Raw genomic sequence first — 230,686 nt, forward strand, 5'->3', positions numbered from 1 at the left:
AGACTACTATCTCTGAAGACGGCGAGCGCACCGAGTCACGTCGTATCGTAGATACTACCGTGGGCCGTGCCCTGTTGTCTCAGGTTCTGCCAAAAGGCCTTTCTTATGATCTGGTTAACCAGAACATGGGTAAGAAGCAGATCTCTAAGCTATTGAACACCTGTTACCGTCAGCTAGGTCTGAAAGATACCGTTATCTTCGCTGACCAATTGATGTATACCGGTTTCCACTTCGCGACCGTTTCTGGTGCGTCTGTGGGTATCAACGACATGGTGATTCCAGATGAGAAATACTCTCTGGTTGCCGATGCTGAAGCCGAAGTACTTGAGATTCAAGAGCAGTTCCAGTCGGGTCTTGTTACCGCCGGTGAGCGTTACAACAAGGTTATCGATATCTGGGCTAGTGCGAACGAAAAAGTTTCTAAGGCGATGATGGATAACCTGTCTACCGAGACAGTGATTAACCGTGATGGCGAAGAAGAAACTCAAGCTTCGTTCAACAGCATCTACATGATGGCCGACTCGGGCGCTCGTGGTAGTGCTGCACAGATTCGTCAGCTAGCGGGTATGCGTGGTCTGATGGCGAAGCCAGATGGCTCGATCATCGAAACCCCAATTACGGCGAACTTCCGTGAAGGTCTAAACGTACTCCAGTACTTTATCTCTACTCACGGTGCGCGTAAGGGTCTAGCGGATACCGCACTTAAGACAGCGAACTCTGGTTACCTGACTCGTCGTCTGGTTGACGTTGCACAAGACTTAGTGGTTATCGAAGACGATTGTGGTACACACGAAGGTCTGACAATGAAGCCGCTGATCGAAGGTGGTGATGTTGTTGAGCCGCTACGTGAGCGTGTACTGGGTCGTGTGGTAGCTGAAGATGTTTACTACCCAGGTACCGAAGATGTACTTGCGCCGCGTAACACCCTGCTTGATGAAGCCTGGTGTGACAAGCTCGAAGAACACTCTATCGACGAAGTTAAGGTTCGTTCTGTAATTAGCTGTGACACAGACTTCGGTGTGTGTGCGGCGTGTTACGGCCGTGACCTTGCACGTGGTCACCTGATTAACCAAGGTGAAGCCATTGGTGTGGTAGCTGCTCAGTCAATCGGTGAGCCAGGTACACAGCTGACGATGCGTACCTTCCACATCGGTGGTGCGGCATCGAGAGCGTCTGCAGAAAACAACGTACAGGTTAAGAATGCCGGTACAGTTAAGCTGCACAACGCTAAGCATGTTACCAACAGTGACGGTAAGCTGGTTATCGTATCGCGTTCATCTGAAATCGCGATTATCGATGAGCTGGGTCGTGAGAAAGAGCGTTACAAGGTGCCTTACGGTACTGTCCTAGAGAAGCTGGAAGACGCAACGGTTAATGCCGGTGAAGTCATCGCTAACTGGGATCCGCACACTCACCCAATCGTTTCTGAGGTAGCGGGTAGCATCAAGTTCGTTGACATGATCGAAGGTGTCACCATGACACGTCAGACCGACGAGCTAACGGGTCTATCTTCTATCGTGGTTATGGATGTGGGTCAACGTCCTACTGCGGGTAAAGAGATGCGTCCGGCGATTCGTCTGGTTGGTGCCGATGGCAATGACCTGATGATCCCTGGTACCGAAGTACCAGCGCAATACTTCTTGCCTGGTAAGGCGATCGTTAACCAAGACGATAACGCACAAATCGCCGTCGGTGACGCGCTTGCACGTATTCCGCAAGAATCATCTAAGACTCGCGATATTACCGGTGGTCTGCCACGCGTTGCAGACTTGTTCGAAGCGCGTAAGCCGAAAGAGCCTGCCATCTTGGCTGAGTACTCAGGTACTATCTCGTTCGGTAAAGAGACCAAAGGTAAGCGTCGTCTAGTGATCACACCTGCCGATGGTGGTAAGCCATACGAGGAGATGATTCCTAAGTGGCGTAACCTGAACGTGTTCGAAGGTGAGAAGGTTGAGCGCGGCGAAGTTATCGCCGACGGTCCAGAAGCTGCACACGACATCCTGCGTCTGCGTGGTATTCACAAGGTGGCTAACTACATCGTTAACGAAGTGCAAGACGTTTACCGTTTGCAAGGCGTGAAGATTAACGATAAGCACATCGAAGTGATCATCCGTCAGATGCTGCGTAAGTGTGAGATCACCGAAGCCGGTGACAGTGAGTTCCTCCCGGGCGAACAGGTTGAAGTGTCTCGCGTTAAGATCGCTAACCGCGAACTTGAAGCGCAAGGCAAAGAACCTGCTAAGTTCGAGCGTGAACTACTGGGTATCACCAAGGCCTCGTTGGCGACCGAGTCGTTTATCTCGGCGGCATCGTTCCAGGAAACCACTCGCGTATTGACCGAAGCTGCCGTAGGCGGTAAGAGCGATAAGCTACGTGGCCTGAAAGAGAACGTGATCGTGGGTCGTCTGATCCCGGCCGGTACAGGTTATGCGTACCACACCAGCCGTAACCAGGCTGCACAGAATGGCCCGGCAGAAGAAGTGCCGGCAATCAGTGCCAGTGAAGCAGAGCAAAACCTTGCCGATCTATTGAACCTGGCGGGCAGCCCTGAATAATCAGTGCTAGTCGGTAAATAGATTGTAAAAAAGGCACCTCGGGTGCCTTTTTTTTACTTAAATTGGGTAAAAAGTTGGCTATTTCTTGACAGCGACCCCTTACCTTTCTAAAATTTCGCGTCCCACACCTGTGGGATATAGATTTTTCACACCTTACTGTTGAGTTTAATCAACTGATTCGGAGCTATACATGGCAACTGTAAACCAGTTGGTACGTAAGCCTCGCTCGCCAAAAGTCATCAAGACTAACGTGCCTGCGTTGAATGCGTGTCCACAAAAGCGTGGTGTTTGTACTCGCGTGTACACAACCACACCTAAAAAACCTAACTCTGCACTACGTAAAGTAGCTCGTGTGCGTCTAACTAACGGTTTCGAAGTTACTTCGTACATCGGCGGTGAAGGCCACAACCTGCAGGAGCACAGCGTGATTCTAATCCGTGGTGGTCGTGTTAAAGACTTACCAGGTGTTCGTTATCACACTGTTCGTGGCGCATTAGACTGTGCTGGTGTTAGTGAGCGTCGTCAAGGACGTTCTAAGTACGGAGCTAAGCGTCCTAAGTCTTAACGTTTTCCGTTAAGTAAGGCCAAGCTAGAGATAAATGTGATTCCAGTTTTGGGGTCCCTGAAGCATACGGAGAAATTGTTATGCCAAGACGTCGCGTTGTAGGACAACGTAAAATCCTACCAGATCCAAAATTTAATAGTGAGTTGCTGGCTAAGTTCATCAACGTCATTATGCAGGACGGCAAAAAGTCGACTGCTGAAAAAATCATTTACAAGGCACTAGACGTTGTCGCTGAGAAGAAAGGCGAAGAGCACCTAGTGATCCTTGAAGCAGCCCTGGATAACGTACGTCCAACTGTCGAGGTTAAGTCTCGTCGTGTTGGTGGTTCTACTTACCAGGTACCATGTGAAGTTCGTCCAGTGCGTCGTAACGCACTAGCGATGCGCTGGTTAGTTGAAGCTGCACGTAAGCGTGGTGAAAAATCTATGGCTCTACGTCTAGCAGGTGAAATGCTAGATGCTGCCGAAAACAAAGGCACTGCTGTTAAGAAGCGCGAAGACGTGCATCGTATGGCAGAAGCAAACAAAGCGTTTGCTCATTACCGCTGGTAATCTTTTGGTGCAGGCGATTGCCTGCACCATGTTTTACATCACTAAGGTGCCTACCTTAGTAAAGAGGGTTTAATCGTGGCTCGTACAACTCCAATTGAGCGCTACCGTAATATCGGTATCTGTGCTCACGTTGACGCAGGAAAAACCACAACTACAGAACGTGTTCTCTTCTATACCGGTATGTCTCACAAGATCGGTGAGGTGCATGATGGCGCTGCCACCATGGACTGGATGGAACAGGAGCAGGAGCGTGGTATTACTATCACCTCGGCGGCAACGACCACGTTCTGGCGCGGTATGGATGCTCAATTTACCGAGCATCGTATCAACATCATCGACACCCCTGGCCACGTTGACTTTACTATTGAAGTTGAGCGTTCGCTACGTGTACTCGATGGCGCAGTAGTTGTGTTCTGTGGTTCATCTGGTGTTGAACCTCAGTCCGAAACTGTATGGCGACAAGCGGACAAGTACCACGTCCCGCGCTTAGTGTTTGTCAATAAGATGGACCGCGCTGGTGCTGACTTTGAACGCGTCGTTGGACAGATACGTAACCGTCTGGGAGCGACTTGTGTACCTATTCAATTGAACATAGGTGCAGAAGAAGAGTTTAAGGGTGTCATTGACCTGATCAAGATGAAGGCCATTAACTGGAACGAATCAGATCAAGGTATGACCTTCAATTATGAAGAAATTCCCGCAGAGTTGGCCGACAAGGCCGCTGAGATGCGTGAATACCTAGTTGAGAGTGCGGCCGAAGCCTCTGAAGAACTGATGGACAAGTATCTTGAAGAAGGTGAGCTATCGGAAGAAGAGATCAAGGCAGCATTACGTCAGCGAACTCTGGCTAACGAGATCGTACTGGCTACCTGTGGTTCTGCATTTAAGAACAAGGGTGTGCAGGCGGTACTCGATGCTGTTATCGATTATTTGCCATCGCCAGTCGAAGTACCCGCCATTAAGGGTATTGACGAAAATGAGAATGAAGTCGAACGTCCAGCGGACGACAACGCGCCATTCTCTGCGTTAGCATTTAAGATCGCGACAGACCCATTCGTAGGAACACTGACCTTTGTGCGTGTTTATTCAGGCGTATTGGAAGCAGGTTCTGGCGTATATAACTCGGTCAAACAAAAGCGTGAGCGTATTGGTCGTATGGTGCAGATGCATGCAAACGACCGTAAAGAGATCAAAGAAGTCCGTGCTGGTGACATCGCGGCGGCTATTGGTCTGAAGGATGTTACCACTGGTGACACCCTATGCGATGCTGACCATAAAGTTATTCTCGAACGTATGGAGTTCCCTGAGCCCGTAATCACGATTGCCGTGGAGCCTAGATCTCAAGCCGACCAAGATAAGATGGGCATTGCGCTGCAGAAACTTGCTGCAGAAGATCCCTCTTTCCGCGTTGAGACCAACGAAGAATCGGGTCAAACCCTGATCTCTGGCATGGGCGAGTTGCACTTAGACATCATCGTCGACCGTATGCGTCGCGAATTCAGTGTCGAATGTAACGTAGGTAAGCCACAAGTAGCGTATCGTGAGACTATTCGCTCGAGTGTAGAAGTCGAAGGCAAGTTCGTTCGTCAATCTGGTGGCCGAGGTCAATTTGGTCACGTTTGGTTGAAGCTTGAACCTCAAGAAGAAGGTTTTGGCTATGAATTTGTCAACGAGATTGTTGGTGGTGTTGTTCCAAGAGAATACATCCCTGCAGTAGATAAAGGTATCCAGGAACAGATGAAGAATGGCGTACTCGCCGGTTTCCCTGTTCTGGACGTCAAAGTAACGCTGTTCGACGGCTCATACCATGATGTCGACTCGAACGAGATGGCGTTTAAGGTGGCCGCCTCTATGGGCTTCAAGAAGGGTGCTCTCGAAGCAGACCCTGTGTTACTCGAACCTTGTATGAAGGTTGAAGTAACCACTCCTGAAGATTACATGGGGGATGTAGTAGGCGACTTGAACCGACGTCGCGGCATGATCGAAGGTATGGACGACGGCATTGGCGGCGTCAAAATCGTTCGAGCTGTAGTACCTCTATCTGAAATGTTTGGTTACGCAACTGACTTGCGTAGCGCTACCCAAGGACGTGCCTCATACTCTATGGAGTTCCTGAAGTACTCGGATGCGCCGCAGAATGTTGCAAAATCAGTTATAGAAGCGCGCGGATAACCGCAAACTAGTCTATAACTCATAATTGAATGCTATTACTCAGCAAGGCTGAGTATTTCTGAAAAGAAAGGAATATATCGTGGCTAAAGAAAAATTTGAACGTAGTAAACCCCATGTTAACGTTGGTACCATCGGTCACGTTGACCATGGTAAAACAACTCTAACTGCTGCTATCTCTCACGTACTGACTAAGACTTACGGTGGTGAAGCTAAAGATTTCGCACAGATCGATAACGCTCCAGAAGAGCGTGAGCGCGGTATTACCATCAATACCTCTCACATCGAGTACGACACTCCAACTCGTCACTACGCACACGTAGACTGCCCAGGCCACGCTGACTATGTTAAAAACATGATCACTGGTGCTGCACAGATGGACGGCGCTATCCTAGTAGTAGCTTCTACTGACGGTCCAATGCCACAGACTCGTGAGCACATCCTGCTTTCTCGTCAGGTAGGTGTACCTTTCATCATCGTATTCATGAACAAGTGTGACATGGTTGACGATGAAGAACTGCTAGAACTAGTTGAGATGGAAGTTCGTGAACTGCTATCTGAATACGACTTCCCAGGTGATGACCTGCCAGTTATCCAAGGTTCAGCTCTGAAAGCCCTAGAAGGCGAGCCAGAGTGGGAAGCTAAGATCCTAGAACTAGCTGAAGCTCTAGATTCTTACATTCCAGAGCCAGAGCGTGCTATCGACGGTGCATTCATTCTGCCAATCGAAGACGTATTCTCAATCTCAGGCCGTGGTACTGTTGTAACTGGTCGTGTTGAGCGCGGTATCGTTAAAGTTGGTGACGAAGTAGAAATCGTAGGTATCAAAGAAACTACTAAGACTACTTGTACTGGTGTTGAAATGTTCCGTAAGCTGCTTGACGAAGGTCGTGCAGGTGAGAACTGTGGTGTACTACTACGTGGTACTAAGCGTGATGAAGTTGAGCGTGGTCAAGTACTGGCTCAGCCTGGTTCAATCACTCCACACACTCAGTTCGAATCAGAAGTATACGTACTGTCAAAAGAAGAAGGTGGTCGTCACACTCCATTCTTCAAAGGCTACCGTCCACAGTTCTACTTCCGTACAACTGACGTAACCGGTACTATCGAGCTGCCAGAAGGCGTTGAAATGGTAATGCCTGGTGACAACATCAAGATGGTTGTTACCCTGATCTGCCCAATCGCGATGGACGAAGGTCTACGTTTCGCTATCCGTGAAGGTGGCCGTACAGTTGGTGCTGGTGTTGTAGCTAAGATCATCGCTTAATAGCATTTGATTTTACAAACACACTGAAAAAGGCAGCTTAGGCTGCCTTTTTTATTGCCGGCGATTTGTTGGAAGAGGGGGCTAGCTTTTCTGATCTGGATAAGTATAATACTCGCCACTTTGAGAGTTAACGCATAACTGCTGTTAATTCGTTCAACGGGCTTGATCTTAAACTTTAGATCAGTATAATAGCCCCTCGCCTTAACCATTAGGCGAAGTTTGTCGGTTCTCGAAACCGACGTAAAATAATACAGCGACTCCGATTTGGAGTCGAACGGTTAAATCATCTCGCTCTGCTTTTCCGGTAAGGAAGAAGCTAGAGGGTGATTTTTTATGTGTCCATTTTAGGAGCTCTGGTCAATGCAGAACCAAAGAATCCGTATCCGCCTCAAAGGATTTGATCATCGTCTGATCGATCAATCTACCGCGGAAATCGTTGAAACTGCTAAGCGCACAGGCGCCCAGGTACGTGGTCCAATCCCACTACCAACGCGTAAAGAGCGTTATACCGTTTTGATCTCTCCACACGTTAATAAAGATGCGCGTGATCAGTACGAACTTCGTACTCATAAGCGTCTTGTTGACATCGTAGAGCCGACTGAAAAGACTGTAGATGCACTTATGCGTCTAGATCTGGCGGCAGGTGTTGACGTTCAAATTAGCTTAGGTTAATTGAGATCCTTAGAAGAGGTTTGAGAGATGGCTATCGGTCTTATCGGTCGTAAAGTAGGTATGACTCGCATCTTCACTGAAGATGGTGCGTCAATACCTGTAACAGTAATTGAAATCGCAGCTAACCGCGTTGCTCAAGTGAAAACTTTAGAAACTGACGGTTACCGTGCACTTCAAATTACTACTGGTACCAAAAAAGCTAATCGCATCACTAAACCAGAAGCAGGTCACTTTGCTAAGGCTGGCGTTGAAGCTGGTCGTGGTTTGTGGGAAATGCGTCTGGCTGACGGTGAAGGCGAAGGCATCGAAGTAGGTGCTGAGCTTAATGTTGATATCTTCGCTGACGTAGCGAAAGTTGATGTTACTGGTCAATCAAAGGGTAAAGGTTTCCAAGGCGGTATCAAGCGTTGGAACTTCCGTACTCAAGATGCAACACACGGTAACTCATTGGCACATAGAGCTAACGGTTCTATCGGTCAAAACCAAACACCTGGTCGCGTTTTCAAAGGTAAGAAAATGTCTGGCCACATGGGTGCAGAGCGTGTTACTACCCAGAATCTAGACGTTGTACGTGTAGACGCTGAGCGTAACCTGCTATTGGTTAAGGGTGCAGTTCCAGGCGCTACTAATGGCGACCTGATCATCAAGCCTGCCGTTAAAGCTTAGGTCTGAGGAGATAGTAATGGAATTGGTATTGAAAGACGCACAGAGTGCTCTTGAAGTTTCCGAAACTACCTTCGGCCGTGACTTTAATGAAGCACTGGTTCATCAGGTAGTTGTAGCATACGCTGCAAACGCGCGTCAGGGTACTCGTGCTCAAAAGACTCGCGCAGAAGTAACTGGCTCTGGCAAAAAGCCATGGCGCCAAAAAGGTACTGGCCGTGCTCGTGCTGGTACTGTTAAAGGCCCAATCTGGCGTGGCGGTGGCGTTTCATTCGCTGCTAAAACCCAAGATCACAGCCAAAAAGTAAACAAGAAGATGTACCGCGGAGCGCTTAAGAGCATTCTGTCTGAATTAGTACGTCAAGATCGTCTTGTTGTTGTTGAGTCATTCGGTGTTGAAGCTCCTAAGACTAAAGAGTTGAAGGCTAAGCTGAAAGACATGAAGCTGGAAGACGTATTAATTGTTACTCCAGAGATTGACGAGAACTTGTTCTTAGCTGCACGCAACCTGTACAAAGTTGACGTTCGCGACGTTGCTGGTATCGATCCAGTAAGCCTAATCGCGTTCGAAAAAGTACTGGTTACTGCCGATGCTGTTAAGCAAATCGAGGAGATGCTGGGATGATAAGCGAAGAACGTTTGCTAAAAGTTATTCTAGCGCCACACATCTCTGAAAAGAGTACTGTTTGCGCTGAAAATAACAACACGGTCGTTTTCCGTGTAGCTATCGATGCGACTAAAGCTGAAGTTAAAGCTGCAGTAGCTAAGTTGTTCGAAGTTGAAGTAGATTCAGTTCGCACTTTGGTTAACAAAGGTAAGACTAAGCGTCACGGTGCCCGTACTGGCCGTCGTAGCGATTGGAAAAAAGCCTATGTGACTTTAGCTGCTGGTGCTGACATCGATTTCGTCGGCGCTGAGTAAGCAAAGGAGAATTATCATGGCAGTTATTAAGTGTAAGCCAACCTCTGCTGGTCGTCGCCACGTTGTTAAAGTGGTGAACAGCGATCTGCATAAGGGTAAACCCTTTGCTGGCCTGTTGGCGAAAAAAGCTAAGAGCGGTGGCCGTAACAACACCGGTCGTATTACTGTTCGTCACGTAGGTGGTGGACACAAGCAGCACTACCGTATTGTTGACTTCAAGCGCAACAAAGACGGTATCCCTGCTAAAGTAGAGCGTTTGGAATATGATCCAAACCGTACCGCTAACATCGCACTTGTTTTGTATGCTGATGGTGAGCGTCGTTATATCCTTGCTGCTAAAGGCATGCAAGCTGGTGATCAAATCCAGTCTGGTATCGATGCTGAAATCAAAGCGGGTAACGCTTTGCCACTACGCAACATCCCAGTAGGTAGCGTTGTTCACGCAGTTGAAATGAAGCCTGGTAAAGGTGCTCAGATCGCTCGTTCAGCAGGTACCTACGTACAAGTTGTAGCTCGTGATGGCGCATACGCCACTCTACGTCTTCGCTCTGGCGAAATGCGTAAAGTGCCAGTAGATTGCCGCGCGACATTAGGTGAAGTTGGTAATGCCGAGCATATGCTACGCCAGTTGGGTAAAGCAGGTGCTAAGCGCTGGAGAGGCGTACGCCCAACAGTTCGTGGTGTTGCAATGAACCCAGTAGACCATCCACATGGTGGTGGTGAAGGCCGTACATCTGGTGGCCGTCACCCAGTGACTCCATGGGGTGTCCCAACTAAGGGTTATAAGACCCGTAGTAACAAACGCACCGACAAGTACATCGTACGTCGTCGTAACAAAAAGTAAGAGGATTCGCCATGCCACGTTCTCTCAAGAAAGGTCCATTCATTGACCTACACTTGCTGAAGAAGGTAGAGAAAGCGATGGAAGCGGGTGACAAGAAGCCTATCAAGACTTGGTCTCGCCGCTCAATGATCATTCCTAACATGATTGGAATGACCATCGCTGTCCATAATGGTCGTCAGCACGTACCTGTGTTCGTAACTGACGAGATGATCGGCCACAAGCTTGGTGAATTTTCACCAACTCGCACTTATCGCGGCCATGCTGCTGATAAGAAAGCGAAGAAGCGTTAATACGGGAGACTCGAGATGGAAGTTTTAGCTAAACATCGTTTTGCCCGTACGTCGCCTCAAAAGTGTCGTTTGGTTGCAGATCAAATTCGTGGACTGCCTGTTGCTAAGGCTCTTGAAATTTTGACTTTCAGCCCTAAGAAAGCAGCTGTACTAGTTAAGAAAGTACTAGACTCTGCTATCGCTAATGCTGAGCACAACGAAGGTGCTGACATTGACGAGCTGAAAGTTGGAAAAGTCTTTGTAGACGAGGGTCCAACTATGAAGCGTATCATGCCACGTGCTAAAGGCCGTGCTGATCGTATTATCAAGCGTACCAGCCACATCACTGTGGTTGTGTCAGATCGCTAGGAGTTAGCAATGGGACAGAAAGTACATCCTAATGGTATCCGTCTGGGTATCACTAAGCCTTGGATCTCGACTTGGTACGCTGATAAATCAGATTATGCCAACAATCTAAGCAGCGACTGGGAAGTGCGTAAGTTTCTAGAAAAGAAACTTAAGCAAGCCTCAGTCTCTAAGATTGTTATCGAGCGTCCAGCTAAGAGTGTTCGCGTTACCATTCACACTGCCCGTCCAGGTGTTGTGATCGGTAAGAAAGGCGAAGATGTTGAAAAGCTGCGCAACGAAGTTGCTAAGTTGACTGGTATTCCAGCTCAAATCAACATCGCTGAAATCCGTAAGCCAGAGCTAGATGCGAAGCTGGTTGCCGAAGGCATCGCTTCTCAGCTAGAGCGTCGTGTAATGTTCCGTCGTGCTATGAAGCGTGCGGTACAGAACGCTATGCGTCTAGGTGCTAAGGGTATCAAAGTTGAAGTGAGCGGCCGTTTAGGCGGTGCTGAGATTGCGCGTTCAGAGTGGTATCGTGAAGGTCGTGTGCCTCTACATACACTGCGTGCTGATATCGATTATTCTACTGCAGAAAGTCACACTCAATACGGTGTGATCGGCGTTAAAGTTTGGGTCTTCAAAGGTGAAGTTCTAGACGGCGTTGTTCCTGCGCTAGAAGAGCCGAAACAGCAGCCGAAGCGTAAGCCTCGCGGTAAATAGGAGAGCTGGCAATGCTGCAACCAAAACGAATGAAGTTTCGTAAAATGTTCAAAGGCCGTAACCGCGGTCTGGCGAACGGCACTGAAGTAAGCTTCGGTGAGTTCGGTTTGAAAGCTGTTGGACGTGGCCGTCTGACTGCTCGTCAAATCGAATCTGCGCGTCGTGCTATGACACGTCACATTAAACGTCAAGGTCAAATTTGGATCCGCGTTTTCCCTGACAAGCCAATCACCTCTAAGCCTCTTGAAGTGCGTATGGGTAAAGGTAAGGGTAACGTTGAATACTGGGTTTGCCAGATTCAACCTGGTAAGGTTCTTTATGAGATGAATGGTGTATCAGAAGAGTTGGCTCGTGAAGCTTTCACTCTTGCTGCTGCCAAGCTTCCTATTAAGACTACCTTCGTAACTAAGACGGTGATGTAATGAAAGCGAGCGAACTAACTCAGAAGAGCGTTGAAGAACTGAACGCTGAACTGCTTGGTCTGCTGCGTGAGCAGTTTAATCTGCGTATGCAACACGCCACTGGTCAGTTGACTCAGACTCACCAGCTCAAAATCGTGCGTCGTAACATTGCGCGCGTTAAGACCATTATTACTTCTAAGGCGGGTGCATAATGACTGATAAAATCCGTACTTTGCAAGGTCGTGTACTTAGCAACAAGATGGACAAGTCTATCACTGTAGCTATTGAGCGTAAGGTTAAGCATCCTCTATACGGGAAGTTTATCAAGCGTACTACTAAGATCCATGCACATGACGAAACAAATCAGTGTAATGCTGGCGATATCGTGACTATTCGCGAATGCCGTCCGCTGTCTAAGACTAAGTCTTGGACTCTGGTTGAAGTAGTAACAAAAGCCTAATTTAATTAGGTGATTAGCGAAACGGCTCCTAGATTTGGGGCCGTTTTTATTTTTAATACTATCTATTCCTATTTTGCGGTGTTATACTTGCGCGCCATTTTAGACGTTATTTGGTCTAGAATGGTTTAAAAATGCCCCAAATATGGGATTAGTGAAGTAACGATAGCGGAGCACTTAAAATGATCCAAATGCAATCGACTCTAGAAGTCGCCTGTAACAGTGGCGCTCGTAGAGTTCAGTGTATTAAGGTCTTGGGTGGCTCTCATCGTCGTTATGCCGGTATCGGCGACGTCATCAAGGTTTCTGTAAAAGAAGCAATTCCTCGCGGTAAAGCGAAGAAAGGTGACGTGTATAACGCGGTGGTAGTCCGTACTAAGAAAGGCGTACGTCGTCCAGATGGTTCTGTCATTCGCTTCGATCGCAATGCAGCGGTATTGCTAAACGCAAACCTTGCACCGATTGGTACTCGTATCTTTGGACCAGTGACGCGTGAACTGCGTACAGAACAATTTATGAAAATTGTTTCTCTGGCACCAGAAGTACTGTAAGGAGCTTCAAAATGGCAGCTAAAATCCGTCGTGAAGACGAAGTAATTGTACTAGCAGGTAAAGACAAGGGTAAACGCGGTAAGGTTTCTCGAGTTTTACCAACTGGTAAATTAATTGTAGAAGGCATCAATCTGATCAAGAAGCACCAGAAGCCTAACCCACAAATGGGTGTGACTGGTGGTATCGTTGAGAAAGAAGCGCCAATACAAGCATCAAATGTAGCGATTTTCAACTCTGCCACTGGCAAAGCTGATCGCGTTGGTTTCCGATTTGAAGACGGCAAAAAAGTCCGTTTCTTTAAGTCGAACAGTGAACTCGTTAAGTAATTGGAGTAAACGATGGCGAAACTGCATGATAAATATAAAGAGACTGTTATCGCTGAGCTTTCTAAGAAGTTCGGTTATACCAGTGTCATGCAAGTCCCTCGGATTGAGAAAATCACCCTTAATATGGGTGTTGGCGAAGCTGTAGCAGATAAGAAAGTTATGGAGCACGCGCTTCGTGACATGACTGCTATCGCTGGTCAAAAGCCAGTTGTAACTGTTGCTCGTAAATCAGTTGCTGGTTTTAAAATCCGTGATGGCTACCCGATCGGCTGCAAGGTTACCCTGCGTGGTGAACGCATGTGGGAATTCCTTGAGCGTTTAGTTGATATCGCAATCCCGCGTATCCGCGACTTCCGTGGTCTGAGCGCTAAGTCGTTCGACGGACGTGGTAACTACGCAATGGGTGTACGTGAGCAAATCATCTTCCCGGAAATCGATTACGATAAAATCGATAAGATCCGCGGTATGGATATTGTTATCACTACTACTGCGAAGAATGACGAAGAAGGCCGTGCTTTACTAGACGCCTTTAACTTCCCATTCAAGAAATAAGGGTAGCGAAATGGCAAAAAGTTCAATGAAAGCACGTGAAGCAAAACGTGCCAAGCTCGTGGCTAAGTATGCTGAAAAGCGTCTAGCTCTTAAGGCTATCATTAGCAATCCAACTACTTCTGATGAAGATCGTTGGGATGCAGTTCTTAAGCTGCAAGGTCTACCACGTGACTCAAGTGCTGCGCGTCAGCGTAATCGTTGTAGTCAAACTGGTCGCCCACATGGTTTCCTACGCAAGTTCGGCCTGAGCCGTATCAAATTGCGTGAAGCTACCATGCGTGGTGAAGTTCCTGGTCTGCGTAAGGCCAGCTGGTAATACTTGTCACGGAGTAAGCTAATATGAGCATGCAAGATCCAATTGCGGATATGTTAACTCGCATTCGTAACGGCCAAGCTGCTAACAAAGTATCAGTATCTATGCCTTCTGCTAAGCTGAAAGTTGCTATCGCACAGACGCTTAAAGAAGAAGGTTACATCACTGACTACACCGTAGCAGGCGAAGCCAAGCCGGTTTTGGAAATCACTTTGAAGTATTTCCAAGGCCAACCAGTCGTTGAGACTATCCAGCGCGTAAGTCGTCCTGGTCTTCGTATTTACAAAGGTAAAAACGATCTACCAAAGGTGATGGGCGGTCTGGGTGTCGCAATCGTGTCCACTTCTAAAGGTTTGATGACTGATCGTGCCGCCCGCCAACAAGGCATGGGTGGAGAAGTTATCTGCTACGTAGCATAAGGAGCTAGCAATGTCTCGTGTCGCAAAAGCACCAGTCGCTATCCCTGCAGGCGTAGAAGTGACTTTAAACGAACAAACTATCACCGTAAAAGGTGCTAAAGGTAGTTTGACTCGAGTAATCAACGCTGACGTTTCTGTTGTTGTTGAAAACAACGAAATCAAGTGTTCACCAGCTGAAGGCGTAACTAGCGCTGCACAAGCTGGTACAGCTCGAGCACTAATCAACAACATGGTTGTTGGTGTTAACGAAGGTTTCGAAAGAAAGCTGACTCTAGTTGGTGTTGGTTACCGTGCAAAAATTGCTGGTAACGGTATCGACCTGACTCTAGGTTTCTCACACCCTCTAGTACACCAGCTTCCTGACGGCGTAACTGCTGAGTGTCCATCACAAACTGAAATCGTACTTAAGAGTACTGATAAGCAGCTTGTTGGTCAGGTTGCAGCAGAAATTCGTGGCTACCGTCCACCAGAGCCTTACAAAGGCAAGGGTGTTCGCTATGCTGATGAACAAGTACGCCGTAAAGAGGCTAAGAAGAAGTAGGTAACGCGATATGGATAAGAAAACATCTCGCTTACGCCGCGCGACTCGCGCCCGTAAGAAGATCCAAGAGCTGGGCGTTAACCGTCTGGTTGTACATCGTACACCACGTCACACATACGCACAGGTTATTGATGCCAACGCGCAAGTTGTGGCGGCAGCTTCTACTGCTGAAAAAGCGGTATCAGAGCAGCTTAAATACACAGGTAACGTAGAAGCGGCTAAAGCAGTAGGTAAGACTATTGCTGAGCGTGCTATCGAGAAAGGCGTAACTGTAGTTGCATTCGATCGTTCCGGCTTTAAGTATCACGGACGCGTAGCTGCCCTGGCAGACGCTGCTCGTGAAGCTGGCCTACAGTTCTAAGGAATGATTAAAAATGGCTAAATTTGAAGCTCCACAAAAAGACGATCTGCAAGAGAAGTTAGTTGCAGTAAATCGTGTTTCTAAAGTAGTTAAAGGCGGACGTATCTTTAGCTTCACTGCACTGACTGTAGTGGGTGACGGCAACGGTAAAGTCGGCTATGGCTATGGTAAAGCGCGTGAAGTACCTGCTGCTATCCAGAAAGCAATGGAAAAGGCTCGCCGTAACATTGTTTCTGTTGAACTTGTAAATGGTACTTTGCACCACCCTGTTAAGGGCCGTCACACTGGTTCGCGTGTTTACATGCAACCAGCTTCTGAAGGTACTGGTATTATTGCCGGTGGTGCGATGCGTGCCGTATTGGAAGTAGCAGGCGTTCATAACGTTCTGTCAAAAGCATACGGTTCTACTAACCCGATCAACATCGTTCGCGCAACTGTAGATGCGTTGGTGCACATGAAGTCACCAGCTCAAATCGCAGCTAAGCGTGGCCTGAATGTTGATGAAATTCGAGGTTAAGCACCATGGCTACTAAAACATTAAAAGTAACTCAGACTAAGAGTTCAATTGGCCGTCTGCCTAAGCACCGCGCCACATTGACTGGTCTAGGTCTACGCCGTATTAATCACACCGTTGAGCTGGAAGATACTCCTGCTGTTCGCGGTATGATTAACAAGGTTTACTACATGGTTAAGGTGGAGGATTAATCAATGAAATTGAATACTCTATCACCTGCTGCAGGTGCAAAATCAGCAGCTAAGCGTGTAGGTCGCGGTATCGGTTCTGGCCTAGGTAAGACTGCTGGTCGCGGTCACAAAGGTCAGAAGTCACGTTCTGGTGGCGGTGTTCGCGTCGGTTTCGAAGGTGGTCAAATGCCACTTAAGATCCGTTTGCCTAAGTTTGGTTTTACTTCGCGTAAAGCGATGGTAACTGCCGAAATTCGTGTAAGCGAACTGGCTAAAGTTAACGGTGATGTTGTCGACTTGAATGCACTGAAAGATGCGAATCTTGTTACTCGCAACATACAGTTTGCTAAAGTCGTTCTTTCAGGTACCATTGAACGCCCAGTGACCGTTAAAGGTCTGAAGGTAACCAAAGGTGCACGTGCAGCGATCGAAGCTGCCGGCGGAAAGATCGAGGAATAATACGTCGATGGCAAAACCAGGACTTGATTTAAAAAGCGCGAAGGGCGGTTTATCAGAATTGAAAGCCCGCCTACTGTTCGTGATTGGTGCGATTATCGTCTTTAGAGCCGGTTCGTTCGTACCAATTCCTGGTATTGACGCAGCTGTATTAGCAGAGCTGTTTAATCAGCAGAAGGGTACCATCTTAGGCATGTTTAACATGTTCTCTGGTGGCGCCCTTGAACGTGCTTCTATCTTTGCTCTTGGTATCATGCCGTACATCTCGGCATCGATCATCATGCAGCTATTGACTGTGGTACATCCTGCACTGGCCGAACTGAAGAAGGAAGGCGAGTCAGGACGTAAGAAGATCAGTCAGTATACTCGATATGGCACACTGGTCTTGGGTACATTCCAAGCGATCGGTATCGCAACGGGTCTGCCAAACCTGGTCCCTGGTTTAGTTGTAAACCTTGGATTCGGTTTCTACTTCGTTGCAGTAGTGAGTTTGGTCACAGGAACCATGTTCCTCATGTGGCTGGGTGAACAGATCACCGAACGAGGCATAGGTAACGGTATCTCGATTCTTATTTTCGCAGGTATTGTAGCCGGTCTACCTTCTGCTATCGGCCAAACGGCCGAGCAGGCGCGTCAAGGCGACTTGAACGTACTAGTATTATTGTTGATTGCAGTGATCGTATTTGCTGTGACCTATTTTGTTGTGTTTGTGGAGCGTGGACAGCGTCGTATCGTTGTTAACTATGCTAAGCGTCAGCAGGGCCGTAAGGTGTTTGCCGCGCAGAGCACTCACTTACCGCTTAAGGTCAACATGGCAGGTGTGATTCCACCAATCTTTGCGTCAAGCATCATTTTGTTCCCAGGCACACTGGCTCAGTGGTTTGGTCAGAATGAAGGCTTGTCTTGGTTAAGTGATTTTTCACTTGCTGTATCGCCAGGTCAGCCGCTTTACTCATTGTTGTATGCAACAGCGATTATCTTCTTCTGTTTCTTCTATACTGCGTTGGTATTTAACCCACGTGAAACAGCAGACAATCTGAAGAAGAGTGGTGCGTTTATTCCCGGGATCCGTCCTGGAGAACAGACTTCGCGATATATAGATAAAGTAATGACTCGCCTAACACTGGCCGGTGCATTATATATTACCTTTATCTGTTTAATTCCGGAGTTCATGTTAATCGCGTGGAAAGTACAGTTCTATTTTGGCGGTACTTCACTACTAATTATGGTAGTCGTGATCATGGACTTCATGGCTCAGGTTCAGACCCATATGATGTCACATCAGTATGAGTCTGTGATGAAGAAAGCTAACCTAGTGAATAAAGCGAACTTAGATCGCTTTGGTCGCTAAGTAGCTTTACGGAGTGATGAAATGAAAGTTCGAGCTTCCGTGAAGAAGATCTGCCGTAACTGCAAGATCGTAAAGCGTAGCGGCGTTGTACGCGTTATCTGTGTTGAACCAAAACACAAACAGCGTCAAGGCTAAAAACTTTTTGACCAGCTCAGTTTCTGAGCTGGTCAAAATATTATTTGCAAAATCGTCATCTGTCGAGTATCCTACCGGGCTTTTCACAGATGGCCTTTAACTTATGAGGAGTGCATAGTGGCCCGTATCGCTGGCATTAACATTCCTGATCAGAAGCACACAGTCATTGCATTGACTGCTATCTACGGTATTGGACTAACTCGCGCACAACAAATCTGCGCGGCTACTTCAATTGCTGAAGATGCTAAGATCAAGGAATTGAGCGAAGCTCAAATAGACACACTACGCGAAGAAGTTGCTAAATACATTGTAGAAGGTGACTTGCGTCGTGAGATCTCTATGAACATCAAGCGTCTGATGGACCTTGGTTGTTATCGTGGTCTCCGCCACCGTCGTAGCCTGCCCCTTCGTGGGCAACGTACCAAGACCAATGCGCGTACTCGCAAAGGTCCACGTAAGCCAATTAGAAAGTAACGGGAAGGTAAACCAATATGGCTAAAGTTCCGTCACGTTCAACGCGCAAGCGCGTACGTAAACAGGTTGCTGATGGCATGGCTCATATCCATGCATCTTTCAACAACACCATTATCACCATTACAGATCGTCAAGGTAATGCACTTTCTTGGGCAACTTCTGGTGGTTCAGGTTTCCGTGGTTCACGTAAATCTACCCCATTTGCTGCACAGGTAGCTGCTGAGCGCGCAGGTGTTGCTGCTCAGGACTACGGTGTTAAAAACCTTGAAGTTTTCGTGAAGGGTCCAGGTCCAGGACGTGAGTCAGCTATTCGAGCGCTGAACGCGGTTGGTTACAAGATAACCAACATTACCGATGTGACGCCGATCCCTCATAATGGTTGTCGTCCTCCTAAGAAACGTCGCGTGTAATCGCCCCGTTTTTAATAGGATAGTTGGAGAAAGAACATGGCAAGATACTTGGGTCCAAAGCTCAAGCTCACTCGCCGAGAAGGTACTGACCTTTTCCTGAAAAGCGGTGTGAGAGCAATTGATTCGAAGTGTAAGCTTGAAGCTGCACCTGGACAACACGGCGCTCGTAAAGCTCGTTTGTCTGAGTACGGCGTTCAGCTGCGCGAAAAACAAAAAGTTCGTCGTACTTATGGTGTGCTTGAAAAGCAATTCCGTAACTACTACAAAGACGCTGCACGTCTAAAAGGTAACACTGGTGAAAACCTGCTTACTCTTTTGGAAACTCGTTTAGATAACGTTGTTTATCGTATGGGTTTTGGTGCTACCCGTGCTGAAGCACGTCAGCTAGTTAGCCATAAGTCAATTATGGTAAACGGCCGCGTTGTTAACATTCCATCATTCAAAGTGTCTGCGAATGATGTAATTAGCGTTCGTGAGAAGTCTCAAAAGCAAGCTCGTATCAAAGCTGCTCTAGAGGTTGCTTCTCAGCGCGAAAAGCCAACATGGGTTGAAGTAGATGCCGCTAAGATGGAAGGTGCTTTCAAGCGTCTGCCTGAGCGTAGCGATTTATCTGCGGATATTAACGAACAGCTGATCGTCGAGCTTTACTCTAAGTAAAGCTAATAAACAAGAGAGGACACAATGCAGGGTTCTGTTACAGAATTTCTTAAACCGCGTCTCGTTGATATCGAGCAGGTTAACCCAACACGTGCCAAGGTTACACTGGAGCCGCTTGAGCGTGGTTTTGGTCATACTTTAGGTAACGCGTTGCGTCGTATCCTATTGTCGTCTATGCCCGGCTGCGCGGTTACCGAAGTCGAGATTGATGGTGTACTGCACGAATACAGCAGCAAGGAAGGCGTACAAGAGGATATCCTAGAGATCCTACTAAACCTTAAAGGTTTAGCAGTGGTTATCGAGGGTAAAGACGAGGCTATGCTTACATTAAGCAAGTCAGGCGCAGGCCCTGTTACCGCAGCAGATATCACGCACGATGGTGATGTTACTATTATGAATCCTGATCATGTTATCTGTCATCTGACTGGTAACAATGACATTAGCATGCGTATCCGCGTTGAGCGTGGTCGTGGTTATGTACCAGCTTCGGCTCGTGCACAAACTGAAGACGACGATCGCCCAATTGGCCGTCTGCTAGTGGATTCATCTTTCTCACCTGTCGCGCGTATTGCTTACAATGTTGAAGCAGCACGTGTTGAACAGCGTACTGACTTAGACAAACTCGTTATCGATATGACCACTAACGGCACTATCGATCCTGAGGAAGCGATTCGTCGTTCTGCAACCATCCTGGCTGAACAGCTGGATGCGTTTGTTGAGCTTCGTGATGTCACTGAGCCAGAACAGAAAGAAGAGAAACCAGAGTTCGACCCAATTCTGTTGCGTCCTGTCGACGATCTAGAGCTAACTGTACGTTCGGCTAACTGTTTGAAAGCCGAAGCGATTCATTACATCGGAGATCTGGTACAGCGTACTGAGGTTGAGCTACTTAAAACACCTAACTTGGGTAAGAAGTCTCTTACCGAAATTAAGGATGTGTTGGCTTCTCGCGGACTTTCATTAGGTATGCGTCTAGAAAACTGGCCTCCAGCCAGTTTAGCAGACGACCTATAAGTCCTAGTTTGTACAGATTTAGGTAATAAGGATTAGGTCATGCGCCATCGTAAGAGTGGTCGTCAACTAAACCGTAACAGCAGTCATCGTCAAGCTATGTTTCGTAACATGGCAAGCTCTTTAGTCCGTCACGAAGTGATCAAGACTACTGTAGCTAAAGCGAAAGAATTGCGTCGCGTAGTTGAACCTCTAATAACACTTGCTAAGAGTGACAGTGTTGCAAACCGTCGTTTGGCATTTGCACGTACTCGCGACGCTGAAGTCGTAGGTAAGTTATTTAATGAATTGGGTCCACGCTACCAGGAACGTCCTGGTGGATACACCCGTATCCTTAAGTGCGGTCTTCGTACTGGTGATAAGGCGCCTATGGCGTATATCGAACTAGTAGGTCGTCCAGAAGCTGCTGAAGCTGTTGAAGAAGCTGCTGAGTAACACTTAAGTTCATTGTAAAAAGCCGGGCAATGCCCGGCTTTTTTATGGCTTCAAATCTATTCTACCCAATCTGCCTTCTCGGCGATCTCCTTAGGGATCGACAGATGCCATTTGGCCACGCCAGACAGGCTGAATCGAAACGCCCCCTTGCTGTCACTGATATCCCCTAAACTGCTGGCCTGCTCGCCGGCTAACAGTCGATTAATCAATTTGGCGGCCAGTAGGCCATGTTCATAGCCGTTAAGCACATAACCGCCTGGGTTAGCATGTCTGCCAACGGTAAAGTCCCAAAAACCGAAATGGGGTACTGGGGCGTGGTCTGCCGTCCAGGCGATCATCTCACTCGGGTCCATATAGTCGCCACCGTCTTTGGTTAGTGTGTGATAGAGCCCGGTAAAAACCCCCTGGTAGCCTGCCTTCTTGGCATCTATCACCGCCTGTTGCCACTCCTTGGCCGAATTGGTCAGGGTGAAGGCTATGGTCAGCTTGCCTATCTGTATGGGCTTAAAGTCGGCGCTGATCGGGCTGAAGGCCGCGCGGGAGGTCGCGCTATTATCAGAAAGGATCAGCAGCTTCTTGGTCTCTTTCCCAGGCAGTAGGCAATCGACTAGGAGTAGGGAACGTTTGAACAGCGGCCGCTCGAGTATGCCGGTAAACTGCCGATTGCCCTGCAGGCCATGATCTCTGGGGTTAGTATTGAGGCCGAGAAATACAACTGGGGTCTTGGTGGTTGCGATGCGCTCACTCAGCAGTGAGATGGCGTTGTCGTCGGCGAGTATGATGATGTCTGGCTTGTCGCGTTTAACGGCTTCCCAGGCGTCGTCAGCGCGTTTGACATAGGCATCACGGGGGAGACGCTTGGAGTCGAGATAGATCTCCGTCATCTTAGTGGGCTCGCTAAGGTTTTCCAATATCGCCTGGCGATAGTCTTTCACCCAGGGGTAGCCCTCATGATAGCTGTGAATGAACATCAGCCTGGCGGCCGATGCGGGTAGGCTGGTCCAGAGGAGTAGGAGGCAGACAAGTATGCGCATGGATGGATTTCCCTTAAAGCTTTCACCCCAAAGTCTTTTACATAGTTATAGTCGATCTTGCTCCTAAGTAGTGCACAGGTAATAAAAAAGGCCTCAAATGAGGCCTTTAGGTTTTCACGCTAAGAATATGCAGTCTAGTAACCGGATTTCTGTGTAGAGTCGTATTCGAGTTTCTCGTGGGTCTGGCCCATGGCCTCGGCAACTTCTGGCGGCATGTAGTTTTCGTCATGCTTGGCCAATACTTCGGTGGCTTCCAGCTTACCACCTTCGATCAGTACGCCCTGGGCGACGATACCTTGTCCCTCACGGAAGAGGTCGGGTAATAGATCGTCATAGGTCACCATGACTTCGCCACCGGCGGCGTCATGTACGACAAACTCAACGTGTAGGCTCTCTGGATCGCGAACCAGAGAACCTACGGTGACCATGCCACCGACACGAATACGTTGACCGATTTCTGGCTTAACGCCTGTGTCTTTCTTACCGTGAACGATCTCTGTTGGGGTATAGAAAAGGTTCAAGTTCGAATTGAGCGCATAAAGTAGCAAGGACGCGATGGCGGCTACGCCACCAATCAGGGCGGTTGCTAAGGCGAGTCTTTTCTTACGTCTGGCGTTCACTGTTCTTTACTCCGGTTGGCTTTGAGGCGTTCTTCGCGTTGCATCTTCTTGGATATCTCGGTAAGGATCTTGCGCTTCTGGCGCAGACTTACCACGATTAAGGTTCCTAGTGCGAAGGCGGTTATGCCGTAAGATAGCCACACATAAAAGGCGTAGCCACCCATGTTAAAAAAATCTGCTAATGAATCGAACTGCATTATTTGACTCCTTCAGCTTGCGCGAGTTCCCTGACCCAGGGACGCATACCGTTTCTGGCAAGGATCTCGGCTCTGAAACGAATAAGCGTGATAGCGCCTATCATCAGACCGAAACCGAAGATGTTGATCAGCAGTGGATATAACATCTCAGGCGCCATAGATGACTTCTCGGTGATCTTGATGGTGGCAGGCTGGTGTAGTGAGTTCCACCACTCTACCGAGTACTTGATGATAGGAATGTTGATCACGCCCACGATGGCCAGAATACCGGCGGCGCGTGCGGCGAGTACCTTATCTTCGAAAGAGGCGTACAGAGAGATCACACCCAGGTAGAGGAACAGCAACACAAGTTCTGATGTCAGGCGAGCGTCCCACACCCACCAGGTGCCCCACATAGGCTTGCCCCAAGCTGCACCTGTGATGAGGGCGATAAAGGTAACGACCGCACCGATAGGCGCAATGGCCGCTGCCGCCCAGTCGGCAGACTTAATCTGCCATACCAGGCCGATAAAGGCCGAGGTCGCCATCGCCATGTAGGCCGACATAGACATAGAAGCCGCAGGTACGTGGATGAAGATGATGCGATAACTGTCACCCTGCTGGTAATCTACCGGCGCAAACAACAGACCCCAGATAGAACCCACACCAATAAACGCGATTGCAAGCGTCGCAAACCAAGGCAATAGCCTGCCGGAAAGGTTATAGGCTTTTTGAGGGTCTGCGTAAGAATGTAGCCATTTCCACATATTAGTTAGTACTCACTCTTAATGAGGCACCAATTGCAAAAGGTGCCAATATTAACGAACCGACCAGCATAGCGCCTATGATAGCGAGATGGCCGCTGTAGGGTAGATTTAGACCAGCGGCATCGATGGCGCTGGTTGCAAAAATTAGTACAGGTATGTAAAGCGGTAGGATCAACAGGCTCAGCAGCACGCCGCCCTTACGCAGGCCGACGGTAAGCGCGACACCTATGGCGCCCAACAGGCTGAGTACGGGCGTGCCCAGTGCCAGGGTGGCCATCAGTGCGCCATAGCTGTTGGCTTCAAGATGCAGCAGCACGGCCAGTAGCGGGGCAACCAGTATCAGTGGTACGCCGGTCAATATCCAGTGGGCCAGCACTTTTGCCAATACCATGAGTGACAATGGCTGTGGGCTAAGCAGCATCTGTTCCAGGCTACCATCGACGAAGTCCGCCTTAAACAGTCGCTCGAGTGACAACATAGATGCCAGCAGGGCGGCTACCCAGATGATCCCCGGTGCAACGCGAGTCAGTACCTGCGGCTCGGGGCCAATGCCCAGTGGGAAGAGGGTGACCACCAGGATAAAAAACAGTAAGGGATTGAAGATGTCACCCTTATGACGAATTGCTATCTTAAGATCGCGTCTAAGCAGGGTGAAAAACGCTTGGGTGAAACTGATACCTTTATTCATTCACTGCACCTTTAAATAAAGCGGTAATCGAGGCGAATCTTACGGAGAATATCGTCACCGATAATGCTCATATCCTGGTGGGTGGTCATGATGACACAGCCGCCGCTTTGAGCATGTTGTAAAAACAGGTGTTCCAATTCTTCGACGCCTTTCTTATCGATTGCAGTAAATGGTTCGTCCAGCAGCCAGACCTTACAGTTGGTATGCCAGAGTCGGGCTAGGGCGGTACGACGATGTTGACCCGCCGACAGGTGGCCGGCCAAAGCCTCTTCGAAGCCAGACAGGTTTACCTTAGCGAGGATCTGGTTGGTCTCGAAATCATCATACCCGCTGATTCTTAAATTGAAGTTAAGATTCTCTTCGGCAGTTAACTCGCTTTTTACACCTGCAAGGTGGCCCAGATACAAAAGATCGTCATTGTATTCGTCGCGGCAGCGGGTAATGTCAGTACCCTTGTATTTGGCTTCGCCCGCATAGGGACGCGACAGACCGGCGAGGATCCTCAGCAGGCTGGTTTTACCCGCGCCATTGGGGCCTTCGATTTGAACTATCTCACCCGCTTGGATATCAAAGCTCAGCTCGTCGAAGAGAATTCGCTCTTCGCGGATACAAGTCAAGTTATCGGCTGATACCAGTGTTGTTGCTGTTTTTTCTTCTACCACTGAACCCTCTATCTCAAGCCTGATGTAAACATAAGCGATATTAACATAATCCCCTTGAGGGGTTTAGTCTTGCTATCTGATTAGTGTCAGCAATTTGATATGCTTCCAAAAAGTAAAACCTTTTCGTCATTGAGATTGAACTTTTTCAACAATTGCTAATGTATCAGGTAACTCGGGCACCTATAACATGTTGAACCATCAAATTCTGATATTAATCACAAAAAGGTGAGATTTGTTGAAGTTTGATGTATCCTAGGGCTGCTATAGAATAAGTCTGCCCCAGTTTAGGGTGGCATAGAGCTCTGTTAATATTTGCATTAGGAACATTGAACATGAAAAAACTGTTAGCATTGTCTGCAGTGGCTGCATTGACCTTGTCTGCAAACACTTTTGCACAAGAAGGTGAAGCTGTATATAACAAGGCATGCCATGTATGCCACAGTATGGGTGTCGCCGGTGCCCCTAAAGCTCATGATGCAGCTGCATGGGAGCCTCGTTTAGCGAAAGGCCTAGACGCACTACTAGGTAGTGTTAAGACTGGTCTGAACGCTATGCCACCAGGTGGTATGTGCACAGATTGTACCGACGAAGATTACAAGAACGCTATCGAGTTCATGTCTAAGTAATTTGACTTCGTTGAAAAAAGCCGACCTTATGGTCGGTTTTTTTATGCCTGTCGCCAAGTAGTTTTTAATATAGAGACTCTTGCGATCAAGATAGGTGAGCAATAAAAAAGCCGGCTAATGCCGGCTTTTCTGTTTGGTATGAAATCAGGATTACTGAACCGGTATTATTGAACCAGAGTATCAATCACTAGCTTAGCGGTTGACCCCACGTCCATGGTTTCCAGACGGCCCTGTAGATCGCCAGGCTGCGCCTTAACCGAACCATGCTTAGAGAGTACGGCGATCACTTCAACCTGTTTGGCGTCGCTCAGCTTGATATCGCCGCCCATGCCAGCGCTGTCATCTAAGGTGATAGAGACAGGCAGAGATTTCGCCGATACCTTAGTCGCCGCTAGGGGGACCTTAGGGCCTTGGGTGTTGCGGGCAAAGATAAACAGCATATCGCTACCGCTGACATTCTCTAGCAGCTCGGGTGCGATTGACACATCTATGGTTACCGTCTTACCGGTAGTGGCCTTGGCCTGCTGATGAGTCGCATCGTTAGGCATCTCGCCAGTTTCGGCTTGCATTCTCATCTTGGCGCTCTCGATGGCATTGATGATGGCGCTACGGTCCACATCGCTTCTGTCGCTATCGAGAATGATCTGCCAGGCATCGATCGCCTTCTTATATTGAGCGCTGAAGAAGGCGTCCATACCGACAAGCAGTAGGGTTGAAGGATCTTCAGGATCTAATGCCAATGATTGGTCGATAATGGCCTGTACCGCAGGAGTGATTCTTTGGTTGGCCTTGTAGTACATGGCTGTCGCCTTAGGACCAAGCAGCTCGGCGTGGGTACCCACTAGCTCCATCGCCTTGTCGAATGCTTTTACCGCATCATCATAACGGTTGGCGCTGATGTAGGCATGGCCAAGGCTAAACAGCAGTTGGCTGTTTTCCGGCTCGGCTTGCAGCTGTGATTCCATCATCTGAATGCGCTGGGTCATGATCTGGGCGGCATCCATTCCTGCGTGTGGATTGTCGGGAACCGCCTTGTCCAGGTTGGCATACGCACCTAGGTTGGCATAGAAGTAGCCAGAAACACCTAATACCACCACAGACATCAATGTTGGCCAGAGTAGGCTCTTAGGCTTGATCTGACCGACCAGAGATTCATCTTCACCTTGCTTCATATCCTGAAGCAGGCTGATCTCGAGTTCTTTCTTTAGCGCGTTAAACTCATCTTGATCCAGCAGCTCATCCTCAAGTTCCTTCTCTAGGGTCGCCAGGCGATTGTTAAAAAGTTCGAGGTTGGTGGCCTTACGCACACCGGCTTCTTCGGCCTGCAGCATCTTTTGCTGGCGGAAGTGTGGAAACCAAATCAGCACAAGGCTGACTAATACAAAAAGCGCAATAAAAATCCAGAGTGTGGTCATTATTTCTTTTTCACATTAGTTGCAGGAATGCGGGAATGCCGCGCGATATAGGGATCAGATTATACGGAAAGATTATTCATTGAACAGTAATATAAGGGTTTCCAGCCGTTAAATACTGATACTTTTGCACTGGTTCACAGTTCGATTCTATTTTCAAAAATTGGCTGAAACTTAAGTTTCAAACAAGGGTCAGAGCATAAAATCTGCCAGTTTATAACAATTGTAACCCTGCGTTTCTGTTCGCAAGAATGAGACAGGTCACCCAGAATTGTGCGAAAGAGGCAGACAGATACAATAGCAAATACTAAAATGACTCAAATTTTGTACCTTGAGTAGTGTGAATTGCAAACTCTGGTGAATTAGGTGAAGCTAATGCTTCAGCTGGTTCCCATATAGGACTGAGGAAACCCCATGATCCCTGAATTAGGACACTTTTCGTTGATAATAGGATTGGCATTCGCCTTTCTATTGGCCAGCGTCCCCTTAATCGGTGTTGCTCGCAAAGATCAATATCTGGTGCGTTATGCCTGGCCGTTGAGTTACGGCATGTTTTTCTTTATCGCTCTCTCTGTCATCGTCCTGGGTTATAGCTTTGCCGTTGACGATTTCTCTGTAGCCTATGTTGCACACCACTCAAATTCTCAGTTGCCGATCTTCTTCAAGATCGCCGCGGTATGGGGTGGTCATGAAGGTTCATTACTCTTCTGGGTGTTTGCCCTGTCTGTCTGGACGGCATCGGTTGCCTTCTTCAGTAAGGGGTTAGAAGAGGTCTTCACCGCTCGCGTACTCGCCATTCTGGCGATGATAGTGATCGGCTTCTGTCTCTTCATGCTGCTGACTTCGAGCCCATTTGAGCGCCTGTTCCCGATTCCTATGGAGGGACGCGACCTTAACCCTATGCTGCAGGACGTGGGACTCATCTTCCACCCACCAATGCTGTACCTGGGCTATGTTGGTTTCTCGGTGAGCTTTGCCTTCGCCATCGCCGCGCTCATGGGCGGACGTCTCGATTCTGCCTGGGCACGTTGGAGCCGTCCTTGGACCCTAGCTGCGTGGATCTTCCTGACCGGCGGTATCTCGCTCGGTTCTTGGTGGGCATATTACGAGTTAGGCTGGGGCGGCTGGTGGTTCTGGGATCCCGTCGAAAACGCCTCATTCATGCCTTGGCTGATTGGTACCGCACTACTGCACTCAGTGATCGTGACCGAGAAGCGTGCAACCTTCCGTAACTGGACGGTACTCCTCTCTATCTTCGCATTCTCTCTGAGTCTGCTTGGCACCTTCATCGTGCGTTCTGGCGTACTGACCTCGGTGCACTCATTCGCGGCGGATCCTAGCCGTGGTATGTTCATTCTCTTGTTGCTGGGTCTCGCCATCGGCGGCTCACTGACGCTGTTTGCCTTCCGCGCAAGCGACATGAAGAGCCCTGCGCGTTTCGAGCTGATGTCGAAAGAAACCATGCTGCTGGTGGGTAACATCCTGCTTACTGTGGCTTGTGGTACCGTACTGCTGGGTACACTCTACCCATTGCTGATCGATGCCCTGAACATGGGTAAGATCTCTGTAGGCCCACCATACTTCAACGCGGTATTCGTACCTATCGCACTCGTGCTGTTTGCCTTCATGGGTATTGGCCCTAGCATCCGCTGGAAGCGCGCCAAGGCAGGTGAACTCAAGGCCAAGCTGCTGGTGCCTGCCATCGTCTCTGCGGTTATCGGTGTAGTGACGCCTTTCCTGGTGGACGGCAAGTTTAATGCTTGGGTGATGTTCGGTATCGGCCTGGCCGCTTGGGTAACATTTGCGACACTGCGCGCCGCCTACGACATCATGCAGTCTAAAGATGGCCTGAGCCTGGCGCGTATGGGGCGCAGCCAGCTGGGTATGATCATCGCTCACTTAGGTATCGCCGTCTCTGTGGTCGGCGCGACTATGGTGTCTAACTACTCTATCGAGAAGAGTGTTCGCATGGGCCCTGGTATCACCCAGGAGCTGGCGGGCTATAGCTTCCACTACATCGAGACTAAGAATGTCGTCGGTCCTAACTATACCGCCCAGCAGGGTCAGGTCGAAGTGACCAAAGACGGTGAGTTCATTACTCTGCTTAAACCTGATCGTCGTCAGTACAACGTACGTACCATGGATATGACAGAGGCGGGCATCGATTGGGGACTGTTCCGCGATCTCTATATCACCATGGGCGATCCTATCAGCCGTACCGAGTTTGCCGTGCGTCTGAACTACAAGCCATTCGTGCGCTGGTTATGGTTCGGTAGCATCTTCATGATGGTAGGCGGTCTGTTCGCCGCGTCTGATAAGCGTTACCGCAGAGCCAAGGCGACCGAAACCGCTGGCGAGAAAGCCAAACAAGCAAAATTAGCAACCGCATAACTTGAATTGGGGCAAGTATGAAGAAAAGGCTAGTATTATTTATTCCTTTGATTCTGTTTTTGGTGATGGGAGTGTTCCTCTATAAGGGACTCTTCCTGAATCCGCAGCAGCTGGACTCTGCATTAGAAGGAAAGCCGGTACCGGCTTTCCAACTGCAAAAGCTTGAAGATGCCAATGAGATCATTACCAATGACAGCATCAAGGGTCAGGTCTCACTGCTGAACGTGTGGGCCACCTGGTGTCCTTCATGTAAGTATGAGCATCCTTATTTGATGCGCTTGGCAAGACAGAACATCTTGCCTATCTATGGCATCAACTATCGTGACGAGCGTGCCATGGCGATCCGTGAGCTGAGCCGCGAGGGCGATCCTTACACCAAGAATATCTTTGACCATGACGGACGTTTAGGTTTGGATCTTGGAGTTTACGGTGCGCCCGAGAGCTATCTGGTGGATCACAACGGTATCATCCGCTTCCGTTATGCCGGTCCTATCGATATGCGTGTCTGGAATGAGACACTCTATCCCATGATTCAAGAGTTACAGGCACAGGCTAAAGCTGAGGGAGCATCTTAATGAAGACCTTAGTCGGGTTTATTACCGCAATACTGTTATCTTTCTCGCTGGTGGGCGCCGCGATGGCGACCCCAGTGGATACCTATGAGTTTAAGTCGGTAGATAACCAGAAACGAGCCCTCGAATTGGCTCACTCGCTGCGTTGTCCTCAGTGTCAAAACCAGAACCTGATCGATTCCAATTCACCTGTGGCGCAAGATCTGCGACTCGAAGTCTATCAAATGGTCGATGCCGGTAAGGGCGACGAAGAGATTATCGAGTTTATGACCAGCCGTTACGGTGAGTTCGTCCTCTATAAGCCACGCATGGAAGCTAAGACTTACATCCTATGGCTAGGGCCAATCGCGCTATTGCTGGTGGGCTTAGTGATCGGTTTTATCTTCGTTAGACAGCAGCGTATCAGCAATGCCGTCGAACAGGAGATCAGCGCCGAGGAGCAAGCCGAGTTGGATAGACTGCTCAAGCGAGACGATAAATGAAGTCAAAGTTAGTCACGGCGTTGCTGTCGGCGGCTCTCGCCTTAGGCGGATATGCCGCCAGCGTGCAAGCTTATCCCGGCATGCAGAAGAAGCAAGGCGGTGAGGTGCAGTCGAGTGTCGATCTGATCAACGTGTTGCCAAAAGCCTACCCGATAGATCCTGTGCCCTTTAAGGATGCCCAGGGGAAGGCGATTGACTTCAGTCAGTATCGCGGTCAGGTAGTGATGGTCAACATGTGGGCCACCTGGTGTCCCCCCTGTGTGCGTGAGCTGCCAGCTATAGATCGCTTCAAAGGCAAATTCGATCCTAAACAATTTCGTGTCCTGCCGATATCGATCGATATGAATGGCAAGGAGAAGGTCGAACCCTTCCTGGCCTCGTTGGGGATGGATAAGTTCGAGACTTATTATGATCCTCAGCAGCAGCTGGGTCAGGTCTTCCCCCTAGATACGATACCGGCGACCTTTATTCTCAATCAGCAGGGCGAATTGATCGCCTTCGTCAGAACATTTGTCGACTGGGATGATGAGAAAGCGGTGAAATTGATCGAGAGCTTTATCGCGTCAGAGACTCAAAAACAGTAAAACACGGCAATATTGGCCGTAAATCATACGAAAAAGATCGCAATTGCCTAAAAGATCGGCATGCGATCTTTTTTTTGAAAAAAGCCCTTGCGCAAAAGATTTGGCTCCCTATAATGCGCTCCCACTGACACGGCAAACGGCGCTACTTACCAAGTGAGTAAGCAACCAAGGTCGAGTCAAGGTGATAAGCAGTTCGAGTTTTTAAGCCGGTAGTTACAACGCGAAAGCACAGTAATTAACCACTTAAAAATCTTTTGAAAAAAGCGCTTGACGCCGACAGGGAGAAGCGTAGAATACGCAGCCCTAGCCCGCTGGAGTCCAGTATGAGGCAAACGTTCTTTAACAAGGTAAAACAAGAAATCTGTGTGGACACTCACAGGTATTGAGTTAATCGAAAACGATTTAAATCTCAATGCATGATTTACTAAATCTAGTTTCACTAGAGATAGTGAGTGTTCATAGCAATATGTACAAACATGTAGGTGATTCTTCCGAGTCATTTATGTGAATCAGAATTCATTGAGTCGGACTTAGGTCCACAAAAACTTTTAATTGAAGAGTTTGATCATGGCTCAGATTGAACGCTGGCGGCAGGCCTAACACATGCAAGTCGAGCGGTAACAGAAAGTAGCTTGCTACTTTGCTGACGAGCGGCGGACGGGTGAGTAATGCCTAGGGAACTGCCCAGTCGAGGGGGATAACAGTTGGAAACGACTGCTAATACCGCATACGCCCTACGGGGGAAAAGAGGGGATCTTCGGACCTTCTGCGATTGGATGTACCTAGGTGGGATTAGCTAGTAGGTGAGGTAATGGCTCACCTAGGCGACGATCCCTAGCTGTTCTGAGAGGATGATCAGCCACACTGGGACTGAGACACGGCCCAGACTCCTACGGGAGGCAGCAGTGGGGAATATTGCACAATGGGCGCAAGCCTGATGCAGCCATGCCGCGTGTGTGAAGAAGGCCTTCGGGTTGTAAAGCACTTTCAGCGAGGAGGAAAGGTTAACGGTTAATACCCGTTAGCTGTGACGTTACTCGCAGAAGAAGCACCGGCTAACTTCGTGCCAGCAGCCGCGGTAATACGAGGGGTGCAAGCGTTAATCGGAATTACTGGGCGTAAAGCGTACGCAGGCGGTTGATTAAGCGAGATGTGAAAGCCCCGGGCTTAACCTGGGAACTGCATTTCGAACTGGTCAACTAGAGTCTTGTAGAGGGGGGTAGAATTTCAGGTGTAGCGGTGAAATGCGTAGAGATCTGAAGGAATACCGGTGGCGAAGGCGGCCCCCTGGACAAAGACTGACGCTCAGGTACGAAAGCGTGGGGAGCAAACAGGATTAGATACCCTGGTAGTCCACGCCGTAAACGATGTCTACTCGGAATTTGGTGTCTTGAACACTGGGTTCTCAAGCTAACGCATTAAGTAGACCGCCTGGGGAGTACGGCCGCAAGGTTAAAACTCAAATGAATTGACGGGGGCCCGCACAAGCGGTGGAGCATGTGGTTTAATTCGATGCAACGCGAAGAACCTTACCTACTCTTGACATCCAGAGAACTTTCCAGAGATGGATTGGTGCCTTCGGGAACTCTGAGACAGGTGCTGCATGGCTGTCGTCAGCTCGTGTTGTGAAATGTTGGGTTAAGTCCCGCAACGAGCGCAACCCTTATCCTTACTTGCCAGCGGGTAATGCCGGGAACTTTAGGGAGACTGCCGGTGATAAACCGGAGGAAGGTGGGGACGACGTCAAGTCATCATGGCCCTTACGAGTAGGGCTACACACGTGCTACAATGGTCGGTACAGAGGGTTGCGAAGCCGCGAGGTGGAGCTAATCTCACAAAGCCGGTCGTAGTCCGGATTGGAGTCTGCAACTCGACTCCATGAAGTCGGAATCGCTAGTAATCGTGGATCAGAATGCCACGGTGAATACGTTCCCGGGCCTTGTACACACCGCCCGTCACACCATGGGAGTGGGCTGCACCAGAAGTAGATAGCTTAACCTTCGGGAGGGCGTTTACCACGGTGTGGTTCATGACTGGGGTGAAGTCGTAACAAGGTAGCCCTAGGGGAACCTGGGGCTGGATCACCTCCTTACCTATACGATTGACTGATATTTGTTGAGTGTTCACACAGATAACTTGTTCTTGTTAGAGCGAGTGGCACGTCCGAGCGACGATGCTTGTTCTTTAAAAATTTGGAAAGCTGATAGTAATAACCGAAAGGTTATTGCGAAAATAATTGAGTTCTCAAAACACACTTTAATCAAGTGACTTGAGTATTCTTTTGGCGAAAGTTGAAACCATTAGTTGCGATGCAGCTCAGATGAAACTCATTTGGGTTGTATGGTTAAGTGACTAAGCGTATACGGTGGATGCCTTGGCAGTCAGAGGCGATGAAGGACGTAGTAACTTGCGAAAAGCGTTGGCGAGCTAGTAACAAGCATTTGAGCTAACGATGTCCGAATGGGGAAACCCGGCACCATAAGGTGTCATCACTAAGTGAATACATAGCTTAGTGAGGCGAACGAGGGGAACTGAAACATCTAAGTACCCTTAGGAAAAGAAATCAACCGAGATTCCCCTAGTAGCGGCGAGCGAACGGGGATTAGCCCTTAAGCCTAGAGGGTGTTAGTGGAATGTGTTGGAAAGCACAGCGATACAGGGTGATAGCCCCGTACATGAAAACTAACTTTAGGTGAAAACGAGTAGGACGGGACACGTGATATCTTGTTCGAATATGGGGGGACCATCCTCCAAGGCTAAATACTCCTGACTGACCGATAGTGAACCAGTACCGTGAGGGAAAGGCGAAAAGAACCCCTGTGAGGGGAGTGAAATAGAACCTGAAACCGTATACGTACAAGCAGTGGGAGCGGTTCTTGAGACCGTGACTGCGTACCTTTTGTATAATGGGTCAGCGACTTACATTTTGTAGCGAGGTTAAGCGAATAGCGGAGCCGTAGGGAAACCGAGTGTTAACTGCGCGTTTAGTTGCAAGGTGTAGACCCGAAACCCGGTGATCTAGCCATGGGCAGGTTGAAGGTTGAGTAACATCAACTGGAGGACCGAACACACGTATGTTGAAAAATGCGGTGATGACTTGTGGCTGGGGGTGAAAGGCCAATCAAACCGGGAGATATCTGGTTCTCCTCGAAAGCTATTTAGGTAGCGCCTCGAGCGAATACCATTGGGGGTAGAGCACTGTTAAGGCTAGGGGGTCATCCCGACTTACCAACCCTTTGCAAACTCCGAATACCAATGAGTACTACTCGGGAGACACACGGCGGGTGCTAACGTCCGTCGTGAAAAGGGAAACAACCCAGACCATCAGCTAAGGTCCCAAAGTTATTGCTAAGTGGGAAACGATGTGGGAAGGCTTAGACAGCTAGGATGTTGGCTTAGAAGCAGCCATCATTTAAAGAAAGCGTAATAGCTCACTAGTCGAGTCGGCCTGCGCGGAAGATATAACGGGGCTAAGCAATACACCGAAGCTATGGGTACTAGCGCTTGCGCTGGTGCGGTAGAGGAGCGTTCTGTAAGCCGTTGAAGGTGAAGGGGTAACCCACGCTGGAGGTATCAGAAGTGCGAATGCTGACATGAGTAACGATAAAGGGGGTGAAAAACCTCCTCGCCGAAAGACCAAGGGTTCCTGTCCAACGTTAATCGGGGCAGGGTGAGTCGACCCCTAAGGCGAGGCCGAAAGGCGTAGTCGATGGGAAACGGGTTAATATTCCCGTACTTCTGCTAACTGCGATGGAGAGACGGAGAAGGCTAGGCTAGCGCGGCGTTGGTTGTCCGCGTTTAAGGCTGTAGGTAGGGTACTTAGGCAAATCCGGGTACCTAATACTGAGAGTTGATGACGAGTCACTACGGTGATGAAGTAGTTGATGCCATGCTTCCAGGAAAATCTTCTAAGCTTCAGGTTAGTAGGAATCGTACCCCAAACCGACACAGGTGGTCGGGTAGAGAATACCAAGGCGCTTGAGAGAACTCGGCTGAAGGAACTAGGCAAAATGGTACCGTAACTTCGGGAGAAGGTACGCTCCTGTTGGTGATGAGACTTGCTCTCTAAGCTGACGGGAGTCGCAGATACCAGGTGGCTGCAACTGTTTATCAAAAACACAGCACTGTGCAAAATCGCAAGATGACGTATACGGTGTGACGCCTGCCCGGTGCCGGAAGGTTAATTGATTGGGTTATCTTCGGAGAAGCTCATGATCGAAGCCCCGGTAAACGGCGGCCGTAACTATAACGGTCCTAAGGTAGCGAAATTCCTTGTCGGGTAAGTTCCGACCTGCACGAATGGCGTAATGATGGCCACGCTGTCTCCAGCCGAGACTCAGTGAAGTTGAAATTGCGGTGAAGATGCCGTATACCCGCGGCTAGACGGAAAGACCCCGTGAACCTTTACTATAGCTTGGCACTGAACATTGACCCTACATGTGTAGGATAGGTGGGAGACTTTGAAGCGGGAACGCCAGTTCTCGTGGAGTCATCCTTGAAATACCACCCTTGTAGTGTTGATGTTCTAACTCTGGCCCCTGAATCGGGGTTGAGGACAGTGCCTGGTGGGTAGTTTGACTGGGGCGGTCTCCTCCCAAAGAGTAACGGAGGAGCACGAAGGTTGGCTAAGTACGGTCGGACATCGTACGGTTAGTGCAATGGCATAAGCCAGCTTAACTGCGAGACATACACGTCGAGCAGGTGCGAAAGCAGGTCATAGTGATCCGGTGGTTCTGAATGGAAGGGCCATCGCTCAACGGATAAAAGGTACTCCGGGGATAACAGGCTGATACCGCCCAAGAGTTCATATCGACGGCGGTGTTTGGCACCTCGATGTCGGCTCATCACATCCTGGGGCTGAAGTCGGTCCCAAGGGTATGGCTGTTCGCCATTTAAAGTGGTACGCGAGCTGGGTTCAGAACGTCGTGAGACAGTTCGGTCCCTATCTGCCGTGGGCGTTGGATGATTGAAGGGAGCTGCTCCTAGTACGAGAGGACCGGAGTGGACGAACCGCTGGTGTTCGGGTTGTCATGCCAATGGCATTGCCCGGTAGCTACGTTCGGAATCGATAACCGCTGAAAGCATCTAAGCGGGAAGCGAGCCCTAAGATGAGTCATCCCTAGACCTTTAAGGTCTCTAAAGAGCCGTCCGAGACTAGGACGTTGATAGGCAGGGTGTGTAAGCGTTGTGAGGCGTTGAGCTAACCTGTACTAATGACTCGTGAGGCTTAACCATACAACCCAAAAGGGTTTCGTATAATGGTTACTGAATCAAAAGAATACAAAGTACTTGATTGAAGTGCGAACTCAAACAGCTTTCTAAATTTACTATTTTGGTTAATTACGCAGGTAATTGTTTGGCTGACAAAGCCGTAACGAAGCAAAGCGCGGAGTGTACTAGAGTACATGAGCACTGTAGCGAGGAAACAATGCCGTCAGACGAAGAATTAACCAGTAAGAATTTGTCTGGAAACCATAGCATTGTGGTCCCACCTGATCCCATCCCGAACTCAGAAGTGAAACGCAATCGCGCCGATGGTAGTGTGGGGTCTCCCCATGTGAGAGTAGGTCATTTCCAGGCGCCTAATTTAGTATCCCGCGTAAGCGTTTTACTAAAGGAGCGGTAGTTCAGTTGGTTAGAATACCGGCCTGTCACGCCGGGGGTCGCGGGTTCGAGTCCCGTCCGCTCCGCCAACATTAAGATGAAAGCCTCTGCAGTAATGCAGAGGCTTTTTTCGTTTTTGGCTTTCGAAAAACTCAAACACTTTTCGACTTACGCTTATCGAATTGCTTGCCTGGTTACCCGTTAAAAAATCTTACTTATTAGGGCTGCTTCACAGCTAGTCGCCTATCTGCATTTCTCGCTTGTGATGGTGGCCGAGATCGCTGGTCCACCGCTGCCATCTGCCTTTTGTGGTGTGTATTGGTATTTGAGCTCTTCAAAATTTAGGGTGATGTTCTCGGTGAGGCGATCTTCTCCGCCAGAGCCGCCGGTAGACAGGCTGGAGACCCATACGTCACGTAATTCGATCACTATATACTCCAAGGGCGTTCCACCCGCCTTGCGCACCGTCAGTGTCGCCCTAGGGTATTGCATGTGGCTCATCTGGTTCATGAGGAGTTGGGGTGAGGCGCTATCCACATACTTGGTCACACTGATATCTTGAATGCAGGTGCGTCGCATATCGCTGCTTGCTCCCCAAGACCAGGCGAGCACATCGATCTCGTTGCGGTGCTGCGCGTCCAGGCTCTCGCCGTCGACGCCATCTATTTTAAGAAACATATCCGTAGCCGCGTTCAGTGTGAAGGAGCTGAGCGCTAATAGGCCCATGGCCGCGAGTTTATACATAATCATTCTACCTATTGCTGAGTTGGGTTAATTGTTTATTGAGTCTAGTTTGCATTTAGAGATGAGTTCGTTTTTGCTTAGAACTAAAGAATCTGTAAACACCGCATAACGCCCAGTAGCATGAATATCGAGCGGGCCGCCAGATTGTCTATTGCTATTCCACGCGGCCTTACCTACCTTATGGCCAAGTGAAATGGCTTAGTTTCAAAGGATGGATATGAAAATAGAAATGATCTGCACCGGTGAAGAGGTGTTATCCGGACAGATAGTCGATACCAATGCGGCATGGGCGGCAAATGCCTTGATGGACCATGGCATAGAGATGCAGCAGCGGATCACGGTAGGCGATAGATTGGATGATCTGGTTGAGGTGTTTCGTCAGCGTAGCGAGCACGCGGATGTCATCTTGGTCAATGGCGGGCTCGGCCCGACCAGCGATGATATGTCTTCCGAGGCGATGGCGATTGCCAAGGGTGAGCCTTTGGTCGAGTGCATCCTGTGGCGAGAGCGTATTCAAGAGTGGTTTACCCGTAACGGTCGACACATGCCAGAGAGCAATCTCAAACAGGCGATGTTACCTGCGTCGGCCATCATGGTGGACAATCCTGTGGGCACGGCCTGTGGCTTTCGTGTGAAGCTCAATCGAGCCTGGCTCTTCTTTACTCCGGGTGTGCCATTCGAGTTTAAGAAGATGGTGACAGAGCAGTTTATTCCTTTTGTGGAGCAGATCGCCGATAGCCATGTCGAAGTCGAGGTGCAGAAGTTGCTGACCATAGGTCAGGGGGAATCGGCACTGGCCGATAAGCTAGAGGGTATGCCTTTACCGGATGGCATGACCCTGGGCTATCGCTCCTTCATGCCCTATATCGAGATCAAGTTGTTTGCCCGAGGGAAAGCAGCCATAGGCGAATTAGACAGGGTGAAGGCTGAGGTGCTCGCTCGTCTAGGCGATGCGGTCGTCGGCCACAACGTTACCTCACTGGCACAGGTGATCCACAACGGGCTGCTATCTTCCGGTAAGCATTTGAGTATTGCCGAGTCCTGTACCGGCGGCATGATCGCCAACAATCTGGTGGCCTTTGCCGGCAGCTCCAATTACTTGGATCAGGGGCTGGTGACCTATAGCAACGAGTCTAAGGTGCGCGTGTTAGGGGTTAAACCTGCGACTCTGGATGACCATGGGGCGGTCTCTATCGCCACGGTTGAGGAGATGGCCAAGGGAGCAAGAAGCCTGCTGGACAGCGACTATGCGCTGGCGACCAGTGGCATTGCCGGGCCCGATGGCGGCAGCGAGGCAAAGCCGGTTGGCACTGTGGCGATCGCCCTGGCGACCCGGCAAGGTGTCTATAGCCAGATGCTGAAGTTCCCGGCGCGTTCTCGGGAGCTGGTGCGGCAACTGAGCACGGCTGTTGCCTTGGATATGCTAAGGCGAGAGCTGCAGGAGTCTCCCGTTCTGGTGGACTATTCCTCTTATCCGCGATTTGCAAGATAGCCTAGTCAAGGCGCCAGGCATAATGGCGCCTTAAATAGAATTGATTATGTGGTGAGGTTAATCTTTAAAGATAAGGTTAATCTTGCCCGGAACGACCTGGATACGTTTGGTCATCTCGGCGACAAGCGCCTGATTACCCTCTTGGGTATCGAGCACATACACGGGCTGGGTCTCGAGGAAGTGGGTCATGAATCCCATGATCTGAGGACTCACCTGGCCTATGGCCTGCTCGAGATCCTTAGGATCAGATCTCAGGCTGACTAGGGTAAGGTCCTTAAGATAGAGGCTGTGCTGGTCGGCATCGTACCAAGGCTTGGCTTCAAACTCGGCCGTCATGGTGGCATTGAGCGGCATTAGCGGGTTGGCCACCTTGATCAGACTGCTCGCCGTGATCGCCATGGTGTCGGCCTTATGGCCAAGCTTAACCTTCACATCATTGATCTTCATCTCTATGCCAAAGAAGCGATTGCCCTCTTTGACCTCGAAATGCATCTCGTCGTTCAGGTAGTTGGTGAGCTGGCGCTCGCTGATGCTGTATTGACTGACACATGCAGTCAAACTCAGCATCAGCACGCCTATTAGGGCTAGGCTTCTCATTAACCCGTGTTTCTCATGCCCGCCGCCACACCGGCGATGGTGAGCATCAGTGCCAGCTCTACATTGCTTGATCCCGCCTGCTCCTTACGGGTACGCGCCAGGAGTTCGGCCTGGAGGAAGTTGAGCGGGTCGATATAGGGATTGCGCAGCTCTACCGACTCACGATTCCATGGGGTATGCGACATCAGGGCGTCGGACTGGGTCAGCTCCAAGACCACCTTGATCCCTGTTGCCATACGGCTACGTAGGGCTTCGCCGAGGTGATGTAGCTCTTTCGGCACCAGGCAGGTCTCATAGTACTTCGCCAGGTTAGGCTCGGCCTTGGCGTAGACCATCTCTAGCATGGAGATGCGTGTCTCGAAGAAGGGCCATTGCTGCTCCATTTCCCTTAACAGGGCGAGTTCGCCACGGTCGGCAGCCTGTTGCAGCGCCTCGCCGGCGCCTAGCCAGGCGGGGAGCATCAAGCGGTTTTGCGACCAGGCGAAGATCCAGGGGATCGCACGCAGGCTCTCGATACCACCGTCTACCCTACGTTTCGCGGGGCGACTACCCAGTGGTAACTTTCCTAGCTCGACTTCAGGAGTTGCCGCGCGGAAGTAGGCGACAAAATCTGGCTCCTCACGCACTATGGCGCGATAGGCGGTGACCGAGTCACTGGCGAGTCGCTCCATCGCCTCGCGCCACTCTGGCTTAGGTTCTGGCGGCGGCAACAGGGTGGCCTCCATCACGGCCGAGGTATAGAGCGCCAGGCTCTGCACCGCCAGCTTAGGCAGGCCGAACTTGAAGCGGATCATCTCGCCTTGCTCTGTCACCCTGATGCGGCCATCTACCGAGCCAGGTGGCTGCGACAAGATCGCCTTGTGGGCTGGTCCGCCGCCACGGCCTATGGTGCCGCCACGACCGTGGAACAGGGTGAGCTTGATGTCTGCCTGGTTACAGACCTTAACCAGTTTTTCCTGCGCACTGTATTGTGCCCAGGCGGCTGCCATTACGCCGGCATCTTTAGCCGAGTCTGAGTAGCCTATCATCACCTCCTGGCTGCCTTTGCAGTAGCCGCGGTACCAGTCGATGGCGAATAGCGCCGAGATACAGCTGGCGGCGTTGTTGAGATCTTCTAAGGTCTCGAACAGTGGCACCACTCGCATGGGGTGCTGACATCCTGCCTCTTTCAATAGCAGGAGCACAGTCAATACGTCCGACGGCTGGCTGGCCATGGAGATGACATAGGAGCCCAGGGCCTTAGGCGACTGGCTGGCGATCAATCTGACGGTGCTGATCACCTCGGCGACCTCGGCACTCGGTTCCCAGTTATGGGGGATCAGCGGACGCTTGCCGCTTAGTTCCCGCAGCAGGAAGGCCTGTTTCTCATGTTCGTCCCAGTGGTCGAAGTCGCCAAGGCCCAGGTAACGGGTCAGCTCGGCGATGACATCGCTATGGCGCTGGGCATCCTGGCGGATATCCAGGCGCAACATATGGATACCGAAGCAGGCCAGACGACGCAGCATATCCAGCAGCAGGCCATTGGCGATCAGGCTCATACCCGACTCAGTCAGGCTGCGATAGAGCAGGGTCAAGGGCTGTTTGAGGTCATCCTCATGCCAGATAAGGCTATCGAGATCCACCTCGGGTGAATGCCCCTCGAGGCGGGCATTTAGGTAATCTATGGTGTCACGTAGCTTCTGCCTTAGCTCCCGTAGCACCACGCGGTATGGCTCGTGGCTGTTGTCTGTAAGGGCCAGCAGTTCTTCGTTGGCCTCCTCCATCGACAGCTCGTTGACCAGCAAGACCACATCCTTGAGATAGAGGCGCGCCGCGGTGTGGCGGTTGCGATCCAATACTTCCTGGGTGACCTTGGCGGTGACGAAGGGGTTGCCGTCGCGATCGCCGCCCATCCAGCTGGAGAAGCGAATTGGCGCTATGTCGCTGGGTAGCTGTTTGCCGGTGCGCTCTTCGACCTGCTCGTTGAGCTGGCGCAGAAAGTCGGGAATGGCTTGCCAGAGTGAGGCTTCTATGGTGCTCAGTCCCCAGCGGGCTTCGTCCACAGGTGTTGGGCGCTCGTGGCGTATCTCGTTGGTGTGCCAGATCTGGGCGATAAGCTGTCTGAGTCTGAGGTGATTCTGTTTCTTCTCGCGCTCGGTGAGCTGCGGGTTTTCCATGGTGGCGAGACAATCGACCACGGCGGAGTATTTCTGGATCAGGGTGCGACGGGAGATCTCGGTCGGGTGCGCCGTAAGCACAAGGTCGATATCCAGTGTCTGCAGACATTCGAGCATCTTATCTTGGTCAATGCGCCCATTTAGCATGCGCCCCAGGAGCTGATCCACAGGATCGGGCACGCAGACCAGCTCGTCGCAGTTGCGGCTGATGGTATGGAACTGCTCGGCAATATTGGCCAGGTTGAGAAACTGGTTGAAGGCCTTGGCAAATGGTACCAACTCTTCGTCGGGTAAGGCGGCCAGTAGGGTAAGCATCTGTTCCCTGGCGGTATCGTTGCCTTGGCGTGAGCTCTTGGCCAGGTGTCTGATCTGTTCAATCTTATCTAAAAAGGGCTCGTCCATGTGTGTGCGAATAGTATCGCCTAATATTTGGCCTAATGTGCCCACATTGGATCGCAGCGACGCGTACATATCTGTCATAAATGCTCCATACCCACGAGTTAATCAATCACCATACCTAGGCTATCAGGTTTAGGTCAATACGGCATATCTTCATATCGTATGCTTATGTGTTCTATATCACCTTGCATGAATTTTTTATGGCGCCTTTATGCAGGCGTGGTAAATCAACTGTTTTAGCAGGTCGACGGTTTTGTTGATGTAGGCAGTGTCCAGGTACTCATCTGGTTGATGTGCCTGCTCTATGCTGCCAGGTCCCCAGACCAAGGTTTGACAGCCCAGCTGCTGAATATAGGGGGCCTCGGTGGCATAGTTGACTACCTCGGGGGCCTGATTCGACAGCTGGGCGACCAGCTGTGACCATTGGGCGTCTGCCTGTCCCGCGAAGGGCTGGGAGCCGGGATAGAGCTGGCTTATGCTGATGGCGCCAGGATAGCGGTGACTCAGTTCGGCCAGATATTGGGTCAGTAGTTGCTCCAAGACCTCTAACGGCAGGCCGGGCAGGGGGCGGATATCCAGGTGCAGATCGCAGCAGCCGCAGATGCGGTTGGCGGCGTCGCCGCCGTGAATATGGCCAAAGTTCATGGTGGGATAGGGCACGCTGAAGGCCTCTTCGCGGTAGTGCTCCGCCAGGTGTTGTCTCAGCTTGAGGAGCTGGCCGATCACCTGATGCATGATCTCTATGGCGTTGAGTCCCTTGGCCGGATCCGAAGAGTGACCGCTGCGCCCCGTGATGCGGATGCCCTGGGCCAAGTGTCCCTTATGCATGTAGACAGGCTTTAGACCAGTGGGCTCGCCTATGAGTGCATACTCTGGTGCGATGGCCTTAGATTGGGCGAAGGCCTTGGCGCCATTCATCGTGGTTTCTTCATCGGCGCTGGCGAGTATGTAGAGCGGCCGCACGAAATCTTGGGTCGGCATCTGGCGCACCGCCTCTATGACCAGGGCGAAGAAACCCTTCATATCGCAGCTGCCTAGTCCGTACCAGCGGTCATCCTTCTCGGTCAGGGTAAAGGGATCCTGACTCCAGCGTCCCTCGTCGAAAGGAACCGTATCCGTATGTCCCGCCAGCAGCAGTCCACCGCGTCCCTGGCCGATCTTTGCCAACAGGTTGTGTTTACCACGGGTGTCGGGGACGGCCTGCATCTGGCAGTCGAAGCCCAGATCGGTGAGCCACTGGCTCAGCAGGGTCACCACACCTTGGTTGCTCATGTCGAGTTCGGCTTCGAGGGCGCTGATGGACGGCATGGCGATCAGCTCGCGGAAAGATTGCTTGATATCGGGAAAGGTTTTCATCATTTGACTCAATTCACCAATTTAATTTAAAAATATCTATTCAATATTATTGCATAATTAGTTTGTTGTGTTAGTCTATCAAACAGCTAAAACGAGCGCCATTATTAAAGGCTTAACTTAGAGATAAAAAATGAACAATTTCTTCTTACTTTTTGCATATAAGGTTAGCTGTAATCACTTCCTGCGACGATAATCTTGTCATATTGGTATCTATACCAGGGCTTAAGCAGTGCCCCTCTCTTTTTTTACCGTTAACACATTATAGAAGTCATAAAGTATGAAAAGCATAGCGATAATTGGCGCCAGTGGTTACACAGGTGCTCAGGTTACTTCACTGATCAAGGCCGATGATCAGCTTAAGATTCAAGGCCTCTATGTTTCTGAAAACAGTCTTGATAAGGGCAAAACTCTGGCTAGCCTGTATCCGGTATACAGCCATATCGATCTCAGCCTGGCACCGCTAACAGAGCAGGCCAAGCAGACCATAGTCGATGAGGCCGATGCCGTGGTGTTGGCGACCGACCATGGTGTGAGCCTGCACCTGGCGGCCTGGTTCTATCAGGCGGGTCTGGCGGTGTTCGACCTTTCCGGCGCCTACCGTTTTTCTGATAGCGAACAGTATCCCAAATGGTACGGTTTCGAGCATATCTACCCAGAGGTGTTGGCCGAGGCCGTCTATGGTCTGGCGGAGTGGAACGCCGAGGCGATTGCCGCCAGCAAGATGATTGCCGTGCCAGGGTGTTATCCCACGGCCTCACTGACGGCACTGAAACCCCTGAAAGATCTGATGACAGACAGCCTGCCGGTGATCAATGCCGTCAGTGGCGTAACAGGTGCCGGCAGAAAGGCGCAGCTGCACACCAGCTTCTGCGAGGTGAGCCTGACGCCCTACGGTGTCCTGGGCCATAGACATCAACCCGAGATCGCGACTCAGCTGGGGCAGCAGGTGATCTTCACTCCTCATCTGGGCAACTTTAAGCGTGGCATTCTGGCTACCATTACCGTGCAGATGAAGCCCGGCGTGAGCGAAGCCGATATTGCCAAAGCCTATGAGGTGTATGAGTCGGCACCTCTGGTGAATGTGTACCATAATCAATTTCCTAAGGTTGACGACGTGGTGCATACCCCTAACTGCCTGCTGGGATGGAAGTACGATCCCCTCAATGGCTATCTGGTGGTGGCGAGCGCTATCGACAACCTGATGAAAGGTGCGGCCAGTCAGGCGCATCAATGCATAAAGATTCATTTTAATTATTAATATTGTCACCTGTGAGAGAGAAGTAGCTATGTCGGCAAATAAGAAAACCTTAGTGCTTAAAGTGGGTGGCGCCCTAATGCAGTGTGAGATGGGGCTGGCGCGCCTGATGGCAAGCGCGGCCAACATCATCAAGTCGGGCCAATCTGTCATCTTGGTTCATGGCGGCGGTTGCCTGGTAGACGAGCAGCTCAAGGCCAATGGCATGGAGACGGTCAAGCTGGATGGTTTGCGTGTCACCCCCGAAGAGCAGGTGCCCATTGTGGTGGGCGCGCTGGCGGGTACCTCTAACAAGATCTTGCAGGCCAGTGCCATCAAGGCGGGTATCACAAGTGTGGGCATGAGCCTGTGCGATGGCGCCATAGTCAATGGCAGCATCAAAGATGAGCTGCTCGGTTTTGTGGGTGAAGTGTCGCCCAATGACCCGACTTATCTGAACTTCCTGTTGGCCCAGGGCTGGATGCCGATTGTCAGCTCGATTGCCGTAGATGATGCGGGCAACTTGCTGAACGTCAACGCCGATCAGGCGGCGACCGTGATCGCCAAGCTGGTGGAAGGCCAGTTGGTGCTGTTGTCCGACGTGAGCGGTGTGCTCGACGGTAAGGGACAGCTGATCAAGACCCTGGATAAGGCCCACGCCGATGAACTGACCAAGTTAGGCGTCATCGAGAAGGGGATGAAGGTCAAGGTCGAGGCGGCACTAGAGGTTGCCCAGTGGATGGGACAACCGGTACAGGTCGCCTCATGGCGCGACGCCGAGCAGTTGAGCGCGCTGGAGAAGGGCGAGTCTATCGGCACACAGGTTATGCCACATTAATTAAACGGAACATGAGAAGAGTATTCATCTAGGAGTAGATATATGAATCACCTACTATCGATAAAAGAGCTTACCCAGCAGCAGCTGATCGACTTACTCGCCTTGGCGAAGACGATCAAGGCCAACCCAGAAGACTATCGCAAGGCACTCGACGGTAAGAGTGTGGTGATGTTATTCGAGAAGCCATCGCTGCGAACCCGCGTAAGCTTCGATATCGGTATCAATAAGTTAGGTGGTCATTGTCTCTACCTGGATCAGCAAAATGGTGCCCTGGGCAAGCGTGAGCCGGTATCCGACTTTGCCGCCAACATCTCTTGTTGGGCCGATGCCATAGTGGCGAGAACCTTCGCCCATTCGACCATAGAGCAGCTCGCCGAGCATGGCACTGTGCCTGTGATCAACGCGCTGTCGGACATGTATCACCCCTGTCAGGGGCTGGCAGATTTTCTGACCCTGGCTGAGCAGTTCGATGATGTCAGCAAGGTAAAGCTGGCCTATGTTGGCGATGGTAACAACGTGACCCACTCGCTCATGTATGGCGCGGCGCTGTTGGGTGCCAAGATGACGGTGATCTGCCCGCAGGGCCACTTCCCCGACGGCAAAGTGGTGCTCGAGGCACAAGCCATTGCCGAGGCCCACGGTGGTGAGTTGGTATTGAGCTCAGATGTCGAGGCGATCGCCGGCCATGATGCCATCTATACTGATACTTGGATCTCCATGGGAGACAAGGCCAGTCTAGATGAGATCAAAGCCAAGTTTGCGCCTTATCATGTAGATACCGACATGATGAACAAGGCGGGAGCCAAATTCTTTATGCACTGCCTACCCGCCTATCGTGGTGTTGAGGTGGCTGCCGAGGTGGTCGATGGGGCCGGCTCACTGATCTTGCAACAGGCAGAGAACCGCATGCATGCGCAAAATGCCGTGTTAGTGACCCTACTGAGTTAACGAATCTTCCCAATGGTGATTGGGCCAACGAATTGAGTATTTAGGAAAACGAAATGTCTATCGAAAACAACAAAGCATCGGTGAAAAAAGTGGTACTGGCCTACTCGGGTGGTCTGGATACATCGGCGATCATTCCTTGGCTGAAAGAGACCTATGATAACTGTGAGATCGTTGCCTTCTGCGCCGACGTGGGTCAGGGCGAGGTCGAGCTTGAAGGGCTGCATGAGAAGGCGATCGCCTCGGGTGCGTCTGAGTGCTATATCGTGGATCTGAAAGAGGAGCTGGTGGCCGATTATATCTATCCCACCATAGCGACAGGTGCCATCTACGAAGGCACCTACCTGCTGGGCACCTCTATGGCCAGACCTATCATCGCCAAGGCTCAGGTGGAAGTGGCACGTAAAGTGGGCGCCGACGCCGTATGTCACGGTTGTACCGGTAAGGGTAACGATCAGGTGCGTTTTGAGGGCTGTTTCGCCGCCCTGGCACCGGATCTGACCGTGATCGCCCCTTGGCGTGAATGGAGCATGGTGAGCCGTGAAGATCTGCTGGACTATCTGGCAGAGCGCAACATCAAGACGACCGCCTCGGCAACCAAGATCTATAGCCGTGACGCCAACGCCTGGCACATCTCCCATGAAGGTGGTGAGCTGGAAGATCCGTGGAACGAGCCAAGCAAAGAAGTATGGACAATGACGGTTGCGCCGGAAGACGCGCCCGATGAGCCTGAGTATGTGTCGGTTGAGATGGAAGCGGGTCGTATTACTAAGGTGAATGGCCAGTCATACACGCCTTATGGTGCCCTGATGGCCCTCAATGAGATTGCCGGCGCACATGGCGTGGGCCGTATCGATATCACCGAAAACCGTCTGGTGGGCATGAAGTCTCGTGGCTGCTACGAAACTCCTGGTGGCACGCTAATGTTCGCCGCGCTCAGAGCGATCGAAGAGCTGGTACTGGACAAGACCAGCCGCGAATGGCGTGAGCAGGTAGGTGCCAAGATGGCGCATCTGGTGTATGACGGTCGTTGGTTTACCCCATTGTGTGAATCGCTGCTGGGCGCCTCTCAGCCACTGGCAAACCTGCTGAACGGTGAAGTGGTGCTGAAGCTCTATAAGGGCCAGGCACAGGCGGTGAAGAAACGTTCTCCTAATAGCCTGTACTCCGAGGAGTTTGCTACCTTTGGTGAAGACGAAGTCTATAACCAGAAAGATGCGGAAGGCTTCATTCGTCTCTATTCATTGGCGAGCCGTATCCGGGCGCTAAACGTTAAGTAGAGTCGACTAGCTAATAAAGGGGCGGCGAACGCTCCTTTATTTTAAGAGCAGATTTACGAGCTGAATTAAGAGCTGATTTAAGAGGATAGTGAGATGGCGTTATGGGGCGGAAGATTTAGCCAAGAGAGCAGCGCACTGTTTAAACTTTTCAACGATTCCCTGCCGGTCGATTATCGGCTGGTGGAAGAAGATATTGTTGGTTCCATTGCCTGGGCCGATGCCATCACAGGAGTGGGCATTCTCACCCAGGAAGAGTGTCAGTCGCTCAAGCAGGCATTGCAGGAACTGCTGGCCGAGGTGAAGGATCAGCCAGAGACCATCTTGGCCTCCGGCGCCGAAGACATTCATAGTTTCGTCGAGCAAGCCTTGATCGCCAAGGTCGGTGACCTGGGTAAGAAGTTGCATACAGGCCGCTCGCGCAACGATCAGGTGGCGACCGATCTTAAGCTCTGGTGCAAGAAGGAGGGTCAGGCCCTGCTCGAACTGCTGGCACAGTTAAAGGCAGCCTTGCTGTCACTTGCTGAGCGTGAGCTGGACGCTGTCATGCCGGGCTATACTCACCTACAGCGGGCGCAGCCTGTGGCCTTCGGTCACTGGTGTCTGGCCTATGTGGAGATGTTTGAGCGTGATATCAGCCGTCTGCAAGACTGTCTGCAGCGTCTGGATACCTGTCCGCTGGGCACGGGCGCGCTGGCCGGTACTGCCTACCCAATGGACAGATACGTGCTGGCTAAGTCATTGGGATTCGCCTCGCCAACTCTTAATAGCCTGGATTCTGTGTCTGACAGGGATCATGTTATCGAGTTATGCACAGACGCCGCCATCAGCATGATGCACCTGAGCCGCATGGCCGAAGATTTGATCTTCTTCAACAGCGGTGAGGCGGGCTTTATCGAATTGGACGATCAGGTTACCTCGGGTTCATCGCTGATGCCGCAGAAGAAAAACCCAGATGCGCTTGAGCTTATCCGTGGTAAGACGGGTCGTGTCTATGGCAGCTTGATGGGCATTCTGACCACCATGAAGGCTCTGCCTCTGGCCTACAACAAGGATATGCAGGAAGACAAAGAGGGCCTGTTTGACGTGATGGACAGCTGGTCTATCTGCCTGGAGATGGCGGCTCTGGTGCTGTCTGGCTTAAAGGTCAACAGAGAGAATACCCTGTTGGCGGCCCAGCAGGGTTATGCCAATGCAACCGAGCTGGCAGACTATCTGGTAGCCAAAGGCATGCCGTTTAGAGAGGCGCATCATGTGGTGGGTGAGGTCGTGGTCGAGGCGATCGCCCAGAAGAAGCCTATCGAAGAGTTCGAGTTGGCTAGCCTGCAGGTGTTCGCCAGTGTCATCCAGGAAGATGTATATCAATGTCTGACGATAGACTCATGTCTAGCTAAACGTGAGGCTTTGGGTGGTACCTCACTCACTCAGGTGAAGGCTGCGTTGGCCGCCAAGGGCTAGTTTAGATAAATTCTGTCTAATCAATCGATTAAAAAACCTGCAGTCGCAGGTTTTTTTACATCTAAAGTTTTATTCGCACCAAAAAATTGGCGCTATGAATTCACTGGAAAATGGCGAAAGGTCAGTGGAATTGACTGGGCTGGTGGTGAGTGACACCAGCCCATCTGAAGGCTATTGGAACAGATCTTCTACCGAATCGTCGATAAAGATATCTTCCTGAGTCTGCGCCTCGGTGGCAAACTCCTTAGGCTCAGTCCCCTGAATGAAATACTCAAACTTGGTGGTGTAGTCTGTCTTACGGCTCAACTTGCCAGTGGCCAGGTCGATACGGGCCGAGACTATCCCTTCCGGTGGAGGAGAAGGTAGCTCAGGCGTGCCTTGGAGGGCGTTTTTCATAAACTCGTTCCAGCCTGGGCCGGCGGTCTTGGCACCGGCCTCGGCACCCGAGATCTGATCTTTCGCGCCGTTGGTGTTCCAGGCGGTGCGGCCCAGTTCGATGCTGTGATCGTCGAAGCCGACCCATACGGTAGTTGCCAGCGTTGGTGTGAAGCCACTGAACCAGGTATCTTTCGATTCGTTGGTGGTACCTGTCTTACCCGCGATATCGTGGCGGTTCACCACACGGGCGGCTCGCCAGGCGGTGCCGTTCCAGCCTGTGCCCTTGCTCCAATCGCCGCCGCCCCAGATTACGCTCTTCAGGGCTTCGGTGATCAGGAAGGCCGTCTGTTTACTGATGATCTGTGGTGCGTGGCGAGCCGTGCTCGGACAGCTAGGATCTTCGGCGTTAGCCTCCTGGCTCGCGGCTTCTAGGCCTTCTTCCTCTTGATTTGCCACTTCCTGATTAGGCAGTTCCTGCGCCATAGCTGCAAAAGGATCGTCCGTTGGCAGCGTCTGTGGCTCGGCTAACTCAGGTGTGCAGGCTAGCGTAGGGCTAGCTTCTTCTACCGTCTGCTCGTAGGCATTGTCGATATGGTCGATAAAGTAAGGCTCGACCCGGTAGCCGCCATTTGCAAATACCGAGAAGGCGGTGACCACCTGCAGCGGCGTCACCGAAGGTGAGCCCAGCGCCAGGGACTCGTTTTGCGGCAGATCGTCGCGGTCGAAACCGAACTTGACCAGGGTGTCGATAGCACTTTCTAGCCCGGTATAGCGCATGGCGCGTACCGACATGACGTTAATAGACTGTGCCAGACCGACTCTCAGGCGTGTCGGCCCAGTATACTTGTCGGGCGAGTTCTTAGGTCGCCATGCTGTGCCCTGACGTATGTCGGCATTGTTGATCGGCGCGTTGTTGATCAGCGTAGCCAGGGTATAGCCTTTCTCCAGCGCACCTGTATAGATGAAGGGCTTGATGTTGGAGCCCAGTTGACGCTTGGCCTGGGTGACACGGTTGTATTGGCTAGTGTGGAAGCTGTAGCCGCCCACTAGGGTCCTGATGGCACCGTCCTTAGGATCCAGCGAGACGATGGCGCTGGCCACCTCAGGAATTTGCGATAGCTGCCAGATGTTGCCGTTGTTGCGGATCCAGACCTGCTCGCCTGCCTTGAGGATCTCGCCAGCCATCTTAGGCGCCTTGCCCTGACGCTTGTTGCTGATGAACTTGCGTGCCCACTTAAGCCCTTCCCACTCCAGAGTGAGGGTTTCGCCCTTCGCATTGATGACCTTGACGCTCTGCTCGGCAACCTCGAGCACTACGGCGGGCTCGAGTCCTTGGAAGCCCTGGGTTTGCTTCAGCTGTGTGACGATTTGGGTCTCATCTAGCTTGGCCGTGCCTTCTGCGTCCCATAACACCTTAGTCGCGCCGCGATAGCCGTGGCGCTCGTCATATGCGTAGACGTTATTGCGCAGCGCCTCCTGGGCCAGCATCTGCAGGCGAGAGTCGACAGTGGTATAGACGTTGTAACCGCCGGTATAGGCTTCCTCTTCACCGAGTTTTTCGACCAGATAGTCGCGTGCCATCTCTGAGATGTAAGGCGCATAGAGCTCTACCTCGGCGCCATGGTACTTGGCTGTAATAGGGGCTCTTATTGCTTCCTGATACTCGTCCTGGGTAATGTTCTCTTTCTCCAGCATACGGCTGAGTACCCAGTTGCGACGATTCATCGCGCGGGCTGGATTGCGTATAGGGTTGGCGGCAGAAGGTGCCTGTGGCAGACCTGCAATCATGGCCATCTCTGGCAGGGTAAGCTCTTCGAGTTCCTTGCCGTAGTAGACCTGGGCGGCGGCGCCTACACCGTAGGCACGGTTACCCAGGAAGGAGCGGTTGAGATAGAGGGTTAAGATCTCTTTCTTACTCAGGGCTTGCTCAATTTTCAGGGCCAGGAAGATCTCTTTGATCTTACGAATGTAGGTTTTCTCTCTGGAGAGGAAGAAGCCGCGGGCAACCTGCTGGGTGATGGTACTCGCCCCTTGGCTCTTCTTACCTGTGGTAGCCAGAATCACTGCGGCACGTATGATGCCGATGGGGTCGATCCCCTTATGTTCGAAGAAGCGGGCGTCTTCTGTGTCGAGCACCGCATTAATCAATTGTTGCGGTACCTGCTCATATTCGACTGGAATGCGGCGTTTTTCGCCAAATTGTGAAATTAATTTGCCATCAGCGCTGTAAATTCGTAATGGAGTTTGCAATTTTACGGTTTTAAGAGTGGTAACATCGGGGAGATCCGGCAGCACATAAAAATAAGCCGCAGCAATAGCACCTATTCCCAAAAGGGCTAGGCTGAAGAGAGCGATGGTAATTCGTTTAAACCACTTCACCAGATAATTCCAATAAATTTAGCAGGCACAATAGTATATAAGGCGAGCAGCTATTGGTGAAGCAAAAATGGTTGTCAAAAAAATGGCAATTGTAAAAGTTACAAACATTTTGTACAAATATCTATAACGAGTTGATTTTGTGCTAATCTAACCCCTGAAACTATAACAAAAGTGACGATGGACTATGCTTTCAAATTTATGGAAGCGTCAGGCTCCGCAGATGGTCGGGATCGATATAGGTTCCCACGAGATAAAAGCAATACTGCTGAGTAAGACTGCTGATGGTTATAAAATATTGAGTCACGCCGCGGTGCCCGTTAAAAAAGGCGCCGTTAATGATCATGAAATAAGAGATTCAGACGCGGTTTTGGAGTCCTTAAGATTGATCAAACGATCTTTGCCTAAGAGCGTAAAATATGCGGCGGCTGCAGTTTCGGGATCGGCTGTGATGACCAAGGTGATCTTCATGGATGCTTCACTCAGTGAAGAGGAGATGGAGACACAGATCGAGATCGAGGCCGACAACCTTATTCCCTATTCACTCGATGAAGTTAGCATAGATTTTGAAACCCTCAACGTTAACAGTGCCGATCCCTCTAAGGTGGATGTGCTGCTAAGTGCCTGTCGCACCGAGAATGTCGATGCCAGGGTCGATAGCCTGGACGATATCAATCTCGAAGCCAAAGTGATTGATGTTGAAGGATATGCGCTGGGACGCTCGTTCGAGTTGGTTGCCGCTCAGCTGCCCGATGGTGCCGAAGATAAGGTGGTCGCCTTGGTCGATATCGGCGCGAACATGACTACCTTTGCCGTGGTGGAGAAGGGCGAGACGACCTTTATCCGCGAACAGGCCTTTGGTGGTGAGCAGTTTACTCAGTCCATCTTATCTTTCTACGGCATGTCGCACGAGCAGGCGGAGAAGGCCAAGCTCGAAGGTGATTTGCCACGCAACTATATGTTCGAGGTACTCTCGCCCTTCCAGACGCAACTTCTGCAACAGATCAAGCGAACCTTGCAGATCTACTGTACTTCGAGTGGTAAAGATAAGGTGGATCATATCGTCTTGTGTGGTGGCACCTCAAAACTGGAAGGCATGGCTAATCTGCTCACGAATGAACTCGGCGTTCATACCATCATTGCCGACCCTTTCTTGGGTTGCTTGCATGCGGACGAGCAAGTGAAGACACAATTACAGCCCAATATTAATAAATACATGGTCGCGTGTGGATTAGCGCTGAGGAGTTACTCTCAATGGCGAACATAAACTTATTGCCCTGGCGCGAAGAAGCAAGAGAAAAACAAAAACGCGATTATCTGGGCATATTAGCTGCTGTATTTATCGGCGCGGCATTAGTCGTTTATTTAGCCTTAACGGTGCTCGATATGATGACCGAGGAGCAGAGAGGAAGAAATGCCTATCTGCAGGGTGAAATTCAGCTGTTAGAAAAACAAATTGCCGAAATTAAAAAGATTCGCGAGCGTAAGAAAGATATCGAGCGTCGTACCGAGATAATATTAAACCTGCAACAGGCAAGAAACTTACCCACCCATGTATTGGATGAGTTGGTGCGTGTCGTACCGCCGGGAATATATCTTTCCAGCATCGAAAAGAAGGGCAGCTTGTTGTGGATCCAGGGGCGTAGTGAGTCTAACAACAACGTCGCCAACATGATGCGTAAGATCAAGGCCTCAATGTGGTTACACGATCCCAACATGCAGTCGATCGTCTCGCAGAATGATGAGATGCGTCAGCTGCAGCGTTTCAGTTTAAGAGTCTCTATCGGTGAAGAAGATGCAGATAATGCCAAAGCGACACAAGGAGCGAGCAAATGAAACTCGATCTGAGTGAATTCAATGATATCGATTTTGAGAACATTGGCGGCTGGCCGACCCGGGTTAAGGTGGTATTCGCGTCTTTCCTGGCCATCATTATTTTCGTCGCCGGATATTTCCTGTTTGTCTCTGATGCCGTAGATGTGCTTAAGCGTGAGCAAGACAAAGAGATCACCTTGCGAGATGATTTTAAAGCGAAATATCAATTGGCGGCTAATCTTAAGTTGTATCGCGAGCAGCTGGCAGTCATGGAAGTTCAGTTTGCCGAGCTGCTAAAAATGTTGCCGTCGCAGAATGAGATGCCTGGCCTGCTCGATGATTTAACTTTCGTCGCGACCGACTCGGGTCTGGGGATTCAGAGCCTGGAGTGGCAAGAAGAGATACAGCGCGATTTCTATATCGAGTTCCCTATCAGCATGTCGGTAACGGGAAATTATCATGAGATGGGCCATCTGGTCAGTGGCGTGGCTAAACTGCCGCGTATCGTGAGCCTACATGACTTCGTGATCAAGCGCAGTGACAGTGGTGAACTCGCCATGGAGATCTTGGCCAAGACCTATCGTTTCAAAGAGGGAGCCCAGATTCCGAAAGATAATGCTGCGAAGGGGGCGAAGAAATGAAGAAGCTACCTTTGCTATTCGTGGGCTTGATGCTAGCAGGTTGTATGGGGGATCGCAGCGATCTTGAGTTATTTGTGACGACCACTAAGGCTCAACATGTTGCGCGTGTTCCTCCCTTGAAGGAGCCCCCCAAGTTTGAACATTTTGCCTATCAGGCAGAGTTGATGCGCAGCCCCTTCGTACCGCCTTCGAGAGAATTAACCGAAGAGGTGGTCGATACGACCAAAGATTGTCTACAGCCAGATCTGCAACGCCGCAAGGGCCGTCTAGAAACCTATGCGCTGGACAATTTAAAGATGCGCGGTACCTTGAGCGAAGATAAGAATATTTGGGCCTTAATCGAGACTAATGATGGCAGCGTATATCGTCTAGGTGTGGGCGAATACGTAGGTTTGTATCACGGGCGAATTGCTAAAGTTACACAGCAAATGGTCGAAATAGTTGAATTAATTCCAGATGGGACAGGTTGCTGGGCTGAAAGAATGAGCAACATGGAACTGACTGGTGAATAACAAAGCGAAGGATGAGGGAATAATGGAATCTTCTGCCGCGAAAAGCGTTTTATTAAAAAAGTCGCCCCTGTTTAAAGTGGCCTTTGGCTTAGCTTTATTATTGGGTGTGGCGCCGTATTCTTCAGCTGCGAACCGTCTGATTGATGTCAAATACCACTCGATTGTCGATCATCAGTTAGAGTTACAACTGGTATTCGAGGAGGCCGTTAAGGAGCCTGAGATTAATCTCAATGCTTCCCCTGCGCAGATCATCCTTGGATTCGACGATAGTTTGTCTGGGCTGGAAAAAGATGTCCTACCAATCAACAATGTCGGTGTTAAGTCCATGTCCACACTGCAGGAAAGTGAACAGCTTAAGGTGCTGGTGGATCTGGCTAAGGTAAAGGCCTATCAAGGCAAGGTGATGGGTAACACCTATCGCCTGACCATTAACGATGAGGTTGCCAGTCGCAGTGACGTCGCCGCAAATCCTTTTGTTAACGGTATCAAAAACATCGATTTCCACCGCACCAGTGATGGCGGCGGTGAGTTGTTGGTCAAACTTAATAATTCGTCGGTGGCCGCGAATGTGGAGCAGGTGGGTGCCAAGCTAGAACTTAAGCTTTACAACACAGATATAGGCACAGATCTTCTCTATGTCATGGATGTTAAAGACTTTGCGACGCCAGTGAAGAGTTTCGAGACCTTTAAGGATGAGTTGACGGCGCGCGTATTGGTGGATGTCTCGGGTCAATACGAGTACAACTACAAGCAGGAAGGCAATCTGTTCAGACTCAATGTGCACAAGGCTGAGCGTGCTGCTGTTGTTAAAGAAGAGAAGAAGTATGAAGGCCGTTCGCTTTCTCTTAACTTCCAGAGCATCTCGGTACGTACCGTGCTCCAGATCATCGCCGATTATAATAATTTCAACCTAGTGACCAGCGATACGGTTGAAGGGGATATCACCCTGAGACTCGACGATGTGCCATGGGACCAAGCCTTAGATCTGATTCTGCAGACTAAGGGGCTGGATAAGCGCATCGAAGGCAACATCTTGATGGTGGCGCCAGCCGAAGAGATCGCAATTCGCGAGAGCCAAGAGCTGAAGAACCAACAGGAAGTGAAAGAGCTTGCTCCGCTCTATTCTGAGTATCTGCAGATCAACTATGCCAAGGCGACAGATATTGCCGAGCTGCTTAAAGGCGACGATGCGTCTCTGTTGTCGGCTCGAGGCACAGTGGCTGTAGACGACAGAACCAATACCCTGTTGGTGAAGGATACCGAAGAGAGTCTGGAAAACATTCACCGCTTGGTGGAGGTGCTGGATATCCCGATTCGTCAGGTATTGATCGAATCACGTATGGTTACCGTGAAGGATGACGTGTCTGAAGATCTCGGTATCAAATGGGGGATCACAGATCAGCAGGGTAGTAAGGGAACTTCGGGTAGCTTGGAAGGTGCAAACGATATCGCCAATGGCGTAGTGCCCGATATCGGTGATAGATTGAATGTTAACCTGCCGGCCGCGGTGGCTAATCCAACCAGTATCGCCTTCCATGTGGCTAAGTTGGCTGACGGCACCCTGTTAGATCTAGAGCTGAGTGCACTGGAGCAAGAGAGCAAGGGTGAGATCATCGCTAGCCCACGTATTACCACTTCGAACCAGAAGGCGGCCTATATCGAGCAGGGTGTTGAGATCCCTTATGTCGAATCGGCTTCCAGTGGTGCGGCAACGGTACAGTTTAAGAAGGCGGTATTGTCGCTGCGCGTGACGCCACAGATCACACCTGATAATCGCGTGATCTTAGATCTCGAGATCACCCAGGACTCTCAGGGTAAGACAGTCGACACACCACTTGGTCAGGCGGTTTCTATCGATACTCAGCGTATCGGTACTCAGGTGTTAGTCGATCACGGTGAGACGATTGTGCTCGGTGGCATCTACCAGCAACAATTGATCAATCGTGTCAGTAAGGTACCTGTACTGGGGGATATTCCTTTCTTGGGTTACCTCTTTAGAAACACTACCGACAAGAATGAGCGCCAAGAGCTGTTGATCTTCGTGACACCTAAGATCATCTCCGAGCAACTCTAGTTCTAAGCACCTATCCGATAAAGCCAGCGTATGAACGCTGGCTTTTTTTGTGCCTGAGTATAATTTCACAGAATTTACTCACCCTACTTGCCTTTGGGGGGAGATAGCTGAGATAATCCGTGGTCAAGTCTCATTAGAGCAAGGTAACATTTAAGGTCGGCCTGATTTTTTGGCTGGCGTAGGCAAACTTTCCATATAAGATTCAGACGTAAAGCAATGGCTGAAAAACGTAATATTTTCCTAGTAGGTCCTATGGGGGCTGGCAAAAGCACTATAGGCCGTCATCTGGCGCAGATGCTTCATTTAGAGTTCCACGATTCAGATCAAGAGATTGAAAACCGTACCGGTGCTGATATCGCGTGGGTATTTGACGTTGAGGGCGAAGAAGGTTTTCGTCGTCGCGAAACACAAGTTGTTGCCGATTTAACCGAAAAACAAGGCATTGTTTTAGCGACTGGCGGCGGCTCCATTCAGAGTAAAGATATTCGTAACAACTTGTCTGCCCGTGGCATCGTGGTCTATCTGGAAACCACTATCGATAAGCAGGTTGCGCGTACCCAGCGCGACAAGCGTCGTCCACTACTTCAGGTTGACGACCCAAGAGAAGTGTTAGAAAAGCTTGCTGAGATCCGTAATCCACTGTACGAAGAGATTGCCGATGTCATAGTCAAAACTGACGAGCAAAGCGCAAAAGTTGTTGCAAATCAAATTATTGACCAATTAGGCTTCTAAACATTAGGCGGTAGAATGGAACAGATTCAGGTTGAACTTGGCGTACGCAGTTACCCTATCTTTATTGGCCAGAATCTCCTCGAAAATAGCGAACACTTCTCAAGCTATCTTCAAGGCAAAAAAATTCTTATCGTGACTAATGACACAATAGCGCCTCTGTATCTCGCTAAGGTACAGGCGCTATTGGCTTCCTACCAATGTGCCGATCCTGTCATCCTACCCGATGGCGAACAATACAAGACACTGTCGCAGATGGATGCGATTTTTACCTCACTGCTGGCGCAGAACATGGGGCGTGATTCCGTATTGATTGCTCTGGGTGGTGGTGTTATCGGCGACATGACAGGCTTTGCCGCCGCCTGTTATCAACGCGGCGTAGATTTCATTCAGATCCCAACGACCCTGTTATCACAGGTCGATTCCTCCGTGGGGGGCAAGACTGCCGTCAACCATCCCATGGGTAAAAATATGATAGGCGCCTTCTATCAGCCTAAGATGGTGGCGATAGACACGGCATGCCTGCATACCTTACCGGCCCGAGAATTTGCCGCTGGCATGGCCGAGGTGATTAAGTATGGCATCATCTGGGATGGCTCATTTTTCAGTTGGTTAGAGCAGAACGTCGAGGCGCTGAAGTCTCTGGACGAGACAGCACTTACCTATGCCATCGCCAAATGCTGTCAAATCAAGGCCGACGTCGTGGCACAAGATGAGACGGAGCAAGGCGTACGCGCCCTGTTGAATCTTGGGCATACCTTTGGCCATGCCATTGAGGCCGAGATGGGCTATGGCGTTTGGCTCCATGGCGAAGCCGTGGCGGCTGGCACAGTACTTGCTGCACAAACTGCATCTAAGATGGGGCTGGTCGATGAGTCAATTGTTTGTCGAATCGAAGCGATATTCGAGGCATTTGACCTACCAACACAGGCTCCAGAGGCGATGAACTTCGAACAGTTCATCAAGCATATGCGGCGTGACAAGAAAGTGCTGAATGGAAAACTCAGACTGGTTCTGCCAAAGGCCATAGGCCAGGCAGAGGTGTATGGAGAGGTTTCCGAGTCCCTTCTGCAAGAGGTCATTAGCCGCGCCTAGTTTGTGTGGTGATTAAGTGACGTTTCAAACCGCTATACTCTTACCCAGTCAGGAGTCTCTGCTACATAGGCTGCAGCACGTGGTGCTCTATGGACAGCAGTTGACTGTGTTGACGGGCGACGCCGGTGCCGGCAAGACCACACTCACCACGGCGCTGGTGGAAACCTTAGATGATGTCAGTTCTGCCTTGGTAGTGTGTCCTCAGCATGTCGATAGTGCGGAGATCCGTCGTAAGATATTGGTCCAGCTGTTGACCGAGCCGGTTTTCGACGACGAAGTCCCCCTGCCTGAAACCCTGCTGCGCCTCGGTAACACTTTACCCTCACACAGCCATATCGTGCTCGATGATGCCCAATACCTGCCCCTAGAGCTGTGGGCGGAATGTATCGTATTGAGTCAATTGAGCTTAGCGGGCAGAAAGCTTTCGCTAACAATGACCGCCCCGGCAGACTACTTCAACCAGATCTTGGCCCAGCTGCCCGATACCCAGCGTCCACTTTTGTTGCCCGTTGCCATTTCGCCGTTAACCATGCCGGAACGTGAGGGGCTGTATTACACCCTGCTGCATCGCAGCGAGGAGACCCCTTTCACGCCGCGGGAGATAGTCAAAGATCAACTTCAGCGTCAGCAAGGAACACCGGCCGAAGTGGTGAATCTGCTCTATCTGGCATTGCATGGCGAGCCAGCCATTCATAAGAAAAGGCCATGGCCTGTCTATTTGGCCATAGGAGCCTGCGTGGCGTTTCTGCTCGCAGGTCTCTATTGGTTTTGGACAGAACCAGAAGAGACGATAGCCAAACCTAAGGTGCAGACGGTTGCGGCGGTGCGGGCGGATGCTTTTAATCAAGGCTATGGGCAGATTCTGCTGAGTGGCTATTTTGATCAACGTGGGCGCTTGAGTGAGAGAGCTCAAGAGTCTGCAGATGTCAGGGTCGAAGCCGCAGAAGTAGCTAGGCAGTCAAAGACTCAGCCAGAAGATGAGCTAGAAAGTGAGATAGAAGGAGCGTCTTCTCAAGATGAAGTGCTAGCCCATCAGGATGAGCACCAAGCCGAACAAGAGTTTTCATCACAGCAAGATTCTCAAGCACAAACGCAGCAGGCGTTTCCGAGTCAGGCACTAAGCGATGCCACGGCGCTTGATAAGCAAGTGGAAACCTTTGCCGTTGAGCCTGTGAGCGAGCCGAATGAATCTCGCAATCTGGGAGCATCGACTGCGTCAATGCCACATCCGACAGGTTATACGCTACAGCTGGCGACTGTGAAACGTCTTGAGTCCCTCGATGCCACCATTGCCAAGCTGCCCGATGCTAATCAGGTGCAGATAGCTCGCTATAAAAGCTACTGGGTGCTCCTCTATGGCCAATACACAGACAGGCAGGCGGGTGAGCAGGCAGCGCTCGATTTAGCCCAGACGGCTCAGTTACCGTCACCATGGTTGAGAGCCTGGGTAGATTTATCCGGTTATGAGCTGCAACAAGGGGCTGTGAGCCGTGAAATTCATTAATAAACAGAGTACAATCGACAACTTGTTTTCATTGTGCACTCAATCGATTTAGATGATTAAAAAACAGAGAGCCTTCTTAAAATGGGCCGGCGGAAAATTTAAACTGGTTGATGCGCTCACCCAGCACCTCCCCGAAGGCGACAGATTGGTGGAGCCCTTTGTCGGCGCAGGCTCGGTATTTCTTAATACCCAATACAAGCGCTATCTCTTGTGCGACATCAATCAGGATCTGATCAATCTCTATCAGATAGTGCAATCCACACCTGAGAAATATATCACCGAGGCCAAGGCGATGTTTGTCGAAGCTAAGAATGATAAAGAAGCCTATTATCAGGTGCGCAGTGAATTCAATCAGACTCAAGATCCCTTCCTGCGCTCTGTCTATTTTCTCTATATGAATCGCCATGGGTTTAACGGTCTGTGTCGTTACAACTCTAAGGGCGGCTTCAATGTGCCCTTTGGGTCATACAAGAAGCCCTATTTCCCCGAAGAGGAGATCAAGGCCTTTGCCGACAAGGCGCAGGTGGCTGAGTTTAAATGCATAGGTTACGAAGAGGCCTTCGATCTGACTCAGCCAGGTGATGTGGTCTATTGCGACCCACCTTACGCACCACTGTCAACCACGGCCAGCTTTACCACCTATGTGGGCTCGGGCTTTAGCCTGGACGACCAGGCGTTGCTGGCTCGCAAGTCGCGTCATACGGCGATCGACAGAGGCATCCCTGTGCTCATCAGTAACCATGATATTCCCCTGACGCGGGAGCTGTATCATGGCGCCAGATTCGACACCATTCAGGTGCAGCGGAACATCAGCCAAAACGGCAGCAGTCGTAAGAAGGTCGATGAGCTGATGGCGCTGTATGATGACAGCTATCATAGCGAAAACGATTAAGCCCAAGCTAAGGCATTAGTTAAGGCATTAGCTAAGGTTTAGTAAAAGCGGTTAATTGAGTGCTAGGCCAACACAAGTTTCACGATAAAGATGAGTGAAGCGACCAGGGCGATGGCCAATAGAATCCCCATCACTATAAAGGGCACCGGCGAGCGAGACTGAAAGTCGCGAACGCGGTTTTGCTCTGTCTGCACGCCAAAGAAGGCGGCCAGGGTGCTTAGAAAGAGTTGCAGCAAGAGAGGGCCTAGAGGCGCTGTTTGCTGGTGGGAGTCACATCGTCCATGGGGCTGTCTTGATGACCATGGAGCAGCTCGAGCAGATCGACAAAGTGCAATTGATTAGAGCGGCTTCGACCCGTTAACCAATTACTCCAACTGACATTATCTGCCTGCTGGGCGCAGCGGTTGTTTGGATGACTGGCGGGGAGTGAGGAGTTGTAGCTGGTGTTGCTATCGCACACGCAGGCCAGATTGGCCTCATCTTCACTGAGACTCTGAACGCCAATGGCGGTAAAGCCAACAACAGCGGCGGTGACGGTAAATACCGTTGCCGATTTCATCTTGGCTGAAGCTTTGGCCTTATCTCTCATCTCTACATCCTGTGAACATGGAAACCCCTAATCAGAGCATTATAGCAAAGGCGTTTATATTTTGAACATAATTTTTCGGTGAGGCGATTTGCCGCCAGTGAAATTTACTCAATTCTGAACCAGAACACGTTTAATCCGGCATCGCCTATAGAGGCTAGGCTTGGCTATAAGGTAGAATAGCGTAATTCTTATTCAGATTAGTGAGTTTATCATGCGTCCATTTCTAATTGCTCCCTCTATCTTATCTGCCGACTTTGCCCGTCTCGGGGAAGATGTCGAGGCCGTGCTTAAGGCCGGTGCCGATGTGGTTCACTTTGACGTGATGGATAACCATTATGTGCCTAACCTGACCATAGGCCCTATGGTGTGTAAGGCGCTGCGTGATTATGGCGTGACCGCCGATATCGACGTGCACCTCATGGTGAAGCCCGTGGATCGCATCATTCCTGATTTCGTCGATGCCGGCGCCTCTATCATCACCTTTCATCCAGAGGCCTCAGAGCATATCGATCGCACCCTGCAGCTGATCAAGGAATCTGGCTGTAAGGCTGGCCTGGTATTTAACCCGGCGACCTCGCTGCACTATCTGGATCATGTGATGGATAAGTTGGACGTGATTTTGCTGATGTCGGTTAACCCAGGTTTTGGTGGTCAATCCTTTATCCCGTCGACACTGGATAAACTGCGTCAGGTACGTGAGCGTATCGATGCCAGTGGTTTCGATATTCGTCTGGAAGTCGACGGTGGCGTTAAGGTCGACAATATCGCCGAAATCGCGGCGGCGGGTGCCGACATGTTCGTGGCCGGTTCGGCGATTTTCAATAAGCCAGACTACAAGGCGGTGATCGACGAAATGCGTAGCGAGCTGGCTAAGGTCGATGCCTAAGTATGAAAGCCCAATCAATTAAGGCGATCGCCTTCGATCTCGACGGCACGCTTATCGACAGCGTGCCGGATCTGGCCGCCGCCACCCAAGGCATGCTCGCCGAGCTTGCCTTGCCCCTGTGCGACGAGGATCAGGTGCGTAGTTGGGTAGGCAATGGCGCCGCCAAGCTGGTGGAGCGTGCGCTGACCTTTGCCCGAGGTGAGGCGGCAACACAGGACGAAATCGATGCCGCAATGCCTCTATTTAGCAAGCATTACGAGGCAAATCTGCAGCAGCACAGCCGCCTCTATGATGGCGTTAAGTCTGTACTCGAGCAGCTGGTGTCGCTGGGTTACCAACTGGCGATTGTCACCAATAAGCCCTACCGATTCACCGTGCCTCTGCTGGAGGCCTTTGGCATAGCTCACCTGTTCAATCAGGTGTTGGGGGGCGATTCGCTGGAGAAGATGAAGCCGGATCCCTTGCCGCTGACTCACCTCAAACAGGCATGGCAGCTCGAAGATGAGCAGCTTTTGATGGTGGGTGACTCCCGAAACGATATTTTAGCGGCGAAAGCGGCGGGTATTTCCTCGATCGGCTTGACCTACGGGTACAACTACGGTGAAGATATTGGGCTCAGCGGCCCGACGGCCGTTTGTAACACATTTAGCGAAGTATTGGCGCAGATAACAGACAGCCAAATAGCATTGGAGCAATAAATTTTATGACTAAACCTATTGTGCTTAGCGGTGCCCAACCGTCAGGTGAATTGACCATTGGTAACTACATGGGTGCACTACGTCAGTGGGTTGCGATGCAAGATAGTCATGATTGCCTATATTGTGTGGTCGATCTGCATGCCATTACCGTACGCCAAGATCCGCAGAAGCTGCGTGACGCCTGCTTAGATACCCTGGCCCTATACCTGGCCTGTGGTGTCGATCCTAAGAAGAGTACCGTCTTCATCCAGTCGCAGGTACCGCAGCACACTCAGCTGGGTTGGGCGCTGAACTGCTACACCCAGATGGGTGAGCTGAGCCGCATGACCCAGTTTAAGGACAAGTCGCAGAAGCATGCCAACAACATCAACGTCGGCCTGTTCGGCTATCCGGTATTGATGGCGGCTGATATCCTGCTGTACCAAGCAAACGAGATCCCTGTGGGTCAAGATCAGAAGCAACATCTTGAACTGACTCGTGATATCGCGACACGCTTCAACAATGCCTATGGCGAGACCTTCACCATTCCCGAGCCTTTCATTCCTGAGCTGGGTGCCAAGGTGATGTCGCTGCAGGATCCGTTGAAGAAGATGTCTAAGTCTGACGACAACCGCAACAATGTGATCGGCCTGCTGGAAGATCCTAAGGCGGTCATGAAGAAGCTGAAGAAGGCGATGACAGACAGCGACGAGCCGCCAGTAGTGCGTTTCGATGTCGAGAATAAGCCAGGCGTCTCTAACCTGCTGAGCCTGATGTCGGGTGTTACCGGTCAGAGCATTGCGAGTTTGGAAGCTGAGTTCGAAGGTAAGATGTACGGTCATCTTAAAGTGGCTGCCGGTGAGGCGGTTGTCGGCATGCTTGAGCCGCTGCAGGAGCGCTTCAAGGAGTACAGAGCCGATCAGAGCTTCCTCAATCAGGTGATGCACGAAGGTGCCGAGAAGGCTCAGGCCCGCGCCGAAGTGACCCTGAAGAAGGTCTACGAAAAGATAGGTCTTCTGCTCTAATCGAATGTGTGAAAAAGCCGGCATCAGCCGGCTTTTTTTATGGATAAATATTAAGGAGGACTCGCTAGTGCTGCTGGGTCAACCAGTGGACGAACGCGGCGATGGCGGGCTCCTGCAGGCGGCGCTGCTTGCAGAGGAAGTTAAACTCGAAGCCGGTATCTATGCCGGCAAAGGGCAGGGCCACCAGGCGCTGCTTGGCGATATCATCCAGCACCATGAAGTCTGAGGCCAAGGCTACCCCCTGACCGGCAATCGCTGCCTCGATCGCCATCAACACATGGCTGAAGAGCTGCTGCTGGTGTTCTTTGGGGCCTGGTAGCTGGTTATGTTCACACCATCGCTGCCAGTCCAGCCCCAGTGGCCCCTCATCGACGGTGAGCAGCTGCTGGGCGTTGAGCCAGTCGAGATCCAGCTTGTCACCGCTGCTGATAAGTTCTGGGCTGCAGACGGGGATCAGCCGCTCGGCGTGCAGTAGCTGTTGCCAGTAGCCCTTCTGATCTTGCTGGCCCGTGATAAACATGTCGGCGCTGCTGTGGGACAACACAGGGTCTTCGGTGATCATATCCAGGCGTATCTGAATCCCTGGATGTAGGCGGCGAAAGCCGCTGAGCCTGGGGATCAGCCATTTTACCGCGAAGGAACTGTAGACCGCCAGGCGCAGGGCCTCTGGCTTCTCGCCCAGTAACCTGAGGTTTAGCTCTCCCAGCTCGTTGAAGATCCTCGCCGTCTCCTGAAACAGCTGCTCGCCCTTGTCGGTGAGTCTCAGGCTGCGGCCCTCGCGCCTGAACAGGGGCAGGGCGAAGTGTTCCTCCAGCAGACGAACCTGATGAGATACCGCACTCTGGGTAATGCACAGCTCCTGCGCGGCCCGGGAGAAGTGCTGCAAACGGGCGGCGGCCTCGAACACCTGCAGTGCCCTGAGTGGGGGGATCTTTCTCATCTACTGTCTCCTATACCAGTCTCAATAGATGAATTTAATTCATCTATGATAAGAAATCATCATTTTAGCTACAGTATCTTGCTCGCTATCATGCAGCCAGATGAATCTTGATAATGGAGGCTGTGATGCAGCGCAATCTGATGTTAGGCCTCGGCCTCTTGCTGCTGGGGAATGTGTTTAGCGCCCTCTACGATGTGTCGATCAAGTGGCTGCCAGCGCAGAGCGATGCCACCATGTTTCTGCTGCTGCGTCAGGTGACTGCGATCGTGATGATGCTGCCGCTCTGGTTGTATGCCGGTCGGCCGAGAACCGCTTTCTTGAAGCTTCATATGATTCGGGCCAATAGCGGCGCGGTCGGTGGACTCTTGCTGATCCTCGGCTTGCTCTCCCTGCCTCTGGCGACGGTCAGCTCGCTGTTCTATTCAGCGCCCTTGATGATCATCGTCATGGGCATGCTGTTCCTCAAGGAGCGACTCAGTGGTCAGCAGATTCTGGCGACTGTGCTAGGTTTCATCGGTATTCTTATCATACTCAGGCCGAGCGAGATGAATCTGGCGGCGCTGGCGGTATTGGTGTCGGCCATCGTCTTTGCGGCCAATCAGTTGATGCTGAGATGGTTGCCCAGCAGTGAGGCGGCCAGCGTCACGGTCATCTGTTACAACCTCTTGAGCCTGCCCTTGGTGATAGGATTTGCCGCCTGGCAGGGATTTGCGGGCTTTAGTTGGCCTGTATTGGGTATCGCAGTGCTGAGCAACATTTTCCTGCTCGCCTATCAGCTCTTTAGCGTGCTGGCCTATCGTAAGGCCCAGGCGGGCGAGATAGCCGTTGCCGAATACAGTGGCTTGCTGTTCTGTGTGCTGTTTGGCTGGCTCTGGTTCGACGAGTGGCTGGATCCTTTAGGCTGGCTGGGCGCCGCCCTGATCGTGTTGCCGACCATACTCTTGCCTGTGCTGACGCAAAGATGGCGTAAGGTGAGGAAAGCCAGGCTCGCCTAGGCGCAGCAAGCGCCCGGCGTGCTAGCTGTTTGGCGTATCGAAGACCTTGATGACCTTGCGTACACCGGCCGTGTTACGGGCGATATCCACCGCCAGTTCGGCCTGATCGCGACTCACGACACCCAGGAGGAAGACCTCGCCATTTTCGGTGATCACCTTGATGCGGGTAACATCCAGATCTTTGTCGTTGAGCATACGCGTCTTCACCTTGGTGGTGATCCAGGTGTCGTTGCTGCGGGTGGTGAAGGAGGTCGGGTTACCTATGCGGATCTGATTGTGGATCTTGCCGCCCAGGTTAAGTTTTTGCACTGTGTTGATCGCCTTGTCCCGCAGCATTGAGCTGGGGGCCTGGCCTATCATGAGTACGTTGCCGTTCATCGCCACACCAGTGATATTGGTTTGGTTCTTAATATCTTCGTGTGCCGCCAGCGCACTGGCGATCTGAAAGTCGGCGTTGGTGTCGTCCAGCTGGGTCGAGAAGCTGCGTTCATCGTTGGCCATCATGGCCCCACCCACTGCGCCGACCATCACGGCCCCGGCGCAGCCTTGTAACAGCAAGAGTACGGCTAGGATTGGGAGCAGAGCTCTCATGCCTGGTCATCCTGGGGGAAGAGGGTGCGGTCGATGTTGTCGCACAGGCAGTGGATCACTAACAGATGTACTTCTTGAATACGCGCGGTGACGTTTGAAGGCACGCGCACCTCTACGTCGTTTGTCCCCATCAGGCCGGCCATGGCGCCGCCATCCTTACCCGTGAGGGCCACGATTGTCATGTCACGGCTCAGCGCCGCTTCCATCGCCTTGATCACGTTACCCGAGTTACCACTGGTCGAGATGGCCAGCAAGATGTCGCCAGGTTGACCCAGTGCCAGGATCTGCTTAGAGAAGATCTCGTCATAGCTGTAGTCGTTACCAATCGCGGTGATGGTCGAGGTGTCGGTTGTCAGAGCGATGGCCGGTAGTGGCGGACGCTCGATCTCGTAGCGGTTCAGCAGCTCGGCAGAGAAATGCTGGGCATCGCCGGCGCTGCCACCGTTACCACAGGCTAAGATCTTGTTGCCGCCAAGCAGACATTGCACCATCATCTCGGCCGCTTTCTCAATAGACTCAGGTAGCGCCTCAGCCGCATCGATCTTGGTCTGGATAGAGTGGGTAAAACTGTCTTTAATACGTTCTAACATGGAATTATCCTTCAAAAATAAAACTGTTTAACAAGCCTTCACTTGCATAGTGGTGGTTGAGTGGAGCACTAAAAGGCGTTGGTGATCCACTGAATGTCATCGCCATCTATGGCCAGGAGATCGAAGCGACACTGCGCATCTATCTGATTGAGCTGCATATAATGGCTTGCCGCTCGATTAAGCCTTGCTATCTTGCCTCGGCTAACTGCCTGTATCGCACCGCCAAACTGTTTCGATTGGCGGTATTTTACCTCAATAAAAATCCATTTGTGACCTTGGCGCATTATGAGGTCAATTTCGCCAAATGGGTAGCGTACGTTTCGTTCGACCAGTTTGAGCCCCTGTTGTTCCAGATAGGCCAGCGCGCGATCTTCCGCCTGCTGCCCCTTGGTGAGGTGCTCTGCACTCGTCATAAGGGTCTCAAATTGCCTCGTTGGTAACGTCCCCAGCTGAGCTGACGGTTAATCGTACCATCGGGCGACACGGAAAGCAGGCCGCTGCGACCCGAGTACTGGTAGCCGGGCAAAGCGCGCATCTGCGCCAGCTTGCTCACCAGCTGCAGGGCATCGAAACCCATCACATACAGGCGTTTCTGGCTGTTACCCCAGGTCGGCCAGAGACGGGCGACCTCGGCGGTTTCGGCGTTAGTCTCGATCAACCAGGGAATATCGCTGATGGTCAGGTTATTCAGCTCCTGGGCGGCGGTGCGCGATTGGCTCTCGATACGGCTGCGACTGGTGGTGTATAGGGGCACCGGCTCGGCAAACACGCTGAAATTCACGTCGATAAAGGGCTTGAGCAGCGGCAGATCTTGGCTGCTGGCGATCATATAGATGGCGTCGATATCGCGGCGGGATCTAAAGTCGGCCTCGATCTTATTGCCCAGTAGCGCCTTGATACGGGCGATACGCTCCTTACTGTCGATCACCCCAAGGGACTTCTGCACGGTCACTTTCATCTCGTCGCCGCGCTTGTAGTAGTGGATCTCGGCCGCTTCATGGGTGAGTTCTTGCCACTTACCGTTAAAGGCCTCGGCCATGCGGCGACCGACTGCGTCGTCGCTGGCGAGTAGCAGCGGCTTCTCTATGCCGTCGTTATAGAGCTTCTGCGCGGCATCTACCGCCTCGTCGGTGGGTGAGAGCGCGAAGAAGAACTGGTCGTTCGACGGCGTGAAGCTGTCCACATGGTTGAGGAACAGCTGGGGCACCTTAGGCTGTACTTGAGCTTGCGCCTGAGCTTGAGAGCCAGGCTGCTGTTGACCATCGGCCTGCTGGCTGGCTTTCGCCTCCGCCTGCATCAGGCTCTCCACCTCAGACTGTAGCAGTGGGCCTATGATGAAATCGGCACCGGCGGCAATCGCCTGCTGCTGCGCAAGCTCGGCGCCTTGGGCCGTGTCGAAGAAGTTAACCGATACCGAGTCGTCTGGATTGGTCAGGTAGCTGGAGATGATCCCCTGCTTGACCGTGTCGGCGATGGCGGCTCTTGGGCCGGTGAGCGGCAGCAAGACGGCAATTTTCTTTGGCTTGTAGGGCTTGGTATTCAGCGCGCGCTCGAGATCCGTCGGCAGCTTCTTGGCGCCCGGATGGCCAGGATTGTCCTGCTGCCAGTTACCCAGTTGCTGCACCAATTGCTGAGGGTCTATGGCATAATGCTTGGCGACATAGGCCAGCTGCAGCCAGCCGGCAAAGATGGGGTTGCTGCTATCCTGACTGAATGCCAGCAGTGTCTGCTCGTGCAGGGGCTGTAATATGCCCCAGATCTCGTCGTTGACTTCACTCGCCTCGGCGTTCGGCAGATAAGTCGCCAGCAGAGTGAGTTCTTTTGCTTGCTCGATTGGCGATTTGCTCAGCTGAAACAGACGCGCCTTGAGCTGATGGTAGGAGACCATCTGCCAGTTGGCGAGTCGCCACTTGCTGGGATAATTGAGTTGAGCCAGGGCCTGATCATAGTTGGCCGTCTGCTCCAGCACTCTGGCGCTCAGGTATCTGTGCTCGGCCAGGATCTCGGGTTTGTTGACCAGGTTAGGTTTTACGGCCGCTAGCGTCTTGCTGGCATTGCCCGTGTCGCCTTGATTGATAAAGGCGTGGGCGGCGAGCAGCATCAGACGATTCTTCTGCTCGGCATCGGTAGCCTGCTTGGCATTCGCCAGATACTCTGCAGGGCTTTGGGTGGCATTCACCAAAGAAACTTGGGTGCTGGTTTCTTTCACTGGGGTTGGCGCCGTGGCACAACCGAATAATACTGTGGCCAACACAGCGGCGGAGATTAATTTAGTTGTATTCAGTCTTTTTAACACAGGACTTCACTCTGGTAAGATGCTGGCTGTAGTTTAACCTTCTCTTACGCCTGACGAAAGTCTTGTGACAATCATTACAGAGGTAGATATGGACCTGTCGGTCGCACTTTACATAGTTCCTACTCCAATCGGTAACCTTGGAGACATCAGCAGCCGCGCCCTGGAGGTATTGAATCAGGTCTCCCTTATTGCCTGTGAGGACACCCGCCATAGCGGTAAATTGCTGAGCCATTTCGGCATAGAGACCCGTAAGACGGCGCTGCATGATCACAACGAGCGCGACAGGGCTCAGGGGATCATCCAGAAGCTGGCCAATGGTGAGTCTGTGGCGCTGATCTCCGATGCCGGTACGCCGCTGATCTCCGATCCTGGTTATCATCTAGTGTCACAGGTGCGTGAAGCCGGTTTCAAGGTGGTGCCGCTGCCGGGCCCCTGTGCGGCCATCACGGCGCTGAGCGCCTCTGGGCTGCCGTCGGATCGCTTCTCGTTCGAGGGCTTTCTGCCCGCCAAGGAGAAGGGACGTCTCGATAAGCTGACCGAGCTGAAAGAAGATCCCCGTACCCTGATCTTCTACGAGTCGCCACATCGCATCGTTCACAGCCTAACCTCTATCGTGGCGGCGCTTGGCGGCGATCGTCAGGTGGTGATGGCCCGTGAAGTCACCAAGACCTTCGAGACCTTTCTCTCTGGCCCCGCCGCCGAGGTGCTTGCGACAGTGAGTGAGGATCCCAACCAGCAGAAGGGTGAAATCGTGCTCATGTGCCACGGCCACCGGACAGATGAAGATGCCGGCGTGCCTGCCCAGGCGCTGGAGACGCTTAAGCTACTGAGTCAGGAGCTGCCGCTGAAGAAGGCATCGGCGCTGGCGGCGCAGATCCATGGGCTGAAGAAGAACGCCCTCTATAAGCTGGGCCTCGAGCTGGATCTCTAGTCGAAAGGCACTACGCCAATATATGGTGGTGCGCCGCGCCGCATTAGGCTATAATCCGCGCCGAGTTGGCCAGACAGTTGCCGCGCTCAATAGAGCGGGGAGGAAAGTCCGGGCTTCATAGAGCAGGGTACCAGGTAACGCCTGGGCGGTGTGAACCGACGACAAGTGCAGCAGAGAGAAGACCGCCAATCTTCGGATTGGTAAGGGTGAAAGGGTGCGGTAAGAGCGCACCGTGCGGCTGGTAACAGTCCGTAGCAAGGTAAACTCTACCCGAAGCAAGACCAAATAGGGTTCCACTATTCTTAGGAATTAATGCGTGGCTCGCGTTGGAACCGGGTAGGTCGCTTGAGCCTGTGAGCGATTGCAGGCCTAGATGAATAACTGTCCACGACAGGACCCGGCTTATCGGCCAACTCAACACATTAGTAAGGCCCGTTTGTTTATGACAGACGGGCCTTTTCTTTTTTACGGCCCATTTCCCGTAGCCGCTCTCTCACAATATTAATAAGGCATGCTCTTGGGCGTAAAATCTGTTTGTGGCAAGCGGATCGGCTGCATCTGATATTTCTGGTAGATCTTATCCAGGCGTCCTTCCTGTAACAGCCTGAGAAACAGGTGGTTAAACTGGCGCACCGTCTCGCTGTCGGTGAAGGCCTTGTTGAAGGCGACACAGTACAGAATTGCCCTTTCGGCGCTGAGATAATGCAGCTGGCTCAAGCCAACCTGTCCGGCGTAGAAACGGCCCACATCCTTGTTGACATAGTAGGCGTCGAACCTGCGTTTCTGCAGCATGCGAACCGGCAAAGCATCGCCCTGGGGATAGATGTCGGTGAGCAGGGGCGGCAGCGACAGGCGTTTAAGTTTCTCTTGTTGGCGCATGAGTGAGGTGTAGGTGTTGGAGGGGCCATAGACGCCAATCACCTTCCCCGCCAGCTGACTCAGGTCGGTGATCGGAAAGTCATTTAAGGTGTAGAAGCCGTATTCCGTCTGCACCAGCGGCAGGGAGAACCACATGGACTCGGCCCGCTCCCGGTTCCAGCCGAGAAAGATCCCCTTAGCCTCGCCGCTGGAAAACATGTGCATCGCCCTGCGGTAGGGGCGAATCGAGATGTCGCAACGCCCCGGCCACTGCAGGCAGACCGCCTGGGTCAGTTCCACCAATATCCCCTGGGCCTGGCCTCGATTGTCCTCATAGCTAAAGGGAGCGAAGTCGTGATAGACGATATTGAGATCGCTTGCTTCCGCCCATGACGATAGCGGCAGCTGCAAGAGCATGATCAATAACAGTATTCTGAGTTTTGGCGAGATCATGATGCGCGTTCTACCTTTATGGCCACGACATCTATCAGTTTAGTCGCTGGGCAGGGATCTGCGCTGGGGCTAAAAATGGGTCTTTACCTGGAAGCGCCATTCCCAGCTGTTCACCTCGGCGCCGCTGGTAAAGGGGAGGGTGAGATCTATGTGGGCCACGTTGCCATAGCTGGAGCGGGAGGAGTAGATGCGGGCACCTATGCCGACGCTGCCGATGGGGCCCGAGGTTTCATTGTCTTGATCCGGGCCGCCGCTGGCCTGGCCTACATCGGTAAAGACCGCCCAGCCGAGTTCGGCCAGTTGATATAGGTTGATGTTGGGGTAGTTTCTAATCTCGGCGCTGAATAACCATTGGTTGTCACCATGCTGGTAGTCGTTGGGGTAGCCGCGCACGCCTGTGTTGTCACCCATGGCGAAGGGGGCGTCCAAGTAGTTGTTTTTCGAGGTGCTTAGGCGCACCTTGGAGTAGGCGGTCCACTTGGGATTGATCTGATAGAAGTACTCGGCGGTGGCGTTGACCTTGAAGTAGTCGGGCTGGCTGGTGGCGAATACCCCTTCGCCATCCATTCTGAGCAAGATCAGCTGATCGTCGCCCTTATAGCCACGGGAAGAGTACCAGTTGACATGGTAGCCCAGGGGGTTGCTGCCAGCCGTGTCCTGGGTCTCCAGACCAAGTTTGACATAGTGTTGCCAACCCAGGTTGAAGTCTTCGTTATAGTTGATCAGATAGACGTTGTTGAGCACCTTGTAGTCGTCTTCGATAAACTGATAGGCGACCCAAGGGTAGAGGAAGTCCCTGTCCTGGGGCAGTTCGCTGGTGGGGAACTGTGGGATATTGGCGAAGCTATGCTTGTCCTGAGTTACCCCGACTATGATGCGCGAGCGCCAGTCGTCCACCTTGTTCAGACGCCAGCCATATTGAGCATTGGCGTATTCCACCTTATGTTCAAACTCGTTCACGTCGAAGCCGTTCTGCCTTATGGTGTCGGTGCGCAGATCATCGATAAAATGGCCCGAATACATGTCTTTGGTATCCAGACGATAGAAGGGCTTAGTGAAGTCTAAGATGGTGGCCTGACCGTCGCTGTTGTCGTAAAAGTTGGCGGTGAGGGTCGAGTGCTTCACCAGCCAGTCGGTGGGCACGCGAAAGGCCAGCTGATAGCCGGTGCGATCGGCGGTCGACTTATATTTCAGGCGGGTACGTACCCCTAGTCCCAGCAGGTTATCCTCTTTGATGCCGACGGAAAACTTACTCTCGCCGCCGCTGTGACCGGCGCTGAAGGTGGGTAGCAGCGACCAGTTGTCCCAGGTTTCCACCAATATGGTCTCGCCTTCGCCTGTCTCCTCTGCACCGGCATCTGGATCGCGCTGGGCAAAGTTGATCCTCGCATCGCGAATGTAGGGCTCATAACGCAGGATGCGCTGGGCCTCGTCGAGATCCTTCTGCGACACCTTATCCTTATCGTTGAAGCTGAGTTTGTTGAGTATGGTCGACTCCCGCGTGTTGATATGCAGGTAGTTGGCCCAGCGATGGATAAAGAAGGCGTCGGGATCCGATTCGTCGAAGATGGCGTTGCTGACCACCACTATCTTGTTGATCGACTTCTTCTGATTGAGCTGCGCCTCGTCGGCGGGGCTGCCGTTCGAGTTGAGCAGCTGAGTCGATGCAGCTGCGTCTACCGCTTTATCTGATGCGCTTGCTTGCTGTGGCTCGGCCGCGCACAGGCCGCTCGCCAATAGGCAGCCAAACAGCAGAGAGTAGCGCGCACCAGTCAGCATAGCGATCATCCTTATCTTTGCTTTTATCGTTAAGGAGAACTCAGGGGGTTATAAGTTAGACACAATTTAATAACACACCCGCAACGCTAAATAGTCAAGCGGCGAAGATAAAATAAGCTGATGATTTTACTTGCGCAAATCCTGATGCAGGCGCCTAGGCCGCATCAGGACTTGGCTGGTCAATTAGAGGGTACGGCGCGGAGGTACGGCGACGTTGGCAAAGATGAGTCCGGCGATGAGCGACATGAAGATCAGGAAGATCTGCGTGCCTATGTGGGACTGATTGAGCATGGTCTCGCCGAGGATAAGAGTGTTGAGGCCGATATAGGTCTTACTGCCGGGCACCAAGATCACTATTCCCTGCAGCAGGGCGATGGAGGCGGGCGACTTCATCCAGCGGGCATAGAGGTTAGAGTAGATCCCCACCGCCAGGGCGCCGAAGAAGATACCGATAGATTCCCCCAGATAGATCCCGGCCAGCATGGCGGAGAAGAAGGCGACGATACCGGCGAATATTCCCCAGGGAGAGTCTTTCAGCCTGGCCTTGAAGATGATCACCAGCGCGGCGGAGAGCAGCGGCACGGCAGACCAGATAGCCCAGCGCGGCAGAGGTTCTGGCTCGAAATAGATCGCCTCGCCAAAGATGGCATTGCCTATCACCATGCCGAAAATGGCGCCGAAATAGAGCTTAAACAGCAACATGGAGGCGTCCATGATACGCGCCGTGCCCGAGATCAGATCCCGCGCCGCCAGCTCGGCCAGTCCCAGGGTGAGCGCCAGCCCGGGGATAAAGACTATGATGCCCGAGAGGATCACCACAGGGATATTGATATAAGGGTCGAAGTAGGCGATGCCACAGGCGGCGATGGCGCACAAGATGGCGGCCAAGGGCTCAAGGGTCTCGGCCATGCGCTTGGAATGTTCGGCGCGGTAGACCAGGCCATAGACCATGAAGCCGAGCAGCGCCGACCAGAAGACGTCATTCCAGCTGGTGCCCATCAACATGGCGAAGGCACCGGCAGAGGTGCCAAAGGCCAGCAGTGTCAATAGCGGACCATAGGGATTAGGCTTGTTGGCGATCTCTTCTAGTCGCTCTAGCGCCTCGGTCAGGGTGCGCTTGCCAGACAGAACCTCTTCCACCAACTCGTCGGTACGAGCCAGGGAGCCCAGGTCCAGCTCGCCAGGCTTAACGCGCGCCATATGGTTGTATTCCTGATCCGTATCGTGTTGCAACACAAAGGTCATGGAGGTTGGCGAGATCAGAAAGTAACCCTCGATACCTAAGACTTTAGAGATCGATTGCAGATGGGCCTCTAGGCGGTAGGCAGGGGTACCAAACTTGTGCAGGGCTTTACCTAATTTAATGATAAACCTGCGCTTTTCAAGAAACTCTGCGTTATCCAATTGTACAGTCCATGATGGTGAAATCTGGGGGTGATGCTCAAGCGAGCGCATCTTAACCTATCTTGTACCAAAAAGGTTAATGGCTTGGGAATTTTTTTAAATTCGGGTTAAGTTAGCCAAGGGCAGGAATAACCTAGGCTTTTCCCTGGCTTGTTCTGGCCGTTAACGATTAGGGCTAAAGGCTCTTATACGCCAGGATTTAGTCTGGCGTGCATTAAATTGGTGTCATTAAGGATAGAGATATGTCGGTAAGCGTTTCGGGATTTTATATTGCTCTCACGGCCATCATGGCGGTGTTTTTCACCTATCGCGTGGTGCGCCTCAGGCGCGGACTCAAGATAGGCCTGGGCTCAGGTGGCAGCGAAGAGCTACGCCTCGCCAACCGGGTACATGCCAACCTGATCGAGAACGCCCCGATGGCGCTGCTATTGTTGCTACTCGCCGAGCTTAACGGTCTGGCACCCGTCTATCTGCATGCTGCAGGTACCCTGTGGCTGGTGGCGCGCATCTTACACGCCATAGGTCTGACCCAGGGGCGTGGCGGCTATCACTTTGGCCGTTTCTGGGGCGTGCTGCTCAGCTGGCTAGTGATACTGGCCCTGGCGGTGGTGAATCTGTTTTATTTCATCTTGGCGTAGAAAATCGCCATTATTGCTGCTTTTTTGTTCACACTTAAGCAGGTTTCGCTGTTATACTCCGCCTCCTTTTAGTGGTCGTCATGCCTTGGTGCATGGCGACTACACTTACTCTTTAGTTTGAAAGTTAGGCAGTATCATACATGCAGGTCGAATCCACACTCTTTACCTATCCCAAGTATCTGGGCCGCAATGAAAAGCCGGCGCCCTTCTTGCCTATGTCGCGCAAGGAGATGGCCAAGCTGGGCTGGGATAGCTGTGACATCATTATCGTCACGGGTGACGCCTATGTAGATCATCCCAGCTTCGGGATGGCGGTGATCGGCCGCATGCTGGAGGCCCAGGGCTTCAGGGTCGGCATCATCTCTCAGCCAGACTGGTCGAGCAAAGAGGATTTCATGAAGTTGGGTAAGCCCAACCTCTACTTCGGCGTGACTGCGGGTAACATGGATTCGATGATCAACCGTTACACCGCCGAGCGCCGTCTGCGTCATGACGATGCCTACACGGCCGGTAACGTCGGCGGCAAGCGTCCGGATCGCGCCGTGACCGTCTATACCCAGCGCTGTAAAGAAGCCTATAAGCAGGTGCCCGTGGTGATCGGCGGTATCGAGGCCAGCCTGCGCCGCATCGCCCACTATGACTATTGGTCAGATAAGGTACGCCGCTCGGTGATCTTAGACGCCAAGGCCGATATCTTGGTTTACGGTAATGCAGAGCGCCCGCTGGTGGAGCTGTCCCATCGTCTCGCCGCCGGTGAGAGCGTCAGTGACATCCATGATGTGCGCGGCACTACAGTGATCCGTAAAGAGCCCCTGTATGGCTGGAAGGGGATGGACTCGCGCAAGCTGGATCAGCTGCACAAGATAGACCCTATTCCTAACCCCTATGGCGCCGACGACGTGGGCTGTCAGAATCTGTCTGGCCCAAGCGACGTCAAGGTATTCGATAACGACGCGCCTAAGCCAATTTCGGTGCAGCCGCCACGGCCCAAGCCTTGGGAGAAGACCTATGTCTTGCTGCCAAGCTATGAGAAGGTTGCCGGCGACAAGTATCTCTATGCCCACGCCTCGCGCATCCTGCATCAGGAGCAGAACCCGGGCTGTGCCCGCGCCCTGTTCCAGCCTCATGCCGAGCGCGCCATCTGGGTAAACCCACCGGCCTGGCCGCTCAATACCGATGAGATGGATGGGGTGTTCGATCTGGCCTATAAGCGTGTACCGCATCCCGTCTATGGTAAGGAGAAGATCCCTGCCTATGACATGATCAAGACCTCGATCAACATCATGCGCGGCTGTTTCGGCGGTTGCTCCTTCTGCTCTATTACCGAGCATGAGGGCCGCATCATCCAGAGCCGTTCGCAAGATTCGATCATCAAAGAGATCAAAGATATTCAAGACAAGGTGCCAGGTTTCACCGGGGTGATCTCAGATCTCGGCGGACCGACCGCCAACATGTACCGACTGGGTTGTACCTCGGTGAAGGCTGAGAGTACCTGTCGTCGACTCTCCTGCGTGTTCCCCTCTATCTGTGGACACTTAGATACCGACCATCAGGCGACGATCGATCTCTACCGCGCCGCCCGCGACGTGCCAGGCATCAAGAAGGTGCTTATCGCCTCGGGCGTGCGTTACGACCTGGCAACGGAAGATCCTCGCTATGTGAAGGAGCTCGCCAGTCACCATGTGGGCGGCTATTTGAAGATCGCCCCCGAGCATACCGAAGAGGGCCCGCTTAATAAGATGATGAAGCCGGGCATGGGCACCTATGACAAGTTCAAGGAGCTGTTCGACAAGTATTCCGCCGAGGCGGGCAAGAAGCAGTATCTGATCCCTTACTTCATCTCGGCCCACCCGGGCACCACGGATGAGGATATGGTGAATCTGGCGCTCTGGCTCAAGGGCGAGAAGTTTAAGCTGGATCAGGTGCAGAACTTCTATCCGTCACCTATGGCGAATGCCACGACGATTTATCATACCGAGCTGAACTCGCTGAAAAACGTCAAGCACAGTAGCGAGACTGTTGAGGTACCTAAGGGCGGGCGTCAGCGTAAGCTGCACAAGGCGCTGCTGCGTTATCACGACCCGGCCGGTTGGCCTATGATCCGCGAAGCCCTGATTAAGATGGGTAAGGAGCATCTGATCGGCGGCGGGGTGAACTGTCTGGTGCCGGCGGAGACCCGCCAGGAACGTCAGGGCTATCGTGCCAAGACAGCTAACACACCTGCGGGTAAGAAGGCGGTGACCCGTTTCAGCGCCAACCAGTTCGATGAGCGTAAGGGCAATGGTCAAGGCAATGCTCAAGGTAAGAGCCAAGGCAAGGGCAAGTCTCAGGGACAGGCGGCAGGCAAGGCCGCTTCTGGTAAGGGCTGCGCGGGCAAAGCAAGTGCAGGCAAGGCTGGCTCAAGTGGTAAGCCTGGCAAGCGTCCGATGAAGAACGCCTGGGGCACCACGCCTAAGCATCAACGCTAAACCATCGCTGGTCAAAACGATGAAAAAAGGGGAGTATTTAACAACTTCCCTTTTTTTATTGCACAGGAGCTTCCTATGAGTGACTCACATCGCGGCCAAAATGGTGAGGCTGGGGCCGAAGGCTACAGCGACGACGGCTTTTGGCACAAGGTTAAGCAGTTTGCCAAGCAGGCTGGGCACGAGGTGATCGACAATGCCCTGTGCCTCTACTATGCGGCGCAAAGGCCGGACACGCCCAAGTGGGCCAAGACGGTGATCTTCGGCGCCCTGGCTTATTTCATCACGCCGCTGGACGCCATACCGGATCTCACTCCTGTGGTGGGATTCTCCGACGATCTCGGCGCCCTAGCCGCGGCGCTGGCCATGGTCAGCATGTATATCGATGACAGCGTGAAGCGTCAGGCGGCCGAGAAGCGCTCGGCTTGGTTCGACTGACGCCTCGATTGTCAGCTCCACTGACTGTTTAATTGCATTAGCCCGCCAGTCGTTCCCGAATCAGCCAGTCATCTAGTCTGAGTGCCTTGGCGCCGCCAAAGCTCAGGGAGATGAGATTCGCCGCCACTAGCTGCTCGCCGCTCAGATCCTGACTCTCCCAAGAGAGACTCGGGGCGGCAATGGCATCACTTATCACCTCACACTCGAAGCCTGCCTTGACGGCGCTACGACACAGAGTCTGCACACAGGCCTGGGCCATGGCCCCGACAACCACTAGCTTGTCTATGCCTAGCTCAACCAGTGTCTGTTCGAGCGTCGTGTCGAGAAAACTATCGACATGATGCTTAACGACCACCGGCTCCCGGCCCTTGGGCGCGACCATGTCGGCGATCTCCACGCCCTGGGTGCCTGCCTGGAAGAAGCTCGCCTCGGGATCCTTGAAGATATGCTGCACATGGATCACCGGCAGTTGATTGCTGCGAAAATGATGAAGCAGCTTGGCCGCGTTGGCCGCCGCCTGTTCGCAGTTATCCAGCGCGAAGCGGCCACCCTTAAAATAGTCGTTTTGCAGGTCGACCAGCACCAGGGCGCTGCGCATCTGTGGCGCCAGGGGCTCGCTCAGCTGGGTCAGCACGCTGAAATCATCCTCTTCCAGATACCAGTGGCCGTCATCGGCCAGGGTCCACAACTCCTTACTGATGAAACCGCTGGCGATGTTCATGCGCCAGTTGGCCGAGAGGATCGCCTGACTGTCGCTGAGCACCTTGATCTCTACATTGCGATAGACCAGCTCACCGGGATTCTGCTGGGCGAAGCCGAGCCAGAACTGGCTGATCGCCTCGATGCCATTGAAACGGCCGAAGGGGGAGACCTGCATCTGCGCCTCAGGCAGATAGCGGGCGATGCAGTCGGCAAAGGCCTGACGGTTGAAATCGGCAATCCAGGCTTGGCTGGCTTGCATGACGGCTTGGCGGATAGATTGACTCATGTTGGCTCCTCATTAGTCGTTGGAACTAGTTGTTAGGACTAGTCGCTTGAATCTGTTGAGGCGCCAGTCTATTGTTATTTTTTATTGCGATATTTAGGTCTTGGTTGATAAGAATGTTCAGAAAAAACGAACAAAAGCGGCTGGCATATCAGATGCTGGTATTCGATGAGGTGGTCAATCAGGGCTCCTTCACTGCTGCGGCGGATGCGCTCGGTCATACCAAGTCGGCGGTAAGCCAGTATGTGAGCCAGCTGGAGCAAGATCTCGGCGTCAAGCTGCTGACCCGCAGTACCCGCCAGCTGCATCTCACCACTCAAGGGGAGGCGATGGCTCAGCGCAGCCGTCAGCTGTGGCGCCTGCTGACCGAAACCCTGGAGGCGGCCCATGACCAGCAGGCGGTGCCCGGTGGGCGCATGGCGATCACCGCGCCCCTGGCCTTCGAGGCGCCGCTGCTCACCCCCATCATTGCCGAACTCTGCCGCGAGTTTCCGCAGCTGCTGCCAGAGATGCATTATGACGATGCCCGGCTGGATATCTTGCAGCATAACCTGGACATGGCGATCTCCGTCGGGCCGCAGAAAGACAGCGGCTATCATGCCATTCCTATCGGCCGACTCGACAGCGTCCTGGTGGCCGCCCCTAGCTATATCAACCGCAGCGCCGCCATTACGGCGGAGAGTCTGCGGGGTCACAGCCTGATCGTCCTGCCCTGGCAGCGACCTCTGGTGCTGCAAGGCCCTAGCGGTCTGGCCTTCGAGGCGGATAAGGAGATCAAGGTCAACACCTCCATCAGCGCCATCAACAGCGCCATTGCAGGTGTCGGCATTGCCCTGGTGCCCTCTATCTTTATCGAGGCTGAGCTGGCCCAGGGCAAGCTGCAGCGGGTGCTACCCGAGCACAGCGGCCCGTCGCGAGAGGTGTTTGCCATTCACGCCTACCAGCAACAGTTGCCCCTGGCGCTGCGTCTGCTGGTGGAGAGGTTGAAAGAGGCCTTCAGGCAGAAGGCCCCGGTGAGTGGTTAGTGCTTGAGACTTAGTCGAGTTTGAACTGTCCCACTATCTGTTCCAGCTGCTGATTAGCCTTTCCAGTTGAGATTGAAGTCGTAACGGAAGCCGACTGCGATGGCACTGTCGTCGCCTAGGTTGTCGTAGTTCTTGTTCAGGTACTCCAGGTGTACGCGTACATTAGACAGCGGGTTCCATTCCAGGGTGGTGTTGAAACCGTCATAGTCTAGAGAGCTGATATCCTCGATACCGTCTTTAAACTGGAAGTAACCCAGCTTGATCTTGTACCCGTTGCTGAGTGGATAGGCCAGGGCGGTATCTAAGGTGCTGCCGCTACGATCGCCATGTTGTATCTGGTTGTCGAAGTTGTATTGCTTGTCCTGGTAGCTCGCCGCCAGGTAGAGGCCGTTGTCGAAGGTATAGGCCACCACACCGCCCAGGGTCTGGTTGTCGCCATTTACCTGACCGTTCTCCAAGTTGTCTTGGGTCAGATAGCTCAACCCCAGATGTAGCGCGCTGGTATCGTAGCCTACGCCTATGTTGACCAGATCCGCGCCAGTGTCGCCTTTGTCGCCGTTAAATTGAGCGCCGGCCATCCAGGTGAAACTGCCGGTTTCCAGCTTATAGGTGACGAAGTTGTCGACGAAGAAGGCACCTTCACGGTCGTAGGCAAAGGGGCTGTGGGCATTGTTGAAGATATCCACGTATTCGGCGATTAGGCTGTATTGAGCCGGACGTTGTTTGCCTATAGCTAGCTGCCCATAGGGGGAAGCGATGGCTACATAGGTTTGCCTTCCCTTGCCGAAGTTGCCTGAGTTGGCGACATCGACGGCCCATTCTGCTTTAACTATCGCTTGCCAACCGTCGGCAAATTCTGTGCTGCCCTTGATGCCGACTTGTGAGATGGCATCTCCTACATCCCAGCTGTTACCCGTGTCGGCATCTGAATAGATGAGTGTTGGGCGAATAGAACCATAGAGGCTGACTTGGCTGTTCTTGAACTGTGATGGTGCGGCTTGGGCCTCTAGCTGTGCGATACGTTGGTTGAGAGCCTCGACCTGATCGCTCAGGGGCTGCTCGGCGGCATAACCCTGACTAGTAGCGAGCGCCAGTGCGGCTGCGATCATTGAGGTGCGAAAAAAAATCTTACTGTTTTTCATGGCTTTTTGCCTTCAATTGGTTTTCTTAGGCATGCAAGTCTCCCTCCTGCCATCTCGTCGATGGAGGATAGGGGAGCTGCATACGTTTAAAAAAGGGAGTGATTAGGCCCATGGCATCAGCCATGGGCCGGGTATGGGTTACACCTTGCCGGCTTTCTTCAGATCATCAAACCAGAGGTTATGATGCTGCTTGGCCCAGTTTTCGTCACAGTAGCCAGAGGTCATGTTAGACATGCCGCCTTCTGACATCACGGTCGCCATAAAGATATGCACCACAGAGAAGGCGCTGATGATGACGGTTGAGGCAATATGCAATACCAGCATCAGGTTGGCCGTGTTCTTGGTGACGCCATAGGTCTCGGGGAACATCATAGTCAATCCAGAGATCACCATGATGCCGCCAAACAGGGCGAACACCCAGAACCACAGCTTTTCACCCGCGTTGGCAAAGCCAGCATCGGGATGTTGCTTCTTGCCGAAGTTGATATAGCCGCCCAGCACGGCAAACCATTTGAGGTCATAGCTTGCGGGGAATTGTTTAGGCGCCCACATCAACACCATAAGCAGGTAGCCGAGGATGAAGGGGAAGGCCATCAACTCATGCAGGCTGCTGGATAGGCCTACCAAGGCCGTCCAAGAACCGGCATTCATGCCAGGTTCGAAGTAGAAGCGGCCGCCGCCCAGCACCAGACCAGTAAGGATCAGCAGGATGCAAGGGATGGCGCCTAGCCAGTGCACGCTGACGCTGAGGCCTGACCAACGCTTGATCAGCTTACCCGAGAAGCCGTGATCCAGCTTGGAGATGCCGTTGATGACAACGAACAGGATAAACAGCGCGATTACACCGAACAGGCTGGCAAACAGGGCGAAGGCGATGGTATCGGTCGCGCCCAGGTAGCTCAGCAGCGACTCGTCGGCCTGCTCAGGGATAGAGGCTGGCATCAGTAGTTCGGGTTGTTTGGCTATGCCTTGTACTTCGGGAATATCACCGTGTACAAAGTGTTGGTTCATGGCTTGCCACTGCTGAGGTTGTAGGGTCACTACCTCATCGGCCAGAGCATAACTGGATGCAAACAGACCGAGCACAATAAGGCTTAACCATCTTATTGCTTTACTCATTGAATACTCCTTGCGACGCTTAGTGTCGCTTACTTCACCCGCCAGTGCGCTTTGCCGGGCGGGCTTTCTCGCTTCACACCTGTTGGTATTGAGTCTGTGTGGTGTGAGCTTGTTGATTGATAAACTGCACGAGTGTCTCGGCAAACAGCCGCCAGAAGGCCTGTTTCGCATGCTGGGTGATCCCCTCGCAGAAGGGGACGATCCAACGCCCTAGATGAGCTTGGATAAACTCATCGGCGAGCGAGAGAAGTTCCTCAGCATATGAGGTTTGGCCCAAGGCCTGTTGCTCTGACGCCATGGCATGCAGGCAATAGAGGAACTCGAGTTCGTTACCGATAAAGTCGGCCGGTTCGTTGAAGCTATCGTCGATGACCAGGCCAATTTGTTGGTAGAACTCGGCCACACGAAGTGTCTCTTCGGTGAAGAGTTGGCGATTGCCACTGAGGTAGACAGATTCGTATGGGGCAACCAACAGCTTGTATGGCCCGATACACATACGATTAAAATCGAATTCCAATTCGGATGCGTCGTCACTGAACTTACGAGCCTCTATGAGTAGCGGGCTATCGGGCGTCTCCTGCTCCAGGTAGGCGATAAGCCCAGCCACAGCCTGAGTATCCGAGGGCGCGAACATCATAGATTTGAACGCATGGTAAGCCATTGCCGTAGGGCCATATTTTTCTGTCATTATGCGCGTTCCTTGATGATCACTAAGTTAGGTTTGGTGATGCAATCGCCATAACCTATGCCTTGTTTGCTTGCCGATGGGCTGTCTAAGGCTTCCTGTAGGTTGCCAACATGGAGACACTCTACCGGGCAGCCTGCGACACAGGCGGGTTTCATACCGCGATCCAGCAGCTCCACGCACATGTTGCACTTGTCGGCCTTGCCATCGTCCTCGCGGATACTGACCGCAGAGTAAGGGCAGGCGCTGGCGCACAGGCCACATCCGGTGCATTTTTCACGATCCAGTATCACTATGCCGTCATCGCGGACATGGTAGGCTTTTGCCGGGCAGACCATGAGGCAGGCAGGGTTTTCACAGTGCATGCATGAGTGGGATAACCAGACATCTATGGTGCGATCGTCACGTTGTACTTCGTAGCGATCTACCATACGGAATCTATGGTTTTCGGGCAGTTCATTGTGAATCTGGCAGGCGACAGAACAGGCACCACAGCCGATGCAGTTCTCTTGTCTGAACACAAAGCCCACTTTTTTATCTATAGACATTTTTTAGTTCCTTAGGCTTTCTCTAGTGCTACGTTGGTCGAGTGGTAGGCGGAACAGCCACCGAGGTCGGTTAACGTATCTGTGGTCAAGATATTGGTACAGGTGTTAGAGCCATTAGGATTGAAGCGACGTAAGTTGTTCTTCACTGTCATCACAATGCCAGGGTTAACCTGAGTGGACACGCTAGCGGTGAGGAAGGCTTCGCCGCGGAAGTTACTCAGACGCACCTTGTCACCATTCTTGATGTTGAGCTTGGCGGCGTCTTCAGGGTTAATCGTCACCATATAGGCTGGGTAATTACGCACGTACTCGACGTTGTAAAACTCGCAGTTCATTCTATGGGCGATAGCCGGGCTGACCATACGGAATGGCAGGGCCTTCTCTGAGGCGATCATCTCATCTTCGGGCAGGCCGAAGTCTAATACCGGATGATAGCCTTCTTCCTTGAGCATCTCAGAGTGGAACTCAATCTTGCCTGAGGCCGTTGGATATTTGCCGTCGTCGAAGTAGATGCCGACATCGATCTTAATCGACTTCTCTTTCATCAGGCGCTCATAGGTGATGCCTTCAAAGAAAGGATCGTCTGTCTGCAGGAACTGACGGATCATGTCGTGGTTGGTATCGTCAAACTCGGGATCGGTGAAGCCCATATGCTTGGCGAGTTCTCTGAAGAAGGTCCAGTTGTCTTTAGATTCGCCCAGGGTGTCGATGACTTTCTCGCACACCTGCACATATTGGAAGCCATAGGAACCGATAACATCGTCGGCCTCGAACTGGGTCGAAGACGGCAGAATGATGTCACACACATCCATGCTGTCATGCATGTTGAAGTCGAAACCGACCAGGAAGAGGTCTTCACGTTTAAGATGACGCAATACCGCGTCGGCATCCGGTGCCATGGCTGCAGGGTTGCCGTTGTAGAAGATACAGGCCTTCACCAGATTACTTGGCTTGCCGTAGGCGGTTGGATTTACGGGATCCAGCGCCTTGGCGATCTCTGTGATGTTTACGTGGGTCGCATTCGGATCGGTTCTGAGGTGCTTGCCCTTAACCAGCGAGCAGTTACCACCGATAAGTGCCTGACCGTTATCGTAAACCAGACCATTACCCAGCTTACCGTATTGACCGGCGACAGCTTGCATGATGGCGATGGCGCGGCAAATACGTCCGCCGTTGATGTTACGCTGCAAGCCGTGACCCAGGCGCATCATGACGCGTTTAGAGTCGGCATACATGTGAGCAAATTTCTTGAGGGTATCAAGCGGTACACCAGTGACTCGAACGACTTCGTCTAAGGTGATCTCTTTGAGCTGCTCTTGAAGGTCTTCCCAGCCAAGTACGTTCTTCTCGATAAATTCCATATCATGTAAATTGTTATCGATCAGGTACTTCATGACGCCAGCGCAGAAGTGCACGTCGGTACCGGGTTTTATCTGCACGAAGAGATCGGCTTGTGATGCCATGGCGGTTCTGACCGGGTTAACCACGACCAGCTTAGTGCCTTTGTCCCTTGCCTGGTTGATATATTTGATGAAGTGAACGTTGGTCGCCGGTTCGTTCCAGCCGTAGGAGATATAGCAATCGGCGTGGATGACCTGTTCAGGATCTGGGCCCATGGCTGTACCTATGGCTGACTCAACGCCGTGCAGACCTGCGTGGATACACACGTTTCTGTCGAGTATGCGAGAATTTAGCTTGTTAAAGAAACGCTCGCCCGCACCGTACATGCCGATGGTGCCATAGTTACCCGAATAGCTGTAGGGCAGGATCGCATCTGAGCCATCTTCTGCGATGATTTTCTTCAGGCGATCAGAGATCGTCTTATAGGCCTCATCCCATGAGATACGACGCCATTTGCCTTCGCCTTTGGCGCCCACTCTCGCCATAGGGTGTAGGATACGGTCGGGCGCGTAGGTGTACTGCACATAGGTGTGACCCTTGATACAAGGCGCCGTACCGGTTTTACGCTGTTCTTCGGCACCTGCGACATAGGTCATGCGTCCATTTTGCACGTGACATTTGAGAAGACAGCGATCGGCACAGTTACGCAGACAGCTGTGGTAGATGATCTCCCCTTCTCTTTTTAACAATTTGTCGGGGGCGCCGCCTCTCTCGCCAGCACTGGCTATACCGGGCATAAGACCGGACAGCGAGCCGACAACTGAGCTGGCTCCGACACCTTGTAAGAAGGTGCGTCTGTTCATTTTCATTTTAGTTCCCCATCTCGAAGTGTAATTATATTTATTCCAAACATTGCTCTTGTGGTGAGTACAAAGCCTCGTTGCATACGCTGTGTGGCCGTTTTTCAACGTTTTAAACTGGTGTCGGGGTCAACGACAAAGGGGGTATGCAAGTGCCTTAGCCGTCATAATGACCCCGTCACCAAATCTTCATTCTCGTGCTGCCGCGACTCTCCATGAATTAGCCAAACCATTGATTAGTCTTGCCTTTACCCAAAGGTAGGCCTGGGACTGGTTGGTCTTGCCATAGACGAGATAGTTACCTATATCGCGATGCTTACGGCGACGGGTTCGACAAAGCGTTGCCAGATCATTGGGCATTTTTTGCCATCTAATGCCCGGCAGCATATCCACCAGTTCGCGGGTAAATTCGTTGCATACCAATATGATGGCGTCAGACTCGCTCAGCAGGCGCATGGCGGTGGCCACGCTGTCTGTGTAGCCTTCCACTTCCATGTTCAGGCCATATTCGCGGCATAGATCGACCAGCAGCGGATTACTGAGGTCGTCGTAGTTATCGATCTCCAGGCAGGGATAGTGAGCGAGATTGGTCAGTGAGATTGCCTGTTCGAAAACGGGATGGCCGCTGCGGGCCAGAATGTAGAGGCTGTCGGTTGCCGAGAACATCTCGGCGTTGAGATGTTTACCGTTGAATGCTTCATAGACCACCACGAAGTCGACATCGCCGTTAGCCAGATCGCTGCTGCAGTCACGGGTCAGCACCCTGACATCGAATTTCATGTTTGGCGCCTCGGTGAGGATTTCGTTGCGGATCACCTTTTGTACGGCATAGATGAACTCATCATAGGCGTGAATAACATATTGGCCGCCCGATTCCGCCGGGGTAAATACCGAGTGCTGTTGTTCGAGTCTTTGATAGTCGGCAACTAAGTCTCTGGCTAAGGGAATTAACTGATGGGCCTTTTCTGTGGCCACAAAGCCTGAATTTCGACGAACGAAGAGTGAATCTTTAAATATGTCTCTTAAGATCTTGAGGGTACGGCTAACGCCAGATGCAGTGATACCGAGTTCATTGGCGGCTTGATGACTCTGCCCGTGCTCATAGACTGCGATGAACACTTTTAACTGATTGTAATTAAGCTGGTCAACTTTATTCATGGTTGTGAACACGGTAAATATATTTAGTTATTATCATCTATATATATTTGCCTGTGTTCAGTGTTGAAAGTCACACTTTTAATATGGCTATTATTTAAAGTTTGCATTGGATCTCAAGTTTCGCAAAGTGCATTATGCAAAATGCATATTTTGAATTTTGTATGTTAATGCGAGGTTACACTAACTTGCACTATAGTTTTACTTATATTGAATTGCATGCATGCCTTTGTTTATATTGCTATTTTTAGTTATATTGGTTTGAGTGTTTTTTGGCCTTTAAGGATTGATTTTTGAGGTTTTTAAAATAATTTCATCGAAATTAAATTTATTTTTAAATTGAGAACTTTGTCATGATCACCTCTGGATCATTATACTTTTAAAATAATTTCATCAAATTAAAAAATTTATTTCATTCGTGATCTTTACTGTGTTTTTTATTTATGGATTAACTGTTTTCTGTGCAATTTAATATTGCTTGTGTATTTTGGAAATATAAACACTTCCAGAAGTCATGCCTTCTATAGAATAGAGAAGCATAGTTAAGGATCTCGTTATGTTAGATCGGCGCTCGATATTAAAAATGGCGGCAGGTGGAGCACTGCTCACCCTGGTCCCCGCAAGCACACTACAAGCTAAAACCCTTGGAAAACGCTATGCCATGGTGTTTGACGTCAGACGTTGTACCGGATGTCTCTCTTGTACCGTGTCATGTTCGGTCGAAAACCAAACCGAGGCGGGCCGATGCCGTACCCGTGTCAATCAGGCTAGCCTGAGTTTAGGTGAGCGTATCGCCACCCTTGCGGTGCCGAACCAATGTAACCAATGTGACAACCCTGTCTGCACTAAGGTCTGTCCGGTGGAGGCGACCTATAAGCGCAAGGAAGATGGCATAGTGGTGATCGACCACGAAGAGTGCATCCACTGTCAGCTGTGTGTCGATGCCTGTCCTTATGGCGCGCGCCGTAAAGATGAGAGCCTGGATAACCCGCCCGAGAAGTGCAATTTCTGTATTCATCGCGTCACTCAGGGGCTGTTGCCTGCCTGCGTCGAGACCTGCATCGGCGGCGCCCGTACCTTTGGCGATCTCAACGATCCCGATAGCCTGGTCTCTAAGCTGGTGCGGGACAACAAGGTCTACGCCATGCTGTCCGAGGCCGGCACCTTGCCCAACATCTTCTACATTGGCTTGCCGACATCGACCGATGATCAAGCCATTTTGAATCTCAATTACCTCGATTGGCAGCGCTAGGAGTCAAAGATGGATAGACGTAAATTTTTAACTCAGGCCGGTCTGGTATCTGCCGCGACCATCACAGGCGCGGGCTGTAGCCGAGTGGTTGCCGAGTCAGAGCCTAAGAAGACCCAGGACATTTCACGCTTTGGCCATCCCGTGGCGGCAGAGGGGGGCTTCGACGCCCAGGGCAAATGGCAAAAGACGGCAGGAGTGCGCACTGCCTATTCCCGTTGCTTTAGCTGTTACAACATCTGCGGCCTCAGGGTGCGTATCGATGAGAAGACAGACAGAGTCTTGAAGGTGGGGGGCAACCCTTATTGTGAAAATAACTCCGGCTCGCCGCTGCCGCTGAGTACCGAAGTGAAACAGAGTTATATCGCCATGGCGGGCGAGGCGGGGCTAAAGAATCGCGCCACCACCTGTGCCAAGGGAGCAAGCTGTGTCGATTCGGTGGACGATGAGCGCCGCGTGACTCAGGTGCTGAAACGCGCGGGCAAGCGCGGTAGTGGTGAGTGGGTCACCATCAGCTATGAGCAGGCACTCAAGGAGATCATCGAGGGGGGCGATCTCTTTGGCGAAGGCCATGTCGATGGCCTGCGCGCCATTCGTCAGCTGGATCAAGAGGTAAAGCCGGGCCATAGCGAATTTGGCAGTAAAGCGAATCAGCTGTTTGCCACCTTCTGCGCAGAAGATTATTTGCGCGGAAGTTTCTATTCTCGCTTCATGATGCAGTCATGGGGCACAGTGAACCTGGGAACTAAACACGCCTACTGCGGCGCCGCCCAGGCCACAGGTTTCGCATTGGGTTTATCACCCGAGTTTGAAGAGTGGCTTAACGATGTCGACTGGGAAAACGTTGAGTACGGCCTGTTTATGGGCACCAGCCCTGGCTCATCGGGTGTGAGCCTGAACCGCGTCGGTCGTGGCCTGGCCAACAGTCGGGTGGATCGTGGCTTTAAATATGTGTGTGTCGATCCCCTGCTGCGTACCACTGTCGCCGCCGATACCAATGCCACCTGGCTACCGGTCAAACCCGGTCAGGATACGTCCTTCTCCTTCGGGGTGATCCGCACCATGCTCGAGGAGCAGTGGTTTAACAAGGCACACCTGGAAAATCCAAGCCAGAAGGCGGCCGAGGCCGCAGGTGAGCTTAACTACACCAATGCCGGTCACCTGGTGGTTATGGATCCTAAGCATCCCGATTATCGCAAGTTTGCCAAGGCGAAAGATTTCGGTCTGGGCGGCGACGAGGCGCTGATCATCAAGTCGGGCACGCAGACCTTAGTGTCGGCGGAGTCAGGCGACAAGGCCGAGTTGTTTGTCAGTAAACGTGTCACCGACAGCCATGGTCGTAAGGTAACCCTGATCTCCTCTCTCTATCTGCTGCGCACCGAGGCGCAGCGTACCAGCATGGAGGAGTATGCCAATCGCTGTGGTATCTCGATTAAAGAGATGCGTCAGGTGGCGAAAGATCTGGCGCACTATGGCCGCAAGGCCTGTGTGGCGGGCAGTACGGGCACCAATGCGGCGGATGGTTTCGTGATGGGCTGGCTCTGGGCGACGCTTAATACCCTGGTGGGCTCCCACGACGCCAAGGGTGGATCTATCTATGGCAACGGCCCCATCGGCGGCATGGAAGGTCTGTACGATCTGGCCAACATCGAAGGCGGCGTGTCGTTGGACGGTATCGTCAATGCCTGTCGCGATGGCGCCTATGAGGCCTCGACCGAATATCGTCTAAAGGTGGAGCAGGGCAAGAACCCTTATCCCGCCAGCACCCCTTGGCATGAGTTGCTGCCCGCCATGAACGCGGCTGAGCAGTGGACCAGCCATGCTAATAATGATCCTTATCAGGCGAAGGCGTTAATCACCTGGCGTAACAACTTCCTCTACAGCGCGGCATCGGTTAGTCAGGAGGTGGTGGCCAGCATTGCCGATCCTAAGCGACTGCCGCTGGTGGTGGGGATCGACTGCCACATGAACGAGACCAACCGCTATGCCGACTACCTGATCCCGGACCGCTCCATGCTCGAAGAGTATGCGGCGGATCGCATGTGGGGCTCCTTTAAGTTAGGTGTGGTAGCCGGCTCGCCTGTGGTGACCCCGAGAACCGACAAGAATGAGGCCGGTCAGCACATTTGTATGGAGCAGTTCCTGATCGACATCGCCCTCAAGCTCAACTTGCCTGGTTTCGGTAAGGGCGCCCTGGCGACCAGTGATGGTCGCAAGGTGGACCTGTTAACCTTCGAGGATTGGCACGCCAGATACCTGGCCAACGTGGCGGCGCAGTGTGAATACCTGCCTAAGGTGACCGAGGAAGATCGTCTCTGGGCCGGGTTGGATTATGCCATGAAGCCTTTGACGCCAAGGCTCACCGCCGACGAGGCCGCCAAGGTCGAGGCCCTGCTGTCACGCGGTGGTTACTACCTGGACGATGATCGTTATGAAGGCGACTTCATCAAGGGCGCCGGGCCTAAATGTATGCAGATCTATCATCAGGAGGTGGCGCAGCTGCGTCATGCCTACTCGGGTGAATTCTACCCGGGCACGCCGACCCTGCAGGAACATAAGTTCTGGAATGGTGATACCTGGGAGAGCCATTGGCCCCAGAGCGAGTACCCTCTGTTGTTCTCCAGCTACAAGGCGACGGTGCGCTCAAACTTTGCGGCGGCCTTTAAGCGGATCGGTGAGATCAGTCCCACCAACTTCGTATATATGCACACAGATACCGCCAAGACTCAGGGGCTGAAGGATGGCGATAGCGTGCGCATAGTGACTGCTAACGGCAAGCCCTGCGTCGGCACCCTGCAGACAGATATGGGGGTCGCCAAGGGGGCAATCTGTGTCTCCCATGGCTTTGGTCATAGCGAGGGCTTTGGCGGTGACGATCGTATCATCAACGGCGAGAAGTTAGCGGGGATCGCCAGTCGCGCCGGCGGCACGGCGGTGAACCAGATGATCCCAGCGGATCCGACTCGTAACGGCGCCGCCAGTATGCTCAACGACTACTGGACCGGGGCCAACTGCCGTCACGGCATTCCGGTGCGGGTGGAGAAAGCCTAATCCTTGAATCGAATCATTAACCAAGCATAGTTTTAACCATAGCTTTTCTAAACATAGTTATCCTGTAAACCTTTCCCCCGTCGCCTCGGCTTCGGGGGCTTTTTTTATTCAGCTTCAATTTATCTCTTCGTGCTAGTGTGAAGGTTCAATTTGATGGAGCATAAAAAGAAGATGACTAAATCCTTATCACTATCTCTTGGCGCTAGTTTTTCCCTATTGTTAGCCGCCCCTGCAATGGCGACCACGACCGAGCAGAGTCAATTTTTCGATGCGATTGCCGCCCATTGCGGCCAGGCCTTCGAGGGCAAGGTGACAGCGGGCAACAGCGCCGACTCGGCTTTCTCAGGCAAGCGTCTGGTAATGCATGTGCGCGAGTGCAGCGACAGCGAGCTCAAGGTGCCGTTTCATGTGGGTGAGGATCACTCCCGCACCTGGGTGATCACCAAGACAGACACAGGACTGCGTCTCAAACACGACCACAGACATCAAGATGGCAGCGAAGACAAGGTCACCATGTATGGCGGCGACACCCAAGATGGCGGCAGCGCCGAGCTGCAATCCTTCCCGGTCGATGCCTACTCTATCGACAACTTCAAACAAAATGGACTGACCCAATCGGTCACCAATGTGTGGCACATGGGGATCACCGAAAGCCAGTTTATCTATCGCCTCACCCGAGAGAATCGCGACTTTAAGGTGACGTTTGATCTGACCAAGCCGGTTGCCTTGCCGCCTGCTCCATGGGGGCATGAGTAACTTCTTTTTTTCGACGTTTAGCGTCTGGCTGAGTGGGTATTTGGTAGGTTTTTGAAGGTCAAACCTTCTCTGATACCTAGCGCCTGCACCGGCGGAAGCTGGTTCTTTAGGCTTTGTAGCCTCTGGATGCATTTGGCATTTGATGAATTTTTGAAGGTCTAACCTTCTCAGATATCTAGCGCCTGCCCGGCGAGGGATGTGCAAGCACTCTTTTGGCTCGCTGTGAATATATCCCTATACGCTCCACGGCGACGTCCTGTCGCCGAGGGCCAAAAGTGTGCTTACACTAGGTATCCATCGTCTCTTCGATTTAGCGGTTTTTGTTGCCGTTGCGGATTAAGTTTTACTGGTTTCGGTAGAGGGTAAGCGGTGTGCAGGTTTGTGGGTGTTGTGCTTGCAAAGGGGGGGGAGAGGAGTAAGCTGGTGGGCCATCTGCATGGGGTTGGGTGGTCGCCCTTATCTCATCTTGCCAAGGATTGCGTCCCTCGTTTCGCATAAGGACATAATGAATACGCTGTTTACCTACATCAAGGCTATCCATCATCAAGCGAGTGATGTGGCCATCATAGATAAGCTCACTAAAACAAATCGTTATTTCGATGATGGTGTGCAGATCAATGAAGAAGAGACGAGTTATCGCTTCGATAATGACGTGGTGATACGCCACCGGGTCGAGCGTGACAATGCGCCGAGCGAGCTCTTGTGCGAAGAGTGCTGGATAAGCTATGAGGTGATCGATAGCGCGCAGTACTCTATAACCCCCTGCCGAAAGACTTTCCACAACGCCTGCCAGGAAAGCTTCTGGTTAAAGATGCAGGCGAGCATCGCCTAACCACACTAGGCTTTAGTGTTTCCCTCTTTGAGTAAGACTCTCCCATGACGACTGAATTGACTACCGAGCGCACCCGCATCCGCCTCTTGGAAGGTCACGAAGCTCAGATGCTGCTGCGATACTATCTTGAAAACCGTGAACATCTGGCCCCCTGGGAGCCTGAACGACGCGACGATTTCTTCACGCTTGCCCATGTCCAATCTGTCGTGGCTGAGAATACCCGCCTGTATAAGGCGGGACTCGCCTTTAGATTCGCCATCCTGAATCGAGAGCAGACTGAGATCATAGGGCTGTGCAATATCACCAACCTGGTGATGGGGGTATTCAAGGCGGCGAACCTCGGCTATTCGGTCGCCGAGCGCTATCAGGGGCAGGGCTACATGAGCGAGGCGCTGCGGGCGTTACTCGACTTCGTTTTCGACGAGGTTGGGCTGAATCGCGTGATGGCCAACTACATGCCGCACAATGTAAGCAGCGCCCGCTTGCTTGCGAGGTTGGGATTTGAGCGTGAAGGGTATGCTAAGGCCTATCTTAAAATCGCCGGCCAGTGGCAGGATCATGTTTTGACCGCCAAGTTGAATCCCAATCGGGATAAAGTTTAGGAGGTTTTGTCTCTGCGCTAGCATCCGCTGGAATTCTTGTTTGGCGCGATAAAGGGGTCCCGTTAAATGGTTTGGATTGTTGCTTCTGACTGTATTTGATAGGGTTTTGAAGGTCGAACCTTCATTGGTATCTATCGCCTGCCCGGCGGGGGATGGATTTTTAGGCTTTGTAGCCTCTGAGAGCATTTGGTATTTGATGGGGGTTTGAAGGCTGATCCTTCAATGCTATCTATCGCCTGCCCGGCGGGGGATGTGCAAGCACTCTTTTGGCACGCTGTGAATATGTCCTTATACGCTTCACGGCGGCGTCCATGCCGCCGAGAGCCAAAAGCGTGCTTACACCTGTATCTAAACGTCTCTTCGATTTGACTGTGTTTAGTGTGATGAGGGAACCAAAAGCTTGCCATCGACTATTACTCTGTAGCAGTCAATACGATTAGTTTTATATAACTCTAACCTGTGCGTGGTAGTTACACCATTGTCGTAATCTGTAATTTCGATAACCCTACGAAGCTCAGGAGTGCGTTGAACCGACACATCCCCCTGTTCGCGTTGTGCTGAGTCAGTATTTACTTTACTGTATGATTTACGGTGATTTTTTTGATTCTTACTACTGTGTCTATAATTGCTTGGTCTCCTACCTTACAGGTAGCGTACTTTGTAAGGTCTCGCTAATAAGTTGTTATAACTCTTTATGAAATGGATTCTCTTAATACTTCTGATTGGATTGATTCGGGGCATCTTGCTTCCTGATTACAGGTGGGCGCCAAATATATGGCTAATTCCGTTTGTTACACCGGTAGCTTTGTCAGCATTGGCCGTTTATCTGGCTAGCACAAAGCGCCTTGGTAAAGGCATTGCTATAACTACATCTCTGTTGTCGCTATTGATGTCTACCGGTATAGGTGTGCTGGTCTATGGAGGGGCTGTTGGTTGGCAATATGTCACTGAAGATACTGAGTCACAGGCAGTTTTCTTGGGTACTATCGGTATACAACTGATCACATACATCGTTGCCACATTGTTATTTAGTTACTTGGCAACTGGTTATAATAAGCAAAGGCAGCGGATGCAGTAAACTGCGCCGCTGCTTTGAGCGTTAAGTGTCTAATCGAGTATGGAAGATATCATCCAAGAAATAGGAGTAGATGAGAAAGGGAGGCTTTACGTAAAGCCCTCGCATGCAACTTTTCCAATGATATATCGTGAAGCCATGGAGGTTCACTGGAGCAATGAGTACTGTTACCTTTATGGCGCTAAGCCACGTAAGTGGGGTTATCTTGAGTGGTTTCAACAAATAATTAGGGCTGCATCAGAGCAAGGCTGCAAGCTCGTGGTTCCGCAAAATGTTTCCTGGGTTAATGTCCAGGGTGATTTGCAAAAGCAAATAATGGGTGAGCATTGTGCCAACAACACTTAACAAGTTTTTGTTGTCGCCGCTGCGCGGCTGGGACAGCCTACACGCCGCTTCGCTCTGTTCCGGCTATCTTAAAGCAAGGCGTTAGCCGATATAAATCTTCACTCGATAGCCATTAATTAGAACTAAAAAACTAACTTGGAAATGTCCAAAAGTGATTTTGCTTTTGACTTTCCTGTCAGGTTCAAAAGCGGTTATATCGAAGAGATGGAAAACTTGGTGTAGGTGCGTCTGAGGCCTTCGGCAGCATGGATGCTGCCGTAGAGCGCCCAGGGATGCCTCTTGTATAACAAAAAGTCAGCGTGCCTCAGAAGTACCTGCACGAATGGCTTGCCGCAGGCAATAAGTTCACCATGAAGCTATGGCTTCAAACTCCCTTCATAAACCCCTAAGCAGGTCGACGCTTCACTCTGAGCAAACCAATCTGCCGTAATGGCCTATCAGCTTATTAAAGTTGTCCCGGGGGCCGGGAAGAAAGGAGGGAGCCATCTGACTCCCTACCAGATGCCCGCTATTTGGGTTCAAAAGTAAAAGACTGCCCGGCCAGTGCGGCTTCATACATCAGGCCACCCTTGGCGGCGGTGAAGATTGCCATGCCGTTGATGTAGGCGGCGCTGGCGGCCTTGTTGGCACCCGAGTGGCCTGCGCCCGCGGAGTTACCTGTGGTACCCACCTGGGCATTGGCGCCGACATTGATGGCGACAGCCGAGGCGGTCGCGCCAAACTCGAAGCTTCCGCTGGTAAACTCTTGATAAGCTTTGGCATCTTTGAAGAAGATGATCTCGCTGTAGGCCTGTCCGCCGAGCTGGAAGCCAATGGACAGCTGGGTCAGGCTGGAGTCGCCGGTGTGGGCACCGCCCTTGTAGACACGGCCCTTACCGTAGGCGGCGCCTATGCCTATGCCGCCCTTGCCGACGGTGGGAAAGATGGCGTAGCCATAGGCGGAGTTAAAGAACTTCTGGGTGTCCGGGGCTTTCTTGAAGTTGGCGATCGCCTCGCTGTAGCTGTCGGCGGCGAGCGTCATGGGGGACGTCAATAATCCCAATGCCACACAACAGCTTAGAATTAAGGTAGACAGATACTTATGCATGATGACCTCCATCGATTTGGATGGTTTTAGCATAGTTCGACTGGTTAAGAATGAAAACGGCCATTGATGAAAAAAGCGCCAAAATTGGCGCTTTTTCGATTGATGTCAGCTCGGGTTCAGCTAACGAATGGCCTTACGGAAATGTTACTTAGCTTCGTCCATCTGCTTACCCAGCACATAGTGCTCGAACCACTGCTTGTCCCAGTCCATCTTGGCCTGTCTGTGCTGGTACTTGCTCAGACCATGGCCCTCACCCGGATAAACCACCAATTCGACCGGCACGTTCAGGTAGTGCTTCAGGGCGCGGTAGAGGCCCTGGGCATGACCCAGTGGCACGCGCTGATCGTTTTCGCCTATGTGGATCAGGGTCGGTGTCTTGATCTTGTCGGCATGGGTCAGCGACGAGCCGTGGGTGTAGGCCTCTGGCTTCTCCCAGGGCAGACCCTGCATGAAGTTGATCACATGGCCTGGAGTGTCCTCTAGCATCCACTGCAGACGCTGGTCGAATACGCCGGCCCCGGAGCTCGCGGCCTTGAAGCGATTGGTGGTGCTGATGAGGGCGTTGGTGAGGTAGCCGCCGTTACTCCAGCCCATCACCGCCATCTTGTCACCGTCGGCGATGCCCTGTTTGATCAGATGATCGACACCGGCCATGATGTCGGCCACCTCGATCTCATGCTCCTGGCCCACCAAGTCCGTGAGGAACTTGTCGCCATAGCCGGTAGAGCCGCGGTAGTTAGGCGAGAGTAGCGCCCAGCCGTTGGCGGTAAAGGTGGAGCGGCCGTAGGATCTGTGTTGCAGCGCGTATGGCGTGGCCGAGGTCGGACCGCCGTGGATCTGCACGATCAGCGGCAGCGGGCCGTCGCTCTTCTTATAACCTGCGGGCAGATCCAGGATCCCCTCCACCTGGCTGCCGTCCGGCGCCGTCCATTTCACTATCGAGATCTCCGGCAGGATCCAGCTGTCGGTCTGCGGGTTGATGTTGGTCAGGCGCTTGTACTTGGCCTTCTTGCTGGCGGCGTCGGCGATGAAGAGGTCGCTGAAATGATCCAGGCCGTTGTGGCTGAAGGCCAGTTTCTTACCATTGTGGGTGAAGCTATAGCTGCCCATTACCAGATCGCCTGCCAGTACAGTGCGGGTGTCGCCTTGTGCCTGGTTATCTATCTCGCTACAGAAGAGTTTGACCCTGGCGTGGTCGTAGCCGCGATAGCAGAGCTCGTCGCTGCTTGGTCGCCAATGGATGTCGCTCGAGTTGAAGGTGACATCAGCCTCTGTCTTCACCTGAATTAGCTTGGCCTTGTCGTCCTGTGGCTTGGCCACAAACAGCTTGCCCGGGTGGCCATCGAAGTCGATACGAAACGCCAGGCGTTGGTTGTCTTCATGCCAGGCCAGGCCCAGTAGCCAGCCATAAGGCGAGGGCGCCTGTTCGCGCCAGGCACTGTCTTCCAGCACCTTGTTCTGCTGTGACTGGGTGTTGAATACCTCTATGTTTGACCAGCCTTCCAGGTTGACCAGTTCGTTGTCCTGGGTGGTGATACGGGCGATCTGACTGGCGTCCTGGTTGACGCTGAAGTTCCACACCACCTTGTCATCGTCCAGCACCAGGCTCTGTTGGTAGTGGTCGAGATCTAGCTTGTAGAGAGGGTTGGTGGTGACCTTGCCGTGACCATACTTAGGTGTGCCGTGTTTGGCTCTTACCTTGGCCCAGATATCTTTGTCTGTAGTGCTCTTGTTGGTGAGGAAGTAGAGGCTCTTGCCATCTTGGCTGAGCTGGAACTGTTTTACTCCTTCGGCTTCCTTGGTGACTGGGACGGCCTCTGTGCTGCCCAGGTTGATTCTGAACACCTGAGCCTTGCCGTTGTAGGGCGCCTTGTTGTCTTCGCGGCTCTGCTTGACCAGATAATAGATTGCGCTGCCATCCGGGCTCCACTGAGGGCTGGATTCGCTCTCGTTGGTGAAGGTGAGGCGGTTGGTCTTGCGTGACTTGGTATCGATGAGCCAGAGATCTTTCTGCGCCTTGTCCAGCTCCTTGTCCCAGCGGGACTCTAGCCAGAGTGCATGTTTGCCATCTGGACTGAGCTGAACATTGCCCATGTTGCCTATGGTGAAAAAGTCATCCGTGGTGATCTGGTGAGTACGCTCGGCGGCCAATACGCCGCTGCTCAGTCCCATGGCGCCCGCACAGATCGCCGCCAACGCGGTGAGTTGATATCCCCTTCCCATCTTGATCCCTTCTCTAGTGATTGCTTGAGTAATTCTTGTTAATTGAGGTGGTTAAGCCCGGATACATTAACGCAAAACCGCTTAGGTATAAATTGAGTTAATTATTTTTTGTCGGATTGCAGCAGTTGTTGCAGATAATTGAGCTCTTCGGCGTTCAGCAGCTGACGGCTGCTGTTTGGACGCGCCTGGGCTTGCAGGTCGGGAGAAAGACGTCCCCTGAGATAGGCAGACATGGTGATCTGCTTGAGCCCATAGAGGGCCAGCAGGTAGAGGCTGAGGAGCAGAAACAGTCGGGTGCTCGCCTGAGCCGCCAGGCTGACCTTATCCCCCAGCAGGTAGGGCAGTATGACTAATCCCATACGCACCAGCCAGTTGGTCAACATGGCTAGCGTCAGCGCCAGCAGCCATCTGAACTTGATATCCTTGAGACTGTCCTGATGGGCGCGGTGAGCCCGTCCCTTGAAGCGGCGCAGCAGGCGCAAGATGGCGTAGAAATAGAGACTGGTCTGCAGCACCAGCAGCAGGGGCAGTACAGTACCCAGTAGGGTGACATGGTTAAACTGGGTCACTCTGCTGGTCGAGACCAGCTGGCGCATCTCACCGCTCAGCAGCGCGCTGAGGCCTATCACCAGCACCAGGGCGATGGCGGGGATGAAGTGGCGCGACAGGCCGATAGAACCCTTGATGTCATGCAGGCTGCGATAGCAATAGAGATACAGCATGGGCATCAGCAGGAAATAGGCCGGGATCAGCAGGATAAACAGCTGTTGCAGCGGCAGGGGCGAGTTGTCTCTGTTGAGCAGGCCGGTAAGAAAGTAGAGGGCCAGCAGGCTGAAGATGGCGCCGAGCAGCTTGTGGTTGTCGTTGCGGTCACGGTACAGATACCTGAGGTAGAGTCCCAGGCCGATACAGTGCAGGCCGCCCAGCAAAGAGAGCCACCAGTATCCTTCGAATAACAAGCCGTGAGAGTGCGTATCCATAGTGCTCATTGTTGACGCAAAATGGCCGGCGAGGCAAGCGTGAGGTGGGATTTCGAGGCGAAATGCCATCAAGGGTTAAGGCGCTGATCTCAGCTTGGAAATAACGGGTTAACCCAAAGTGAATTTTGGGCCTTATTGGCGCGACTAAACGCCGAACCGATTCTGCTGGAATCAACCCAGATCTAAGAGGAGGGTTTCTGCTCCTTGGCCAGACGCAGGTGGCGGTTAGACGCCGCTGCGGGGGGCTTGCCCGGCACAGGGCCGCGTTCGGCCCACAGATGACGTATCGCCATGATGGGGTGGGGCAGCAGCATGCGCGGACCGGAATAGATCATTATCTCTCTCGCCTTGGCCTTCGGCTCAGGCTTGTAGCAATGCACGGGACACTTGTTGCAGGTGGGTTTGTCCTGACCATAGGGGCAGCGGTCCAGCCTGGTGTGGGCATATTCGAGAAACTCGCTGCATTCTGGGCAGTTGGCCACATCGCCCTTGGCTTTGCAGTGGTCTTTGCAATAGATATGTACCATGGCGGCGATGGTCTTAAACTCTCGCAGCAGCTTACCACTTAGGATCTCTTGGCTCATGATATATCCGACTTCTTTACTGGGTTATAGCTAGCCTAGCCCGAGGCGAACGGGAACACAAAAGCAAGCGGCGAAATTATGAAGATGCGCACAAAATGACACTTTTAGTCTGTGCCGTCCGCCGCTGAAAATGACGGCAGAAAAGGCCATTTTTACCCCCTAAGCATGATTTTCACGGCTGTTTTTGATACCCGAGCGAAAAAGAGGTATAAATATTTGATTTATAGCAAGAGAATCGACTAATAATATCGGTTAATATCTAGACATATTTACGATATGAAAATGCCTGATACTGGGCGCGATTAATCAACGGTGGATGATAATGAAATATATAGCCATTATTTTGCTGGTAGCGGTGGGCGTTTACCTGTACAAACGAGCGCAGCGACTGGCACAGGAAGAGCAACAAGCAACCCAGAAACCGGTTGAGAAGGTGGTATCAGGCGAGGCCGTGAATGTGCCTGGCCAAGAAGCGGATCAGGAAGCGGAAAAGGTGGTTTCGACCCCAGCCGATGAGGGCGTGACCTTCGAACCAGTCGAGCCCGCTGAGGCAGAGGCTGTTGAAGAAACTGTTGTCGAGCCCGTTGAGACAGCTGCCGTCGAAGAGACTGTCGTAGAAGTGGCCGAAGAGAAGAAACCGACCGAGGCAGTACTTGAGGTTGAACAAGCTCCCGAGCAGCTTGCTGAAGAGCCAGAGCCAGAGCCAGAGCCAGAGCCAGAGCCAGAGCCAGAGCCAGCCTTCAAGATGCTGGCGGTGACCGACGAGTCATGGGCGAATGACAAGCTGAGCGCGTCTTTAGCCCAATATCGTGCCGAACCAGAGGCCGAAGGTAAGCATGTGGCGCTGCTACAGGCGATCGCCGAGTGTTACAAGCAGCGTAAGCAGGAAGAGTACCGCGAATATGGCGCAGCGCTGTCGCCATATTATCAATCGCTGTTTGCGGCACTGCCAGCCCCTACCAAGGAGAAGGGTGTCGGCTTCATGCACCTGGCCACCCTGCTTAACGACTGTGGTGACTTCGATGGTGCCATCGCAATCTGCCAGGCGGCTATAGGTTATGGCCTCTCAGACGGTACGGTTACCGGTTTCGAGGGACGTATCACTCGCATCGAGAAGGCCAAGGCGAAGGCGCAGGCCTGATCTTAGCCCCGGCAGTAATCTACTGCATCGCGGCGAATAGCCGTGTAAACTAGTCAAGCAATACTAAAGAGGCGATCTGAGTGTCGCCTTTTTTATGTCTGGAACATTTATGTCATTTTCCCAAGGATGGAAAGAAAATGACGTTATGTCTGGAACATTTATGCCCTATCCGCAGGATGACTGGTAAGAGTTCCAGGGATGGAAAGGAAATGGCGTTATGTCCGGAATATTTGTGCCCCATCCGCAGGATGACTGGAGAGTGTCGGGGATGGACAGAATATGACGTTATATCCGGAACCTTTATGTCTCTGGTCCCAGGGCCATATTGGCCTTGGTTTAGGTTGGACAATCTGTGGTGAACAGGAGATCAAAATGCGCAGCATGATGGCTTTCGCGGCGTTACTATTAACTATGACGGCTTGTACCCAGGTGCCACAATGGACCCTCTTCTATTATCCCGATGCGGCGCCGGGTGAATCCGCCGAGGCGCTGGCGAGTCAAGGTGAGCTGGACCAGCACATCAGTGGTTACTATCAGCAGCTGGATCAGTGCCTGGCAAAGGGCGCCGGTATGGTGAAGCTGAGTCAGACGGATAGCGGCAGTTATCTGTGCGGTGAACTATGTCAGCGCAACGAGGCGGGTGAGCTTAAGTGCCAACGCCTGGAAACTCTGGCAAGCCAGTAAAGCATAAGAGTAAGTCAATGAAGTTTAAGCAAGACTATTTCGAGCAGCTAAGCGGGTTTTATTCTCAGGTGACCCCTCAGGGGCTACCGCGCCCGCAGTGGTTGGCCTGGAGCGAAGATGCCGCCAGGCTGATCGGTCTCGAGCAGCCAAATGAAGACTTACTGCAGGGGCTGGCGGGCAATCAGGCGATCCCGGGTGCCAGCTATTATGCTCAGGTCTATAGCGGTCATCAGTTTGGTGGCTACTCGCCTCAACTTGGCGACGGCCGCTCCATTATACTCGGTGAGGCCGAGGGCCCGCAGGGTTACTGGGATGTGGCGCTAAAAGGCGCAGGCATGACTCCCTATTCCCGCCATGGCGACGGCCGCGCCGTAATGCGCAGCGCGGTGCGCGAGTTTCTGATATCCGAGGCGCTGCATCATCTCAATATCCCCACGACACGGGCCCTGGCGGTGATCGGCTCTGACCTGCCTGTATGGCGTGAGACTCAGGAGACGGCGGCCATTACCGTGCGTCTGGCCAAGAGCCATATCCGCTTCGGTCATTTTGAGTTTTTCTGCCACAGCGAACAGGGCAGCAAGGATAAGCTCAAGCAGCTGCTTGACTTTACCCTGAGCCAGCACTATCCCGAGTTGAGCCGTGACCAGGCTGGCTACATCGCCTGGTTTAACCGTGTGGTGGCCGATACCGCCAAGTTGATCGCCCATTGGCAGGCCGTCGGCTTCGCCCATGGGGTGATGAACACAGACAACATGTCGATCCTCGGCGATAGCTTCGATTTCGGCCCCTTCGCCTTCCTCGATACCTTCGAGGAGGACTTTATCTGTAACCATTCAGATCCCAATGGTCGCTATGCCTTCGGTCAGCAGCCGGGGGTCGGCCTGTGGAACCTGCAGCGTTTGGCCCAGGCTTTAGTGCCGATTATCGCCTCGGACGATCTAATCGCCGCTCTCAATACCTACCAGCATCATCTGGTGCAGGCCTATCTGGTCTTGATGCGCGATAAGTTGGGCATCAAGTTGGTAGAGTCGGCAGGCAGCGAGCAAGACGAGGCCGACCTGCAGCTGATCGGCGGCTTTACCCAGCTGATGGAGGCCAACCGTCTGGATCACACCAATACCTGGCGTCGCTTTGCGCAGCTGGATCCAAACAGCCAACATTCGTCTCTGAGGGATGATTTTATCGATCTCGCCGGTTTTGATACTTGGTATCAGGCCTATCGAGAGCGTTTGGGGCTGGTGGGTGATGTGGCCAGCTGGCAGGCGGCGCGGGCACAGGTGAATCCTAAGTATGTGCTGCGCAACTATCTGGCCCAGGAGGCGATTATCGCCTGTGAAGAGGGCAATACCCAGCCGCTGGCCGATCTGCACCAGCTGCTGACACGCCCCTTCGACGAGCAGCCGGAGAAGGAAGCTTACGCCAAGCGCCCACCCGAGTGGGGACAGGGACTTATCATGTCCTGTAGCAGCTAGCCGCTTAAGATAACCGCGCGTGGGCCTAAAAGAATCAGTTTGAAGAGGCAGGGAGAACCCTGAGTAAGTTATGAATCAAGAGTTGAAGATCAGCGCCATTAAGGTCGAGCCCCAGGCCAAGAGCCTGTCGATTCTGGCCGATGTGGATTTTGACCGCTTCGATCCTTTTGCCGAGGCGCTCGTTAAGGCGCTGGATTGCCGGGTGATCGAGCGTCACTGGGGCGCGGATAGGCATCAGTGGCTGCTGGAATTCGAGGGCAGCCTGTTGCAGTTAAACTATGAGTTTTATGGCGATGTCTGCTGGCTGTCGGTGGAGCGCGACGATGAGGTCGAGGTGCTCGTCTATCTGGCCAGCCTATTGGAGTCACAGCTATGACAGAATCGATGCAAGGGGCGGGGTTTCATTTTCAGGCCTTGACCCCGGATCTCATCCTGGATTCCATAGAGTCTGTGGGTATCTATCCCGAGACAGGGCTGCTGGCGCTCAATAGTTATGAGAACCGCGTCTATCAGTTTCGCTGCGATCTGGGGCGACGCTATGTGGTGAAGTTCTATCGCCCCGAGCGTTGGAGTAATGAGCAGATCCAGGAGGAGCACGACTTCTGCGCCGAGCTGGTGGAGGAGGAGATCCCCGTGGCGGCGCCGGTGATCATCGAGGGACGCTCACTGCAGGAATATCAGGGTTATCGCTTCGCGCTGTTTCCCTCCATGGGTGGGCGCGCCTTCGAGGTGGATAACCTGGAGCAGCTTGAGGAGGTGGGACATTTCATCGGCCGTATTCATCAGATGGCCAAGCGTCGTCCCTTTGTGCATCGTCAGACCCTGACCCCAAAATTGTTGGGCGATGAGTCTCTTGAGTGGCTCAAGGGCTCAGATCATGTGTCGCCTAGCCTTGAGACCGCCTATTTCACCATAGTGGAGCAGGTGCTGGAGAAGGCGAAAGCCATCTGGCATCAGTATCCCACCGAGGCGATCCGCCTGCATGGGGATCTGCACCCCAGCAATATCCTCTGGACCCCGGATGGTCCGGGCTTCGTGGACCTGGATGATGCCAAGATGGGGCCCGCGGTGCAGGATATCTGGATGATGCTCTCTGGCGAGCGCTCGCACCAGACCCTGCAGCTTGAGGTGTTGCTCGAGGCCTACGAGGAGTTTTGCGACTTCGATAATCGCCAGCTGCATCTTATCGAGTCGCTGCGGGCGATGCGCATGCTGCATTACAACGCCTGGTTGAGCCGCCGCTGGCAGGACCCCGCCTTTCCGATGCATTTCCCCTGGTATGGCGAGGAGAAATATTGGGAGCAGCAGATCCTGGCCTTCAAGGAGCAGCTGGCCAAGTTAGATGAGCCGCCGATCACCCTGATCCCCTATTAGTCAGGGCTAATTTGGCTGTAATTTGTAACAGAAAAATGAACTTATCCGCTTGAGGTGGACTCCAAACCACTTTAAGGTATGGTCAATCTTTTTGTCATAGTGGTGCTGAGGCACTGTTAAGGAAGCATAATGAAGAAAGCGTTATTGGTAGCACTGGCACTCTTAGTTGCCCCTATGGCGGCACTGGCCGCCGACTACAAAGAGGGAGTTCATTACACAGTGATCAACGATGGCCCAGCTACGGCTAAGCCTGAGATCGCCGAGTTTTTCTCTTTCTACTGCCCACATTGCTACAACTTTGCCAAGACTCAGGTGCCTAAGATCAAGGCTAACCTGCCAGAAGGCGTGGTATTTAAGCAGAACCATGTTGAATTTATCGGTCGTGAAATGGGCCCAGAGATGTCTCGTGCCTTCGCCGTAGCGAATCAGCTGAAGGTTGAAGACAAGATGGAACACGCGCTGTTTGCCGCTATCCACGACAAGAAGCAACGTTTCGTTAGCCGCGACGATATTCGTCAGCTGTTCATCGCCAATGGCGTAGATGGCAAAGATTTCGATGCCGCCGCGAACTCTTTCATGGTGAGTGCGCAGATGGCGCAGATGAAGCGTGCAACCGAGAATGCCAAGCTGTCTGGCGTACCAGCCCTGGTTGTGAACGGCAAGTACCGTGTCGAGACTGGTGCGATTAAGTCTTACGACGAGTTGCTACAGATCGCTTACTACCTGACTAGCTTGAAGTAATCGGCAGTCGGTTATCGAAAGGGGCTTAAGCCCCTTTTTTGTTGCCCAGAATAAAAAAAAACCGTATTCCCGGTCGCTTTGGAAATACGGTTATTGAGCTAAAAAGCTCTATTTACCCTGAGTAACTGCTCCAATCTACCAGTGTGTCAAAAATTTGGCAAGTGCCAATTTTTATTTTGCCTAGTCTATTAGTCTGATAGACAAGGTAAATTTTTAGCACTATGGCGCGCGGGTCAAATTTCGCGAAAAAAATGCTCAGAAAATTGAAACTAACATGGTAAAAGACCTGTCGAATCTAAGTATAAAAATAAGAACGCAGAGTCTTGCTTGGAGGTCTCATGAGAGTTTTTCCTGTCTACGCACCGAAATTGATTGTCAAACATGCCCGAATCTTTGTTTCAGGGGTGATCTGGGTGAAAGACCTGGGACGATTAGAGTTCGAGAAAGGAAAATTTTTGCTGCCGCGTCAGAGCTTGCCTCAGGTAAAACGCGCCATCATGGAATTGAATGAAATGATTGAGCACCAACATAACGAGGCGAAGACGGCTTAGGTCTTCGCGCATCGAACGCGCTTATCATAAGAGCTTCAGGCTCCTTGTATAAGCGCCTCTCTTCTGAAGTTAGTCGCTAAGGTTATTCGCTAACTTCGTCGTTCAGCAGACCCACAAGCCCGGTGACTTTCTCGTTCCAAGAGGTGAGATCTTGGCTCAGCTGTTGGTTCTGTTCGTTCAGGGTATGGTTCTTCTGCTTCTCTTCTTCAAGCTCCATTTTCAGTAGCTCAATGGTTTCGAGTGCCGCTTGGATTTTTGTCTCCAGCTTGGACAGTAGTTCAAGGCTCATGGGGAGGTCCTAATAGTTTCTGGATGGTGCTTCGATTCTATCAGTGCGGCTATCTGAGTGAATAGCTAATTCGTGCTAAATGTCTAAAAATCCATCTATATATGGATTAAACATTGTTTATTTCGTCGGCGCGGCGAGCATCCTACCTTAAAGGGCCTGTAGCCGACCCGTCGGCGAGCTCTGCCGTTAATCTACTTGTGACTTGTCTGCCGGTGCGATCACCACACGATCGAATGCCGCGCCCTGGGTTAAGGGCGTGATGGCCTGAATATGATCCAGGCGGATCGCCTGCTCGCCCGCCTCGTTTCTCACGGTCAGGTACTCGCTCTTATCCGCCTGGGTGGTGAGTGTGATGGCGGTGGCCCTAATCTCCCCTGTCGAGGTCTCTATTAACAGCTGATAACCCCTGATGCAGGCCAGCTCTAGGTGGTCGTGAACATGACAGTCTATGATGCGGTAGGGTTGCATAGGATTTCCTTAGGTTAAAGCGCGCGTCCATGAACGTAAACGGCGCGGCGCCGGGTCTATTGAGTAGACATATTTCATCTTGGAGGAGAAGCCGCCTTGAGTAAAGTCGCCCTCTTGGTCATGTTGAGCCTGTTGGCTCATCCCGCTTTTGCGGCTCAGACACTGACGCAGTTTCATAAGCGCAGTGGTGAGCAGCAACCTCTGGTGGTCGAGCTGTTTACCTCCCAAGGCTGTAGCAGCTGTCCGCCGATGGAGCGATGGCTCTCGGGATTCAAACAAGAGACCGACCTCTGGCACTATTATTTCCCGCTGGCGTTTCATGTGACCTACTGGAACTACCTCGGCTGGAAAGATCCCTTCGCTAAACGCGCCTTCAGTCAGCGCCAGTATGATTACCTCAACAGTAAGGGGATTTCCCAGGTCTATACCCCGCAGCTGGTGATTAATGGCCGTGAGTGGCGCCCTGGCGGGCAGGCGCTGCAGCCCGATGAGTCCGATAAGCGAGCGATAGTGGGCAGATTAAGTCTGACCATAACGGGGCAAGAGTTCACGGCCAGCTTCGACAGCCGGTTGCCGAGCAATCAAGGGCTCACCCTGCATCTTGCCTTGCTGGGCAGCGAGCTGACGACTCGGGTGGGTCGGGGAGAGAACAGAGGTAAACACCTGGTGGAAGACTTTGTGGTCTTGAGCCACAGGCGTTATTCGGCGTTAGCTAGCCAGCCCCTAAATGACCAGGTCTTGCTTGAACAGGCATCATTTAAACAGGCATCAGTTGAACAGGGCTCGGCTAAACAGGCTTTGGCTGGACAGGCTTTGACTGGAAAGAGTTGGGATAAACAGACCGTCACCTTTAGCGGGAGCATTGAGCCGCTCGTTAAGGCGGATAATGCGCCTAAGCGTTTGGCCTGGGTGGCCTGGATCGAACAAGAGCATATCCCCTTGCAGGCCGTGGGTGATTGGCTGCTGGTCGAGGAAGCTGATTGAGTGGCAGAATTAGCGAACATCACCCAATAAAAAAGCCCCTTGCGGGGCTTTCTCATAAAGACTCGGCTTAGAAGCGGTAGTCTACAGACAGGTAAACCTGTTGGCTGTCATCCAGTGAGAATGATGCCTTGTCGCCAGCGTCTGACGCGAAGCTTCTCTCATAGTCTTGCTTCAGGTAACGGTAGCCGATCTCTGTGCTCAGGCTGTCGTTGATCTTGTACATGAAGCCTGTTTGACCACCCCATACGAAGCGGTTCTTAGATTCCAGTACGTCTGTGTCTGGGCTCACATGGTTCACACCGGCTGTCGCACCGATAAACCAGTTGAACTTGTTGTTCGCATCCAGGCCGACCAGGTAGTCGTAAGACATCAAGAAGCTCTGCTGCTTAGCGAAGTCATCTGAGTTGTAAGAGTAAGTACCGTATACGCGGTTGTTGTCATTGAGGTAAACACCGCCACGTAGCTCATAGATCATGTCGCTATCTGAATCTTTGAAGGTGCCCTTGCTGAAGCCAGGATCGACCGCTTCGGTGATCTCTGCCTTGTAGTTGTTCTCTTGTGAACCGATACCGCCACCGATGAACCAATCTGCTGCCATAGTTGGCGCTGACAATGCTGCGGTGATCACTGCGGCTACTGCTAATGTCTTCTTAGTCATAATATGCTCTCTTCTAAAAGGTGGTGTTGTTTTCGTTGAGGGCATAGTAAGTTAGCCTTGCTGAACCAAAACTGAATGAGATCTGCAAGTTAGTTTCTATTTGTCTTGCCGATAGGTGGATTGCTTGTGTGACGAAATGAGCGGGCTACTCCTGTGAGTGCGCCGTTTGATAAAGGAGTGAAACCATGAAATTGGTGTTTGTACATGGATGGAGTGTCACCAGTACCCAGACCTACGGCGAGTTGCCCCAGGCGCTGCTTAAACTGGCCCCTGAGGCCTTGGGCCTGGATATTCAGCACATCTATTTAGGGCGTTATATCAGTTTCAACGATGCGGTGACGCTCGAAGATCTCAGCATCGCCTTCGAGGCAGCCCGCCGCGCCGAGCTGGGGGATGAGCCCTTCTCTGTAATAACGCACTCCACAGGTGGCCCCCTGATGCGCCACTGGCTGTGTCGCTATTACAAAGAGACTGAATCGGCGCCGCTGCAACACCTGATCATGCTGGCGCCTGCCAATCATGGCTCGGCCTTGGCACAGCTGGGTAAATCCAGGGTGAGCCGGCTCAAAGCCTGGTTCGATGGTGTTGAGCCGGGTCAGCGCGTGCTGGATTGGTTGGAGCTGGGCAGCGACGGACAGCATGAACTCAACCTGAGCTGGCAGCAAAAGGATTGGTTAGGCGCCGGCGTCTATCCCTTTGTGCTCACCGGAGAGACCATAGACGGTGCGCTTTACGACTATATGAACAGTTACACCGGTGAGGCTGGCTCCGACGGTGTGGTGCGGGTGTGCGCCGCCAACATGAACTTTGTCTACGCCAAGTTGGAGCAGCAAGCTGGGCTTCAGTGCAAGAGCTTCGACGGCGAGTGCGCTGAAACTCTGGCGCTAACGGAGCTCACCCAGGCCGTTGAGCCTTACGTCTTAGGGATTGTGCCTAAGGCGAGTCATAGCAATCGTAAGATGGGGATCATGAACTCTGTGACCCAGCGAAATGCCGCCAATAAGCCCGTGGTTGGCGACATCCTGGACTGCCTGGCGGTTACTGATCGCGAGAACTACCGTCAACTCAGAGAGCAGGTGGCTGTGGCATCCGAGGCGAGCCGGAAACCACCGCGCTTCTGCATGCTGGTGGTGCGGGTATTCGATAATCTGGGTCACAGGGTGACCGATTTTGACTGCTATCTGCTGGCGGGTGATGAGTATCACGCCTCGAAGTTACCCCGCGCCATGGTGCTGGATAAGCAGCGCAACAGCGTCAACGGTAACGTGATCACCTTCTACCTGGATGCCAACAAGCTCTCCAAGATACGCGAAGGCAAGCTAGGGCTTAAGCTGATCCCAAGGCCAGACGAGGGTTTTTGCCATTACAAGAGCGCCGAGTTTCGCTGTGAGCCCGAGCAGTTAACCCAGCTGTTTGGCGCCGACCAGACCCTGATGCTGGATATTCAGCTCGAGCGCTATATCGCCCCCAATACCTTTAGCTTTGCCAAGATTGGCGACTCAGAGGATTTCAAGGGGATCTCCCCAGAAGGTTAAGACTAAAAAAGCGGAGCCCTAGGCTCCGCTTTTTTAGGCATGGCTGCCGAGACTATTTCTTGAAGAAGGCTTCGTTGGTGCCGTAGGGGCCTAAGTTTAGGTCGCGCTTACGGATGGCATCTACGCGGTCGAAGGCTTCTTCGGCAACGCGTAGGTTTTTCACGTCTTTACGCCAGTAGTATTTGAAGCCGTCGAAGTGGGCGTTGTTCGGATACCAATAGATTACGCCCAGGCCTTTTTCAGACATGATAGGCGTGTTGTGGATGGTGGCACCCGGAATGTAGAAGTATTGGCCAGTACCCAGCTTCTTAAATTGGTTGTCCGCCAGGGTTTGTCCTTCGCCGTTGACCACATAGTAACATTCAGGTTGACCGTGGAAGTGAGGCGCATGGTCTGACTTGCCACCATCGGTAATACCAATCACCACAGGGCTATCAGATAGCTCTTTCCAGATGTAACCAACGGGTGACTTAGTACGATCACAGTCTTTGACTTCTGAAATGTTGCCATCGTCATCCAGGGTCTTGCAGAAACGCTGATCGGCGGCGATGCTGTCGTTGGCCTGGATGGTGGTGAAGTCGATCTTGCCCGCTTCCCAATCCGCAATATAGGCCTCAACTTCAGGGTTACTGCACTGCTCAGGCATAGTGTCCTGTGGTGAGTAAGGTGTGCTGTCGTAAGGCACTGGCGTCATCTGCTGAAATGGCAGCTGTGCATGATTGCATTGCGGGCCTTGAGCCATGGCTGTGGTTGAAGCCAGTGCAGCAACACCTAAGAGCATTTTTAGTTTCATCATTCCTGTCCTATTTTTTTGCGGCCCTTGGGCCGCGCTATTTTGGGTGTAAATTTGTGTATGGACTAACGATAAAGTGATTAGTTTGTTGTAAAGGTGAAATGGATCACGCCACTTTTTTAACAGCAAACTTATTCGTGACTTGGCTCGCGAATAATCTTACCTATCGCAGGTCTCATAGCGAATATTGCATGCTCAGCTGGGCATAGTTGGAGGCGCCTTTTGGGCGCGGAGCCGCGGCATCTCTAATGGCGTCATCAATCTCATAGCGTCCGAGTTCGACGCCGACACTGAGTGCCTGTGTGAGATCGGTAAACAGGTTGATGCCCCAATGATGACGATCCGTCTGCTCTACTTGGGTCGTGGTATGGCCGTAGAAGAGGGTCGAGCGGCTGCGCTCGGTCCAGAAGTGGCGATAGGCAAACATGCCCGACAGCGAGGTCTCGATCTCGCCATCGAAGATATCCTTGGCCGCATCTGTGCCCACATAACGTCCCAGATTGCCGTAGTGCAGTTGAAGGCGTAGGTCATCTCGCGCATAGGTGAAGAGTTTGGCCCCCATAGAGAGCCCTCCGCCCCACTGCCGGCTGTCAGCTGGGTCGAGATAGCGAATCAGGGCAGATACCGACACATTGCCCCAATCACCCGCCTGGTTGTACCGAATGATTGTGTCGGGGAGATAGTCGTTACTGGTGTCTATCCACTGGGTTTTATCCTCATTATGTTGGGCCGTGGTGCCATAGGTGTAGGGGTTTTCCAAGGCAAACTGCCAGTGGGCTGTGCTGAAACGGAACTGTGTCTGTCTTACCATTGCCTGACCGACCAAGGGGCCGCCGAGATCGGCTGTTTCAGCAAAGCTGGAGGTGTTGACCAGGGTCGACCAGGTTTGTCCGGCAGTGATGCCTTGATACTGAATGAAGGCGTGCCTGAGTCTTGGAGCATAAGAGTTGGAGATGATGGGATTACCTTGGGCGGAGCCAACAAAGTCTATCTCGGCGAAGCCGAGGATCTGTTCATGATCGAGTCTGATATTGAAGCGGCTCTCCTGAGCGCTAAATTGGGTACGTTTAGCCGATGGAACCACCTGGCCGCCACCGGCCCAGCTGTCCTGAAAGGCAATATTACCGTCGACATAGCGTGCATTGGCCTTGAGAAATCCACCCAACTCTATGCTGGTGGCATGAGCCGTTATGGCTGGAAAACTGAGGCAGATGAGGGCACAGCTTAGGTATGTTTTCATAGTCTTGGTGTTGATTGATACAGAGGGAAATGAAAAAAGCCCTATCAGATAGGGCCAGATTTAAAATGCGTTCGCGCTTGGGGAGCCGCATCGAATCTCAATAAAGGGAAAAAAGGCAGAAACCGGGTGAGAGCGAGCCGATTTCTGCTGGGTACTTTGGTTGCTTCTTAGAAGTAGTAACCGAAGTTGATGTTGACCCGTTTGTCCCAGTCGTTGCCGACCTCTGGGAGGCCCACATGGTCGTTGTTGGCGGTAGAGAAGGTCATGTTCTTACCCATGACGAAATCGACCATGGTGTAAGTTGGGCCTGCCGCAATGGCGCAGCCGGTGACGTTTTGCATGCTGTTGTCATAGCTGTTGTCGGCGACATCCGGGGTCATCACGCCAAAGTCGTTGTAACACTTCACGCTACCCCAGTCGGTGTTGAAGGTCTTGGAGATGTTGGCGCTGTAGGCCTGGCCCTTGGAGGCGATCTCATACTGCCAGCTCACCACAGAGACACCGATCTTGTTGGGGTCTACGGCGTCGGCGGCGTCATATTCATACTGCATCGCCTGTAGCTGAAGGTTCCAGCCCTTGTAGCTGCTGTCCAGGTGCAGGGCTACGGCATAGCGGTCGCCGTTGTTGCCCGTTTTGCTGTTGTAGATCTGACCATATTGCACAGAGCCACCTAGCGTCGTCGAGCCGCCTTCATGCTCCAGGGTATAGGTTTGGCGCACGTTGAACTGGTTAGTCTCTTCGTTGTGATACTCGGTGCCGTTGATGGTGCCTGTGTAGAGATCGGTGGCGTAGCGCTTGTTCTCTGTCGGGCCGTACTCCGGGTTCTTGTAAAAAGCCAGATCTGTGTGCCAGCCATTTTTCTCATACACGGCCTTGATACCCACATCATGATCATCTTCGAAGCCTAGGTAGTAAGGGATACCGAACCACCAGCTGTTAGAGATGAAGTCGCGGTTACCAAAAGGCACCTTGTTGATACCGAACTGTAATTGCCAGTCTGGGTCTATGTTGTAGTAGCCATAGCCATATTTGATATAGTCTGTGCTTGAGGTGAAGCGGTATTCTGCCGCCAGGCCCCAGTCACCTTTCTTGCCGTTAAACTTGATGGCGGCCATATCGAAGGTCAGGTCGCCGCCCTTGTCTTTAGAGGCCTCGCTATAGTCTTTGTAACCATAGTTAACACGTACCGCGCCGCCGACATTGATGCCATCTTCTTGCTCCTGGGCATACGCCGTAGAAGCTGAGAGGGCTATCGCGGTGGCGACCATGGACAACATAAATTGAGTGGTCTTTTTCATCATCATTACCTATTTGTATTTTTAAGTATTTACTTCAGAAATCGTTACATCTCACCAAACCAGGTGCGGTGGCACTCGGCGCACACCGGAGCCTTCTTCTCATGCTCGCCATGGCAAGCCAGGCAGCTCGCGCCCTGGTTGTAGTGCAGTGACTTGTGCGGATGGGCTTCGGGGATTGCCAGCTTGCTTTCGTCTACTGGGATGCTGTTGATCTCGCCATGACACTCGACGCAGGCGCTGTCGGTGGCATTCTTCTTGCCCGAACCCTGATGGCAGCCTTGGCAGCCATCCTGATAGATAAACTCGTGGTTGGTGCGTCCCTGGGTCTTACCCTTCATCTTGACGAGTTCGCCCGCGTAGACGCCCGAAGAGAGTGCTAGCCCGAGTAGGAGGGTTACTATACATTTGTTCATAGTGATTAAGCCTGCGCGTCAGATTTGATGGTTTCAGAGACGACGATTCCCATCGCCAAACATTCGAGACAAGAGGTTGAGCTGAGTCTGGCCTCGCCGTGAATGCCACCCGTGACCTCTCCTATGGCGTAGAGCTTCTTGATGGGCGACATGGAGCGGCCATCGATAACTCGGGCGGCGAGATCGGTCTTCAGACCGCCCATGCAGTAGTGCACCTTAGGCCAGATGCGCGAGACCACAAAGGGGCCAGTGAGTACTTCGGCCGTGTCCATCTTGCGGTTGAACAATGGGTCTTTGCGGGCGTTAACGTGGCCGTTGTATTCGTTAATGGAGCGCCTGAGCTCGGCCGCAGGGATGTTGAATTTGCTGGCTATCTCATCGAGGCTGTCCAGTTTCCAGGCCATCTTGTCGCGCAGTGCACGCACCACACGGTCGTCGTCCTTGTATTTCTCGTAGTTAAATAGGACCACAGGGTAGGCGGGACTGTTGTCCGGGTAGCGGTTCTTCATGATGGCTTCGGAGCAGGTCTTGCGATCTGCACGCTCGTCCATGAAACGCTTACCATTGAGGACGCTGATGGCCGCGCCCTGGTGCCAGCCGATGGAGAGCAGGGCGTTTGACCAGCCAAATCCGCCCTCGTCCGGGGAGCCCCAGTGACCCGTCTGGATTAGGTTCATGTGCACGGGCAGGGCGCCGTGTGCCATGGCGGTGAGGGTGACCTCGCCGGTGGCGCCAAGGGCATTGGTGCAGTCGAGTGTCGGGTCCAGTGAAGGGTCGACCATCTCCCTGAGTTTCATGTTACGGGCGAAACCACCATTGGCCAGGATGACCGCCTTGTTCGCCCTGATGTAAATCGTGCTGCCAGTGGTGATGTCGGGGAAGCGGTAGTTCTTACGCACCTTGACGCCGACGATCTCTTGACCGTCCATGATGAAGTCTTCGATGTAATGTTGTAGACGGTATTCGACACCTTCTCTAACACCCGCCTCGTACAGCTTGGTGGTGATATCGCCACCCGTGCCGTGTTGAGTACGTATGGCGCGGGCCTTGTTATGGCCGCCGACTTGAATGTTAAAGCCGTCGCGAAATTTTACGCCCGTGCCGATACATAGTTCGTAGGCATCTAAGGCTCTATTGGCGATCTGGCGCAGCGCCGTCTCATTTTGCATGCCACGACCCGAGATGATCTGATCTTTGACCAGCTCTTCTGGTGAGTCGTCTTCGATACCCTGGGCCAGTTGATTGGGATTCTTGGGAATGGCTAGCCAGCCGCCGTTGATCGCCGAGTTACCGCCGATGACCTGCATCTTCTCGAGTACCAATACGGATTTAATACCTTGACGCTTGGTGTTGAGGGCGGCAGAGAGTCCGGCGAAGCCTGAACCGACTATTATGACATCATGAGACTCGTCCCATTTAATCGCCTGGCATTCTTTGGCCAGGCTGGTGCTGGGGAGCGCGGCGGCCATGCCACCTATGGCTGCACCCGCACTAAGCTTTAAAAAATTTCTTCTGTTGTGCATCTAAAGTGTCCTCTGTCTCTGTATGCAGGCAAAGATAGAGGTTCTATGGAGGGCTAAAGTTGAACTAAGTCACGGCGTTTTCTGGGTGGCAAACTTATTCGTGAACCATGTCCCGAATAATTTTTCTGAAATGTTTCTATATGGTCGAAAAGTTGGCGTAAGTGTATAAGGGGGTGAATATTCCTGGGTGAATGTTTGTTTGACGTAATTCACAAAGCGGTGCAATAAAGACCTCATTGCGTGAGGTCAGTCCCGATTGAATCGGCGTTCGCTGTAATTCAATATCAAAATCAGCACATACTCTCGGCTTCTCTATGATTAAGGTATAAACGATGAAATGTCCCACTGAAACCTTGCCCATGATGCGTTGCAATCAGATATTGGATGCCGCCGAGCGGCTCATCGAGTCTCAGGGGATCGTCTCGTTCAAGTTCTCTCAGTTGGCCAAAGAGGTGGGGTGTTCCACCGGGACCCTGTATAAGTTTTTCGAGCGTAAAGAAGATGTGTTGGTGTGTTTGTTTTTACGCAGTGCCACCTCGAATCATCTACCGATTTTTATAGATAAGCACCCGGAGCTGAGCGAGTTGGAGAAAGTGCTCCTGCCTGTATTGTTCACCTTCGAAACCATCAGCCGCAGCAAGAGTTTCTTCACCCTGCGTTCGGTCTCGGTTAACACCATGGTGTGGCAGCTGGCCAGCGATGAGAAGGTGGAGCGCTTTAAGAAACGCATCAACGCCTTCTGGGGCTGGTTTACCGACTCGCTCCATGCCGCCGTGGAGCAGGGAGAGTTACAGGCCACACCGCTACAGATCAAAGAGTTGGTGCAGGGGCTAACCTTCTACCTAACCGGTTCATTGACTCAGTTTGAGAGTCAACTAATCGCGCCCGAGTATCTGTCTAACAGGCGAGAAACCTGTTACCGCCATCTGGCCAAGTTGATGGGGCAGTACAAGTGGAACCAAGCATTAACCCCTGAGCTGTTCGATAGTCTCGAGGCGAGAACCAAGGCATTTTTTGACCAACATTACCGCGACCATATGACCTGCGCGGCCTGCAGTGCCCTATCTGGCGTAAATCTGAAAGATCGCCCCACCTGCGTCAGACAGGCTTATCAATAAAAAGCCCTCGATAGGGTCGAGGGCTGGGTCAAATTTGTCGCGGTAGTGTGATTAGATGAGCAATAGCGCGGCCCTAATGGTTTTAGCAAGATGGTGCATTCGCTTTCTCGCCTTGTGCTGAGTTGTCGCCCGGTCGCTATAAGGAGGAAAAGCCTTAGGTGTAAGAGCTAGGCTGTTTAAAAATCTGTACTGCATAGAGGATGAAGAATTTCGTGCCAGACCGCTTATGGCTTGACTTTAAAGCAGGGCGTCCATAGTCTGCTAGATCAGTATTCAAGGTGGTATGCAATGCAAATAAATTATAATTTAAAACCTGCGTCTGAACGCCGAACACAGCAGTTTAAGCCCGAGACCAATGTTGGCTTTGGCAATCTAAGAACTGACCATATGTTTTTGATGGATTACCGCGATGGGGAGTGGCGGGATCCGAGAATAGTCCCTTACGGACCATTCGAGATGGCACCGGGTGCCATGGCACTGCACTATGGGCAATCCATCTTCGAGGGCGCTAAGGCCTTCATGCATGACGATGGTGAGATCTATACCTTCCGTTTAAACAAGAATGCCGAGCGTCTCAACCTGAGTGGCGAGGTGGTCTGTATTCCTCCTGTTCCCGAGGCGATGCAGCTGGCGGGTATCAATGCCCTGATCGACGTCGACAGGCTGTGGTTTCCGATGCAGGAAGGGGCCTGTCTCTATATTCGTCCCTTCGTGTTTGCCACCGAAGACAGGCTCTCGGTGAGCCCGAGCCAGCAGTACACCTTCTGTGTCATGTTGAGCCCGAGTGGCGCCTATTATGCCGATGGCTTCGATAAGGCGATTCGCCTGCTGATCACCGAGCGATTCCACCGCGCGGTATCGGGTGGTACGGGCGCCTCAAAGGCGGCGGGTAACTATGCTGCTTCGCTGAGAGCGGGTAAGGCTGCGGCGGAATATGGTGCGGCCCAGGTATTGTATCTCGATGCCAACAACAAGCAGATCGAAGAGGTGGGAGCAATGAACCACTTCCACGTGCTTAAAGATGGCACCATCATCATACCTAAATTTACCGACACCATTTTGAAGTCTATTACCTCGCAATCCATCATGGAGCTGGGGGAAGCGCTCGGCTGTGAGGTGCGCCAAGAGACGGTCATGCTGGACCAGTTTATTGCCGATATCGAGTCTGGTGAGATCGTCGAGGCTGGTGGCTTTGGTACCGCCGCCGTGGTGTCGCCTGTGGGCTCCTATATTTTCGAAGACCATAGAGTATTGACGGTCGGCGATGGTCAGGTGGGCGAGCATACCCGCCGCATCTATCAGGTGCTGACGGATATCCAGAAGGGTAAGCGTCAGGGCCCTGAAGGTTGGATGCAAAAGGTTGAGCGCGTTGCGCCCTAACTCTTGAATCTGATATGAAAAAGGCGCCTACGAGGCGCCTTTTTTAATTGAACATTACGGTGGCGGAGACCCGCACCGGCTGGGCAGACTTATTGTCGACCGTGGCGTTAAATCTCTGCTCGCTAAATTTGGCTAGCAGAGCTTCTTTTTGCTCGGGAGAGATCGATAGATCGTCGAGTTCGAGATCCACTATCTGCCCCGAAGGGTTGATGCCAAAGCTGATATTGAGTTTCTGTTTTTGTTCGATCAATCCCTGCCAATTCAGGGTGTTGTTTTGGATAACCCAATACTTGCTTAGCAGCGCTGGAGTGACCTCTAGATAGTCTCTCTCTGGCTGAGCGATGAGATTGCTCTGACAGGCTGAGACAAATAGGGGGAAGGTTAATAGCGCAAGTAAGCGGAAAAGCGATGACGGTTTTTGTCTAGCGATAAAATGAACTGGATTCACAGCGACTACTCTCTGCCAATGCATATCTATGCATTTAGTTTGGTCATTCAGGCAGGAAAGTATATTAACATTTAGTTAAAATTTGTAGTCAATCTTATGACATTTACAATAATTTGGCGTGAAGAGTGAGTGACACCTGATTTTAAAGAGAAAAGGCCTTGCCGGAAGGGAGGGGCAAGGCCTTTTCAAGTCGATGCCAACGCGTGTTCGCTGGCATGAACCCGGTTAGTGCTACTCTGTCTGTAGCGCCTTAAGTCGTTTCTCTGTGTTGATTCGCCCCTGTTCGATATGACGGCGCATCAATAGGCTGGCCAATTCGCCATCGCCAGCGGCAATGGCTTCGACTATGCGTCTGTGCTCGGCGATCGCCCTGGTCGGCCGGCTCTCGCTGGTGCATTGATAACGATACATGCGCAGCAGGTGGTAGAGGTTACCGATCAGCGTTTCCTGCAGGTGGCGACTGCCGCTGGCGCGTATGATGCGGTAGTGAAAATCCACATCGCCATCTTGCTGAAAATAGGTGTCGCCCTTGGCCAGCGCCGCTTCCTGACTATCCATCAGGCGTTGCAGCTGCATCAGTGCCGTCGGCGTAATGTGTTTCGCGGCCAGCTCGCAGGCCATGCCTTCCAACACGCTGCGCAGACGGTAGAGGTCGTTGAGTTCATCTATCGACAGCTGCGCGACGCGGGCGCCGACATGGGGAATTCTGACGACGAGGCGGCGACGCTCCAGGGTTAGCAGGGCTTCCCGGGTGGGGCCGCGGCTGATACCGTAGCGTTGGGCAAGCATCTGCTCGTTGATCTTGCTGCCGGGGGCCAGCTCTCCCTTGATGATACTGGTCTGGATCGCCTGTAAGGCCTTATCCGCCAGGGTGAGTGCGGGCGTCTCTGTGTCTAATGTGGATAAGGCATCTAACGCCATGGGCTTGCTCATTAAGGGATTGGATGAGTCATGAAATTAGTGCGGCAAGCATAGATTGTCAACAATCTATGGCTAAAACTTAAGTCTAACGCAAGTTTTTAACCGTTATTTCTGTGAATTACTGAAGCTTGGCAGGTTTGGTTAGAGGGTTTTGTTGACAACTTGAGGCATTCGCCGCCAGCAAGGGCGGCGAATGGGGCTAAGGTTAGCGACTCTCGGCCAGGGAGCGGGCCTCTTCGCTAACCAGCTGATCTGAGTTGTAGCGGGTCAAGATCTGGTGGATCTGCTCATCTTTCTGCTGCCAGACGCCGTTGAGCCAACGCTGGAACTGGGCACGACACTCGGCGTCGTTGAAATATTGCTGATCGTCCACCTCAGGCACCGGCATAGATTCGATGCGCACCACGATACGTTTCACCTTGCCGTGCATCACTTCAGATAGTGTGTTGTCGGCCGAGTCGGGATAGACCAGGGTGACGTTAAGCAGGCTGGTAAACTGTTCGCCCATGGCCGAGATGGTAAAGGCGATACCGCCCGCCTTGGGGCGCAGCAGGTAGCGGTATGGAGAGCGCTGACGTGCTTTCTTCTCTGGGGTGAAGCGACTACCTTCCACATAGTTGATGATAGAGGTAGGGACAGTCTTAAACTTCTCGCAGGAGCGGCGGGTGGTTTCCAGGTCTTTGCCCTTGAGCTTAGGATTTTTACGCAGTTGCTTGGCGCTGGTGCGATTCATGAAAGGCATGTCCAGTGCCCAGCAGCCGAGGCCGAGGAAAGGCACATAGAGCAGCTCTTTCTTCAGGAAGAACTTGAGCATAGGGATGTTGTTGCGCAGCACATAGGTGAGGGCGGCGATGTCGAATCCGCTGAGGTGGTTGCTGATCAACAAGTACCAGCCATCTTTCTTCAGCCCTTCCAGGCCTTCGATGTCCCACTCTATCTTGGCGATCAAAAACAGTATGCCACCGTTAATGCAGGCCCAGCTCCACATGCAGCGATTCATCAGGTGCGAAAGGCCAGTTCTCAGAGGCGCGATCGGCAACAACAGCTTAATCAAACCGCCGATGCAGATGATGCTGCTCCAAATGACGGTGTTGATGATCAACAGCGTCAGGCTGAGCACGAATAATAGCGGGCCGGGTAAAAAATTTAGCATCTTTCTAAAACACCTTCTCTGCGGTTATTGCTCAGCCATTTGGGTTAACATGGCATCCTTCTCTTGCCAGATGCGATTGAGTTGTTCCTGGAAACTGATCTTGTAGGCACGATCGTTTAGGTAGTCGCCGCGCATCTCTGGAGCGATATCGCTGACCTTGATGTGTACCCGGATCTGTTTGACCTGCCCCGAGATGAAGTCCCAGAAGCTGGGGGTCTTGTCCGGATAGTAGATGGTGACATCGACTAGCTTGTGGATCTGATCGCCCATTGCCGACAGGGCGAAGGCCATGCCGCCGGCTTTCGGCTTGAGCAGATGGTTAAACTCTGAATTTTGCTTCTTGTGTTTCTCGGGTCTAAAGCGGGTGCCCTCGACAAAGTTCATCACGCTGACCGGCTTAGTCTTAAACTTGGCGCAGGCCTTACGGGTGATCTCGATATCTTTGCCCCTGAGCTTTGGATTCTTGCGTAGCTGGGCACTGCTGTAGCGGCGCATGAAGGGGAAGTCCAGCGCCCACCAGGCGAGGCCTAGTACAGGCACGTAGAGCAGCTCCTGCTTCAGGAAAAACTTCAGGAAGGGGATCTTATGGTTGAAGATGCGCTGCAGGACCAAGATATCGACCCAGGATTGATGGTTGGCGATCACCATGTACCACTCCTTGGGGGAGAGGTCGCTGTCGCCTTCAACCTGAACATCTACCCGATGGAACAGACGTTCAATTAAGGTGTTAACGCTGATCCAAGCGCTCGCGCAGTGATCCAACAGGTAGCTACACAGGGTACGTAGCGGCGTGATAGGGATAAGTTTTATTATACTTACCAATAAGATAGGTATTACCCAAAAAAGGGTGTTGATGACATAACAGCTAAATGCCAAGCTGCCTCTTATTAGTGATAGCGCCGCGCCCATTAAAGCCCCCATAAAAAATTCGGAGACCTATGTTACTCGCCTGAGCCCATTAGCTCAATCTTATCCTGTTCATCTTGCCGAGATAACCCTGTTTTAATTAAGGGTATAATTGGTCTCAGTAAGGTGATTTCAGGCTATTGAGCAGACGATCCATGGCGCGATAGCCAAGCGCTTGGGCGATATGGTGGCGAGCGACATCTCTGCTCTGATCAAGATCCGCTATGGTACGGGCGACCCTCTGCAGCCTGTGATAGCTACGCACCGAGAGCCCGAGCTGGTTGACACTCTGCTCGAGAAATTCGAGATCCTGCTGGCTGAAGCCCGCGGTTTGCGTGAGCTGTTTACCGCTCAGCTCGGCGTTGAGTACCCCGGCGCGGCTCAGCTGGCGCTCCCTGGCCTGATGCACCCGCTGGGCAACGTCTCGGCTGGTTTCCCCCTGCTTGCTGCTGGTGAGTGTGCCTTGGGGCAGGCGGGGCACCTCTATGGTGAGATCGAAGCGATCGATGAAGGGGCCCGAGAGTCTGGCGAGATAGCGCTGGATCTGATCCGGGGTGGCTCTGGCGTTGGCACTGTCGCCACAGGGGCTGGGGTTCATGGCGGCGATCAGCTGAAAGCGGCTGGCGAAGGTGAGCTTGGCGGCAGCGCGGGAGATCACTACCTCGCCTGTCTCCATCGGCTCTCGCAGGCAGTCGAGTACCTTGCGGGGAAACTCGGCCACCTCGTCGAGGAAGAGCACGCCCCGATGGGCCAGGGAGATCTCGCCCGGCTTGGGATGGCTGCCACCACCCACCAGTGAGATGGCCGAGCTGGTGTGGTGAGGGCTGCGAAAGGGGCGCCGATAAAAGGCCTGCATGGGAATGCTAAGCCCCGCCACCGAGTGAATAGCGGCGACCTCCAACGCCTCGTCATAGTCCAGTGGCGGCAGCAGCTGCATCATGCGGCTGGCCAGCATCGTCTTACCCGTCCCCGGAGGACCGAGAAACAACAGGTTATGATTGCCGGCGGCGGCGATCTCCAGGGCGCGTTTGGCCTGGTACTGGCCTATCACATCGCTGAGGCACTTGTGGTCGGTATCTGCCTGAGTATCCAGCCACTGCAGATCTTGGGTCAGGCCCGGCAGCGAAGCCTGACCGTGCAGGTACTGGGCTAAGCCTTGCAGGTGGGCGGCGAAGAAGCACTTTCGATAACCGACCAGCTCGGCGTCGCTTCGATTATCCAGGGGAAGGACTAAGGTCTTGTCCTGCTTGCGGGCGTCGATAATCACCGGCAAGATGCCGTTGCAGGGCCTTATTTGCCCGGAGAGGGCTAGCTCGCCGATGAACTCATGATCCGCTAAATGGGTATCGGGCACCTGCTTGGAGGCGGCCAGTATGCCGATGGCGATGGGGAGATCGTAGCGGCCCCCCTGCTTGGGTAGATCCGCTGGGGCAAGATTGACGGTTATTCTGCGTTGTGGGAATTCAAACCCGGCGTTGATCAGGGCGCTGCGCACCCGCTCCTTGGCTTCCTTGACCGAGGTCTCCGGGAGTCCCACCAGGCTGAAGGCGGGCAGGCCATTGCTGAGATGCACTTCGACCGTGACTTCGGGAGCTGCCACGCCCAGGGCGGCGCGCGTGGTGACGCAGGCGATGGCCATAAACAAATCCTTTTGTTTTTGTTATTAAACCTGAAAGAAAGTGTAGCAGTAATACGTTTTTTAGGCGTTTTGTACAAAATTTAGTTGCCTATTGGCCAATTTCTGATAAAAGGTGCTCCATATTCTCTGCCGTCTCTTATTGCGGCACTGTTCCCGCCAATTCGGCATCTTGAGGTGGTATCTCAATCACGTCTTATGAAGGCGTAAGTCACTATAATTGTCGGCGTCTTCACACTGCATACATCATTTAGGGTTAATGTCTCTTAGTCCCCATCCCTGGGGAGCGCTTGGCCGTTGCTGGCCTGTCTGAGCTTTAGGTTAGGTTTAAAATGAGTCTACTAGATAACATGTTGATTATTTTGCTGTTAATCGGCACCAGTTGTTTTTTCTCCATGTCGGAGATTGCCCTGGCGGCGGCGCGTAAGATCCGTCTGCGTCAGCTGGCCGACGAGGGAGATCCCCGCGCGAAAAGGGTGTTGCAGCTGCAGGCCCATCCCGGCAGCTTCTTTACCGTGGTGCAGATAGGGCTAAACGCGGTGGCGATCATGGGCGGTATCGTCGGTGAGTCGGCCTTTACCCCTTATATCAGGGCGGGGCTAGAGTCCTGGGTGGCCGATCCTTGGCTCAGCCAGCTCAGCTTTGTGTTGTCATTCATCATAGTGACCAGCCTGTTTATTCTGATCGCCGACCTGATGCCTAAGCGAGCGGCTATGGCGATGCCCGAGCGGGTGGCGCTGGTGCTGGTGGGGCCCATGACCTTCTGTATCCGCCTGTTGACGCCCTTGGTGTGGGTGTTCAACGGTCTGGCCAATGCCATCTTTCGTCTGCTGCAGATCCCCACGGCCCGTAACGACCAGGTGACCTCTGACGACATCTATGCGGTGATGGATGCCGGCGCCGAGGCGGGCGTGCTGGATAAGGATGAGCAGCAGATGATCGAAAACGTGTTCGAAATGCAGACGGTACCTGTCACCGCGGCCATGACGGCGCGGGAGAGCCTGGTCTACTTCCTGCTGCAGGACGATGAAGAGGTGATCAAACGTAAGATCGCCGAAGATCCCCATACCAAGTTTTTGGTGTGCGATGGTCAGCTGGACACCATCAAGGGGGTTGTCGACGCCAAGGAGTTGTTGATTCGGGTGATCAATGGCCAGAGCATCACCCTCAAGGACAGCACCCTGGTACACAACTGTCTGATCATCCCAGACAGCCTGAGCCTGTCAGAGTCGATGGAATATTTTAAGAATCACAGGGCCGATTTTGCCGTGGTGATGAACGAATATGCCCTGGTGGTCGGCATAGTCACCACAAACGATCTACAGAGCGCCGTGATGGGCGCCTGGTCACTCCATGAGAGCGAGGAGCAGATCATCGCCCGGGATAAAGATTCCTGGCTGGTGGATGGTGTGACACCCATTACCGATGTGATGCGCGCCTTCGGTATCGAGGCCTTCCCCCAGAGTCAGAACTACGAGACCATCGCCGGCTTCATGATGTTCATGCTGCGTAAGATCCCCAAGCGTACCGATTTTGTGAATTTCGGTGGCTATAAGTTTGAGGTGGTGGATATCGATGCCTATAAGGTGGACCAGCTGTTGGTCACGCGCATCCCCGCCGAGGCGACGCCGTCCCTAGTGGCGGCAGTCGAGCAGTAATAAGCCGTGTGACAGCGGCTAGACAGTCTCAGGGGCTGAACTGCCCCAGAGGCGCAGGCATGTCGGTCACCTGTGAGAAGGTCTCATAGTCACTGTTATTCTGTTTGCTGCGATACATGGCGATGTCGGCATGCTTCATCAGGGTCTTCCTGTCGTCGCCATCCTGGGGGTAGAGGGCGATGCCTATGCTGATGCCGACGGCGAGCAGATGGCCCTCGCAGTGGATATCCTCTATCACCGCCTTTTGGATCTGCTTAGCCAGACGCTGCGCCTGGCCAAGCTCGCTCTTGGGCAAGAGCACGGCAAACTCATCGCCGCCCAATCGCACGGGTAGTGCCTGGGGCGGCATGATGCGCTCGATACGGTAGGCGATGATCTCCAGCACCTTGTCACCGGCATCATGGCCCAGATTGTCATTGATCATCTTGAAGTCGTTGAGATCCATCATGATGAAGCCGAAGGGGGAACCATTGTCCTTGATCAGCCGCTCCATGGTTTCATACAGCATGTGGCGGTTGGGCAGATCGGTCAACGAATCGTGATAGGCCTGATAGTGTTTATCTTCCAGCGTGTCTTGCAGCTTGACTATGGTCTTCATGCTCATCTTGACCACCAACCAGACGAAGGCGCCACCGGCGGAAAACACCAGAGAGACCACGGTTTCCAGCGGGCCGGTTTCCCGATTGAGTAGCATCCACAGAAATCCCAGGTAGCCGAAAATAAACATGCCAATCATAAATAGCAGTAGGTGCCAGCCTTGGGTCTGTGGCGGTTTCAGCTGGCAGATCTGATAGGTAGGAATTAGTGATGCGAGCAGTCCCATCAAACCGATCAATACGATAAAAATGGCAAAGGCGGTCATGTCTCCCCCTTTCGGCGCATTGGCGTTGAGTGTGTCATTCCTTGGCATGGACGTGTCGACTTAGTTTTGGAGTAAAGGTCACGTCGGGTTCGCCAACTGCTTGAAAGTCTTGTGGCTGAGATGTCGGTATTAAGTATAGGCTAAGTTGGCTACAAGGTAGGTGGCCGCCTGGTTTATCTCATCGCCCACGCAATAAATTTAGTGCAATAGGTTTGGCACTGTAGGCGTGACTCAATAGGTTTGGCTCAATAGGTTTGGCTCAATAGGTTTGACTCAGTAGCTGCAGGTGATGCTCAAGCAGGGGGCGTAACTTGCCCTGTTTGTTGAGGCTGTCGACCTTGGCATCGAACAGCTGCTTGATGGTCTCTTTGTGGGGAGAGTTCTTCGAGATCAGCATATAGAAGGGTTCGGGCTTGGCGTTGGGGGCCACAGTACCGGTAAGTCGAGTGTAGAAGTCTTCCATCTTGTTGATGGCCAAGGTGCCGCTGAGTGTCTCCTTGCGGGCGAGGAAGAACTGGCAGCGCTTCTTGGTGAGCATCTCGGGTAGTTGAGCCAGGTTACGGATCTGAAACAGGTGAAAATCGGGCTTGAGGCCGAAGTTTTCGTAGTTGAAGTTTTTGATGCCGCACACGCTACCGTAGTCGTTGAGCTCTTCGAGGCGCTGCACCTCTACCCCCTTGGGAAAGTCTGACTTGAGATAGTAGTAGCTGGGGGTCAGATAATAGTAGGGGGCGGAGATCAGATAGTCGCGACGGCGCTCGCTGTTAAGCGACGCGCTCATCGCCGCATCGACCGTGCCCTGTTTGACCTCTTTCAGGCAACGATTCCAGGGCAGGGCAATCACCTTATGGCTCAGCACGCTCTGACCGAAGGCTAGGTTGAGGATGTCGATGTCGTAGCCTATGCTGCGGGGCTCCACTCTCTGGTTACGGTCGAAATAGTTGAAGGGGGGGAATTCGGTATTTTCGACGCATATGGTGACAGAGGCCGTGGCCAGGGCGGGAAGGGCCGAGAATAACAAGGCGAAGCCACAGCATAAGCGAGTGACCAAGCGTCCCCATGACACCATAGCTAACCTCTTGAAAATTCTTCGATGAAATCAGTATAGCAGAGGCCTGCTTTAAGCAAGTTTTTTGCTAGTTGACCGCATTGAGTTCTTTGACGAAGGCGGCGATCACCGGCTCATCTTCACGGCTTTTCTTGCTACAACAGCCCAGCTCGAAGGGGGGAATGGCGACCGGCGAGCTAAGCTGCTGGATCCTGTCTTTCACCGGGCTGTTTTGAATCACCACCTCGGGCGTGATACTCACCCCACAGCCCAGTGCCACCATGGAGGCTATCGCCTCCTGCCCCGAGACCTGGGCATAGACATTGGCACTGAGCCCTAACTGCTTGAACCAATTCTCGATTCTTAGTCGTCCCGGGCCATGTTCCGGCAGGATGAAGGGCAGGCGATCCCAGGGAATATAGGGCTCGGTCAGCAGCTCCTGCACCGCGCATTTGAAGGTGGGGGCGATGATCACCAGGGGCACATTGTCTATCTTGATGAAATGCAAGGACTCGGGCAGGGACTCGGGCTTGGCGGCGATGCTGATGTCGGCGCGGTTCTGCCGCACCATCTCTACCGCATTGGCGGCATCTCCCGTGGTGAGGGCGATCTCCACCAGGGGATGTTCGTTACGAAAGCGATCCAGCAGCGCCGGCAGATGGCTATAGGCGGCGGTGACCGAACAGTAGATGTTGAGGCGGCCGCGCAGCAGATCCTGTTTGGGATCCAGCCTGTGTTTCAGTTTGCTCCAGTTATCCAGAGTCTGCTCGGCAAAGTGACGATACTCGACGCCGGCATTGGTGAGTGTCACGCTGCGATTGTCGCGCTCGAACAGCTTAGCACCTACCTCTTCCTCCAGGCGCTGCATGGCTCGGCTCAGGGTAGAGGGGCTGACATGCATCTGCTGGGCGGTGCGAGCAAAGTGCAGACTGTTGCTCAGGTGCAGATAGAGTTTGATGGTACGAATATCCATGGTGGCGCGTTACCTTTTCAGCTTGATTCGAGAGTGAAATCGGCCCTTACTTTATTGCAAAAAATGCAATGTGACGTTTCGAATATATCATTTTAAGCAACAAAAGACATGGGCTATAGTTGATCTCATTCACAGCTTGGCCAAGGCGGTTGAGCCCATTTTCAACGGTTTCGTTTAAAGGTAGGGAATCTGATGGCTAATTACTTTAACTCTCTGAATTTACGCCAACAATTAGAGCAGCTTGGCCAGTGTCGTTTTATGGACCGCAGCGAATTTAGTCAAGGCTGTGACTATATCAAGGGCTGGAATATCGTCATCCTGGGCTGTGGCGCCCAAGGCCTTAACCAGGGCCTCAACATGCGCGATTCTGGTCTGAATATCTCCTTTGCCCTGCGTGAACAGGCGATCGCCGAGCAGCGTCCTTCCTACCAGAAAGCCACCGGCAACGGTTTCCGTGTTGGCACCTTCGAAGAGCTGATCCCTGATGCGGATCTGGTGCTTAACCTGACCCCAGACAAGCAACACACGGATGCGGTTAATGCCGTGATGCCACTGATGAAGCAGGGCGCGGTACTCTCTTATTCTCACGGCTTCAACATAGTGGAAGAGGGAATGCAGGTGCGTCCCGACATCACAGTTATCATGGTGGCACCTAAGTGCCCGGGTACCGAGGTGCGCGAGGAGTACAAGCGTGGTTTCGGTGTGCCTACCTTGATCGCCGTGCACCCTGAAAACGATCCTAAGGGCGATGGCCTGGAAGTGGCCAAGGCCTATGCCAGCGCTACCGGTGGCGATCGCGCCGGCGTGCTGCACTCCTCTTTCATCGCCGAGGTGAAGTCAGATCTGATGGGCGAACAGACCATCTTGTGTGGCATGCTGCAAACCGGTGCCATCCTGGGCTATGAGAAGATGGTGGCCGACGGTATCGAGCCAGGCTACGCCGCCAAGCTTATCCAGCAAGGTTGGGAGACCACTACCGAAGCGCTTAAGCATGGTGGTATCACTCACATGATGGATCGCCTCTCAAACCCTGCCAAGATCAAGGCGTTCGAGATGGCTGAGGAGCTCAAAGCGATTCTGCAGCCACTGTTTGAGAAGCACATGGATGACATCATCAGCGGTGAGTTCTCTAAGACCATGATGGAAGACTGGGCTAACGACGATGCCAACTTGCTGAAATGGCGCGCCGAGACCAATGAGACTGGCTTTGAGAATGCCCCAGCATGCGATGAGGCGATTGACGAGCAGACCTACTTCGATAAGGGGATCTTCCTGGTCGCCATGATCAAGGCGGGTGTGGAACTGGCCTTCGATACCATGGTTTCAGCCGGTATCGTCGAAGAGTCGGCCTATTATGAGTCGCTGCACGAGACACCACTTATTGCCAACACCATCGCCCGTAAGCGTCTTTACGAGATGAACGTGGTGATCTCTGATACCGCCGAATATGGCTGTTACCTGTTTAACCATGCGGCCGTACCATTGCTGCGTGACTATGTGAATCAGATGTCTCCCGAGTACCTGGGCGGCGGCCTGAAAGACAGTGGCAACGGCGTCGACAATCTGCGTCTGATCGAGGTGAACGATGCTATCCGTCACACCGCGGTTGAGTACATAGGCGCCGAGCTTCGCGGTTACATGACCGAGATGAAGCGCATCGTAGAAGAAGCTTAATTATCAATACATTAATCCACGATTTTTTTAGTGGTTGGGCCGAGTCCTCTCAGTTTCGAATTGTCGGGCCTGGGTCGGCCCAAGAGTCAAACCCGAGAGTCGCATGAGTAGGGAAATATCTGGTCTTGATTGGCTTGCTAGCGCTGCCCGAGACGCCTGTGAAAGGGCTTTTTACAGATAGTCGCAGGTTTTGGTTGTGTTATTCGTTGGCTTTATGGTATTGATTAAAAGGTCGGCTAAATTGAGTCGACCGAGATACAGAATTTAAGCAAACAAAGATTAGGAAACAGAAAGACACCATGTTTAACCAAGCTGCCCTCCTCATTATTGAGATTATTACCGTAGTGATTATTAAATCACAGCGGGGGCATCGCATGGCGCGTCGACACACCTAATCAGGTCAAGATTGCAACAAGAACCCCCGCTCCGAAAGGACCGGGGGTTTTTTGTTTTTAGCACTCATGACTTGCTTAACCCAGAAAAACACTTAATTACGCAGGATAGGGCAGATGGAACAAGGGCAGAAGATCAGAGGCGCAGACGCCGTCATCAAGGCATTGGCCGCGCACGGCGTGACCACGGTATTTGGTTATCCAGGTGGCGCAATCATGCCCATCTACGATGCCCTGGTCGGTGCGCCGGTTGAACATCTGCTCAGTCGTCATGAACAGGGCGCCGCCTTCGCCGCCGTGGGTTATGCCAGAGCGAGTGGTAAGACGGGTGTCTGCTTCGCTACCTCGGGCCCAGGGGCGACTAACCTGGTGACCGCCCTCGCCGATGCCCTGCTCGATTCTGTTCCTCTGGTGGCCATCACGGGCCAGGTGTCTACCGCGGTGATCGGCACAGATGCCTTTCAGGAGATCGACGTGCTGGGCATGTCGCTCTCCTGCACCAAACACAGCTTCATGGTGACAGATGTCGAGGAGCTGGTGCCTACCCTGTACCGCGCCTTCGAAATCGCCGCCTCCGGCCGCCCCGGCCCAGTGCTGGTGGACATACCCAAAGATATCCAGATCGCCCTGCTGGACTACAAGGCGCCGCTCCAAGCGATACAAGCCGAACCCCAAGTCGACCCTAGCCTGCTCGAGTCTGCTAAGAATCTGCTCGCCCAGGCTCAGCGCCCAATGCTTTACGTGGGCGGAGGTGTCGGCATGGCGGGCGCGGTCGAGCAGCTGCGCGACTTCATCAATCAGAGCGGCATGCCCTCGGTCGCGACCCTCAAAGGGCTTGGCAGCATAGCCCATGACCACCCGAGTTATCTGGGAATGCTGGGCATGCACGGCGGTAAGGCGGCCAACCTGGCGGTGCAGGAGTGCGATCTGCTGCTGGTGGTCGGCGCCCGTTTCGACGACAGGGTCACCGGTCGTCTGGCCAGCTTTGCCGAGCATGCCAAGGTGGTGCACCTGGATATCGATATCGCCGAGCTGGGTAAGCTTAGACGTCCGGATGTGGCCATCGCCGGGGATCTGCGTGAGATCTTGCCTGCGTTGTCGCAGCCGCTGGAGATAGCCCCCTGGCTTACCGAGGTGGCCAGATTGAAAGCCCTGCATGCCTGGAGCTACGACAGACCCGGCGAACTGATCTTCGCGCCTAAGCTACTCAACCGTCTGGCGGCTAAGTTGCCCGAGGATAGCGTGGTGGCCTGCGACGTCGGCCAGCATCAGATGTGGGTCGCCCAGCATATGTGGTTCAGACGCCCCGAAGATCACCTCTCCAGCGCAGGCCTGGGCACCATGGGATTTGGTCTGCCGGCGGCGATTGGCGCCAAGGTCGCCAGACCCGACGCCTGTGTGGTGGCCGTCTCCGGCGATGGTTCTTTCATGATGAATGTGCAGGAGCTGACCACCATCAAGCGACGTCAGATCCCGCTTAAGATCCTGCTGATCGATAACCAGAAACTGGGGATGGTGAAGCAGTGGCAACAGCTGTTTTTCGAAGAACGTTTCAGCGAGACAGACCTTTCCGACAACCCGGACTTTGTCACCATGGCCTCGGCCTTCGATATCCCGGGACGCACCATTACCCAGGCGGGTGAGGTGGAGTCGGCGCTCGATGAGATGCTCGATGCAAAGGGGCCCTTCTTACTGCACGTAAGAATCGACGAAGCCCACAACGTTTGGCCTTTGGTGCCGCCCGGCGCCAGTAACCGCGACATGATGGATGAGATGGAGAAGCAGACATGATCTATAACCTAGCCTTAACCTTAGCCCAGCAACCCGAGGTGGTAGAACGTGTCCTGCGAGTCACACGCCACCGTGGATTTAAGGTCACAGAGATGGATATGCACCTGGGTGACAATGGTACCACCCGGCTCGGCATGGTGGTGGAGAGCGAGCGCGCGCTCGAGCTTCTGAGCCATCAGCTGAACAAACTGATCGATGTCACCGAGTGCGAGGTCCTTTCGGCCAAGCCCGCCGCGACAAGATACCCCCAACACGCAAGCGCCTAAGACGCGAAACAGATAGGTGAGAGAAGATGGCCGCAAAAACAGCAGAGTTGATTTGGTTTAATGGAGAGATCATGCCTTGGGGGGATGCCAAGGTACATGTGATGTCGCACGCCTTGCATTACGGCACCTCGGTGTTCGAGGGGATCCGCGTCTACGACACGCCACAGGGACCGGCAGGATTTCGCCTAACCGACCATGTGCGGCGCCTGTATGACTCGGCCAAGATCTATCGCATGCCAGTGCCCTATCGTTTCGATGAGACCATGCAGGCCTGTCGCGACATAGTAAAGAGCAACAAACTCGACGCTGCCTACATTCGTCCCCTGGTGTTTTTCGGCGACGTAGGCATGGGGATCACTCCGCCTAAGGATGCGAAGTGCGATCTCATGGTGGCGGCCTTCCCTTGGGGCGCCTATTTAGGTGAGGGCAGCATGGAGCGCGGCGTCGATGTGGCCGTGACCTCCTGGAACCGTCTGGCGCCGAACACTATTCCTACCGGTGCCAAGGCGGGTGGTAACTATCTATCTTCCTTACAGATCTCCACCGAGGCCAAGCGTAACGGCTTCGATGAGGGGATCGCCCTGGACGTCAACGGCTTGGTGAGCGAAGGCGCCGGTGCCAACCTGTTTGTGGTGAAGAAGAACAAGCTCTATACCCCGCCAGCCACGGCGGCCATTCTGCTGGGGATCACCCGAGATACCATCATCACCCTGGCGAGAGACCTGGGGTATGAGGTGGTCGAAGAGCCTATGTCGCGTGAGTTTCTCTACCTGGCGGACGAGATCTTTATGACGGGAACTGCCGCCGAGATCGTGCCGGTGCGCAGCGTCGATCGCATCGAGGTGGGCGCCGGTGGCCGCGGCCCTGTGACCCAGGCCTTGCAGGCGAGCTTCTTCGGCCTGTTTAATGGTGAGACCCAGGATAAGTGGGGTTGGTTAGAGCCGCTTTAACCTCCCGTATGCAAGTTTTAAGATAAGATTAAAACCTCGGCGGTGGATTTGCCGTTGAGGCTCCAATTTAGCTCAGGTGGCCAGGCCGCCAACGCAACAGAAGGAAAGTGTCATGGCAAAACTACGTTCAGCTACCAGTACTCAAGGGCGCAACATGGCCGGAGCCCGCGCCCTCTGGCGGGCGACCGGGGTAAAAGACAGCGATTTTGGTAAGCCGATTGTCGCCATTGCCAACTCCTTTACCCAGTTTGTGCCGGGGCACGTGCACCTCAAGGATATGGGCTCGCTGGTGGCTGGTGCCATCGAAGAGGCGGGCGGTATCGCTAAAGAATTCAATACTATCGCCGTGGATGACGGCATCGCCATGGGCCACGGCGGCATGCTTTACTCTCTGCCATCGCGTGAGCTGATCGCCGACAGCGTCGAGTATATGGTCAACGCCCACTGCGCCGATGCCTTGGTGTGTATCTCCAACTGCGACAAGATCACCCCAGGCATGCTGATGGCGGCGCTCAGACTCAACATCCCCGTGGTGTTTGTCTCCGGCGGCCCCATGGAGGCGGGTAAGACTAAGCTGTCGGACAAGCTGATAAAACTGGATCTGGTGGACGCCATGGTGGCCGCGGCCGACGATCGCGTCTCGGACGAAGACAGTGAGAAGATAGAGCGTAGCGCCTGCCCCACCTGCGGCTCTTGCTCGGGCATGTTTACCGCCAACTCGATGAACTGCCTGACCGAGGCCTTAGGCTTGTCGCTGCCGGGCAATGGTTCACTGCTGGCGACCCACAGCGATCGCCGCGAACTCTTCCTTGAGGCCGGTCGCCGGGTGATGGCGCTGGCTAACCGTTATTACCGCGATGATGACGAGTCGGTGCTGCCACGCAATATTGCCAGCTTCAAGGCGTTCGAGAACGCCATGGCACTGGATATCGCCATGGGCGGTTCATCCAATACCGTATTGCACCTTTTGGCGGCGGCCCAGGAGGCCAAGGTTGACTTCACCATGGCCGATATCGATCGCCTGTCCCGCCAGGTGCCGCACCTGTGTAAGGTGGCGCCATCGACCCCTAAATATCATATGGAAGATGTGCATCGCGCCGGTGGTGTGATGGGCATCTTGGGTGAGCTGGACAGAGCAGGCCTGCTGCATACGGATGTCAGCCATGTGGCGGGCGAGAGCCTCAAGGCGGTGCTGGCCCAGTATGACCTGGTCCAGACCCAGGATGAGGCGGTGCAGCAGTTTTATGCGGCCGGCCCTGCCGGCATCCCCACCACTAAGGCCTTCAGCCAGAGCTGTCGCTGGCCGAGCCTGGATGTGGATCGCCAGGGGGGCTGTATCCGCACCCGCGAATTTGCCTTCAGCCAGGAGGGCGGCCTGGCGGTACTGTCCGGCAACATCGCGGCCGATGGTTGTATCGTGAAGACCGCCGGGGTTGATGAGGCTAACCATACCTTCGTCGGCCATGCCCGCGTGTATGAGAGCCAGGACGACGCCGTGGCCGGCATCTTAGGCGGCGAGGTGGTTGCCGGTGATGTGGTAGTGATCCGTTACGAAGGCCCCAAAGGCGGTCCCGGCATGCAGGAGATGCTTTATCCCACCAGTTACCTGAAATCTAAAGGCCTGGGCACCTCTTGTGCGCTGATCACCGATGGGCGCTTCTCCGGCGGTACCTCAGGTTTGTCTATCGGCCATGTTTCGCCTGAGGCCGCGGCCGGTGGCACCATTGCTTTGGTGGAAACCGGCGATCGTATCGAGATCGATATTCCTGCGCGCGCTATCACACTGGCGGTGAGCGATGAAGTACTCGAGACCCGTCGCCAAGCCATGCAGGCCCGTGGCAAGCAGGCCTGGAAGCCGGTTAATCGTGAGCGCAGCGTGTCGCTGGCGCTGAAAGCCTATGCCATGCTCGCCACCAGTGCCGATAAGGGCGCGGTGCGCGACGTCAGTAAGCTGGAGGATTAGTATGTTGGCCCTTGCCTCTCAGTCTCAGTTGGATCTCGCTCACTATTATCTGCAGAAGATCTTGCTGTCGTCGGTTTATGATGTCGCCAAGGTGACGCCGCTTTCCAGCCTCAACAAGCTGTCGGCACGCCTCGGGTGTCAGGTATTTCTCAAGCGTGAAGATATGCAGCCGGTACACTCCTTTAAGCTGCGCGGCGCCTACAACCGTATCGCCGAGCTGAGTCAGGAGGAGTGTCAGCGGGGCGTGGTGTGCGCCTCGGCGGGAAACCATGCTCAGGGGGTCGCCATGTCGGCCTCGGCGCGCGGGGTGAGCGCGGTGATCGTCATGCCCCAGACCACGCCGGATATCAAGGTGGATGCGGTGCGTCGCCTCGGCGGCACCGTGGTGCTGCACGGCCAGTCCTTCGACATGGCCAACGAGCATGCCCAGCAGCTCGCCCGCGATGAGGGGCGCATCTATGTGGCGCCGTTCGACGATGAGGCGGTGATCGCAGGGCAAGGCACGGTCGCCCAGGAGATGCTGCAACAGCAGCGGGATCTTGAGGTGGTGTTCGTGCCCGTGGGCGGTGGTGGCCTGATCGCCGGGATCGCGGCCTACTATAAGGCGGTGATGCCGCAGGTGAAGATCATAGGCGTAGAGCCGGAAGACTCGGCCTGCCTCAAGGCGGCACTGGAAGCTGACGAGCGGGTGGTATTGTCTCAGGTGGGCCTGTTTGCCGACGGTGTGGCGGTGAAGCAGATCGGCGCCGAGCCCTTCAGGTTGGCCCGTGAGTATGTGGATCAGGTGGTGACCGTCACCTCAGATGAGATCTGCGCTGCGGTCAAAGATATCTTCGAGGATACCCGCGCCATCGCCGAACCGGCGGGGGCGCTGTCACTGGCGGGGCTAAAGAAGTATATCGGCGACGAGGGCAAGGGGCAGAAGGTGGCGGCGATTCTCAGCGGCGCGAACGTCAACTTCCACAGCCTGCGTTATGTGTCCGAGCGTTGTGAGCTAGGTGAACAGAAGGAGGCGATTCTGGCGGTAAAGGTGCCGGAGCGTCCCGGGATCTTCTTGCGCTTCTGTGAGCTGCTGGAAAAGCGCGCCATGACAGAGTTTAACTACCGCTTCTCCAGCCGCGAGAAGGCGGTGGTGTTTGCCGGTATTCGCCTGTCTCATGGCCAGGCTGAGCTGGACGAGATAGTGGCGAGGCTCGAGGGCGATGGCTTCGAGGTGCAGGATCTGTCTCACGACGAGACGGCCAAGCTGCACGTGCGCTACATGGTTGGCGGTCTGCCGCCAGAGCCGCTGCAGGAGCGACTGTTTAGCTTCGAGTTTCCCGAGCATCCCGGCGCTCTGTTTAAGTTTCTCACCACCTTGCGCAGCAAGTGGAACATCAGCCTGTTTCACTATCGCAACCATGGCGCGGCCTACGGGCGGGTGCTGGCCGGTTTCGAGGTGCCCGAGAGCGATAGCGTCGCCTTCCAGCAGTTTCTTACCGAGCTGGGCTTCGTCTATCAAGAAGAGACCCAAAGCCCGGCCTATAAGCTGTTTTTGGATAATCGCGACTAATGTTTTTTGCTTTCGCGAGCAGAGACAAACTTTAACGTTAAAGGGGCGCGATGGCGCCTTTTTTTATGTTATCTTGCAACAGATTCAAAGCAATAAGATGCCAGTCATGGCACGAAAGTAACTGTTCATCCGTAGGGTGATGATGGGGCGTAAAGCCTTCGTCATCAAAACAAAACGACAGTTAGCCTTAACCCTAACTTCTCAAGCTAAGGCTTGATAGAGGATATGAGATGTTAGCAGCACCCAAAGTTACCCCTTTTAATCCCCCACGCCGAGTCTTGATGGGCCCGGGCCCGTCGGATGTCTATCCCGAGGTTCTGGCGGCACAGGCAAGACCGACCATAGGCCACCTGGATCCCCTGTTTGTCGGCATGATGGATGAGCTTAAATCGCTTATTCAATATGCGTTTCAGACCGAAAATGCCATGACGCTGGCGGTCTCTGCCCCAGGCAGTGCCGGCATGGAAACCTGTTTCGTTAACCTGGTGGAGCCGGGCGAGAAGGTGATCGTCTGCCGTAATGGCGTATTCGGCGAGCGTATGCGCCAGAATGTCGAGCGTGTCGGTGCGACCGCCGTGGTGGTAGACAACGAGTGGGGCACACCGGTATCACTGAGCGATGTCGAGGCGGCGCTAAAGGCTCATCCCGATGCCAAGTTTCTCGCCTTCGTGCATGCCGAGACCTCAACCGGTGCGCTGTCGGACGCCAAGGGGCTGTGTCAGCTGGCCAAGGCTCATGATTGTCTGTCGATCGTCGATGCGGTAACTTCCCTCGGCGGCGTGGAGCTCAGGGTTGACGAGTGGGGTATAGATGCTATCTACTCGGGTAGCCAGAAGTGTCTCTCCTGTGTGCCGGGCTTGTCGCCTGTCTCTTTCTCGCCAGCGGCGGTAGAGAAGCTCAAGGCGCGTAAGACGCCGGTGCAGAGCTGGTTTCTGGATCAGAGCCTGGTCATGGGTTACTGGAGTGGCGATCAGGGAGCGGGCGGTAAGCGCAGCTATCACCATACGGCGCCGGTCAATGCCCTGTATGCCCTACATGAGTCGCTACGCCTGCTGGCCGAAGAGGGGCTGGAAAATGCCTGGGCTCGCCATCAGTCTATGCACGGATTACTGCGTGACGGACTTGAAAATCTGGGGCTTAAGTTTGTGGTCGAGGAGGGCTCTCGCCTGCCACAGCTCAACGCAGTTTATATTCCTGAGGGAGTAGACGATGGCGCCGTGCGTAAGCAACTGCTCGAAAACTATAACCTGGAGATAGGTGCCGGTCTGGGCGCCCTGGCCGGTAAGGCCTGGCGTATCGGTTTAATGGGCTTCGGGGCGCGGCGCGAGAATGTGGCCCTCTGCCTAAGAGCGTTAGAGGAAGTGCTGCGTTAAACCAACTGCAAATCTAAAAAAGGGGCTTAGGCCCCTTTTTTGTTGTTAGCGCCTCCCTGTTTAGAGGGAAAACCTTTGATTTAGTCAATCGTGGTGCCATAAGCGATGAGTGCCAGGGTGGCCAGAATGGCGACCGAGGAGAAAATGGTGCCCAGTATGGCGAAGATCTTCTTGCGTTGTTTCTGCACCAGGCCGCCAATTCCCAGCCCCAGGGCTACCAAGGCCAGGCCGATGAAGGCAAAGATCAGCATGCCGACGACGATTGCCTCGGGCGATGTCTCATCTATGCCACCGGGTGTGGTGGCCTCCATGACGCCAGCCACTGTGACTATGCCAAAGATTAATAGGGTTGCGATGATACTCAGGGTAAAGGCGGCGATGCCCAGGCCCGAGTGTTTAAACTCTGGCTGGATAGCGGGTTGCGTGGGCACCTGTGGGCTAGCTTGGGTAGGCGCCTGTGTTGTTGGTGTCGGCGCTGGCGCGCTGTCGATGGATGCAGTGTCCATGAACGATTCCTTTCGATAAATAGTGTCATTCAGAGCATACCTAAGTCTCTCCCCGCTGTCTTTAAAAATGTGGCCGACTCAGACATGGTTAAAACGGCTATAACCTCATAATAATATTGCCTTTGTTTTGCAATGAACTGAAGGCGTTTTTACATGGAAATAAGGGCATATTCTGTGCCTGAACACTGCCAAGACAAGTGATTTCTCACCTCGATTTGATCTGGATTAACCTAGCGCTAGATAGCCCCTTGCGGTCCGTAAAAAGAGGAACTAAGGGACTAAAATTAAAGTAAGGAGCCCGGAGGGCTTGCGCTTTGGGCTGTTCGTAAATCCTCTGAATCTTGCCTTATGGAGATTCAACCAACAAAGGAGCTTGTTATGCGATCTTTCTTCCCCTCAATCTTTCATAAAGATGATCCGCGAACCGCTCTGCATTCGCGGCTAGACAATGTATTCGATGATTTTGCTAAAGACTGGCTAACCACTTGGCCTAACACTCGCGCCGAGCTGGGCGTGATGCCTGCCATTGATGTCAAAGAATGTGCCGAATATGTCGAGATCAAGGCTGAATTGCCTGATATGGAAGAGAAGGACATCGACGTCGACATCCGCGGTAATTATCTCACCATCAGCGGTGAGAAGCGTCATGAGCAGGAGAAAGATGAGAAAGGCTATCACCTGAGAGAGCGCTCATTTGGCTCGTTCCAGCGGCAGATCCCTTTAGGCTTCAACATCGACGCCGACCAGATCACCGCCAAGTACAAGAAGGGCGTGCTCGCCATTCATGTACCAAAACCCGCCGAGTTGCAGCAAGATGCTAAGAAGGTGAAAGTCGACTTTCATGAGTAGCAAGTGAGGTATGTTAACAGCTATAGCAAGTCAATCGAATGTGAATCGAAGGCGCCCAGTTGGGCGCCTTTTCACTGATTTACGCAGGGTTAATAATATAAGCAGATTGCCGGTGGTAGTTGTGCGTCTTCCGGTGCGATTAATTGGGGGTATAGCTCGGTCATGTCAGCATATAATTTTGTGTATTTTAACCGTAAAAGCGCCATTAACCTGATATGTGCTGGCTGAATTGGCGGTTCGAGTGACATGATAAGCGGTAAATAGGTCATGAGTTGATCCGGATTGAACCTATGATCACTCGTGTCTAGCAAGAGATATAAAGGATCCCGTCCAACCACTCTTTCGGGGTAGAGAATGTGCTGCGAGATGAGATAATTAAGCAGTTGAAGGTCTTCCATTGTAATCGCTATGTCGAGCAGGCTCGTACCAGAATAATCGAGCTCGTCGATATCTATACCCTGCGTAATAACATCGACCATTTTACTCTTGGTGGCATTGTATAACAGTGTATAAGAGAGCCTATCCTGATGCAGGCGACTAGTCTGTAAAGGTATAAAATGAGTGGGGTCGTTACCTAGCAGTTGATAGAAGAAATGGCGATATTCCGCTTCATTAAGCTGCGCCTCTTCTAACACGCTTATGGCTTCAGAGATCTTATTCTCGCGGGCGAACCCGTAGACCTTATCTTCCAACTCTCTATCGTGAAGGTAACTTACCCCAAGTATTTTCGGTGCAAACTTTGAAGAACAGTCTGCCAGGATAGGATCGATTTCATTGAGGGTTTCTCTGGTAACAGTTTTCCCCTCATTAGTGAGCTTAGTGGTGAAAAAGTTGAGATCCCGAGGTTGCCACTCTTGATCGACTCGAGCCACAATTTTCTTGCATTGGTTGCGCTCGGACTCTGAAGCAATAGTTGTTAACTGCTCTGCGAGCTCTTTCTCGAGAGCTTGCATTAAGACGCTCTGTTTATCGAACCTCAGGCCCTGCTTGGGGAGGATTTGAGCCAAGGCTAAATCGTGAGTTTGCTGTAGAAATGCGATTTGCTGGGCGTCGAAACTGTAAAAGTGTCTTGGGAAGAATCCTTTAACACTCTGTTCTGTGTTCGAGATGAAGTTTGCCGGGCTCCCCTGCGACTGCAGGAGTCTGATGATCTCTATCTGGTGCTTAAAGACTCCATCATCGCTGAGTTTGTTCATACGGAATCGATAATCGAGGCCTGCAAGGGCATATTCCATCGTCGTGCCCAGATAGGGATCATTAGTCAGTTGGCTACCTTTGTTTAGTAGGGCCGAGACCACTTGGTTGCGACCATGAAAGGCTGCGGTATCGATTAGATGTAATGTTTCATCCTGTGTAATAGCGTAGCCAAGTAAAGCGTTGACATCTTCGATTTGATTGAGTGCTTGTAGCAAGAGGGTTTGAGGTAAGCTCTCTTGTTTCAGCAGCCAGTTTAGGTCATCGATTGAAATCTCTGTGGACCCAAGCAGGGCTAGTGCCTCTTCTTGGGTTAACTCAGCTATGTTGGCGAGTTGTGGCTGCGGAACAGCTTTTTCTATGAGGACGAAACTCGGTAAGTCGGGTATCAGCGCTTTTACCTGCTCGCCTAGGCTGCGATTAATCTGGCTAAGCTGAGAATTATGTTTGAGCTGTTTGGCTCGCCAGCTGGCGGCAAAGTTTTCGTTGAGAAAGTGACCCATAGCCAGGGTAATGTCGTCTATGGAGTAGCCTTGTTCGAGTCGTTGATCCCAATCTTGCTCTCCGGCCCATTTTTGCTTGATATCCTTGGCAGATTGAAGCGTATTACGGCAATCGGCGTAATTTAGCCCATCGAGTGCTTGCGAATAGCTTGCAGTGTCAGGTGCCACATTAGCAGATTTATCGGTAGGGGCATTGGGTGTATCGGCTGCTTGAATAGGGACAGTGAGTGAACTGTCACGCGTCTGCCAATAAAGGATAAAGGCCACAAATAGAATGATGGCGACAAAAAATTTTTTCACTATGTTTCAATCCCTAAAACAATTTTGATGGTTAAATTTTTATTGTCGCCATTCTAGCATCTCGAATCGCAGAGGAAAAATCAGCCCTTGATGCCAAGCGAGTGGCGAGCCTCAAGGGCAGAAGATTATTCGTTTAGCGCTAAGTTGAGCCGTTCCTCCCGCCACCAGGCGACGCTTTCGGGCGCGTTGTGAATATCCAGTGCCTGTCCCACGATTGGCGTGACCAGCTGTGTGTTTGCATCGGCGGCCAGGGCGGCGATGCGTTCCAGTGGCTCGTACCAGCTGTGAAAGGCCAGGTCGAAGGTGCCATTGTGGATCGGCATCATTTGACGTCCACCCAGATCCAGGTGGGCCTGCAGGCTCTGCTCCGGCGTCATATGAATGCTGGGCCAGTCTTTGTCATAGGCGCCCGTCTCTATCATGGTGAGATCGAAGGGGCCGAACCGCTCGCCTATGGCCTTGAAGCCGTCGAAGTAGCCCGAGTCGCCGCTGAAGTACAGCTTGCTCTTGTCAGATTGAATGACATAGCTGGCCCAGAGGGTCTGGTTCTTGTCCCATAGTCCTCGGCCGGAAAAGTGCTGGGTCGGCGTTGCCGTGATGCTGAGTTCGCCAAGCGTTACGCTCTGCCACCAATCCAGCGGTTGCACCTTATCTTTGGCGACGCCCCAGCGAAGCAGATGTTGCTCCACGCCCAGAGGGACGATGAAACGTTTCACCTTGTGGTGGAGTCGCTTGATGCTCTTTTCGTCCAGGTGATCGTAATGGTCGTGGCTGATCAACACGCCATCGATCTCGGGAAGCTGCTCGAGGGCGATCGGTGGTTGGTGGAAGCGTTTAGGGCCGATAAAGCTAAAGGGCGAGGCCCGGTCGCTAAAAACGGGATCGATCAACCAGGTTTGGCCCGCTATCTTGAGTAAGATGCTCGAGTGGCCCAGGCGGATCACGCTGTCCTGAGCGTCAGGCAGCGCGGCGATGCCATCGCGGGTCAGGGTTATCAAGGGGATTGCCTTCGAAGGACTGGCATCGACTCGCGTCTCGGTCAGGTAACGCATCAGGATGGCGCCCATGCCGCTGTTCTCGGTGAGATTGGCGGCGGTATTTTGAAAGCCGCCATCTGACCTGTGGTGTGCGGCAGGCTCTTTGCTGGCAAGTTGATCACCTGAAGCCAGGGCTTGCGGCGCCGAAGAGGAGTTGATTAGGTTAGATGTCAGCATGCCGCCTCCGAGTATAATGCCAAGTGAGATGAGATATTTGCGTTTCATTGCAATCACCAGATGTAAACTAGTCAGTGTAGTTTACATAATCTTAGTTTAAAAAGTAAACTAATAAGTGTAAAATAATTGCAATTCGCCAAGGTAAACCTAATAAGTTATTTAAAATGATAGAGAAAAAATTAACTCGCTCGGAGCTGAAACGCGCGGCCATCGTCGAGGCAGCCAGTGTGGAGTTTCAAAATAAGGGATTTAGCCTAGCGAGTATGGATGACATTGCCAAACGTGCCGATGTGTCCAAGCGCACCGTGTACAACCATTTCCCCAGCAAAGAGGCGTTGTTTAGTGCCATCATGCTCGAGATGATGGAGATGCTGTGCGCCTTCGAATCTTTACCCTTCAGCGCCGAGGAGAGCCTGGCTTCACAGTTGACCCAATTGGTGCAGCACGAGATTAAGCTGTTAAGTGCTAAGGGCTTTATCGATACGGCCAGGGTGATTATTGCCGAGGCGATTCACAAGCCGGAGCTGATTCAAGACGCCATGTCGGAGTTTAGTAAGCAGGAGTCGCCACTGGCGAACTGGTTCAATCAGGCAATCGCCGCCGGTGCGTTAAAGGCGAAGGATAGCGAGATCTTGGTGGTTCAGTTTACCGCGGTGATCAAGGCCTACTGCTTCTGGCCTCAGTTGATCCAGGGTGAGCCTCTGCCGAGCCAGGCCAAGCTCGATGAGATAACCCAAACTGTGGTCGAGATGATCATCAAGCAATATACCTAGGGCTGGCTCCCCGGCCATTGGTGGTTGCCCAAATAAAAAGCCTAGTCATATCCCAATGACTAGGCTTTTGCGTATCTGAGCTTTAGACCGACCTTTTATGCTCACCTCAGGTCGAGATGAGCACTCAGCCTTAGGCGGTCAGCAGCTGCAATATGATGGCGAGGATCAGCACTGGGCAAACATATTTCACGTACACAGGCCAGATGCGCCAGAAGAGGCCGTCGAGCTTGGCGCCTTCCTGGGCGGCGATCGCCTTAAGCAGGCTGTGTCTATGCCATACCCAGCCAGTGAACAGGGCGATACCTAAGGCGATAAAGGGCTGGGCACGCTCCGTGGTCAGGGTAATAACTAACACGAACAGGGCATCGAAATTAAACACCATGATAGTCGCCAGCAGGGCGATGCCACCGCCCACCAGATAGGTGGCGCTGTGACGCTGAATCTCTGTCTTCTCCACCATATAGCTGGTGGGCACTTCCACGATCGAGATGGCCGATGTCAGTCCGGCTATGGTCATCAGGATGAAGAAGACGATGGCGATCAGCTGCCCAGCTAAGCCGCCCAAGCTATCGAACAGCGCCGGCAGTACGGTGAACACCAAGGTATCTGCATTGAGCAGGCTACCATCGGCGGCGAAGATCTGAACGCCGTTGTGTTGGGCCACATACATGGCGGGTATGATCATCAAGGCGGCGAGGAAGGCGACGCTGGTGTCGGTCAGGGTGACGTAGGCAGTCAGCTTGGCCAGGTTTTCCTGCCGATTCAGGTAGGCGCCGTAGACCATCATGGCGCCTGTACCCACGGTGAGTGAGAAAAAGGTCTGGCCCAAGGCGCCGATAAGCACCTGAGGTTCCCAAATGCGGCCGAAATCCGGCACCAGCAGGGCGTTTAGCCCCTGGCTCGCATCGGGTTGAGTCAGAATATAGGCGACGCCCAATATCAAGATTGCCAACAGCAGCGGCATCAGTCGCTTGGACCAAGCCTCGATCCCCTGCTGTACTCCCTGGCGGATCACTAAGACCACCAAGAGGATAAAGATTAGGGTAAAGAGTAGATTACGCTCCAGCGAGAAGCTGGTTAACCAAAGGGCAATCTCTTGCATTCCCACTAGCCTGGCGATTGGCGCCAGGGTGAAGCTGACAAACCAGCCAGATAGGATGCTGTAGAAGGTGCAGATCAGGGTGGCGGTAATGATAGAGGCGAAGCCTATGGTCTTGCCCAGGTTGCGACTCAGCTTGCTGCTGCCCAGCTTGGCCATGGCATCGGCAGGGTTGGTCTGGCCGTGGCGGCCAATCATGAGTTCGGCGACCAGCATGGGGTAACCCAGCAGGAAGATGAGCACCAGATACACCAAGAGGAAGGCGCCGCCACCATGGGTTGCCGCCTGAGTGGGAAATCCCCAGATGTTACCGACACCGACGGCCGAGCCAGCAGCCGCCATGATAAAGCCTATGCGTGAGCTGAAATGCCCTAAATCTTTTGCGCTCATCTATCCCTACCTCAGTGTTAAAGAGGGCGCATCATAGTCCTTTATTATAGTCGGTCAAGGGTGGTAAATGGCGCATTTCAAGGTTAAGTCTTTGTTGTTATCGCGCCTTATGGCTATCTGTTGGAAACTAATTTCGCTAATTGGCTTTATTGACGAAATTATTGCGGTGGCCCCGTTGAGGCAGGCGTCGACGCGATAGGATTGCGCGGCCAAAAAAATGAGAATTTGTGTGATTTATCAAGCTTTATCCTCTTGAATGCCGAGTTCCGGCAGGGGAATGGCGGTGCGGCTCTTGACCTGTTTGAGCACGAAGCTTGAGCGTATGCCGGCGATATGCGGATTGCTGGTGAGCTTCTCCAGTAGGAAATGTTTGAAGGCATCCATGTCTCTGACCAAGACCTTGAGCTGGTAATCGGCGTCGCTGCCTGTCAGCAGGGCGCATTCGAGTACCTCGTCATAGTTATCGGTGGCCTGCTCGAATGCATCGAGTATCGCTTGGGTGTGTTTTTCCAGCCGCACCTGCACGTAGGCGGTCAGGGTTAACTGAAAGTAAGGGGCATCGACTAAGGCGGCGTAACCGGAGATGATACCCGCCTCCTCCATCGCCTTGACCCGGCGCGAGCAGGGCGAGGGCGACAGGCCGACGCTTGCGGCCAGATCTTGGTTGGCTATGCGTCCCTGGGCCTGCAGTAACTTGAGGATCTGAATGTCGGTCTTGTCGAGTTGTAGTCTTGTCATGTCAGTCGCCGGGTAAGAGTAAACCCTTGTGGAAGTAAAATACTGTTTCAGTTAAACATTAGCCCAGTTAGGCACTAGCCTTGGCCGATGGCGCGCCATTTCTCGGTGATCAGCAAGGCGAGCAGGGCGATAAGGCCGCCGAGTAAGGATGCTGCCAAGACATCCTGAGGCCAGTGCATGCCCAGTAACATGCGGCTAAACCCCATGGCCAGCGCCCATAAGCATAACAGAGCGGCGAATAAAAACCTTTGCGCCGCCAACAAAAAATAGCTGACGACTAGGGTGAGCGTCACCGCAAACAGGGTGTGACCCGAGGGAAACGAGTAACCCACCTCATCTTGCCAATGCTGGGCTATCTTGGGGGAGAGGGATAGCTTGGTCTCCTGTGATAGCTTGATCTTCTTTGATAGCTTGGCAACCTCTTGTGCCATCAATGCCCGTCGCGTCGGCTGACTGGCCTGATAAAAGCCACTAAGCGACAGCCCTTGGTTCTCCGCCAAGAATTGCACATTGGGTCTGGGGTGGCCAAAGTAAGGCTTGAGAAAGTGATTTAGCCCCAGGCTGAGTCCCATGGCGAGGCAGACGCTAAACAGCAGTGGCACTAGCTGTTTGCGTGGCAGCAACAGATAACAGACAAGCAGCAGGGCAAGCACGGTGAGCACACCATAGGGCGCCGTGCCCGAGCTGGTTAAGCCAAAGAGTATCTGAGCCTTGAGGGAACTGAGCTCGAGCCAGGGAAACAGGCTTAGTCCGCCTAAGTAGATTGCGGCGGGGATCAGCGTCAGGCCGCTCCAGAGTAGCACCACGGAAAAATAGAGATTGGAGGGTGGATTCGATCTCATAGGTGTGCTCTTAAAACTTCCTGTTTGAAAAATACGGTTATTGAAAAGCGCTAGGCTAACCCGCTTAGGCGGCGCTGGCTAGTCTGGCCAGCGCCTTAGGTGTTATATACTCTTGCCGTGGGGTTGAAGGCGCTTCGATCTGGTGACGAGTTAGGTACATGAGGATCAGCAGCACCATCATCAGCAGGCCAGAGCCCATCAGCAGCGCATAGTCTTCCAACTTCAGGATGGAGTAAAGCACGCTGTAGAGCGCCAGCAAGATGATGGCCATGAAGGCGCCGCGCCTGCGACTGGCGGTCACGCTGGCAATATAGGCCGAGACAGACAGCAGTGGCACTGATGCCGCCAGCAGGTAGGCGTAACCGAAGCTGATATGCTCCGACAGGGAGAGCAACAGCAGATAGAAGAGCGCCATGGCGCTGGCGACCAGCAGATACTGAATCGAGCTTAAGACCTGCTGTTGCCCCAGCTCGAAGATCAGCAGCATGGTGCTGGTGAGCATGATAAACAGCAGACCATATTTGACCGCACGCTCTATCTTGCCGTAGTGGGTGACAGGCTCAAACAGGGTGGCCTGAGCCGCGATCTCCTGCAGATTGACCTCCTGGGTCTTGGTAAAGACCTGGGGATAGTTGCGGGTCAGGTGGCTCACGTCCCACTGGGCGCTGAAGCCCTGGGCGGTTATCTGTCGCTCGGTCGGTAGCAGGCCGTGAAAGCTTGGATGCGGCCAGTCCGCGGACAGGGTAACCTCAGTCTGCTGTCCTATGGGCAGCACAGAGATCCCTTGAGAGCCCCGTAGGCTGATATCGAAGTTGACCGTGAGTTGCTCACTGTCGGGACTCAGGGCTATCGGCTGATGAAAGCCGCGGTCGAGCCCCCTGAGCTGCTCCAGTCTGGTGCCGGGCATGAGTCGTTGCGGCGCGGCCGCTTGCTTGTCGGCCTTGGCGGCGAAGCGGTTGAGCTTGTCGATGGCCTGGTTGGCGGAGATGCCAAACACCAGCCTGGCCTGGTCGGGATGCAGGTTGACTAGGTTGGGTAAGGTGTAAGCTTCAAGGCGAAACAGCGCCGAGCCTGTGACCTGAGACTGATAGACCAGAGAGCGGAAGATGCCGCGGGAGAGGAAGCTATGTTTGAGCGAGACGGCGAGGTTGAGCTGCTCCGGCAGCACCACGAGTTCGCTGTCGTAGGTGTGCCTGGCCTTGGTCATCTTGCCCGTGTCGCTGATGCTCTCCTGCACCACCTCATAGGTGTAGGGGATCACCAGCGCAGGTCCGGCAATGGTCTGCTGCTCGCCCCAGGAGCGGCCTATCTCGTTGACCACGCCGTGGTACAGATGCTGCCTGTCTGAGGTGAGGCTCTCGATGAGGCCTAAGGGGATCATCGCTACCAGGGTGAGGATGGCGATGAAGATCAGTTTCTTGTTCAGTGGGCTGTTGGCCAGGGGTAACCGACTTAACATAAAAATCCCTCTCAATGACGGTCTGGGTGTATTGCGCCATTACACCATAAGTCGCGCCAAACAGGCGGGCATAGCGATGACCAATTGTGGCAAAACGGGGGCAATTGCAGATGTTGTAAGAGGTGATAGGCGAGTGATAAGAAGAGAATAAAACAGCCAACAAAAAAGAGCGCCGGGCGCTCTTTTTCATGGATGGAGGTCGCTTACGCGGCTTAGTGCGATTTAAGCCTCGTCTTGCTGTCTGAGTTTGGCTTCCAGGGCATCGACCTGCGCCTGTAGGGCTTCGAGTTTCTCGCGGGTCTTCAACAGCACGTGTTGCTGCACATCGAACTCTTCGCGCGAGACAAGATCTAGCTTCATCAGCTGGTTTTGCAGAACCTGTTTGCTCTTCTCTTCAAACTCACCGGCAAACTGCTTAAGCCCGCTGGGGAGGTTATCGCTTAGCTGCTTAGCTACTTCTTCGATCTTTTTGGGGTTAATCATCTTTTCTGTCCGCCATTGGCCATTTAATGCTATGCCCGAATTGTACCTAAGCCTACTGGGATGACAACTAAAAACCGGTCGCCTGACACCAGGTTGAGGGCAGGCTCACGTCGGTAGCTTATCGGTCGCGTACGTTTAAGCTTAGGTGAGAGCTTGGATATTTTTGTCTGAGCTATGGCGAAGATTCTGGTATGATCCCTGGCCGATCTCACGAATTCTCTAGTTGGTAGCCGTTAGTCAATGAAGCTCAATCCCGGTCAAAATGATGCTGTACACTATGTCTCTGGTCCCTGTCTGGTTCTTGCCGGCGCGGGCAGTGGTAAGACGCGTGTGATCATCAATAAGATTGCCTATCTGGTACAGAAGTGTGGTTATCAGGCGCGCAATATCGCCGCTGTGACCTTTACCAACAAGGCGGCGCGGGAGATGAAGGAGCGTGTGGCCCAGTCGATGGGACGCAAGGAGGCCAGAGGGTTGTGGATCTCGACCTTCCACACCCTGGGGCTTGAGATCATCAAGCGCGAATATAAGGTGGTCGGCCTTAAGCCCGGCTTCTCCCTGTTTGACGATCAGGATACCCTGGCGCTGCTGAAAGAGCTGACCGAGAAGGAGTTTGACGGCGATAAAGATCTGCTGCGCATGCTGATGACGGCCATCTCCAACTGGAAGGGCGACCTGATGACGCCAGACGGCGCCATCAAAACTGCCAGAGACGAGCAGTCACAGTTATTTGCCTTGCTCTACCAGCGATATGCTCAGCATATGAAGGCCTATAACGCGCTGGATTTCGACGATCTTATCCTGCTGCCTACCCTGCTGCTGCGGCACAAGCAGGAGGTACGCGAGCGCTGGCAGAAACGCATTCAATATCTGCTGGTGGATGAGTATCAGGATACCAACACCAGCCAGTATGAGTTGGTTAAACTGTTGGTGGGCGAGCGCGCCCGCTTTACCGTGGTAGGGGATGACGATCAATCTATCTACTCCTGGCGTGGGGCCAAGCCGCAAAACCTAGTGCTTTTGGGGAAGGACTTTCCCAATCTTAAATTGATTAAACTCGAACAGAACTACCGCTCCAGTCAGCGTATTTTGCGGGCGGCTAACATATTGATTGCCAATAACCCCCACGTCTACGACAAGTCACTGTTCAGCGAGCTGGCCTATGGTGAGCCGCTGCGGGTGCTGATCGCCGCTAACGAGGAACAGGAGGCCGAGCGTGTGGTGGCCGAGATGATCCGCCATAAGTTTGTGGGCAAGACCCAGTTTGGCGATTATGCCATCCTCTATCGGGGCAACCATCAGTCGCGCCTGCTGGAGCGTGCCCTGATGACCAACCGCATCCCCTATAAGCTCAGCGGCGGCACCTCCTTCTTCGGCCGCGCCGAGATTAAAGACATCATGGCCTACCTGCGTCTGGTGGTGAACCCCGACGATGATAACGCCTTTCTGCGGGTGGTTAACCTGCCCAAACGCGGCATCGGCCCTGCAACCCTTGAGCGCTTGGGTAACTATGCCAACGAGCAGCATATCTCCATGTTCGAGGCGATATTCCAGAGCGAGCTGAACCACCATCTGCCGCCGGCGGCCATGTCGGCCCTGTATCAGTTTGGCAAGTTTATCGTCGATACCGGCGAGGCGGCGACCCGCGGCGAACCGGTTGAAGCGGTGAAACAGCTGATCCGCCACATCAACTACGAAGACTATCTGTACGAGACCAGTACCAGTGCCAAGGCCGCCGAGATGCGGATGAAGAATATCTCCGAGCTCTATCGCTGGGTGACTGAGATGTTAGAAGGCGATGAACTGGACGAAGGGATGACGCTGCCGGAAGTGGTGACTCGTCTGACCCTGAGAGACATGATGGAGCGTAACAGCGAAGACGAGGCGGGCGATCAGGTGCAGCTGATGACACTGCACGCCTCTAAGGGCCTGGAGTTCCCCTATGTCTTCATGGTGGGGGTGGAGGAGCGCATCTTGCCGCACCAGACCAGCATAGATGAAGACAACGTCGAGGAGGAGCGCCGCCTGGCCTATGTGGGGATCACCCGGGCGCAGAGGGAGCTGTGGTTCATGATCTGCCGTGAGCGGCGCCAGTTTGGTGAGGTGATGCGCTGTGAGCCCAGCCGCTTCCTGATGGAGCTGCCCCAGGACGATCTTATCTGGGAAAACCGTAAGCCGCCTCAGTCTGAGCAGCAAAGAGTGCAGTCGGGCCGGGCCAACATCGCCAACATTCGGGATATGCTTAAGAAGTAAATTGCTAAGGCGGCACTCACCTATGGTGATTAGGCGGAGATGCAGCCGCTCGGCCGCTTTCTAGGCTCGGGCAGCTTGCTGGGATCGATAGACTCACCCAGGGCCTGGCCCTGACCCTGATCGAAGCCTAGGCTAACTAGCTGCTGCCTATGCAGATCTGTCTTAACCCCTTCCACAAATAGCGTCAGCTCGAGCGCCGAAGCGGTCAGCTGATGTGCCTTAAGTAGGCGTTTTTGCTGCGGATTATTCAGATGACTGATATAGCTAGGATCTAGCTTCAGGCCACTCAAGGGCAGGAAGCTGAGGCTGCTCAGTGCCGTGTGGGCGCTACCGTAGGCGCACAGGCCTAAGTTAATGGCCTGCTTAGCCAGGAGATCGAACGCCTGAATATGGCTGTCGCTGTCGGCGACAAAGGCCTTCTCGTTGAAGAATACCCAAATATCGCCAGCTTTATAGTAGCTTTGCTTGATGCGATTCTTCAGCTTGCGCACCGCATGTTTATGTTTCAGGTGCTGACTGGCGAGTTTGATGTGCAGCTGCACCTTGCCATCGACCTGCTGCATCACCTTGTCATAGTCACTGTTGAGCTGGTCGAAGAGGTAGAGATCCAGCTCCTTGGTCAGGTTGCAGTGCTCGGCGATATTGCTGAGCTGATCCTGTTTGATCTTGCCCAGCTGCTCATGCTGCCAGTAGAGTCTTGGCTCCAGGGCGAGAACCTCCTGGGTCGCCAACGCCATCACGGGGAAATATTGCAGCGCCAACTCTTGTTTGGCGATCGCCTCTCTGAGCTCTATCTCCAGGGTGATGTCATGGCTTTGCTGATGGCTGGTGTTGTGATCGAAGATGACGAAGCAGCCCTTGCCGTTGGACTTGGCCTGATACATGGCGGCGTCGGCGTCCTTCAACAGCGACTCGCTGGTGTCGCCGCTGCTGTGGCCGCTGAAGGCGATGCCAATACTGGCGCCCGAGGTGAAGCTCTGATTCGATAGCTGATAGGGCTCGCTCAGCTCGCCTAAGATACGCTCGGCCACCTCGATGGCGTCGCTATTGGTGTTGATGCTGTCTAGCAGGATCACAAACTCATCGCCGCCGATACGCCCTAAGGTGTCGTTGCTCCTGATGCAGAGGTTGAGGCGACGGGCGGTTTCAATCAGGAAACGGTCACCCTGCAGATGGCCCAGGGTATCGTTGATCAGCTTAAAGCGGTCGAGGTCGATAAACAGCAGGGCAAACCTGTCTCTGGCGTGGCGCCTGACATGCTTGACCGCCTGGGCTAGGCGCTCCATGAACATGGCTCGATTGGGCAGGCCGGTCAGGGTGTCGTGGCTGGCATCGTGTACCAGCTGCTGCTCGACCTTGCGGCGTTGGGCGATCTCCTTTTCGAGATCCTGGTTGAGCATCGCCAGGGCGCGGGTGCGTTGGGCGACTTTCTCCTCCAGCTGTTCATAGCTCTGTTTCAGGGACTCCGCCGATAGCTTACGCTCGATCGCCGCGGCGATATGCTGCGAGACGAAGGTGAGCAGATCCAGATCTTTCTCCTGGTAGGTCTGCGACGGGGTGAAGCTGTAGATGGTGAGTGCGCCCTTGACTATGCCTTGAATAAACAGGGGCACGCCTATCCACTGATGTATGGTCTCGGCATAGTTGAGCTGCGGCGCCTTGGCGTAGAGCTGCCCCGCCTTGATCAGCGCCTTGATATCGCTGCCATCGAGCAGCAAAGGTCGCTTATGCTTGAGAATAAACTCTGTCAGACCATCGGCCAGAGGGCGCCTTTGCGGCGCGCCAACGTTGAGCTGAGAGACATAAAAGGGAAAATGCAGCTCACGGCCATTGTCTTCCAGCAGGGCGATATAACAGTTGTTGGCCGGTAGCAGGTGGCTGATCACCCTGTGTAGCTCGCGATAGAAGCTCTGGTGGTCAATGGTCGCATTGGATAGCTCGGCTATCTCAAACAGCGACTTCTGCAGGTTTTCCGCCCGTCGCCGCTCGGTGACCTCCTGCTTGAGCTTATCGTAGGCGACGCTCAGCTCCTTAGTTCTATGCTCGATAGCCGCTTCCAAGTTGTGTTGGTACTGTACCCGCTCGATAACGCCCGAGATATGCTGGCTGATGAAGGTCATCAGCTCGACCTCTATCTCGCCATAGGTGATATTGGCATCGTAGCTCTGCACGGCGATCACCCCTATGGTCTGATCGCTGCTGAAAATTGGGACCCCTAGCCACTGATGGCAGCTGGATCCTCGGCTGACGATCTCGCCACTGGCAAGCAGCTGCTCAAACTTGTCGTCATCGCACAGCAAAGGCTGCTGGCTGCGCAGCACATAGCCGGTGAGGCCGCTGTTGAGCGTGGTAGACAACTCTTCGCTGGGGTATAGCTGGCTTGGGTGCTGGTCCTTCTCATCGACGAAGAAAGGCACGCCTAACTTGTTGGTTTCTCTGTTGAGGATGGCGATGAAGAAGTTGTCTGCGGGGAGCAGGCGATTGAGATTGGTTTGGATACCAGCATAGAAGTCTTCGGCGCGCTCGACTCGAGCGGCAAGATTGGAGATATCCAATAGCGTATTTTGGACGATCTCAGAACGCTTGTACTTCCGAGCCAGGCTCTTTAAGCGAGATATCCTTTTATATAAACGCCCAACTTCACGGGGTGAATGTTGGTCTGTTTTATCCCTAAACATGGTTCCGCCAATCACAAGTAGTTATATTTTTTCGCTAGGATTTGGGGTAATGGTTATTGATAGCATAAAAAAGCAGCACCACCAAGTCATTATTTTGACGTTGTCAGCTTAATATCACCTTAAATATGCTAAAACTTGAGCAAACGCGTAAAAAAATACGTGTTTGCTATAGACGCGCAGTAAAATAATCCATACTATATGCGGCGCTAACAAGGCAGGCACCCATAGCTCAGCTGGATAGAGCGCACCCCTCCGGAGGGTGAGGCCGAGGGTTCGAATCCTTCTGGGTGCACCAGTTGGATGAGGGTCAAGTTAGCGTTAAGAAGTCAATATCAGTGGTGATTGTAGCTCAGTTGGTAGAGCCCCGGATTGTGATTCCGGTTGTCGTGGGTTCAAGTCCCATCAGTCACCCCACTTCTTCTTGCAATAGACTTCACGAGTCATTCTTTTCCTTGATATAGTGAAGCGAGGCGGCACCTCGTAAAATATCCCTTGTTTCGGTGATTAGCGCAGTCCGGTAGCGCATCTGGTTTGGGACCAGAGGGTCAGAGGTTCGAATCCTCTATCACCGACCAGTTTCCAAGTGAGTGATGTATCAAGCATCATTGACTGATAAAAAAGATTTTCGGTGATTAGCGCAGTCCGGTAGCGCATCTGGTTTGGGACCAGAGGGTCAGAGGTTCGAATCCTCTATCACCGACCAATCCTAGATAAGCCCCTCGAGTCATCGAGGGGCTTTTTCTTTGCCCGTCTGTTATTTCCTAATGTTTGTCTTTACCGAATAAGACGCGCCATCAAGGTAAAAAAAAGCTGCCCAAGTGGGCAGCTTTGTCGTTTATAGCTCGACGCGGGTGGGTGGGTAGATATAACCCATGTAGGCGTTGGCCTTGAGCGGCTCGAAGCGTGCTAGTTGCGGCTGCTCCTGAATACCGGTGACGATGATCTGGATATCCAGGCCTCTGGCGACGTTCACCAGGGCGCGGCACAGCTCGCTGTTGTGCTCGTTCTCGTCATAGTAGGCGAAGGATTGATCCAGCTTGACGTAGCTAGGTCTTAGGTTTTGCAGGTAAGACATAGAGCCAAACTGGCGGCCGAAGTGGTCGATACCGAAGTGAGCGCCATTGTCGCGAATGATGTTACACAGCGCCTGGCAGGCATCGGGATCGCTATAGACGCCGGCCTCTGGGATGTCGAACACGATTCGCTGGGCAAGCGGCGTATTGCGCAGGAACTTGTTGAGCCACTGATGGAAGGTCGTGTCGCTCAGACTGTTGAAGGTCAGGTTGATGGCGATAGGCTCGTAATTCCGCTCCAGCAGTCCGTTATCGACTATGGTCTCGATCAGGCATCTGTCCAGCATAGAGCCCAGTGAGAGCAGCTCCACATAGGGCATAAACTGGCCTGCGTGGATCTCTTTATCGCCAATGGTGAGCTGACAGTAAAGCTCGCGCTGCACCACCTCATCCTTATTGGTGTGATAGACAGGCTGCCACTTGAACTGGAACTGCTTGCTGCTGATGGCGGCACTCAAATGCTCTCGCCACTGCTCACGGGTGTAGAGCTGCTTCTCGTTGCTCTCGAACCAGTGGAACACCTTGTTGTCGGCGATCGCCTTCTGCAATGCATTATCTGTCTGCGCCAGAATGTCCGATACCGTCATGTTGTCGGTGCGCTGGGCGATACCTATGGCAAACTGCTCGTTAGGCTTACAGCCCGCCTTAGAGATCTCCTGGTTCACGGTTCTGATCAGGGTATGCAGATACTTGCTGCTCTGCTCCTGTTCGGCGCTGGTGATCAGGAAGGCAAATTCGTAGGCGGCGATACGGGCGATGACAGACGGAGCGATCTCGTCCAGTTGCTCCTGCATCTTCTCGGACAACAGGCGTATGGTCTCATCACGTACCTGATAACCATACTTGCTGTGTACCTCTTCGAGCCAGTCGAACTTGGCCATCATTAGCGAGCCATTGTTGGGTTCGCTTAACCAGCTGTTGAGGCGGCCCATCATATATTGTCTGTTTGGCAGCTTAGAGACCTGATCTACCAGGTTCTTCTTACGCAGCTCAGTCACCTCTTCGTCCAGTGAGCTGAAGATCTGCTTGAGCTGATGAGACATGCTGTTAAAGGCCTCGACCACGGACTTGAGTTCTGAGGTCTTTGGAATGGCCATGTCAGGGCCAAACTTGCGCTGGGCGATCTCGGCCGCGTGCTCGGCGATCTCATGCAGTGGCCTCAGGATCCAGGTTAGACCGAAGCGCGCCAGCATGATGGCGAGTAAGAACAGGATAGAGATGACTATGATGGCGTTGGTTAGGGTGCGCCATAGCTCGTTGTAACCAAAGCCTGGGTGGGCGGTGATCTCCAGGTTGGCTAACTGGATCCAACCCGAGGTAATAGTGCTTTCGCGTTTAATGGTTTCGAAGAATCCCAGGTCGATAAACCATTGGGGAACACCCTCGATCTTAACGTCGTTTTCCCACACCTGTTGTTTGCCGTCGACCAGCCAGGTGAGCTTCACCTGTTGGTAATAGCCGCCTTCGAAGATGACGTTGATCAGCGTCTCGGCGCCGACAATGTCGCCCGCTTCCAGATCGGGAACCAGCATGATCCCCAGGCTGTGGCTGGTGTTATTGAGATCGGACTCCATCTGCTTGGTCAGAAAGCTTTGTGTCTCGGTAAATTGGACATAAGCCAGGCTGATGACAACGACCAAGAACAGGCCAAAAAGCAGTGAGTATATCTGTCGAAACAGTGTCATTGTTTTCGCTACTCCAATCTTAACTTAGGCATTTTGAGTCGCTCAACACCTAATCTATTTTTGAGATCATTCCATTTTTCAAGGCGTTCTGATGAGCCTGCCAGCACACCACGACCTTTCTCTTTGTTTAGCCACAACTGACGACCGTTAAAGCTGTATACGGGGATCAGATCTTGTCTCTGGGTGGCTGGTTTAATCTGTCTGTCCAGGTTATCCAATACCAAGGGGATGGAGCCGGGCGTGTCATAGTAGGCCAATACCATGTGGTACTGATTGACCGAGGTGGCCTTAACCATAGTGATCCGTAGCTTGTCATCGGGCACCCCCAGCTGCAGCAGGGTGAAATATTTGGCGATGGAGAAATCTTCGCAATCGCCGCCATTTACACCGATAAACTCCATCGGTGTAGCCCAGTAGTTACTGACGCCCCACAACTTGATGTCGTCGACAAACCTAAACAGATTGAAAAAGTTATTTACCTTGGTGATCTTCTCTTGTTCACTCAGGCCCTGCGATTCATCCAGTACCTTAAACCAGGCGGCGACGCGCATACCTGCGCGCTCACCGTATCGGGCTTCTAGGGTGGACTTAATGTAGTTGGCGTCGAGTGTTTGCGTCGGAGAAGCGTATAGGCAAGAAAACCCCAGGGCCGTTGCCACAACGCAAAGTTGGCAGACCCTTTGAAAGCGTTTTTGCCTGCCAATTTTGGCTTTCATCTTCTCCGACTATTTTTTATTTTACTTGTTCATCAACTGTGTAGATGGTCCACTTCATATCGGCCTTGGTATCTTCACCCGTTACCTCTGCGATCACGCGGCGGTTACGTGTGTGTGCCATCTTGGTATGAGTTGGATCTACCGGTCTGTCGTAGCTGTAGCCTATTGCGGTCAGACGATCGCTGGCGATACCGAATCGCTCAGACAACAGCGAGGTCACGGCGTCGGCGCGGTTTTGCGACAGCGTTAGGTTGTGCTCATAGCTACCCGTCTTACTACAGTGACCTTCGATGGTTACCTTAGTGTTTGGGTACTGTCTCATGAAAGTCGCAACCACTTCTACCTGATCATAGTACTGAGGATCTATGTAGTAAGAATCGTTGGCAAACAATATCTTAAGTTCTTGACGCTCATTGATAGGCTTAATCTTACCACAGCCGTAGTTGTCTATGGTGGCACCGAGTACAGTATCGTTACAGCGTTCACGGGCGACGATCACGCCATCTTTATCTTTGTCGTTAAGATCGAATACCTGGTTGGTCGGGGTATCCATGGTTACTATGTCGCGCGAAGCGCAGCCGCCCAGTAAGGCGACGCTTAGAATAATCAGTAAGGCTTTCATTATTTTACTCCCCCTTCGTATTCGCGCTCACCCTTCCAAACCTCTGGGCGAGTCACACGAAGCGATTCCAGTAGTCTACCCGTAGCGTTAAGGATGCGATATTCGGAGATGATCTCGTCGTATTCGGCATCGAGGTAATCCTTACGCGCTTCAAACAGTTCGTTTTCGGTATCCAGCAAATCCAATAGGGTGCGCTGTCCTAGGTTAAACTGTTGGCTATAGGCGACTTGCGTATCCTTGGCGGCGATGACGTGATCGCGGATATACAGCTTCTGCGGTTCAAGCATCTCGTAGGCGTTCCAGGCCAGGTTGACCCCTTCGACGACCTGACGGTAGGCACGTTGACGAATCTCTTTCGCCTCGCCAATCTTGTAGGCCGCTTCCTTCTCGCGGGCTAAGTCTTTACCACCGGCGAACAGGTTGTACTTCACTCGTACCATAGCGATAAGGTCATTGTTATGACCGCCAACATTTTGTGAGGCGAAGGCTGAGTAGCCATCTTCGCCATCCAGGTTATCGTTCCAGTTACCACCCAGCTCTAGCGACAGCTTAGGATAGTAGTTGGATTGGGCAGATGAACGCTCGTTCTCTGCCGCCGAGATATCACTCGCGGCCGATTTCAGAATAGGATGGTTTTCCTGGGCAACCTTGAGACCGTCGGTGAGGTTGGTTGGCAGCATATCGTCATCGGGTACCGGGACGATCAGGTTTTCCGGCTCTTTCTCGACGATACGGATAAACTGCGCCTTGGCATCGAAGAAGTTATTCTTCGCAGCGATCACGTTGGCGTTGGCACGTGCCAGACGACCCGTGATCTGAGACAGGTCGGCGACTGAGCCCAGGCCTGAATCGGTACGCTGCTTAATCTGATCGTAGATGTCTTTGTGACTCTGCAGGTTTTTCTCTGCCAAAGTCAGCACCTGCTCACTGCGGATATAGTTAACGTAGACCTTGGCTACATCCAGCGCGATATCTTCAGCCGCGGCAAACAGGGCCCATTGGTCGGCGCTGGCTTCGAAGCTGAAGCGATCCACTTCGCTCGAGGTGTAGAAACCGTCGAACAGCATCTGCTTGATGCTAAAACCGACTTCACCACGCATCAATTCGATGACGCCATCCTTGTCAACATCGCCCTGGCCTGCACGGCGTCGGGTAGATGGACTGTTTGTCTGTTCCCAGCCATAGCCACCACTGATATCAACAGTAGGCATGTAACCGGCGATTGCCTGATTGACCTGCTCTTCACGCGCCTTGAAGCGATTAAATGCGATGCGAATATCTGGATTGGTATCCAGCGTATGGGCCACAGCCTGTTCTAGCGTTTGGCTAGAGGCTGCCCCCGGTATCAACATCGCACTAATGGCGAGTGCCATGGCACTGCGCTTTAGTTGATGCATGGTTTGCTTACTCATTTGGTTAACCCCCCTGGTTATTGTTGTGAACTTAACGTTCACGCAGAGCAGTGTCTCTTGCTCTCAAAATTGGATTAAGTATGTACTCCAGAACGGATCTTTGCCCAGTGATGACATCTACCGTGGTTAACATGCCAGGTATGATGGGCATCAGGGTGCCGTCGTCTTTCGTCAAACTTGATAGTTCAGTTCTAACCCTTACAAGATAGAAACTGTTTCCCTCTTCGTCCTGTGTTGTATCGGCACTGATGTGCTCCACAACGCCATTGAGGCCACCGTAACGCGTGAAATCGTAGGCGGTAACTTTGACAACGGCGGGTAAGCCAGGATGTAAAAATGCGATATCTTTCGGAATGATCTTGGTTTCGATAAGCAGCTGATCTTCCGATGGCACTATCTCTATGATGTCGATGCCAGGCTGTACAACACCACCTAAGGTGTTGATATGAACTGTCTTAATGGTGCCATTTACCGGCGAGACGATCTCGGCCTTGCTCACCTTATCGCGCGCGCCCACCTGGGCCTCGTTGATGCGCGACAGACGTGTCTGCATCTCGTTGAGCTGGGTGCGGGCCTCGGCGGCGTAGACGAACACGGCTTCACGGCGCTTTAGGATAGCTTCATCCTGTGATGCCTTGAGCTTAGGCCTGAGTAGCCTGAGTGAGCTCAGCTCGCCGCGAATGTCGTTGACGTTACGTTCAAGCTTAAGTAGTTCGACCTCGGGCACAATCCCCTTGTCGGCCAGCGGGCGGGTCAGCTCGAGCTCGCGGGTCACCAGCTGGAAGCTGGTTGTCAGGGTGTTGATCTTAGAGGCCAGCTCTTCGGTTTCCTGCTGTTTCTGCTGGATCTGGCGCGCCAGGATCTCCAGCTGGTTGCTCAGGTTATCCAGTCTGCCCGAGTACTCGTCGCGTTGACGCTCGATTAAGTCGTGTTCGCTTTCGGTCAGCTCTGGTGGGAACTGTAGCGGCTGCTTGGCGATCTTCACCTGTTCGCGCCAGTCGGCGGCGACATCTGAGATGGTGATGCTGTTAAGCTCGGCGCGCAGACGAATAACGTTGGCCTGCAGGCTGTAGACCTCCTGCTCCTGCTGAGCGAAGTCTGAACGGAAACGGGTGTCATCTATGCGCACCAAGGGTTGGCCCTTGGTGACCGTCATGCCTTCGCGGACATAGAGCTCTTTCATGATGCCGCCATCCAGACTCTGAATCACCTGCACCTGAGAGGAGGGGATCACCTTACCTGTTCCTGTGGTCACCCGGTCGAGCTCGGCAAAGTAGGCCCACACCAGGAAGCTGAAGGCGAGGGCGGCCAGGGCCCAGATGATCAGCCTGTGACTGGTGGGCGCATCTGTCATCATGGCGCCATAGACGTCATCGACCATCTCGAGGTCTTGAGTAGTTAAGTGCTTACTCACTCTTCGGCCCTCCCGATAACAGCCCCTTGGCGAGCTGGTTGAGCACCTGCTCCTTCGGACCGTCGGCCACCAGATGGCCACGATCTAATACCAGGATGCGGTCCACTAAGTTGAGCAGGTGCATCTTATGGGTGATCAGCAGCAGGGTTCGCTCCTTAGAGACATTTCTCATGGCGCGGATAAATTGCTTCTCGGCGCGGGCATCCAGGCTGGCGGTCGGCTCATCCATCAGGAGTACCGGTGGGTCATTCAAGGTGGCCCGCGCCAGCGCGATGGTTTGGCGTTGACCGCGGGAGAGGGATTGTCCACCTTCGCCGACCTGTTGATCTAAGCCTTCGGTCTCGATATCGGTAAACTGGTTGACGCCAGAGAGCTGCACCGCACGGATCAGCTGATGCTCGGTGACCTGACGGGTACCGAACAATATGTTGTCGCGAATCGTGCCGTGGAACAGTGTGATGTCCTGTGGCAGGTAACCGAAGTTTCTACGCAGATCCGTCGGATGGATCTGCGCCGAATCCAGTCCGTCATAGCGCAGGCTACCTTTGGTCGGTTGGTAGAGGCCTACCAACAGCTTGGCCAGGGTACTCTTGCCCGAGCCGTTTCGTCCTATGATGGCGATGCGCTCACCCGGGGCGATCGACAGCGACATGGGGTGCAGCACGGGTCGCTCTGAGCCTGGATAATTAAAGCTGACATGATCGGCGTTGATCTGCCCTTTAAGGCGATGTTTGCTGACCAGATGGCCTTTATTTTCAAACTCATCCTCTTGGGTCATGATCTGATCAAGCTGTCTTAGGGCGCTGGCGGTATGGTTGCCTCGGGTCATCAGGCCTGCCAACTGCGCCATGGGTGAGATGGCGCGGCTCGACAGGATAACCGCAGCGATAATGCCACCCATTGAGATATCGTTATCGGCGACACGATAGACCCCTAAGATCACCACGCAGACCACAGAAAGCTGCACGGTAAAATTGGCCACGTTGGTGACCGAGGTGGAGATCTTCTTCACCTTTAACTGCCAATTGGCGGTATGACCTATCATCTGCTGCCAGCTCTTCTGCACTAAGCCTTCGGCGCCACTGGATTTTATCGACTCGATGGAGGCCAGGGACTCGATAAGATGGCCGTGTTTTAGGCTGGAGAACTTGTTGCTCTCTTCGATGGCCGCCTTAAGCCTGGGTTGCATCAATAGGGTATAGCCGATAATGATACAGCCGCCGATCACAGGAATGATGGCCAGGTCGCCGGCGACGATATAGATGATCAGCATGAAAAATAGCGCGAACGGCAGATCGACCAGGGTGGTGATGGTTGCCGAGGTTAAGATCTCGCGTATGCTGTCGAACTCGCCTAGTTGCCGCGCCATGCCGCCTATGCTGGGGGAACGCTTCTCTAGCGGAATGCCGATAGCCTTAGCGAAAAGCCGCGATGACACTATGATGTCAACCTTCTTGCCGGCGACGTCGATCAGGTAGGCCCTGAGTTGCCGCATGACTAGATCGAAGATGTAGGCGATACCTGCGCCAATGGCGAGCACCCATAGGGACTCGAAGGCGAGGTTAGGCACCACCTTGTCATACACGTTCATGATAAACAGCGGTGATACCAGGGCAAACAGGTTAACCAGCACTGAGGCGATTAGGGCGTCGCGGTAGATAGGCGCCGAATCTTTCAGGGTCTGAATAAGCCAGTGAGTGCGACTGTCGTGTAGATGCAGATCTAAGCCCATGTCGCCACGGTATTGCTGCTTGACGAGGAACAGATAGCCGACATACATGGCCTCGAGCGCCTCAATGCTAAGCTCTTCTTCGCCACCGGTTTCTGGTAGCTGAATGACGGCCCTGTCTTTGTCTATGTCGATCTCTCTTAATAGACAGGCATTCTTATCTTTGAGGAGCAAGATACAAGGCAGAAGAATAGGCGAGATCTGATCCAGTCCCTTACGGGTGAGCTTGGCTGCTAAACCGGCTCGACCGGCAGCCTGAGGCACAAGTTCTGGTGTCAGAATGCTCCCCGACAGCGGTAGGCCAGCGGCTAATGACTCGCTGGAGCAGGGGCTGCCGAAGTATTCTGTCAATAACACTAAACTGTCTAACAAGGGATCGACAGTCACTCTTTGGGAGGCTGAAACTGTCCATTGTTCAGTTTTTGGAGACGCTGTAGCTTGCACCTTAAATGCTTATCCTTAAGATTTTATTATAAATTTATCGTAGAACAATTATAGAAGTAATGCCAAAACATCACCAAAGTAAAATGACACCAATTAGCCGAAACTAGTTGGTGCCATTCTACTGTTCTCCTTTTTAAGGAAGTATGACTTGGAGTTGGCCATCATCGTCGAGGGTTGTCGGTACTGCAAAGCTCGAAGCCGCCTGGTTCACGTTGGCATTATCTACTATCAATGCGCCGTTACCCTCTGAGCCCAACAAGCCGTTGATGATTTGACCATCGGTTGTGCCCAGATGGCTCAGGTCGACACCGTCGAGAACAATCGTCTGATCCACATGTCCGTCGTTATTAGCATCAATCTCGATGGTGGTTGAACCATTATCAACGGTGAAGTGCAGGTAGTCTTCCAAGTTACCGCCATTCTCTCCCTGGAGCAGATCGCTCAGATCCAGTTTGTCCTGGTTGATATCGAAATCGGTAATGTGGTCGGTACCCGTATCACCTTGCTGCCAAACGAAGGTATCGGCTTCACTATCTGCCTTACCTGAGCCACCGGTTAGGGTGTCATCGCCCAGGCCGCCGATGAGGATATCTTCGCCTGACCCACCAATTAGATGGTCAGAACCAGTCCCACCATCTAGGGTATCATTTCCGCCTTGGCCAAATAGCAAATCTTGTCCTTGGCCGCCATAAAGAGTGTCATTGCCGTCGTTGGAGTTAGTTAAATCAAATTCGGAAGTATGGCTTCTTACGTAGTTTTGAATATCTTCTAAATTAATGTCACTTTCCGGTGTAGCTGTTTTATCAGCAACATATTTTTGAAGTGCTACAAAACCTTGCCCATCTATATTGGCAAATTTAACTAAATCACCAAATATGATGTCATTTCCGTCTCCTCCACTAGAATTGTCATTGCCTTGAGTTAACAAAGTTTCAGAGCCGAGAATGACGCTGGCAAGATCACTCACATTTATCTCGGCTTGGACGTTTCCATCAGTATCATAAAGCTTTAGTGTTTCTAGTGATACGTCATCGCCTAAGCCTATTGCTCTGACCTCAGATACCGCGTTTAATAAGCCAAATGTGTGTTGAGTTTGCTGCTCTATTGAAGCTGTTTCGTAGAATCTATAGGTATTGTTTCCTGCATTATAAATAGAACCTTGGCTCTGGTTTGTATATGCAGAGTAAACATATCCCTGAGCGTCGACGATGACTTTGCCGTCTATTCTAATAACCTCTCCTAGGCTAAATTGCCCATTGTTTATTAAACTATCGAGAGAGGTAAAATGCTGGCTATTTTCATTAAATCCAACGTAAAAACTTCGAGCGTCATCAGATGACCAATTATTGGGCTGACCGTCTGTTATGAAGTAGGTTAGATTTGTTGCCCCATTATTTGCAATGTCATCACTATTAAACCAGTTGATAACTGAGTCAAAGCTGGCTTCATAATTGGTGTTCTGATTGCTTTGTGTGTTGACTAAATTTAGCTCAGCTAAAAGCTCGTCCAAGGCTTGGCGATCGGCGCCTTCACTTCCTTCTCCAATTTCGATTGTTTTGTAGTGGTTAGTCTTATTGGAAAAATCGACCAATAAAATATTGAGAGTGCCAGCCTGAACACCACTAGCACTAGTCAGCAAGGTCTCAAAAACATTAGCTAGTTGAGCCTTTGCTATATCTATCTGACTGCTCATACTGCCTGAGGAGTCTAAAATGAAGGCTAAGTTATAACTTTGACCCGATACAATTTGTAAGCCTTCAGTATCACTCACAATTAGATCGTGATTATCACTACCATTAAGTGTGTTATCACCGTCAGTACCTGACTGATACTGGAATCCGCGTGTCGGAATAATATCGAAATAAACAGAAGCAGTATCCGTATTTCCATAAGTGTCGGTAATCGTGTAATCGTAACTCGCTGGACCCGTGTAACCCTCATCTGGTGTAAAGATGATGTTGCCATTAGCATCCAACTCAACTTTACCATTAGTGGGATTACCGACTCCGGTGATTGATATGGTATCGCCATCAGGATCACTATCATTCGCTAAAATTGATGAAGCGAGGAAGGTGAATGGTGTATCTTCAAGCACCTGGGCCGGTTGAGTTAATATCTGATCGCCTAGCGGTGTATAGCCTCCGATTAGGTTTCCAAATTGATCAAATTGTCCTAGTTGAATATCGAGTTGATATGCGTCACCTTGGTCCCAATAGATCACCTCTATCTCATAGCTGCCAGCGCTGTCGATATCGAAGAAGCCATGACCGGGTTGTCCTGGGAGAGTGGTTGAAGCTGATTGGTTTTTATTAACGACAGCTACAATCTCTCCATTAATTTTAACCATGTAACCATCATCTGCCGTTACTTTTAAACCAAATCGACCGGCATCAAGTTGAACGTTTCCTCTAAGGTGTAAGATAGCATCAGAGGTATCATCTGGATTTGAGGTTAAGCTGGCGGCATCACCACCTAAGAAAGTTTGTAAGCTTTGTCCTGTACCTAGATCACCATCCCCCCAACCATATTGCAGGGTTGTGGCTGTGAAGTATGCATCAGGGTTATTGTTATTGATGAAGTTAATGACTTGTTCAAGAGAAGAAAGATTTCCTCCATCTGCACCTTGCTGATAACCATAATAGGCGCTTTGTAATCCGCTGCCAAAGTAGTCATTCATCGCATCAGGTGCGGAATTATGATCGATTACATTGACAGTTACATCAGCTGTTGCGGTGTTTTGGTCTGTATCCGAAGCTACAACTGTGATTCCGGTGATCGACAGGTTATTAGTATCTATACTATGCGGGAAATTTTGCAGCAATTCTGCCGTAACACTGATATTGCCTTCCGTGCCAGCAGCAATAGTGTCTCCATTGATGGTGAGTTTAATTACCGGCCCACGTCCTGCCATTGAACCGATGATCTCGCCATCAACGAGTTCCCAGGAGATAGGGAAGTTTTGTTTAATACCAACAATATCAATAGTATCGTTTAGGTTGTTTGTATTGCCAAAACTAAAGCTATTTAGGTCGGTATCACCAGCTTTGAATCTCAAGGCCTGTGTATCAATTTCAACACCATCAGCCTTTAAGTCGGCTTCTGCCAATGTGTTGACCGCCATGGATGTTAGCGCTAATGGTGAGCCGCTAGGCGCGTCGAGATGGATATTAATTGTATCTTGGCTGGAATCTCCATCGCTATCAGTAATAACAACATCGAAGTCTAAATCAAGATCGGTTGTAGTGGTGACAATTGTACCTACCGAAGTACCTGTTAACTGGAATTGTGTGTCGCCAATAGCTATTAACTTGATGTAGCTAATTTCACCAAGATCTGAAATCGTCTCTCCAGAAAGTATTTTACCTGTGCCTAACAAAGTCCCATCTTCGGCGTACGCCTCATAAGCGACTTTAGTCGTGGCGGCATCTGCAGATTTAAATTCAAATATAAAGCTAGCACTAGCAACATTTTCAGCGTAATCAATAATCAGAACTTCTGAGCCATCGACTAATACACCATCTTCAACACCAAATGCACCTTGGTTACCATTGACTCTAAGTGATGAGCCATCCGCTGCTTCAGCCGAAAGAGTGAATGTTAATTCAGAATCATTAGGAATTGCCGAAATATCTTTATAGATGTTGTATTTACCACTCGCATCTGTGGCGATGTAGAAGGCATACTCCATCCCACCCTTGCCGAGAATGGTTGTGACTTCAGTAGACTCAATCTGATCGATACTCGATTCAAAATTAATTTGGTAGCTACCAATAACCTCCCCAGTATTCGGATCAATGCCACCTGCATTTGGATCAATGTTAAGCGTAAAGACCAACTCAAAGTTGGCGTCGTTTGCATCGTATTCGCCTGGTGCTACGCCATTCTTAATGGTATAGGCAATTAACTGATCAGGATTGGCTGGGTCAACAAAGTAATAAACCACCTTGCCGCCTGCTGTGATGCCTGAGTCGACGAAGTTGTTTGTACCATCATAGTTGGCATTGTTAAGAATGTTAGCCATGAGACTCGCAGAGTAGTCGTCGTTTGGTACATTGTCATTTCCATCTGCGCCATTAACAGTAATGGTACCATTAATTACTCCTGCACTATTGGAGCTAGTTTCCTCGCTGGCGACTGCTGTGATCGTATCATCTAAGATTGTGATATTTAGATTGTTACTTATAACGCTTCCGTCCGCACTAACCGCCTCAATTACAATGCCATTAACTAGTGAATTAAGGTTTTCGCCATTAAGTCCATTGACATGCTCTACGTTATCTAGCAGTTCTACGTTGACCGTAATATCACCAGTAGAACCAGCTGCAATAGGATCACTACTTAGCGTTAACTTAATTACCTCAGCCCCCTCGATTGAACCGACTAAGGCGCCATTTACAAGAGTCCAGACGATGCTGACACCAGCAGCTAGATTAGTCGCAGCTGTAATAGAAGAGGTATTGAAACGGAATTGCGTAAGATCTTGATTACCTGCTGTAAAACTAATCGTATCAGAAACAGTATCAGGAATATTATCGCGTAAGGTGCTTTCATCAATTGTAATACTAGTATTACTAGGTTGATGTACCTCTGCAGTATCAGAGGCTTGAGCCGAGGTGTTACCGGCCTTATCGGTTTGAGTCGCCGTCACAGTGATGTGACCGCCTTCACCTGGAGCGGTTTCATCCCAGCTGATGATGCCAGTGCTGGCATCGTAGTTAAAGCCGGTGGCTGGGGTGCCATTGATAAATTGCAGTTCGCCGTTGACCAGCTGCAGCTCCACGTTGGTAGTGGTGTCACCATTGACGATGGTCAGGCTGACACTGCCGCCTTCAGCAAAGTCATCATGGTTGATGCTGACTTGCAGTTGCACGTCATCGTTGCCTATCTCCGCTTGAGTGAGCGAGCCATCACCTGGGTTGCCGTCATCGACAATCAACACGGTCGGGGTATTTGGCGCGGTTTCATCGGCCACGGTGGCGGTGTCGCTACCTGGCGCCGAGGTGTTACCGGCCTTATCGGTTTGAGTCGCCGTCACAGTGATGTGACCGCCTTCACCTGGAGCGGTTTCATCCCAGCTGATGATGCCAGTGCTGGCATCGTAGTTAAAGCCGGTGGCTGGGGTGCCATTGATAAATTGCAGTTCGCCGTTGACCAGCTGCAGCTCCACGTTGGTAGTGGTGTCACCATTGACGATGGTCAGGCTGACACTGCCGCCTTCAGCAAAGTCATCATGGTTGATGCTGACTTGCAGTTGCACGTCATCGTTGCCTATCTCCGCTTGAGTGAGCGAGCCATCACCTGGGTTGCCGTCATCGACAATCAACACGGTCGGGGTATTTGGCGCGGTTTCATCGGCCACGGTGGCGGTGTCGCTACCTGGCGCCGAGGTGTTACCGGCCTTATCGGTTTGAGTCGCCGTCACAGTGATGTGACCGCCTTCACCTGGAGCGGTTTCATCCCAGCTGATGATGCCAGTGCTGGCATCGTAGTTAAAGCCGGTGGCTGGGGTGCCATTGATAAATTGCAGTTCGCCGTTGACCAGCTGCAGCTCCACGTTGGTAGTGGTGTCACCATTGACGATGGTCAGGCTGACACTGCCGCCTTCAGCAAAGTCATCATGGTTGATGCTGACTTGCAGTTGCACGTCATCATTGCCGATCTCCGCTTGGGTGAGCGAGCCATCACCTGGGTTGCCGTCATCGACAATCAACACGGTCGGGGTATTCGGGGCGGTTTCATCGGCCACGGTGGCGGTGTCGCTACCTGGCGCCGAGGTGTTACCGGCCTTATCGGTTTGGGTCGCCGTCACGGTGATGCGACCGCCTTCACCTGGAGCGGTTTCATCCCAGCTGATGATGCCAGTGCTGGCATCGTAGTTAAAGCCGGTGGCTGGGGTGCCATTGATAAATTGCAGTTCGCCGTTGACCAGCTGCAGCTCCACGTTGGTAGTGGTGTCACCATTGACGATGGTCAGGCTGACACTGCCGCCTTCAGCAAAGTCATCATGGTTGATGCTGACTTGCAGTTGCACGTCATCGTTGCCTATCTCCGCTTGAGTGAGCGAGCCATCACCTGGGTTGCCGTCATCGACAATCAACACGGTCGGGGTATTCGGGGCGGTTTCATCGGCCACGGTGGCGGTGTCGCTACCTGGCGCCGAGGTGTTACCGGCCTTATCGGTTTGGGTCGCCGTCACGGTGATGCGACCGCCTTCACCTGGAGCGGTTTCATCCCAGCTGATGATGCCAGTGCTGGCATCGTAGTTAAAGCCGGTGGCTGGGGTGCCATTGATAAATTGCAGTTCGCCGTTGACCAGCTGCAGCTCCACGTTGGTAGTGGTGTCACCATTGACGATGGTCAGGCTGACACTGCCGCCTTCAGCAAAGTCATCATGGTTGATGCTGACTTGCAGTTGCACGTCATCATTGCCGATCTCCGCTTGGGTGAGCGAGCCATCACCTGGGTTGCCGTCATCGACAATCAACACGGTCGGGGTATTTGGCGCGGTTTCATCGGCCACGGTGGCGGTGTCGCTACCTGGCGCCGAGGTGTTACCGGCCTTATCGGTTTGAGTCGCCGTCACAGTGATGTGACCGCCTTCACCTGGAGCGGTTTCATCCCAGCTGATGATGCCAGTGCTGGCATCGTAGTTAAAGCCGGTGGCTGGGGTGCCATTGATAAATTGCAGTTCGCCGTTGACCAGCTGCAGCTCCACGTTGGTAGTGGTGTCACCATTGACGATGGTCAGGCTGACACTGCCGCCTTCAGCAAAGTCATCATGGTTGATGCTGACTTGCAGTTGCACGTCATCGTTGCCTATCTCCGCTTGAGTGAGCGAGCCATCACCTGGGTTGCCGTCATCGACAATCAACACGGTCGGGGTATTTGGCGCGGTTTCATCGGCCACGGTGGCGGTGTCGCTACCTGGCGCCGAGGTGTTACCGGCCTTATCGGTTTGAGTCGCCGTCACAGTGATGTGACCGCCTTCACCTGGAGCGGTTTCATCCCAGCTGATGATGCCAGTGCTGGCATCGTAGTTAAAGCCGGTGGCTGGGGTGCCATTGATAAATTGCAGTTCGCCGTTGACCAGCTGCAGCTCCACGTTGGTAGTGGTGTCACCATTGACGATGGTCAGGCTGACACTGCCGCCTTCAGCAAAGTCATCATGGTTGATGCTGACTTGCAGTTGCACGTCATCGTTGCCTATCTCCGCTTGAGTGAGCGAGCCATCACCTGGGTTGCCGTCATCGACAATCAACACGGTCGGGGTATTTGGCGCGGTTTCATCGGCCACGGTGGCGGTGTCGCTACCTGGCGCCGAGGTGTTACCGGCCTTATCGGTTTGAGTCGCCGTCACAGTGATGTGACCGCCTTCACCTGGAGCGGTTTCATCCCAGCTGATGATGCCAGTGCTGGCATCGTAGTTAAAGCCGGTGGCTGGGGTGCCATTGATAAATTGCAGTTCGCCGTTGACCAGCTGCAGCTCCACGTTGGTAGTGGTGTCACCATTGACGATGGTCAGGCTGACACTGCCGCCTTCAGCAAAGTCATCATGGTTGATGCTGACTTGCAGTTGCACGTCATCGTTGCCTATCTCCGCTTGAGTGAGCGAGCCATCACCTGGGTTGCCGTCATCGACAATCAACACGGTCGGGGTATTTGGCGCGGTTTCATCGGCCACGGTGGCGGTGTCGCTACCTGGCGCCGAGGTGTTACCGGCCTTATCGGTTTGAGTCGCCGTCACAGTGATGTGACCGCCTTCACCTGGAGCGGTTTCATCCCAGCTGATGATGCCAGTGCTGGCATCGTAGTTAAAGCCGGTGGCTGGGGTGCCATTGATAAATTGCAGTTCGCCGTTGACCAGCTGCAGCTCCACGTTGGTAGTGGTGTCACCATTGACGATGGTCAGGCTGACACTGCCGCCTTCAGCAAAGTCATCATGGTTGATGCTGACTTGCAGTTGCACGTCATCATTGCCGATCTCCGCTTGGGTGAGCGAGCCATCACCTGGGTTGCCGTCATCGACAATCAACACGGTCGGGGTATTCGGGGCGGTTTCATCGGCCACGGTGGCGGTGTCGCTACCTGGCGCCGAGGTGTTACCGGCCTTATCGGTTTGGGTCGCCGTCACGGTGATGCGACCGCCTTCACCTGGAGCGGTTTCATCCCAGCTGATGATGCCAGTGCTGGCATCGTAGTTAAAGCCGGTGGCTGGGGTGCCATTGATAAATTGCAGTTCGCCGTTGACCAGCTGCAGCTCCACGTTGGTAGTGGTGTCACCATTGACGATGGTCAGGCTGACACTGCCGCCTTCAGCAAAGTCATCATGGTTGATGCTGACTTGCAGTTGCACGTCATCGTTGCCTATCTCCGCTTGAGTGAGCGAGCCATCACCTGGGTTGCCGTCATCGACAATCAACACGGTCGGGGTATTCGGGGCGGTTTCATCGGCCACGGTGGCGGTGTCGCTACCTGGCGCCGAGGTGTTACCGGCCTTATCGGTTTGGGTCGCCGTCACGGTGATGCGACCGCCTTCACCTGGAGCGGTTTCATCCCAGCTGATGATGCCAGTGCTGGCATCGTAGTTAAAGCCGGTGGCTGGGGTGCCATTGATAAATTGCAGTTCGCCGTTGACCAGCTGCAGCTCCACGTTGGTAGTGGTGTCACCATTGACGATGGTCAGGCTGACACTGCCGCCTTCAGCAAAGTCATCATGGTTGATGCTGACTTGCAGTTGCACGTCATCATTGCCGATCTCCGCTTGGGTGAGCGAGCCATCACCTGGGTTGCCGTCATCGACAATCAACACGGTCGGGGTATTTGGCGCGGTTTCATCGGCCACGGTGGCGGTGTCGCTACCTGGCGCCGAGGTGTTACCGGCCTTATCGGTTTGAGTCGCCGTCACAGTGATGTGACCGCCTTCACCTGGAGCGGTTTCATCCCAGCTGATGATGCCAGTGCTGGCATCGTAGTTAAAGCCGGTGGCTGGGGTGCCATTGATAAATTGCAGTTCGCCGTTGACCAGCTGCAGCTCCACGTTGGTAGTGGTGTCACCATTGACGATGGTCAGGCTGACACTGCCGCCTTCAGCAAAGTCATCATGGTTGATGCTGACTTGCAGTTGCACGTCATCGTTGCCTATCTCCGCTTGAGTGAGCGAGCCATCACCTGGGTTGCCGTCATCGACAATCAACACGGTCGGGGTATTTGGCGCGGTTTCATCGGCCACGGTGGCGGTGTCGCTACCTGGCGCCGAGGTGTTACCGGCCTTATCGGTTTGGGTCGCCGTCACGGTGATGCGACCGCCTTCACCTGGAGCGGTTTCATCCCAGCTGATGATGCCAGTGCTGGCATCGTAGTTAAAGCCGGTGGCTGGGGTGCCATTGATAAATTGCAGTTCGCCGTTGACCAGCTGCAGCTCCACGTTGGTAGTGGTGTCACCATTGACGATGGTCAGGCTGACACTGCCGCCTTCAGCAAAGTCATCATGGTTGATGCTGACTTGCAGTTGCACGTCATCGTTGCCTATCTCCGCTTGAGTGAGCGAGCCATCACCTGGGTTGCCGTCATCGACAATCAACACGGTCGGGGTATTCGGGGCGGTTTCATCGGCCACGGTGGCGGTGTCGCTACCTGGCGCCGAGGTGTTACCGGCCTTATCGGTTTGGGTCGCCGTCACGGTGATGCGACCGCCTTCACCTGGAGCGGTTTCATCCCAGCTGATGATGCCAGTGCTGGCATCGTAGTTAAAGCCGGTGGCTGGGGTGCCATTGATAAATTGCAGTTCGCCGTTGACCAGCTGCAGCTCCACGTTGGTAGTGGTGTCACCATTGACGATGGTCAGGCTGACACTGCCGCCTTCAGCAAAGTCATCATGGTTGATGCTGACTTGCAGTTGCACGTCATCGTTGCCTATCTCCGCTTGAGTGAGCGAGCCATCACCTGGGTTGCCGTCATCGACAATCAACACGGTCGGGGTATTTGGCGCGGTTTCATCGGCCACGGTGGCGGTGTCGCTACCTGGCGCCGAGGTGTTACCGGCCTTATCGGTTTGAGTCGCCGTCACAGTGATGTGACCGCCTTCACCTGGAGCGGTTTCATCCCAGCTGATGATGCCAGTGCTGGCATCGTAGTTAAAGCCGGTGGCTGGGGTGCCATTGATAAATTGCAGTTCGCCGTTGACCAGCTGCAGCTCCACGTTGGTAGTGGTGTCACCATTGACGATGGTCAGGCTGACACTGCCGCCTTCAGCAAAGTCATCATGGTTGATGCTGACTTGCAGTTGCACGTCATCATTGCCGATCTCCGCTTGGGTGAGCGAGCCATCACCTGGGTTGCCGTCATCGACAATCAACACGGTCGGGGTATTCGGGGCGGTTTCATCGGCCACGGTGGCGGTGTCGCTACCTGGCGCCGAGGTGTTACCGGCCTTATCGGTTTGGGTCGCCGTCACGGTGATGCGACCGCCTTCACCTGGAGCGGTTTCATCCCAGCTGATGATGCCAGTGCTGGCATCGTAGTTAAAGCCGGTGGCTGGGGTGCCATTGATAAATTGCAGTTCGCCGTTGACCAGCTGCAGCTCCACGTTGGTAGTGGTGTCACCATTGACGATGGTCAGGCTGACACTGCCGCCTTCAGCAAAGTCATCATGGTTGATGCTGACTTGCAGTTGCACGTCATCGTTGCCTATCTCCGCTTGAGTGAGCGAGCCATCACCTGGGTTGCCGTCATCGACAATCAACACGGTCGGGGTATTCGGGGCGGTTTCATCGGCCACGGTGGCGGTGTCGCTACCTGGCGCCGAGGTGTTACCGGCCTTATCGGTTTGGGTCGCCGTCACGGTGATGCGACCGCCTTCACCTGGAGCGGTTTCATCCCAGCTGATGATGCCAGTGCTGGCATCGTAGTTAAAGCCGGTGGCTGGGGTGCCATTGATAAATTGCAGTTCGCCGTTGACCAGCTGCAGCTCCACGTTGGTAGTGGTGTCACCATTGACGATGGTCAGGCTGACACTGCCGCCTTCAGCAAAGTCATCATGGTTGATGCTGACTTGCAGTTGCACGTCATCATTGCCGATCTCCGCTTGGGTGAGCGAGCCATCACCTGGGTTGCCGTCATCGACAATCAACACGGTCGGGGTATTTGGCGCGGTTTCATCGGCCACGGTGGCGGTGTCGCTACCTGGCGCCGAGGTGTTACCGGCCTTATCGGTTTGAGTCGCCGTCACAGTGATGTGACCGCCTTCACCTGGAGCGGTTTCATCCCAGCTGATGATGCCAGTGCTGGCATCGTAGTTAAAGCCGGTGGCTGGGGTGCCATTGATAAATTGCAGTTCGCCGTTGACCAGCTGCAGCTCCACGTTGGTAGTGGTGTCACCATTGACGATGGTCAGGCTGACACTGCCGCCTTCAGCAAAGTCATCATGGTTGATGCTGACTTGCAGTTGCACGTCATCGTTGCCTATCTCCGCTTGAGTGAGCGAGCCATCACCTGGGTTGCCGTCATCGACAATCAACACGGTCGGGGTATTTGGCGCGGTTTCATCGGCCACGGTGGCGGTGTCGCTACCTGGCGCCGAGGTGTTACCGGCCTTATCGGTTTGGGTCGCCGTCACGGTGATGCGACCGCCTTCACCTGGAGCGGTTTCATCCCAGCTGATGATGCCAGTGCTGGCATCGTAGTTAAAGCCGGTGGCTGGGGTGCCATTGATAAATTGCAGTTCGCCGTTGACCAGCTGCAGCTCCACGTTGGTAGTGGTGTCACCATTGACGATGGTCAGGCTGACACTGCCGCCTTCAGCAAAGTCATCATGGTTGATGCTGACTTGCAGTTGCACGTCATCGTTGCCTATCTCCGCTTGAGTGAGCGAGCCATCACCTGGGTTGCCGTCATCGACAATCAACACGGTCGGGGTATTCGGGGCGGTTTCATCGGCCACGGTGGCGGTGTCGCTACCTGGCGCCGAGGTGTTACCGGCCTTATCGGTTTGGGTCGCCGTCACGGTGATGCGACCGCCTTCACCTGGAGCGGTTTCATCCCAGCTGATGATGCCAGTGCTGGCATCGTAGTTAAAGCCGGTGGCTGGGGTGCCATTGATAAATTGCAGTTCGCCGTTGACCAGCTGCAGCTCCACGTTGGTAGTGGTGTCACCATTGACGATGGTCAGGCTGACACTGCCGCCTTCAGCAAAGTCATCATGGTTGATGCTGACTTGCAGTTGCACGTCATCATTGCCGATCTCCGCTTGGGTGAGCGAGCCATCACCTGGGTTGCCGTCATCGACAATCAACACGGTCGGGGTATTCGGGGCGGTTTCATCGGCCACGGTGGCGGTGTCGCTACCTGGCGCCGAGGTGTTACCGGCCTTATCGGTTTGGGTCGCCGTCACGGTGATGCGACCGCCTTCACCTGGAGCGGTTTCATCCCAGCTGATGATGCCAGTGCTGGCATCGTAGTTAAAGCCGGTGGCTGGGGTGCCATTGATAAATTGCAGTTCGCCGTTGACCAGCTGCAGCTCCACGTTGGTAGTGGTGTCACCATTGACGATGGTCAGGCTGACACTGCCGCCTTCAGCAAAGTCATCATGGTTGATGCTGACTTGCAGTTGCACGTCATCGTTGCCTATCTCCGCTTGAGTGAGCGAGCCATCACCTGGGTTGCCGTCATCGACAATCAACACGGTCGGGGTATTCGGGGCGGTTTCATCGGCCACGGTGGCGGTGTCGCTACCTGGCGCCGAGGTGTTACCGGCCTTATCGGTTTGGGTCGCCGTCACGGTGATGCGACCGCCTTCACCTGGAGCGGTTTCATCCCAGCTGATGATGCCAGTGCTGGCATCGTAGTTAAAGCCGGTGGCTGGGGTGCCATTGATAAATTGCAGTTCGCCGTTGACCAGCTGCAGCTCCACGTTGGTAGTGGTGTCACCATTGACGATGGTCAGGCTGACACTGCCGCCTTCAGCAAAGTCATCATGGTTGATGCTGACTTGCAGTTGCACGTCATCATTGCCGATCTCCGCTTGGGTGAGCGAGCCATCACCTGGGTTGCCGTCATCGACAATCAACACGGTCGGGGTATTTGGCGCGGTTTCATCGGCCACGGTGGCGGTGTCGCTACCTGGCGCCGAGGTGTTACCGGCCTTATCGGTTTGAGTCGCCGTCACAGTGATGTGACCGCCTTCACCTGGAGCGGTTTCATCCCAGCTGATGATGCCAGTGCTGGCATCGTAGTTAAAGCCGGTGGCTGGGGTGCCATTGATAAATTGCAGTTCGCCGTTGACCAGCTGCAGCTCCACGTTGGTAGTGGTGTCACCATTGACGATGGTCAGGCTGACACTGCCGCCTTCAGCAAAGTCATCATGGTTGATGCTGACTTGCAGTTGCACGTCATCGTTGCCTATCTCCGCTTGGGTGAGCGAGCCATCACCTGGGTTGCCGTCATCGACAATCAACACGGTCGGGGTATTTGGCGCGGTTTCATCGGCCACGGTGGCGGTGTCGCTACCTGGCGCCGAGGTGTTACCGGCCTTATCGGTTTGAGTCGCCATCACAGTGATGTGACCGCCTTCACCTGGAGCGGTTTCATCCCAGCTGATGATGCCAGTGCTGGCATCGTAGTTAAAGCCGGTGGCTGGGGTGCCATTGATAAATTGCAGTTCGCCGTTGACCAGCTGCAGCTCCACGTTGGTAGTGGTGTCACCATTGACGATGGTCAGGCTGACACTGCCGCCTTCAGCAAAGTCATCATGGTTGATGCTGACTTGCAGTTGCACGTCATCGTTGCCTATCTCCGCTTGAGTGAGCGAGCCATCACCTGGGTTGCCGTCATCGACAATCAACACGGTCGGGGTATTTGGCGCGGTTTCATCGGCCACGGTGGCGGTGTCGCTACCTGGCGCCGAGGTGTTACCGGCCTTATCGGTTTGAGTCGCCGTCACAGTGATGTGACCGCCTTCACCTGGAGCGGTTTCATCCCAGCTGATGATGCCAGTGCTGGCATCGTAGTTAAAGCCGGTGGCTGGGGTGCCATTGATAAATTGCAGTTCGCCGTTGACCAGCTGCAGCTCCACGTTGGTAGTGGTGTCACCATTGACGATGGTCAGGCTGACACTGCCGCCTTCAGCAAAGTCATCATGGTTGATGCTGACTTGCAGTTGCACGTCATCATTGCCGATCTCCGCTTGGGTGAGCGAGCCATCACCTGGGTTGCCGTCATCGACAATCAACACGGTCGGGGTATTTGGCGCGGTTTCATCGGCCACGGTGGCGGTGTCGCTACCTGGCGCCGAGGTGTTACCGGCCTTATCGGTTTGAGTCGCCGTCACAGTGATGTGACCGCCTTCACCTGGAGCGGTTTCATCCCAGCTGATGATGCCAGTGCTGGCATCGTAGTTAAAGCCGGTGGCTGGGGTGCCATTGATAAATTGCAGTTCGCCGTTGACCAGCTGCAGCTCCACGTTGGTAGTGGTGTCACCATTGACGATGGTCAGGCTGACACTGCCGCCTTCAGCAAAGTCATCATGGTTGATGCTGACTTGCAGTTGCACGTCATCATTGCCGATCTCCGCTTGGGTGAGCGAGCCATCACCTGGGTTGCCGTCATCGACAATCAACACGGTCGGGGTATTCGGGGCGGTCGTATCGACACCATAACCTTCGCTGTCGGTCACAGTGATGCTGTTACCGACGTCATCGGTGGCGGTGACCGAGGCGGTGATGCTGTTGGCATCAGCGCCAAGGAGTAGGCTGGCATCGACAGTGGTGCTAAAGCCTAATACGCCGTTGCCTAAGTCAACGACGGTGGCGGTGGCGATCTCGTTGCCATCCAAGGTCAGGGTGACGATGTTGCCCAGCTTAACGTCGCCGCCGACCGTACCGCTGAGGGTGACGCTGCCTTCACTTTCAGCTTGGTTAATGACGTTATCGCCGCCGATATCAATCGGGTCGAGGTCGATGCTGGCGTTGATTAGTGTGTCGACACCATAACCTTCGCTGTCGGTCACAGTGATGCTGTTACCGGCAGGATCGGTTGCAGTGACCGAGGCGGTGATGCTGTTGGCATCAGCGTCAAGGAGTAGGCTGGCATCGACAGTGGTGCTAAAGCCTAATACGCCGTTGCCCAAGTCAACGACGGTGGCGGTGGCGATCTCGTTGCCATCCAAGGTCAGGGTGACGATGTCGCCCAGCTTAACGTCACCGCCGACCGTACCGCTGAGGGTGACGCTGCCTTCGCTTTCGGCTTGATTGATGACGTTGTCATCACCGACCACAATGGGGTTGAGGTCGATGCTGGCACTGATGTCGGTGTCGACACCATAATCTTCGCTGTCGGTCACAGTGATGCTGTTACCGGCAGGATCGGTTGCAGTGACCGAGGCGGTGATGCTGTTGGCATCAGCGTCAAGGAGTAGGCTGGCATCGACAGTGGTGCTAAAGCCTAATACGCCGTTGCCCAAGTCAACGACGGTGGCGGTGGCGATCTCATTGCCATCCAAGGTCAGGGTGACGATGTCGCCCAGCTTAACGTCGCCGCCGACAGTACCGCTGAGGGGGACGCTGCCTTCGCTTTCGGCTTGATTGATGACGTTATCGCCGCCGATATCAATCGGGCTGAGGTCGATGCTGGCACTGATGTCGGTGTCGACACCATAACCTTCGCTGTCGGTCACAGTGATGCTGTTACCGGCAGGATCGGTTGCAGTGACCGAGGCGGTGATGCTGTTGGCATCAGCGTCAAGGAGTAGGCTGGCATCGACAGTAGTGCTAAAGCCTAATACGCCGTTGCCTAAGTCAACGACGGTGGCGGTGGCGATCTCGTTGCCATCCAAGGTCAGGGTGACGATGTCGCCCAGCTTAACGTCGCCGCCGACCGTACCGCTGAGGGTGACGCTGCCTTCGCTTTCGGCTTGATTGATGACGTTATCGCCGCCGATATCAATCGGGCTGAGGTCGATGCTGGCACTGATTTGCGTGTCTAGAACTGCAGAGTCAGTACCCGGAGCAGATATGTTTCCAGCTTGATCGGTCACAGTTGCGGTAACAACTATCTCATTTCCTTCACCTGGTGATGGTAAAGTCATATCTACGCTGTTGTTTGTAATATGTTCCTGAGTAAGGACTATTGAAACTCCATTTACTGTAAGAGTATCACCGACAATTGCCCCGGTATTTTCAAGGCTAATGATTACATCAATTGTTGTGCTGCCGTTTAATTCACTGTTGCTGATAAATGCATCATTGTTTATATCAGTGGTTATCGTAACTGTTGGAGCTCCATCAATAATCGGCGTGACATGAATGATTAGCGTCGCGCTCTCACCTGTATTGGTGGTGTAGGTGATAACCGGTACGTTGCCGTTCCAATCTTGGTTTGGCGTAAAGGTGTAAGAGCCATCGGCGTTGATCACCAAGCTGCCGCCTTCCACTTCGACTGTGGTGCCCGCATTGACGGTTTGACCGTCGACACTGAAGCTCACGACTGATAGCTCGCTGTCGATATCGCTGTCGTTTTCTAATACGTTACCGGTAGCGACGGTGTCCTCTGCAACCGTGTTGCTGTCGTTGGCCAGCACTGATGGGTCATCTACCGGGGTGACGTTGATGGTTAGCGTCGCACTTTCCCCGGTATTGGTGGTGTAAGTGATGACCGGCACGCTGCCGTTCCAATCTTGGTTTGGCGTAAAGGTGTATGAGCCATCGGCGTTGATCACCAGGCTGCCGCCTTCTACTTCGACTGTGGTGCCTGCTGTGACGGTTTGACCGTCGACATTGAAGCTCACGACCGACAGCTCGCTGTCGATATCGCTGTCGTTGTCGAGTACGTTACCGTTAGCGACGGTGTCCTCTGCAATCGTGTTGCTGTCGTTGGTCAGCACTGATGGGTCATCTACCGGGGTGACGTTGATGGTTAGCGTCGCACTTTCCCCGGTATTGGTGGTGTAAGTGATGACCGGCACGCTGCCGTTCCAATCTTGGTTTGGCGTAAAGGTGTATGAGCCATCGGCGTTGATCACCAGGCTGCCGCCTTCCACTTCGACTGTGGTGCCCGCGGTGACGGTTTGACCGTCGACGCTGAAGCTCACGACCGACAGCTCGCTGTCGATATCGCTGTCGTTGTCGAGTACGTTACCGTTAGCGACGGTGTCCTCTGCAATCGTGTTGCTGTCGTTGGCCAGCACTGATGGGTCATCTACCGGGGTGACGTTGATGGTTAGCGTCGCACTTTCCCCGGTATTGGTGGTGTAAGTGATGACCGGCACGCTGCCGTTCCAATCTTGGTTTGGCGTAAAGGTGTAAGAGCCATCGGCGTTGATCACCAGGCTGCCGCCTTCTACTTCGACTGTGGTGCCCGCGGTGACGGTTTGACCGTCGACGCTGAAGCTCACGACTGATAGCTCGCTGTCGATATCGCTGTCGTTATCTAATACGTTGCCGGTAGCGATTGTGTCCTCTGCAACAGTGTTGCTGTCGTTAGCCAGTATAGATGGGTCATCTACTGGGGTGACATTAATGGTCAGGGTCGCGCTCTCACCGGTATTGGTGGTGTAGGTGATAACAGGTACGCTGCCGTTCCAGTTGTCGTTTGGTGTAAAGGTGTAAGAGCCATCGGCGTTGATCACCAGGCTGCCGCCTTCCACTTCGACTGTGGTGCCCGCAGTGACGGTTTGACCGTCGACAGTAAAGGTAACGACTGACAATTCGGTATCGAAATCAACATCATTGTCTAAAACGTTGCCAGTTGCCACGCCATCTTCTGCGATGGTATTTGTGTCATTAGCGGTAATGGTAGGGGCGTCATCACTGCTAACGGTAAACGCTTGGACGGTTGGCTGTTCGACAGAAAATCCAGATGTAGTATATCCGGCGCCAGCGAGTGTTTGGGCGCCAGTTCTGCTTACCGATATAAAGCCAGAGTCGCCTTCACTGGCGGCAGTGTTGCCGGCTGCGGTTTCTGGTAATTCAGCTGTTGGATCTTCTCCAGAGGCGATGAGCGCTTGAAGTTGTTCTATTTCATTTAATGCATCAGCTTCAGCGGCCGAAGTTTCATTGAGACTTTGGCTTGTAAATGAGGTGCCATCGGCAAACGCTAGTTCTAAATCAGCTTGTTCAGCAATGAGAATAGTGCTTCCTTCGGGAATCATTTCACCGATAGTTACTTCTTTTTGCTCGGTTTCTGTGACTAAAGAAACCTTTCCTTTCACATCTATTACTTGTCCATTTTTGGTTGTAACTAACGATTTCATACCTGCCCCCGCAGAATTAAATGACACAACTTGATTTTTTATGTTGCAACTGTTAGCGCGTTTTTTCGCCAAGTATCGAATGTTATCAATAGTCTGTACAGTGGTCAATTTTTTGACGCGCAAATAATGCTAAAGCTAAGGTGTACTCTCAGTTTGTAATGCTTAAGATTGACAAATAAAAAGGCCAAACCACTAATTGTTAGGGCTTGGCCTTACAGGGTGTCGCGATAATGTCAGCTGTTATGGAATTGTATCAATTACCAGGTTTTCGTTACCGAGTAGGTTGTTGATGATCTGAGCATCACTTAGGGTGTTGTTATTGGTTAAGTCAACATTGTTCAATACTATAGTGAGATCCGCGACTCCATCATGGTTGGCATCGACAGAGATCTCAGTGTTTCCGCCACTAAAGTTAAATGCTAAATACTGATCTAGTGTATTGGGATTTTCGTCAACCAAGATTGCAGATAAATCTAGCTTATCCATACTGATGTCGAAGTTGAGTACAGTATCTATGCTGTTGTCATCGGACCCAATATCCCAAACCAAGGTATCTATATCGCTGTCGATACCTGCATCTATGGTATCGCTACCTTCGCCACCAATGAGAATATCGGCACCGGAACCTGCACTCAAAATGTCATCTCCGTTGGTACCATGGAGGGTGTCATTGCTATCGGTGCCACTGATGTTATAGGTACCGGAGTCGCCCGTGGTAACGTTGACTGAGAAATTACTTGAGTCATTATCGCCGTCGGCGTCTTGGCCTACCATGCTGAATTGCAGCTGGTAATCATCAGGGTACTCGGTAACTACATAATTGGCAGACAGGCCTTCGATCTTGAAACTGACGCTATCGTCATATGGCTGCAAATCAATGTAGTCGACTTCTCTGCCTGTATCTGTATCTATCACTACGGCAAAATCATCGCCTATTATTTGGTTAAAGGTTTGAGAGGTACCATCTGTATAGTAGATGGTGTAAGTAACCATATCGGTTGTTTTGGCCCCCCCCGAAGTGGCAATATTAATGGTTAGCTGTGACAAGGAGGCTCCGGCCATTTGTGGTACCACGTCGAATCGGAGGACATCTTGTTTGTTGCCATGCATAACGTTGTCGTTTACACCGAGTTCGTCATTGGAAATGGTCAACTTACCTGGATTGCCCTGGCTTTGCCCTGTGACGACAATGTCGAAGTAACCGTCAAAAAGGTCGCTGTCAAACGTGTAATCCGATAGGCCTGAACCTCCGGAAACACCTGCCAGCAAACTATCAACTGGGACTTCAGTTAGGGGCTGGGGTGTTACCAGTTCAAAGTCGTAAGTGCCATCTGCATGGATGGTGACGGTAAAGAAGGTGTCTGCACCACCATTGAAGACAGCGTTAAACACTTGGCTGCTAGCCGTAGAGGCGTCGCTATCATAGATCAATTCGTAGCCCTGTAGGGCATTGGTCCAGAGCAGGGAAGCATTGTCGAAGCTGTCTACAAAGCCTTGCGTGTCGGCGCCAATATCGAAGCTGTAATGCCCCTCGTATACACCTGCCAGGTTGGCGATAGCCAGATTGTCGACTGATAGGGCCGGACCATCGTCGTGGAAACTGACGTTGAAGTTGGTATTAGCTGGGTCACCTTCGTTGTCAGTAATGGTCATGGTGACGTTAACCACGATAGCATCATCTGGATCGTTGCCGTCGGGATGAGTCATGGTTTGCAGTTGAGTGACCGTGTAGGTGCCGTTGTCGTTGACCACAATCTGCCAGTCGCCGTTGTTGGCGGTCAGAGTGTGGGTGAGGGCGTTCCAGGTGGCCCCTGCGGCGCTCAACGTGATTGTACCTGGGGTGTCATTACCATAAGTGGCGGTGAAGTCGCGAGTGACTTCGTCCAGCCCACCGGTCTCATCGAGTGTGGCATCCAGGGCGCTGACGGTTGGTGTCGAGTCGGCGTCCAGATTAATGGTCAGGGTTGCCTGGTCAGTATCGCCGTCACCATCTGTGATGGTGTAGGTGATGACCACTTGCCCTTCTTCTCCACTGGCCGGTATATAGGTGACCGTGCCATCGGCATTGAATTGGACACTTCCCAGACCATTGGTGACCACAGCATTCGTGAGGGTGGCGCTATCGGCCCCTTGGGTGTCATTGTTCAGGACGTTATAGACCACCGGGCTATTTTCATCGCCCTGGTTGGCAACATCATTCACGGCGATGGGACCATCGTCGTGGAAACTGACGTTGAAGTTGGTATTGGCTGGGTCACCTTCGTTGTCGGTGATGGTCATGGTGACGTTAACCACGATAGCGTCATCCGGATCGCTGCCGTCGGGATGAGTCATGGTTTGCAGTTGAGTGACCGTGTAGGTGCCGTTGTCGTTGACCACAATCTGCCAGTCGCCGTTGTTGGCGGTCAGAGTGTGGGTGAGGGCGTTCCAGGTGGCCCCTGCGGCGCTCAACGTGATTGTACCTGGGGTGTCATTACCATAGGTGGCAGTGAAGTCGCGAGTGACTTCGTCCAGCCCACCGGTCTCATCGAGTGTGGCATCCAGGGCGCTGACGGTTGGTGTCGAGTCGGCGTCCAGATTAATGGTCAGGGTTGCCTGGTCAGTATCGCCGTCACCATCTGTGATGGTGTAGGTGATGACCACTTGCCCTTCTTCTCCACTGGCCGGTATATAGGTGACCGTGCCATCGGCATTGAATTGGACACTTCCCAGACCATTGGTGACCACAGCATTCGTGAGGGTGGCGCTATCGGCCCCTTGGGTGTCATTGTTCAGGACGTTATAGACCACCGGGCTATTTTCATCGCCCTGGTTGGCAACATCATTCACGGCGATGGGACCATCGTCGTGGAAACTGACGTTGAAGTTGGTATTGGCTGGGTCACCTTCGTTGTCGGTGATGGTCATGGTGACGTTAACCACGATAGCGTCATCCGGATCGCTGCCGTCGGGATGAGTCATGGTTTGCAGTTGAGTGACCGTGTAGGTGCCGTTGTCGTTGACCACAATCTGCCAGTCGCCGTTGTTGGCGGTCAGAGTGTGGGTGAGGGCGTTCCAGGTGGCCCCTGCGGCGCTCAACGTGATTGTACCTGGGGTGTCATTACCATAGGTGGCAGTGAAGTCGCGAGTGACTTCGTCCAGCCCACCGGTCTCATCGAGTGTGGCATCCAGGGCGCTGACGGTTGGTGTCGAGTCGGCGTCCAGATTAATGGTCAGGGTTGCCTGGTCAGTATCGCCGTCACCATCTGTGATGGTGTAGGTGATGACCACTTGCCCTTCTTCTCCACTGGCCGGTATATAGGTGACCGTGCCATCGGCATTGAATTGGACACTTCCCAGACCATTGGTGACCACAGCATTCGTGAGGGTGGCGCTATCGGCCCCTTGGGTGTCATTGTTCAGGACGTTATAGACCACCGGGCTATTTTCATCGCCCTGGTTGGCAACATCATTCACGGCGATGGGACCATCGTCGTGGAAACTGACGTTGAAGTTGGTATTGGCTGGGTCACCTTCGTTGTCGGTGATGGTCATGGTGACGTTAACCACGATAGCGTCATCCGGATCGCTGCCGTCGGGATGAGTCATGGTTTGCAGTTGAGTGACCGTATAGGTGCCGTTGTCGTTGACGACAATCTGCCAGTCGCCGTTGTTGGCGGTCAGTGTGTGGGTGAGGGCGTTCCAGGTGGCCCCTGCGGCGCTCAGCGTGATTGTACCTGGGGTGTCATTGCCATAGGTGGCAGTGAAGTCGCGAGTGACTTCATCCAGCCCACCGGTCTCATCGAGTGTGGCATCCAGGGCGCTGACGGTTGGTGTCGAGTCGGCGTCCAGATTAATGGTCAGGTTTGCCTGGTCAGTATCACCGTCACCATCTGTGATGGTATAGGTGATGACCACTTGCCCTTCTTCTCCACTGGCCGGTATATAGGTGACCGTGCCATCGGCATTGAATTGGACACTTCCCAAACCATTGGTGACCACAGCATTCGTGAGGGTGGCGCTATCGGCCCCCTGAGTGTCATTGTCCAGGACGTTATAGACCACCGGGCTATTTTCATCGCCCTGGTTGGTAACATCATTCACGGCGATGGGACCATCGTCGTGGAAACTGACGTTGAAGTTGGTATTGGCTGGGTCACCTTCGTTGTCGGTGATGGTCATGGTGACGTTAACCACGATAGCGTCATCCGGATCGCTGCCGTCGGGATGAGTCATGGTTTGCAGTTGAGTGACCGTGTAGGTGCCGTTGTCGTTGACCACAATCTGCCAGTCGCCGTTGTTGGCGGTCAGAGTGTGGGTGAGGGCGTTCCAGGTGGCCCCTGCGGCGCTCAACGTGATTGTACCTGGGGTGTCATTACCATAGGTGGCAGTGAAGTCGCGAGTGACTTCGTCCAGCCCACCGGTCTCATCGAGTGTGGCATCCAGGGCGCTGACGGTTGGTGTCGAGTCGGCGTCCAGATTAATGGTCAGGGTTGCCTGGTCAGTATCGCCGTCACCATCTGTGATGGTGTAGGTGATGACCACTTGCCCTTCTTCTCCACTGGCCGGTATATAGGTGACCGTGCCATCGGCATTGAATTGGACACTTCCCAGACCATTGGTGACCACAGCATTCGTGAGGGTGGCGCTATCGGCCCCTTGGGTGTCATTGTTCAGGACGTTATAGACCACCGGGCTATTTTCATCGCCCTGGTTGGCAACATCATTCACGGCGATGGGACCATCGTCGTGGAAACTGACGTTGAAGTTGGTATTGGCTGGGTCACCTTCGTTGTCGGTGATGGTCATGGTGACGTTAACCACGATAGCGTCATCCGGATCGCTGCCGTCGGGATGAGTCATGGTTTGCAGTTGAGTGACCGTGTAGGTGCCGTTGTCGTTGACCACAATCTGCCAGTCGCCGTTGTTGGCGGTCAGAGTGTGGGTGAGGGCGTTCCAGGTGGCCCCTGCGGCGCTCAACGTGATTGTACCTGGGGTGTCATTACCATAGGTGGCAGTGAAGTCGCGAGTGACTTCGTCCAGCCCACCGGTCTCATCGAGTGTGGCATCCAGGGCGCTGACGGTTGGTGTCGAGTCGGCGTCCAGATTAATGGTCAGGGTTGCCTGGTCAGTATCGCCGTCACCATCTGTGATGGTGTAGGTGATGACCACTTGCCCTTCTTCTCCACTGGCCGGTATATAGGTGACCGTGCCATCGGCATTGAATTGGACACTTCCCAGACCATTGGTGACCACAGCATTCGTGAGGGTGGCGCTATCGGCCCCTTGGGTGTCATTGTTCAGGACGTTATAGACCACCGGGCTATTTTCATCGCCCTGGTTGGCAACATCATTCACGGCGATGGGACCATCGTCGTGGAAACTGACGTTGAAGTTGGTATTGGCTGGGTCACCTTCGTTGTCGGTGATGGTCATGGTGACGTTAACCACGATAGCGTCATCCGGATCGCTGCCGTCGGGATGAGTCATGGTTTGCAGTTGAGTGACCGTGTAGGTGCCGTTGTCGTTGACCACAATCTGCCAGTCGCCGTTGTTGGCGGTCAGAGTGTGGGTGAGGGCGTTCCAGGTGGCCCCTGCGGCGCTCAACGTGATTGTACCTGGGGTGTCATTACCATAGGTGGCAGTGAAGTCGCGAGTGACTTCGTCCAGCCCACCGGTCTCATCGAGTGTGGCATCCAGGGCGCTGACGGTTGGTGTCGAGTCGGCGTCCAGATTAATGGTCAGGGTTGCCTGGTCAGTATCGCCGTCACCATCTGTGATGGTGTAGGTGATGACCACTTGCCCTTCTTCTCCACTGGCCGGTATATAGGTGACCGTGCCATCGGCATTGAATTGGACACTTCCCAGACCATTGGTGACCACAGCATTCGTGAGGGTGGCGCTATCGGCCCCTTGGGTGTCATTGTTCAGGACGTTATAGACCACCGGGCTATTTTCATCGCCCTGGTTGGCAACATCATTCACGGCGATGGGACCATCGTCGTGGAAACTGACGTTGAAGTTGGTATTGGCTGGGTCACCTTCGTTGTCGGTGATGGTCATGGTGACGTTAACCACGATAGCGTCATCCGGATCGCTGCCGTCGGGATGAGTCATGGTTTGCAGTTGAGTGACCGTATAGGTGCCGTTGTCGTTGACGACAATCTGCCAGTCGCCGTTGTTGGCGGTCAGTGTGTGGGTGAGGGCGTTCCAGGTGGCCCCTGCGGCGCTCAGCGTGATTGTACCTGGGGTGTCATTGCCATAGGTGGCAGTGAAGTCGCGAGTGACTTCATCCAGCCCACCGGTCTCATCGAGTGTGGCATCCAGGGCGCTGACGGTTGGTGTCGAGTCGGCGTCCAGATTAATGGTCAGGTTTGCCTGGTCAGTATCACCGTCACCATCTGTGATGGTATAGGTGATGACCACTTGCCCTTCTTCTCCACTGGCCGGTATATAGGTGACCGTGCCATCGGCATTGAATTGGACACTTCCCAAACCATTGGTGACCACAGCATTCGTGAGGGTGGCGCTATCGGCCCCCTGAGTGTCATTGTCCAGGACGTTATAGACCACCGGGCTATTTTCATCGCCCTGGTTGGTAACATCATTCACCGCGATGGGACCATCGTCGTGGAAACTGACGTTGAAGTTGGTATTGGCTGGGTCACCTTCGTTGTCGGTGATGGTCATGGTGACGTTAACCACGATAGCGTCATCCGGATCGCTGCCGTCGGGATGAGTCATGGTTTGCAGTTGAGTGACCGTATAGGTGCCGTTGTCGTTGACGACAATCTGCCAGTCGCCGTTGTTGGCGGTCAGTGTGTGGGTGAGGGCGTTCCAGGTGGCCCCTGCGGCGCTCAGCGTGATTGTGCCTGGGGTGTCATTACCATAGGTGGCAGTGAAGTCGCGAGTGACTTCATCCAGCCCGCCGGTCTCATCGAGTGTGGCATCCAAGGCGCTGACGGTTGGTGTCGAGTCGGCGTCCAGATTAATGGTCAGGGTTGCCTGGTCAGTATCACCGTCACCATCTGTGATGGTATAGGTGATGACCACTTGCCCTTCTTCTCCACTGGCTGGTATATAGGTGACCGTGCCATCGACATTGAATTGGACACTTCCCAGACCATTGGTGACCACAGCATTCGTGAGGGTGGCGCTATCGGCCCCCTGAGTGTCATTGTCCAGGACGTTATAGACCACCGGGCTATTTTCATCGCCCTGGTTGGCAACATCATTCACCGCGATGGGACCATCGTCAACAATAGTCACATTTACACTGCCGCTGACATTATCGCCGTCCACATCTGAGCCTACGACTATGCCAGATACGGCAATGCTGTTGTTACCTTGTCCATCGGGGTGAGGAAAGGCCTCTAATAGTTGGGCTGAAACAGTCACATTACCCGATTCCCCAGCAGCGATGTCAGACCAAGTCAAACTAAGTATTATGGCTGCCTCACCACCAATAAAACCGGTCAAGGTTTGGCCGTCTGAACTGAGCTCCCAAGTAAGGTCGGCAATAGTGTCACCATTAATATCGAGATTGATATTATCCGGCGCCATAAAATGGAAATCACTGAGGTCATCTGACCCTGCTGTGAAGACGAGATCACCACTGGCTATGTCTTCAATCTGGGATTCGTCTACGGTTAGTTGCAGGTTATCTGCATCGGTGGGATTTGTACCATCTGTTATACGGATAAGGTGACTGTCGCTTGCCGGATCACCATCGCCATCAAGTGCTTGAATTTCGAAACTCAGCGCGACTTGACTAGTGTTGTCTAGATTACCATTAGCGGTAAATGTCCAAGTACCATCGGCAAAGACAGTGAGGGTGCCCATGCCGGTATCTATGGCTTGACCGAGATTGTAGAGCTGACCTTCGAAGTTTACTTGCACGCTTGCGTCATCGGCGCCGGCGATTAAGTTCCAGTTACCGCTAATGCTCTGTTGCTCAGCAACCTGATCTGGACCGCTCAGAGTTACATCTGGGCTATCGTTAAGGATCTGGATATCTAGGCTGGCGTTTGCGTTGTCTCCATCTAGGTCAACAATATTGACTTCAACTTGGTCAAATACATCGCCGCCGCTGTGATCGGCAGAAGACGATAAGGTATAGCTGTAGTTTATGGTGCCACCCTGGCTGTCACCTTCAAAACCAGTGAGCATCAAAATGCCATGGTCGGTTTGAATGCTAATCGTTTCGCCAGCCGCCAGTGCTTGTAGGTCTTCAAAGCTCAGTATCTGTCCTCCCAAGCTTAGGGTTAACAGACCATCTGGGCTGCTGAAATCGAAACTGCCGCTTTGGGTCAAAGCATTTGTATCTGGTGCAGAGCCATCGGTCAGGTGGGATTCATCCACAATTTGCTCTACATCGTTTGCGGTTACACCTAAGCCAGTGATACTTACGCCGTCATCGGTACCATTGATAACTATGGTCAAGGTGGCCGAACTCTGATCGCCATCACTGTCGGACATTGTGTATCCAATAGCGAAGGATAATTGGTCTTGCTCTCCCAACGCTTGTACTGCAGCCAGATTGTTGTCCAGAACAAAACTGTAGCTGCCGTCACTATTCAATGTCAGGGTGCCAAACTGGTTTAAGGCAGTAATGGCATTCAAACTCGCGGAGTCGATACTCCAGTCTACAAAGCTACTGGGTTGATCGGCGTTACTTTCATCGTTATCTAGCACATTGCCGGAGAGGCTAGCGCCATTGCTGTCGTCCTCAGTTACCGCACCGCTGTCATTTTGACTATTGGGGGCATCATCACCGACGCTGATAGTCAGGGTACTTGTGGTGCTGGCGCCGAGGTTGTCTGTCAGCAGCAAGGAAAATGGCTGATTGAAGATGTCTCCCTGGCTGTGATCGACGGCGGTTGTTTGGGTGAAACTAAAGCTCAGGATGCCTGCTGTCAGATCTACCCCGGAAATAGTCAGCAGCCCAAAAGAGGTTGTGATAGTGACAGCTCCGTTGAATACGCCATCGGTGACTATGGGCACTCCATCTATGCTGATGTTCAGCACACCTGCATCGGCATTAAAGGCAATGGTGCCGTTTTGCGTGGTTTGCTGACTATCAGGGTTGCTGCCTTGGGGAAGTGCCGACTCCGAGAAGATGAGGGTTGCATTGCTCAGTGCCGGCGCTTCGGGAAGAGCGTCGGTGAGCTGCAGCTCTTCCTGGGTGGTATCTGGCGTCAGTGGGAAACCTGCTGTATCCCAGCCGGCATCGGCGAGGGTTTCATCACCGGTTCTGCCGACTGAGACGAAGTAAGCGTCGCCCTGGTTAGTCGGTGTGCCGGCTCCGGCGGCTGTTTCGGGCAGTCCTTGGGTCGGATCTTCACCGGCCAATATCTGCGCCTGCAGTGCGGCGATTTCGGGATCTAGGGCTACCGGCGTGTCGGTTTGCGGCGCGGCGTCGCTCTGTTGTCCCTGACTGGTGTCCTGGCTCACCGTTGTATCTTGATTAAGCGTGTCTTGCATCAAGTTGGCTTGGGTCGTTGATGAGCCATCTTCATATTCAAGATTAAACTTAGCATTGGGTGAAAATATAAGTTGCTCCCCGGCATGGATCAGGTCGCCTATTTTTACCTCTCTGATATTTCCTTGTTCATCTTTAACCTTGAGTTCGCCTACAAGGTTAACAACTACTGCATCCTGTGTTGTGATTGAAGCACCCATAATCATGTCTCGCTCTACAAAGAGTAAAATCAAGAGCAAAAGAGTTCTGTTTTGCGCTTGCTATTGGTATATCCACGTGGTTTAGCTCTTTAAGTGTGGTTGGCATTGGATAGCTGTCAAATAGCGGTAATTAAGGAAAAAATAGGGTGAAATAGTGTGTTTTTATAAAAATACAACTAATTAATTGTTTTAATGCGGGTTATATGTAAGGAAGCAGGTTGGGGGCATTTTTATAAATAAAAAACCACCAGTAAAGGTGGTTTCTTAGTTGAAAACAGTATAAAAAAGCGTCAAAAAATTGCCGCTTTTCGGTAATTCTGCAGTGCCTGGTTCTGTTCACCCAGGTGTTCGCAGGCCTCGGCAAGCGCCAGCCAGCGCTGTTTGGTGGGGGATTGCTGGCAGACTTTAGCCCACCACTTCTGAGACTCTCTGAACTCCTTGCTTTGATCGTACAGCGCGGCGATACAGGCCTGGTATTCGGTTTGCTCGCCGAGTTTCTTTTCAAGTTCAAAAAGTTGCTTTCTTGCGTCGAGATCCGCAGGGGTCAGCACCTGGGGTAGGGCGTCGAAGATCGCCTGTGCGGGTTGCTGTTTCGCCTGTTTCATCAGGAGTTTGATCGCCTCGTCTCTGCGCTCAAATTTGGCGAGGCCCAGGGCATATTGTGCAATAAACTCGGTTTGCTTACGTTCTGCGCGGGAAAGCCAGTGCCATGCTTTTTCTAATGCCTGTTCGTTCTGCCCCGCTGCTTGCTTGAGCAGCTCCAGGTTAACCTCGGCGTTAAGCGTTTGATGCTCGGTTTCATCTATGATGCCGCGCTTCTTAACGATGGGAAGTAGTTGCTTGAGGGCCGACCAATCTTGCTGGGTGCGATAGAGATCGAGTGCCAAGCCCAATACCGGTGGCTTGCTTTTGCTGGTCGGGTTGAGCTCGTCCAGCAGGGCGCGTGCCCGGGTGAGTTCGCCTTGTTGAAGCAGGTATCTTACTCGAGTCGTGAGTACCGCCTTGTAGGCCGCAGGATCTTTGGCCGCCTCGTTGAGGTAATGGTCACGGGCGTCATGATCGTTTCTGTGCTGGGCGGCGCGGGCGGCGGCCAGCAGGTTCAACGCCGGGATCTCGCCCTTATCGGCGCCGCGGGCCATCGCCTTTTCGGCGGTCGACCAATCTTCTTCAGCCAAGGCTAAGGCGCCTGTGAGAGTATGTTTTCTGGCTGCCTTACGACGCCACTTTTCCGGTAGCAGGCGGCTGTTTAGGACCAAGTTTATGCTCCAGACGACCAGCATCTCCAACAATACCAGCCCCACGTAAAACATGACGGCGGCAAAAATGGCAAATACCAGACTGGTTTCAAGTTCATAGTCGCCAATAGCGATATAGATATAGCCTTTTAGCCAGGAGAGATAGGGGCTGGCGATTAAGCCTATGATGACGATTACCAAGTAGATCAAGGCTCTTATCATAGCGATGTCTCCCGATCCTTCATCAGACTGCCGTTGGTCACCAGCTGCTGTAGCAGTGGCGTGGCGGCAAATTGCTCTATGGTGGGCGACTGAATTTCCAGGGTGGCCAGGGCATCCAGTGCGGCCAGGGTCTGCTCGGTCTTGTTATCGTCGAGATCGAAATACTGGAAGATCCATTTTCTGGCCAGCGTCACCGACTGACGGTAATTCACCTGATCCTGTCGGAACAGCGCCAGTTGTGCCTGCAGGAGCTTGTTGCGAATGTTTTCAACAAGATACCACTGTTGATCGGGCGCCAGTAGCGGTGCCGGATCTGTGGTGCGTTTGCGTATGATGACAAACTCTTCGATGAGTGCCTGCCAAGATTTGGCCAGATTACTCTGCCAGTCGTCGATAGATTCGGTGACTTGCAACGAGTCGTCTTTGGCGTTGATTTTGGACTCGCTACGATTGACCTTGAGTTTAGGCAGGCGTTCTATGATGGTGTCTAGGCTGAGCACAGTGCCGGCTACGTCGGTACTCTTGATGGCGGCGACATCGTTCATGTCTCGCGCCAAGGCCTTACGGATCGGCGTCAGCGATGGATCTTTCATGGTTTCGATGCGATCGTCCGCGGCCTCCAGCAGGCTAAGCGCCGTCTGGGGATCTTTCTCTAGCCACAGCTTATTGCCCGCCATTCTGACCAGGTATTTGGCTTCCTCGGCCATCCAATGGTTGGGGTTGCGCTGAGCCAACTTGTTAACCTGATCCTGCACCTCACCCTGCTTGGCTTGTAGCTGGGCAAGCTTTTGATCGAATTGATTTTCTGCTGTGCGTTGCTGCTGCTCTAGATGGGTAATGCGGGTGCGCGGATCGTCTAGCCCCTGTTGCAGCTGTTTAGCCAGTACGGCCGTCTTTTCTTTCTGCTGGGTCAGCTCCTGATACAGGTAGAAACCGCCGGTTGCCGTGGCAAACAGGAGTAATAGGATAAATACCAGATTAAAGAGAAATCCCCATGAAACCCCGCCGCCAGACTGAGCAGGCTTGGTCTCCTGGGATGCTGTCGATTTGGCCTGTGGCGTGTCGGTAAAGGTCGCATCGATAGACTCATCGTGCTCTGTGGTGGCGACCGCTTTACTCTCTTGGGTATTTTTGTCCATTTAGGCAGATCCTTGAAGACGAGGGCGACATCGGCGAGCAGCTGTGTAAGAAGGCTTAATCCTGTAAACCTAAGGCTGTGAGTACTGCGTCGCGGTTTGCTGCTTTTGCATTGGTGACCCGTGTAAAACCTGCCGCAATGGCTTGGTCATAGACACGTGCGCTGGGCACTATAATATGACATGCGTGCAGCCAAGCAAATAATTCTTTAGGTACAAGTGTAATTAGGTTGGCCAGAATTTCACCACTGGTAATCACTATGGTGTCAATTGCTTGCTCTCGCCATTCATAGGGAGTGTGGGGATCGAGCTGTGGGCAGGCGCGGCGATAGACCTCCCAGTAGTCGACCTTGGCGCCTCTATCTGCCAGTTCGCTGGCCAGAGTTTCCCGGCCGCCGACTCCCCTGACTATGGTGATCTGTTGTCCAGTAATGGCTTGCAGCTGAGCTAAGGTAAGCAGGCCTTCGGTTTGCTGGCAAGACTCGGGGGCCTCAAAGGCCACAATGCCTTTGTCCTTAAGGGCGCAATAGGTTGCCTGACCGACCGCAAAATATTGCTTATCCTTAGGCCAAGCTGACGACAGGGCAATATCGGCATACTCTACCGCATTGGTGCTGATAAAGATGATGATATCAGACTGATATAAAAGCTTTTTCTTGTGCTCATGGTCGGCTTCGTTATTTGCGACGACCGCTAGCAGCGGCGCTATGGTGAAAGGCACGTCACGTTGTGACAGTGCCTCGGCCATAGACTGATTGCGCCCTTCGGGGCGCGTCAGGAGTAGCTTCATTTTTACTTGGCGTATACCGCATCTAAAATGGCTTTGGCGCCTTTAGATAGCAGCTCATCGGCCAGTGCAATACCTAGCTGCTCAGCATCTTGCTTAGCGCCACTGGTTGCGCCGCGGATCACCTGGCTACCGTCTGGGTTACCTACTAGGCCGCGCAGCGACAGGGTGTCGCCGTCGATTTCCGCATAGGCACCGATTGGCACCTGACAGCCACCCTCTAGGCGAGTGTTCATGGCGCGCTCGGCGATCACGCGGTAGCGGGTTTCGATATGCTCTAGCGGTGCCAGCAGCGCCTTGACGCGTTCATCGTCGGTGCGGCATTCGATACCCACGGCGCCTTGACCGTTAGCGGGTAGCGAGTCTTCCGCCGAGATGAAGCTGGCGATACGGTCTTCGAGTTTGAGGCGTTTCAGGCCTGCGGCCGCCAGAATGATAGCGTCATAGTTGCCGGCATCTAGCTTGGCCAGGCGAGTGCCCACGTTGCCACGTAGGTCGCGGATCTCAAGATCTGGGCGCGCCGCGCGGATCTGGCATTGGCGTCTCAGGCTCGAGGTGCCGACGATGGCGCCCTGAGGTAGCTCTTCGATGTTCTTATAGGTATTTGAGACGAAGGCATCGCGGGGATCTTCACGCTCGCAGATCACCTGCAGGCCCAAGCCTTCGGGGAAGTCGACCGGCACATCTTTCATCGAGTGCACGGCGATATCTGCCTTGCCTTCTAGCATGGCAACTTCCAACTCTTTAACGAACAAGCCTTTACCACCAACCTTTGCCAATGGTGTGTCCAGGATGACATCTCCCTTGGTGCTCATCGGCAGGAGTTCGACGACTAATCCCTCATGGGCTTTTTCTAGTTCGGCTTTAACAAATTCAGCTTGCCACATTGCCAGTGGACTTTTACGTGTAGCGATACGAATGACGTTTTGAGACATGCTCGATATTCCATCAGAGGCCATAGTTGCGCTAATGCTAACATTGCTAATTGCTAGATGTAAGAAATGGCTGTCGATTCTTTGAAGTTCACCCGCTTACGGTTTGTGCAGCTTGAGGATAAAGTGTGATCTAGCTCTCAAATACTTGCTGTTTCCGCCTAAGCTGTTAGCATGCTATAGGTGAGCTAAATGGACTAGGTTGCTTAAAATTGAAAGAGCAAGAGCATTTTATCGCAACGGCGGAGCGCTTAAACAAAGTGCGTTTAGCGCGTGCGCTTGCCATGTTGACGCCTCTGCAGCGTCATCTGATGCAACTGATCCCTGTGCTGTTTCACTATCATCGTAGTGACTTCCCTGGCTACAACGGCCCCATGACGCCAAGCGGCGTGTTCGAATATTTTCCCAGTGACGATGCCCTAGAGGCCTGCCGTACCTTAGGGCTCAGCGAGCCCCAGGTGATCCATCAGCAGCAGAGCGCCCTGTATGGTGTTTATACCATGGGCAGTACCGCCAGTTTTGGGCAAAACCCTAAGAGTGATATCGACGTCTGGTTGGTGTATGACCCAACCCTGGCCGACGATGAAATCGCTTCCCTGCAGGATAAGTCGCAGCTACTGACGGCCTGGTTCGGGCAGCACGATCTCGAAGTGAATATCTATCTGGTTCATCCAAAACAGTTTATTTCAAGCAGTCGCGACGGCGTGGTTCAGACCGCAAGCCTGGGGTGCGAGAATAGTGGCAGCGTGCAGCACTGGTTGCTGCTGGAAGAATTTTACCGCAGCCAGATCTGTCTCGGCGGTAAGCGGGTCGCCTGGTGGCCAGGAGCCGAGGCGATCGAGAGCCATCTCTTTCTGGGGGATGTGAGCAACCTGCCCGCCAGTGAGTATTTCGGCGCCTCCCTGTGGCAGCTATATAAAGGGTTGGATAAGCCTCACAAGGCGCTGCTCAAGGTAATGCTGTTGGAGGCCTATGCCAGCGATTATCCCAATAGTAACCTGGTAACCACCCAGGTGTGGCAACGCACTCTGGCGGGGGATTTTTCGGCCTTCAACGATGCCTATTTTCTCCTGTATCAGTCGATCGAACACTATCTGGAATACAAGAACGATAAACGGCGCCTCGAGATCGTACGTCGCTGTTTCTATTTGAAATGTGGTATCAGGCTGACGGTGGCCGAACACCCTAAAGATTGGCGCTACTATAAGTTGCAATCCTTGGTGACGCGCTGGGGTTGGTCCGATAACCTGCTGCGCACCTTAGATCAATGCGCCAGCTGGCACTGTGGTCAATTGCAGTGGTTCAACGAGCAGCTCAATGAGTTGATGCTTGGCTGCTATCAGACCCTCCTACAATTTGCCTCCACTAACAAGCTGAGCGACAGCCTGAAGATCTCCGAGTTGGGGCTGTTGACCCGCAAGCTACACACCTACTTTAGCGAGGATGACAAGCAGATCATCAGCCTCAACCGACTCTGGACCCGCTCGGTCGCCGAGGCGCACCTGACGGTGATCTACAGCCATAATACCAAGGAGTATTACCTCTACCGCTGCACCCCAGAATCGAAAAACTTCATGGGGAATCGTGCGGTATATCACTCCCATAGCAAGGCTAAATTATTGATTTGGGCCAGCCTGAATGGCGTATCCACCGCCCAGACTCAGTGGTACGCCTATGGCGAAGGCAAAGGCCAGGATAAGGCGCTCACTAAGGCGGCCAAGCGTCTGCCCACTATCATGGCGGAGCGTCGCTGGCGGGCATCTAAGCTGGATCTGTGTCAGCCGTGGCATTTTCGTCAGCTGCTGTTTCTCATCAACTTCAATCGCGATGAGACCCAGCTGTGGCGGGGGCAGGAGATCATCTTCGACTACATGAACGCCAATATCTTCTCCATGGGGCGTCACCACAGGAATATGGTGCAGTCGCTGGATGTGATCTGCCAAAACAGCTGGGGAGAGTGGCACTGTCACCATTTCGAAGGTAACGAAGCCATCTTAGATGCCCTGGTCTATATCACCCCTGGCATGCAGCGGGCACCCCAGCAGGTGAAGGTGGATGTGGTGAGCTGTTCAAGCCGTCTCAGTACCCAGATAGAGCGCAGTATCAGCCAGCTGGTTCACCGAGCGAATCGCATGTGTACCAAGGCGAAAACCTCGTCGACCATGGTCCACCCCCTGCAGGTGGGCGGGATAAAATATGGCCTGTTCTTCAACTCCAAGGGCATGGTGTATCAGGATCTGAGTGAGTCCACGGCCTTCTATCAACGTCTCTCCAAGCAGCGAATGCTCGAGCTGCCGCGGCCGGATCTCGGCAACGAGCCTTTCAGCAAGATCCCCGAGGTGATCCAGGATTTTGCCGCCATCGGCGCGATTCAATACTTCTTGCGCCCGGGCAAGGAGGGGATAGATGTGTTTGTGCTGGATGAAAAAAATGAACTGAATCATTATGTTCAGCCGGGGAACAACCTAGAGGAGCTGGTGAGTCAGGTGAGTCATCATCATGCCTTTGCGGATTCCTACCTGGATAACGAACGCTTTAATCTACCGCAGTTTTTCCGTTTGGTTAGAGTCGATGGCCGACTGCAGGCGCAGCCCTTTGGGGTCAACGTCGACGAGGCAGCCATCGAATTTTAACGCCGTCTTACAGGCTCAGCGCTATGCCGCCCTGACGCAGGATAGAGGCGAGCACGAAGGGCATAAATTCGCCCGCATCGCTGCGCTCATCCAGCCACTTACCCTCGACATAAGAGAAGTGGTATCCACCAAACTGTGTCGCTACCCAGATCTGATGCAGGGGCTCTTGCTTATTGATGACAATCTTGGACTTGTCCTGGAACTCAAGTTGCAAAACATTGCCTGAGGCATCGATGTCGATATCGGCATCTTGTTCATCGATTGCGTTCTCTATGGCATCTTCAAGTGCGGTAAACATTTCGTCGGCGAGTTGGTGATACTCTGAATCTGTCATTGCCATCTGGGCATCCTTCAGTGGAGTGGATTGTTGCAGAGCCCACATAGTAATACCAAATTTACCAAATATCTAACTTTGGCCGGGCCCTTGTGAGGTGAAGTTTGTCGCCTGGCGCCCGCCTCTCCCTCTGCTTTGCAGAAACTAAGGAGGTCGCCTGGGCTTACCAATGAATAAAAATATTCACATTCGGGGTTTTTAGCCTGGGTTAAGCTTGACGTTTTGGCCCTATCTCTGCAAACATCAGACAGACTCGATATTGGTTGTGCGCGGACGAGTCAGGCGAAGGGTAAGGGCCCCGTTTGAAGGCGATAAAGCGAGATTTTGCCGAGCAGGGAATTCGTTTGTTCAGGTGATGCCTGAGTTATGAAAAGTGGATTTTTATGGGGTTTAGCGGGGATTTATCCTGTTTGGGGTAAAAACCATCTTTTTCTCCCCCGCGAGCCAAGATAGTGCGTACAATCATGAGAAACATGATGAAAAAGGTACGGAGCCCTTCGGCTACCGTGTGTGATCCCCTCGAAACTGGAATGTCTGATGTTGAATAAGATGAAACCGATTTTACTTATGGTGTTGGCGAGCGCTGTGCTAAGCGGCTGCGGGCAGAAGGGGCCTCTGTATAAATCGCCAGCGCAAGAAGACAACCAGAAGCCGCAGGTGGAACAGCCCACACCAGCAACCGAGCAGAATAACAATAAGGATTAAGCCCAGTGGATCACTTTCTCTATCAACAAGATGAACTCTATGCCGAGCAATGTACCGTTGCCTCGCTTGCAGAAACCTATGGCACGCCACTCTATGTTTATTCGCGCGCGACTCTAGAGCGCCACTGGCATGCCTTCGACAATGCGGTCGCCGACCATCCCCATATGATCTGCTACGCGGTGAAGGCCAACTCGAATCTGGCGGTGTTGAATGTGTTAGCGCGTCTGGGCAGTGGCTTCGATATCGTCTCCGGCGGCGAGTTGGCAAGAGTATTAGAAGCCGGTGGTGAGGCGAGTAAGGTGGTCTTCTCTGGCGTCGGCAAGACAGTTGCCGAGATGGAGATGGCCCTGGAGGCGGGGATCTACTGCTTCAATGTCGAGTCGGCCGCCGAGCTCGAGCAGCTTAACCTGGTCGCCCTGAGGCTGGGCAAAGTCGCGCCAGTATCACTGAGGGTGAACCCTGATGTGGACGCCGGCACACACCCTTATATCTCAACCGGCTTGAAAGAGAACAAGTTTGGTATCGCCATGGAAGAGGCCGAGGCGATCTTCCTGCGGGCAAATGAATTGCCGGGCCTGGCGGTGAAGGGTGCCGATTGTCATATCGGTTCTCAGCTCACCGAGTTACAGCCTTTCCTCGATGCCATGGATCGCATGTTAGCCCTCATCGACCGTCTGGCCGAGCAGGGGGTGAAGATTGCTCATCTGGATGTGGGCGGCGGTCTGGGCGTGACCTATGATGGCGAGCAGCCGCCTGAGCCGAGTGCCTACGCCAGTGCCCTGCTTGGTAAACTCGCGGGACGCGACCTCAAGCTCATCTTCGAGCCGGGACGTGCCATTGCCGCCAATGCCGGTATCTTCGTGACTCAGGTGCTCTACCTCAAAGAGAACGCCGAGAAGAATTTCGCCCTGGTCGACGGCGCCATGAACGACCTGATTCGTCCCTCGCTGTATAGCGCCTGGCAGAAGATCATCCCTGTGGTTCCACGCCCAGGCGAGACCCGCCAATATGACGTGGTGGGCCCAGTGTGTGAGACGGGTGACTTCTTAGGCAAAGACAGGGCGCTCAACATCGAGGCCAAGGATCTGTTGGCGGTGCGCTCGTCGGGCGCCTATGGCTTTACCATGGCATCAAATTATAACTCTCGCCCCCGCGCCGCCGAGGTGATGGTGGATGGCGAACGTCATTATTTGGTGAGAGAGAGAGAAAAAGTCGCGCAATTATGGCAAGGTGAACAACTCCTCCCTTAAGCAGGGCTGGCCGGTTACTTTTTGAAGGAAAACACATTTGATCCATTTCACCAAGATGCACGGTTTAGGCAATGACTTTATGGTGGTCGATGGCGTGACGCAGAACGTCTATTTCTCGCCTGAGCAGATAAAGCGCTTAGCGGATCGCAACTTCGGCATCGGTTTCGATCAGCTCCTGTTGGTGGAGCCGCCCTATGATCCTGATCTGGATTTTCACTATCGCATCTTTAATGCCGATGGCAGCGAAGTCGAGCAGTGTGGCAATGGCGCCCGCTGTTTCGCGCGCTTCGTTAAGAGCAAGGGCTTAATCAATAAGCAGAAGATTAAGGTCAGTACCTCTTCTGGCAAGATGACCTTGCGCCTTGAACGTGACGGCAGCGTCACGGTCAACATGGGGATCCCTGTGCTGGAGCCGAGCCGCATCCCCTTTAATGCCAAGAAGGCGGAGAAGACCTACCTGCTGCAGGCCGATATGCCTGAGGGCATGCAGACCTTCCTCTGCGGCGCCGTGTCTATGGGTAATCCCCACTGCGTGCTCGAGGTCGACGACGTAGCCAACGCCGATGTTGAGCGGATAGGTTCACTGCTGACCAAGCATGAACGTTTCCCCAAGGGGGTGAACGTAGGTTTCATGCAGGTGGTCGATGCAAACCATATTAAACTTAGAGTGTATGAGCGCGGCGCGGCCGAAACCTTGGCCTGTGGCAGCGGCGCCTGTGCGGCCGTGGCCGTGGGCCAACTGCAAGGCAAGCTTGCCAGACGCGTGCGGGTCGACCTTCCTGGTGGTAGCTTAACCATTAACTGGGAAGGCGAGGGTAAGCCCCTATGGATGACGGGGCCTGCTGAACATGTATACGATGGACAGATACAGCAATGAATGATGCGATGAACAAAAAAGCCGAGTTGCCCTTCGATGAAGTCTTGATCCGCGAGTACCTGCTCGACAATCCAGACTTCTTCGCCCGCTATCCCGAGCTGTTGTTGGCGATGCGGATCCCCCATGAGCAGCGCGGCGCCGTCTCTCTGGTGGAGCGTCGTCAGGAGATGCTCAGATCCAGGGTGACTCAGCTGGAGGAGGAGATCACCTCCTTGCTGGCCATGGCCTCGCGTAACGAACAGATCTATATGTTCAATACCGCCTTGTCGCTCAAGCTGTTGCAGGCCGAAGATCTCGGTGACTTGCGGCAGATACTGTCGAGCGAGTTGCAGAAGCAGTTTCAGTTTACCCATGTCCGCCTGATCACTGTCCATGATATCGACAGTGAACTGTCGAACATCTGGAGCGAACGCCTGAAGCAGGGCTACTACTTCGGCCGTCTCACCCAAAACGAATCTAAGCGTCTGTTTGGCTGTGAGGTGGGCTCTGTGGCGCTGTCCCGCCTGTCACAGCAGTGTGGCCAGGTTATCTTTGCCATCGCCAGCCAAGACCCTATGCATTTCCATCCTGAAATGGATAACCTCTTGCTGGATCAGCTCAAACAGTTACTCGACCACCTGCTACCTAAGTTGTGAGGCCGTGATGTCTGACGACTGGGTGCAGGAATTTGTCTCATATCTGGTCAGTGAGCGGCAGCTCTCTCCCCATACGGTCAGAAACTATCGCTTCGAGCTCGAGCGGGTCGGCGAACTCCTCCCTGAGAATTTTATCTGGGCAGAGGTCAGCGACGAACAGCTGCAAGCCGTACTCAATAAACTGCACCGCAAGGGGCTGGGGCCTCGCTCCATCGCCCTGACGCTGTCGGCCCTCAAGCAATTTTGTCATTATCTGCTGCAAGAGGGCTTTATCAAAAAAGATCCCTGCCTGAACCTCAGCGCCCCCAAACAGCAAAAGCCCCTGCCTAAGAATATGGATCTCGATTCCGTGACTCATCTTCTGTCTATCGAGGGGGACGATCCGCTGGCGTTGCGGGATAAGGCGATCATGGAGCTGTTCTACTCTTCTGGCCTGCGTCTGGCTGAGTTGGCGGCCCTGGATACTCGAGATATCGCCAGTGGCGAGCATCAGGTCAAGGTCATGGGTAAGGGCAGCAAGGAGCGTATCGTGCCCATTGGCCGCATGGCACTGAGTGCCATCGACGACTGGCTCAAGGTGCGCTCACTTTTGCCCTGTGAAGACGACGCCCTGTTTGTCACCGCCAAGGGCAAACGCCTCGCCCACAGGAGCATACAGGCAAGGCTAAACAAGTGGGGTCAGCAGCAGGGGCTCAATGCCCGGGTGCATCCCCATAAGCTGCGCCACTCCTTTGCAACCCATATGCTGGAATCTAGCGCCGATCTCAGGGCGGTGCAGGAACTGCTGGGGCACGCCAACCTGTCGACGACTCAGGTCTACACCAGCCTGGACTTTCAACACCTAGCCAAGGTCTACGACGGCGCCCATCCCAGGGCGAAGAAGCGAGGTGGTAATGGTTAATGTGGCCATAGGTCTGCGACCCTTTAAGGCGATCAGTTTCGATCTGGACGATACCCTGTATGACAACCGGCCCATCATCATGGCCGCCGAGCAGCGCCTGCTAAGCTATTTGGCTGAATGTCATCCATTGACCCAAGATTGGGGCCTGGATGATTGGCAGGCATTGAAGCGCAGCCTGATAAGACAGTGCCCAAGCCTGGCCCATGACACGTCGGCGGCGCGCCTAGTGACCCTGGAGCAGGGGCTGATAACCTTAGGTTACGCTAAGACGCAGGCGGGAGAGGCGGCGCAGCAGGCCCTGGCCTACTTTGTCGAGCAGCGCTCCGACTTTACCGTCGCGCCCGAGGTCGTTGCTAAGCTCACTCGTCTGGCGCGGCACTATCCCTTGGTTGGCATCACCAACGGTAATGTCGATGCCCAGCGGATTGGGCTGGGTGAGGTGCTGGAGTTTGTCCTGCATCCCGGTAACGGCACCCGCATGAAGCCCTATCCCGACATGTTCTATCAGGCCTGCCAACGGCTGGATATCGGCTGTCATGAGCTCTTGCACCTTGGCGACAGCTTTAAGGCCGATGTTCAGGGGGCTCGTCGCGCGGGTTGCCAGGCCGCCTGGCTGAATCCGGCCTTCGATAGAGAGCCAAGTGAGCCTGGTTTGGGCTGTTTGCCTCATTTTACCTGTACAGATCTTGACGATCTGCTGGCCCTTATCGACTAGGCTCGTCAGTCACTTATTTGTACTTTTCGGCTAACCATCACAGTCAGTTAACCTTAATTCCTCTATTGTCAGCACTCATATTTCAAGGATAGAGAGGATATATGCGTACAAGGTTACTTCCCCTTTTGCTGCTGGCGTGGACGACGCCGGTATTTGCCCATGGGATCACCCATGGTGCGGGCTTCATGACCGGCTTTAATCATCCGGTGCTTGGTTTCGATCACCTGCTGGCCATGCTGAGTGTGGGCCTGTTGAGTACCCAGTTGGGTGGTCGGGCGATCTGGACGGTACCGCTGGCCTTTATGGCCTTCATGTTAGTCGGGGGCATCCTTGGCCTCTACGGTGTGGCTTTGCCCTGGGTTGAGCTGGGGATCGCCCTGTCTGTGTTGCTGCTTGGTCTGGCCATCGCCTTGGGCAGACATATTCCGTTGCTGCTCGCCATGGGGTTTGTGGGGCTGTTTGCTATCTTTCATGGTCATGCCCACGGCGCCGAGATGCCGGCCTTAGCCAGCCCAGTGCTGTATGCGCTTGGTTTCCTCACGGGAACCGCTGTGATCCATCTGCTCGGTGTGGCGCTGGGCATCATAATGCAGCAGCTGAGCCGTAAGGTGCCGCTGCTGCGTCTCAGTGGCGGCGTGATCGCCTTGGTCGGTGGATATCTGATTGTTGGTGTCTAGGCCACCGATTGGATAGGGGCGCCGATTGCTGCGCCCCTTCTCCTACCAAGTTGTAAATAGCTATGTTTTAAATAGCGATGTTTTAGATGGCTGTGTTTTAAATAGCCAGGGTCTTAGGGAAGAGGATGTTGTTCTCGATATGTATGTGCTGCTGCAGATCGGCGACAAACTCCTTCAGGGTGGCGTAGCAGATGCGCCAGGTGGTGCAGGCGTGGGCCGGCGGCGTGAAGTCGTTGGTGAGGGCTCTTAGGCGCTCGACAATCTCGCTGGCCTCATCGTGCTCATGTTCCATGGCGTTGATGGGGTTGCCTATGTGCCCGAAACAGCCACTCACCTGTTCGCCCGCAGCCATGGCGCGGATGGCGGGGAAGAGGATCTGCTCCTCCTTCATCAGGTGCGGCATGAGATCTTCTATCAGGGCACGCACCCAGCCGGCAAAGGGCTTTATCTCATCATAATGCTCGCCGTGGGCGCGTACCATCTTCTGACTATATTCGATAAGCAGTGGCGCCTTGTCTCGCACATAGTCGTGGTGTGTCGCCTCAATGTAGTCGATCAGCTCGCCTAAGGGTAACTGATTCAGGCTATCCTCTTGCATCCCTTCCGCCTTCACGGCCTGGAGCGCCGCCTCTACCTCCACCAGGGCGATGCCCGCTCGATCACAGGCCTTTGCCAGGGTGCGCCTGCCGCCGCAGCAGAAATCGATACCAAATTGGCTGAAGACGTGGGCACGTCGAAAGTCGCCGGCCACTAGGCTGCCAACCGTCTCTTCGGCAAATTCTGAGGCCAACGGGGACTGTGTAGATAAAGACATGGTGACTCCAATTTAAAAGCTGCATTTTATAAGTGCGTTTAGATGGTAGAGAGGTTACCGGGTAAATTCAACGTAAACTTGAGTGTTTTACTCGGGATTGTTGGTTTAGTTGAGGCAGATCATGATTTCACGTTAAGCCGTGGGCGCAAGGTGAGGGATTGATTGCAGAGTTGTGTGGCGGAGCGGGGAATGAAGCGGCTTAAAGCAAAACGGGCTCACCATCGCTGGCGAGCCCGTTCAATACAGCTGACTAAGAAAGTCTTAGTTCATGCCATACTTCTTTAATTTCTTACGCAGAGTACCACGGTTGATGCCTAGCATGTTGGCCGCGCGAGTCTGGTTACCACGAGTGTGTTGCATGATGATATCTAGTAGAGGTGCTTCAACTTCACATAACACCATTTCATAAACTTCTTCGGCTTCCTGGCCGTCCATTTGAGCGAAAAAGTTAGTTACTGCGCGCTTCACTGCGTCACGAAGTAACTGAGGCTTGATAGTGCCGTTAGCGGTTTCGATTTTGCCTACGGTAAGCTGATGAGCTTCTGGTTGAGTTGTCTGATCAAACATTCGTATTCTGCTCTTTATTAATTCTTTACTAATTCATCAAAATAACGCTCCAACATGGAACGTTGTTCTTCAACAGTTTCTAGCCGATTGAAGTCGGCTCTGAAAGATCTCTGCGCTTCTTGGTCCAGATACCATCCAACATGCTTTCTGGCGATACGTAACCCTTTGTATTCGCCATATAATGCATATAAATTCTTGAGGTGTTCCAGCATCACTTGACGCTTTTCGTCCACTTCAATGGGCGCTAGCTTATTACCTGTTTCCAAGTAATGTTGGATCTCTCTGAATAGCCAAGGCCGTCCTTGAGCGCCTCTTCCTATCATCACGGCATCTGCGCCCGTGTAGTCCAGCACGTAACGTGCCTTCTCCGGGGTACAGATATCGCCATTTGCGACAACTGGAATAGAGACATTCTGTTTAATCGCACGAATCGTGTCGTACTCGGCGTCGCCTTTGTACATGCATTGTCGCGTACGGCCATGGACCGCGAGCGAGGCAATGCCACAATCTTGCGCAATTTGGGCTATGTGAACCCCATTTCGGTGTTCGGGTGCCCATCCGGTGCGAATCTTCAGGGTGACAGGTACATCCACAGCGGCAACGACAGCCTGTAAAATCGCTTTTACCAGCTCTGGTTGCTGCAGTAGTGCCGAACCTGCCAACTTCTTATTCACTTTTTTTGCAGGACACCCCATGTTGATATCGATGATCTGTGCGCCCTGTTGTACGTTGACAAGGGCGGCATGGGCCATCATATCGGGGTCGGCACCTGCAATTTGTACTGAGCGAATCCCATCTTCACCAGCGTGTGCCATGCGCTGTCGGCTCTTGTCCGTGTCCCAGACCTCGGGATTGGACGAAAGCATCTCAGATACAGCCAGGGCGGCGCCGTAGCGTAAACAGAGATTTCGGAAGGGTTGGTCGGTGACTCCTGCCATAGGAGCCACGATCAGCTGATTCTTCAGTTGATAGGGTCCAATCTGCATTAATCATCACACCTTGCGCTTCAAAGGGGCGCTATAGTACGCCTTTTTCAAGCCTGTGAAAAGGTCAATAAATGACCTGAGAGCAACTTTTTTGCTTGACTTTTGCGAGGTGAGAAGTCTGTGGCGGCCTTGCGGCCGCTGGCTTTTACCCCTATTTGCGTCTGCCTGTCAAGCGGCTCCAATCCTCTTTGTGAACTGGTGCGTCCATGTCAAACCACTGGGCATAATGCTGGCTGATCTCGTCGGCCTGTTCTTTTAACAGGCCTGAGAGTGCCAGCAGGCCACCGGGCTGAACTTTCTCCGCGATCAGCGGTGCCAGTTCGCGCAGCGGGCCGGCAAGAATGTTGGCCACCAGAACCTCTGCCTTAAGATCGGCAGGCTGGTCTTCTGGAAGATAGAGGTCGAGCTTGTCGGCCACCTGGTTGCGCTCGGCGTTAGCCTTAGAGGCATCGATCGCCTGGTAGTCGATGTCGATACCTGTGACCTTGGCGGCGCCTAATTTAAGCGCGGCGACCGCGAGAATGCCTGAGCCGCAGCCAAAATCAATCGCTTCTTTACCTTGTAAGTCCAGGCCATCTAACCATTCTAGGCACAGGGCGGTAGTAGGATGGGTGCCGGTGCCGAAGGCCAGGCCGGGATCCAGCATGACGTTGACCGCTTCTGGGTCGGGTACTTCGCGCCAGCTTGGGCAGATCCATAGGCGACGACCAAATTGGATAGGGTGGAAGTTGTCCATCCACTCTCTTTCCCAGTCCTTGTCTTCGACCTGCTCTATCTTATGGCTAAAGTCGGCACCTAAATAAGGTTGCAGCTTGAGCATCTCCACCACGGGCGCCAGATCATAGTCGGCCTCGAACAGGGCGGTGATCACTGTGTGGCTCCACAGCGGGGTCTCACCCAGGTTAGGCTCGTAGATTGGGGTGTCTTTACCATCTTCATAGGTGATCGACAGGGAACCCAGCTCCATCAGCATGTCGCTGAGCTGCTCGGCGTGTTGGTTATCTGTGTCTATCTTTAACTGGATCCAGGCCATGGGATCTTCTCTCTAAGGTCAATATAAGGTCAATAATGGCCCTATTGTAAACCAAGCCTAAGGCAAAGGCCGAGGAATCTGTGCCGAAACTGAGATTTGGGGGATTTAGCATCTAAATTCAATCGGTTATTTCGCCTCGGTTTCGATTGGTTGTATTGTTTGAAATAGGTGTTTAAATTACTGATTATTATTGGTTAATTGGTTTTACCTTTGTTTCGTTGTGGGCAGATTGTTTGTGATCGACGTCAAATGTTCCACCTTAGCAGGGTGAGGTGTCTCACGCTTTTCAGCTGTCCGTATAGGCAGCTAAAAACTTGTTGGTATGGTGTAGATCCCGACACTAGGCGCAGAAAGATCATGAAGGTTAACAGCTTGCAGTACCAACACACACATTACGCTGCTTTGGGCAGTCCCTGGTCAGCCAAGGCTGACAGAATACAGAGTGCCACCGGCATCTTATTGGGATGTTTTTTGCTGGCGCATCTGCACTTCGAGTCGAGCATTCTCTTCGGTAAAGAGACCTTCTATCACGTGGTGCAGTTCCTTGAAGGCGGCATGTTTAGTGATGATGGTCACGGCATGCCGATAGTGACTAAGGTGTTCTCTATCTTCATCATGCTGGTTGTGATGCTGCATGCGGCGGTGGCGCTGCGTCGTTTCCCGGCCCAGCTTGGCCAATGGCGCGCGCTGCGTAATCACATGCAGGGGATCAAGCATAAAGACAGCCACGCCTGGTTCTGGCAGCTGGTAACAGGCTTCATCCTGTTCTTCCTGGCGCCGGTGCACATCTTTACCATGATAACCAACCCGGAGATCGGCCCCCATCTGTCGGCCGAGCGTGTCTATCACGCCAATGCCTGGTTGCTCTACGCCCTGTTGTTGCCCGCCGTGGTGGTCCACGCCATGATAGGCCTCTACCGTGTGGCGGTGAAGTGGGGGCTTATCCGTCACCGTAAGGGGCTGAGAAAGGCGATCAAGGTGTTGATCATCTATCTGATGACCCTGGGCATCTTGAGCCTCATCTCCTACATCATGATAGGCAGATCACTCGTCTTGCCAATTACGCCATTTGTGCCATAAATGTGTAGGCGTGGGGTAGATTAGCAAATTATAAAATATCGGATTGTGTTTTGATCTATCTCACGGTTTCAGTTGGGTTTGTGAGCGACATTAAGGCTAGCTGTTTTTAAATCTGTTTGTCTCGCACTTTTCCCCACTTTTCACAGGAGTGCCTATGTCGCTGGCGAAGAAAAATAATAATGTAAGCGGTTGGCTCGATATGAGCCAGAGTGTCTCTGGCGTCATCTTGGCCTTGTTCCTCTGGACACATCTGGTGTTGGTCTCCTCCATCCTGTTGGGGGCCGATGCCATGACATTTGTGGCACGCACCATGGAGCTGAGCTTCCTCAGTGCCGATGGCCATGGTTACCCCTGGGTGGTGTCGGGCATCGCCATCATAGTGGCGCTACTGGCGCTAATCCATGTGTTGGTTGCCGTGCATAAGATGCCGCTGAATCTGCAACAGCAGCGGGCATTGCGCCAGCAGATGAGCGTGATCCACCATGACGATACCAAGCTGTGGGTGTGGCAGGCGATCACAGGTGTGGGGATCTTCCTGCTGCTGCCCGTGCATCTTTGGTTGATCGGCAGCGCGCCGGAAACCATAGGCCCTGTGGGCAGCGCCGACCGTATCTGGAACCAAGGGGTCTGGATGGTTTATCTGCCCTTGCTTCTGTGTGTCGAGTTACATGCCGCCATCGGCATCTATCGCGTGGCCATTAAGTGGGGCGCCAAGCGCGCCATCGACGCCCGTGCCCGAATTAAAAAAATAAAAACCATAGTGAGTGTGGTGTTTGTGGTGATAGGTCTGGCCTCTCTGCTCGCCTTCCTGCCCTACGCCAGCTAACCCATTAGACGCTAATTTGATCTCTTATCCCTCGTAAGGAGCAAGTGTGAAACTGATATATACCGATTCTTTAGTCGTGGGCGCCGGACTGGCGGGACTAAGGGTCGCCATCGCCTCGAAGGAACGCGGCCTGGATACCCTGGTGCTGTCATTGATCCCCGCCAAGCGTTCCCATTCGGCCGCGGCCCAGGGCGGCATGCAGGCTAGTTTGGGCAATACCGTCAAAGGCATGGGAGACGATGAAGATGTACATTTCCAAGATACGGTAAAGGGATCGGACTGGGGCTGTGATCAGGAAGTGGCGCGCATGTTTGCTCATTGTGCCCCCAAGGCGGTGCGTGAACTGGCGAACTGGGGCGTGCCCTGGACGCGGGTCACCAAGGGGCCGCGTCAGGTGGTGGTAAACGCCGAGAAGGTCACCATCGAAGAGGCCGAGGAGGCCCATGGCCTGATCAACGCCCGCGACTTTGGCGGCACCAAGAAGTGGCGCACCTGCTATACCGCTGATGGTACCGGTCACTCGCTACTCTACGCCGTAGATAACAAGGCGATCTCCCTGGATATTCCAGTACACGAAAGGGTCGAGGCGCTGGCGCTGATCCACGATGGCAAGCGTTGCCATGGGGTGGTGGCCAGATGCCTGATCACGGGTGAGCTGCGCGCCTATGTGGCCAAGTCCACCACTATCGCCACCGGCGGCTATGGCCGTATCTATGAGGTCTCCACCAATGCGATCATCTGTGAGGGGATAGGCCAGGCGTTGGCGCTGGAAACCGGTGTGGCGACCCTGGGTAACATGGAGGCGGTGCAGTTCCACCCGACGGCGATTGTGCCTGTGGGGATCCTCACCACCGAAGGTTGCCGCGGTGACGGCGGCCTGCTCAGAGACAAAGATGGCCACCGTTTCATGCCTGACTATGAGCCGGAGAAGAAGGAGCTGGCCTCGCGGGACGTAGTGTCGCGCCGCATGACAGAACATATGCGCAAGGGTAAGGGGGTCGATAGCCCCTACGGGCCGCACCTCTGGCTCGATATCACCCTGCTTGGTCGCAAGCATGTGGAGACCAACCTGCGTGAGGTGAAGGAGATCTGTGAGAACTTCCTCGGCATAGATCCCGCGGAAGATTGGATCCCTGTGCGTCCGACCCAGCACTACTCCATGGGCGGTATACGTACCGATGCCAAGGGGCAGAGTCCACAGCTAAAGGGGCTGTTCAGTGTGGGTGAGGCGGCCTGTTGGGACATGCATGGCTTTAACCGCCTGGGGGGCAATTCGCTGGCAGAGACAGTAGTGGGCGGCATGATCATCGGCAAGTATGTGGCCGACTTCTGTGAAGAGAACACCCTGGAGATAGACACCTCGCTGGCCGAGCGCTTCGTGGCTCAGGTACGAGATGAGATAGATAGCTTGGTCGAGGGGCAGGGCAACGAGTCTGCCTATGAGCTTAAGCGCGAGATGCAGCGCATCATGATGGACTATGTGGGCATCTTCCGTAATGGCCCAGAGCTGACCAAGGCGGTCGAGGAGCTAGAGGCTCTGCTGATCCGCTCGCGTAACTTGGGCCTTAAGTGCAAGAAGCGTCATGCCAACCCAGAGCTGGTGGAGGCGCTAAGAGTCAAGCGTATGCTCAAGGTGGCGTTAACGGTTGCCTGCGGCGCCGAGGCGCGCACCGAGAGTCGCGGCGCCCACGCCCGTGAAGATTATCCGCAGCGTAACGATAAAGAGTGGCTCAACCGCACGCTCTCCTCCTGGCCGAGCGTGGATGCTACCCGTCCTCAGCTGGATTACGAACAGCTGGATGTGATGAAGATGGAGCTGCCACCTGGCTATCGCGGCTATGGTATCAATAACGCCATCGCCCATCCGGACACAGAGAAGCGTGAGAAACAGATAGTCGAGATCTTGAGTAACCTGGGTGAGGATGCCGACCGCCATGAGCGCCAGCACGCGCTGATGCCGTTTGAGGTGCCAGAATCCCTTAGAGAGAAGAATGAGCGTTTGCATGATAAGCCGCTCGGAAACAGACAGCAGCTTGGAGAAGAAAGCAAATGAGTCAGGGTCGTACACTAACCTTTAATATCTTCCGTTATGATCCTCAGATGCCGGACGATAAGCCCAAGATGGTCAAGTATCAGCTGGAAGAGGCGCCGGGCATGACAGTGTTTATCGCGCTGAACATGCTGCGTGAGCAGCAGGATCCGTCACTGCAGTTCGATTTCGTCTGCCGCGCCGGGATCTGCGGTAGCTGCGCCATGGTGATCAACGGTTATCCCACCTTGGCCTGTCGCACCCTGACCAGCAAGTATCCTAAAGGGGAGATCACCCTGATGCCGCTGCCGGGTTTCGAGCTTATTGGTGACCTGTCGGTCAACACGGGTAAGTTTATGCGTGAGCTGGCGGAACGTCTCAAGCTGTGGCTGCACCCGAGAAACGATGAGGCGGACATTCACCGCATCGAGGCGCCCATGGATCCCGAGGAGGCGGCCAAGCTCTATGAGCTGGAGCGCTGCGTCGAATGTGGTGTGTGTGTCTCGGCCTGTGCCACTAAGCAGATGCGCGACACTTTCGTCGGGGCCGTCGGCATGATGAAGATCGCCCGTTTCGAGCTCGACAGTCGCGATGCCCGCAGCGTGGAAGACTTCTATCACGTGATAGGCAATCAGGATGGGGTATTTGGTTGCATGACCCTGCTGGGCTGTCAGGACAACTGTCCTAAAGACCTGCCGCATATGCAGCAGATCGCCTATCTCAGACGTAAGATGGCGACCGCTTTGGTATAAGCCTATAACGCTTAGTCGATTGCACCATCCTTCACAAGAAGCCTGCCCGAGCAGGCTTTTTTCTTGGCACCAAATCCACCACTTGGCTTACTTTTATCAAAAATATTTTGATAAAAGTAAGGTTTTTAGCCAGTCTATGCTTAATAGAAATTCACTCAAAGAGAGTGCCGAACGCGGCGGGGAAACAGGCGATGCAGGTCAATGATCTATTGTTATTTGTAAGGGTCGCCGACTGCGGCAGCCTGAGCGGCGCGGCGGTGGAGCTGGAGATTTCCGCGGCGGTGGCCAGCGCCAGCCTGAAGCGGCTGGAGAAGGAGCTGGATACCGTGCTCTTCATCCGCAGCACCCGCAGCCTGAGGCTGACCGACGCCGGCGAGCGTTATCTCAGCTATTGTCGTCGGGCGCTGGAGGACCTGCGTCTCGGCGAGCAGGCGCTGGCCTGCGCCAAGTCGCAGATTGCCGGCAAGCTGAGTGTGGCCCTGCCGTCCGATGCCGGGCGCAACTATATTCTGCCCTGGCTGGATCATCTGATGGACGAATATCCCAGGTTACAGCTGAGGCTGCATCTCGCCGACAGCCTGACCAACTTCTATCACGACAAGATAGATGTTGCCCTGCGTAGCGGCACCCCAAAGGATTCTAGCCTGGTGGCCTTTAAGATCTGCTCGGCCCAGCGCATCCTGTGTGCCTCGCCCGAGTATATTGCTGTCCATGGCCGCCCCGAAACCCTAAGCGATCTAGAGAAGCATAACTGCTTGTTTTTCATGTTAGATGAGAAGACCCACGACCAATGGTGTTTCTATCGCGACGGTCAGAGTCACAGGGTGAGGGTGTCGGGCAATCGCACCTGTAACGACGCCGAAGTCGCCCGCAAGTGGGCGTTGGCGGGCAAGGGGATCGTCTACAAGTCATCCCTAGATCTGGCGGATGACCTGGCCAGCGGCGCCCTGGTGCCGCTACTGACCCAGTACAGCGGCGAGAGCGCCGATCTCTATCTTGTGTGCCCCGGGCGCCAACATGTGACGCCTCTGGTGCTGACCCTGAGGGAGCATCTGCGCCAGCGCTGCCAGCAGCGCGCCAAGCGCCTCGCCGCGGCTTTTACTCAGCAGGCATAAAAAAAGCCGCATCTTTGCGGCTTTTTTATCGATAACATTTTAAGACTAATATTAGGACTTATATTAAGACTTATATTAAGATTTGGCGCGTTTCATCGCGGTGAAGAACTCTTCGTTGGTCTTGGTCATGGCCAGCTTGTCGATGAGGAACTCCATGCCGCTGACTTCGTCCATCGGATTGAGGATCTTACGCAGGATCCACATCTTCTGTAGCTCGTCCGGTGTGGTCAGCTTCTCTTCGCGACGGGTACCCGAGCGGTTGAAGTCGATGGCAGGGAAGACGCGCTTCTCGGCGGCCTTACGAGACAGATGCAGTTCCTGGTTACCCGTACCCTTAAATTCTTCGTAGATCACTTCGTCCATCTTAGAACCGGTATCGACCAGCGCGGTGGCGATAATGGTCAGGCTGCCGCCGTGTTCGATGTTACGTGCGGCGCCGAAGAAGCGCTTAGGACGATGCAGTGCGTTGGCGTCAACACCACCGGTAAGTACCTTACCTGACGAAGGAATCACTGTGTTGTACGCGCGCGCCAGACGGGTGATAGAGTCGAGCAGGATCACTACGTCTTTCTTGTGTTCAACCAAACGCTTGGCCTTCTCGATAACCATCTCGGCTACCTGTACGTGACGGCTGGCGGGCTCGTCGAAGGTAGAGGCAACCACTTCACCCTTCACCAGGCGTTGCATCTCGGTCACTTCTTCCGGACGTTCGTCGATCAGCAGTACCATGAGCACAACTTCTGGGTTGTTGTAGGTGATGCTCTGGGCAATGTTTTGCAGCAGCAAGGTCTTACCTGCCTTCGGCGGCGCTACGATCAGACCACGTTGGCCCTTACCGATTGGCGAGCAGAGGTCGAGAATACGGGCGGTAATATCTTCGGTTGAACCGTTACCACGTTCCATTCGGATACGTTCTTCTGCATGAAGTGGGGTTAAGTTTTCGAAGAGGATCTTGCTGCGGGAGTTTTCGGGTTTGTCGAAGTTGACTTCACTGACTTTCAGTAGCGCGAAATAACGTTCACCTTCTTTCGGGGGACGGATTTTACCAAAAATGGTATCACCGGTGCGCATGTTGAAGCGGCGAATTTGACTCGGTGAAACATAGATATCGTCTGGACCTGCCAGGTAAGAACCGTCTGCGCTACGAAGGAAACCAAAACCATCTTGCAGGATTTCGAGTACCCCGCCACCGAAAATATCTTCACCGCTTTTGGCGTGGGCTTTAAGGATTGCGAAAATAATGTCCTGTTTGCGGGCTCGGGCCATGTTCTCGATTTTCATATCCTGAGCCAGAATGACTAGGTCTGAAATCGACTTCTCTTTTAATTCTGATAAATTCATCGTGGTGGGTCTTGTATATTGCGAGACAAAGCTATTTTGGGACTAATAGCATAAAGTTGTTTGGATATTAATCGAAATAGCGAGGTGTGGTTAATGAGAAAGTTTCTGGTTATTAAAGTAGCACTATAGGAGCAGGGCGTCTAGAAATTTAGCGACCCTCGACACAATTACTTGACCAAGCTGTGTCGAGAATCACTTTCTATGACAAAAATGTCATAGGGGTCGAAGCATTATAGTTGTGCGTCGATGAACTCTTTAAGTTGAGTCTTAGAAAGGGCGCCTACTTTAGTGTCGGCTAGCTCACCATTCTTGAACAGAAGCAGTGTTGGAATGCCACGCACGCCGTACTTAGCCGGAGAGGCGTTGTTTTGGTCTACGTTTAGCTTAGCGATAGTTACCTTACCGGCATATTCGTCTGCAACGTCATCCAGGATTGGGGCGATCATTTTACAAGGGCCGCACCATTCTGCCCAGAAATCAACGAGGACTGGCAGGTCTGATTTTAAAACGTCGTTTTCAAAGCTGTCGTCGCTTAGGGTAATAATTTTATCGCTCATGATGTTCTCCAGTTAGGGTGCCATTGCTGGTTTGTTAATGGCTTAACCTGTATATTGGGTCTGAAATTCGCTTTTCAAGAGTTATTCGCGGCTTTCAACGGTCTTTTTTTATTAGCCGTTATTTCAAACGATCGAGTTCCTTATTGCAACCCTAACTGGTATGCTTGCGCTATGAGCGAAACACATTTAACTAATCAAAAGTTTGCCGACTTTTCTCTGCATCCAGAGATACAACAGGCACTAGTCGAAAGCGGCTTTGAATATTGCACGCCTATCCAGGCATTATCATTACCGATTTTACTCGAACATAAAGATATCGCAGGCCAAGCGCAGACGGGTACAGGTAAAACCCTGGCTTTTCTGGTCGCCACCTTCAATCATCTGCTAACCACACCTATCCCCGACGGACGTCAACTCAATCAGCCAAGAGCCATAGTGATGGCACCGACCCGCGAACTGGCTATTCAGATCGCCAAGGACGGGGAGCTGCTGGCGAAACATACCGGCCTTAAGGTGGGTATTGTCTACGGCGGCGAGAGCTACGAAGTGCAGCGCAAGGTGTTGGACAAGGGCGTCGATATCCTGATCGGTACCACTGGTCGTATCATAGATTATGTGCGCCAGGGGGTGATCAACCTCAGCGCCATTCAGGCGGTGGTGTTGGACGAAGCCGACCGTATGTTCGATCTCGGTTTCATCAAAGATATCCGCTTCCTCTTCAGACGTATGCCAGACGCCAACGAGCGTTTGAACATGCTGTTCTCGGCGACTCTGTCGATGAAGGTGCAGGAGCTGGCCTACGATCACATGAATGATCCCGAGAAGGTCGAGATCGCGCCAAGCGAGAAGACATCTAAAAACATCACCGAAGAGATCTTCTATCCGTCGATGGAAGATAAGATGCGTCTGCTGCTAACCTTGATCGAAGAAGATTGGCCAGAGAAGGCGATCGTATTCTCTAACACTAAACACAGCTGTGAAAACCTCTGGGCTCACCTAGAGGGTGACGGTCACCGTGTTGGTTTGCTTACCGGTGATGTACCGCAGAAGAAACGTATCCGTATTCTCGAGCAGTTCACCGAGGGTCAGCTGGATATCCTGGTCGCCACTGACGTTGCGGCGCGCGGTCTGCATATCTCAGACGTGTCTCATGTCTATAACTATGATCTGCCCGATGACTGTGAAGACTATGTACACCGTATCGGTCGTACCGGTCGTGCGGGTCAGAAAGGGGTCTCTGTCAGTTTCGCTTGTGAAGAGTACGCCCTGAACCTGCCGGCTATCGAGCACTATATTCAACATAGTATTCCTGTGACTAACTACGACAGCGAAGCGCTGCTCGATGATATTCCGCCACCAGTGCGCATTCATCGTAAGCACTCGCCACGTCCTACAGGCCGTTCCGGTGGTGGTAAGCCACAGGGTGGTCGTCCAGGTGCTCGTCCAAGACGCCACGATAGGACCCGTAGACACAGTTAATGAAGCACTCTGGCGTCAGTCCCTTGTATGCGGCCATTACCTTAGGCTCGAATAGTTTCAATATGCTGGTGGCGCAAACCCGCGCCGGCAAGCCGACCGTAGTGGCCAAGTATAAGCGCAAGGTACGCCTTGCCGAGGGGATAGGCGCTGATGGTGTGCTCTGCCCCGAGGTGTTTGACCGCGGCTTGGATTGTCTGCAGATGTTTTCGCAGATGCTGGACCGCGAGGGGGTGAGTCGTGACAATATTGCCGTCATCGCCACGGCGACGCTGCGCAGTATCAGCAACGCAGACGCCTTCTGCGAGGCTGCCTTACCTATCCTGGGGCAACCCATAGAGATCATCTCCGGCCTGCGAGAGGCTGAGCTTATCTATCAGGGCATGGTCGCCACCACTGTGGGTGAGGGGCGACGCCTGGTGATCGATATCGGCGGCGCAAGTACCGAGTTCATCATAGGCGATGGCAATAAGGTGCTGCTTAAGACCAGCCTTCCCATGGGCTGTGTCACCTTCAAGGATAAGTTCTTCAACAGCTTCCCATTTCAACAACTGGATTTCGATGCGGCCCAGAGCCAGGTCGAGACCGCCCTGGGTGACTATCGCAGGCAGCTGACCGATTATGGCTGGCACTGTGTGGTTGGCGCCTCGGGTACGGTACAGTCTGTGGTCGAGCTGCTCAATGATCGTGGCGTCTCCGCCACCATTACCCCGGCAGTACTTGCCGATCTCAGGGGTGAGGTGCTGGCACAGACAGATGAGAGCCTGCGAGACATTCGCGGCCTGCATAGCGAGCGCGCGCCCACCTTCGCCGCTGGCTTAGCTATACTATCTGCCCTGTTTAATCTGCTCGACATTCAATCCCTCAATCTCTCCGGCGGCGCCCTGAGAGAAGGCGTGCTGCATCAACTTGCCCAGCGAGTCTTGGCCGCCTAATTCTGCCTTTTATCGGCGATAGCCAACATTTAGATGGCACCCTTCAAGTTCGTAATTTCTTACCTCTTGCTAAGCAGTATTTAAATTATCTAAATATTTTCATATGTTTATCTAATTTCTCTAGCCTTCTTATTCTCAGCATCTCTACATGAAGATCTTTTGTATATTGAAGATTGTATAAAATATGTCTTTTGTGTTATGTTTTTGTTGCGTTCAGGGGCCGTACCCATAAAACACCACATTCATCGCCCTGAATGTCAGCAAAATAATAAAGAGAAGGGAGATAAAACTTATGTCAGGAAGTAACGCTACTAGGCGTTTTGTCCCGAGGAAAACCTTGGCGGCAATCGCAGTCGGCTCGGCGCTCATGCTGTCTGCGCCCGCCGCGATGGCGGCCGATGGTCTGGGCACAATTAAAGGGCACATCACGAGTTCTGTCGGCGCAGATGTTAATAACGCCAAGGTGATCATTCGCCACGAGAGCAAGGGTATAGTCAAAGAGACCACCACAGGTGCCAACGGCAGCTTTTCATTGAAGGGCCTGCCCATAGGTAACTACACCATCACTATCGTCAAAGATGGTTTCTACCAGGTACAAGAGCAGCATGTAGCCGTGACCGTAGGTAACGCCTTGACCTTCGATGTGGCGCTGGATGCCCAGAACAACGAAGTTGAGCGTATCGCGGTGACAGGCGCCCGCATCAGTCGTGTCGATACTTCGAGCACCACTAACTCTCAGGTGATCTCTATCGAGGAGCTTAATCAGCTGCCGGTAGAGTTAGACTCCACCTCAATCGCATTGTTGAGCCCTGGCGCGGTCGCGGGTGATAACGGTTTCGGCGGCGTCGCCATCGCCGGTTCTTCGGTGGCCGAGAACGGCTACTATCTGAACGGCCTGAACATTACCGATCTGCGTAAGGGGATGGGCGATATCGATCTACCTTGGGAGGCGATCTCGCAGACCGAGGTACAGACTGGCGGCGTGTCGGCGGAATATGGCCGTTTCATCGGTGGTGTGGTCAACCTGGTGTCTAAGTCGGGTGACAATGAGTGGAAGTTCGGCGCCAAGGCCGAAGTCGCCCCGGATGCCCTGGCCGAACCGGTGCCGCGCATGAAAGATGACGGCAGCATAGAAACCGTATCCGATGCCTATTGGCAGGAAACCGAATATAACCTCTGGGCGTCTGGCGCCCTGATCGAAGACAAGCTCTTCTTCTACGGCCTGTGGAACCCCTATGGCGAGGAGTCGACCGCCTATGGTGAGACTACGCTGCGCGACAAAGAGTGGGACACCAATCGCTGGCTTACCAAGGTGGACTGGTTTATCCATGAGGATCACTCTATCGGTGTGATGGCCTTCAGCAACGAAGGGGATTATGCCAGCACCCAGTATCGTCGCAATGACGACGGTAGCCGTGGCGACGCCATCGGCCTTACCGAAAGCACCTATGGCGGCATCGGCTGGAACGCCCAGTACACGGGTTATTTGACCGACGATATTACCCTGTCGGCCATGTATGGTGAGATCACTCAATCGACCAAGGACAACTCGGGCACCCTAGATCAATCCACCTATGAAGACTACCGCTCGGGCAGCTATCAGCGTCTGGGTGACTGGGTCGGCTATGGTTCGTCTGAGACAGAAGATAAGCGTATCACCTACCGTATCGATCTGGACTGGGTGATTGGCGACCATACCCTGCGCGCCGGTTATGATTATGAGCGTCTCGAGATCGCCGACTTCTACACCCCACACGGTGATGGCTGGTATGAGTATTACACCGCCGGTGCCGATAACGCCTACGGCCTGGCCGAAGGCACAGAGTATGCGGATCTGCGTATCTGGGGTAAGGCGAGTGAGACTGAAAACGTACACACCGCCCTGTATGTGTCCGATACCTGGATGGTCACCGATACGGTAACTGTAAACGCTGGCGTGCGTTACAGCGAGTTCAGTAACACCACAGGCTCTGGCGACAAGTACGTCGACCTAGATGGTCAGTTTGCGCCGCGTCTGGGCGTGACCTGGGATGTGATTGGCGATGGTTCGAGCAAGGTTTACGCCTCTTATGGTCGTTACTTCCAGCCGGTATCACCTAACACCAACCTGCGTATGGCTTCTGCGGCCTACGATTCGCATATCGTCAGCCATCTTAATGGCGTGAACGCCGACGGCTCGCCTATTCTGGGTGATGAGATCTCTCGCCGCGTGGTGGCCGACGGCACAGTGCCCGATGCCGACCAGTTGTTTAACAACAAGGCCGGTTCCATGTATTCGGACGAGTTTGCCCTGGGCTTCCAGCAGCAGCTTAACGATGACTGGGCCGTGGGCATTCGCGGTGTCTATCGCGACCTGAAGCAGTCGATCGAAGACGTCTCCTTCAACTACGGGATGAACCAGTGGATCAAGGAAAACTATGATTCTTCCTGGTATGCCGGTAATGGCGAGACCAGCGCCGAAGACTACTTCGTCGGTGGCTGGTTCCCGACGCTGACCAACCCAGGCATAGGCACAGAGATTAACTATGATGTCGACGGCGATGGCGTGAAAGAGACGGTTAACGTGACCGCAGATCAGATGGGCTTCCCTAAGGCGACTCGTACCTATAAGGCAGTTGAGCTGAGCTTTAGCGGTAACGTGACCGAAGACTTTACCCTCAACGGTTCCTATACCTGGTCTAAGAGTGAAGGTAATACAGAGGGTCTGGTGCGTTCGGACAACGAGCAGGCCGATCCGGGTTGGACCACCTCGTTCGACTATCCTGAGTTGATGGACAATGGCGATGGCTATCTGCCTAACGACAGACGCCACAACTTCAAGCTCTATGGTGTGTATCACATCACGGATGACTTGAGTGTCGGTTTCAACTCTTACCTGCAATCGGGTCGTCCGATCAATGCCTTCGGCTTGCATCCGGCGGATCAGGGTTACTGTGTGAAGGCTATCGCCATCGACGGTACCTGTTATGGTCGTGACTGGTACGGCGCTTCCTCTTTCTACGCCAATGGCGAGGCGGCACCGCGTGGCAGCATGGGACGCACAGACTGGGTCTACAACATAGATCTTAACCTGTCCTACACCATGGACTTCGATACGGCGGGACGCCTGAACTTCAAGTTGAACGTGTACAACCTGTTTAACTTCGACGGTATCACAGGTGTGGATGAGCAGTATGAGCTAGACAGTGGCGATAAGAACATTCGCTACGGCTATGCCGACAGCTTCCAGACACCAAGGTATGTACGAGCGTCGGTACGCTACGACTTTTAATCTTTAGTCAGATCAAAAAAGGCCGCAATTGCGGCCTTTTTTATTGATGCGGGTTTAGTCGAGGATCTTCGCCAGATCCACCTCGAGTGAGGTTTCTGGGCGTTCGACAATACGGCCAATCTCCTTGTCATCCTGCTTCACGATGAAGGTTGGGATGCGGGTAAAGTCATACTTGGCAGCTAGGCCTTCTGGGTCGAGTTTCTTACGATCCACCCCTATGTAGGTCACCTTGATGTTCGGGTTGTTGGCCGCTTCCATGATGCGGATGAAGCGCGGCGTCTCACGGTGACAATCTGGGCACCAGGTACCTATGATGACGACAATCTCGGTCGGTGTCTGCAGCTTCTTGATTGGCTCGATGGCAGCCTCGTCGACCTGGTAGCTCTTATAGCCCTGGGTGAAATCATCAAGCTCTGTGACTAAGGTTTGGGCTTGTACTTCGCCGGTCAGTATCACTTCCTGTTTCTCCTCACTGCAGGTGGCGATAAAGCCTTCCTGCTTTTCATCGAATGCACAGCCATTATTTGCCAGTGCCTGAGTGCTAAAGAACAGCGCTGTGGTGGCAAGTAATGCTTTAATATTATTGGTCATAAATAGTACCTCAGGCCCATAGACAAAAACCAGAATTGAGAATTCATTTCATTCTGATGCTATTCAATCATCTAAGTTGCACCGAGAGTAGCGCGAATGCGGCGAGCTGTTAACTGGATCACGCCATGACGCTTCGCTTGGCGCAGGGCTTCACACATTTGTCGCTAAATTGCAGAAATTTTCTGCGCTCGGCAACAAGGTGTTAACCCTGCGAGCCACCTATTGCTGATTAGGCGGTGACCAGCTTGGCCAGATCGGCCGGGCGATAGTAGACAGACTTGAGCACCTTGCCCTGACGCACCACTTTGCCAGCCATCTCCACATCCTTGGCGCACTTGGCGATGATGAAGTCGCCCTTGCGGCTGCCGACGATCTCCACGCCCTGCTTGGCATAGTGGGCTATGGTCTCTTCCAGTTCCTGCTCGTTACGGCACACCTTGCTCATGTTGCTCGAATGCACCTCGTCCCAGCAGCGGATGAAGTCGATGTCGCGGTTCTTGGCGACATGCAGCAGCAGATCGATCACATAGCTGATCTCCAGGCGATCACTCATCTGTGTGGCGCCGAGATGCACCAGGCGGCCCATGAGTACATATACGGAGTCGACTATGGCATCGGCCTGCTCGACGCGGCTATCGGCCTCGGCCAGCTCGGTCAACTCCTCGATGGCGAGCGAGGTGTGCAGGGTATCGGCCTGCTCATCCAGGCTGGTCTCATCTTCGATAGGCAGATCGAAGGTGGAGCGGAACTGGTGGATGTCGCGGTAGAGGTGGTCGTAAAGGGGCTGATCGAGTGCGGTCAGTTTCATCTGTGTGCCTTATGGGTCTTGAATGTCTATATGCGTGGCGGCAATTTTAATTTAACCGGTCGCTAATTGAAAGTTAGCTCCCTTATACCGGCTGGGTTAGAGACATACGAGCGCGAGAATAGGGGATTACCTGCTATCTGGGTGACTTTTTTCCCATGATGAAAGCCAGCGATATATGTGGATATCCTGCATAACCAGTCTCAAAAAGCTGCTCTTGGTGAATTTGTACGCTTTATTGGACATAAGCCCTTTGGTCTCATGGCGTTGATATGCCCGCCCGGTCTGGACTGGATTGTTAAAAATGTGTAACTATGTTTGACCCGTCTGGCGATGAAACGGCCCATTCATAGTTTAAATGGCTAGTCTGATCGCCGGGGAGAAGAATAGGAAACCCCATAATTATAATAAGGATTACCCATGACCTCTCATCAGCAGTCGCCAGAACAGCCTGGCAGAGATTCGAGTCCCGCGTCCGCTAAACGCCACAAGCAGCCGACGCTACTAGATGCCCTGATCCCCATTATCGCCCTGGTCTGTATGTTAACGGCCTCTGTGTATCTCTTCTCGTCCGACAGCTCCTATGGCGCCAACCAGATCGCCCTGATCATGGCGGCCTGTATTACTCTGGTTATCGGGGTGAAGAACGGCTACAGCTGGAAGGAGATGGAGGCGGGTATCGTCAAGAGTGTCTCGCTGGCCACAGGCGCCTTGCTGATCCTGTTTTCGGTCGGCTCCCTGATCGGCACCTGGATCTTGGCCGGAACCGTGCCGACCATGATCTTCTATGGTATGAAGATCTTAAACCCAGATTATTTCTATGCCGCCTCCTGCCTACTGTGCGCTGTGGTGGCCCTGAGTATCGGTAGCTCCTGGACGGTCGCCGGCACCTTAGGCATCGCCCTAATCGGTGTCGCCGGTGCCATGGGGCTGAGCGTCGAGATCACCGCCGGCGCCATCATCAGCGGTGCCTACTTTGGTGACAAGATGTCGCCCATGTCAGACACCACTAACCTGGCGCCCGCGGTTGCCGGCAGCGAGCTGTTTGGCCATATTCACCACATGGTGTGGACCACGACTCCGAGCATATTGCTTGCCCTGATAGGCTTCCTGTTTATCGGCCTTAACAGCGACAGCAGCGGCGTGGCGACGGATCTGGTCGCGACCATGGCGCGTATCGAGACCCAGTATCATCCCGGCCTGCATCTGCTACTGCCCCTGCTGGTGGTGTTAGTGCTGGCCTACAAGAAGTTACCTGCCTTCCCGACCGTGATTCTGGGTACCCTGGCCGGCGCCATCTGCGCGGCGTTGTTTCAGTTCGACGGGGTGATCAAGTTCGTCAACGACGACAGCCTGCCGACTATGGTCGCCCTGGTGAAGGGGATCTGGGTTGCCATGTTCGATGGCTATACCGCCAACACGGGTGATAAGACGCTCGACAGCCTGCTGAGTCGCGGCGGCATGAGCAGCATGGTCAATACCGTCTGGTTGATCCTCTGCGCCATGGCCTTCGGCGGCGTGATGGAAAAGACAGGTCTGCTGCAGCGTCTGCTGCAAGGCGTGCTGCGTCTGGTGAAATCCAGCGGCAGCCTGATCATCACCACCCTGGCGAGCTGCATCGGCGCCAACTTGATCACGGGCGATCAGTTTATTGCCATCTTGCTGCCGGGTCGTATGCTCAAGGTCGAGTATGAGAAGCATGGTCTGGCGCCGGTTAACCTGAGCCGCGCTCTGGAAGATTCGGCCACCATCACCAGCCCCTTGGTGCCCTGGAACACCTGTGGCGCCTACATGGCTAGTACCTTAGGCGTGGCGACCATCGCCTATCTGCCTTTCGCCTTCTTTAACCTCATCTGTCCTTTCGTCAGTGCGGCTTATGCCTACTATGACTTTAAGATTGAGCGGCTCGATGAGAGTGACGGTGTGGAGGCCGTGGCCTAGCTTTATCGCCCAAGCAGCTTTGTTTGGTGTTAGAAGCATAAAAAAATCCGCCCGGCGAAATCACTGGCGTCGTGCCGGGCGGGAGCAATAAAGTGATGGTGGGTGGTGCCTAAGGGCGCCATTGCTTAATGAAGATTAGGCCGGGCATATTTGGCGGTGAGTTGTTCCAGATAGGGCTGTACCGCCTTATCGCCCCAGTCTAGATAACCTCTTAAAAATCCGATTAAATTCCCCTCGCCGTCGAAGGCGTAGGTGGCGGGCACTATGTTGGCCGGCAGCATCTTTTCCACCTGCCGCTGAGGATCGATCAGCGTGGGGTATCCCGCCAACTGGTGGCGAGCCAGAAAGGCACCCACCTCGTCATGGGCCTCGTCGATGGACAGGGGCAGCACCACAAGATCTTTGTCGAGATTGTCCCGTCTTATCTTATCCATCATGGGGATCTCCTTGATGCAGGGGGCGCACCAGGTGGCCCAAAGATTGATTAAGACCAGCTTGCCCCGGTAGTCGCTTAGCCTGACCTGCTGGCCGCTGAGATTCTCGAATGTGGCCTCGTCGACCCGGCGGGCGCTGGTCATCTCCACGAAGCGCGACATGATCATCGGCTTTGGCAGGTTCTCTCCCGTGTCATACACCTTGGCGCTCGGCATCACGGCCAGGGCGTTGCCTGTCGGTGTCATTAAACTTAGAGCGGACAGGATGAGGCTGAGCAGGACAAGTCGTGGTTTTCTCATGATCTATCTTCCTGAGAGGTGTTAAAGGATGCGGCGCCAGCTGTCTGCCTGAAATACCAGAATATCGCTAGAGCCAGCAGGCAGAGCGGCGCGAAGAACAGCAGGGCGGTGCCGGCACTTAGGCTGGGCATATAGCGGATACGCTCGCCGTAGCGGGCCACCATGAAGTCGACTATCTCATCGCTCGTCTTGCCCTGCTCCAGCTGCAGATAGATCTCCGCCTTGAGCTCGTTGGCTATCGGACTCTGGGAGTCCAGCAGGCTCTGGTTGGTGGACATGGGGCAGCGCAGGCCAGAGGCGATCGCTATCGCCTGATGCTTAAGTTGAGCGGGCGTGCGCCATCGAGGGCTTCCATCTGTTTCTGCTAGCGGCTGGGCTTGGGCGTGAGTTGGTCCAAGGCTGCAGGCGAGTGCGAGCAAGAGTAATATCCAATATCCTTTCATCATCAGGCTCCCTTTACTGCCAGTTGCGGCGAGGGCGCTCGAGACAATTGGTGCACCTTGCGTGGCAGCAGCAGGCTCAGGCCGGCAAGCATCATGATGAGGCCGCCTATCCAGATCCAACCGATCAGGGGTTTGTGGCTGATGCGGATCAGAAACTCCTCCTCGCTCAGCCTATTGCCCATGGAGATATAGAGATCGGCAAACAGGCTGCGATGGATCCCGGCGGCGGAGATCTGCATGGCGTTGCTGTTAAAGGTCTGACGCTGGGGATAGAGGTAGGCAAGATGCTGCTCGCGTCTGTCTCTCACCTCTATCTTGGCCTGAAGCGCACTGTAGCTGGTGTGGGAAACGGTTTCGGTCGCCCGGTAGATAAAGGTATAGCCCGCCACCTCCTTGCCTTGGCCCGGCCCCATTCTGAGTAGCTCCTCCTGTTGAAAATAGCTGGAGCAGGTGGCCCCAAGTATGCTCAGGGCCACACCCAGGTGAGCAAAGCACATGGCGTAGTAGCGCCTGTTATTCCCAGGGCCTGTGAACGTCGCCAGGCGTTTATGCAGATAGAGCCCAGTACAGCCAAGCAGCCAGAGGCAGGCGAAGCTGCCAAGCAGGAAGTGGGCAGCAAACTCTGTCAGCAGCAGAGTATTGAGAGCGAGGCTGATAAACAGGCAGATAGCTGCCAGCGCCGTTAACTGTCTTAGCATGCCAGGGTTTGATACTTGCCAGCGCATCAAAGGCGCGGCGCCCATGACCAGACAGATAAGCCAGGTCAGCGGGATGAAGAGGCTATTAAAGTAGGGGGCGCCTACCGAGATGTTCTGACCGCTTGCTACCTCATAGAGCAATGGATAGCAGCTGCCCAGCAAGATGGACATGGCGGCGACCAGCAATAAGAGGTTGCCCAGCTGCATCAGACTTTCCCGGCTCAGCATATTGCCATCTATCTGTCTGTGCAGCCTGGGGAGGCGGTGCAGTAGCAGGGTAAAGCCGCAGATAGAGACCAGGGCAAATAGGGTCAACATGGCGCCACCGCGCAGGGGATCGGCGGCGAAGGCGTGAACCGACTGCACCACGCCAGAGCGCACCAGGAAGGTGCCCAGCAGGCAGAGACTGAAGCCTAAGATTGCCAGAAACATGCTAGTGCCATGAAACCTGTCTCGACGCTCGCCCAAGATTAATGAGTGCATCAGAGCCGTGGCAACCAGCCAGGGAATAAAGGAGGCATTTTCCACCGGGTCCCAGAACCACCATCCGCCCCAGCCCAGCTCGTTGTAGGCCCACCAGGAGCCGAAGGCGTTGCCGCCGGTCAACATGGCCCAGGCCAGTATCGCCCAGGGGCGCATCAAGCGGCAGTGCTGTTTCAGCGGCTGACTGTTATCCAGCAGGGCGGCGATGGCGGCGGCGAAACAGACCGCCAGTCCCACATAGCCGATAAAGAGTAGCGGCGGATGCAGAATCAAGCCTATGTCCTGCAGTATGGGGTTGAGATCCCGCCCCTCCACCGGGATGCCGGGTAGGAGCCTGGCGAAGGGATTCGATCCTATGAGTAAGAAGGCGATTAATCCGGCCTGGATGGCGCCCAGCACGGCGTGGAGGTAGTGAAAAAATGGGGCTTTGCCGTGTTTTAGGCTAATCACACTGCTCCAGATCCCCATAACGGCGACCCAGAACAGCATAGAGCCTTCGTGGCCACCCCAGACGGCGGCTAGCTTATAGAGGCTGGCCAGCTGGGTGTTGGAGTTGTTGGCCACATAGGCCACGGAAAAATCGTTGCTGAGAAACAGATAGGCTAGGATAAACAGGCTTGTCATCTGCGCCAGGCTATTAAGGCGAATAAAGAGGGGCTGGTAAGGCTTAAGCCTGAGTTTGACCCCGCAGACAGGCATGACAGGGCTCATGGCCGTGAGTAAACACAGGGTCAAGGAGATAATAAGAAGTAGTAAGCCAATTTCCGCTGTCATGATCTCGCCTTCAGCCAAGGGGACCAAGCTACTCATCTATTTGCTGGTGATGGATAAGCCTGGTCTGTCTCTGTTTTGGCCTCACCTTAGGCGAACTCCCAAGCGGATTCTGTGAGCTAAAGCAGGGTCCGTTTTACCCGTTTTCCCGCTCAATATTTTTCATAACTCAAAAAGCCACTTGAGCTTTTTTGAGATCTAAAAATGTCGCTTTTAAAACTAAAAAATCACACGTGAACACGTCTTAAGCCTCTGTTTAAATTGATTTTATATCTGTTCACAACTCACGAAAAATTCCGTGTGCGCCAGCTCAACTTTTTTCTTCTTTGTCTGTGAAAAATACTGAAATTGCTCAGTTGTATAAGTCGTTCGGTTAACGATTAGGTTTATTCCAATTAATTCCCGCCAGCGAAAAGGATGAGCTGATTTGGAATTAAACATAAACAGATAAAACTAAAAATATTTAGGAGTGAATGATGAGACGATGGAAACACAAGGTAGCCTTAAGTGCGCTATTTTGTTTCGGTGCCATTGCCAATGTGAATGCCGCTGGTGGTAAATACAACAGCGTGCCCGAGATGGGCAAGACCGCCAAAGAGGCGATAGCAAACTATCAGGGCACGGAACAGGTTAATGGTGTTAAAACCCTGCAAGACTATATTGTTCAAGAAGCCGAGCTATTTGATTTCCTGTTTGAAAACCACCCTATGTTCAAATATCAGGAAGCGGGCAATCTGGTCGGCGACTATCACATCAGTGACCGGGGTGAAGAGTATCTGGATACTGGTCACAGCCCCGAATACAGCAAGAAGGCGGGCAAACCCAGAGCGGTACAGTACCGCCTTGGCGCCAAGTCGATTCTGGATTATCCCAACAACTTCGTCGGCCCAGAAAAGTGCGCCGAGTGTCACGCGACTCAATATGAGAAGTGGAGCCGTTCCCGTCACGCCAAGACGATCCGTTTCCCCGGGGATCATCCCGAGGTGGATAACGATCTCAACAAGACAATGTACGGCACTAAGGACACCTCTATTCTACCCGACGGCATCACGCCGGATGTGATCTATGCGACCGTGGGTACGCCCAGAACCAAGTATGGCTTCATCGATGCATGGTTAGTGCGCGGTTCATACCATATCGAGGGTGGTTTGCTTAAGGATGGCACGGGCAAGATGGTGGCCGGTGCCAACCAGTTCTCACGTGGCTGGGCCGAGTGGCTGACTCCCGAGATGGCCAAGAAGATCAATGCGGTGATCCCTGAGTTCCCAACGACCCTGGAAGCCTATGGTGGTTCAGGCTCTCACCAGTGGGGCATGAGCTCCTATGGCGCCAAGTATCGTAAAGAGATGCTGTTCCAACCCGCCAGCTCCTACTGTGAGGTATGCCACACCTTCAAGTTCGACTTTAAGACCAAGCAGGAGTACTTCGACGCCCTGGGCGATCCTAAGAAACTGCAGGAACACACCATCAGTAAAGGGATCGCCTGTGAAGAGTGTCACGGCGCTGGCGGCCACTTAGATGGTGGTACCGGCGGCATGCAGTCTAACTGCGAACGCTGTCACCAACGCTTCCAGTACGACCCTGCCATGGCCGAAACCCCTGCCGCCCAGGAGAAGCCCGAGCTGGCCTTCGGCGTGAAGATGAAGTCGCTCTGTCCTTCTTGTGGTACCGAGGGCTCGCAGATGTATGGCTCGGCGCACTACGAGAAAGGGATGCGTTGTACCACCTGTCACGATCCTCACGAGGTTACAGACGGTACTTGGATGTCAGGCATCACTAAGCCTAAGTTGAAGACAGACTGTAAGGACTGCCACGAGGCGCAGACTGTGATTGCCAGCAACACAGACACCCACGCCAACCAGACCTGTCAGAGTTGTCACATGCCTAACATGGGCAGCTGTGAAAACTTCAAGGCGATGCAGTTCCCCGATCAGGCTGGCTTCGATGCGGTGCGTAAGTCGCACATGTGGAAGATCGATGTCGATCCTGAGCGTAAGACACTCAACCCGCCAGAAGGTCAGCCAAGGATCCAGGGACCTAAGGGTGCCAAGGGCTGGACAGTGGCCAAGAACGAAGAGGGTCGTACCTACCTGGATCTCATGTGGTCTTGTGCCCGCACCTCTATCTCAGATCACGACGTAGTGGAAAACAAAGGTTGTCATAGCCAGTTCCAGTCTGAACTCGAGACAGGCCTGCACTACAAGGATCAGCTGGAGATCTACGGTGAAGTGATGAAGTGGCAGAAGCCTATTAAAGAGGTCTTCGGTCAGGTTGAGCAGGCGCTGGTGCGTATCGATCAGCTGCTCGAGGTCACTAAGTTGTCTACCGAAGACAAGACTCAGGTGCTGATGCTGGCCGAGAAGGCACAGGCCACAGTGGATCTGATCAAGCAAGACGGCTCTTGGGGTGTCCATGGCTTCCGTTACAGCCAGAAACGTCTCGATGCGGCCCTCACCTATGTGACTCAGGCGCAGAAGATCTTAGACGGCAGCGGCTATTCGGCCAAGGCCCACTAAGTCTCTGACACCTGGAGATATCTAGGTCAATCACTAACCACCCGGCGCCTTTCCGGCGCCGGGTATTAGAGGAGAGAGAAGATGAAATCCAAACTAGGGCTATCACTGGCACTGCTGCTGGGACTAACCCCGCTGTGCAGCCTGGCGGGCGGCGGTGCCGAGATGGCACCGGCGCACAGATACGAGCATAGCCTGCATACCATCAGCCTGGCCGAGGCCGAGGCCCTGCTGGCTCAGAAAGATGTCTACTTCTTCGACGTCAACACCTTAGAGCTGTGGGCCGAGGGCTATATCCCTGGGGCCGTCTACTTCAATGTCGATAACTGGAAAACCCTGCTGCCCGAGGATAAGGCGGCGCGCATGGTGTTTTACTGCGCTAATCGCCTCTGCAATGCCAGCGAGATAGCGGCCCATCAGGTGATGAAGCTGGGCTACACCAATGTGATGCAGATGCACGATGGCATCTATGGTTGGCGCCTGTCGGGAAGAAGTGTTGAAAAACCATAACAAACAAAGTCTTGCCTGATTTTTTGAATAATAGGCATTTTGAACAATAGACCTTTTGAGCAATAGATGATTGAGAGTGTGAATATGAAAGCGAATCTACTGAAATCTTGTCGTGTCACCACCTTAGCCCTGGCCTGCACCTGGTCATTCTTTGCCGCGGCAAGCGAGTCGCCCCAGGAGGTCGAAGATGCCTCCTATGCATTGGGGGCCTCTGTCGGTCATTACATCTCGGGCAAGATCTATAACCAGGTCGACCTGGGCGCCCAGGTTAAGGTCGATACCGTGATCCAGGGGGTGATAGACGCCCTCAAGGGTGAGGGCAAGATGTCCAACGAAGAGATACTGACTCATCTCAACGCCCGCGCCGAGTGGCTCAACAACGCCAGGGCCGCCAAACTCGAAGCCTTAGCCAGCAAGCATCAGGCCGAGGGCCAGGCCTACCTGGCGGCCAACCAGGCTAAACCTGGAGTCAAGGTGACAGAATCGGGTCTGCAATATGAGGTGATTAAACAGGGCGACGGCCCTAAGCCGGTCGAGTCGGATGTGGTCACTGTGCACTATGTGGGTAAGCTGTTGGACGGCACCGAATTTGATAACTCTTATGAGCGCGACGAGCCCAACCGTTTCGCCCTGCTGTCGGTGATCGACGGTTGGAAAGAGGGGATCGCCCTGATGAATGTGGGCTCGACTTATCGCCTGACTATTCCTGCCGAGCTGGCCTATGGCAAGGAGGTCGTCGGCGTGATCCCGCCTGGCTCGACCCTGATCTTCGACGTCGAACTGCTCAAGATGGAGGCGCCCGGCGAGAACGCCCACGGCATGGGCCTCAGCGGTATGGGCATGGGCGGCATGATGGGCATGGGCCACTAGTTTAGGTTATCGGCAGTAGGTGCTTGTTATGAATAGTTTAGTGTTCGCCATGGCGGTAACCCTGGTCTGTTTTATTGCGCCCATCTGGCGCCACTATTTCATCCAAGAGGCTAACGCCCTGGCTGGCGATGCGACCATCCCTGCTAGGAAGCAGACCCTGACACCTATTGTGGTGACAGGCATGCTACTGCTGATACCACTCACTCTTTATGGCCTGCTGGGCCGCTTCAACGACTGGCATATCGGCCAGGTCGACGAAAACATCGACTACCTGATCGCCGCCGACATCAACAAGAATGCGCGCATCTTGGATGACACGCCCCTAGACAGGCTGGCCTTGCTCAACCTGGCCAATGCGTACGCCGAAGGGGGACGCTACGGCGAGGCGGTTGATACCTTAGACAAATTACTGGCAATAGCGCCCGACGCCGAGCTGTATGGCATGAAGGCGACGGCGCTCTATTACCGTGATAACCGCGCCATGAGCCTGGAGGTTTCGCTTGCGATATCTCAGGCACTGGCGCTCGACCCCGAGGAAGTGCAGTCACTACTGCTGATGGCTACCCACGCTTATCTGAATAGGGATTTTCAGCA

Annotated in this window: 194 protein-coding genes, 5 tRNA genes, 3 rRNA genes and 1 other RNA gene (2 of these 203 cut by a window edge); 121 read left to right on the plus strand and 82 right to left on the minus strand. The window is 53.2% G+C overall.

All coding sequences use genetic code 11. The features are described 5' to 3' along the window. The 33 genes from rpoC to rplQ all read left to right on the plus strand — a co-directional run. Positions 1–2,555, plus strand: the 3' portion of a protein-coding gene (gene rpoC / locus K0J45_RS00800; RefSeq protein ID WP_220043889.1) for a DNA-directed RNA polymerase subunit beta'. It extends 1,660 nt beyond the left edge of the window; only the last 2,555 of its 4,215 coding nucleotides appear in the window; its start codon lies beyond the left edge, outside the window; it ends in the stop codon at positions 2,553–2,555. A 190-nt stretch (positions 2,556–2,745) separates the two neighbouring features. Continuing rightward, the gene (rpsL, locus tag K0J45_RS00805) at positions 2,746–3,120 is read left to right on the plus strand and encodes a 30S ribosomal protein S12 (RefSeq protein ID WP_011863962.1); all 375 of its coding nucleotides are present in this window, start codon (positions 2,746–2,748) and stop codon (positions 3,118–3,120) included. An 80-nt stretch (positions 3,121–3,200) separates the two neighbouring features. Continuing rightward, positions 3,201–3,671: a 30S ribosomal protein S7 gene (rpsG, locus tag K0J45_RS00810; RefSeq protein WP_011863963.1), complete on the plus strand. Its 471-nt coding sequence runs from the start codon at positions 3,201–3,203 to the stop codon at positions 3,669–3,671. A gap of 75 nt (positions 3,672–3,746) precedes the next feature. Continuing rightward, positions 3,747–5,843 carry an elongation factor G gene (gene fusA / locus K0J45_RS00815; protein WP_220043890.1) on the plus strand — a complete coding sequence of 699 codons (2,097 nt, stop codon included), beginning with the start codon at positions 3,747–3,749 and terminating at the stop codon, positions 5,841–5,843. Between the two features lie 79 nt (positions 5,844–5,922). Further along, positions 5,923–7,107: an elongation factor Tu gene (gene tuf, locus K0J45_RS00820; protein ID WP_011863965.1), complete on the plus strand. Its 1,185-nt coding sequence runs from the start codon at positions 5,923–5,925 to the stop codon at positions 7,105–7,107. 360 nt (positions 7,108–7,467) lie between these two features. Further along, positions 7,468–7,779 (plus strand): 30S ribosomal protein S10, encoded by a 312-nt coding sequence (gene rpsJ / locus K0J45_RS00825; protein WP_011070616.1) that lies wholly within the window; start codon positions 7,468–7,470, stop codon positions 7,777–7,779. Between the two features lie 27 nt (positions 7,780–7,806). Next, positions 7,807–8,445 carry a 50S ribosomal protein L3 gene (gene rplC, locus K0J45_RS00830; RefSeq protein ID WP_011863966.1) on the plus strand — a complete coding sequence of 213 codons (639 nt, stop codon included), beginning with the start codon at positions 7,807–7,809 and terminating at the stop codon, positions 8,443–8,445. Between the two features lie 16 nt (positions 8,446–8,461). Continuing rightward, positions 8,462–9,067, plus strand: coding sequence for a 50S ribosomal protein L4 (rplD, locus tag K0J45_RS00835; RefSeq protein WP_011863967.1), 606 nt, complete (start codon positions 8,462–8,464; stop codon positions 9,065–9,067). Next, complete coding sequence (rplW, locus tag K0J45_RS00840; protein WP_011863968.1) at positions 9,064–9,363, plus strand: 50S ribosomal protein L23; 300 nt, start codon at positions 9,064–9,066, stop codon at positions 9,361–9,363. Before rplD ends, rplW begins: the two co-directional genes overlap by 4 nt. Before the next feature lie 16 nt (positions 9,364–9,379). Then, a complete protein-coding gene (gene rplB / locus K0J45_RS00845; RefSeq protein WP_011863969.1) occupies positions 9,380–10,207 on the plus strand; it encodes a 50S ribosomal protein L2 in 828 nt (275 codons plus the stop codon). 11 nt (positions 10,208–10,218) lie between these two features. Beyond that, a complete protein-coding gene (rpsS, locus tag K0J45_RS00850; protein WP_011863970.1) occupies positions 10,219–10,497 on the plus strand; it encodes a 30S ribosomal protein S19 in 279 nt (92 codons plus the stop codon). Between the two features lie 15 nt (positions 10,498–10,512). Then, on the plus strand, positions 10,513–10,845 hold the full coding sequence (rplV, locus tag K0J45_RS00855) for a 50S ribosomal protein L22 (protein ID WP_011863971.1): 333 nt from the start codon (positions 10,513–10,515) through the stop codon (positions 10,843–10,845). 9 nt (positions 10,846–10,854) lie between these two features. After that, positions 10,855–11,544, plus strand: a complete 690-nt coding sequence (gene rpsC / locus K0J45_RS00860) for a 30S ribosomal protein S3 (RefSeq protein WP_011863972.1) — start codon at positions 10,855–10,857, stop codon at positions 11,542–11,544. An 11-nt stretch (positions 11,545–11,555) separates the two neighbouring features. Then, positions 11,556–11,966: a 50S ribosomal protein L16 gene (gene rplP / locus K0J45_RS00865; RefSeq protein ID WP_011863973.1), complete on the plus strand. Its 411-nt coding sequence runs from the start codon at positions 11,556–11,558 to the stop codon at positions 11,964–11,966. Further along, complete coding sequence (rpmC, locus tag K0J45_RS00870; RefSeq protein ID WP_011863974.1) at positions 11,966–12,157, plus strand: 50S ribosomal protein L29; 192 nt, start codon at positions 11,966–11,968, stop codon at positions 12,155–12,157. Before rplP ends, rpmC begins: the two co-directional genes overlap by 1 nt. Beyond that, positions 12,157–12,405, plus strand: coding sequence for a 30S ribosomal protein S17 (gene rpsQ, locus K0J45_RS00875; RefSeq protein WP_011863975.1), 249 nt, complete (start codon positions 12,157–12,159; stop codon positions 12,403–12,405). The genes rpmC and rpsQ overlap by 1 nt, the downstream gene beginning before the upstream one ends. A 179-nt stretch (positions 12,406–12,584) precedes the next feature. Next, positions 12,585–12,953: a 50S ribosomal protein L14 gene (gene rplN, locus K0J45_RS00880; RefSeq protein WP_011863976.1), complete on the plus strand. Its 369-nt coding sequence runs from the start codon at positions 12,585–12,587 to the stop codon at positions 12,951–12,953. 11 nt (positions 12,954–12,964) lie between these two features. After that, positions 12,965–13,279 (plus strand): 50S ribosomal protein L24, encoded by a 315-nt coding sequence (gene rplX, locus K0J45_RS00885; RefSeq protein ID WP_011863977.1) that lies wholly within the window; start codon positions 12,965–12,967, stop codon positions 13,277–13,279. 12 nt (positions 13,280–13,291) lie between these two features. After that, on the plus strand, positions 13,292–13,831 hold the full coding sequence (rplE, locus tag K0J45_RS00890) for a 50S ribosomal protein L5 (protein ID WP_011863978.1): 540 nt from the start codon (positions 13,292–13,294) through the stop codon (positions 13,829–13,831). Positions 13,832–13,841: 10 nt separating this feature from the next. Continuing rightward, the gene (gene rpsN / locus K0J45_RS00895) at positions 13,842–14,147 is read left to right on the plus strand and encodes a 30S ribosomal protein S14 (protein ID WP_011863979.1); all 306 of its coding nucleotides are present in this window, start codon (positions 13,842–13,844) and stop codon (positions 14,145–14,147) included. Between the two features lie 23 nt (positions 14,148–14,170). Continuing rightward, the gene (gene rpsH, locus K0J45_RS00900) at positions 14,171–14,563 is read left to right on the plus strand and encodes a 30S ribosomal protein S8 (RefSeq protein WP_011863980.1); all 393 of its coding nucleotides are present in this window, start codon (positions 14,171–14,173) and stop codon (positions 14,561–14,563) included. A gap of 10 nt (positions 14,564–14,573) precedes the next feature. After that, positions 14,574–15,104 carry a 50S ribosomal protein L6 gene (rplF, locus tag K0J45_RS00905; protein WP_011863981.1) on the plus strand — a complete coding sequence of 177 codons (531 nt, stop codon included), beginning with the start codon at positions 14,574–14,576 and terminating at the stop codon, positions 15,102–15,104. 10 nt (positions 15,105–15,114) lie between these two features. Then, positions 15,115–15,465 carry a 50S ribosomal protein L18 gene (gene rplR, locus K0J45_RS00910; protein ID WP_011863982.1) on the plus strand — a complete coding sequence of 117 codons (351 nt, stop codon included), beginning with the start codon at positions 15,115–15,117 and terminating at the stop codon, positions 15,463–15,465. Between the two features lie 13 nt (positions 15,466–15,478). Next, a complete protein-coding gene (gene rpsE, locus K0J45_RS00915) occupies positions 15,479–15,982 on the plus strand; it encodes a 30S ribosomal protein S5 (protein WP_011863983.1) in 504 nt (167 codons plus the stop codon). Positions 15,983–15,987: 5 nt separating this feature from the next. Next, complete coding sequence (gene rpmD / locus K0J45_RS00920) at positions 15,988–16,170, plus strand: 50S ribosomal protein L30 (RefSeq protein WP_011863984.1); 183 nt, start codon at positions 15,988–15,990, stop codon at positions 16,168–16,170. Positions 16,171–16,173: 3 nt separating this feature from the next. Further along, entirely contained in the window at positions 16,174–16,608 is a 435-nt protein-coding gene (gene rplO / locus K0J45_RS00925; protein ID WP_011863985.1) for a 50S ribosomal protein L15, read from the plus strand. Between the two features lie 7 nt (positions 16,609–16,615). Then, the gene (secY, locus tag K0J45_RS00930; RefSeq protein WP_011863986.1) at positions 16,616–17,956 is read left to right on the plus strand and encodes a preprotein translocase subunit SecY; all 1,341 of its coding nucleotides are present in this window, start codon (positions 16,616–16,618) and stop codon (positions 17,954–17,956) included. 21 nt (positions 17,957–17,977) lie between these two features. Further along, the gene (gene rpmJ, locus K0J45_RS00935; protein ID WP_006083579.1) at positions 17,978–18,091 is read left to right on the plus strand and encodes a 50S ribosomal protein L36; all 114 of its coding nucleotides are present in this window, start codon (positions 17,978–17,980) and stop codon (positions 18,089–18,091) included. 117 nt (positions 18,092–18,208) lie between these two features. Beyond that, positions 18,209–18,565 (plus strand): 30S ribosomal protein S13, encoded by a 357-nt coding sequence (gene rpsM, locus K0J45_RS00940; protein ID WP_011863987.1) that lies wholly within the window; start codon positions 18,209–18,211, stop codon positions 18,563–18,565. 17 nt (positions 18,566–18,582) lie between these two features. Next, positions 18,583–18,975 (plus strand): 30S ribosomal protein S11, encoded by a 393-nt coding sequence (rpsK, locus tag K0J45_RS00945; RefSeq protein WP_011863988.1) that lies wholly within the window; start codon positions 18,583–18,585, stop codon positions 18,973–18,975. Between the two features lie 36 nt (positions 18,976–19,011). Next, positions 19,012–19,632, plus strand: a complete 621-nt coding sequence (gene rpsD, locus K0J45_RS00950) for a 30S ribosomal protein S4 (RefSeq protein WP_011863989.1) — start codon at positions 19,012–19,014, stop codon at positions 19,630–19,632. 24 nt (positions 19,633–19,656) lie between these two features. Then, positions 19,657–20,646 carry a DNA-directed RNA polymerase subunit alpha gene (locus K0J45_RS00955; protein ID WP_011863990.1) on the plus strand — a complete coding sequence of 330 codons (990 nt, stop codon included), beginning with the start codon at positions 19,657–19,659 and terminating at the stop codon, positions 20,644–20,646. A 39-nt stretch (positions 20,647–20,685) separates the two neighbouring features. After that, positions 20,686–21,078, plus strand: coding sequence for a 50S ribosomal protein L17 (rplQ, locus tag K0J45_RS00960; RefSeq protein WP_011863991.1), 393 nt, complete (start codon positions 20,686–20,688; stop codon positions 21,076–21,078). A 56-nt stretch (positions 21,079–21,134) separates the two neighbouring features. Here the strand turns inward: rplQ and K0J45_RS00965 are convergent, their stop codons facing one another. The 6 genes from K0J45_RS00965 to ccmA all read right to left on the minus strand — a co-directional run bounded on the left by K0J45_RS00965 (position 21,135) and on the right by ccmA (position 25,025). Beyond that, positions 21,135–22,112: an ABC transporter substrate-binding protein gene (locus K0J45_RS00965; protein WP_220043891.1), complete on the minus strand. Its 978-nt coding sequence runs from the start codon at positions 22,110–22,112 to the stop codon at positions 21,135–21,137. A 134-nt stretch (positions 22,113–22,246) separates the two neighbouring features. After that, positions 22,247–22,732 carry a cytochrome c maturation protein CcmE gene (gene ccmE / locus K0J45_RS00970; RefSeq protein ID WP_220043892.1) on the minus strand — a complete coding sequence of 162 codons (486 nt, stop codon included), beginning with the start codon at positions 22,730–22,732 and terminating at the stop codon, positions 22,247–22,249. Beyond that, positions 22,729–22,929, minus strand: coding sequence for a heme exporter protein CcmD (gene ccmD / locus K0J45_RS00975; protein WP_011863994.1), 201 nt, complete (start codon positions 22,927–22,929; stop codon positions 22,729–22,731). Before ccmD ends, ccmE begins: the two co-directional genes overlap by 4 nt. Then, a complete protein-coding gene (locus tag K0J45_RS00980) occupies positions 22,929–23,675 on the minus strand; it encodes a heme ABC transporter permease (protein WP_011863995.1) in 747 nt (248 codons plus the stop codon). Before K0J45_RS00980 ends, ccmD begins: the two co-directional genes overlap by 1 nt. 1 nt (position 23,676) lies before the next feature. Continuing rightward, positions 23,677–24,363 carry a heme exporter protein CcmB gene (ccmB, locus tag K0J45_RS00985; RefSeq protein WP_011863996.1) on the minus strand — a complete coding sequence of 229 codons (687 nt, stop codon included), beginning with the start codon at positions 24,361–24,363 and terminating at the stop codon, positions 23,677–23,679. An 11-nt stretch (positions 24,364–24,374) separates the two neighbouring features. Continuing rightward, positions 24,375–25,025: a cytochrome c biogenesis heme-transporting ATPase CcmA gene (gene ccmA, locus K0J45_RS00990; RefSeq protein ID WP_011863997.1), complete on the minus strand. Its 651-nt coding sequence runs from the start codon at positions 25,023–25,025 to the stop codon at positions 24,375–24,377. A gap of 332 nt (positions 25,026–25,357) precedes the next feature. Here ccmA and K0J45_RS00995 point away from each other — a divergent pair, with 332 nt between their 5' ends. After that, on the plus strand, positions 25,358–25,651 hold the full coding sequence (locus tag K0J45_RS00995; protein ID WP_011863998.1) for a c-type cytochrome: 294 nt from the start codon (positions 25,358–25,360) through the stop codon (positions 25,649–25,651). Between the two features lie 164 nt (positions 25,652–25,815). Here the strand turns inward: K0J45_RS00995 and ccmI are convergent, their stop codons facing one another. Continuing rightward, a complete protein-coding gene (gene ccmI / locus K0J45_RS01000; protein WP_220043893.1) occupies positions 25,816–27,066 on the minus strand; it encodes a c-type cytochrome biogenesis protein CcmI in 1,251 nt (416 codons plus the stop codon). A 411-nt stretch (positions 27,067–27,477) separates the two neighbouring features. On the opposite strand from ccmI, the gene K0J45_RS01005 reads away from it, so the two are divergent. The 8 genes from K0J45_RS01005 to K0J45_RS01040 all read left to right on the plus strand — a co-directional run bounded on the left by K0J45_RS01005 (position 27,478) and on the right by K0J45_RS01040 (position 36,785). Beyond that, the gene (locus K0J45_RS01005) at positions 27,478–29,454 is read left to right on the plus strand and encodes a heme lyase CcmF/NrfE family subunit (RefSeq protein ID WP_220043894.1); all 1,977 of its coding nucleotides are present in this window, start codon (positions 27,478–27,480) and stop codon (positions 29,452–29,454) included. A 17-nt stretch (positions 29,455–29,471) separates the two neighbouring features. Next, positions 29,472–30,029, plus strand: coding sequence for a DsbE family thiol:disulfide interchange protein (locus K0J45_RS01010; protein ID WP_144204446.1), 558 nt, complete (start codon positions 29,472–29,474; stop codon positions 30,027–30,029). Continuing rightward, the gene (gene nrfF / locus K0J45_RS01015) at positions 30,029–30,508 is read left to right on the plus strand and encodes a heme lyase NrfEFG subunit NrfF (RefSeq protein WP_011864002.1); all 480 of its coding nucleotides are present in this window, start codon (positions 30,029–30,031) and stop codon (positions 30,506–30,508) included. Before K0J45_RS01010 ends, nrfF begins: the two co-directional genes overlap by 1 nt. Continuing rightward, positions 30,505–31,092 carry a TlpA disulfide reductase family protein gene (locus tag K0J45_RS01020; RefSeq protein WP_220043895.1) on the plus strand — a complete coding sequence of 196 codons (588 nt, stop codon included), beginning with the start codon at positions 30,505–30,507 and terminating at the stop codon, positions 31,090–31,092. The genes nrfF and K0J45_RS01020 overlap by 4 nt, the downstream gene beginning before the upstream one ends. Positions 31,093–31,641: 549 nt before the next feature. Next, positions 31,642–33,184 (plus strand): 16S ribosomal RNA (locus tag K0J45_RS01025). A gap of 250 nt (positions 33,185–33,434) precedes the next feature. Further along, positions 33,435–36,327: ribosomal RNA gene (locus K0J45_RS01030) — 23S ribosomal RNA — on the plus strand. A 229-nt stretch (positions 36,328–36,556) separates the two neighbouring features. Next, positions 36,557–36,672: ribosomal RNA gene (rrf, locus tag K0J45_RS01035) — 5S ribosomal RNA — on the plus strand. Together the 16S, 23S and 5S rRNA genes with 1 tRNA gene alongside form the textbook arrangement of a ribosomal RNA operon. A 36-nt stretch (positions 36,673–36,708) precedes the next feature. Then, positions 36,709–36,785 (plus strand) — tRNA-Asp (locus tag K0J45_RS01040). Positions 36,786–36,939: 154 nt separating this feature from the next. On the opposite strand, the gene K0J45_RS01045 is transcribed toward K0J45_RS01040, so the two are convergent. Then, on the minus strand, positions 36,940–37,440 hold the full coding sequence (locus K0J45_RS01045) for an Hcp family type VI secretion system effector (RefSeq protein ID WP_011864004.1): 501 nt from the start codon (positions 37,438–37,440) through the stop codon (positions 36,940–36,942). A 217-nt stretch (positions 37,441–37,657) separates the two neighbouring features. Here K0J45_RS01045 and K0J45_RS01050 point away from each other — a divergent pair, with 217 nt between their 5' ends. Then, the gene (locus K0J45_RS01050; protein WP_220043896.1) at positions 37,658–38,932 is read left to right on the plus strand and encodes a CinA family nicotinamide mononucleotide deamidase-related protein; all 1,275 of its coding nucleotides are present in this window, start codon (positions 37,658–37,660) and stop codon (positions 38,930–38,932) included. A 57-nt stretch (positions 38,933–38,989) separates the two neighbouring features. Here the strand turns inward: K0J45_RS01050 and K0J45_RS01055 are convergent, their stop codons facing one another. The 3 genes from K0J45_RS01055 to argE all read right to left on the minus strand — a co-directional run bounded on the left by K0J45_RS01055 (position 38,990) and on the right by argE (position 43,440). Next, a complete protein-coding gene (locus K0J45_RS01055; RefSeq protein WP_220043897.1) occupies positions 38,990–39,529 on the minus strand; it encodes a YceB family lipoprotein in 540 nt (179 codons plus the stop codon). After that, entirely contained in the window at positions 39,529–42,165 is a 2,637-nt protein-coding gene (ppc, locus tag K0J45_RS01060; RefSeq protein WP_220043898.1) for a phosphoenolpyruvate carboxylase, read from the minus strand. Before ppc ends, K0J45_RS01055 begins: the two co-directional genes overlap by 1 nt. 117 nt (positions 42,166–42,282) lie before the next feature. Continuing rightward, positions 42,283–43,440, minus strand: coding sequence for an acetylornithine deacetylase (argE, locus tag K0J45_RS01065; RefSeq protein WP_220045184.1), 1,158 nt, complete (start codon positions 43,438–43,440; stop codon positions 42,283–42,285). A 277-nt stretch (positions 43,441–43,717) separates the two neighbouring features. On the opposite strand from argE, the gene argC reads away from it, so the two are divergent. The 5 genes from argC (at position 43,718) to argH (ending at position 49,192) form a co-directional block, all read left to right on the plus strand. Beyond that, positions 43,718–44,698 carry an N-acetyl-gamma-glutamyl-phosphate reductase gene (gene argC, locus K0J45_RS01070; protein WP_220043899.1) on the plus strand — a complete coding sequence of 327 codons (981 nt, stop codon included), beginning with the start codon at positions 43,718–43,720 and terminating at the stop codon, positions 44,696–44,698. 28 nt (positions 44,699–44,726) lie between these two features. Further along, positions 44,727–45,512 (plus strand): acetylglutamate kinase, encoded by a 786-nt coding sequence (argB, locus tag K0J45_RS01075; RefSeq protein WP_220043900.1) that lies wholly within the window; start codon positions 44,727–44,729, stop codon positions 45,510–45,512. Between the two features lie 42 nt (positions 45,513–45,554). Next, complete coding sequence (locus K0J45_RS01080; RefSeq protein ID WP_011864011.1) at positions 45,555–46,460, plus strand: ornithine carbamoyltransferase; 906 nt, start codon at positions 45,555–45,557, stop codon at positions 46,458–46,460. A gap of 53 nt (positions 46,461–46,513) precedes the next feature. Beyond that, positions 46,514–47,737 (plus strand): argininosuccinate synthase, encoded by a 1,224-nt coding sequence (locus K0J45_RS01085; RefSeq protein ID WP_220043901.1) that lies wholly within the window; start codon positions 46,514–46,516, stop codon positions 47,735–47,737. A 93-nt stretch (positions 47,738–47,830) separates the two neighbouring features. Next, complete coding sequence (gene argH, locus K0J45_RS01090; protein ID WP_220043902.1) at positions 47,831–49,192, plus strand: argininosuccinate lyase; 1,362 nt, start codon at positions 47,831–47,833, stop codon at positions 49,190–49,192. 171 nt (positions 49,193–49,363) lie between these two features. Here the strand turns inward: argH and K0J45_RS01095 are convergent, their stop codons facing one another. Continuing rightward, positions 49,364–51,949 carry a penicillin-binding protein 1A gene (locus tag K0J45_RS01095; RefSeq protein WP_220043903.1) on the minus strand — a complete coding sequence of 862 codons (2,586 nt, stop codon included), beginning with the start codon at positions 51,947–51,949 and terminating at the stop codon, positions 49,364–49,366. A 184-nt stretch (positions 51,950–52,133) separates the two neighbouring features. Here K0J45_RS01095 and K0J45_RS01100 point away from each other — a divergent pair, with 184 nt between their 5' ends. The 9 genes from K0J45_RS01100 to K0J45_RS01140 all read left to right on the plus strand — a co-directional run bounded on the left by K0J45_RS01100 (position 52,134) and on the right by K0J45_RS01140 (position 61,208). Continuing rightward, positions 52,134–53,213, plus strand: a complete 1,080-nt coding sequence (locus K0J45_RS01100; RefSeq protein WP_220043904.1) for a pilus assembly protein PilM — start codon at positions 52,134–52,136, stop codon at positions 53,211–53,213. After that, positions 53,201–53,782, plus strand: coding sequence for a PilN domain-containing protein (locus K0J45_RS01105; RefSeq protein ID WP_011864016.1), 582 nt, complete (start codon positions 53,201–53,203; stop codon positions 53,780–53,782). Before K0J45_RS01100 ends, K0J45_RS01105 begins: the two co-directional genes overlap by 13 nt. Next, on the plus strand, positions 53,779–54,402 hold the full coding sequence (locus tag K0J45_RS01110) for a type IV pilus inner membrane component PilO (RefSeq protein ID WP_220043905.1): 624 nt from the start codon (positions 53,779–53,781) through the stop codon (positions 54,400–54,402). Before K0J45_RS01105 ends, K0J45_RS01110 begins: the two co-directional genes overlap by 4 nt. Further along, the gene (locus K0J45_RS01115; protein WP_220043906.1) at positions 54,399–54,914 is read left to right on the plus strand and encodes a pilus assembly protein PilP; all 516 of its coding nucleotides are present in this window, start codon (positions 54,399–54,401) and stop codon (positions 54,912–54,914) included. Before K0J45_RS01110 ends, K0J45_RS01115 begins: the two co-directional genes overlap by 4 nt. Before the next feature lie 22 nt (positions 54,915–54,936). Further along, positions 54,937–56,988, plus strand: coding sequence for a type IV pilus secretin PilQ (locus K0J45_RS01120; protein WP_220045185.1), 2,052 nt, complete (start codon positions 54,937–54,939; stop codon positions 56,986–56,988). Positions 56,989–57,204: 216 nt separating this feature from the next. Beyond that, positions 57,205–57,720: a shikimate kinase AroK gene (gene aroK, locus K0J45_RS01125; RefSeq protein ID WP_144203903.1), complete on the plus strand. Its 516-nt coding sequence runs from the start codon at positions 57,205–57,207 to the stop codon at positions 57,718–57,720. Between the two features lie 15 nt (positions 57,721–57,735). Further along, positions 57,736–58,812 (plus strand): 3-dehydroquinate synthase, encoded by a 1,077-nt coding sequence (aroB, locus tag K0J45_RS01130; protein ID WP_220043907.1) that lies wholly within the window; start codon positions 57,736–57,738, stop codon positions 58,810–58,812. A gap of 16 nt (positions 58,813–58,828) precedes the next feature. Beyond that, positions 58,829–60,316 carry an AAA family ATPase gene (locus K0J45_RS01135; protein ID WP_220043908.1) on the plus strand — a complete coding sequence of 496 codons (1,488 nt, stop codon included), beginning with the start codon at positions 58,829–58,831 and terminating at the stop codon, positions 60,314–60,316. 52 nt (positions 60,317–60,368) lie between these two features. After that, positions 60,369–61,208 (plus strand): Dam family site-specific DNA-(adenine-N6)-methyltransferase, encoded by an 840-nt coding sequence (locus K0J45_RS01140; protein WP_220043909.1) that lies wholly within the window; start codon positions 60,369–60,371, stop codon positions 61,206–61,208. Positions 61,209–61,270: 62 nt separating this feature from the next. On the opposite strand, the gene K0J45_RS01145 is transcribed toward K0J45_RS01140, so the two are convergent. Both K0J45_RS01145 and K0J45_RS01150 read right to left on the minus strand, forming a co-directional pair. Continuing rightward, the gene (locus tag K0J45_RS01145) at positions 61,271–61,444 is read right to left on the minus strand and encodes a DUF2970 domain-containing protein (RefSeq protein WP_011864024.1); all 174 of its coding nucleotides are present in this window, start codon (positions 61,442–61,444) and stop codon (positions 61,271–61,273) included. Positions 61,445–61,452: 8 nt separating this feature from the next. Continuing rightward, positions 61,453–61,797 carry a hypothetical protein gene (locus K0J45_RS01150; protein WP_220043910.1) on the minus strand — a complete coding sequence of 115 codons (345 nt, stop codon included), beginning with the start codon at positions 61,795–61,797 and terminating at the stop codon, positions 61,453–61,455. Positions 61,798–62,008: 211 nt separating this feature from the next. Between K0J45_RS01150 and rpe the strand changes: the two genes are divergently transcribed. From rpe to trpS, 3 genes are read left to right on the plus strand one after another with little or no spacing between them, the layout of a single operon-like run. Continuing rightward, positions 62,009–62,683, plus strand: a complete 675-nt coding sequence (gene rpe, locus K0J45_RS01155; RefSeq protein ID WP_220043911.1) for a ribulose-phosphate 3-epimerase — start codon at positions 62,009–62,011, stop codon at positions 62,681–62,683. Positions 62,684–62,685: 2 nt separating this feature from the next. Beyond that, positions 62,686–63,381, plus strand: coding sequence for a phosphoglycolate phosphatase (locus tag K0J45_RS01160; protein ID WP_220043912.1), 696 nt, complete (start codon positions 62,686–62,688; stop codon positions 63,379–63,381). Between the two features lie 5 nt (positions 63,382–63,386). Continuing rightward, positions 63,387–64,385, plus strand: coding sequence for a tryptophan--tRNA ligase (gene trpS / locus K0J45_RS01165; RefSeq protein ID WP_011864028.1), 999 nt, complete (start codon positions 63,387–63,389; stop codon positions 64,383–64,385). Between the two features lie 64 nt (positions 64,386–64,449). On the opposite strand, the gene K0J45_RS01170 is transcribed toward trpS, so the two are convergent. Then, positions 64,450–65,325 (minus strand): LysR substrate-binding domain-containing protein, encoded by an 876-nt coding sequence (locus K0J45_RS01170; RefSeq protein ID WP_220043913.1) that lies wholly within the window; start codon positions 65,323–65,325, stop codon positions 64,450–64,452. A gap of 125 nt (positions 65,326–65,450) precedes the next feature. On the opposite strand from K0J45_RS01170, the gene K0J45_RS01175 reads away from it, so the two are divergent. Further along, positions 65,451–66,320 (plus strand): DMT family transporter, encoded by an 870-nt coding sequence (locus K0J45_RS01175; RefSeq protein ID WP_220043914.1) that lies wholly within the window; start codon positions 65,451–65,453, stop codon positions 66,318–66,320. Between the two features lie 21 nt (positions 66,321–66,341). Here K0J45_RS01175 and dolP read toward each other — a convergent pair whose 3' ends face one another. The 4 genes from dolP to K0J45_RS01195 all read right to left on the minus strand — a co-directional run bounded on the left by dolP (position 66,342) and on the right by K0J45_RS01195 (position 69,797). After that, positions 66,342–66,911 (minus strand): division/outer membrane stress-associated lipid-binding lipoprotein, encoded by a 570-nt coding sequence (gene dolP / locus K0J45_RS01180; protein WP_220043915.1) that lies wholly within the window; start codon positions 66,909–66,911, stop codon positions 66,342–66,344. Then, complete coding sequence (locus tag K0J45_RS01185; RefSeq protein ID WP_011864032.1) at positions 66,908–67,501, minus strand: phosphoheptose isomerase; 594 nt, start codon at positions 67,499–67,501, stop codon at positions 66,908–66,910. The genes dolP and K0J45_RS01185 overlap by 4 nt, the downstream gene beginning before the upstream one ends. 68 nt (positions 67,502–67,569) lie before the next feature. Then, positions 67,570–67,914 carry a YraN family protein gene (locus K0J45_RS01190; RefSeq protein ID WP_220043916.1) on the minus strand — a complete coding sequence of 115 codons (345 nt, stop codon included), beginning with the start codon at positions 67,912–67,914 and terminating at the stop codon, positions 67,570–67,572. Then, entirely contained in the window at positions 67,911–69,797 is a 1,887-nt protein-coding gene (locus K0J45_RS01195) for a penicillin-binding protein activator (protein WP_220043917.1), read from the minus strand. The genes K0J45_RS01190 and K0J45_RS01195 overlap by 4 nt, the downstream gene beginning before the upstream one ends. An 88-nt stretch (positions 69,798–69,885) precedes the next feature. On the opposite strand from K0J45_RS01195, the gene rsmI reads away from it, so the two are divergent. Both rsmI and rnpB read left to right on the plus strand, forming a co-directional pair. Continuing rightward, on the plus strand, positions 69,886–70,728 hold the full coding sequence (gene rsmI, locus K0J45_RS01200) for a 16S rRNA (cytidine(1402)-2'-O)-methyltransferase (RefSeq protein WP_011864035.1): 843 nt from the start codon (positions 69,886–69,888) through the stop codon (positions 70,726–70,728). A 61-nt stretch (positions 70,729–70,789) separates the two neighbouring features. Next, positions 70,790–71,149, plus strand: an RNA gene (gene rnpB, locus K0J45_RS01205) — RNase P RNA component class A. A gap of 80 nt (positions 71,150–71,229) precedes the next feature. On the opposite strand, the gene K0J45_RS01210 is transcribed toward rnpB, so the two are convergent. From K0J45_RS01210 to K0J45_RS01220, 3 genes are all read right to left on the minus strand, one after another. Continuing rightward, complete coding sequence (locus tag K0J45_RS01210) at positions 71,230–72,039, minus strand: substrate-binding periplasmic protein (RefSeq protein ID WP_220043918.1); 810 nt, start codon at positions 72,037–72,039, stop codon at positions 71,230–71,232. 69 nt (positions 72,040–72,108) lie between these two features. Beyond that, positions 72,109–73,818 (minus strand): ShlB/FhaC/HecB family hemolysin secretion/activation protein, encoded by a 1,710-nt coding sequence (locus K0J45_RS01215; RefSeq protein WP_220043919.1) that lies wholly within the window; start codon positions 73,816–73,818, stop codon positions 72,109–72,111. 183 nt (positions 73,819–74,001) lie between these two features. After that, positions 74,002–75,222: a threonine/serine exporter family protein gene (locus K0J45_RS01220; protein WP_041406264.1), complete on the minus strand. Its 1,221-nt coding sequence runs from the start codon at positions 75,220–75,222 to the stop codon at positions 74,002–74,004. 242 nt (positions 75,223–75,464) lie between these two features. Here K0J45_RS01220 and K0J45_RS01225 point away from each other — a divergent pair, with 242 nt between their 5' ends. The 3 genes from K0J45_RS01225 (at position 75,465) to K0J45_RS01235 (ending at position 78,763) form a co-directional block, all read left to right on the plus strand. Then, positions 75,465–75,860, plus strand: coding sequence for an MAPEG family protein (locus tag K0J45_RS01225; RefSeq protein ID WP_220043920.1), 396 nt, complete (start codon positions 75,465–75,467; stop codon positions 75,858–75,860). A gap of 140 nt (positions 75,861–76,000) precedes the next feature. Next, the gene (locus K0J45_RS01230; protein ID WP_220043921.1) at positions 76,001–78,328 is read left to right on the plus strand and encodes a YgiQ family radical SAM protein; all 2,328 of its coding nucleotides are present in this window, start codon (positions 76,001–76,003) and stop codon (positions 78,326–78,328) included. 75 nt (positions 78,329–78,403) lie between these two features. Then, the gene (locus tag K0J45_RS01235) at positions 78,404–78,763 is read left to right on the plus strand and encodes a YkvA family protein (protein WP_220043922.1); all 360 of its coding nucleotides are present in this window, start codon (positions 78,404–78,406) and stop codon (positions 78,761–78,763) included. A 37-nt stretch (positions 78,764–78,800) separates the two neighbouring features. Here K0J45_RS01235 and K0J45_RS01240 read toward each other — a convergent pair whose 3' ends face one another. After that, positions 78,801–79,751, minus strand: coding sequence for a cysteine hydrolase family protein (locus K0J45_RS01240; protein ID WP_220043923.1), 951 nt, complete (start codon positions 79,749–79,751; stop codon positions 78,801–78,803). A gap of 113 nt (positions 79,752–79,864) precedes the next feature. On the opposite strand from K0J45_RS01240, the gene K0J45_RS01245 reads away from it, so the two are divergent. Then, positions 79,865–80,773 (plus strand): LysR family transcriptional regulator, encoded by a 909-nt coding sequence (locus K0J45_RS01245; RefSeq protein WP_258406738.1) that lies wholly within the window; start codon positions 79,865–79,867, stop codon positions 80,771–80,773. Between the two features lie 53 nt (positions 80,774–80,826). On the opposite strand, the gene K0J45_RS01250 is transcribed toward K0J45_RS01245, so the two are convergent. From K0J45_RS01250 to K0J45_RS01275, 6 genes are all read right to left on the minus strand, one after another. Then, positions 80,827–81,915 (minus strand): porin, encoded by a 1,089-nt coding sequence (locus K0J45_RS01250; protein ID WP_220043925.1) that lies wholly within the window; start codon positions 81,913–81,915, stop codon positions 80,827–80,829. Between the two features lie 138 nt (positions 81,916–82,053). Next, a complete protein-coding gene (locus K0J45_RS01255; protein WP_220043926.1) occupies positions 82,054–83,034 on the minus strand; it encodes a formate dehydrogenase subunit gamma in 981 nt (326 codons plus the stop codon). Between the two features lie 73 nt (positions 83,035–83,107). Further along, positions 83,108–83,722 (minus strand): TorD/DmsD family molecular chaperone, encoded by a 615-nt coding sequence (locus K0J45_RS01260; protein ID WP_220043927.1) that lies wholly within the window; start codon positions 83,720–83,722, stop codon positions 83,108–83,110. Then, positions 83,722–84,267, minus strand: a complete 546-nt coding sequence (locus tag K0J45_RS01265; RefSeq protein WP_220043928.1) for a 4Fe-4S dicluster domain-containing protein — start codon at positions 84,265–84,267, stop codon at positions 83,722–83,724. The genes K0J45_RS01260 and K0J45_RS01265 overlap by 1 nt, the downstream gene beginning before the upstream one ends. An 11-nt stretch (positions 84,268–84,278) precedes the next feature. Then, positions 84,279–86,477 (minus strand): molybdopterin-dependent oxidoreductase, encoded by a 2,199-nt coding sequence (locus K0J45_RS01270; protein WP_220043929.1) that lies wholly within the window; start codon positions 86,475–86,477, stop codon positions 84,279–84,281. Between the two features lie 180 nt (positions 86,478–86,657). Further along, complete coding sequence (locus K0J45_RS01275) at positions 86,658–87,626, minus strand: LysR family transcriptional regulator (RefSeq protein ID WP_220043930.1); 969 nt, start codon at positions 87,624–87,626, stop codon at positions 86,658–86,660. Positions 87,627–88,179: 553 nt separating this feature from the next. Between K0J45_RS01275 and K0J45_RS01280 the strand changes: the two genes are divergently transcribed. The 7 genes from K0J45_RS01280 (at position 88,180) to K0J45_RS01310 (ending at position 95,533) form a co-directional block, all read left to right on the plus strand. Beyond that, a complete protein-coding gene (locus tag K0J45_RS01280) occupies positions 88,180–88,875 on the plus strand; it encodes a 4Fe-4S dicluster domain-containing protein (protein ID WP_220043931.1) in 696 nt (231 codons plus the stop codon). A 9-nt stretch (positions 88,876–88,884) separates the two neighbouring features. Next, positions 88,885–91,923, plus strand: a complete 3,039-nt coding sequence (locus tag K0J45_RS01285) for a molybdopterin dinucleotide binding domain-containing protein (RefSeq protein WP_220043932.1) — start codon at positions 88,885–88,887, stop codon at positions 91,921–91,923. A gap of 171 nt (positions 91,924–92,094) precedes the next feature. Next, on the plus strand, positions 92,095–92,679 hold the full coding sequence (locus K0J45_RS01290) for a hypothetical protein (protein WP_220043933.1): 585 nt from the start codon (positions 92,095–92,097) through the stop codon (positions 92,677–92,679). A gap of 505 nt (positions 92,680–93,184) precedes the next feature. Then, the gene (locus K0J45_RS01295) at positions 93,185–93,511 is read left to right on the plus strand and encodes a hypothetical protein (protein WP_258406739.1); all 327 of its coding nucleotides are present in this window, start codon (positions 93,185–93,187) and stop codon (positions 93,509–93,511) included. A 44-nt stretch (positions 93,512–93,555) separates the two neighbouring features. After that, positions 93,556–94,113, plus strand: coding sequence for a ribosomal protein S5-alanine N-acetyltransferase (gene rimJ / locus K0J45_RS01300; RefSeq protein WP_220043935.1), 558 nt, complete (start codon positions 93,556–93,558; stop codon positions 94,111–94,113). Positions 94,114–94,807: 694 nt separating this feature from the next. Beyond that, complete coding sequence (locus K0J45_RS01305) at positions 94,808–95,191, plus strand: hypothetical protein (protein WP_220043936.1); 384 nt, start codon at positions 94,808–94,810, stop codon at positions 95,189–95,191. A 39-nt stretch (positions 95,192–95,230) separates the two neighbouring features. Continuing rightward, positions 95,231–95,533 (plus strand): hypothetical protein, encoded by a 303-nt coding sequence (locus tag K0J45_RS01310; RefSeq protein WP_220043937.1) that lies wholly within the window; start codon positions 95,231–95,233, stop codon positions 95,531–95,533. A gap of 508 nt (positions 95,534–96,041) precedes the next feature. Here K0J45_RS01310 and K0J45_RS01315 read toward each other — a convergent pair. The 4 genes from K0J45_RS01315 to K0J45_RS01330 all read right to left on the minus strand — a co-directional run bounded on the left by K0J45_RS01315 (position 96,042) and on the right by K0J45_RS01330 (position 100,407). After that, positions 96,042–96,620, minus strand: a complete 579-nt coding sequence (locus K0J45_RS01315) for a lipid-binding SYLF domain-containing protein (protein ID WP_011864062.1) — start codon at positions 96,618–96,620, stop codon at positions 96,042–96,044. Positions 96,621–96,764: 144 nt separating this feature from the next. Further along, the gene (locus tag K0J45_RS01320) at positions 96,765–98,843 is read right to left on the minus strand and encodes a S9 family peptidase (RefSeq protein ID WP_220043938.1); all 2,079 of its coding nucleotides are present in this window, start codon (positions 98,841–98,843) and stop codon (positions 96,765–96,767) included. 101 nt (positions 98,844–98,944) lie between these two features. Next, complete coding sequence (locus K0J45_RS01325; RefSeq protein ID WP_220043939.1) at positions 98,945–99,832, minus strand: hypothetical protein; 888 nt, start codon at positions 99,830–99,832, stop codon at positions 98,945–98,947. Positions 99,833–100,005: 173 nt separating this feature from the next. Continuing rightward, on the minus strand, positions 100,006–100,407 hold the full coding sequence (locus K0J45_RS01330) for a nitrous oxide-stimulated promoter family protein (protein ID WP_434086946.1): 402 nt from the start codon (positions 100,405–100,407) through the stop codon (positions 100,006–100,008). Positions 100,408–100,729: 322 nt separating this feature from the next. Between K0J45_RS01330 and K0J45_RS01335 the strand changes: the two genes are divergently transcribed. The 7 genes from K0J45_RS01335 (at position 100,730) to K0J45_RS01365 (ending at position 106,370) form a co-directional block, all read left to right on the plus strand. Next, positions 100,730–101,548 (plus strand): hypothetical protein, encoded by an 819-nt coding sequence (locus K0J45_RS01335; RefSeq protein ID WP_220043940.1) that lies wholly within the window; start codon positions 100,730–100,732, stop codon positions 101,546–101,548. Positions 101,549–101,827: 279 nt separating this feature from the next. Next, entirely contained in the window at positions 101,828–102,232 is a 405-nt protein-coding gene (locus K0J45_RS01340; protein ID WP_258406740.1) for a hypothetical protein, read from the plus strand. 17 nt (positions 102,233–102,249) lie between these two features. Then, complete coding sequence (locus tag K0J45_RS01345; RefSeq protein ID WP_220043941.1) at positions 102,250–103,704, plus strand: protein adenylyltransferase SelO; 1,455 nt, start codon at positions 102,250–102,252, stop codon at positions 103,702–103,704. 70 nt (positions 103,705–103,774) lie between these two features. Then, on the plus strand, positions 103,775–104,080 hold the full coding sequence (locus tag K0J45_RS01350) for a DUF3630 family protein (protein WP_144203871.1): 306 nt from the start codon (positions 103,775–103,777) through the stop codon (positions 104,078–104,080). After that, positions 104,077–105,078, plus strand: coding sequence for a serine/threonine protein kinase (locus K0J45_RS01355; RefSeq protein ID WP_286670307.1), 1,002 nt, complete (start codon positions 104,077–104,079; stop codon positions 105,076–105,078). The genes K0J45_RS01350 and K0J45_RS01355 overlap by 4 nt, the downstream gene beginning before the upstream one ends. Before the next feature lie 129 nt (positions 105,079–105,207). Continuing rightward, on the plus strand, positions 105,208–105,819 hold the full coding sequence (locus K0J45_RS01360) for a thiol:disulfide interchange protein DsbA/DsbL (protein WP_011864071.1): 612 nt from the start codon (positions 105,208–105,210) through the stop codon (positions 105,817–105,819). Between the two features lie 338 nt (positions 105,820–106,157). Continuing rightward, on the plus strand, positions 106,158–106,370 hold the full coding sequence (locus tag K0J45_RS01365; protein ID WP_011864072.1) for a DUF1107 domain-containing protein: 213 nt from the start codon (positions 106,158–106,160) through the stop codon (positions 106,368–106,370). Between the two features lie 82 nt (positions 106,371–106,452). Here K0J45_RS01365 and K0J45_RS01370 read toward each other — a convergent pair whose 3' ends face one another. Both K0J45_RS01370 and K0J45_RS01375 read right to left on the minus strand, forming a co-directional pair. Further along, a complete protein-coding gene (locus K0J45_RS01370; protein ID WP_011864073.1) occupies positions 106,453–106,659 on the minus strand; it encodes a cell division protein ZapB in 207 nt (68 codons plus the stop codon). 186 nt (positions 106,660–106,845) lie between these two features. Next, entirely contained in the window at positions 106,846–107,127 is a 282-nt protein-coding gene (locus tag K0J45_RS01375) for a Rho-binding antiterminator (protein ID WP_220043942.1), read from the minus strand. A 96-nt stretch (positions 107,128–107,223) separates the two neighbouring features. Here K0J45_RS01375 and K0J45_RS01380 point away from each other — a divergent pair, with 96 nt between their 5' ends. Then, on the plus strand, positions 107,224–108,111 hold the full coding sequence (locus K0J45_RS01380; protein WP_220043943.1) for a DUF1223 domain-containing protein: 888 nt from the start codon (positions 107,224–107,226) through the stop codon (positions 108,109–108,111). Positions 108,112–108,178: 67 nt separating this feature from the next. Here the strand turns inward: K0J45_RS01380 and K0J45_RS01385 are convergent, their stop codons facing one another. Beyond that, positions 108,179–108,769, minus strand: a complete 591-nt coding sequence (locus K0J45_RS01385) for an outer membrane beta-barrel protein (RefSeq protein WP_041406277.1) — start codon at positions 108,767–108,769, stop codon at positions 108,179–108,181. A 185-nt stretch (positions 108,770–108,954) separates the two neighbouring features. Between K0J45_RS01385 and K0J45_RS01390 the strand changes: the two genes are divergently transcribed. Further along, entirely contained in the window at positions 108,955–110,304 is a 1,350-nt protein-coding gene (locus K0J45_RS01390; RefSeq protein WP_220043944.1) for an esterase/lipase family protein, read from the plus strand. A gap of 52 nt (positions 110,305–110,356) precedes the next feature. Here K0J45_RS01390 and K0J45_RS01395 read toward each other — a convergent pair whose 3' ends face one another. The 5 genes from K0J45_RS01395 to K0J45_RS01415 form a co-directional block, all read right to left on the minus strand. Then, a complete protein-coding gene (locus K0J45_RS01395; RefSeq protein WP_220043945.1) occupies positions 110,357–111,100 on the minus strand; it encodes a cupin domain-containing protein in 744 nt (247 codons plus the stop codon). A 172-nt stretch (positions 111,101–111,272) separates the two neighbouring features. Further along, positions 111,273–112,337, minus strand: coding sequence for a hypothetical protein (locus K0J45_RS01400; RefSeq protein ID WP_220043946.1), 1,065 nt, complete (start codon positions 112,335–112,337; stop codon positions 111,273–111,275). 167 nt (positions 112,338–112,504) lie between these two features. Beyond that, entirely contained in the window at positions 112,505–113,638 is a 1,134-nt protein-coding gene (locus K0J45_RS01405) for a hypothetical protein (protein WP_220045189.1), read from the minus strand. A 41-nt stretch (positions 113,639–113,679) separates the two neighbouring features. After that, complete coding sequence (locus K0J45_RS01410) at positions 113,680–114,048, minus strand: cytochrome c3 family protein (RefSeq protein WP_011864081.1); 369 nt, start codon at positions 114,046–114,048, stop codon at positions 113,680–113,682. A 5-nt stretch (positions 114,049–114,053) separates the two neighbouring features. Then, positions 114,054–115,571: a flavocytochrome c gene (locus K0J45_RS01415; protein WP_220043947.1), complete on the minus strand. Its 1,518-nt coding sequence runs from the start codon at positions 115,569–115,571 to the stop codon at positions 114,054–114,056. 332 nt (positions 115,572–115,903) lie between these two features. On the opposite strand from K0J45_RS01415, the gene K0J45_RS01420 reads away from it, so the two are divergent. Together K0J45_RS01420 and K0J45_RS01425 are read left to right on the plus strand one after the other, a co-directional pair. After that, positions 115,904–116,689, plus strand: a complete 786-nt coding sequence (locus K0J45_RS01420) for a TetR/AcrR family transcriptional regulator (protein WP_220043948.1) — start codon at positions 115,904–115,906, stop codon at positions 116,687–116,689. Positions 116,690–116,977: 288 nt separating this feature from the next. Then, on the plus strand, positions 116,978–118,069 hold the full coding sequence (locus K0J45_RS01425) for a branched-chain amino acid aminotransferase (RefSeq protein WP_220043949.1): 1,092 nt from the start codon (positions 116,978–116,980) through the stop codon (positions 118,067–118,069). A gap of 43 nt (positions 118,070–118,112) precedes the next feature. On the opposite strand, the gene K0J45_RS01430 is transcribed toward K0J45_RS01425, so the two are convergent. From K0J45_RS01430 to K0J45_RS01450, 5 genes are all read right to left on the minus strand, one after another. Continuing rightward, positions 118,113–118,517, minus strand: coding sequence for a hypothetical protein (locus K0J45_RS01430; protein WP_220043950.1), 405 nt, complete (start codon positions 118,515–118,517; stop codon positions 118,113–118,115). Between the two features lie 231 nt (positions 118,518–118,748). Continuing rightward, complete coding sequence (locus K0J45_RS01435) at positions 118,749–119,438, minus strand: GntR family transcriptional regulator (protein WP_434086947.1); 690 nt, start codon at positions 119,436–119,438, stop codon at positions 118,749–118,751. Between the two features lie 205 nt (positions 119,439–119,643). Then, positions 119,644–120,591, minus strand: a complete 948-nt coding sequence (yihG, locus tag K0J45_RS01440; RefSeq protein WP_220043952.1) for a 1-acylglycerol-3-phosphate O-acyltransferase, YihG family — start codon at positions 120,589–120,591, stop codon at positions 119,644–119,646. Positions 120,592–120,615: 24 nt separating this feature from the next. Next, positions 120,616–121,500, minus strand: a complete 885-nt coding sequence (gene yihG / locus K0J45_RS01445) for a 1-acylglycerol-3-phosphate O-acyltransferase, YihG family (RefSeq protein WP_220043953.1) — start codon at positions 121,498–121,500, stop codon at positions 120,616–120,618. Between the two features lie 115 nt (positions 121,501–121,615). Continuing rightward, complete coding sequence (locus K0J45_RS01450; RefSeq protein WP_220043954.1) at positions 121,616–123,136, minus strand: YifB family Mg chelatase-like AAA ATPase; 1,521 nt, start codon at positions 123,134–123,136, stop codon at positions 121,616–121,618. Between the two features lie 329 nt (positions 123,137–123,465). Between K0J45_RS01450 and paeA the strand changes: the two genes are divergently transcribed. After that, complete coding sequence (gene paeA, locus K0J45_RS01455) at positions 123,466–124,791, plus strand: polyamine export protein PaeA (RefSeq protein WP_220043955.1); 1,326 nt, start codon at positions 123,466–123,468, stop codon at positions 124,789–124,791. A gap of 28 nt (positions 124,792–124,819) precedes the next feature. Here paeA and K0J45_RS01460 read toward each other — a convergent pair whose 3' ends face one another. The 3 genes from K0J45_RS01460 to ilvY all read right to left on the minus strand — a co-directional run bounded on the left by K0J45_RS01460 (position 124,820) and on the right by ilvY (position 127,674). Further along, entirely contained in the window at positions 124,820–125,653 is an 834-nt protein-coding gene (locus tag K0J45_RS01460; protein WP_258406741.1) for a GGDEF domain-containing protein, read from the minus strand. Between the two features lie 259 nt (positions 125,654–125,912). Continuing rightward, the gene (locus tag K0J45_RS01465) at positions 125,913–126,722 is read right to left on the minus strand and encodes a substrate-binding periplasmic protein (protein WP_220043957.1); all 810 of its coding nucleotides are present in this window, start codon (positions 126,720–126,722) and stop codon (positions 125,913–125,915) included. Between the two features lie 67 nt (positions 126,723–126,789). Continuing rightward, positions 126,790–127,674, minus strand: a complete 885-nt coding sequence (gene ilvY, locus K0J45_RS01470; RefSeq protein WP_011864093.1) for an HTH-type transcriptional activator IlvY — start codon at positions 127,672–127,674, stop codon at positions 126,790–126,792. Between the two features lie 192 nt (positions 127,675–127,866). On the opposite strand from ilvY, the gene ilvC reads away from it, so the two are divergent. From ilvC to K0J45_RS01505, 7 genes are all read left to right on the plus strand, one after another. Further along, positions 127,867–129,348, plus strand: a complete 1,482-nt coding sequence (gene ilvC, locus K0J45_RS01475) for a ketol-acid reductoisomerase (RefSeq protein WP_011864094.1) — start codon at positions 127,867–127,869, stop codon at positions 129,346–129,348. Between the two features lie 509 nt (positions 129,349–129,857). Further along, positions 129,858–131,531 carry an acetolactate synthase 2 catalytic subunit gene (gene ilvG, locus K0J45_RS01480; RefSeq protein ID WP_220043958.1) on the plus strand — a complete coding sequence of 558 codons (1,674 nt, stop codon included), beginning with the start codon at positions 129,858–129,860 and terminating at the stop codon, positions 131,529–131,531. Then, positions 131,528–131,797: an acetolactate synthase 2 small subunit gene (ilvM, locus tag K0J45_RS01485; protein WP_144203851.1), complete on the plus strand. Its 270-nt coding sequence runs from the start codon at positions 131,528–131,530 to the stop codon at positions 131,795–131,797. The genes ilvG and ilvM overlap by 4 nt, the downstream gene beginning before the upstream one ends. Positions 131,798–131,823: 26 nt before the next feature. Then, positions 131,824–132,747, plus strand: coding sequence for a branched-chain amino acid transaminase (locus K0J45_RS01490; protein ID WP_220043959.1), 924 nt, complete (start codon positions 131,824–131,826; stop codon positions 132,745–132,747). Positions 132,748–132,859: 112 nt separating this feature from the next. After that, positions 132,860–134,710, plus strand: a complete 1,851-nt coding sequence (ilvD, locus tag K0J45_RS01495) for a dihydroxy-acid dehydratase (protein WP_220043960.1) — start codon at positions 132,860–132,862, stop codon at positions 134,708–134,710. A gap of 1 nt (position 134,711) precedes the next feature. Further along, positions 134,712–136,262, plus strand: coding sequence for a threonine ammonia-lyase, biosynthetic (ilvA, locus tag K0J45_RS01500; RefSeq protein WP_220043961.1), 1,551 nt, complete (start codon positions 134,712–134,714; stop codon positions 136,260–136,262). A gap of 230 nt (positions 136,263–136,492) precedes the next feature. Next, entirely contained in the window at positions 136,493–137,635 is a 1,143-nt protein-coding gene (locus tag K0J45_RS01505; RefSeq protein ID WP_220043962.1) for a pyridoxal-phosphate-dependent aminotransferase family protein, read from the plus strand. 80 nt (positions 137,636–137,715) lie between these two features. Here K0J45_RS01505 and K0J45_RS01510 read toward each other — a convergent pair whose 3' ends face one another. Next, entirely contained in the window at positions 137,716–138,141 is a 426-nt protein-coding gene (locus K0J45_RS01510; protein ID WP_220043963.1) for a hypothetical protein, read from the minus strand. 378 nt (positions 138,142–138,519) lie between these two features. Here K0J45_RS01510 and K0J45_RS01515 point away from each other — a divergent pair, with 378 nt between their 5' ends. Next, positions 138,520–138,990, plus strand: coding sequence for an Hsp20/alpha crystallin family protein (locus K0J45_RS01515; RefSeq protein ID WP_011864102.1), 471 nt, complete (start codon positions 138,520–138,522; stop codon positions 138,988–138,990). An 89-nt stretch (positions 138,991–139,079) separates the two neighbouring features. Here the strand turns inward: K0J45_RS01515 and K0J45_RS01520 are convergent, their stop codons facing one another. Next, on the minus strand, positions 139,080–140,987 hold the full coding sequence (locus K0J45_RS01520; protein WP_220043964.1) for a hypothetical protein: 1,908 nt from the start codon (positions 140,985–140,987) through the stop codon (positions 139,080–139,082). A gap of 125 nt (positions 140,988–141,112) precedes the next feature. Next, complete coding sequence (locus K0J45_RS01525) at positions 141,113–142,201, minus strand: MBL fold metallo-hydrolase (protein WP_220043965.1); 1,089 nt, start codon at positions 142,199–142,201, stop codon at positions 141,113–141,115. A gap of 164 nt (positions 142,202–142,365) precedes the next feature. On the opposite strand from K0J45_RS01525, the gene K0J45_RS01530 reads away from it, so the two are divergent. Further along, positions 142,366–142,974 (plus strand): TetR/AcrR family transcriptional regulator, encoded by a 609-nt coding sequence (locus K0J45_RS01530; RefSeq protein WP_011864105.1) that lies wholly within the window; start codon positions 142,366–142,368, stop codon positions 142,972–142,974. A 130-nt stretch (positions 142,975–143,104) separates the two neighbouring features. Here K0J45_RS01530 and K0J45_RS01535 read toward each other — a convergent pair whose 3' ends face one another. The 5 genes from K0J45_RS01535 to ubiK form a co-directional block, all read right to left on the minus strand. Next, entirely contained in the window at positions 143,105–144,463 is a 1,359-nt protein-coding gene (locus K0J45_RS01535; protein WP_220043966.1) for a sodium-dependent transporter, read from the minus strand. Positions 144,464–144,700: 237 nt separating this feature from the next. After that, on the minus strand, positions 144,701–145,201 hold the full coding sequence (locus tag K0J45_RS01540) for an Lrp/AsnC family transcriptional regulator (protein WP_220043967.1): 501 nt from the start codon (positions 145,199–145,201) through the stop codon (positions 144,701–144,703). Positions 145,202–145,275: 74 nt separating this feature from the next. Beyond that, positions 145,276–146,043, minus strand: coding sequence for a phosphatase PAP2 family protein (locus K0J45_RS01545; RefSeq protein WP_220043968.1), 768 nt, complete (start codon positions 146,041–146,043; stop codon positions 145,276–145,278). 64 nt (positions 146,044–146,107) lie between these two features. Continuing rightward, complete coding sequence (gene creD, locus K0J45_RS01550) at positions 146,108–147,502, minus strand: cell envelope integrity protein CreD (RefSeq protein ID WP_220043969.1); 1,395 nt, start codon at positions 147,500–147,502, stop codon at positions 146,108–146,110. A gap of 222 nt (positions 147,503–147,724) precedes the next feature. After that, entirely contained in the window at positions 147,725–147,985 is a 261-nt protein-coding gene (gene ubiK / locus K0J45_RS01555; RefSeq protein ID WP_011864110.1) for a ubiquinone biosynthesis accessory factor UbiK, read from the minus strand. Between the two features lie 240 nt (positions 147,986–148,225). Here ubiK and rep point away from each other — a divergent pair, with 240 nt between their 5' ends. Further along, positions 148,226–150,238 carry a DNA helicase Rep gene (gene rep, locus K0J45_RS01560; protein ID WP_144203838.1) on the plus strand — a complete coding sequence of 671 codons (2,013 nt, stop codon included), beginning with the start codon at positions 148,226–148,228 and terminating at the stop codon, positions 150,236–150,238. 29 nt (positions 150,239–150,267) lie between these two features. On the opposite strand, the gene K0J45_RS01565 is transcribed toward rep, so the two are convergent. Further along, the gene (locus K0J45_RS01565) at positions 150,268–152,916 is read right to left on the minus strand and encodes a sensor domain-containing diguanylate cyclase (protein ID WP_220043970.1); all 2,649 of its coding nucleotides are present in this window, start codon (positions 152,914–152,916) and stop codon (positions 150,268–150,270) included. 218 nt (positions 152,917–153,134) lie between these two features. Here K0J45_RS01565 and K0J45_RS01570 point away from each other — a divergent pair. The 4 genes from K0J45_RS01570 (at position 153,135) to K0J45_RS01585 (ending at position 153,619) form a co-directional block, all read left to right on the plus strand. Further along, positions 153,135–153,211, plus strand: a tRNA-Arg gene (locus K0J45_RS01570). Between the two features lie 43 nt (positions 153,212–153,254). Continuing rightward, positions 153,255–153,330: transfer RNA gene (locus K0J45_RS01575), tRNA-His, on the plus strand. Positions 153,331–153,414: 84 nt separating this feature from the next. Next, positions 153,415–153,491 (plus strand) — tRNA-Pro (locus K0J45_RS01580). A gap of 51 nt (positions 153,492–153,542) precedes the next feature. Continuing rightward, positions 153,543–153,619 (plus strand) — tRNA-Pro (locus K0J45_RS01585). A gap of 132 nt (positions 153,620–153,751) precedes the next feature. On the opposite strand, the gene K0J45_RS01590 is transcribed toward K0J45_RS01585, so the two are convergent. The 12 genes from K0J45_RS01590 to hemC all read right to left on the minus strand — a co-directional run bounded on the left by K0J45_RS01590 (position 153,752) and on the right by hemC (position 194,227). Next, positions 153,752–155,674: a bifunctional diguanylate cyclase/phosphodiesterase gene (locus K0J45_RS01590; protein ID WP_011864113.1), complete on the minus strand. Its 1,923-nt coding sequence runs from the start codon at positions 155,672–155,674 to the stop codon at positions 153,752–153,754. 8 nt (positions 155,675–155,682) lie between these two features. Then, positions 155,683–156,390 carry a transglutaminase-like cysteine peptidase gene (locus K0J45_RS01595; RefSeq protein WP_011864114.1) on the minus strand — a complete coding sequence of 236 codons (708 nt, stop codon included), beginning with the start codon at positions 156,388–156,390 and terminating at the stop codon, positions 155,683–155,685. 16 nt (positions 156,391–156,406) lie between these two features. Next, positions 156,407–157,012 (minus strand): OmpA family protein, encoded by a 606-nt coding sequence (locus K0J45_RS01600; RefSeq protein WP_220043971.1) that lies wholly within the window; start codon positions 157,010–157,012, stop codon positions 156,407–156,409. After that, positions 157,012–158,424, minus strand: a complete 1,413-nt coding sequence (locus K0J45_RS01605; RefSeq protein ID WP_011864116.1) for a TolC family outer membrane protein — start codon at positions 158,422–158,424, stop codon at positions 157,012–157,014. Before K0J45_RS01605 ends, K0J45_RS01600 begins: the two co-directional genes overlap by 1 nt. 31 nt (positions 158,425–158,455) lie before the next feature. Further along, the gene (locus tag K0J45_RS01610) at positions 158,456–159,838 is read right to left on the minus strand and encodes an HlyD family type I secretion periplasmic adaptor subunit (protein WP_011864117.1); all 1,383 of its coding nucleotides are present in this window, start codon (positions 159,836–159,838) and stop codon (positions 158,456–158,458) included. After that, complete coding sequence (locus K0J45_RS01615; RefSeq protein ID WP_220043973.1) at positions 159,831–162,011, minus strand: type I secretion system permease/ATPase; 2,181 nt, start codon at positions 162,009–162,011, stop codon at positions 159,831–159,833. Before K0J45_RS01615 ends, K0J45_RS01610 begins: the two co-directional genes overlap by 8 nt. A gap of 133 nt (positions 162,012–162,144) precedes the next feature. Continuing rightward, complete coding sequence (locus K0J45_RS01620; RefSeq protein ID WP_350355020.1) at positions 162,145–180,252, minus strand: Ig-like domain-containing protein; 18,108 nt, start codon at positions 180,250–180,252, stop codon at positions 162,145–162,147. A gap of 240 nt (positions 180,253–180,492) precedes the next feature. Further along, positions 180,493–189,912, minus strand: coding sequence for a retention module-containing protein (locus K0J45_RS01625; RefSeq protein WP_220043976.1), 9,420 nt, complete (start codon positions 189,910–189,912; stop codon positions 180,493–180,495). Positions 189,913–190,202: 290 nt separating this feature from the next. Next, positions 190,203–191,369, minus strand: coding sequence for a heme biosynthesis HemY N-terminal domain-containing protein (locus K0J45_RS01630; protein WP_220043978.1), 1,167 nt, complete (start codon positions 191,367–191,369; stop codon positions 190,203–190,205). Beyond that, complete coding sequence (locus K0J45_RS01635) at positions 191,366–192,508, minus strand: uroporphyrinogen-III C-methyltransferase (protein WP_220043979.1); 1,143 nt, start codon at positions 192,506–192,508, stop codon at positions 191,366–191,368. Before K0J45_RS01635 ends, K0J45_RS01630 begins: the two co-directional genes overlap by 4 nt. 55 nt (positions 192,509–192,563) lie before the next feature. Continuing rightward, the gene (locus K0J45_RS01640; RefSeq protein ID WP_220043981.1) at positions 192,564–193,295 is read right to left on the minus strand and encodes a uroporphyrinogen-III synthase; all 732 of its coding nucleotides are present in this window, start codon (positions 193,293–193,295) and stop codon (positions 192,564–192,566) included. A gap of 2 nt (positions 193,296–193,297) precedes the next feature. Beyond that, positions 193,298–194,227 carry a hydroxymethylbilane synthase gene (hemC, locus tag K0J45_RS01645; protein WP_144200113.1) on the minus strand — a complete coding sequence of 310 codons (930 nt, stop codon included), beginning with the start codon at positions 194,225–194,227 and terminating at the stop codon, positions 193,298–193,300. 209 nt (positions 194,228–194,436) lie between these two features. On the opposite strand from hemC, the gene K0J45_RS01650 reads away from it, so the two are divergent. Continuing rightward, a complete protein-coding gene (locus K0J45_RS01650) occupies positions 194,437–196,857 on the plus strand; it encodes a class I adenylate cyclase (protein WP_220043982.1) in 2,421 nt (806 codons plus the stop codon). 7 nt (positions 196,858–196,864) lie between these two features. Here the strand turns inward: K0J45_RS01650 and cyaY are convergent, their stop codons facing one another. Further along, entirely contained in the window at positions 196,865–197,197 is a 333-nt protein-coding gene (gene cyaY, locus K0J45_RS01655; protein ID WP_041406290.1) for an iron donor protein CyaY, read from the minus strand. A 531-nt stretch (positions 197,198–197,728) separates the two neighbouring features. Between cyaY and lptM the strand changes: the two genes are divergently transcribed. From lptM to K0J45_RS01690, 7 genes are all read left to right on the plus strand, one after another. After that, positions 197,729–197,896: an LPS translocon maturation chaperone LptM gene (gene lptM, locus K0J45_RS01660; protein ID WP_220043984.1), complete on the plus strand. Its 168-nt coding sequence runs from the start codon at positions 197,729–197,731 to the stop codon at positions 197,894–197,896. Positions 197,897–197,901: 5 nt separating this feature from the next. Continuing rightward, entirely contained in the window at positions 197,902–199,146 is a 1,245-nt protein-coding gene (lysA, locus tag K0J45_RS01665) for a diaminopimelate decarboxylase (RefSeq protein WP_220043985.1), read from the plus strand. Between the two features lie 37 nt (positions 199,147–199,183). Next, positions 199,184–200,023: a diaminopimelate epimerase gene (dapF, locus tag K0J45_RS01670; RefSeq protein ID WP_011864129.1), complete on the plus strand. Its 840-nt coding sequence runs from the start codon at positions 199,184–199,186 to the stop codon at positions 200,021–200,023. Further along, positions 200,020–200,658, plus strand: a complete 639-nt coding sequence (locus K0J45_RS01675) for a DUF484 family protein (protein WP_041406294.1) — start codon at positions 200,020–200,022, stop codon at positions 200,656–200,658. The genes dapF and K0J45_RS01675 overlap by 4 nt, the downstream gene beginning before the upstream one ends. A gap of 7 nt (positions 200,659–200,665) precedes the next feature. Further along, positions 200,666–201,559, plus strand: coding sequence for a tyrosine recombinase XerC (xerC, locus tag K0J45_RS01680; protein ID WP_220043987.1), 894 nt, complete (start codon positions 200,666–200,668; stop codon positions 201,557–201,559). Then, positions 201,552–202,274 (plus strand): HAD-IA family hydrolase, encoded by a 723-nt coding sequence (locus tag K0J45_RS01685; RefSeq protein ID WP_220045190.1) that lies wholly within the window; start codon positions 201,552–201,554, stop codon positions 202,272–202,274. Before xerC ends, K0J45_RS01685 begins: the two co-directional genes overlap by 8 nt. A gap of 101 nt (positions 202,275–202,375) precedes the next feature. After that, the gene (locus K0J45_RS01690) at positions 202,376–202,951 is read left to right on the plus strand and encodes a HupE/UreJ family protein (RefSeq protein WP_220043988.1); all 576 of its coding nucleotides are present in this window, start codon (positions 202,376–202,378) and stop codon (positions 202,949–202,951) included. Between the two features lie 97 nt (positions 202,952–203,048). Here the strand turns inward: K0J45_RS01690 and ric are convergent, their stop codons facing one another. The 4 genes from ric to prmA form a co-directional block, all read right to left on the minus strand. Then, positions 203,049–203,765: an iron-sulfur cluster repair di-iron protein gene (ric, locus tag K0J45_RS01695; protein ID WP_220043989.1), complete on the minus strand. Its 717-nt coding sequence runs from the start codon at positions 203,763–203,765 to the stop codon at positions 203,049–203,051. A 261-nt stretch (positions 203,766–204,026) separates the two neighbouring features. Then, positions 204,027–204,332, minus strand: a complete 306-nt coding sequence (fis, locus tag K0J45_RS01700; protein ID WP_011864135.1) for a DNA-binding transcriptional regulator Fis — start codon at positions 204,330–204,332, stop codon at positions 204,027–204,029. Positions 204,333–204,349: 17 nt separating this feature from the next. Next, positions 204,350–205,318, minus strand: coding sequence for a tRNA dihydrouridine synthase DusB (gene dusB, locus K0J45_RS01705; RefSeq protein WP_144200097.1), 969 nt, complete (start codon positions 205,316–205,318; stop codon positions 204,350–204,352). 151 nt (positions 205,319–205,469) lie between these two features. Next, a complete protein-coding gene (gene prmA, locus K0J45_RS01710) occupies positions 205,470–206,351 on the minus strand; it encodes a 50S ribosomal protein L11 methyltransferase (RefSeq protein WP_011864137.1) in 882 nt (293 codons plus the stop codon). A gap of 357 nt (positions 206,352–206,708) precedes the next feature. Here prmA and K0J45_RS01715 point away from each other — a divergent pair, with 357 nt between their 5' ends. The 5 genes from K0J45_RS01715 to K0J45_RS01735 all read left to right on the plus strand — a co-directional run bounded on the left by K0J45_RS01715 (position 206,709) and on the right by K0J45_RS01735 (position 212,153). Then, positions 206,709–207,431: a fumarate reductase cytochrome b subunit gene (locus tag K0J45_RS01715; RefSeq protein WP_220043991.1), complete on the plus strand. Its 723-nt coding sequence runs from the start codon at positions 206,709–206,711 to the stop codon at positions 207,429–207,431. A gap of 154 nt (positions 207,432–207,585) precedes the next feature. Then, positions 207,586–208,257 carry a fumarate reductase cytochrome b subunit gene (locus tag K0J45_RS01720; protein ID WP_144200093.1) on the plus strand — a complete coding sequence of 224 codons (672 nt, stop codon included), beginning with the start codon at positions 207,586–207,588 and terminating at the stop codon, positions 208,255–208,257. Positions 208,258–208,303: 46 nt separating this feature from the next. Further along, positions 208,304–210,310 (plus strand): fumarate reductase flavoprotein subunit, encoded by a 2,007-nt coding sequence (locus K0J45_RS01725; RefSeq protein ID WP_220043992.1) that lies wholly within the window; start codon positions 208,304–208,306, stop codon positions 210,308–210,310. Continuing rightward, positions 210,307–211,038: a fumarate reductase iron-sulfur subunit gene (locus K0J45_RS01730; RefSeq protein WP_144200089.1), complete on the plus strand. Its 732-nt coding sequence runs from the start codon at positions 210,307–210,309 to the stop codon at positions 211,036–211,038. Before K0J45_RS01725 ends, K0J45_RS01730 begins: the two co-directional genes overlap by 4 nt. A gap of 191 nt (positions 211,039–211,229) precedes the next feature. Next, a complete protein-coding gene (locus tag K0J45_RS01735) occupies positions 211,230–212,153 on the plus strand; it encodes a LysR family transcriptional regulator (RefSeq protein WP_011864142.1) in 924 nt (307 codons plus the stop codon). A 75-nt stretch (positions 212,154–212,228) separates the two neighbouring features. On the opposite strand, the gene rho is transcribed toward K0J45_RS01735, so the two are convergent. Both rho and trxA read right to left on the minus strand, forming a co-directional pair. Then, on the minus strand, positions 212,229–213,494 hold the full coding sequence (gene rho, locus K0J45_RS01740) for a transcription termination factor Rho (RefSeq protein WP_011864143.1): 1,266 nt from the start codon (positions 213,492–213,494) through the stop codon (positions 212,229–212,231). A 230-nt stretch (positions 213,495–213,724) separates the two neighbouring features. After that, positions 213,725–214,051, minus strand: coding sequence for a thioredoxin TrxA (gene trxA, locus K0J45_RS01745; protein ID WP_011864144.1), 327 nt, complete (start codon positions 214,049–214,051; stop codon positions 213,725–213,727). A 171-nt stretch (positions 214,052–214,222) separates the two neighbouring features. Here trxA and rhlB point away from each other — a divergent pair, with 171 nt between their 5' ends. The 3 genes from rhlB (at position 214,223) to K0J45_RS01760 (ending at position 219,733) form a co-directional block, all read left to right on the plus strand. After that, complete coding sequence (gene rhlB, locus K0J45_RS01750; RefSeq protein WP_220043993.1) at positions 214,223–215,530, plus strand: ATP-dependent RNA helicase RhlB; 1,308 nt, start codon at positions 214,223–214,225, stop codon at positions 215,528–215,530. Further along, positions 215,530–216,462 carry a Ppx/GppA phosphatase family protein gene (locus K0J45_RS01755; protein ID WP_220043994.1) on the plus strand — a complete coding sequence of 311 codons (933 nt, stop codon included), beginning with the start codon at positions 215,530–215,532 and terminating at the stop codon, positions 216,460–216,462. The genes rhlB and K0J45_RS01755 overlap by 1 nt, the downstream gene beginning before the upstream one ends. A gap of 337 nt (positions 216,463–216,799) precedes the next feature. Beyond that, positions 216,800–219,733, plus strand: coding sequence for a TonB-dependent receptor (locus K0J45_RS01760; RefSeq protein WP_258406742.1), 2,934 nt, complete (start codon positions 216,800–216,802; stop codon positions 219,731–219,733). 54 nt (positions 219,734–219,787) lie between these two features. Here K0J45_RS01760 and K0J45_RS01765 read toward each other — a convergent pair whose 3' ends face one another. After that, entirely contained in the window at positions 219,788–220,324 is a 537-nt protein-coding gene (locus tag K0J45_RS01765) for a thioredoxin family protein (protein ID WP_220043996.1), read from the minus strand. A gap of 229 nt (positions 220,325–220,553) precedes the next feature. Further along, positions 220,554–221,132 (minus strand): nucleoside triphosphate pyrophosphohydrolase family protein, encoded by a 579-nt coding sequence (locus K0J45_RS01770; protein ID WP_220043997.1) that lies wholly within the window; start codon positions 221,130–221,132, stop codon positions 220,554–220,556. A 417-nt stretch (positions 221,133–221,549) separates the two neighbouring features. On the opposite strand from K0J45_RS01770, the gene nhaC reads away from it, so the two are divergent. Continuing rightward, positions 221,550–223,070: a Na+/H+ antiporter NhaC gene (gene nhaC, locus K0J45_RS01775; RefSeq protein WP_220043998.1), complete on the plus strand. Its 1,521-nt coding sequence runs from the start codon at positions 221,550–221,552 to the stop codon at positions 223,068–223,070. Between the two features lie 125 nt (positions 223,071–223,195). On the opposite strand, the gene K0J45_RS01780 is transcribed toward nhaC, so the two are convergent. Genes K0J45_RS01780 through K0J45_RS01790 form a run of 3 tightly spaced genes read right to left on the minus strand, consistent with a single transcriptional unit; the run spans position 223,196 to position 226,202 of the window. After that, a complete protein-coding gene (locus tag K0J45_RS01780) occupies positions 223,196–223,804 on the minus strand; it encodes a TlpA family protein disulfide reductase (RefSeq protein WP_220043999.1) in 609 nt (202 codons plus the stop codon). Then, on the minus strand, positions 223,801–224,250 hold the full coding sequence (locus K0J45_RS01785) for a cytochrome c-type biogenesis protein (RefSeq protein WP_258406743.1): 450 nt from the start codon (positions 224,248–224,250) through the stop codon (positions 223,801–223,803). The genes K0J45_RS01780 and K0J45_RS01785 overlap by 4 nt, the downstream gene beginning before the upstream one ends. After that, positions 224,250–226,202, minus strand: a complete 1,953-nt coding sequence (locus K0J45_RS01790; protein ID WP_258406744.1) for a heme lyase CcmF/NrfE family subunit — start codon at positions 226,200–226,202, stop codon at positions 224,250–224,252. The genes K0J45_RS01785 and K0J45_RS01790 overlap by 1 nt, the downstream gene beginning before the upstream one ends. 473 nt (positions 226,203–226,675) lie before the next feature. Here K0J45_RS01790 and K0J45_RS01795 point away from each other — a divergent pair, with 473 nt between their 5' ends. From K0J45_RS01795 to K0J45_RS01810, 4 genes are all read left to right on the plus strand, one after another. Then, entirely contained in the window at positions 226,676–228,715 is a 2,040-nt protein-coding gene (locus K0J45_RS01795; protein ID WP_220045192.1) for a cytochrome c3 family protein, read from the plus strand. An 81-nt stretch (positions 228,716–228,796) separates the two neighbouring features. Next, positions 228,797–229,222 carry a rhodanese-like domain-containing protein gene (locus tag K0J45_RS01800; RefSeq protein ID WP_220044001.1) on the plus strand — a complete coding sequence of 142 codons (426 nt, stop codon included), beginning with the start codon at positions 228,797–228,799 and terminating at the stop codon, positions 229,220–229,222. A gap of 84 nt (positions 229,223–229,306) precedes the next feature. Next, the gene (locus tag K0J45_RS01805; RefSeq protein WP_258406745.1) at positions 229,307–230,092 is read left to right on the plus strand and encodes an FKBP-type peptidyl-prolyl cis-trans isomerase; all 786 of its coding nucleotides are present in this window, start codon (positions 229,307–229,309) and stop codon (positions 230,090–230,092) included. A gap of 28 nt (positions 230,093–230,120) precedes the next feature. Continuing rightward, positions 230,121–230,686, plus strand: the 5' portion of a protein-coding gene (locus tag K0J45_RS01810; RefSeq protein WP_220044003.1) for a tetratricopeptide repeat protein. 127 nt of this gene lie beyond the right edge of the window; 566 of the gene's 693 nt are visible here — the first part of the coding sequence; the start codon lies at positions 230,121–230,123; the stop codon falls past the right edge of the window.

This window comes from Shewanella alkalitolerans (assembly GCF_019457575.1).
GTDB lineage: Bacteria > Pseudomonadota > Gammaproteobacteria > Enterobacterales > Shewanellaceae > Shewanella > Shewanella loihica.

Coding starts and splice junctions, on each gene's coding strand:
- K0J45_RS01185 (WP_011864032.1), bottom strand. CDS start 67,501: ATGTTAGAACGTATTAAAGACAGTTTTACCCACTCTATCCAGACCAAG.
- K0J45_RS01350 (WP_144203871.1), top strand. CDS start 103,775: ATGAATCAAGAGTTGAAGATCAGCGCCATTAAGGTCGAGCCCCAGGCC.
- paeA (WP_220043955.1), top strand. CDS start 123,466: ATGAGTCTACTAGATAACATGTTGATTATTTTGCTGTTAATCGGCACC.
- rpsJ (WP_011070616.1), top strand. CDS start 7,468: ATGCAGAACCAAAGAATCCGTATCCGCCTCAAAGGATTTGATCATCGT.
- rpsN (WP_011863979.1), top strand. CDS start 13,842: ATGGCAAAAAGTTCAATGAAAGCACGTGAAGCAAAACGTGCCAAGCTC.
- hemC (WP_144200113.1), bottom strand. CDS start 194,227: ATGTCTCAAAACGTCATTCGTATCGCTACACGTAAAAGTCCACTGGCA.
- K0J45_RS01400 (WP_220043946.1), bottom strand. CDS start 112,337: ATGAAAACATACCTAAGCTGTGCCCTCATCTGCCTCAGTTTTCCAGCC.
- K0J45_RS01010 (WP_144204446.1), top strand. CDS start 29,472: ATGAAGAAAAGGCTAGTATTATTTATTCCTTTGATTCTGTTTTTGGTG.
- ilvD (WP_220043960.1), top strand. CDS start 132,860: ATGGCAAAACTACGTTCAGCTACCAGTACTCAAGGGCGCAACATGGCC.
- K0J45_RS01630 (WP_220043978.1), bottom strand. CDS start 191,369: ATGATAAGAGCCTTGATCTACTTGGTAATCGTCATCATAGGCTTAATC.
- rep (WP_144203838.1), top strand. CDS start 148,226: ATGAAGCTCAATCCCGGTCAAAATGATGCTGTACACTATGTCTCTGGT.
- K0J45_RS01305 (WP_220043936.1), top strand. CDS start 94,808: ATGAAATGGATTCTCTTAATACTTCTGATTGGATTGATTCGGGGCATC.
- K0J45_RS01110 (WP_220043905.1), top strand. CDS start 53,779: ATGAAACTCGATCTGAGTGAATTCAATGATATCGATTTTGAGAACATT.
- K0J45_RS01420 (WP_220043948.1), top strand. CDS start 115,904: ATGAAATGTCCCACTGAAACCTTGCCCATGATGCGTTGCAATCAGATA.
- K0J45_RS01690 (WP_220043988.1), top strand. CDS start 202,376: ATGCGTACAAGGTTACTTCCCCTTTTGCTGCTGGCGTGGACGACGCCG.
- K0J45_RS01335 (WP_220043940.1), top strand. CDS start 100,730: ATGAAATATATAGCCATTATTTTGCTGGTAGCGGTGGGCGTTTACCTG.
- K0J45_RS01620 (WP_350355020.1), bottom strand. CDS start 180,252: ATGAAATCGTTAGTTACAACCAAAAATGGACAAGTAATAGATGTGAAA.
- K0J45_RS01460 (WP_258406741.1), bottom strand. CDS start 125,653: ATGACCGCCTTTGCCATTTTTATCGTATTGATCGGTTTGATGGGACTG.
- rplB (WP_011863969.1), top strand. CDS start 9,380: ATGGCAGTTATTAAGTGTAAGCCAACCTCTGCTGGTCGTCGCCACGTT.
- rplP (WP_011863973.1), top strand. CDS start 11,556: ATGCTGCAACCAAAACGAATGAAGTTTCGTAAAATGTTCAAAGGCCGT.
- ilvY (WP_011864093.1), bottom strand. CDS start 127,674: ATGGATATTCGTACCATCAAACTCTATCTGCACCTGAGCAACAGTCTG.
- K0J45_RS01605 (WP_011864116.1), bottom strand. CDS start 158,424: ATGAGTAAGCAAACCATGCATCAACTAAAGCGCAGTGCCATGGCACTC.
- yihG (WP_220043953.1), bottom strand. CDS start 121,500: ATGGGCGCGGCGCTATCACTAATAAGAGGCAGCTTGGCATTTAGCTGT.
- K0J45_RS01785 (WP_258406743.1), bottom strand. CDS start 224,250: ATGATGAAAGGATATTGGATATTACTCTTGCTCGCACTCGCCTGCAGC.
- rpmJ (WP_006083579.1), top strand. CDS start 17,978: ATGAAAGTTCGAGCTTCCGTGAAGAAGATCTGCCGTAACTGCAAGATC.
- K0J45_RS01415 (WP_220043947.1), bottom strand. CDS start 115,571: ATGCACAACAGAAGAAATTTTTTAAAGCTTAGTGCGGGTGCAGCCATA.
- nhaC (WP_220043998.1), top strand. CDS start 221,550: ATGACCTCTCATCAGCAGTCGCCAGAACAGCCTGGCAGAGATTCGAGT.
- trxA (WP_011864144.1), bottom strand. CDS start 214,051: ATGAGCGATAAAATTATTACCCTAAGCGACGACAGCTTTGAAAACGAC.
- K0J45_RS01715 (WP_220043991.1), top strand. CDS start 206,709: ATGAAGGTTAACAGCTTGCAGTACCAACACACACATTACGCTGCTTTG.
- K0J45_RS01450 (WP_220043954.1), bottom strand. CDS start 123,136: ATGGCCATCGCCTGCGTCACCACGCGCGCCGCCCTGGGCGTGGCAGCT.
- K0J45_RS01390 (WP_220043944.1), top strand. CDS start 108,955: ATGAAATTGGTGTTTGTACATGGATGGAGTGTCACCAGTACCCAGACC.
- K0J45_RS01255 (WP_220043926.1), bottom strand. CDS start 83,034: ATGAGTAAAGCAATAAGATGGTTAAGCCTTATTGTGCTCGGTCTGTTT.
- K0J45_RS01675 (WP_041406294.1), top strand. CDS start 200,020: ATGAATGATGCGATGAACAAAAAAGCCGAGTTGCCCTTCGATGAAGTC.
- K0J45_RS01595 (WP_011864114.1), bottom strand. CDS start 156,390: ATGAAAGCCAAAATTGGCAGGCAAAAACGCTTTCAAAGGGTCTGCCAA.
- ilvG (WP_220043958.1), top strand. CDS start 129,858: ATGGAACAAGGGCAGAAGATCAGAGGCGCAGACGCCGTCATCAAGGCA.
- K0J45_RS01080 (WP_011864011.1), top strand. CDS start 45,555: ATGAATCACCTACTATCGATAAAAGAGCTTACCCAGCAGCAGCTGATC.
- K0J45_RS01565 (WP_220043970.1), bottom strand. CDS start 152,916: ATGTTTAGGGATAAAACAGACCAACATTCACCCCGTGAAGTTGGGCGT.
- K0J45_RS01590 (WP_011864113.1), bottom strand. CDS start 155,674: ATGACACTGTTTCGACAGATATACTCACTGCTTTTTGGCCTGTTCTTG.
- K0J45_RS01640 (WP_220043981.1), bottom strand. CDS start 193,295: ATGAAGCTACTCCTGACGCGCCCCGAAGGGCGCAATCAGTCTATGGCC.
- K0J45_RS01225 (WP_220043920.1), top strand. CDS start 75,465: ATGTCGGTAAGCGTTTCGGGATTTTATATTGCTCTCACGGCCATCATG.
- rplR (WP_011863982.1), top strand. CDS start 15,115: ATGGATAAGAAAACATCTCGCTTACGCCGCGCGACTCGCGCCCGTAAG.
- K0J45_RS01050 (WP_220043896.1), top strand. CDS start 37,658: ATGAAAATAGAAATGATCTGCACCGGTGAAGAGGTGTTATCCGGACAG.
- lptM (WP_220043984.1), top strand. CDS start 197,729: ATGTTGAATAAGATGAAACCGATTTTACTTATGGTGTTGGCGAGCGCT.
- K0J45_RS01635 (WP_220043979.1), bottom strand. CDS start 192,508: ATGGACAAAAATACCCAAGAGAGTAAAGCGGTCGCCACCACAGAGCAC.
- rplF (WP_011863981.1), top strand. CDS start 14,574: ATGTCTCGTGTCGCAAAAGCACCAGTCGCTATCCCTGCAGGCGTAGAA.
- K0J45_RS01085 (WP_220043901.1), top strand. CDS start 46,514: ATGTCTATCGAAAACAACAAAGCATCGGTGAAAAAAGTGGTACTGGCC.
- rpmD (WP_011863984.1), top strand. CDS start 15,988: ATGGCTACTAAAACATTAAAAGTAACTCAGACTAAGAGTTCAATTGGC.
- K0J45_RS01360 (WP_011864071.1), top strand. CDS start 105,208: ATGAAGAAAGCGTTATTGGTAGCACTGGCACTCTTAGTTGCCCCTATG.
- K0J45_RS01625 (WP_220043976.1), bottom strand. CDS start 189,912: ATGGGTGCTTCAATCACAACACAGGATGCAGTAGTTGTTAACCTTGTA.
- K0J45_RS01795 (WP_220045192.1), top strand. CDS start 226,676: ATGAGACGATGGAAACACAAGGTAGCCTTAAGTGCGCTATTTTGTTTC.
- K0J45_RS01330 (WP_434086946.1), bottom strand. CDS start 100,407: ATGAGCCAAGAGATCCTAAGTGGTAAGCTGCTGCGAGAGTTTAAGACC.
- rpsK (WP_011863988.1), top strand. CDS start 18,583: ATGGCTAAAGTTCCGTCACGTTCAACGCGCAAGCGCGTACGTAAACAG.
- K0J45_RS01005 (WP_220043894.1), top strand. CDS start 27,478: ATGATCCCTGAATTAGGACACTTTTCGTTGATAATAGGATTGGCATTC.
- K0J45_RS01425 (WP_220043949.1), top strand. CDS start 116,978: ATGCAAATAAATTATAATTTAAAACCTGCGTCTGAACGCCGAACACAG.
- K0J45_RS01115 (WP_220043906.1), top strand. CDS start 54,399: ATGAAGAAGCTACCTTTGCTATTCGTGGGCTTGATGCTAGCAGGTTGT.
- rpsH (WP_011863980.1), top strand. CDS start 14,171: ATGAGCATGCAAGATCCAATTGCGGATATGTTAACTCGCATTCGTAAC.
- aroB (WP_220043907.1), top strand. CDS start 57,736: ATGGAACAGATTCAGGTTGAACTTGGCGTACGCAGTTACCCTATCTTT.
- K0J45_RS01765 (WP_220043996.1), bottom strand. CDS start 220,324: ATGACCAATAATATTAAAGCATTACTTGCCACCACAGCGCTGTTCTTT.
- K0J45_RS01105 (WP_011864016.1), top strand. CDS start 53,201: ATGGCGAACATAAACTTATTGCCCTGGCGCGAAGAAGCAAGAGAAAAA.
- K0J45_RS01375 (WP_220043942.1), bottom strand. CDS start 107,127: ATGCAACCCTACCGCATCATAGACTGTCATGTTCACGACCACCTAGAG.
- K0J45_RS01510 (WP_220043963.1), bottom strand. CDS start 138,141: ATGGACACTGCATCCATCGACAGCGCGCCAGCGCCGACACCAACAACA.
- K0J45_RS01270 (WP_220043929.1), bottom strand. CDS start 86,477: ATGAAAATGAACAGACGCACCTTCTTACAAGGTGTCGGAGCCAGCTCA.
- K0J45_RS01310 (WP_220043937.1), top strand. CDS start 95,231: ATGGAAGATATCATCCAAGAAATAGGAGTAGATGAGAAAGGGAGGCTT.
- K0J45_RS01020 (WP_220043895.1), top strand. CDS start 30,505: ATGAAGTCAAAGTTAGTCACGGCGTTGCTGTCGGCGGCTCTCGCCTTA.
- ubiK (WP_011864110.1), bottom strand. CDS start 147,985: ATGATTAACCCCAAAAAGATCGAAGAAGTAGCTAAGCAGCTAAGCGAT.
- K0J45_RS01720 (WP_144200093.1), top strand. CDS start 207,586: ATGTCGCTGGCGAAGAAAAATAATAATGTAAGCGGTTGGCTCGATATG.
- nrfF (WP_011864002.1), top strand. CDS start 30,029: ATGAAGACCTTAGTCGGGTTTATTACCGCAATACTGTTATCTTTCTCG.
- rhlB (WP_220043993.1), top strand. CDS start 214,223: ATGAGCGAAACACATTTAACTAATCAAAAGTTTGCCGACTTTTCTCTG.
- rpsD (WP_011863989.1), top strand. CDS start 19,012: ATGGCAAGATACTTGGGTCCAAAGCTCAAGCTCACTCGCCGAGAAGGT.
- K0J45_RS01685 (WP_220045190.1), top strand. CDS start 201,552: ATGGTTAATGTGGCCATAGGTCTGCGACCCTTTAAGGCGATCAGTTTC.
- ilvA (WP_220043961.1), top strand. CDS start 134,712: ATGTTGGCCCTTGCCTCTCAGTCTCAGTTGGATCTCGCTCACTATTAT.
- K0J45_RS01545 (WP_220043968.1), bottom strand. CDS start 146,043: ATGAGATCGAATCCACCCTCCAATCTCTATTTTTCCGTGGTGCTACTC.
- K0J45_RS01540 (WP_220043967.1), bottom strand. CDS start 145,201: ATGACAAGACTACAACTCGACAAGACCGACATTCAGATCCTCAAGTTA.
- rplE (WP_011863978.1), top strand. CDS start 13,292: ATGGCGAAACTGCATGATAAATATAAAGAGACTGTTATCGCTGAGCTT.
- K0J45_RS01395 (WP_220043945.1), bottom strand. CDS start 111,100: ATGATGAAACTAAAAATGCTCTTAGGTGTTGCTGCACTGGCTTCAACC.
- rpsS (WP_011863970.1), top strand. CDS start 10,219: ATGCCACGTTCTCTCAAGAAAGGTCCATTCATTGACCTACACTTGCTG.
- rpe (WP_220043911.1), top strand. CDS start 62,009: ATGCGTCCATTTCTAATTGCTCCCTCTATCTTATCTGCCGACTTTGCC.
- K0J45_RS01100 (WP_220043904.1), top strand. CDS start 52,134: ATGCTTTCAAATTTATGGAAGCGTCAGGCTCCGCAGATGGTCGGGATC.
- rplX (WP_011863977.1), top strand. CDS start 12,965: ATGGCAGCTAAAATCCGTCGTGAAGACGAAGTAATTGTACTAGCAGGT.
- K0J45_RS01735 (WP_011864142.1), top strand. CDS start 211,230: ATGCAGGTCAATGATCTATTGTTATTTGTAAGGGTCGCCGACTGCGGC.
- prmA (WP_011864137.1), bottom strand. CDS start 206,351: ATGGCCTGGATCCAGTTAAAGATAGACACAGATAACCAACACGCCGAG.
- K0J45_RS01600 (WP_220043971.1), bottom strand. CDS start 157,012: ATGAAAGCCTTACTGATTATTCTAAGCGTCGCCTTACTGGGCGGCTGC.
- K0J45_RS01315 (WP_011864062.1), bottom strand. CDS start 96,620: ATGCATAAGTATCTGTCTACCTTAATTCTAAGCTGTTGTGTGGCATTG.
- K0J45_RS01365 (WP_011864072.1), top strand. CDS start 106,158: ATGAGAGTTTTTCCTGTCTACGCACCGAAATTGATTGTCAAACATGCC.
- K0J45_RS01355 (WP_286670307.1), top strand. CDS start 104,077: ATGACAGAATCGATGCAAGGGGCGGGGTTTCATTTTCAGGCCTTGACC.
- aroK (WP_144203903.1), top strand. CDS start 57,205: ATGGCTGAAAAACGTAATATTTTCCTAGTAGGTCCTATGGGGGCTGGC.
- ccmD (WP_011863994.1), bottom strand. CDS start 22,929: ATGCAGTTCGATTCATTAGCAGATTTTTTTAACATGGGTGGCTACGCC.
- K0J45_RS01260 (WP_220043927.1), bottom strand. CDS start 83,722: ATGACAGAAAAATATGGCCCTACGGCAATGGCTTACCATGCGTTCAAA.
- K0J45_RS01160 (WP_220043912.1), top strand. CDS start 62,686: ATGAAAGCCCAATCAATTAAGGCGATCGCCTTCGATCTCGACGGCACG.
- ilvC (WP_011864094.1), top strand. CDS start 127,867: ATGGCTAATTACTTTAACTCTCTGAATTTACGCCAACAATTAGAGCAG.
- K0J45_RS01285 (WP_220043932.1), top strand. CDS start 88,885: ATGGATAGACGTAAATTTTTAACTCAGGCCGGTCTGGTATCTGCCGCG.
- K0J45_RS01340 (WP_258406740.1), top strand. CDS start 101,828: ATGACGTTATATCCGGAACCTTTATGTCTCTGGTCCCAGGGCCATATT.
- fis (WP_011864135.1), bottom strand. CDS start 204,332: ATGTTTGATCAGACAACTCAACCAGAAGCTCATCAGCTTACCGTAGGC.
- K0J45_RS01505 (WP_220043962.1), top strand. CDS start 136,493: ATGTTAGCAGCACCCAAAGTTACCCCTTTTAATCCCCCACGCCGAGTC.
- K0J45_RS01525 (WP_220043965.1), bottom strand. CDS start 142,201: ATGCTGACATCTAACCTAATCAACTCCTCTTCGGCGCCGCAAGCCCTG.
- K0J45_RS01435 (WP_434086947.1), bottom strand. CDS start 119,438: ATGGCGTTAGATGCCTTATCCACATTAGACACAGAGACGCCCGCACTC.
- trpS (WP_011864028.1), top strand. CDS start 63,387: ATGACTAAACCTATTGTGCTTAGCGGTGCCCAACCGTCAGGTGAATTG.
- K0J45_RS01535 (WP_220043966.1), bottom strand. CDS start 144,463: ATGAGCGCAAAAGATTTAGGGCATTTCAGCTCACGCATAGGCTTTATC.
- K0J45_RS01055 (WP_220043897.1), bottom strand. CDS start 39,529: ATGAGAAGCCTAGCCCTAATAGGCGTGCTGATGCTGAGTTTGACTGCA.
- rho (WP_011864143.1), bottom strand. CDS start 213,494: ATGAATTTATCAGAATTAAAAGAGAAGTCGATTTCAGACCTAGTCATT.
- K0J45_RS01210 (WP_220043918.1), bottom strand. CDS start 72,039: ATGATCTCGCCAAAACTCAGAATACTGTTATTGATCATGCTCTTGCAG.
- K0J45_RS01490 (WP_220043959.1), top strand. CDS start 131,824: ATGGCCGCAAAAACAGCAGAGTTGATTTGGTTTAATGGAGAGATCATG.
- K0J45_RS00995 (WP_011863998.1), top strand. CDS start 25,358: ATGAAAAAACTGTTAGCATTGTCTGCAGTGGCTGCATTGACCTTGTCT.
- K0J45_RS01170 (WP_220043913.1), bottom strand. CDS start 65,325: ATGAGAAAGATCCCCCCACTCAGGGCACTGCAGGTGTTCGAGGCCGCC.
- cyaY (WP_041406290.1), bottom strand. CDS start 197,197: ATGGCAATGACAGATTCAGAGTATCACCAACTCGCCGACGAAATGTTT.
- rplN (WP_011863976.1), top strand. CDS start 12,585: ATGATCCAAATGCAATCGACTCTAGAAGTCGCCTGTAACAGTGGCGCT.
- K0J45_RS01230 (WP_220043921.1), top strand. CDS start 76,001: ATGCAGGTCGAATCCACACTCTTTACCTATCCCAAGTATCTGGGCCGC.
- K0J45_RS01295 (WP_258406739.1), top strand. CDS start 93,185: ATGAATACGCTGTTTACCTACATCAAGGCTATCCATCATCAAGCGAGT.
- K0J45_RS01515 (WP_011864102.1), top strand. CDS start 138,520: ATGCGATCTTTCTTCCCCTCAATCTTTCATAAAGATGATCCGCGAACC.
- K0J45_RS01370 (WP_011864073.1), bottom strand. CDS start 106,659: ATGAGCCTTGAACTACTGTCCAAGCTGGAGACAAAAATCCAAGCGGCA.
- K0J45_RS01045 (WP_011864004.1), bottom strand. CDS start 37,440: ATGTATAAACTCGCGGCCATGGGCCTATTAGCGCTCAGCTCCTTCACA.
- K0J45_RS01275 (WP_220043930.1), bottom strand. CDS start 87,626: ATGAATAAAGTTGACCAGCTTAATTACAATCAGTTAAAAGTGTTCATC.
- K0J45_RS01175 (WP_220043914.1), top strand. CDS start 65,451: ATGCAGCGCAATCTGATGTTAGGCCTCGGCCTCTTGCTGCTGGGGAAT.
- rplO (WP_011863985.1), top strand. CDS start 16,174: ATGAAATTGAATACTCTATCACCTGCTGCAGGTGCAAAATCAGCAGCT.
- K0J45_RS01755 (WP_220043994.1), top strand. CDS start 215,530: ATGAAGCACTCTGGCGTCAGTCCCTTGTATGCGGCCATTACCTTAGGC.
- yihG (WP_220043952.1), bottom strand. CDS start 120,591: ATGCTAAATTTTTTACCCGGCCCGCTATTATTCGTGCTCAGCCTGACG.
- K0J45_RS01790 (WP_258406744.1), bottom strand. CDS start 226,202: ATGACAGCGGAAATTGGCTTACTACTTCTTATTATCTCCTTGACCCTG.
- K0J45_RS00955 (WP_011863990.1), top strand. CDS start 19,657: ATGCAGGGTTCTGTTACAGAATTTCTTAAACCGCGTCTCGTTGATATC.
- K0J45_RS01385 (WP_041406277.1), bottom strand. CDS start 108,769: ATGACTAAGAAGACATTAGCAGTAGCCGCAGTGATCACCGCAGCATTG.
- rpsG (WP_011863963.1), top strand. CDS start 3,201: ATGCCAAGACGTCGCGTTGTAGGACAACGTAAAATCCTACCAGATCCA.
- rplC (WP_011863966.1), top strand. CDS start 7,807: ATGGCTATCGGTCTTATCGGTCGTAAAGTAGGTATGACTCGCATCTTC.
- ric (WP_220043989.1), bottom strand. CDS start 203,765: ATGTCTTTATCTACACAGTCCCCGTTGGCCTCAGAATTTGCCGAAGAG.
- rpsE (WP_011863983.1), top strand. CDS start 15,479: ATGGCTAAATTTGAAGCTCCACAAAAAGACGATCTGCAAGAGAAGTTA.
- rimJ (WP_220043935.1), top strand. CDS start 93,556: ATGACGACTGAATTGACTACCGAGCGCACCCGCATCCGCCTCTTGGAA.
- K0J45_RS01150 (WP_220043910.1), bottom strand. CDS start 61,797: ATGAGAGATAAGGCCAAAGCTTCAGCCAAGATGAAATCGGCAACGGTA.
- K0J45_RS01345 (WP_220043941.1), top strand. CDS start 102,250: ATGAAGTTTAAGCAAGACTATTTCGAGCAGCTAAGCGGGTTTTATTCT.
- K0J45_RS01245 (WP_258406738.1), top strand. CDS start 79,865: ATGTTCAGAAAAAACGAACAAAAGCGGCTGGCATATCAGATGCTGGTA.
- rplV (WP_011863971.1), top strand. CDS start 10,513: ATGGAAGTTTTAGCTAAACATCGTTTTGCCCGTACGTCGCCTCAAAAG.
- K0J45_RS01805 (WP_258406745.1), top strand. CDS start 229,307: ATGAAAGCGAATCTACTGAAATCTTGTCGTGTCACCACCTTAGCCCTG.
- argC (WP_220043899.1), top strand. CDS start 43,718: ATGAAAAGCATAGCGATAATTGGCGCCAGTGGTTACACAGGTGCTCAG.
- ppc (WP_220043898.1), bottom strand. CDS start 42,165: ATGACAGATATGTACGCGTCGCTGCGATCCAATGTGGGCACATTAGGC.
- K0J45_RS01240 (WP_220043923.1), bottom strand. CDS start 79,751: ATGAGTCAATCTATCCGCCAAGCCGTCATGCAAGCCAGCCAAGCCTGG.
- secY (WP_011863986.1), top strand. CDS start 16,616: ATGGCAAAACCAGGACTTGATTTAAAAAGCGCGAAGGGCGGTTTATCA.
- K0J45_RS01215 (WP_220043919.1), bottom strand. CDS start 73,818: ATGCTGACTGGTGCGCGCTACTCTCTGCTGTTTGGCTGCCTATTGGCG.
- K0J45_RS01290 (WP_220043933.1), top strand. CDS start 92,095: ATGACTAAATCCTTATCACTATCTCTTGGCGCTAGTTTTTCCCTATTG.
- argH (WP_220043902.1), top strand. CDS start 47,831: ATGGCGTTATGGGGCGGAAGATTTAGCCAAGAGAGCAGCGCACTGTTT.
- dolP (WP_220043915.1), bottom strand. CDS start 66,911: ATGAGAGCTCTGCTCCCAATCCTAGCCGTACTCTTGCTGTTACAAGGC.
- K0J45_RS01530 (WP_011864105.1), top strand. CDS start 142,366: ATGATAGAGAAAAAATTAACTCGCTCGGAGCTGAAACGCGCGGCCATC.
- ccmB (WP_011863996.1), bottom strand. CDS start 24,363: ATGAATAAAGGTATCAGTTTCACCCAAGCGTTTTTCACCCTGCTTAGA.
- K0J45_RS01730 (WP_144200089.1), top strand. CDS start 210,307: ATGAGTCAGGGTCGTACACTAACCTTTAATATCTTCCGTTATGATCCT.
- K0J45_RS01465 (WP_220043957.1), bottom strand. CDS start 126,722: ATGGTGTCATGGGGACGCTTGGTCACTCGCTTATGCTGTGGCTTCGCC.
- K0J45_RS01325 (WP_220043939.1), bottom strand. CDS start 99,832: ATGAGCACTATGGATACGCACTCTCACGGCTTGTTATTCGAAGGATAC.
- K0J45_RS01800 (WP_220044001.1), top strand. CDS start 228,797: ATGAAATCCAAACTAGGGCTATCACTGGCACTGCTGCTGGGACTAACC.
- rpmC (WP_011863974.1), top strand. CDS start 11,966: ATGAAAGCGAGCGAACTAACTCAGAAGAGCGTTGAAGAACTGAACGCT.
- rplW (WP_011863968.1), top strand. CDS start 9,064: ATGATAAGCGAAGAACGTTTGCTAAAAGTTATTCTAGCGCCACACATC.
- argE (WP_220045184.1), bottom strand. CDS start 43,440: ATGAAAACCTTTCCCGATATCAAGCAATCTTTCCGCGAGCTGATCGCC.
- K0J45_RS00965 (WP_220043891.1), bottom strand. CDS start 22,112: ATGCGCATACTTGTCTGCCTCCTACTCCTCTGGACCAGCCTACCCGCA.
- rplQ (WP_011863991.1), top strand. CDS start 20,686: ATGCGCCATCGTAAGAGTGGTCGTCAACTAAACCGTAACAGCAGTCAT.
- argB (WP_220043900.1), top strand. CDS start 44,727: ATGTCGGCAAATAAGAAAACCTTAGTGCTTAAAGTGGGTGGCGCCCTA.
- K0J45_RS01235 (WP_220043922.1), top strand. CDS start 78,404: ATGAGTGACTCACATCGCGGCCAAAATGGTGAGGCTGGGGCCGAAGGC.
- xerC (WP_220043987.1), top strand. CDS start 200,666: ATGTCTGACGACTGGGTGCAGGAATTTGTCTCATATCTGGTCAGTGAG.
- creD (WP_220043969.1), bottom strand. CDS start 147,502: ATGTTAAGTCGGTTACCCCTGGCCAACAGCCCACTGAACAAGAAACTG.
- K0J45_RS01120 (WP_220045185.1), top strand. CDS start 54,937: ATGGAATCTTCTGCCGCGAAAAGCGTTTTATTAAAAAAGTCGCCCCTG.
- K0J45_RS01410 (WP_011864081.1), bottom strand. CDS start 114,048: ATGAACAAATGTATAGTAACCCTCCTACTCGGGCTAGCACTCTCTTCG.
- K0J45_RS01780 (WP_220043999.1), bottom strand. CDS start 223,804: ATGAGAAAACCACGACTTGTCCTGCTCAGCCTCATCCTGTCCGCTCTA.
- dusB (WP_144200097.1), bottom strand. CDS start 205,318: ATGCAGATTGGACCCTATCAACTGAAGAATCAGCTGATCGTGGCTCCT.
- K0J45_RS01190 (WP_220043916.1), bottom strand. CDS start 67,914: ATGACGAGTGCAGAGCACCTCACCAAGGGGCAGCAGGCGGAAGATCGC.
- rplD (WP_011863967.1), top strand. CDS start 8,462: ATGGAATTGGTATTGAAAGACGCACAGAGTGCTCTTGAAGTTTCCGAA.
- K0J45_RS01250 (WP_220043925.1), bottom strand. CDS start 81,915: ATGAAAAACAGTAAGATTTTTTTTCGCACCTCAATGATCGCAGCCGCA.
- K0J45_RS01405 (WP_220045189.1), bottom strand. CDS start 113,638: ATGATGAAAAAGACCACTCAATTTATGTTGTCCATGGTCGCCACCGCG.
- K0J45_RS01140 (WP_220043909.1), top strand. CDS start 60,369: ATGATTAAAAAACAGAGAGCCTTCTTAAAATGGGCCGGCGGAAAATTT.
- K0J45_RS01770 (WP_220043997.1), bottom strand. CDS start 221,132: ATGAAACTGACCGCACTCGATCAGCCCCTTTACGACCACCTCTACCGC.
- K0J45_RS01320 (WP_220043938.1), bottom strand. CDS start 98,843: ATGGGAAGGGGATATCAACTCACCGCGTTGGCGGCGATCTGTGCGGGC.
- ccmI (WP_220043893.1), bottom strand. CDS start 27,066: ATGACCACACTCTGGATTTTTATTGCGCTTTTTGTATTAGTCAGCCTT.
- rpsC (WP_011863972.1), top strand. CDS start 10,855: ATGGGACAGAAAGTACATCCTAATGGTATCCGTCTGGGTATCACTAAG.
- ilvM (WP_144203851.1), top strand. CDS start 131,528: ATGATCTATAACCTAGCCTTAACCTTAGCCCAGCAACCCGAGGTGGTA.
- rpsL (WP_011863962.1), top strand. CDS start 2,746: ATGGCAACTGTAAACCAGTTGGTACGTAAGCCTCGCTCGCCAAAAGTC.
- K0J45_RS01280 (WP_220043931.1), top strand. CDS start 88,180: ATGTTAGATCGGCGCTCGATATTAAAAATGGCGGCAGGTGGAGCACTG.
- rpsQ (WP_011863975.1), top strand. CDS start 12,157: ATGACTGATAAAATCCGTACTTTGCAAGGTCGTGTACTTAGCAACAAG.
- rsmI (WP_011864035.1), top strand. CDS start 69,886: ATGGACCTGTCGGTCGCACTTTACATAGTTCCTACTCCAATCGGTAAC.
- K0J45_RS00980 (WP_011863995.1), bottom strand. CDS start 23,675: ATGTGGAAATGGCTACATTCTTACGCAGACCCTCAAAAAGCCTATAAC.
- K0J45_RS01265 (WP_220043928.1), bottom strand. CDS start 84,267: ATGTCTATAGATAAAAAAGTGGGCTTTGTGTTCAGACAAGAGAACTGC.